Below are 227886 nucleotides of genomic sequence, written 5' to 3'. Positions count from 1 at the left end.
CACCGTCGCGAACACGAAGATGATGGTGAGGCCGGCGAGCAGGATGTTGAGCGCGATCTCGTTCGGCGTCTTCTGCCGCTCCGCGCCCTCGACCAGCTTGATCATGCGGTCGATGAAGGTCGAGCCTTGCGCGGCCGTGATCCTGACGCGGATCCAGTCCGACAGCACCTGCGTGCCGCCGGTCACCGCCGAGCGGTCGCCGCCGGATTCGCGGATGACGGGCGCGGATTCGCCGGTGATGGCAGCCTCGTTGACCGAGGCGACGCCCTCGATCACCTCGCCGTCGGAAGGGATGGTGTCGCCGGCCTCGACCAGCACGAGATCGCCGACCTTCAGGCTGGTGCCGGGCACGAGCTTGTAGGTGTGATCGGCCGGGTTCGTGCCCGTCAGCAGCTTGGCCTGGCTCTCGGTGCGCGTCTTGCGCAGCGAATCCGCCTGTGCCTTGCCGCGGCCTTCGGCGACGGCTTCGGCGAAATTGGCGAACAGCACGGTGAACCACAGCCAGAGAATGATCTGGAAGGTGAAGCCGAGATTCGCTCCGCCGGTCACGACGTCGCGCAGGAAGATCACCGTGGTGAGCGCGGCGACGACCTCGACCACGAACATCACCGGATTTCTGATCATCAGCCGCGGGGCGAGCTTGACAACCGCGGCCTTGATGGCCGGCAGCACGATCTTCGGGTCGAGCATCGTCGACATCGACGAGCGCTTCTGCAGTTTCATGGTGTCCATGGAGGTTGCTCCGAGATCAGAACACGGTGCCGGCGGCCATCGCGAGATGCTCGACGATCGGACCGAGGGCGAGAGCCGGGAAGAAGGTGAGGCCGCCGATGATCAGGATGACGCCGACCACGAGGCCGACGAACAGGCCGCCCGTGGTCGGGAACGTGCCGGCCGAGGGCGGGATCGACTTCTTCCCGGCGAGCGAGCCCGCGATCGCCATCGCCGGAATGATCATGAAGAAGCGGCCGACGAACATCGAGGACGCGAGCGTGAGGTTGTAGAAGAAGGTGTTGCCCGTGAGTCCTGCGAATGCCGAGCCGTTGTTGGCGGTCGCGGAAGTGTAGGCGTAGAGCACCTCGGTGAAGCCGTGCGGACCGGCATTGGCCATCGACGCGACGGCCGAGGGCAGCACCACCGCGACCGCGGTCCAGCCGAGATACATCAGCGGCAGCACCAGGATCGCCAGCATCGCCATCTTGACCTCGCGCGCCTCGATCTTCTTGCCGACATATTCCGGCGTGCGCCCGACCATCAGGCCGGCGACGAAGATCGCGAGCACGACGAACAGCAGTATGCCGTAGAGCCCGGCGCCGACGCCGCCTATGATGATCTCGCCGAGCTGCATGTTGATCAGCGGGATCATGCCGCCCAGCGCGGTGAAGCTGTCATGCATGGCATTGACCGCGCCGCAGGAGGCGGCCGTCGTGATCACGGCGAACAGTGACGACGCGACGATGCCGAAGCGGACCTCCTTGCCTTCCATGTTGCCGCCCGTCAGTCCCAGCGCGTTCAACGTGGTCGTACTGTTGGCCTCGGCCCAGCAGGTGATGGCGACGCCGGCGATGAACAGGACGCCCATCACGGCGAGGAGCGCCCAGCCCTGGCGCTGGTTGCCGACCATGCGGCCGAACACGTTGGTCAGCGCGGCACCGAGCGCGAAGATCGAGAGCATCTGGATGAAGTTCGACAGCGCGTTCGGGTTCTCGAACGGATGCGCGGCGTTGGCATTGAAGAAGCCGCCGCCATTGGTGCCGAGCATCTTGATCGCGACCTGCGAGGCCACCGGGCCGACCGCGATGGTCTGCTTCGCCCCTTCCAGCGTCGTGGCCTCGACATAGGGCCCGAGCGTCTGCGGGATGCCCTGCCAGACCAGGAACAGCGTGTAGACGATGCAGAGCGGCAGCAGCACATAGAGCGTGCATCGGACGACGTCGACCCAGAAATTGCCGACGGTCCGCGCCGAGGCGCGTGAGAAGCCGCGGATCAGCGCGATCGCGAGCACGATGCCGGTCGCGGCCGACAGGAAGTTCTGGTGCGTGAGCCCGAGCATCTGCACGAGATAGGAGAGCGTGCTCTCGCCGCCGTAGTTCTGCCAATTGGTGTTGGTCAGGAAGCTGATCGCGGTGTTGAAGGAGAGATCCTCGGCGACCGCTGACTGTCCCGCGGGATTGAACGGCAGCACGGCCTGCAAGCGCATCACGCCGTAGATGATCAGGAAGCCGCCGACATGGAACAGCAGCATCGCGACCGTGTAGGTCAGCCAATGCTGCTCGCGGCGCTCGTCGACGCCGCCGATCCAGTAGATTGCGGACTCGACCGGCCGCAGCACCGGCGACAGGAAGGTGCGCTCGCCATTGAAGACGCGCGTCATGTACCAGCCGAGCGGCTTGGCAAGCGCGACGATGACGGCGCAGTAGAGCAGGATCTGGATCCAGCCGATCACAGTCATGGGGATGTTGTCCTTGAAGGTGCGACGGTGGCGGTCAGAACCGCTCGGGCCGCAACAGCGCGTAGGTGAGGTAGATCAGAAGGCCGAGCGATACCGCGCCGGCGAGCGAATAGTCGAAGATCATGGCTCGTCTCCTAGAGCCGCTCGCAGGCGTAGGTGTAGCCGATCGCCAGGGCGAACAAGCCGGCGGCCAGCGCCAGCATCAGGATGTCCAACATGGGTGTGCTCCTCATGCGCGCGAACGACGCGCAACGCTTGGAGCGGCCGGGAGCGCCGGTGCGGCCACGGTCCGTTCCATCGCGGACAGATGGCATCCGACCTCATAGGTTTTCGAGACAGCACTGCCGACAGAGTTATAGGAATCTCATAAAGACCGCGGCGTTCTCGCGCCCCCCGGCAGAACCGCGCGGCCGCAGCCGCATATGAACCGGCCATGCCGCCGCGGCGTCTTTATGCGCCGGCTATTTCTTCCCGCCTTCGCCCCTCTCGCATTCCTACGCCGCCGTCGACCACATTGCCGATCAAGGCCCATCGGGCCATCGCTCACTGACGACGGGAGGCCGGCATGGCTGCCTTGACGACACGACCGGATGTGCCCGAGCGGGTACAACTCGCGCAGACCACGACGGCGATGCTGACGGCCCTGCTTGGCGAAGACGAGGGCGTCTCACCGTTGTCGGCGCGAGGGCGACGCCGGCTGCGGATCGCACGATTGCTGGAGACCGACGCGCGGATCGATGCCGCGCTGGAGCTGGTCGCGCTGCAATTGCCACGATGGCAGCTCCGGCGGATCGCCTATGATGACGGCGAATGGCACTGCGCATTGTCGCAACAACGGGAATTGCCGGACTGGCTCGATCATTGCGTCGAAGCCCGCCACGCCGATCTCGCCCTCGCCATTCTCCACGCAGCCGCCGAGGCCCGCCGTCTCGAGCCCGGCGTCTCGCAGACTGACGCAAGGCGCGGCGTCCAGGCCGAACCCGGGCTTGCCGACCTGTTCTGCTGCGACAACTTCTGAGCCGGTGTTACCTGCGCGATGCTCATCTCCACCGACAGGCCCGCTGAGCTTCCGGCGGCCAGGGTCCTGCTGCGATTTGTGCTGCGACTAGCAATCCTCATCCTGTTCGCCACGTTCGGCCGCATCGGCTTCGGTCGCAGCCTCGCCGCCCTGCTCTGGATGACCATGATCCTGTGTGCCATGCTTGCGGTGCTGCGCCGCGAGGGCGTGTTCGCCGCAGGCCTGAACCATTGGGACGAGATGATCGGCTACACCGCGCTCTTTTGCGCGGCGATGGCGCTGATTCAGTCGTCCGGAAACTAAGCCCCTGCGCCGCAAAAAAAGGGGCGGCCGATCCGGCCGCCCCGCTTGTCTCATCGCCGATCGGTCAGAAGATCTTGACCGCGCTTTCCAACGTCTTCCAGACACCCCATGCCAGCGGCACGCCGACGAAGGCCCAGAACAGGGCGGCCTTGACGTCGAGACCGCCCTTGCCGATGCCGAACGACCCGTGCTGGATCGCCGACTCGTTCTTGGCGAGCTCCGCCTGGTACTTCGCGACTTCGTCCGCGCTCATGTTCCACTTGTCATCGACGGGCTTGATCAAGAAGTTGCAGATCAGGCCGGCGAGCAGCATGGCGCAGAGAATATACATCGTCGTGTTGTACAGCTGGTCGCGCGGCACGCCGGCGGCAAGCTGGAACTCGCGGATGTAGTTGACGACCACCGGACCGATGATGCCGGCCGTCGCCCAGGCCGTCAGCAGACGGCCGTGGATGGCGCCCACGAACTGGGTGCCGAACAGGTCGGCCAGATAGGCAGGCACCGTCGCGAAGCCGCCGCCATACATCGAGAGGATGATGGCGAAGGCCGCCACGAACAACAGCTTCGAACCCATCGCTGCGAAGGTCGGCGCCAGCGCATAGAGCACGATGCCGATCAGGAAGAAGCAGTAATAGGTGTTCTTGCGGCCGATGTGGTCCGACAGCGACGCCCAGAAGAAGCGGCCGCCGATGTTGAACAACGACAACAGGCCGGCAAAGCCTGCCGCGATGCCCGCGATCGCGGCCTTCTGGCCGGCGTCGAGCTGGTTGAAGCTGACGTCGGGCAGACCGATCAGCTTGCCGGCGAAGATCTCCTGCAGCATCGGCGAGGCCATGCCGATCACGCCGATACCGGCCGACACGTTCAAGCAGAGCACCCACCAGACCAGCCAGAACTGCGGAGTCTTGTGCGCGTTGTCGAGGTGCACATGGTGCTCCGAGATCATCGCCTTCTTGACCGCCGGCGGCGTCCAGCCTTCGGGCTGCCAGCCGACCGGAGCGACGCGATAGGCAAAGGCACCGATCATCATGAAGACGAAGTAGATCACGCCCATCGTGACGAAAGTCTCCCAGACACCCACCGAGGTCGGGGTCTTGAAGTAGTTCATCAGCAGGTTGGCGAGCGGAGCACCGATCATCGCGCCGCCGCCGAAGCCCATGATGGCCATGCCGGTCGCCATGCCGCGCCGGTCCGGGAACCATTTCACCAGGGTCGACACCGGCGAGATGTAGCCGAGGCCGAGGCCGATGCCGCCGATGACGCCGGCACCGAGCCACATCATCCAGAGCTGGTGAACATAGATGCCGAGCGCCGCGATCAAGAGGCCACCGCCCCAGCAGCAGGCTGCAACGGCACCCGCCTTGCGCGGTCCGGCCCGCTCGAGCCAGCCACCCCAGACCGCCGCGGAGCCACCCAGCAGCACGAAGAACAGGGTGTACATCCAGCCGAGGCTTGCGACCTTCCAGTCGCAGCTCGTCGTGAACAGCTCCTGCACCAGGGTCATGTCCGGGCAGGCCTGGGTCTTGGTCACGCCGATCGCGCGCGACAACGGCAGCCAGAACACCGAGAAGCCATAGGCCATGCCGATGCAGAGATGGATGCACAGCGCAGCCGGAGGAACCAGCCAGCGGTTGAACCCCGCCTTGGCGACCGTGTGCTCACGATCGAAGATCCCCGCCTGCGCGCCCGGGAGCGTGCCCGCGCTTTCAATGGTAGCCATGCATCCCTCCCCTACGGACTCTCGTCCAACGCAACAACGTCATGTTCTGTCCCCTTGATCAGAATCAATACGCCCACTCACCCCGCCCGCTATCGCGTACCAGAGCAGTCTTGCAACGCACAAACGCTCATCACTGCCTCGATGCGCATAACACCCCACCCGAGACGTTATGCCCTCACCATTCTTGTGCCGCTGGTCTGCCTGGCCCGCTCCCCAGCGGGCATGACTCGTCTCCCGCAACCTCCGCGGAAAGCGCCCCAATTGGTGCAGAACCGAGGCAAATTGTCGATAGTAAAATGGTAATAATCGGTCAATCTTGGTGGATTGATCGCACTGCAGCGCGAATGTGTTGCTAACACACACACAAATTCACGTGCAACCAACGCGACCGCCACTCCCGGCTGTAGTCATGTTGCTCTCGATTACTTTCTCGACGCGTCACGACCATCCCTGATGAAATCAACTAATGAGATGTACCGACCGTCAGCGACGGACACGCTCATAGCCGCATGCGCGCGCTCGCGGAAACGTGAAGAAGGAACAACTTGTCCTTGCCTTGCAACAGCGTCGCAAGCCTGGACTGAGAACGCGGCATTGTTGTGAGCTCGGGTTGGCGCCGCTGCGACGATAGGAAGCAGCGCAATCTCTTGACAGTCCGACCAAGACAGCGCGCGAACTACGTAGTTCGAGCAGCCCGCAGCAGAGGATGTTCACCGCCGCACGGATCCGGCCGGTTCCGCGGCCTTCTCGATCCGAAACAGAATGCCGTGCTCGGTGCGATCGACGCTCTCGACCCGATCTCCGGTCTCCCGCACCAGATTCGGGATGTCGATCACGGCAAGCGGGTCGGTACAACACACTTCGAGCCGCTCTCCCGCCTTGAGCGTCTGCAGCGCCTTCCGGGTCTTCAGCACCGGCAATGGGCACTTCAGGCCCGTCAGATCCAGCCTCGTCATCATCATGCGCGCGACCATGGAGAAGCGGTTCCGGGACGTCAACCGGGGCGGCAGCCTCCTATGGAACTCGGAACTGGGTTCCTGGGATGCCAGAAGATACAGGTGCGAGCTCGCGCGAGCTCCATCACGGAACACCAGGTTTGTCGCACAGCGCGAGAACGTCCGCCCGCGGCGTCGCCAGATGTAGGACGAGCGCCGCGATCGCCGGAATGTCGTCGAGATGAACGCGCGGCAGCGCCGTCTCGACATCGCCGTCGCTGGCGAGCCCGACAATGCCTGGATCGTCGGGAAACAGCAGCGGCTTGCCATTGGCCGCGCGATGCACCTCGATACGGCGATGCGGCCCGGCCTTGTACCCTTCGATGACGACCAGATCGACGGGAGACAATTTCGCCAGAAGCTCCGCGAGTGCGGGCTCCCTTGCTCCGCGCAGCTCGTGCATCAGCGCCCAGCGCGTGCCCGACGCGACGAGGACCTCCTCGGCCCCGGCCTCGCGATGCCGCCACGAATCCTTACCCGGGACGTCGACGTCGAACTTGTGATGGGCGTGCTTGATCACCGAGACGCGCACTCCCTGCCCCCTGAGATGAGGAATCAGCCGCGTCAGCAGCGTGGTCTTGCCGGCGCCGCTCCAGCCGGCGAGGCCGATGACTTTCATCGCGGTCTCCAGAAAGGCCCCGGCGTTTTTCGCACAGCCAGGAGCGCGGGATCGATCGATGGCCCGAAGGCCCCGTGGAACGCCACGTCCACTCTTGGCAATGTCATGCCAGCAGCCCCATGGACCAGGCAAGGGCCCGTGGGGAGGGCCATGCCGGCATGGCCGCCGGGCAGGCGCAAATGGTGGATCGCGCGCGGCGCAACACTGACGCCCTGGCAGCAGTCGTGGTAACGAACCCGCGATGACAGCCATGACCTCGACTTCGATCCCCGGCGTGCTGCTCGCCGGCGGTCGCGCGCAGCGGATGGGCGGCGGCGACAAGCCGTTGCGCATGGTCGACGGCCGCACCATCCTCGAGCGCGCGATCGCGCGGCTGGCGCCGCAGTGCAGCCGGCTGATCCTCAACGCCAATGGCGACCCCGCGCGGTTCGCAGGCAACGGTCTGCCCGTCGTGCCGGATGGCGTCGCAGGCTTCCCGGGCCCGCTCGCTGGCATTCTCGCCGGCCTCGAGTGGGTTGCGACGCACATGCCGGAGGCCCGGTGGATGCTGAGCGCCGCCGGCGACTGCCCATTCCTGCCGCGTGATCTCGTCGCGCGGCTGGCGACAGCGCAGGCGGCCGAGCAGGCCAAGCTGGCGTTGGCGGCGTCCGGCGGACAGATCCACCCGGTGATCGGACTGTGGCCGGTCGGACTGCGCGAGGATCTCCGGCACGCCCTGGTCGCGGAGGACATCCGGAAGGTCACCCGCTTCACGGCGCGCTACAAGGTCGCGATCGTGAGCTGGCCGACGGTGCCGCTGGATCCGTTCTTCAATGCCAATACCGCAGTCGACCTCGCCGAGGCGGAGCGGCTCGCAGCTCTCGAGGATTGAGGACGCCTGATGGACGCGACAACCATCGTTCGCCGCGCCGTGCTTGCCGTTGCCGCGCTCAATCTCGGATATTTCGGCATCGAGTTCGCCGTGGCGCTGGCGATCGGCTCGGTGTCGCTGTTCGCCGACAGCGTCGACTTTCTGGAGGACGCCTCGGTCAACATCCTGATTGCGCTGGCGCTGCGCTGGAGCGCCCCGCGGCGGGCGCTACTCGGCAAGGTGCTGGCGCTGATCCTGCTGGCGCCGGCGGTCGCCGGACTGTGGACCGCCGGCGAGAAGTTCTTCACGCCGATCGTACCCGCACCGCTGCCGCTCACCGTGACCGGCCTCGGCGCGCTGATCGTCAATCTCGGCTGCGCGTTGATCCTGGCGCGGGTCAGGGACCACCAGGGCAGCCTCACCCGCGCCGCCTTCCTGTCCGCACGCAACGACGCCTTCGCCAACATCGCGATCATCGCGGTCGGTCTCGTGACCGCCTTTGTGTGGCCCTCGATCTGGCCCGACCTGATCGTGGGCGTCGGTATCGCGCTCATGAATGCGGACGCCGCGCGCGAGGTGTGGGAGGCTGCGCACGAGGAGCAAAAGACCGCCAAGGCCTGAACGGCCGAGAATCCTGCGCGCGCGCGACGACCTCACTGCTTGCGGCATTGCAGCGCACGGGATCGCTCCACCGCTCCGCCGTCCGGCATGATTGACGGCCGCCCTGGATTGATTGCAGATAGGCGGACCGGCCGGCAGAGCCGGAACAAACAACGGCGTCACGCCGGTACCGGTGGAGGACTGATTGCAACTCAGCTGTTTGAAGCGGGCGGCGTGGGCAGCAGCCGCGCTGTTGGTCACGACCGCCGCGCAGGCCGAGATCTCCGACAACGTCGTCAAGATCGGCGTGCTCAGCGACATGAACGGCCCGGCCTCGACGCCGACCGGACAAGGCTCCGTCACCGCGGCGCAGATGGCGGTCGATGATTTCGGCGGCAAGGTGCTGGACAAGCCGATCAGCGTCATCGTCGGCGATCATCAGCTCAAGCCCGACATCGGCGCCGCGATCGCGCGCCGCTGGTACGACACCGAGCAGGTCGATCTCATCGTCGACGTGCCGGTCTCCGCGGTGGGCCTCGCCGTGCAGACCATCGCCACCGAGAAGAAGAAGCTGTTCATCACCCAGTCGACCGGTGCCGCCGATTTTCACGGCAAGTTCTGCTCGCCTTACGCGATGCAATGGGTGTTCGACACCCGCGCACTCGCCACCGGCACGGCGAAGGAGGTCGTCAAGCGCGGCGGCGACAGCTGGTTCTTCATCACCGACGACTACGCCTTCGGCCATTCGCTGGAGCGCGACGCCTCCAGCGTCGTCATCGCCAATGGCGGCAAGGTCGTGGGCGCGGTGCGGCCGCCATTCGCGACGCCCGATCTGTCGTCCTTCATCCTGCAGGCGCAGGCCTCCAAGGCCAAGATCATCGGCATCGCCGCCGGCCCGCCCAACAACATGAACGAGATCAAGACCGCATCCGAGTTCGGCCTGCTCAAGGGAGGCCAGCAGATGGCGGCGCTGCTCGCGCTGGTGACCGACATCCATTCGCTCGGCCTGCCGGCGGCGCAGGGGCTCCTGCTCACCACCTCGTTCTACTGGGACATGGACGACAAGACGCGCGAATGGTCGAAGCGCTATTTCGCCAAGATGAACCGGATGCCGACGATGTGGCAGGCCGGCGTCTATTCCGCCGTCATGCACTATCTCAACGCCATCAAGGCGGCGGGCAGCGACGATCCCCTCGCGGTCGCCGCGAAGATGCGGGACACGCCGGTCGAGGACTTCTTCGCCCGCAACGGCAAGCTGCGAGCCGACAATCTGATGGTGCATGATCTCGTGCTGGCGCAGGTCAAATCGCCGGAGGAGAGCAAATATCCCTGGGACTACTACAAGATCCTCGCGACCATCAAAGGCGATGACGCGTTCGGCCCGCCGGATCCGGCGTGCCCGCTGATCAAGAAGTGACGGCGCACTGAACGATCGGCGGCCGGGGCGACCGGGCCGCCGCATGCGAGCTGAACGACAACAATCAATGGGGGAAGACGAGCATGAAGCTGGCGCGCGCGCTGCTGTTCGGGTTGATCGTCGCGGCGGGACTCGCCGCCAAACCGGGACCGGCGCTCGCCGCCTATCCGGACCGCCCCATCCGCTGGCTGATCGGCTTTGCCCCCGGCGGGCCCGTCGACATCGTCGCCCGCATCATGGCGCAGTGGCTGTCCGACCACCTGGGCCAGCAGGTCGTGGTCGAGAACCGCACCGGCTCGGGCGGCAACATCGCGGCCGCCGCCGCGATCAACTCGCCGCCCGACGGCTATACGCTGCTGTTCGTCGCGCCCAACAACGCGATCAGCACCTCGCTCTACAAGAAGCTGCCCTATGACTTCATCCGTGACACCGTGCCGGTCGCCAGCATCATGCAGCTCACCAACATGCTGGTGGTGAGCAACGACGTACCGGCCAAGACCGTCAAGGAGTTCATCGACTACTGCAAGGGCAACCCGGGCAAGATCGCCTTCGCGTCCTCCGGCAACGGCACCTCGGTGCACATGGCGGCCGAGCTGTTCAAGGCGATGACCAAATGCGACATGCTGCACGTGCCCTATCGCGGCTCGGCGCTGGCCTTTCCCGACATCATCTCCAACAAGGTGCAGTTGATTTTCGACAACCTCCCGACGGCGCTGGAACAGTCGCGCGGCGGCAGCGTCCGCGCGCTCGGCGTCACCTCGCCGCAGCGCTGGCCGACGGTGCCGGACGTGCCCGCGATCGCCGAGACCGTGCCGGGCTACGAATCGGTCGGCTTCTACGGCATTTCGGCGCCCAAGGGCACGCCGCCCGACATCGTCGAGATCCTCAACAAGGCGGTCGGCGAGGCGCTGAAGGACCCCAAGCTGGTGGCGCGTCTCACCGAGACCGGCGGCATCCCGCGCGCGATGACACCGGCAGAGTTCGGCAAGCTGGTCGTCGACGAGACCGAGAAGTGGCGCAAGGTGGTGGAATTCGCCGGGGTTTCGGTGGACTAGCGTCGCGGCGCGCCGGGACAGACCGGCGTCGACGGAAGCGCGCCAAAACAATCGGGCAGCGGCATTGCCGGATGGCTGGCCAGGCTGTAAACGGAGCCCGAGCCGTCGTTGGGGTTCCGACGCCGCGCCGGACAGGCCCGCTCCTGCCCGCCGCCGGCAAGACCTCAGCGTCGCGGGGCCTGTAGCTCAATGGTTAGAGCCGACCGCTCATAACGGTCTGGTTGCAGGTTCGAGTCCTGCCGGGCCCACCAATGAGCTCAAGAGTTTACGGCTCACGCGCCAAGTGTTTTTCGAGGTGAACCACCGTTTCGACCACCGATACGTTCTGCTTGCGATCCCTCGAGGTAATCGCGGCCGCGGCCTCGCGCATGCAGTCCGGGATGATGATGGCCGAAGGTGTCGAGCAGCACCTTGACCGACATTCCGAGAAGGCCTGAGACCTGCCACGGATAGCGCGCCGCTGCAGGCGGGGAATATCTCGCCGCACACGCTGCGCCAGACGGCGGCGACGTGGCTTATGCACGCGCGAAGCCCCTCATGATCAGCAGGGATCAGCGCCCTTGACGTAAGAAAAGGCGCAGGTTGATCCGTCCCCATACCAGGTGTTTGATTGCGGACTGACGTAGACCTTACATATCCTGTCGACCACGTAGGGAGGGCCCCATTTCTTGTCGGGCGTTGCAAGAGACTTGGGCAGCAGCTCGCCATTACAATTTATACACGTCCAGCCATTCGCCGCCGCGACCGCTCGGCTCATCGGGATCTGAGCATGGCTGACACAGCTGTGGCCGGGGTGAAGACTTTTCGGCGCAGCTTGTGCAAATCCGTTTCCGATTGCCGCGACGAACAACATGAGCGCGACGTCTGAGGGAGATAGCTTCATCGAGATGCCCCGCTATTGACCTGGCGGCCGGATTGCACTTCGGAGCCTCTCGGTGAAAAACGATTGGTCGAGCTCCGTTGAAGGCAGGCGCTCAGCCTTGGCGACTCTCCTTGACCCGAGTTGTGTCGGCCCCATGGTGATCAGCAAATCGTCCGTCGTGGTGCGATTTATGTTCAGCAATGTCCCCGACGGATCTATCGCTACCCTGACGAGCTTCCATGTAGGTGTTGCAGTTCCACCCGCGACGACGACGAACTGAACGTGGTGGCTGATCGTGTCGAATGGCCCCCCCTGAACCTGATCGGACAGGACATACATCGAATCCCAGGATCTTAGGGAGGACTGCAATGTTTGCTCTATGCCCAGGTCGCCTCCAATTGGAGCCAGCCCATCGTTCGCCGTCCGGCAAGGCACGGGCATATGATTGGCATCCAGCGCAGCCGGATCAGCCTCGTCGAGCAACTCACTAAACAGAAGGAAATACGTCATCGTCATCTCCCGCGTCGCGTCCCCCTTGTATTGGCCGGTCGCCGTGAAAACGAAGCTCATGGGCACGTTGGAGCCCGCTATGGATGGATTGACAGAGCCCTCGTCGACCGCCTTCAGGTTCAGCGCGATCTTGGCGGCCCAGCCTCGCAGCACGGCGAGCCGTTTCGGATCGCGATAGACGTTCGCCCTTATGGCGCGCCTCAGTTCACACCGGACGTGTTGGGCGACGCTCTCAACGAACGTGTCAAAACGGTTGCCTTCGGGATGACGAAAATCCATCACGGGCAGGACCGACCCGCAACCACCCACCAACAGACAGACCGCAAGGGGACCAAATATCGATCGCACAGCAAGCACCGCGTCGGAGACAACTGCGAGAACGTATCAATGGAAGCACCTCTGGCAACCGGGAGTTTTATCCTGCGAATGGATAAATGCAATCAGTGATAGAAATGACACAGGCATCGTCTTCGATCGGCGGCGCTGCTGCTTGCCGAGATGCTGTTTTTGACGACAGACTTCCTCCGCGTTCCCGAAGCCGATTTCAACCATATGTTGATCTGCATCAACGCGCCTTCGTCCCCGTGTGATGACATCCCCGGCACTTTTTCTGGAGGAGTAGAAGTATCGCGAGCCTGCCGCAGTTTGCTTCCATCCGCAGCGAACAAGCGCTGAATAGGTTCGCAAATAGCATGACGGCGGAACTGAAGCGCTCCTGACTAAATGGCAACTGTTTGGAGACGAGGAAATGCACGCGCGGACGTTCGTTTCGCTAGTTGCGTTTGGAATGGCTCCGCTCTTATGGATGGGAGCCATCGAAACGTCCGCTTCGGAAAGTCCGCCCGTAAGGGTCGTAACGCAACTCCGCCATACGAAATCAATCTCCCTGGTCGCATTCTCCCCCAATGACACGCTGGCGCTTTCCGCAGGCGACGACATGAAACTGTGGGAGCTGGCGACGGGGCGCGAAATAGGGAGCTTTAACGGTCAGGCGGAAAGCGTGACCGCCGTCGCCTTCTCTCCCGATGGGGCGCTGGCGTTGTCGGCTGGATGGAAGACATTGAAGCTCTGGGACCTGGCAACGGGACGCGAGATCAGGAGGTTTGATGGCCATACGAACGCCGTCATTGCCGTAGCCTTCTCGTCCAACGGTAGTCTGGCTATGTCAGCAAGCGCTGACAAGACGTTGAAGCTCTGGGACGTGGCAACCGGGCGCGAGATCAAGAGCTTTCGCAGCCACGCGACCCTACTCAATTCTGCAACTTTCTCAAGCGACGGCAGGCTGGCGTTGTGGGGCGGCTGCGACGCGCTGGTCCGCGGGACGTGCCTGAGAAGTTCTCTAGAACTGATTGACGTGGCAAGCGGGCAGGTGCTGAGACGGTTCTTCGGTCATATTAATTGGAGTACGAATTCGGTCGCCTTCTCGCGAGACGGCAAGCTCGCGCTGTGGGGCGGCTGCGATGCGCTAGACCGGGATGGGCTTTGCACAGGAGGCTCACTGAAGCTGTTGGACGTAGGTAAGGGGCACGTGCTGAAGAGCTTTGCCAGGCAAGCGGACGAGTTTTACTCGGTTTCCCTTTCCCCTGATGGCACGCTGGCGCTTTCGGACAGCATGGCGCTGGCGAGCGACAAGACCCTGAGAGTGTGGGACGTGGCGACCGGGCATGAGGTCAAAGGCTTCTCGGGTCATGGTTTCACCTCTGCCATAGCCTTCTCCTCGGATGGCCATCTGGCGTTGTCGGGGAACTCGGACGGCGTGCTGCAACTTTGGGATCTCGCGTCGGGGCGCGAGCTTAGGAGCTTGGCCGGCTATTCGGACCAGGTTCACTCGGTGGCTTTCTCGCCAGATCGCAAGTTGGCACTCTCTGGCAGCAACGGCAACACCCTGAAGCTTTGGGATGTGGTCTCAGGACGGGAGCTGCGAAGGTTCACTGGTCACACGGGCTCGATTGAGTCCGTTGCGTTTTCGCCGGATGGCAAGTTCGCGCTCTCGGGAAGCACGGACAGGACGCTGAAACTCTGGGACGTGGCGACTGGGCGCGAGCTTAAGACCTTTGATCGCCGTACAGGGGGTCCGCTTGTTTGGTCCTTGGCCTTCTCTGAGGATGGTAAGCTGGCGCTATCCTGGTGCTTCTGGGGGACTATTCAACTTTGGGAAGTGGCGAGCGGCCGCGAGCTTAAGAGCCTCGTCGTTCCAGTCACCGTCACGGCGGTGGCCTTCTCTCCCGACGGTAAGCTGGCGCTATTAGGCGACTCCCTCTTGGGCGAACGTACATTAAAGCTCCTCGACCTCAGCAGCGGGCGCATTCTCAGGACCTTTGCCGGCTCTCATGAGGTGATCTCATCTGCGACCTTCTCCACTAACGGCAGGCAGGCGCTTTCGGGGAGTCTCAATAAGACGTTGAAACTTTGGGACGTCGCTTCGGGGCGTGAGCTCAGGACTTTCTCCGGCCATGTCGAATCGATCATCGCGGTTGCCCTCTCTCGCGATTCCAAGATGGCGCTTTCGGGAAGCGCGGACGGTACAGTGAAGCTGTGGGACGTGGCTAGTGGACGTGAACTCAGAAGCCTCAACGGCCACAAGGCTATGGTCACCTCTATATCATTCTCCTTTGATGGCAGGCAGGCGCTCTCAGGGAGCTGGGACGGTACAGTCCGACTCTGGGATTTGGAGCCGACGATCACGAGCAAGGAGCCCGGAAAACGGTCAGAGCTCGTTGCAATGCTGGCAGACGATACCGGGGAATGGCTTGTCATTACACCGGCTGGCTTCTTTGCGGCATCAGACCATGGGGCTGACAAATTGCTCGCGGTCGTTCGGGGTCTCAAGACTTACTCGGTGATGCAGTTCTATGACCAGCTCTACGCTCCGGAACTTGTGCAGGAACGACTAACAGGCGATGTGACGGGCCGCTATCAAAGTGCGGAGGCTCGACTCGACCTGGAGAAGATTCTGGATTCCGGACCCGTGCCGAAAATCGAGCATTTGGAATTGCGCACCGATGCAGCTGGCGAAACCATCCAAGTAACGGTGCAACTCTCTCATACAATTGGCAAAGGTATCGGCCGACGGCTAATCTGGCGCCTGAACGGAACGCCCGTTGGCGAGACCGAGCCTTCTGAGCTGCGAGATGCAAAGGATGCAAGGGGGCCAATTGCGGTTTCTCAAGGAATCAAGGTTGATCCTAGCAAGGACAACATCGTTACAGTTACGGCTTACAATGGAGCAGATCTGCTTGCGACCGAACCTTACCCGATCAAGATTAATCGCTTCGGCGTGCAGAGCAAGGAGACCGAACCGCGCTCGCGCATGTTCATCGTCGAGATCGGCGTTAATGACTACAAAGCACACCAACTGAAGCATCTCGACTTTCCTGTTAACGACGTGCGCGCGCTCGCTGAAGCATTTAAGAACGTGGCCGAAGCGGGCGGATATGAGAAGCCCGTCGAGATTATCGATCTGACGCAAGAGCGTGCTATCAAAGACAATATCTCACTGGCCTTTGCGGATCTCGCTAAGCGGGTGCGGCGCCAGGACGCCTTGATCGTACTGCTCGCGGGTCACGGCGAATCGGTCGAATCTCGACAGGGTGATATTGTCGTCCCGCGTTACTTCTACTATCCAAGCGACGCCGAACTTGGCGGCGAGCATACGGTCGAGACCGATGGCATCGGGATCGAGACCTGGGCTCGCTGGATAGCGGAAGTCCAAGTCTCCAAGAAGCTGGTCATCGTCGATACCTGTAAGAGCTGGGGAGCTATCGGCACCGTGCGCGCGATGGATGCTGAGCGAATTGTACAGGAATCGCTAGCCACTCGCCTGCAGCACGCCATTGGTGAGAGCGTATTCACTGCATCTAGGGACGCCGCTCTGGAGGGACATGCGCTTGGTCATGGAGTACTCACTTATGCAGTGTTGGAAGCCTTGGCCAAGCCGCAACCGGGAAACGAGTTGCTTGACGTGAAGGCGATCGATCGTCTGGTCGAGCCCGAGGTGAAGCGCCTCAGCCAGCTCCTGAACAGAGAGCAACAAGTTTACAATAAGATCGGTGGATACTTTCCGGTTGGCCTTCCTCCCTCTGGCTTTCCACCGCCGCCTTTCGAACCGGTCGACGTCGAGCCCGGCAAATACGTCATCTGTAGCCAGATCGAGGTGCGCTCCAAGGCGTCTCCGGAAGAGGAAAGTCCAGTTGAGATCCTGAATGAGAGCGGGGTCGGCTGCACGGAAGTTCAAGTCATCGAGTTTCTGGGTAGCTGGACCAAGATCGCCAGGCACGGAGTTGCGAAGGGCTATGTCCCCGCCAAGGATGTGCAACGGCTGAATTGAGTGGCAAGGAGACCGGCCATGCCCATGCGATTCGCGTTAGCTTCGATAGGCCTTCTCGTCGTCAACCCCCAGGCTGCGGCGCAAGAGGAGATCCACCCGTTCGAAAAACGCATCATCAGTTGTGAGCCAAGCCGCATCGAAGACCATAACTGGCAAGTTGCCTTTAATGTGAAATACCCCGACGGCAAGACTTACCTGTGCGGGGGCTCAATCATCTACGGGAAGTGGGTATTGACAGCGGCGCATTGCTTTCCCACACCCGACAAGCCTCGCGATGGCCGCGCCAAAACAGGCGTGACCAATATTGTCCTCGACGGCGAGTGGACTGAGATTGCGCGCGTTGTTCGACATGAAGATTATAATGCCAAAACTCAAGAGAACGATCTTGCGCTGGTAAAACTAAGAAGCACGCCGAAAGGGAAGCAGATCGATCTCATCGAAAATGACCAGAAACTCTCCGTCGGCCAGATCCTTCAAGTTACAGGCTGGGGTATCACTGAGACAGGGACGCCATCCGACACACTTTGCATGACGACGGTGCCCTACGTTGACAATGCCACATGCAACGCCGAGAACTCATATAACGGCGCCATCAAGCCCAGCATGATGTGCGCGGGCTATGCGAAAGGTGGAAAGGACTCCTGCGGTGGAGACAGCGGTGGGCCCCTTGTCTGGCGTCTGAATGGCAGGGCAATCTTGGTTGGCGTGGTCTCTTTCGGCGAGGGCTGCGCCCTGCAGCATAAATATGGCGTCTATACCCGAGTAAGCGCCTACCGGGACTGGATTGACCGTGTTATTTCCTCTGATAGAGACTGATCTAGGTCGTCTGCGAACTGCATTTCGGATCCTAAGAGCCCGGAGGAAACGGGTTCGATATTGGTAATTGCGGTCTTGAGCTGCCACGGTGGACATCCGTCGCAGCAAGTCAGGTAACCTGTCGAGAATAGGCCGGGCTGTTTCTTCAGCGCAATCGTTCCGGTGTCCGGTTTTGCGGAATGAGGTCGCGATGTCTAAGCTTCGTGGATTCCTTGCGATCGTTGGACTCTTCCTCGCGTACGGCTCTGGCTTTAGTGCGGCTGCGGAAGAGAGTATTTCCGAGCCGGACGCCTCGCGGGCTTCGACGGCCGGCGAGATGCGGCTCGCTCAGGAGACCAATCGGGTCAGCGCCGATCTTGGGCAGCAGAAGTTCCTCGTTCCATATGTCGTTACATCGGACGGACCGAAAAAGTTCGAGTTGTCGGTGGCGCCGTACGCTGAGCACGTAATCTCGCTTTGGCTTGCGACTGAGCAAGGAACGATAGCGATCGAGCTGTTTGATCCAGATGGATAGCTGCTGGCATCGTGGCGGGAGCCGCGGGGTGAGTGGAAATTCGAGCAAAAGCTTGCTCCGGGCAAGTCCGGAACATACCTCTTCTCAGTGCAGGCGATCGATGGTGCGCTCGTGCACGGGGTTATCGGGGTCAAGGGCTCAATCGTCGAGCGCTGTCCGAAAGACAATGCGCGGGTGATCGACCAACCGGCCGACCCACCGCACTATTTGTGGCCATACCTGCTCATCAGGTCGCTCCGGCTTGCTGCCGATACGCCTGTTCCGATGCATCCGGGAGCGCTGTTGGCGAATTCCAGCAGAGGCGCACCTCGCGCAAGACCGCTTCGTATGTCCCTGCACTTCAACCTGCGATCCACTGAACGATCAGCGGATCGATACTGCATACGGTTGCCTCAAGAAGCTGGCCCAGCAGGACTCTTATTTCCGGCAACAGGAACACCGTGCAGCGGCGCGTAGTTGGCTGCGAAATCCGAGCAGAGCTTGTTCTGGTACTCGATAGGTAACGACGCAAGCACCGATGCGGCCGCCACCGCCCTTGCATCGTCCTTTGATTTCACGGTGATGTAGGCGATCATTCGGTGAAGTGTCAGAAAAATCGAGAAAAAGTTCCGTGTATTGACGTAGAAGCAATGATTGCTTTCGAGCTTTGTGCCCGGCCGGTCCTGCCAATGCCGCTGCACGATTGCGGTCCCCGCATCGAAATCTGTAACGGCAAAATTGCCGTAGCCGAGCCGAGTAAATAGCGGACGATTGCTGAGAAACTTGGCAAGGTCGAGCTCCTGTCCACGCACGGCCCCGATCAGCAGCATCTGATCCGCTACAGGAATGTTCTCACGGATCTGAAATCCTTTCGACAGTTCAAGCGCGCAGACTACGTAGCGCGGAAGGCGGGTCGTTTCCATCGCCTTTCCCTGTGCGGCCGGCGTGCACAGATCCTGCCTGACGAGTTGGGAGAGATGAGCGAGCGCGCCTGATACCCCGACCGCCTTCCCCTTCAAGAGCAAAGGCGCCGGGTCTTTCTCACGCAACGCGATTCCAATATCCAGCAGGCCGTCAAATTCATCGTCTGCAGGCAGGTCGATCTCGAGCGTGGAAGACCAGCCGAACGGCCACAGCCAGATGGTTGACCGCACTTTCCCCGTCGTGTGCCACACGGCCTCGTTCAGCGTTAAGTCGAGATTCTTGGGCCTGCAGCGTAGAGGCCACACGAGATCGCAGGCATCTCCAAACGAGGTTATGGTCCCCGGGATATTGCTAGCGACCGCCTGATAGCGCGGCCAGAAGTGATTCCGGCGCAGGTCGAATTCATCATTCAGTGGAAGAAGGACAAGGTTCGCGAGCTCGATCTTGGCCCCCTGGCTGCGCATCTCGCGATAATCACGAGAGGACCAAAGGAAGTGAACCCGTGGATCAAAATCGGCCGCAACGAACGGCTGCGACCAGAGGTGAACGTCAAAAACACAATAGACAGCGCGCGCCATTATCGATTTCCTCACAAGATCGATTTCCTCACAAGCGCAGCATCCCCGGCATCTCGCTTCGCCGGTCATCCGCAAACCATTGTCTTCTCGCGCTTTGCGCGCTATTCTCAACGAGCTGTACAGCTGGGCGACTGCCCAAATATGTCGCCAGTGCTTACCGACCAGGCGAGCAAGGCGGCAGCGATCTCCTGGGACCGGCCGCAAGGCCGGTCCCGGCCGGCTCTTCAGGTTAAGGTGAGCGGTTTCATTTGTGCAAGATCCTCGCGCCCGGCCGGCAACCGCGCTGCCTTTTCGTCAAAGTACATCCAGAGAAATTCGGTCGGCTCAAGATTGCCGGCTCTTGATTCCTTGATCGGGTCGAACATGGTCGGTTCGACCCCCCATCGGGCTGCTGCATCAATGGGTTTGATGAACTCGTCTTTATCGAACCATTCTTTCATTTCCGATCGGCACTTCGCATCAGGCGCCTTGAGCTGAAACCAGCCGAGCAAAATCCTGCCGCCATTGCTTGCAGGCACGACAAGCGAGCCGAAATATTGCTTGCCATCCGCGATCATCATAACCGGATCGAGCTTGCCCCCGGCCGCACGCACGGCTTTCTGAATGATCGGGCCGACCCTGTCGGTTTCCTGGACAATGCGCGCGTTGCGCTCCCGGGCGCCGATCATCGAAATACCTTGCAAGACGGCAGCCAAGATTCCGCCAAGCACAATTGCAGCGCCACACAGCGCGAGAAACGCGATCGCGCTCACAGTCGATCCGATCCCCGCAAAATGCAGCTGCAAGGAAGGAATGAGGTACGCCGTCCCAAGGAACAAAAGAGTCGAGATAAAGATGCTGAGTGTAACGGACTCGGTCGCGCCCAGTTCAACTCTTGACTCCTTGGGGGCGAATAGCCGCAAAATCATCAAGAAGAACGTGCCGGGAATGACGTACGACGCGAGGCGGAGCGAAACACCGCCCACGCTCTCAGTCCCGAAAAGACCGATGCTCATCTTCTTTTCCGCAACAGATGCGCCGGCGATCGTTTTGTTGTCCTTCGCGTTTTGGAGCGAATAACTGACACTGAACGCCAGGTTCTCGTCCCGCTCTGCGATGCTGGAATCGGCTTTGAGGCACATTCTGCTGCGCACCAAAGTCGAACCGGGCTCAACGGTGCCGAGACCGATGGTGTCTTTCACGTCGCATGTGCCGTCTGGCCCGAGGCTTCCGATCTTCAAAGAAGGAGGACCAAACAAGCTAAGACCCGCGTCCATGATCCTGGCTTCGGTCGCATTCTCGATCCATATGCTGAAGCCCATCGTCTGGCCGGCGAGGATTTCATTGCGCGCGAGAATAACCGTCAACGCCGGCTTGCCGGGAGCATCGGCCCAGGTGAGGCCGGGAAGCAAGCAGGCCATCAGTTGAAGGACGATGGTCCAAAAAGCCCCATTGAGCCGAGGAATTGGAATAGAGCGCACGTCCCGCTCCCAATGAATTTCGCAGCGCAAGCTGCGCGGCGCGTTACCGCAGCAAAGCTGTTTTCTACTAAAGCTTGCAACAGCGTAGGCTTGCTCGGTGGGCAATGCAAGACCACTCGGCATCCGACCGGCGAGTTGCTCCCAGGCCTAGGCTTGATCAGGATCAAGCGTCCAAAACGGCGTCACTTCTATCTTGATCTGATGAAAGCCGTCCTTCTGAGGAGCGATTGATGCCTCACAAGCAGGTGCTGTTTCATTCCGCGGCCCGTGAAAAGATCCTGCGCGGAGCCTCGCTGCTTGCGGACGCCGTGCGCGTGACGCTCGGCCCCAAATCAAAATCAGTGTTGATCCAGAAGAGCTGGGGCACCCCGATCGTATGCAACGACGGCGTCACGATCGCCAAGGAATTTGACCTCAAGGATCCGGAGGAGAATCTCGGAGCGCAGGTGCTGCGTCAGGCCGCGGAGAAGACCGGCGATCTCGTTGGCGACGGAACAAGCACCTCGACGATCCTGGCACATGCGATTCTTGCCGACGGCGTCAGGAACGTGGTCGCCGGCGCCAGTGCCATCGATCTGAAACGGGGCCTCGACCGCGCTGCCCACGCGACGATAGCGGCCCTCCATGCCATGGCGCGCCCCGTCAAGACAAAGGCGGAAAGAGCTCAGGTCGCCACCATCTCGGCTCACAATGATCCATCGATTGGCGCGCTGGTCGCCGATGCGCTCGAGAAAGTCGGCAGCGATGGAGTGATCTCGGTGGAGGAGTCCAAGACCACCGAAACGTCGCTCGACGTGGTGGAAGGGATGAAATTCGACCGCGGCTTCCTGTCGCCCTACTTCGTGACCGATGCCGATCGCATGGAAGCGGTGCTTGAAGAGCCATTCATCCTGTTGTGCGACCACAAGATCAGCGCCCTGCGCGACCTCATTCCGCTGCTCGAACAGATCGCAAAGTCGGCACAACCGCTCCTGATCATCGCCGAAGACATTGAAGGCGAGGCGTTGGCCACGCTCATCGTCAATCAGCTTCGCGGCGTGCTCAAAGGCTGCGCCGTCAAGGCGCCCGGTTTTGGTGAGCGACGCAAGGCGATGTTGCAGGATATTGCAATCCTCACTGGCGCCCAGGTCATCTCCGACGATCTCGGTTCGAAGCTCGAAAACACCACTTTGCAGCAGTTGGGACATGTCGCCCGTGTGGTTGCCGACAAGGAAAACACCACGCTGATCGGCAGCAAGGGCGAACGCAGCCAGATCGATGCGCGGCTGCAACAACTCCGCCGCGAGATCGAGAAAACGACCAGCGAGTACGACAAGGAGAAGCTTGAGGAGCGGCTCGCCAAGCTGTCGGGCGGGGTTGCCGTTATCCGTGTCGGAGCGCCGACTGAAGCTGAGATGAAATCACGAAAAGAGGCGCTTGACGACGCCATCAGTTCGACGAAGGCGGCCGTTGCAGAAGGTATCGTGCCGGGCGGCGGGCTTGCCTTGCTTCGATGCATCGAAGCCGTCGGCAAGGAGGAAGCACTCTGCGAAGGCGACGAAAAGACCGGTGTACAGATCTTGAAGCGCGCGCTCGAGGCCCCCGCTCGCCAGATCGCGGAGAACTCGGCAACGGATGGCGGCGTGGTCGTGGCGCGCATGCTGAGTGGCGTCGGCAGTTTCGGGTTTGACGCCGCGCGCAAGCAATATGTCGATCTCGTCGAGGCCGGCATTGTCGATCCCGCGAAGGTCGTTCGGACAGCCCTCGAGAACGCGGTGTCGGTTGCCGGCATCCTCCTGCTCACCGAGGCGACGATGACCGAAATCGCGGAGCCAAAGCGCGAACGGTTAGCGGAACCCGAAATTCCGGTGTGACGCTAGACCACGAAACGGGGCCGTGCCCCCTCCCCCGAGCGGAGCACAACTTTGCGGCGGACCGGTTAGTGACGGCCGGCCATTGACTGTTGATTCAAGTCAACATGCCGCTTCATCCGACGGAGAGTATGGATTGGGTCCCGGAGGGAGGTCGTCGTGATCAATATCAACGACATTCTCGTGCATATTCCGACCGAGCAGCCACCGCAGCCTGTCGTTGATGCCGCCGTCTCGTTGGCTGCCCGGTTCGACGCCCATCTCGATGCGATTGCAGTCGGATACATCCCGCCCAGTAGCGCGTATGTGGTCGATGGAGGCGCGGGCGCAGCAGTCGCCGCTTCAGAGATCTTCGAAATGGAGCGGCAACGCGCCGCCCAACGCAGCGCGGCTGCACTCGCCATTTTCGAGACGGAAGCCCGGAATGCGAACATCTCTCACGCAAGCCGCTCGGTCGAGGACCTGCCCGGTGAAGCCGCGTCCGCGCTCGGCGCTGCGGCCAGGCTCTATGGACTGACGGTGGTCCTGCAGACGGACGCAACACAGGACAGCTACGACACTAGGACTGCGACGGAGATCCTGCTCCAGGCGGGCGGACCCGTCCTGTTCGTGCCGCATATCTTCCGCGGCACCTTCAGAGCCAACCGTATCGGCATCTGCTGGGATGGAAGCCGCCTTGCCGCCCGCGCTTTCAAGGACGCAAGACCGTTTCTTTCTCAAGCAGAAGCGCTGGTCACGATTTCGATCAATGAGGCGCAGGTTGCTCCCACCGAGGCCTCAGCGCGGAAATTGACTGAACACATGGCTCGCGCCGGACTTACGACAACGCTGCTCGAGCTGACGGCAGAGCATTCCGAAATTCAGCCGTCCATCCTGTCCCTGGCCGCCGACGAAAGTCTCGACATGCTGGTGATGGGGGCATATGGGCATTCCCGCCTGCGGGAAGGCATTTTCGGCGGCGTCACCCATGAAATGCTGAGGACGATGACGATCCCGACCCTGCTGTCGCATTGAATCGAGGCCGGCATCCGTGCTCGCCGGATCATGACAACGGACGTGATTGCGGTGACGCCGTCGATCCGGGATGCCGCTATTGTGGCCAATCTAGGAGAACGCATCATGAGCGTAACAGGCGTCACCGCGCTGGATCACACCATTCAGGAGACCAATCTCTGGCTCAAGGCGATCGAGGAGAAGCTGGAGTTCGGTAGTCGTCAACAGGCCTACAACGCGCTCCGGGCTGTTCTGCATGCGTTGCGCGATCGCGTAATTCCGGAGGTGGCGATCAAGCTTGGCGCCCAGCTGCCGATCCTCCTGCGCGGGATCTACTACGAGAACTGGCACGCGGCGGGAACGCCGACCAAGGAGCGACATGCCAGCGACTTCGCGGATCACGTCGCCATGGAGCTGCCCCAGCAGTTTCCCATCGCGCCGCTGACCGTCATTCGCGGGGTGTTCGAGATCGCGTGGGAGAAGCTCGATCCCGGTGAATTTGAGAAACTGATGCACCATCTGCCGGTGCAGATCCGCGAATTGAAATCGTAATCCGGTCATCTGGCCCCGCCCGGCACGTCCGCCGCGCACTCAGCGACGGGACGCCTTCGTACCGGCCCAATCGCGTGTCGCCAGACCAGCGGCGATGCCGTCAGACCGTCGAATGGACCGCGCAGCCGGCCAAATGAGCTTCCCAAGTGAGCTTCGATGTGCAGGGATCAGCGCTTTCCTGAGCAGCGAGCATTCATTTCCTGACTGCAAGAATGTAGAGGTAGCTCATGATCGCGTAGACGTCCTCGTCGGAAAATTCGATTTGCGGCATGTCCCTGTGCTTCGACACCATGCCTTCCGACAGCTCCGCCTGCAACTCGCGCCGATTGAACCGGGCGTAGATATCGCGCATCGGCGGAGCATTCTCGAGCGGGCTTTCGCCAACCGATTTGATCGCATGACAGCGCCCGCATCTTTCCTGCAGGATGGTCCTGCCTCGTTGCGCGGCCTTGCTGAGGTTCGCGGCATCCACGTTTGTCGGCCAACACGAGAGCAGTCCGACGAAGAGGCCCAGAGCCCGAAACTTGAAACGCCCCGACATGCGTCTGGCTCTCCGCGGCAATATAACAGCCCCGCCCGTTGCTCGAGTGCAAGCGGATTTAATAGCAGACCCGCACGTAATGCACATGCCGCCTGTGCCGGACAGCTCGGACATAGCAGTCGCCGTATCCGTACGGTCCCCAGAACGGACCTGGCCCCCAATACGGTGCCGGTGGGTAGTAATAGGCTGGCCCCGGATAGCCGTAATAGGGATACGGCCCCCAATAGCCGCCGCCGAGGGCCGCGCCGAACAGCGCGCCGGCAGCCAGGCCGCCGACGATTCCCGCGGCAATGCGCCCGTTGCGAGCGTCGGCACCCGTGGGTGCAAGCAGCGCGAGGGTCAGGACGGCCGCGGTCGCAACCGTACCAATCTTCTTCCCGAAGCTCATTTCACCCTCCTGTGCTGTCATCTAAGATGAGCGCAACTTCGCGTGCGCCACGTTGCGAAGGATCAAGCAATCCGGCTAGCGCTTCAGCATTTTCTTCGTCCGCGACAAGGGTTGAGTGTTGATGACGTCTGCGGCTTCGAGCCAGCCTCGGCGCGCCTGATCGACGCCGAAACGCATGTTGGCGAATCCAGCGGTCGAATGTGCGTCCGTCGAGATCGCCAGCTTGACGCCCGCGGACTTGGCGGCATGAACATGGATATCGTTGAGATCGAGCCGGTCCGGGTCGGCGTTGAGCTCGAGATGACAGCCGCGCTCGCCCGCCGCCGCAATGACGGCTTCCATGTCGATCTCGTAAGGCTCGCGGTCCCCGATCAACCGTCCGGTCGGATGACCGATAATCGAGACATGGCGATTGTCCATCGCCCGGATGATGCGCTCGGTCTGCATCTTGCGCGAGAGCTCGAACTTGTAGTGAACGGAAGCAACGACCAGATCGAGCCGCGACAGGATCTTGTCGGGCAGATCAAGCCGTCCGCCCGCCAGAATATCGACTTCGGCGCCTTTCAGCACCGTAAATCCATCCAGCCGGTCGTTCAAACGGTCGATCTCGTCGATCTGACGCGACAGACGTCCGGCATCGAGACCATGGGCGACAGTGACGTGTTGGCTATGGTCGGTCAGAGCCATATAGGCATAGCCTCTTGCCTTGGCGGCCGTCGCCATCTCGGCGATCGCGGCGGTGCCGTCGGTCCATTTGGAATGGACGTGCAGGTCGCCTCGAATATCGGACAGCGTAATCAGTTTCGGGAGCTTTTTTGCTTTTGCGAGCGCGATCTCGCCGCGATCCTCGCGCATCTCGGGCGGAATCAGGGGCAGCCCGAGCTTGCCATAGATCTCCTCCTCGGTTGCTCCGGCGATGCGCCGCTTGCCGGCGAACAGGCCATATTCGTTCAGCTTCCAGCCGTGATCGTTAGCGAGTCCGCGCAAGGAGATGTTGTGCGCCTTGGATCCGGTGAAATACATCAGCGCGGCGCCGTAGCTGGCCTCAGAAACAACGCGCAGGTCGACGTGCAGCCCGGAGCGCAGCACCACTGCCGTCCGCGTATCGCCATGAGCGAGCACATTGGCGACATTGTCGTATCGAGAGAGTCTCCCGCCGGCGGCGTGGCCGTCACGTGCCACCATCAAGATATCAAGATCACCGACGGTATCGCGCCTGCGACGGTAGCTTCCGGCGACGATCACCTTTCCATCGGTCGCGTCTGGCCTCAGATAGCTGAGGAGTGCTTCCGCTTCGGCTTCGGCCTCGGATAGTCTGAAGCGCCTCTCGGCTCGAGGCTTGGCCAACGCCGCGGTGAGCTTTTCCTCGCTCTTGGCACCGAAGCCCCGAAGCTCTCTCAGCCGACCCGACCTCACCGCGCGCCTGAGGTCCGCGAGTGACCGCACGCCCAGCTTGTCGTAGAGCAGTTTGACGCGTTTCGGACCCAAGCCCGGGAGTGCCGCGATCTCTCCGAGATCGCCGGGCAGTTCACGCTTGAGCTTGTCCAGCACATCGAAATGATGGGTTGCGACGATCGTTTCGATCTTTCCTGCCAGATCCTTGCCGATACCTGGCAGCTCGGAAAGATCCTCACCCGCCTTCAAGAGGTTGGTGATGCTCCTGGGCAGACGTTCAATCACCCGCGCAGCATTGCGATAGGCCCGCGAACGAAACGGATTGTCGCCTTTGATCTCGAGAAGTTCGGCGGTCTGGTCGAACATCTCTGCAATTTCGGCATTCTGTACCGGCATCGATGCACCTCCGTCGCTTGACAGGCTAGAGAGGGATCGAGCCGCTTCCCTTGATGCAGATCAGAATTCAGGGACGCGAGCCTATCCGGTCGGCGACAGCTGCCAGCTGTTCAAGATGGCTTGAAATCTGCACCGGATAGGGCGCGACCGCTTTGGAGGTTCTCAGCTCCGGAGGCAGCAGATCGAGCTGCCGGCGCGCGTGAGCCCGGATGTCGTGAAGTGAAGGTTGAGAGGCGATAGGGCGTCCGCCGAGCATCACCGCCTGGATCAGCGTTTCCCCCTCTTGTTGGTCCTCCTCGGTCGAAAGAATGTCTGCGAGCATGCGGCCCTTCCTGTCATACCGGCGCCAAACCTGCTTGCGGCCGGGCCAGGTGGCCTTTCCCGTCGAGCGCTTGCGACGGGGCAAGCCCGCATACTCCTGCAGCTTATAGGCACAGTCGAGTGCTGGCGCATCGGACGACGTGACGAGGCCCGTGCCGATGCCGATACCGTCGATCGGCGCCGCATCCCGAGCGAAGGCAATCAGGGTACCCTCCTCTATCCCGCCACTGACGAAGATGCCGGTGTCCTTGAGTCCGCCGGAATCCAGAATGCAGCGCACCTTCTTGGCGAGCGCAGACAGATCCCCGCTGTCAAGCCGCACGGCGCTGACCGCAATTCCAAGTTCCTTCAATCGGGGCGCCAGCATGACGACCTTCCTCGCGGCCGCCTCGGTGTCATAAGTGTCGATCAGCAGGACGAGATTCTCTGGCCTGGCGCGCGCAAACGCCTCGAATGCTGTAGCTTCGTCATCAAAGGATTGAACAAACGAATGCGCCATGGTGCCATAGGTCGGAATGCCGAATGACTTCTCGGCCAGGAGGGTTGCCGTACCGGAGAATCCAGCGACATAGCTCGCGCGGGCGGCCAGCAGCCCTGCCTCGGCACCATGGGAGCGACGCAAGCCAAAATCGACCAGGAGCTTGTCTGGCGCGAGTAAGACCATGCGCGCGGCCTTGGAGGCAATCAGCGTCTGAAAATGCAGGATGTTGATCAGGCGCGTCTCGACAAGCTGCGCCTCCGGTAAAGGAGCCGTAACCCTAAGGATCGGTTCGTTGCCAAAGAACACGGTGCCTTCCGGCATCGCATGAACCTCGCCGGTGAAGCGGAAATTGGCGAGATAGTCGATCAACGACTTGCTGAACTTTTCCGTTCGCTCAAGCCAGCCGAGTTCGTCTTGCGAGAACCGTATGTTTTGCAGGAAGTCGAGCGCCTGCTCCAGTCCGGCCGCCATCAGGAAGCTGCGCTGAGGCGGCAGCTTGCGCACAAAGAACTCAAATACCGCTGTATCAGTCTGGCCCGATTCAAGGTACGCTTCGATCATGGTCATCTGATACAGATCGGTTAGCAGCGCGCTCGGTAACGGGTCCATCGATGTCCTCGGCGCTCACATGACGTCAGCCATCCCTTCGATGTCTGCGCATCCCTATTTGACGCCGGTCAAGAGGCGGAAGCAAGTTGCCTCTATCCTCTTTGGTGGAAACGCCGCGGCGTCGCGAGCAAGGCGCGGCAGTGAGCGTCCGAGGCAAGAGCCATGCCCTATCGCACAAACATCGATCTTCCCCCTGCTGTTCGCGCTCACCTCCCATCGCACGCGCAGGACATCTATCGGGAAGCATTCAACCACGCCTTTGCCTCCCATGCGGAAGACGAACGGCAGGAAGAGATTGCTCACCGCACAGCCTGGGCAGCGGTGAAGCGATCCTACGTGAAGGTCGGCGACCGCTGGGAGCCGCTGCCCCACGACCATTAGGCGCCGGCTCGTCAGGAGGCGTGCATGGATCTGCTTGATGGAAACTGCCTCAAAGTGGCAATCACCTCGTCGTCGCTGACCTGATGAAAGTCGCGATAGAAATAGCCGATCGCGCCAAACTCCTGAGGCTCATGCAGACAGACGACGGCATCGACTTCCGCATGCAATTTCCTGATGGCGTCCGGCGGCGCGACCGGGACCGCAAGCACGAGCTCTTTCGGTTCCTGCTTCCGAACAGCCTTGATGGCGGCAAGCGTGGTTGCGCCTGTCGCAACGCCGTCATCGACGATGATCGCAACCTGCCCCTTGACTTCGGCGCGAGCCCGATCGCCCAGATAGCGCTTGCGGCGCCGTTCGATCTCAGCACGTTCCTCCCTGCAGACGACCTCAAATTCTTCGGAGGTGACGCCGGATAGCTCGATCACGTCCTGGTTACGTATGGTGGTCATGCCCTCACCATCCGCGATGGCGCCCATTGCGAGCTCCGGCTGCCCCGGCAGCCCGATCTTGCGGACCAGCAGCAGATCGAGTGGCGCATTGAGGGCTGCTGCGACTTCCGCCGCAACCGGCACGCCGCCGCGTGGCAGCGCAAGAACGACCGGGTGCCGCCCCTTGTATTTGAGCAGCGCCTCGGCGAGTTGCCGGCCGGCATCGGTTCGGTTCTGGAACAGCATGGCAGACCTCATGCGGAAGAGGGGCAGGATATGAGCCGGACAACCACTGCTATTGATCCGTATCAAGCTGCCGGCTGCCTCGATTGGCGATAGGCATCATATGCCCGGATGGCAGAATGAACCCTGGGGCGAGGACGCTGAGAATGGCAGCGCGACCGCTCTTGCTCGCAAGGTGGCGTTTCTCAGCCGGCCGGACAGTTATGTCCCGGCGCCCGACGCTGTGATCACGCGGGAGACCCACATGTCCTGGGTCTTCATGGTTGACGAGCGCGTCTACAAGCTCAAGAAGCCGGTTCATTTTCCATATCTCGATTTCTCCAGCCTTGAGCGCCGCGCAGAGGCCTGCCGCGCTGAGGTTTCGCTGAACCGAAGGCTGGCGCCCGACGTCTATCACGGCCTGGTGCCGCTGACGGCTGCGCCGGGTGGTTACGCCATCAGAGGAGGCGGACACATCGTTGATTGGCTCGTCGTCATGCGCCGGCTCGACGAAGGCCAAACACTCGAAGTCGGGCTTCGCAATCGCAAGGTCTCCCAGGCCCAGATCGATGGTTTGGCCAGTCGCTTGAGCCGCTTCTATTCGCATGCGCGCCGGATCATGATCAATCCGGAGAGCTACATGGTGACCCTGCAAAAGGCAGTTCTGGCGGATCGGCGAGGTTTGCTCGAGTCGGCCTTCGACCTGCCCCGCGGCACCATCGAGCGCATCGCCAACCTGCAATGCCGTTTCCTGCGGCAGCGGACCGATCTACTGGCGCAGCGGGTGCATCACCGGCTCGTCCTCGACGGCCATGGCGATCTGCGGCCGGAACATATCTGGTTGAGCCCTCCCTTCCCCATCATCGACTGCCTGGAGTTCAATGCCCGCTTGCGGACGTCGGATGCACTGGACGAAATTGCCTTCCTGCACTTGGAATGCGCTCGACTGGGAGGACCGTGGGTCGGTGAGAGGCTTCGGCGATATCTGGCCGTCCAGCTCAATGATGACCCGGCCAGCGGACTGTTCTTGTTCTATCGGATTGGCCGCGCCATGCTGCGCGCCAGGCTATCCATCGCTCATCTCGCCGACGCCCATCCACGGACGCCGGAAAAATGGCCGCGGCTGGCGCGCACCTATCTCAAACTTGCCAAGGCGGACGCAGCGCAGCTTGAGCGGCAGCTCACGGCGTGAGCCAGAATTTGAATTGCGGGGATCAATCCTGATACGGAAGCAGCTCCGTCAGCGGCTCGTTGTGGTGCAGCCGACGAATGGTCTCTCCGAGAAGGGGCGCCGCCGAGACAATCTCGAGCTTATCGCGAACCGCGCCCGGCGGAAGCCTGAACGGTGGCACGCTGTCGGTCGCGATGATGCGGCCGATCGCAGGGTCGGCGAGCGTCGTTGCCGCGCCCGGCATGAACAAGCCGTGCGCCACGCAAGCTATCACCTCTTCGGCCCCATGGGCACGGGCCGCCTTCGCCGCCCGCACCAGGGTTCCACCGCTGCTGATGAGATCATCCACGATCACGCACAGCGCGTTCGCCACCTCTCCGGCGAACAAGTCGCCCGAAACGACGCCGGAGCTGCGATGCTTCTCCACGAATGCCTTGCCGATCGGACGGCCGAGCGCTTTCCCCAGAACCTCGCGGAGCAGGTCCGCGCGCTTGCCGCCTCCGAGATCCGGCGAAACCACGGCAATCGGCCGATCAGCCGCGATCGCCTTGATCCTGCCGATCAAGAGCGGCGCCGTGCTCAGCGCTACCGATGGGCAACGGAACGCGTTCTCGAACGCGGCCTCGTTGTGAACTTCGAGGGTCACCACTGCATCAACACCGATCGCCTCGAACATGGTCGCAAGATAACGGATCGTGACGGGGTCATTGGCCTTGGTGCGCCGATCCTTTCGCGCATAACACAGATACGGTGCGACCGCCGTCACCCGCGCAGCACCGGCATCCTTCAACGCTCCGACCAGGAACAGCAGCCGGCACAGCTTGTCGTTCGGACTCTCGTCAGGACCGCCATGGAGGCTATGCAGAACGTAGACGTCGCAGCCGGCGACAACTTCCAGCGGCCGCACCTTGTGTTCGCCGTCCTCGAAGCTGCGTTCTTCGACAGCGGCGAGACGGCATCCGAGCGCGTGAGCGATTTTTTCGCCAAGCCCTTCCGTGCCATGAAGACAGAACAAACGCAGGCGATCACCAATCATCGGTTACCTCCAACGTCAAACCTGCTCGCCGCTCGCGTCTCGGCCGCCGATCTAAGCCCGCAGCCCATGTTTCCCGAGCAATCTGACCGTGCTCGCCTGCGGTCCTTTTTCTCCGATCTCCTCGACGTAGCTTACGCGGGCGCCGGGCACGATGCTTGGTCCACCATCAACGACACTATTACAGTTGAAATAGACTTCGTGGCCGTCGGCGGCTTCCAGAAAGCCGAACTGGCCGCTTGGATCGATACGCGCAACGGTTCCGATCGGTTGAGGCTCGTGCGTCTTGACATCGCCACGCATCAGTCGCGCCCGGTCCTGCAGTTGTCGACGCGCGCGTTTGAATGCGTTGTCCACGGCGAAGGTCAAGTCGACGTACCGTTCATCCAGCTTCGGGGTACGTCCAACGTGGACTTCCCGACCGTCGGGCAGCGCCAGCCGAACGCTCACCAGATATTGACCGCCGGTTTGGTGATGACCGCCCGGACCTTTGACCATGACGCGCGCCGCGGTGATCCGGCCAAAGCGGCTCTCCAGTTCCGCGACATGTTGCTCAACGGCAGCCCGGATTTCAGCGGAGACGCGAATCCCTTCAAATTCGATTTGAACTGGTGTTTGCATTTCCGGCTCCTCTCCCGTGTCGAACTTATTGGACCACGGGAGCGAGGAGCAGCTTTGAGCAAGATCAACTTGCCTTTAGCGTTCTGGCTGCCACGCGATCACGATCAGCTCGCAGCAAACACGAAATCGTCTGCGCGATCGCTCGCGCAGACGACAGGGCATCCGGAACCAATCAGCCGATCTCACCAGGGGCCGCCCCACGGACCACCCCAGCCATAATAGCGATGCCGCCAATACGGACGGGCATAGTAGGGACGGCCGTAATACGGCCCGTAGCCGACGCCGACATAGCCGTAGGGCGGGCCATAATAATAGGGATCGTCGTAGTAATAAGGCGATGCCGTCGCCGCGATCCCGGCGCCGAGAAGCGCGCCGGCTGCGAGCGCGCCTGCTCCCCAGCCCCAGCCGCCGCCACGCCAACCGCCACCACGCCAGCCGCCGCCATGCCAGCCGCCATAGCGGACCTGAACCGTGCTGAGCGGCGCAACGTCGGCCTTCGCCGCGGCCGACAGCGCAGCGACGGGTGCAGACAACGCCGGAGCGCTCGCTCCGGCCAGCATTGCGCCGGACAGGGCCAGCGCTCCCACATAGTTCAAGCTTCGCATCGCAAGGACTCCTCGACCAAGGTCATCACGCATGACTGCCGCGAAGGTCATCCGGCGCAGTCCTCCGCCGCGATCGCGGCGACGAGCAAATGAGCTGCTCGTCGCTACGAACCACCTGTCGGCGCGACCGTTCCATTGCAAAAGCGCGATCGCCGGCGAACATCCCTTCAATGCCGGCCGAGATTGCTCGAGCTGCCGGAATTGTCGGCGCCGGTGCTCGGGCTGTTGTTGTCGAGCAAGCCGGTGGCGTCATTCGGCGCCGATGGCGTGCGCCCCGATCCGTTCCCCGCCGCAGCGGCGGCTTCCGCCGCGCCCGATCCCATTCCGGTCGTCCCCGTCGCGTTTCCGGGTCCGCCCGGCGTTGAGGTTGTCGCGTCGCGGGAGGCGCCGGCGCAGCTGCCACCCGTGCCGCTGCTATCAGCCAAGGCGAGCTGGCTCGACAACGCGAGCGCAGCAGCGGATGCGATCAAGGCCAATTTCATGAGGATGTCCTTCCTTAAGGAAGGACAACGCCGCCTCGGACGGGATGGTCCCGAAGGATCAGCTTCGCCGTTTGCGGCCCTGCGCTGCCGCGGCCTGCTTGCGCAGACCCTCGGCCGCGCTGCCGACGATCTCGGAAATCTGCATCAGTTGCTTGGCGAGCGGGCTGGTCTTGCGCCAGACCATGCCGACCGTGCGCTGCGGCTGCGGATCGGCGAAGCGCGCCAGCGACACCGACGCCGACCGCGTCTCGACGCCGACCGCCATCTCCGGAATCAACGTCACGCCCATGCCGGCGCCGACCATCTGCACCAGGGTCGACAGCGAGGAGGCATCGAGCATCTCGCGCGGCGCCTGCATGTTGCAGAACGACAGCGCCTGGTCGCGGAAGCAGTGCCCCTCCTCCAGCAACAGCAGCCGCATCTCGCGCAGCATCTCGCTGCTCGGCACCGCCGCGCCTTCATATTCCGGCGGCCGCACCAGCAGGAAGCTCTCCGCGAACAGCGCGACCTCGGTCAGCGACGGCTCCGACACCGGCAGCGCGACGATCGCGGCATCGAGGCGGCCCTCGACCAGTTCCTCGATCAGCTTCGGCGTCTTGGACTCGCGGACGTGGATGTCGATCTCGGGATGTCTGCGCGTCAGGTTCCCGATCACCTTGGGCAGCAGATAGGGCGCGATCGTCGGGATCATGCCGAGCCGCAGCCGGCCCGTGAGCTTGTCGCGCGAGGCGCGGGCGAAATCGCCGAGCTCATCGACCGAGCGCAGGATCTCGCGCACGCGCTCGGCGAGCTGCTCGCCGAATCGCGTCAGCACCACCTGGCGCGCATTGCGCTCCAGCAGCACGCCGCCAAGCGCGTCCTCCATCTCCTTGATCTGCATCGACAGCGCCGGCTGCGAGATCGCGCAGGCCTCCGCGGCGCGGCCGAAATGGCCGAGACGCGCCAGCGCATCGAAATAGCGAAGCTGCCGCATCGTCAAATGTATCATCAGTTTATCTTATCGTTCACCGCCGCGGAGTCAATTTTCCCTGACCACAATCTTGAGATGCAACGGTCATGCACCGTGTCCATATGCGTTTGAATGGCGTCAGACCAGGTTCATCAGATAATCTTATCGTTGCGATCACCAATCTCAATTTCCCCTGATCGAAGCAGCCGCGTAGGGTCCCGGCTCCCACCCCAGGGGGGAACCATGACGATCACGTCAGGAGAGAAACATGGATGACGTCAGCAAGTGCCCGTTTTCGGGCGGCTTGAAGGGATTTTCGAACAAGGATTGGTGGCCGAACCAGCTCAATCTCTCGGTCCTGCATCAGCACTCGAACCTCTCCGATCCGCTCGGTGAGGCGTTCGATTATTCCAAGGAATTCAAGAGCCTCGATCTCGACGCGCTGGTCAAGGACCTGCACGCGCTGATGACCGATTCGCAGGACTGGTGGCCGGCCGATTTCGGCCATTACGGTCCGCTGTTCATCCGCATGGCCTGGCACGCCGCCGGCACCTATCGCATTGGCGACGGCCGTGGCGGCGCCGGCACCGGCCAGCAGCGCTTCGCGCCGCTGAACAGCTGGCCAGACAACGCCAACCTCGACAAGGCTCGCCGCCTGCTGTGGCCGATCAAGCAGAAGTACGGCCAGAAAATCTCCTGGGCCGACCTGTTCGTGCTGACCGGCAACGTCGCGCTGGAATCGATGGGTTTCAAGACCTTCGGCTTCGGCGGCGGCCGCGCCGACACCTGGGAGCCCGAGCAGGACATCTATTGGGGTCCCGAGGGCAAGTGGCTCGCCGACGAGCGCTACAGCGGCGACCGCGAGCTCGCGGGCTCGCTCGCTGCCGTGCAGATGGGCCTCATCTACGTCAACCCGGAAGGCCCGAACGGCAATCCCGATCCGCTGGCTGCCGCGCGCGACATCCGCGAGACCTTCGCCCGCATGGCGATGAACGACGAAGAGACGGTGGCGCTGATCGCCGGCGGTCACACCTTCGGCAAGACCCACGGCGCGGGCGATGCGTCGCTGGTCGGGGCCGAGCCGGAAGGCGCCGACATCGCGCAGCAGGGTCTCGGCTGGGCCAGCAAGTACGGCTCGGGCAAGGGCGGCGATACCATCACCTCCGGCCTCGAAGTGATCTGGACGACGACGCCGACCAAGTGGAGCAACAACTTCTTCTGGAATCTGTTCGGCTACGAATGGGAGCTGACCAAGAGCCCGGCCGGCGCGCATCAGTGGAAGCCGAAGCACGGCGCCGGCGCCAACACGGTGCCGGACGCGCATGACAAGTCGAAGCGGCATGCGCCGTCGATGCTCACCACCGACCTCGCGCTGCGCTTCGATCCGGCCTACGAGAAGATCTCGCGCCGCTTCCTGGAGAACCCGGATCAGTTCGCCGACGCCTTCGCCCGCGCCTGGTTCAAGCTGACCCATCGCGACATGGGTCCGAAGGTGCGCTACCTTGGCCCGCTGGTGCCGAAGGAGGATCTGATCTGGCAGGATCCGGTGCCGGCCCTCGATCATCCCGTTGTCGACGACAAGGACGTCGCGGCGCTCAAGGCGAAGATCCTCGCCTCGGGTCTGTCGGTGTCGCAACTGGTGTCGACGGCCTGGGCCTCAGCCTCGACCTTCCGCGGCTCGGACAAGCGCGGCGGCGCCAATGGCGCGCGCATTCGCCTGGCTCCGCAGAAGGACTGGGCGGTCAACAACCCGGCCGAACTCGCCAAGGTGCTCTCGACGCTCGAGGCCATCCAGAAGGAGTTCAACGCGCAGGCCTCCGGCGGCAAGAAGATCTCGCTCGCCGACCTGATCGTGCTGGCCGGCAATGCCGGCGTCGAGGCGGCCGCCAAGAAGGCCGGCGTCGAGGTGACCGTGCCGTTCGCGCCCGGCCGCACCGATGCCTCGCAGGAGCAGACCGACGTCGAGTCGTTCGCGGTGCTCGAACCGACCCATGACGGCTTCCGCAACTATCTCAGCGGCAAGCAGTGGCTGTCGGGCGAGGAGCTGCTGGTCGACAAGGCGCAACTGCTCACCTTGACCGCGCCGGAGATGACCGTGCTGGTCGGCGGCCTGCGCGTGCTCGGCGCCAACGCCAACGGCTCCAAGCATGGCGTGTTCACCGAGCAGACCGAGACGCTCTCCAACGACTTCTTCGCCAACCTGCTCGACATGGGCGTGGCCTGGCGTCCGGTCGATCAGGGCGAGCACACCTTCGAGGGCCGCGACCGCAAGTCCGGCGCGATCAAGTGGACGGCGACCCGCGCCGACCTGATCTTCGGCTCGCACTCGCAGTTGCGCGCGCTGGCTGAGGTCTATGCCAGCTCGGATGCCAAGCAGAAGTTCGTCAAGGACTTCGTCGCCGCCTGGACCAAGGTGATGAACCTCGACCGGTTCGATCTGAAGGCCTGAGGCGACAAGCCGACTGACCGACACCAAAGAGAAGCGGCGCTTCAGTGATGAAGCGCCGCTTTTTTCATTGGACATGTCTATCAGTCGCGGGCCCGTCAGCGCGCCGCGGCCGAGCCGCCGCCGTCGATCTGGCGGCCCATCAGCGCGATCGCCTTCTGATAGACGCCGGCGGCGTTCCAGGCCTCGATGGCGGCGAAGTTCGGCTCGCCCGGCTGATAGCCGGCGCCTGCCTTCCAGCCGTTGGCGCGCAGGAAGTTCGCGGTCGAGGCCAGCGCGTTGGCGGCGACGTCGAGATTGCCGACGCCGTAAGCGAGGATGTTCTTCGGCATGAATTGCGTCTGCCCGACCTCGCCATGCATCGAGCCGCGGGTGTTGCCCGAGAGCACGCCGCGGTCGATCAGCTTGAGCGCGGCATAGAGCTGGTCGGTGAAGAACTCCGGACGGCGGCAGTCATAGGCGAGCGTCGCGATCGACGACAGCATGTGCTGATTGCCGCGCTGGCTGCCGAACGCGCTCTCCATGCCCCAGATCGCGATCAGCGGTCCGGGCGGCACGCCGTAACGCTGCTCGATCGAGGCGAACATCGCCGCCTGCGACTGCTTGAGCTGGCGGCCGCGCGCGACGATCGCAGCAGCCCCGCGCTTGGCGAGGAACTGATCGAGCGACAGCGAGAAGCTGCGCTGGCCGCGATCGGCGGCGATCGTCGCGGAGGCGTAGTTGGTCTGCATCAGCGCGGCGATCGCGGCGCCGCCGACGCCCTTCGCCCGCGCCTCCTCGCTGAATTCGCGCTTCCACGCCTCGAACCCCGCCGGCGACGAACCGCACTGCGCCGCTTGCGCAACGCCGCCGCAGGCTGCGAGCAGCGTCGCGACGGTGAACGTGAAGGTGATCATGGCCCGGCGCTTAATCATTCAGACTCCTCTGGTCGCGTCCGCCGATGCGGCCTGCATCGTGACCCCTGTCGGGACATCGGACGCCGCTGCGCGGCAATATCGGCCGCTCCCGGTTGAAACGGCGACAACCTATCGGAAATGGAAGAAAATCATAGCCGGCGGCGCATTAGCCGCAGATGAACGCGCCGAGCACCCGTGATTGCGCAGCCGCCCATCGACATGCGTGGCCGTGCGGGTTCCAAGGACGCAGCTCCCGCAATCGTGATCAGCGCCATCTACATCATCATGACCTGCCGGACGTCCACCGGTTTCCAGCCGGTCGAAAACAGCGCCAAGGCGATCGCGATCCGCTCGCTGGCCATGACGAGCAAACGCGAGATCCAGAGCTATCTCCCGCCACCTATCAGTTCGCCAGGCACAATGGCTTGGCCTTCAACGTGACGGCGATCGCCCCTCCATCCCCGAGGGCCACGGCGTCGGCTTCGACACCGACTACATGACGCCGCCGGTACCGTAACCTTGACATATACGCTGCCCTTAATTATAAAACGATACAGTTTCGTTTTATCACAACCGTTTTCCGAGGGAATGCTCTACAAGCACCGACCGAGATCGGAGACAGCAGGCCGTCATGAAACGAATCATTCTGTTGACCTTGATCCTGCTGTCATGGGCGCCCCTGGCGCACGCGGTCGCCGGGACCGGCTCCGGCATGCAGACCGAGAGGGATCCGTCAGCCTCCACCGATCCGGCACTGAGCCAGGAGACGATCGATCGCGAGCTCGACAAGTTCCGGCGGACGGAGGTGTCACTGCACCAGGCGCTGCGGATCGCCGAAAGGATTCATCCGGGCTCCAAGACCGCGGACATCAGCTTCGAGGGTGGGCTCGACGCGCCCGTCTACAAGGTCCGAACCCTGCAGAGCGGACGGATCTGGGAATCCGACATCGACGGCACCACGGCGAAGGTGCGCAACAGCGTGCTGTTCTCCACCGTGGATGGACTGAGCGAAAGCGATCGTAACAGCCTGGCTGCCCTCACCACGGTCCGGCTCAAGATGTCGGATGCGATTCGGATCGCCGAGCGCTCGGCGGCCGGCCGGGCGATCAGTGGCGGCCTGATGAACAAGGACGGCAAGCTCGCCTTCGTCGTGGTCGTCGTCAGCGGCAACGATCTCAAGCAGGTGACGCTCGAACCGTCATCGCTCCGGCGACGCTGATCGCGCTGCTCAGACCTTCGGCTGCAGCGCCAGGAACGTCTTGACCCGGTCACGGACGAAGCCGGGCAGCTCCCTGCGGATCGTCCTTTCGCTCTCACCCATGAGCGAGCGCATGATCACCGGCATGACGATCAGATCGATGAAGATCTCGGCAGAAACGGCCGACGCCTTCGACGGCGTCCGGCGAGCGGTCGTGGCCGAGGCGCCGATCGTCTCGCCGAGCAGCACCGCCACGGCATGGGTGGCCCGCTTGCGCGAGACGTCATGAAACTGACAACTGAGATCGGGAAACCGGTAAGCCTCCCCGATCGTGACCCGTAACAATCCCAGCGAGTCCTTCAGCGCGCGATCGACGATGGCGATGGCCAGTCCAACCAGCTTTTCCTGTGCGGTGCCGGCCACCGGCGTGTAGGACCCGAGATTCATCACGTCGTTGATGGACCGCGCGACGACGGCGGCGAACAAGGCGGCCTTGCCGGTGTATCGGGCATAAATCGTCGGCTTGCTGGCGGGGGCGCGCTCGGCGATCTCGTCGATGCTGGCGCCGTCAAAGCCGCGCTCGAGAAACACCGCGCGCGCAGCGTCCAGAATACGTTCCTCGATATTTCCAGCCAGCGCCTTCGGCGGCCGTCCCACCCGCCCGCGAAACGCTTCCGTGCGTGCAACGTCCGTACGTTTCAATTTGGCCTGCGTGCGGGCCATACTCAACGACCTCGACTCGACATGAAGATATGTCGTCAAGGGATTACACGTTCTTGTCGAGACGGCAATAGAACGACCACGCCACGCGGCTATGCGCATGGTGGCGTACATAATCGGCAACGCATCAGCACAAGCACCTCAAAATACCTCAGGTAACAAGCTCCCCGAGATCGTCGAACACGGCGAGCGCACCGTCGAACGCGTCGTCATGAAAGTAGAGGCTGCGCGTGATCAGCACGGGAACGCCGGCGCGGGTCGCAGCCATCAACCCGTTACCGGAGTCCTCGATCGCGATGCAACTGGCCGCGGGTAGATCGAGCTGCGACAAGACCTCCAGGTAGACATCGGGCGCAGGCTTCTTGCGCACGACATCGTCGGCCGCCACGACGGCGGCAAATCCTGCCTCCCAGTTCGCGCCCAGCGCGGGCGCCAACAGGGCATCGATATTGGCGCGCGTGGTCGTCGTCGCGATCGCGAGCCGCTGCCCGCGGGCCGAGGCAGCCTCCAGCAATGCTTGAACGCCCGGACGCAACGGGCAGCCCTTGTCGGCCATCAGCGCGGCAAACCGCTCCGTCTTGATGCGATGAAGCCGGGCAACGACGGCGTCGCTGAGCGGAGGACCCGTGCGCCGCATCTGGTCGAACGCACGAACGCGCTCCTTGCCACCGGTGACACGCAGCAGCTCCTTGTAGATGCGGCGGCCCCAGTGCCAGTCGATGCCCACCGCGACGAACGCCTCGTTGAAGGCCTCGCGATGGATTTCCTCGGTCTCGGCCATCGTGCCGTCGACGTCGAAGATCAGCGCGCCGGCGTCGGCGATGCGGCGCCGGAGGTCGTCGAGCGGCGCGTTCCTCACCAGAGCCAGACTCATGGTTGCACCTCCACCCTGCCGTCTCCCGCGTCGGTCCCCTTGGCGAACACGCGGCTTGCCAGCACGTCGCTGGCTTCGATCGACATCACGTCATCGGACGTCAGCACGCGGTCGAGCCGCGACACCAGCCGGTTGGCCTGGCGCAGGCGGATCCGATCCAGCGCATTGCGGATCGAGCGCGCGTTGGAGAACATGGGCTGAGTGCGCCGGACGGCGATGTATCTTTCGAAAGCGGCGCGGGCCTCCGGCGTGAAGCGATAATTCTGCCCTTCCAGCATCATCTCGGAGATCGTCAGCAGCTCGGCCTCCGAATAGTCGGGGAAGTCGATGTGATGGGCGATGCGCGAGCGGAAGCCGGGATTGCTCTGGAAGAACTTCTCCATCCGGTCGGCATAGCCGGCAAGAATGACCACGAGGTCCTCGCGCTGCGACTCCATGATCTGCAGCAGGATCTCGATCGACTCCTGGCCGTAGTCGCGCTCGTTCTCGGGACGGTAGAGATAATACGCCTCGTCGATGAACAGGACGCCCCCCATCGCCTTCTTCAGCACCTCCTTGGTCTTCGGCGCGGTGTGGCCGATATACTGGCCGACGAGGTCGTCGCGGGTGACGCTGATGACGTGGCCGCGGCGCACGAAGCCGAGCCGGTGCAGGATGCCGGCCATGCGCAGCGCGACAGTGGTCTTGCCGGTGCCGGGATTGCCGGTGAACGACATGTGCAGGGTCGGAAACGTCGTCGCCAGCCCCATCTTGCGGCGGATCCGCTCCATCATCAGCAGCGACGCGATCTCGCGGATTCGCGTCTTGACCGGGGTGAGCCCGACCAGCTCGCGGTCGAGCTGCTCCAGCACCGGCGCAATATCGACGCTCTCGAACTCGCGGCGCAGGTCGACGGTGTCGACCGGCGTCGCCTCGGTGGTGTCCGTCTGCGTGGCCTGCATCATCGGCTGGTGCTCCGTTCTGGACGTTCGCATCAGATCGCCGTGCGTTCGATTGCGAACCTGGCAGCAACGAAGCAACGGCAAATAGAAGGTGATATGGCCGCTCCGGGCGGAGATCCCTGCCACGCCGCAGACCCGCAGACGCAGCAGCGACCTCCGCCCGCCAGGGATCAGTAACGCTGGCCTTCCGGGCGCTCGGCCGCGTAGGACCGCGTCGAATAACGCTGATTGCGCCCGACGGTTTCCTGCCGGTCGAGCCGGAAGCCCGGCTCGTTCTGCGGCCGGTTGACGATGAAGGACAACCGGGTCGATTCCCAGCCATGGCTGGAATCGAAGGCCGAGATGCGGATGTAGCGGTCGCCGTAGATCTTCCGGCACTCGGTCAGCTCGCGCATGATGCCGGCGGCGTCACGCAGGTCGAACATCGGCAGGCCCCACATCTCCCAATAGGTGTTGCGGGGATGCGGATCGTCGGTGAACTCGATGTTCACGGCCCAATTCTTCTCGAGGCAATACTGGATCTGAGCGGAGATCTGCTCGTCGGTCAGATCGGGCAGGAAAGAAAAGCAACCCTGGGTCACGCGCATGTTGATGTCTCCTGATATCGCTGAAACGGGCGAGCCGGTGTCCGGCTCGCATCGCGGCGTCGCATCGAACGATTGTTAGGCGGCAGGCGTCACTGTCGGGACGAAGTCCGGCGAATCGGTCGATTCGTAGTTGAAGGTGACGTCCTTCCAGATCTCCAGCGCCTCGCGCAGCGGCGTGCAGGTCTGTGCCGCCTTGGCCAGGATCTCCGGACCTTCATGCACGTAGTCGCGGCCCTCATTGCGGGCGAGGATCATCGCTTCCAGCGCGACGCGGTTGGCGGTCGCACCGGCGGCGATGCCGCGCGGATGGCCGATCGTGCCGCCGCCGAACTGCAGCACGACGTCCTCGCCGAGCAGGTCGAGCAACTGGTGCATCTGGCCGGCATGGATGCCGCCGGAGGCCACCGGCATCAGCTTGTTCAGGCTGGCCCAGTTCTGGTCGAAGAACACGCCATGCTCCAGCCGCATCGGATTGAAGTCCTCGCGGCAGATGTCGTAATAGCCGCGCGTGGTGTTCGGATCGCCTTCGAGCTTGCCGACCACGGTACCGGCATGGATGTGGTCGACGCCGGCGAGCCTCATCCATTTGGCGATGACGCGGAACGACACGCCGTGCGCGCGCTGCCGCGTGTAGGTCGAGTGACCGGCACGATGCAGATGCAGGATCATGTCGTTCCGGCGCGCCCATTTCGCCATCGACTGGATCGCGGTGTAGCCGATCACGAGGTCGATCATGACGATCGTCGAGCCGAGCTCCTTGGCGAACTCGGCGCGCTCATACATGTCCTCCATCGTCGCCGCGGTGACGTTGAGGTAGGTGCCCTTGATCTCGCCGGTCGCCGCCTGCGCCTTGTTGACCGCCTCCATGCAGTACAGGAAGCGCTCGCGCCAATGCATGAACGGCTGCGAGTTGATGTTCTCGTCGTCCTTGGTGAAGTCGAGCCCGCCCTTCAGCGCCTCGTAGACGACGCGTCCGTAGTTGCGGCCGGACAGGCCGAGCTTCGGCTTGACGGTGGCGCCGAGCAAGGGACGGCCGAACTTGTCGAGCCGCTCGCGCTCGACGACGATGCCGGTCGCCGGCCCCTGGAACGTCTTCACATAGGCCACCGGCAGCCGCATGTCCTCCAGCCGCAGCGCCTTCAGCGGCTTGAAGCCGAACACATTGCCGATGATCGAGGCGGTCAGGTTGGAGATCGAGCCGGGCTCGAACAGATCGAGGTCATAGGCGATATAGGCGAAATAGCTGCCGGGCGAGCCCGGCACCGGCTCGACGCGGTAGCACTTGGCGCGATACTTCTCGGCCGCCGTCAGCCGGTCGGTCCACACCACGGTCCAGGTCGCCGTCGAGGATTCGCCGGCGACCGCGGCGCAGGCCTCGGTCGGATCGACACCGTCCTGCGGCGTGACGCGGAACAGCGCGATGACGTCGGTGTCCTTGGGCTGATAGGACGGCTCCCAATAGCCCATCTTCTTGTATTCCATCACGCCGGACTTGTAGCGATCCTTGCCGCGCACCGTGATCGATTGGTCGTTCATGTGTTCCTCCTGGATTTTCGTTGTGGCTGTGGACGTCACGCAGCTTCGGTCATTCCCCCAATTCGTGGATCGAGCGCGCCGGAGCGATAGCGCTTGGCCATCTCCGACAGCGGCAGCACCTTGATCCTGGATGCATTGCCGGCGGCGCCGAACTGCTCGAACCGCTCGCGGCAGAGCTCGCGCATCGAATCCATCGCGGGCTTCAGGAATTTGCGCGGATCGAACTCGCTCTTCGACGACGCGCCGACTTTTCGGAAGATGGCGGTCATTGCCAGCCGGCAGTCGGTGTCGATGTTGACCTTGCGCACGCCGTGACGGATGCCGCGCACGATCTCCTCGACCGGGACGCCCCAGGTCTGCGGCATCTCGCCGCCGAACTGGTTGAACATGTCCTGCAGGCTCTGCGGCACCGAGGACGAGCCGTGCATGACGAGATGCGTATTCGGCAGCCGGCGATGGATCTCCTCGATCACGTTCATGGCGAGAATCTCGCCGTCCGGCTTGCGCGAGAATTTGTAGGCGCCGTGCGAGGTGCCCATCGCGATCGCCAGCGCATCGACCTTGGTGGCGCGGACGAAGTCGACCGCCTGGTCGGGATCGGTCAGCAGCTGCTCGCGGCTGACCTTGCCCTCGAGGCCGTGACCATCCTCCTGCTCGCCGCCACCATGTTCGAGCGAGCCGAGCACGCCGAGCTCGCCCTCGACCGAGGCGCCGACCCAGTGCGCCATATCGGTGACGCGGCGGGTGATGTCGACGTTGTAGTCGTAGTCGGCCGCGGTCTTGGCATCGGCCCTGAGCGAGCCGTCCATCATCACGGACGTAAAGCCGTACTTGATCGCGGTGGCGCAGGTCGCCTCGTCATTGCCGTGGTCCTGGTGCAGGCAGAGCGGGATCTGCGGATACATCTCCTCCAGCGCGTCGATCATCTTGGACAGCATGATGTCGCCGGCATAGGAGCGCGCGCCGCGCGAGGCCTGGATGATCACGGGGGCATCGACGGCCGCGGCCGCCTCCATGATCGCCAGCCCCTGCTCCATGTTGTTGATGTTGAACGCCGGCACGCCGTAGCCGCGCTCGGCCGCATGGTCCAGCAATTGTCTGAGCGTGATCCGCGCCATGTTGGTCTCCGTCCCTGGTTCGATGTTCTGCTTGGTGGCGCGGCTCAGGAAGCCCGCGCCCGGATGATGTTGCGCATCGCCGCATCGGCCACCGCCGCAGGCGTGATGCCGAATTCGCGGTACAGCACCTCGGCCGGCGCCGAGGCGCCGAAGCCGTGCATGCCGACGAACTCGCCGGCATCGCCGAGCCAGCGCGCCCAGTCGCCCTCGATCGCGGCCTCCACGCCGATGCGCGGCACGTGGCCGAGCACCGCGGCGCGATACTCTGCCGACTGCTTGCGAAACAACTCGAAGCACGGCGCCGACACCACCGCCGCCTGGACGCCCTCGGCCGCCAGCAGCTTGGCCGCCTCCAGCGCGATCGCCACCTCCGAGCCGGTCGCAATCAAGGTCACATCGCGCCCAGCCTCGGGCTCGATGACCACGTAAGCGCCGCGCGCGACCTTGTTGTGATCCGATGCCTCGGTGCGGAAGGCCGGCAGGGCTTGCCGAGACAGGCACAGCACCGACGGCGAGGTCTCCGCGCGCAGCGCGCAGTCCCAGGCTTCCGCCGTCTCGACCGCGTCGGCCGGGCGGAAGACCAGGAGGTTCGGAATGGCGCGCAAGCTCGCGACATGCTCGACTGGCTGATGCGTCGGGCCGTCCTCGCCGAGGCCGATGGAATCGTGGGTCATCACGTGGATAACGCGGATGCCCATCAGCGCGGCCAGCCGAATCGCCGGCCGGCTGTAGTCGGCGAACGCGAGGAAGGTGCCGCCATAGGGAATGAAACCGCCATGCAGCGCGATGCCGTTCATGGCCGCAGCCATCGCGTGTTCGCGCACACCATAGTGCACGTAGTTGCCATCCATTGCGGCCGGTGTGACGGATTTGTGCGTCTTTGCCTTGGTCAGGTTGGAATGAGTCAGGTCCGCCGAGCCGCCGAGCAGATTTGGCAGCACTGTCGCAATGACATCGATGACGTTCTGCGAGGCCTGGCGGGTGGCGATCTTCGGCCGCTCGGCCGTGAGCTGCGCGATGAACTGCGCCATGCGCTCGGTATAGGCGGCCGGCAGCTTCTTGTTCAGCGCGTCATGGCACGGCGATCGGTCCGCGGTGCACAGCTTGCGCGCACGCTCCTTCCAGGCCTGGCGCACGCTGCGGCCGCGCGCGCCGATCTCGCGCCAGCTCACCAACACATCGGCTGGCACCTCGAACGGACGGTGCGGCCAGTGCAGTGCCGCGCGGGTCTTCTCGACCTCCTCCGGCCCGAGCGGCGCGCCATGCGCCTTCTCCGAGCCCTGCCGTCCGGGTGAGCCGAAGCCGATCGTCGTCCGGCACGCAATCATGCTCGGGCGGTTGCTCTGCCGCGCCGCCGCGATAGCAGCCTCGATGGCTTCGGGATCATGGCCGTCAATGCGGGACGTCGCCCAGCCCGACGCCGCGAAGCGTGCGAGCTGATCGTCGGAGCAGGCAAGACCCGTCGAGCCGTCGATCGAGATGCCGTTGTCGTCGAACAGCACGATCAAGCGATTCAGCTTGAGATGGCCCGCGAGCGAGATCGCCTCGTGGCTGATGCCCTCCATCAGGCAGCCGTCGCCGGCGATCACGTAGGTATAGTGATCGACCAGATCGTCGCCGTAGCGCGCGTTCATCAGGCGCTCGGCGAGCGCCATGCCGACCGCCGTCGCGATGCCCTGCCCGAGCGGACCGGTGGTGGTCTCGACACCAGGCGTGTGGCCATACTCAGGATGCCCCGGCGTCTTGGCGCCCCATTGCCGGAACCGCTTCAGCTCATCGATCGTGACGGCCTCGTAGCCAGTCAGATGCAGCAGCGCATAGAGCAGCATCGAGCCGTGTCCGGCCGACAGCACGAAACGGTCGCGATCGGGCCAGGCCGGATCGGCGGGATCGAATTTCATGAAGCGTGAGAAAAGGACGGTTGCCACGTCGGCCATGCCCATCGGCATGCCCGGATGACCCGATTTCGCCTTTTCGACTGCGTCGATGGCCAGGAAGCGGATGGCATTCGCCATCTCGGCATGGCTGGGATCGGCTTTCGGAGCCAGCGTTTGCACGGCGGTGGCGGTCATAGCGTGCGCCTCTTTCGGTCCATCAGTTGCATGATCATGGGGGTGAGAATGAGCTGCATCGCGAGATCGAGCTTGGCGCCGTGGATCACGATCGAATTGGCGCGCGACATGAAGCTCTGCGGAATCATCGAGAGCAGATAGGGGAAGTCGATGCCGCGCGGGTTCTTCAGCCGGATCACGACCATCGATTCATCGGGCGTCGGGATCCAGCGGGCGACGAACGGGTTCGAGGTGTCAACCGTCGGCACGCGCTGAAAGTTGATGTCGGTCTCGGAGAACTGCGGGATGATGTAGTTCACGTAGTCCGGCATGCGGCGCAGGATCGTGTCGGTGACCGCCTCGGTGGTGTAGCCGCGCGACGCGCGGTCGCGGTGCAGCTTCTGGATCCACTCCAGGTTCATCACCGGAACAACGCCGATCTTCAAATCGGCGTGCTGCGCGATGTTGACCTTGTCCGTGACAACGGCGCCGTGCAGGCCTTCGTAGAACAGCAGATCGGAGTCCTCCGGCAGCCGGCTCCACTCGGTGAAGTTGCCGGGCCTTGTGTCGTAGAGCCGCGCCTCCTCCTCATCGTGGACGTAGTGGCGCGTCATGCCGGTGCCGGTCTCGGAATAATCGCGAAAAGTCTTCTCGAGCTCCTCGAACAGATTGGTGTCGGGGCTGAAATGGCTGAAGTGCTTGTTGCCGATCTCGGCCTCCTCGACCATCTTGCGGCGCATCTCCTCGCGATTGTAGCGATGGAAGGCGTCGCCCTCGATATAGGCCGCCTTGACGTTCTCGCGGCGGAAGATGTTCTCGAAGGTCTTCTTGACGGACGTGGTGCCGGCGCCCGACGAGCCGGTGATCGAGATGATGGGATGACGACGTGACATGAACTTTCTCCGGAAGGCGCGTTCGGCAGGCGGGCTCAGCGGAACAGGCCGCGCCGCGCGAACAGGGGCGCATCGCTGGTTTCGAACAGCGGCTCGATGCCCTCATGCAACTGGTCGACGTCGCGGACAAGGCGGACGTCGCCCATGATCAGCGGCGCGCGCTGATGCGGCGAGCGCGCCGACAGTTCGAGGATGCGCGAACGGCCGCTCGAGGCCGAGCCGCCGGCCCATTCCATGATCAGCGCCATCGGATGCGCTTCGTAGACCAGCCGCAGCCGGCCCTCGCGATAGCCGGGGCGGGAGTCGGCCGGATAGAGGAACACGCCGCCGCGCATCAGGATACGATAGGCCTCGGCGACCAGCGAGGCGATCCAGCGCATGTTGAAGTCGCGGCCGCGCGGGCCGGCCGCGCCCGACAGGCATTCGTCGACATAGTTGCGCACGGTCCCGCTCCAGTGCCGGCGGTTCGACGCGTTGATGGCGAACTCCGGCGTATCCTGCGGGATGCGGATGCCAGACTTGGCGAGCATGAACTCGTGCAAGGTCGGATGCAGGACGTAGAGATCGACGCGATGGTCGATCGCGAGCACCAGGCAGGTCTGTGGTCCATAGACAAAGAAGCCGGCGGCAAGCTGTGCCGTGCCGGGCTCGAAGAAGCTGGAGAGCACGTCGCGGCCCCGCGGGCGGATCGAGAAGATGGTGCCGACGGAGATGTTGTTCTGCAGGTTCGACGAGCCGTCGAGCGGGTCGATCGCCACGCAAAGTGGGGCAGCAGCATTGACCGTTTCCGGCCGGTCGACCTCCTCGGACAGGATGCCAGCGACCGGAGCCCGGCGCAGCGCATCCCGCATCAGATTGTCGGCGACGATGTCGAGCGCCTTCTGGACGTCGCCGTCGGCGTTCACGGTGGCGGCGCCTTCGTCGACGCCAGACAGCGGTGCGACCGCGATCTGCCGCGCGAGTTCGCGCGCCGCCCCGGCCAGAGCCTCGATGACCGCGGCGCAATCGGCGTCGGCACCCTGCGCCGCCAGATGTGCCTGCAATGTCTGATGTTGATCCATTTGGTGATTCATGGGCCACTCCCTCGCCATCAGCTCCTCTGCCGGGAACTTGATGAAGCCGCACGAATGCGTCGTGCCGCGCTGCTATCAACACTCGATTTGCCTAATTAGGGAAATTTCATTATCTTTGGATAGACCAAAGTTTTCCTTATACTGGCGATCTCATCGAGGGTTCCATGAGCCGGCACTTCTCTCGCGATCTCACCATCCGCCAGCTTCGGGCGCTGGCTGCCGTGCAAAACTCGGGGTCGGTGACGTCTGCGGCCGGCCGTTTGAACCTCACTCAGCCTGCCGTGACCCTGCAGATTCGCAATCTTCAGGAGCTCGCCGGGCTGCCGCTGATCCAGCGCACCACCGACGGCATGATCCTGACCGAGGCCGGCCGCAGCGTCCTGGCACTCGCCGAGCGCGTCGAAGCCGCGCTGCAGGACTGCGAGCAGGCGCTCGACATTCTGGCGGGACGCAGCGGCGGCCGCGTGGCGATCGGCGCGGTCAGCACCGCGAAATATTTCGTGCCGTTTGCGATCGCGGAATTTTCGCGGCGCTTCCCCAAGATCGACGTCACCTTGCGGATCGGCAATCGCGACAGCCTGCGCGAGGCACTGCGCGGCTATGATCTCGACATCGCCATCATGGGCCGGCCACCGGCCGACGTTCCCGTGGATATGCGGCCGTTCGGAAAGCACCCGCACATCATCATCGCCCCAGCCAACCACCGGCTGGCGCGCCGCAAGCGGATCGCGGCCGAGGATCTCGCCGGCGAGGTGTTCATCACCCGGGAGCCGGGATCGGGCACCCGGCTGCTGATGGAGACATTCTTCGAGAAGCATGGTCTGAAGCCGAAGACCAGCATGGAGATGGACAGCAACGAGACCATCAAGCAGGCCGTGATCGCCGGCCTCGGCATCGCCTTCATCTCGCAGCACACCGTCGCCCATGAGCTCAGCGAGGGGCGGCTGGTGACGTTGAAGGTCGCGGGATTGCCGATCATCCGCCAGTGGCACGCGGTGCGGCGCGCCGACAAGCTGCTGCTGCCGCCGGCGCAGGCGATGCTGGACTTCTTCGGCAAGGAAGGAGCGCGGTTTCTGCCGAGCTGAGCGCGACAACCGATGCCATTGCGGTGTCACGTCTCGCATGGCGCCGTCTCACCAGCCGATCTCGAACCGGCAGGCCTCGTCACCCCAGGCTTCGCAGGCAATCTCGCGCGCATGGGCGTCGGGATGCACGAGCCTTGCGAACAGCGTCTCGAACGTCCCAGCGTAGAAGTCGCAGATGGCGTGATCGCCGTGATGGCCGCGGCACAGCGGACAATGGCTGATCTGGTAGATGGTGGGCCGACCTGGGCGTACGGTGAAGGTGCCGGTCCCGGCAAACGTCCAGGCATGCGCGGATATCGCCCGCGTCAGCACGCCGCTCGCGAGCCGGGCCGGCAGCAGCCGGAGCACGCGGTGCGCCGCGGAGGGGATGCGATGCGCGAGCAGATAGGCCGCCGTCAGCCGCCCTGCCCTGGTGCTGACGGCGCGCGCAGCATCGTCGTCGAGCTCGGTCCGAAGCGCACGATGGAGCCGCGTGACCTCGGCTTCGTCGACCATCGCCGCCGGAGGCGTCGCGAGATAGGTGTCGAGCCGCGCGGCCGCGAAGACGCGGCGCGCCGCCTCCTCGCCGTGCAGCTGACGCAAGGCCTCCGCGGTCTGGATGATCGCGTTGGGACCGATGCGGCCGGCGATGTGGCCTTCAGCAACGCCGTCCTGATGGTCAGGCGCGGCGTCAGCACGCGGCAGCGGAACGTGCCGGGCGCACGTGCCGTGCATTTCAATGCACCCGCGTCTCGGTCTCGTCGTTCATCTGCCCGGCACCGCCGCCACAGGCCATCACCTGCGCCTGCTGCGGTCCGCTCAGCTTGCGATTATGGCTCGTCTTCCATTCGACCTTGCCGGGATCGGCGCGCCTGCGCGACGTATCGAAGCCGAAATCGACCTTGCCCTTGGACTGCGGCCCCCAGTAATTGACGCGGCCAAGATCGTAGAATTTCCGCTCGAAGCCCGACTTCAGGAACGCCTTGAGGCAGCCGAGCAGATAGCGGCGGCGCTCGCCGGAGCCGGCCCAGGGATAGGAGAACAGCGCCTTTAGGATGTAGAAGCGGCGATAGTTGTTCATGACGCCGTCGAGCAGCTCGCCGCGGTCCATCGCGTCCGGCTTCATGATCGGGGTGACGAAATTGTACTTCTCGTAGTCGAAGATCTCGACCTTGTCGCCGAGGTCGCGGAACAGATCGGAGAAAGGCCAGGGCGTGTACATCGCCCAGTTGGCGAGATCCGGCTTCCAGTCGCGCGCCATCTGGTAGGTCTCTTCCAGGGTCTCGCGGGTCTCGTTCTCAAGGCCAACGATGAACTGGGCCTCGACGACGATGCCGGCGTCGCGCAAGAGCTGGATCGCCTTCTTGTTCTGCGCGACCGTGGTCTCCTTGTTGAAGCGGTCGAGCTTCATCTGCGCCGCGGCTTCCGTCCCCAGCGAGACGTGGATCAGGCCGGCCTTGCGGTACAGCGGCAGCAGCGCTTCGTCGCGCAGGATGTCGGTGACGCGGGTGTTGATGCCCCAGAGGATCTTGAGGTCGCGGCGGATCAGCTCCTGGCAGAAGGCTATGAATTTCTTCTTGTTGATGGTCGGCTCCTCGTCGGCCAGGATGAAGAAGCCGACATCGTGCTCGCGCATCAATGTCTCGATCTCATCGACCACCTTCTTCGGGTCGCGGATGCGATAGTCGCGCCAGAATTTCCATTGCGAGCAGAAGCTGCAGGTGAACGGGCAGCCGCGCGCCATGTTGGGGATGGCGACGCGCTTGTTCATCGGGATGTAGATGTACTTGCTCCATTCGAGCACGCTCCAATCCGGCGTGATCGCATCGAGGTTCTTCACCGTCGGCGCCGCCACCGTCGCCACGACCTCGCTGCCGTCGCGATAGGCGATGCCCTTGATGCTGCGGCGGTCCGTCGCCCAGCGGCCGTCCTCGCGGGCGCGCATCAGGTCGACGATGATCTCCTCGCCCTCGCCGCGCACGATGGCGTCGATCCACGGCGCCTCGGTCAGCACCTGCTGATACATGAAGGTGGCGTGGATGCCGCCGAGCACGGTCAGTGCGTCCGGGTGCTCCTCCCGAGCGATCTCCAGAAGACGCTCGGCCTTGTAGATGGAGGGCGTGATCGCGGTGCACCCGATCACGTCAGGCTTTTCGCTGCGCAGGATGGCGCGGACCTGATCCTCGGAGAGATCGTTGGTCATCGCGTCGATGAAGCGGAGGTCGGTGAAGCCGGCCGCCTTCAGCGCGCCAGAGATATAGGCCGCCCAGGCGGGCGGCCAGTTGCCGGCGATCTCGGCGCCGCCGGAGTGATAATTCGGATGCAGCAACAAGATCCGCACGGCGTTCTCCCCGATTATCAATTTGTCTATCAATCTTAACGTCAAGATAGATTGACAATTTGATCTGGCTCAAACGCCGCGCGAAAGCGTCACCTCATGCCGCTTGTGCGAGACCCATCTCGGCCCAGATCTCCGAGAGTGCCGCAACGAGATGCTCGATATCCGCATCGGAATGATAGGGCGACGGCGTGATGCGCAGCCGTTCGGTGCCGCGCGGCACCGTCGGATAGTTGATCGGCTGCACATAGATGCCGTAGCGGTCGAGCAGGATGTCGCTGATCCGCTTGCACAGCACAGGATCCCGCACCATCACCGGCACGATATGGCTGGGATTGTCGAGATGGCTGACGCCGGCCTCGTCGAGCCGGCGACGCAGCCGAGCGACACGGTCCTGGTGCCGGGCGCGCTCGGCATTGCTGGCCTTCAGATGCCGGATGCTGGTTAGCGCCCCCGCCGCCACCGCCGGCGGCAGCGAGCTGGAGAAGATGAAGCCGGAGGCAAAGCTGCGAACGAAGTCGCAGACCGTGTTGGAGGCCGTGATATAGCCGCCGATCACGCCGAACGCCTTGGCCAGGGTACCCTCGATCACGGTCAGGCGATCGGCCACGCCGTCGCGCTCCGAGATGCCGCCGCCGCGCGGACCGTACAGGCCGACGGCGTGGACCTCGTCGAGATAGGTCATGGCGTTGAACTCGTCGGCGACGTCGCAGATGTCCGAGATCGGCGAGATGTCGCCGTCCATCGAATAGACGCTCTCGAACGCGATCAGCTTCGGCGCCTTGGGATCGAGATCCGACAGCTTGTCGTGGAGATCGGCGACGTCGTTGTGGCGCCAGATCCGGGTGTCGCAGCGGCTGTGGCGGATGCCCTCGATCATCGAGGCGTGGTTGAGCTCGTCGGACAGGATCACGCAGCCGGGCATGCGCGAAGCCAAGGTCGACAGCGACGTCCAGTTCGAGACATAGCCGGAGTTGAACAAGAGCGCAGCCTGCTTGCCGTGGAGATCGGCGAGCTCCTCCTCCAGCAGGACATGATAGTGGTTGGTGCCGCTGATGTTGCGGGTGCCGCCGGCGCCGGCACCGCAGCGGTCGAGCGCCTCGTGCATCACCTCCAGAACCTTGGGGTGCTGGCCCATGCCGAGATAGTCGTTGGAGCACCACACCGCGACATCGCGCTCGCCATGGGGGCCACGATAGGTCGCACGCGGGAAGGCGCCGGCCTTGCGCTCGAGGTCGGCGAACACGCGATAGCGTCCTTCGCGCCTGAGACCGTCGAGCTGGCGGCGGAAATAGTCTTCGTAGTTCATGGTACTCCCCCCTGTGCTGTCGTGTTCGGATCGACCGGCGGCGTGACCGGCACCGCGGCCAGTCCGGTGATGGTTTGCGCCTGCGCGTCAGCGCGGGCCTGGCGATAGGCTTGGCGGAATTGCTCTTCGAGCCGCTGCCGTGCTGCGGCTGCTGCATTCTTCTGAACAGAGACGGGACGCTCGGCCTGCGGCGCAGGAGAGACTACCGCGAGCACCGGCCGGACCAAAGGCGTCGCGGGCACTGGTGCGGGAGCGGCAGCCACGACCGCCATCGCAGGCACGGCAGGCTCGACTGGCGCGCTCCAGCGCCACAGATTGATCACCGGCATCGGCAGCGCCATGAAGCCATGCTCGAGCAGGCCGAGCGCGATCAACGATGCGAGCAGTGACAGCGCGACGCCGTCGAACGATGACGTTGCGCCGATCGCGGCAGCCGCGACCATCACGGTCGCGGTGGTCGCCGCGGCAATCGAGAACGGGAACAACGGGTTGGTGGACTTCTTTGCAAAATAGCTGCGCATGAAGCGGACCTGCTGCGGCAGCAGCTCGTCGTTCAGGGTGCGCACGCCAAGGAACAAATTGATCTTGGCGCTTTGCCGCAGCACCAGCAGTGCCGCGAAGGTCCACCAGCTGAGACGGTTGGGCGCGCCCGATGTCACCGCGAAGACGAGGCCCGCTGTCGCGATCAGCGCCAACTCGTGATAGGCGATCGCCTGCAGCGCGAAGCCGACGCGCGAGGCGGGCGTGCAGTCCCGCGGGCACGCCTCGGGCCGCGGGCCGGTGATCCAGCCGGCGAGCAGCGACATCTCGACCGTGCCCCACAGGAGAATGGCGCAGGTGAAGGCGCAATAGGCGTTGGCATCCTCCGCCGCCTGGCTCGACACCGCGACGCCCGACAGGGCCGCGACGAAGGCTGCGGCCGTGCCCCATTTGAACGCGGCCGGATGGCGGGCGGCGAGCCCGACCAGCGCCAGCACGGCGCCGGTCGAGAACCACCAGACGAACACGACGTAGGGAATGGCAATCGCGGTCGCGCCCATGGCCGGCTCCTTGTCACCAGGCGGGTTGCAGCCTGATCTCCCGTGGCAGTTCGTTGCTCTTGGCCGGCAGCATGTACAGCCGGCCGAAGGTCAGCGCCGCCTTGAGCGGCAGCACGGCGCGCTTGAGCGTGCCCATGATGCCCCCCTGTGCCTTTGCATCGGCAATCGCCTCCGATACCTGGCGCAGCTGCCTCAAGCCGGCCCAGAAGCGCGGATTATCGATGTCCAGCATGACCGGGAACACCTGGCGCGAGATCTCCGAGGTGATCCGGAACACGCGCATGTCGTACTCGTCCACCGGCATGCCGAGCGCCTCGTAGAAGGCGGGGCGCATGTGGTCGCGGACATGCATCGTCGCGAACACCGCGAGCAGGAAGAACTTGATCCACAGCTTGTTGAGGCCGCTGAGCAGCTTCGGATCGGCGCGCATGAGAAGCGCGAACGCCTCGCCGTGCCGGAACTCGTCGTTGCACCACCGCTCGAACCACTTGAAGATCGGGTGGAACTGGCGCTCCGGATGCCGCTCCATCTGGCGATAGATGGTGATGTAGCGGGCGTAGCCGATCTTCTCGGACAGATAGGTCGCGTAGAAGATGAACTTCGGCTTGAAGTAGGTGTACTTCTTCGTCTTGGTGAGGAAGCTGAGGTCGACGCCGATGCCGTGATCCTTGAGGATCTCGTTGATGAAGCCGGCATGGCGCGCCTCGTCGCGGCTCATGAACTGGAACAGCTCGCGGATATCGGGATTGGTGATCCGCTTCTTGATCTCGGCATAGAGCACGCAGCCGGAGAACTCGGCGGTCAAGGACGACACCAGGAAGTCCTTGAACTCCACGCGAAGCGCCTCGGGCAGCTCGTTCAGATCCTTCTCGAATTCCGGCGTGCGCACGAAGTGCTTGCGGTTGTGGTCGGCGCGCAGCTCGGCCATGACCGCATCCCATTCGCGGCGCACCAGGTCGACGTTGAGCCGGTCCATCGCCGCAAAGTCGGTGGTGTAGAAGCGCGGCGTGAGGATCGTGTCCTCCAGTGCCATCTTGGTGGAGATGTTGCCGCTTCCGCCTTCCATCGCGATCATCTGACCCTCCCGTCCGAAAAGCTGACGTCGTACAATTCCGTGAGCTCGAGATAGCCCGCGACATGCATCATCAGGCGCTTCAAGGGACCTGCCCGCACCACCGTGGCGGTGCGGCGCAGGTTGAGCTGCTCGCCGAACTTCACCACGATCGGCGCGCCCTGGATCAGCACTTCGTCGCCCGGACGAATGTTGACGTCGCGGTCGAGCGTGACATGGGCATGCAAGGTCTCGGAGGTCTGCTCGATCTCGATGCTGCAGCCGATGTCGAAGCGGCGCGGCCCGGCGGCCCATAATCCTCTCATCGCGGCTCTCCCATCGCCATCAATCCCGTGAACCGGCGCATGTTGTCGGCGCCGAACGGCGCGAGATCGATCCGCCGGCCGGTGGCGGGATCGTCCAGTGTCAGATGGCCGTCGGACCAGCGGTTGATCGTGAACGCCGGGCCCGATCCGATCGCGAGACGCTGGCGGTCGAAGGCCATGCTGCGCAGCACGGTGCGCAGGAAGCCATCGCCGCCGGCCTCGACCACGGTCACGAGCTTGCCGCTGTCGGGCGACACCACCGCAATGCCGCCATCGGCACGGTCCTCGAACCGCAGCGCCGTCGACTGCACCGCCGTGACGTGGTCGTTGCGCACCGTGCCGATACCCGTGACCCGGCCGACGCCGGCCGCGAGCAGGGCAAAGGCGACCAGCGCGAAGGCCGCGCGGAGCGCGCCCTTCGGAATGATGATCTCGGCTTCGGCATGGCTATCGGCGTTGCTCATCGCGCCCTCCTCCCGATCACGCCGCGCTGGCGACCGCCGCCGGCGGTGCGCCTTGCGACTGACCATTGGCTGTCGGCAGCGGCTGCGCGGCGACGGCGCCATCCGACGCCGCAACCAGCGCCTTGGCAAGAATCTCGGCGACGTTGCGGGCGTCCGGAACGCCGCGCAGCATCGGCTCGACCTCGTTCAGCCGCCACGGCCGCGCATGCGGCCACAGCAGCAGATACGACAGCCGCTGCTGCGCGGTGACGCCGAGCGGCAGATCGCCGGAGCCATCGGAGAACAGCTTCGCATCCGCCCGTGCCACCTGCTTGAACGGCACGTTCAGGGTCATCGGCAACACGGCGCCGAACTGCAGCAGTACGCGCCGGCTGGTAATGGTATAGCGCGTGGTGCGGCTGTAGAGCACCGCGAGCCCGGTGAGCAGCAGCGTCGCCAGTGCCACCGGCGTCACCAGCGACGAGGCGCCGACGACCGAGGCCGCGAGCGGCTGATGATCGAGCACGCCCGCCACAACGCGCGCGCCGAACAGCGCCGCGAAATAAGCCAGCACGAGGCGCAGGTGGAACACCCGCAGCAGCAGCGCCTTCACCGTGGGCTGTCCCTGCCAAAGCAGCCGCTCGCCCTCCGGCAGCATCAGCGTGTCCATCTCCCTGCGCGTACTCACAGCAGCGGCTCCTGCCGTGCAGCAGTCGCGTAGAGATGACCGCCGCCATAGTAGCCGACGATCTTGTCTTCCTCGAGCTTGGTGACCTGGTCGGGGTTGGCAAGGCCCGGCACGCTGGCGAATTGCGAGCCGAGGATGGCATCGACCAGCACCGCCTTACGCGACCTGTCGACGATGGCCATGGTCATCGGCAGCAGCACGTGACGTCCGACGATGCCGTCGACCTCGACCTCGAGGTATCGGATCAGCATCTCGGCGCGGTCGACCCAGACCTCCCGAACCTTGCCGCCGAGCCTGCCGTCGCAACCCAGCACTGGCATGCCGCGCGGATCCGGATCTTCGGAGGCGATGAAGATGCTGCCGTCGACGCGCAGCGGCACGATCGCAGGGATGTTGTCGATGGTCAGCTCCGGCTCGTCCTTGCGCGCGGCAAAGGAGCCCGGACCGACACCGTCGAGCATCGGATTGCCGGTCGGCAGGTAGGGCGTGCCCGGCCAGGGATACATCGGCGTCACCGGCGCATCGGCGCGGTCGTTGTCCCAGTTCGGCAGGGTCGCGGTGCGGCCGCCATGCATGTGGTAGGTCTTCGGGCTCGGCGGGGTCGGGAAGCCGTGACCGCTCGAGGCGGTCCGGCGGCCGACGCGGCCCTCGAACTGCAGCGGATAGCCTTCGCGCTTGTCCTCGGTGCGCAGGTAGAAGATCAGGGCTGCGAAGAACACCCAGAACCCGTAAAGCACCACCTGGGCGACATCGATGTAGCTCGTGAAAGACGTCTGCATGGTTTCCTCCCCGACCGGGCTAACCTGGAAATTCAGCGATTCCGAATTGTAGTTGCTGCGGCTCCGCCGCTCGCCGCCGCACCAGCGGTCCGATGACCGCAAGCGTGACGAACAGCAGCGCGATTTCGACGTGGTAGACGATGCTGTAGCCGGTCGCGGGACCGGCAAGGGCGACGCCGAGGCGGCCATCCAGCGCGAGCTGCGACATCACATCGCGAATGGCGCCGCCTCCGGCGATCGCGAGCCCCGCCGCCGTCGCCTGCACCGCGCCCCAGGCACCGAGCGCAAGCCCGCTCTCGCCGTTTTGCACCAGTGCCATCGCCGCCGTCAGCGTGCCCACGGCGAACAGCCCGCCGCCGAACCCGATCAGCGTGGTGCCGATCCGGAACAACAAGGGTGAGGCCAGCGGCGCCGAGAAGATGACAGCAGAGAAGGCGAACAGCCCGACCAGTCCGCCGACGGCGGCGATCCGATAGGGATCGGAGCCCTTGCCGAGGCGGCGCGCGGAGAGACCGAAGCCGGCCAGCGTGCCCGCGGCGAACAAGGCGGTCAGCGCCGTGGTCTCGCCGACGGTCAGATGCAGGATCTCAGCCCCGTAAGGCTCCAGCAGGATGTCCTGCATGGTGAAGCCGGCGGTGCCGAGCCCGACTGCGAGCAGCACGCGTGCCGAGCCACCCGCCTCCCGGAAGTGTCGCCAGGAGTCGCCGAAGCGCGGCCGCTCGCGGGCAGCCGACGTGCGCGACGGATCACGCGCCTCCTGCTTCCACAGCGCGATGACGTTGAGCACCATCTCGGTCAGCGCCGCGCCCTGGATCACCTGGATCAGCCGCATCTCGCTGAACTCGGCGAGCAGCCCACCGAAGGTCAGCGCGCTCGCCATCATGCCGAACATCAGCATCACGTAGAGAAAGGCGACGACGCGCGGACGCGAATGCTCCGGCGCGATGTCGGTCGCGAGTGACAGGCCTGCCGTCTGCGTCGTGTGCAACCCGGCGCCGACCAGCAGGAAGGCGAGCGCCGCACCGACACGGCCGGCAATCACCTGGCCCGGCGCATCGCCCGACGAGAGCACGAGCAGCGCGAACGGCATGATCGCGAGGCCGCCGAACTGCAACAGGGTGCCCATCCAGATGTAGGGCACCCGGCGCCAGCCGAGCACCGAGCGGTGATGATCGGACTTGAAACCGATCAGCACCCGCAGCGGCGCGAACACCAGCGGCAGCGCCACCATGGTGGCGACCAGCCAGCTGGGCACACCGAGCTCGACGATCATGACGCGGTTGAGCGTGCCGTTGAGCAGCACCACCGAGATGCCGATCGAGACCTGGAACAGCGACAGCCGCATCAGGCGCGACAGCGGCAGCTCGGTCGAGGCGGCATCCGCAAACGGCAGATAGCGCGACGACAGCCGCATCCACGCCTGCATGATCGATGGTGCGCGTGCGCTCATGACGGGCGGAGCTCCAGCGCCTGCGAGATATAGAAGCCGTTGGCGATGCGGCGGCTGCGGGCGCAGCGCCAGTCGGCGAGATCGTGATGGTCGGCGATCAGGCGATACAGCTTCTGCTCGGCGACCGGCTCGATCGACGGCGCGCGGTTGCCGCGCGGGAACACGCCACCGACGGCATGCATGACGGCGAGCATCGGCGTGCGCGGCGCATAGGTCATCAGGATCGCGTCGGAGGTGCGAGCGGCCAGACCGGCGACAATCCGCACGGCATCCTCGGCGCGGTAGTGGATGAACGAGTCCATCGCGACGACGAAGTTGAAGCCGCCGTGCCTGGGATCGAGCATGTCGCCGGCGACGAACTGAATGGCGTTGCGGCTGATGTCGTCGGGCAGCCGGCGCTGGGCGATCTCGATCAGGGTCGGCGAGATGTCGACGGCGACGACGTCGGCGCCGCGGCGCGCCGCCTCGATCGAGAAGCTGCCGGTGCCGCAGCCGGCATCAAGGATCCGCGCCCCGCGCAGATCGAGCGGCAGCCACGACAGCAGCGTGCGCCGCATCTCGTCACGGCCGGCCCGCACCGTGGCGCGGATGCGGCCGACCGGCGCATCCGACGTCAGCCGTGTCCAGGCGGCGACCGCGGTGCGGTCGAAATAGGTCTCCACTTCACTGCGGCGGGCGAGATATTGCGCTGAGGTCATCGGAGAGAGCCCTACTCAATCGAAACCAAGGAGATCGAAGATGTCGCGGTCCTTGAGCGGCACCGCCTGCATCGGCTCGCTGCCGGCGAGCAGCGAGGCGGCGAGGCGCAGATACTCGTTCTGGGCGCGCTCGACGTCGGGCGAGGCCTCCATCTCGAACAGCGTGCACTTCTTCAGCCGGCTCTTTCTGATGACGTCGAGATCGGGGAAGTGCGCCACCGTCCTCAATCCGGCCCGCTCGTTGAACTTGTCGATCTGGTCCGTCGCGGCGCTACGGTTGGCGATCACGCCGCCGAGCCGCACCGGATAGTTGCGCGACTTGGCCTGGATCGCGGCGACGATGCGGTTCATCGCGAAGATCGAGTCGAAGTCGTTCGCAGCCACGATCAGCGCACGGTCGGCGTGCTGCAAGGGCGCTGCGAAGCCGCCGCAGACGACGTCGCCGAGCACGTCGAAGATCACGACGTCGGTGTCTTCGAGCAGATGGTGTTCCTTGAGCAGCTTGACGGTCTGGCCGACGACGTAGCCGCCGCAGCCGGTGCCGGCCGGCGGCCCGCCCGCCTCGACGCACATCACGCCGTTATAACCCTGGTAGACGAAGTCCTCCGGGCGCAGCTCCTCGGCGTGGAAATTGACCTGCTCGAGAATGTCGATGACCGTCGGTACCAGCCGCTTGGTCAAAGTGAAGGTGGAGTCGTGCTTGGGATCGCAGCCGATCTGCAGCACGCGCTTGCCGAGCTTGGACAGCGCGACCGAGAGGTTCGACGACGTCGTGCTCTTGCCGATGCCGCCCTTGCCATACACCGAGAACACCTTCGCGGTGTCGATGACGACGTTCGGATCGAGCTGCACCTGCACGCTGCCGGCCCCGTCGGGGCGTCGCGGCGCGGTCGTCAGCGGCGGTCGTAATGTCACGTTCATGCGGCAACTCCCACGCCTTCGAGGCGATCTTCGAGCTCTTCCCCCGCCTTGCGCAGCACGTCGAGCATGTCAGGGTCCGGGGTCCAGTAATTGCGCTCATGCGCCTCGATCAGTCGGTTGGCGATCTTCGCCGACGCGGCCGGATTGAGCGAGGCAAGCCGCTCGCGCATCGCGGGGTCGAGCACGAAGGTCGTCGTGATCTGCTGATAGACCCAGGGCGCGACCTGGCCCGTGGTGGCCGACCAGCCGACGGTGTTGGTCACATGCGACTCGATCTGGCGCACGCCCTCATAGCCGTGGGCGAGCAGCGCCTCGTACCATTTCGGATTGAGCGTGCGGGTACGGGTCTCCAGCGCCACCTGCTCCGACAGCGTGCGCACCGTGCCTTCGCCGCGGGTCTGGTCGCCGATATAGACCGGTGCCGCCTCGCCCTTGGCGCGCTTCACCGCGCGGCTGATGCCGCCGAGCGTATCGAAATAATGGTCGATCGTGGTGACGCCGAGCTCGACCGAGTCGACGTTCTGATAGGCCGCATCGACGCCGGCCAGCACATGGCCGAGCAACGCGTCGCGCCGGACAGGGCGTCCGTCGGTGCCGTAGGCAAAGCCCTTGCGCCGTGTGTAGACGTCGGCGAGTTCGTCCTCATCGGTCCAGGCGCCGCAATCGATCAGGTGGTTGACGTTGGCGCCATAGGCGCCCTCGGCATTGCCGAACACACGCAGCGACGCATCCGCCAGCTCGCCGCCATGCGCGGCCTGGAACGCGACCGCGTGCTTGCGCACGTAATTCATGTCGGCCGGCTCGTCGGCGGACGCCGCAAGCAGCGCTGCTTCGGCGAGCAACTTGGTCTGCAACGGCATCAGGTCGCGGAAGATGCCCGAGAGAGTGATGACGACATCGATGCGCGGGCGGCCCAACTGCTCCAGCGGGATCAGCTTCGCGCCGCAGAGGCGGCCATAGCTGTCATGGCGTGGCTCGGCGCCCATCAGCCACAGCGCCTGCGCGATCGGCCCGCCCTCGGTCTTGAGATTGTCGGTGCCCCACAGCACCAGCGCGATTGTCTCAGGCAGCTTGTGGCCTTCACCTGCATGGCGGGCGAGCAGCCGCGCGACCTGGCGCTCGGCATCCTTGAGCGCGAAGGCGCTGGGGATGCGGAAGGGATCGAAACCATGCAGGTTGCGCCCGGTGGGCAGCACGTCGGTGTTGCGCAGCAGATCGCCGCCGGGCACCGGACGGATATAGCCGCCGTCGAGCGCGTGCAGGATCGCGGGCGTCTCGCTGTCGGTGGCGAGCATCCTGTCGAGCTCGGCACGCTTGGCCGGATCGGCGATGCCGGCGAGGTCGAGCAGCTCGGTCCGCTGCCCCTCGGGCGGCGGCGCGCCGACGATGTGCAGGCCGTGTGGGATCAGCGAGTATTCCAGCTCCAGCACGCTCGCGGACAGCGCGCCGATGCTGGCATCGCGCTCGTCGCCCCACAGCGGCTCGGCCGCGGCAAGATCGACCGCCGCCGCCTGCGCCTGGATCAGCGCCGCGCTGTCGCCCCTTACCTGCTCGGTCGCGTCCGGCGACAGATTGCGCCAGGCGTCGAGCGAGGATTTCAGATCGGCGAGCCCCTTGTAGAGGCCGGCGCTGGTGATCGAGGGCGTGAGATAGCTGATCAGGGTGGCACCGCCACGCCGCTTCGCCAGAGCGCCCTCGGACGGGTTGTTGGACGCGTAGATGTAGAAGTTCGGCAGGTCGCCGATCAGACGCTCCGGCCAGCATTCCGCGGACAGCCCGGCCTGCTTGCCCGGCATGAATTCGAGCGCGCCATGGGTGCCGAAATGCAGCACGGCGTGGGCAAGGAAATCCTCGCGCAGCCAGCGATAGAACGCCGCAAACGCATGCGTCGGCGCAAAGCTGCGCTCGAACAGCAGCCGCATCGGATCGCCTTCGTAGCCGAACGCCGGCTGCAGGCCGACGAACAGATTGCCGAACTGCTCGCCCAGCACGAGGAGGCTGGCGCCATCGGTCTGGTGACGGCCGGGCGCCGGCCCCCACTGCTTCTCGATCTCGGCGAGGTGGCGCTCGCGCCGGACATGCTGATCCACCGGGATGCGCGCCGCGACGTTGGCGGCGGTGCCGAAGCGCTCGGCATTGCCCTTGAGCACACGTGCGCGCAGCGCGTCCACGGTGTCGGGGACGTCGATCGTGTAGCCCGCCGCGCGGAGCGAATTCATCACATTGTGCAGCGACTCGAACACCGAGAGATAGGCGGCGGTGCCGGCGCTGCCACCGTTCGGCGGGAAGTTGAACAACACCACGCCGAGCTTCCGTTCGGCGCGCGCGGAGCGGCGCAGCTCGACGAGCCTGGCCACACGCGCGGCGAGTTGCGCCGCGCGCTCCGGCAGCGAGGCCATGTCGCGGCCGGCATCGGCCACCGCCGAGCGGCCGCCGAACACGGTCGGGCCGACGGCGCCGTCGAGCTCGGGAATCGCGACCATCATGGTGGCTTCGACGGGCGTCAGCCCGCGCGCGTCATCGCGCCACTGCTCGACGGTCTGGAATTCGAGCGGATGCGCCGCGATCAGCGGCACGTCGAGGCCGGCCATCACCTCTTCCGCGGCGCGCGCGTCATTGTAGGCGGGGCCGCCGACCAGCGAGAAACCGGTGAGCGAGATCACGGCATCGACGGTGGCAACGCCGTCCTTCTGGAAATAGCGCTCGATCGCCGGGCGCGAGTCCAGCCCGCAGGCGAACACCGGAATGACCGCAAGCCCGCGCGCCTCCAGCGCTGCGATCACGCCGTCATAATGCGCGGTGTTGGCGGCGAGCAGATAGGAGCGCATCAAGATCACGCCGACGCGGCCGGCCGGCTTCGCCAGGGCCGGCAACTGGTCGGCGCGCTCGATGATCCGCGGCGACAGCCGCGGATGATAGAGGCCGACATCCGGATAGGTCACCGGCTCGGCCGCGTTGGTCTCGCCACGCAGCGCGGCGCGCGGGCCGTCGGCGTAGCGGCCGACCAGGAAGCGCACCATGTTCGCAAAGTTCTGCTCGGAGCCGGCGAGCCAATATTGCAGCGTGAGGAAGTAGGCGCGCAGGTCCTGCGCGGTGCCGGGGATGTAGCGCAACAGACGCGGCATCCGCTGCAGCATCTTCATCTGGCCCTGGCCGCTGGAATTGCCGGAACGGTTGCTGCCGCGCAGCCGCTTCAAGAGGCCGAGCACGCCGGTGGCGGAGCCCGACATCGTCAGCTTGCCGAGCCGGGTCAGGCGCACCACCTCGCCGGCCGAGAGGCAGCCGATCATGGCGTCGCATTGGTCGCGGCGCGCCTGCAACGCCGGCAGCACCGGCTGGATGTGATCCTCCATGAACAGCATCGTGGCGACGACGATGTCGCCGGTGGCGATATCGGCAAGGCAATGTTCGAGCGCGGTCGGATTGCAGCCCCACTCGTCGGCCGCATGCACCTTCAGATCGAGCCCGGGCAGCTCCGCCTGCAACGCCGTGCGCGCGCGCACGGCAGCCGAGGCGAGATGGCTGTCCATCGTCACGATCACCACCCGGATGGGTGTGACGTCAGCGACCGAAATGCGCTTTGGCATCGTACAAGGTCTCGAGCGTGATCAGGTTGACGTTGCGCTCGCGCGCGAATCGTTCGGTGTTGCGGCGGGCCTTGCCGCGCACGAAGAAGGGGATCTTGGTCAGTTCGCGCTCGGCGTCGGACGCCCAGGCAAGCTCGGTGGTGACGTTGGTTTCGACGACGCGCAGCTGCGGCTGCTGCGGCGGCGCGGCCGGTGCTGCGCCGAGATGCGACGGCGCGTGATCGGCGAATTCATGGTCCTCGCGGAACATGCCGAGCAGATGCTCCTCCAGGCCCATCATCAAAGGATGCACCCAGGTGTCGAACAGCACGTTGGCGCCTTCGAAGCCCATCTGCGGCGAATAGCGCGCGGGAAAATCCTGCACGTGGCACGGCGAGGAGATCACGGCGCAGGGAATGCCGAGCCGCTTGGCGATGTGACGCTCCATCTGCGTGCCAAGCACGAGCTCGGGCCGCAGCTCGCCGACGCGGGCCTCGACCTCCAGGTAATCATCCGTGATCAGCGGCTCCACGCCGTAGATCGCGGCGGCTTCGCGGATCTCGCGGGCGAACTCGCGGGCATAGGTGCCGAGGCCGACGACCTCGAAGCCGAGCTCCTGCGTCGCGACGCGCGCCGCGGCGACCGCATGGGTCGCGTCGCCGAAGATGAAGACGCGCTTGCCGGTGAGATAGGTCGAATCGACCGAGCGCGAGTACCACGGCAGCCGGCTCTCGCTGCGCGCCAGCACCGGCGCGGCATCGACGCCGGCGAGGCCTGCGACCTCCGCAATGAAGTCGCGCGTCGCGCCGACGCCGATCGGGATCGTGCGCGTGAAAGGCTGGCCGAACTGGCGATTGAGCCATTGCGCCGTCGTCAGCGCGATCTCGGGATACAGCACGATGTTGAAATCGGCGTCGGGAAGGCGGGCGAGATCGGCCGGCGTCGCGTTCCACGGCGCGACGACGTTGATCTCGATGCCGAGCTCCACAACCTGCCTGGTCACTTCCGCGAGGTCGTCGCGGTGACGGAAGCCGAGAGCCGTCGGACCAAGCAGGTTGCAGACTGGACGGGCGCCTGTCTTCCTTTCACGGCGGGGGGAGCCATCAGCGGAAGACGCAGCCAACGCCCGTACAATCCGGTAGAGCGTTTCCGAGGCGCCCCAATTCTCCTTGCGCTGATAGGCCGGCAGCTCGAGCGGGATCACCGGAATGGGAAGCTTCAAGGCCTGCGCGAGCCCGCCGGGATCATCCTGGATCAGCTCGGCCGTGCAGGACGCGCCGACCAGCATCGCCTGCGGCTGGAAGCGCTCGTAAGCGGCGCGCACCGCGCTCTGAAGCAGATCCGCAGTGTCGCCGCCGAGATCGCGCGCCTGGAACGTGGTGTAGGTGACCGGCGGGCGGCGGTCGCGGCGCTCGATCATCGTGAACAGGAGATCGGCGTAGGTGTCGCCCTGCGGCGCGTGCAGCACGTAGTGCACGTCGCGCATCGCGGTCGCGATGCGCATCGCGCCGATGTGCGGAGGTCCTTCATAGGTCCAGACCGACAGCTGCATCTCACACCGCCAGTCGGGTTTGCCGCAGCAAGGGCCGCGCGAACAGCTCGGCGAGATCGCCGGCCTGCTCAAACCCCTGAATCGGCGTGAAGATCAGCTCGATCGACCATTTGGTCGTGAGACCCTCGGCCTCCAGCGGATTGGCGAGGCCGAGCCCGCACACGACGAGATCGGGCCGCGCGGCGCGGCAACGGTCGAGCTGGCGCTCGACGTCCTGGCCTTCGCTGAGCTGGGTGCCATCAGGCAGCAGCGCCAGCTCGGAGGCGAGATGATCGCGGTGCAGATAGGGCGTGCCGACCTCGACCAGCTCCATGCCGATCTCGCGCGTCAGGAAACGCGCCAGCGGGATCTCGATCTGGGAGTCCGGAAACAGGAAGACGCGCTTGCCGGCGAGCTGCGCGCGGTAGCGCGCCAGCGCGCGCTCGGCCCGCGCCTTCAGCGGCGCGATGGTCCGCTCGACATGGGGGCGAGAGACACCGAAGGCGTCGGCGGCGGCTGCGAGCCACAGCGCGGTGCCTTCGCCGCCGAGCGGAAATGGCGCAGCGATGCGGCGGCAACCGCGCTCCTCGAGCGCACGCGCGGTGTCGCCGAGGAAGGGCTGCGCCAGCAGCACGCGCGTCTCGGGGCCGATCGCGGGCAGCTCCGAGGAGCGGCGCGGCGGCAGGAAGGAGACCTGGTCGACGCCGATTGCCGCAAAGGTCCGCCTGAACTGGTCCTCCACCACGTCGGCGAGCGCGCCGACCACCAGCAGCGATGGCCGCGCAGCCCGATCGGCTGCGGGGAGCACCGGCACCAGCGACGCGAGGCAGGCATCCTCGCCTTGCGTGAACGTCGTCTCGATGCCGCTGCCGGAGTAGTTGAGCACGCGCACATCAGGTGAGAAGCGCTGCGACAGCCGCAGCGCCGCGCGTGACAGGTCGAGCTTGATCACTTCCGACGGGCAGGAGCCGACCAGAAACAGCAGCTTGATCTCGGGCCGACGCGCCAGCAGCTGCGCGACGATGCGGTCGAGCTCGTCATTGGCGTCGACGAGGCCGGCGAGATCGCGCTCCTCCATGATGGCGGTGGCGAAGCGCGGCTCGGCGAAGATCATGACGCCGGCGGCCGACTGGATCAGATGCGCGCAGGTGCGCGAGCCGACGACGAGGAAGAACGCGTCCTGGATCTTCCTATGCAGCCAGACGATGCCGGTGAGGCCGCAGAACACCTCGCGCTGGCCGCGCTCGCGCAGCACACCGTCCGGCGAAGCAGGTTGTTTCACGGCACAGGCTTGCGCGGACATGGTCATGACGCGCGCTCCGCACCGACCTGCGCCATCGCCTCGTCCTGCAGCCGTGCCGCACGCAGCTTGAGGAGAAATTGCGCGGCGTTGATCGCATAGGCGGCGTAGGCGGCGAGCACGAGCAGCATCTGCTGCCGGGCGCCGCCGATATGACCGATGATCGCGGCCAGATAGGCCGTATGCAGCGCGATCACCAGCATCGAGAACACGTCCTCCCAGAAGAAGGCCGGTGCGAACAGATAACGTCCGAACACGACCCGCTCCCAGATCGAGCCGGTGATCATGATGATGTAGAGCAGCGCTGTCTTCAGAACGACCGAGGCGGTCGCGAGCCAGAGTCCCTCGCCGGTCGCGAGATAGCGCGCCACGAGTCCGAGGCTGATCAGGAAGACGAGAAATTGCAGCGGCGCCAGAATGCCCTGCACCAGGGTCCACGGCGTGGCGTCGCGCCGGCGCTTTTCCTCAGGCGTGTAAAGCGCTTGCCGCTTTGCACGCGGCGCCGGTTCAGGGGTGAAGCAGAGCTGGCTCCAGAGCGACGGATCGGTGGCGGATGTGAACTGAGCGTCACACCATGTGTAAAGATGATTTGACAACATCGGTGCCCAGTGATGCGATGACGACAACCACAGGGGGATTTGTGGTGCACCGCACTCGGTCTGATCAGCGCTACGTTGTGCAGTTCGCAGGTGGCGCATCGCAAATCCCCGAGTGCGAGCCCGATGGGGAAACGCTAGACCTGGGCAGGAAGAGTGTCAATCAAAATTGACGTCAAATAATATTGACGCAACGAGTGACGTGCGCTCATATGGAGGGGAGGCGCTTATGACCGAGCTCAATGAGACAGCCCGATTTCCGCGAGCCCGCTTTCGGACGAAGCGTGGGCAGCCCGGCTTTCATTCGCCTGCATCGCCGCGCATCATCGCGCCGCTACGCAACACACGTCACCCCCAACTCAACGACGCGATCGAAGCCGAGATCATTCCGCGGCTCGTGATGGCCCATGCCTCCGCGCTCGAACGCGTCCCGGCAATCATCACGGCCTCGGCGCAGGAGGCGGCTGATTTCGCCGAACTCGTGCTGGATGCGGACGATGTTGGCGCGGTGGCCTGCATCCAGGCGCATCGCGATCACGGCGAGACCCTGGAACGCATCTATCTCGATCTCCTGGTCCCCACCGCGAACCATCTGCGCCATCTGTGGGCCGACGACGAGCGCGACTTCGCCGACGTCACGCTCGCGCTGTGGCGGCTGCAGCAGCTGCTGCGGCATTTCAGCTCGGCCTTCTGCGCCGAGCTCTCGGTCGCGCCCGCGGGGCTGCGCGTGCTGCTGACCACGGCGCCGGGCGACAGGCGCGAGCTGGGCCACATGATGTTCGGTCTCGTGCTGGCCGGCGAGTTCTTCCGTCGCGACGGCTTCGAGACCTGGATCGAGCCGGACACGGCCGATCGCGGCTTCGTCGAGACGCTTCGCTCGCAGTGGTTCAACGTCGTCGAGTTCTTCGCCAACAGCGACAAGAAGCTTGACGATCTCGCCTCAAACATAAGGATGGTCCGGCGCGAGTCCTCCAACCAGGACGTCGGCGTGCTGGTCTGCGGTCCTGCTTTTATTGAACGGCCTGAACTCGTTCTCCTGGTCGGCGGCGACGGTGTCGTCTCCGATCCGAGCAGAGAGGCTTCGCAAGCCCGGCACGTCGTCAGTCTTCTGACCGAACGGCGATAGCTGAGGGTGCAGTGAAGATGAATGCTGGAACGAGACTTGCCGCGCGAAGGCTCCTTGACTGGGAGGACAACGGCGTTGGTGAGGGCGTTCAGAGCTCCGAAAGAGTCGCTTGGCGACCTCAATGCGGATGTTGCGGGCATGCTGGTGGCCGCGGCGTCCGACATTGCGCTCGCGCTCGACGCCGACGGCAACATTCAGGACCTGGCTTTTCAACAAGCCGGCCTGCCGCTTGAACTGAGAAACACAGACGCGTGGATCGGCCGATCCTGGCAAGCAACAGTGTCCGAGGAAAGCCAGACCAAGCCAGAGCTGCTGCTCGCCGAAGCCTCCCAGCGCAAGGTGTCGCGCTGGCGCGAGGTGCGTTATCCGGCCGCGCGCGGACCGGACATCCCGATCCTGTTCGCGGTGGTGGCGATCAAGGGCGCGGCGCGCTTCATCGCGCTCGGCCGCGACGTGCGCGCCACCGCCGCGCTCCAGCAGAAGCTGATCGAGGCGCAAGTTGCCATCGAGCGCGATTACTCGCGCATGCGCAACGCCGAATCGCGCTACCGGATCCTGTTTCAGATCACGGCCGAGCCGGTGCTGATCGTCGATGCGGTGAGCCATCGCATCGTCGAGGCCAATCCGGCCGCGGCCGCCCTGCTCGACCATGGCGCCGCCAATCTGATCGGCAAGCTGTTTCCCGACGTGCTGCTGCTCGACGACATGGCGATGTCGCAATCCCTGTCGCTGGCGATCCGCTCGCAGGGCAAGATCGAACGCGCCAAGATCCGGCTCGACGGTGGCCGCGACTATCTGCTCGACGGCACCTTCTTCCGGCAGGACAACTCGTCGCTGTTCCTGCTGCGGTTCTCGCCGCAGACGTCGCAGCCTGCGCTCCCCAGGACGTCCGACGTCAACACCCAGCTCGTGCAGTTCGTCGAATCGGCGCCCGACGGCTTCGTCATCACCGACATGGACGGCCGCCTGCTGCACGCCAACGCCACCTTCCTCCAGCTTGCCCAGATCGAGAACATGCACCAGATCATGGGCGAGACGATCGACCGCTGGATCGGCAAGTCGGCGATCGATTTCTCGGTCATGCTGACCAATCTGCGCCAGCATGGCAGCGTGAAGCTGTTCTCCAGCGTCGTCCGCGGCGAGCACGGCTCGCCGGTCGACGTCGAGATCTCCGCCAGCACGGTCGGGGCGCCCGGCCAGGCCCGGCTCGGCTTCACCATCCGCAACGTCGGCCCGCGCATCTCCGGCGACGGCGGCGATCACGGCTATATTCCGCGCTCCCGCGAGCAGCTCGCCGAGCTCATCGGTCGCGTGCCGCTCAAGGAGCTGGTGCGCGAGACCACCGACGTGATCGAGCGGATGTGCATCGAGACCGCGCTCAAGCTGACCGGCGACAACCGCGCCACCGCCGCCGAGATGCTCGGCCTCAGCCGCCAGAGCCTCTACGTCAAGCTGCGGCGCTATGGCCTTGCCGAGCCGAGCGAAGAAGACAGCCAGTTGGAATAGGGGGAACAGTTGCAATGACCGAGATCGCGCCCGTCCCGCTCGCTCCCCGGCTTCATCCCTCGGCCGTTCTCGAATTGTTGAAACCGATCACCTGGTTTCCACCGATCTGGGCGTTCGGCTGCGGCGTGATCTCGTCCGGCGCGCCGCTGGCGCCGCGCTGGCCGGTCGTGATCGCGGGTCTCGTGCTCGCCGGGCCGATGGTGTGCGCCACCAGCCAGGCCGTCAACGACTGGTTCGACCGCCATGTCGATGCGCTCAACGAACCGGACCGGCCGATCCCGTCGGGCCGCATTCCCGGACGCTGGGGTCTCTATATTGCGCTGATCTGGACGGTGCTGTCGCTCGGCGTCGCCACCCTGCTCGGCACCTGGGGCTTTGCTGCTGCGGCGCTTGGCCTCGCGCTGGCCTGGGCCTACAGCGCGCCGCCGATCCGGCTCAAGCAGAACGGCTGGTGGGGCAACAGCGCCGTCGGCCTCTGCTACGAAGGCCTGCCCTGGATCACGGCGGCAGCGATCATGAGCGCGCAGGCGCCGTCCTGGCCCGTGCTCGCGGTCGCCCTGCTGTATAGCGCCGGCGCGCACGGCATCATGACCCTGAACGACTTCAAGTCGATCGGCGGCGACCGCGTCAGCGGCGTCAACTCGCTGCCGGTGCTGCTCGGCGCCGAGCGCGCCGCGCGCCTCGCCTGCATCACGATAGCGCTGGCGCAGGTTGCGGTGTTGACGCTGCTCATTGTCTGGAGCCGCCCGGCCCATGCCATCATCGTGGTTGCGCTGATCGCGGCCCAGCTGGTGCTGATGCGGCGGCTGATGACGAACCCGCGCGAGCTCGCGCCCTGGTACAACGGCACGGGCGTGCTGCTCTACGTGCTGGGCATGCTGGTCACGGCGTTCGCGCTGGCTGGGATGTCGTCGTGATGACATCAGCGCCCGCTCCCCTGTCCTGGTTCGGCATCGTCAGACTCGGCCTGGTGCAGACCGCGCTCGGCGCGGTCGTGGTGCTGACCACCTCGACGCTCAACCGCGTCATGGTGATCGAACTGGCGCTGCCGGCGATGATCCCCGGCCTGCTGGTCGCGATCCACTATGCGATGCAGGTGCTGCGGCCCTGGCTCGGCCACGGCTCCGATGTCGGCGGGCGTCGTTTCGCCTGGATCGTCGGCGGCATGGCCGTGCTCGCGGCTGGCGGCCTGCTGGCCGCAGCCGCCACCGCGCTGATGGCGGCCCACCTCGCCCTCGGCCTGGCGCTCGCAGTGATCGCGTTCATCATGATCGGCATTGGGGTCGGCGCCGCCGGCACGTCGCTCTTGGTGCTGCTCGCCAAGCGCACCGCGCCAGAGCGGCGCAGCGCCGCCGCCTCGATCGCCTGGATCATGATGATCACAGGCTTCATCGTCACCACGGCGGTGGCCGGCAAGGCGCTCGATCCGTTCTCCGGCGAGCGGCTGATGACGGTGTCGGGCACGGTGTCGGCGATCGCCATGGTGCTGACGCTGCTCGGCGTCTGGGGCATCGAGCAGCCCGACACCTCTGCCGAGACGACCTCCGCCATCGCGGAGCGGTCGGGCTTCATGCAAGACTTCCGCGAGATCTGCCGGGAGCCGCAGGCGCGGCGCTTCGCGATCTTCATCTTCGTCTCGATGCTCGCCTACAGCGCACAGGACCTGATCCTGGAGCCGTTCGCCGGCAGCGTGTTCGGCATGACGCCGGGCCAGACCACGCAGCTCTCATCGGTGCAACACATGGGTGCACTGATCGGCATGATCCTGATGCCGGCGATGGCGAGCCTGCATGCCGATTGGCGGATGCGGCCGCAGCCGTGGATCATCGGCGGCTGCCTCGCCTCGGCGCTGGCGCTGCTCAGCCTGGTTGCGGCCGCGACCGTCGGCCCGGCCTGGCCACTGCGCGCGTCCGTGTTGCTGCTCGGCATCACCAACGGCGTCTACGCCATCGCCGCGATCGGCGCGATGATGAACATGGTCAGCGAGGGCCGCGACAACCGCGAGGGCACGCGCATGGGCCTGTGGGGCGCCTCGCAGGCAATCTCGTTCGGCATCGGCGGCTTTGTCGGCACCGCGGCGGCCGACGCCGCGCGCCATTTCATGCCGACGACCGCCTCGGCCTACGCGGCGGTGTTCGCCGCCGAAGCGGCCTTGTTCGTCCTCTCCGCCTGGCTCGCGATCTGGATCAAGCGCCCGCGCGAGCCATCACCGACGCTGGCGGCGCAGCCGGCCAATCTGGGAGCATGACCGATGAGCCCCTCCTCCAGCCCGGAATGCTTTGATGTCGTGGTCGTCGGCGGCGGTCCCGCCGGCGCCACCGCCGCCAATGATCTGGCCCGCCAGGGTCATCACGTGCTGCTGCTCGACAAGGCCGGCCGCATCAAGCCGTGCGGCGGCGCCATTCCGCCGCGGCTGATCGCCGAGTTCGAGATTCCCGACCATCTGCTGGTGGCCCGAATCTCGTCCGCCCGCATGGTGTCGCCGAGCAACCGAGACGTCGACATGCCGATCGACGGCGGCTTCGTCGGCATGGTCGATCGCGAGCACTACGACGAATGGCTGCGCGCGCGCGCCGCCGCAAACGGCGCGATCCGCCGCACCGGGACCTTCAGCCATATCGCGCGCGACGACGACGGCAAGTCGGTGGTGCACTATGTCAGGCGCATGGACGACGGCAGCATGCGCGAGGACCGTGTGCGGGCCCGCGCCGTGATCGGCGCCGACGGGGCGGTCTCGGCCGTGGCGCGCCAGTGCATCCCCCAAGCCAGCGAGATGCGCTACGTGTTCGCATATCACGAGATCGTCCGCTCGCCGGACCGCAGCCATCCGGTGTTCGATGCCGCGCGGTGCGATGTCGTCTATCGCGGCCGGCTGTCGCCGGACTTCTACAGCTGGGTGTTTCCGCACGGACCGACCACCAGCATCGGCACCGGCAGCGCGCATAAGGGCTTTTCGCTGCGGGGCTCAGTCGCCGAATTCCGCAAGGCCGCCGCGCTCGACGATCTCGAAACCGTCCGCCGCGAAGGCGCGCCGATCCCGCTGAAGCCGCTGTCGCGGTGGGACAATGGCCGCGACGTTGTGCTGGCCGGCGATGCGTCCGGCGTGGTGGCCCCGGCCTCCGGTGAAGGCATCTACTACGCGATGGCCGGCGGCCGCGCCGCGGCCCAGGCCGTCGCCCTGTTCCTGAAGACCGGCGATGCCGCCGCCCTGGCCACCGCCCGCAAATCCTTCATGCGCAAGCATGGCGCCGTGTTCTTCATCCTCGGCATGATGCAGCGCTACTGGTACACGAACGACGCCCGCCGCGAGCGCTTCGTCGCGATCTGCCGTGACAAGGACGTCCAGCAGCTGACCTGGGACGCCTACATGAACAAGGAATTGGTCCGCGCCAAGCCGCTGTCGCATGTGCGCATCTTCTTCAAGAACATCGCGCACCTCACCGGGCTCGCGAGGGCCGCCTAGCGGCTCGCGCAATGGGTGAGCTGTTTCGCAGCCCGCATCTGGTCGACCTGATCCTCGCGGTGGTCGCCGTGGAATTCGCCGCCGTGGCGTGGATCTGGCAGCGGCACCGCCGCGGCATCAGCCCGCTTGGACTGCTGCCCAACCTGCTCGCCGGCGTGTTCCTGCTGCTGGCGCTGCGCTGCGCGCTGATCGGGGCGCCTTGGTTCTGGCTCGCAGGCTGTCTGGCGGCCTCGGGTCTCGCCAACGCCGCCGATCTGCGGCAGCGCTGGCGATGAGGGGTCGGCCGATACCGATCACTTCTTCTCGGAGAACGTCTTCAGATACGCGATGACGTCCTTGCGCTGCTGCTCGTTGGCGAGCTTGAACACCATCTTGGTCGATCCAGTGGCCTGATCCGCTTTGCCCTTGTCGGTGAGGAACTTCTTCAGGAAGGCGTTGGGATCTGGGAGGTATGCGAAGATGTTGTCCTCGGTCCAGACCAGCCCGGCCTCGCCGGCATGCTTGTTCAGCTCAGAATAGGCGAAGCCCGGATAGGTCCCGGTAGGCCGGCCGACCACGCCGGTGAGCACGGGACCGACCGCGTTCTTCGCCTCCGGTCCGATCCGATGGCAGGTCATGCACTGCTTGAAGACCTGTTCGCCCTTCGCAGCGTCGCCGCCGTCCAGCGCCAATGCGGCGCCTGCCGACGTTGCAACCACGACTGCCGCAACCAAACCCGCCTTGAGCATGTGCATCCTCCCAATTTGTCGTTCCGTTAGCCCATGTGACCTCATCGTTACATTTATCAGTGTCATGATATCTTGTCATTCTCACCCGAGTGATTAAGTCGCAGCTCGAACATGCAATAAGCGCAGGGATACCAACGAAAGCTGGATGCTCTGAAATAAGCCTTGACAGCGAGCGCCCTGCGTGGGCTAACGACATTATCAAGACTCTCAATACGTTAGCGGGATGGGGCGCAACACCTTCAAAATGCGCGCCAAATGAACTGGCCGCGATCCCCCGAGCGTCTCAAGAGGGTGCCAAGATAACGGGTGCCAAGACCATGGCCGAGTTTCACGGTCCACGACCCGACGTGACATTGCTGCTGGACATGGACGGCGTGATCCGTGAGGCGACGCTGTCGCCGAACATGTCAGCCGAGAATGTCGACATCTGGCTCGGCCGTCCCTGGTCCGAGATCGTCGATGATGCGAGCGAGAAGATCGAGCGCATCATGCAGGACACCAGGCGGACCGGCATTTCCGCGTTCCGACAGATCACGCAGCGATTCCCGAGCGGTCTCGAGCTGCCGATGGAATTCACCACCGTGCTACTCGGTGGCCGGGCCGGCATGCTGGCGATCGGCAAGAATCTGCAGGCGGTCGCGGAGCTCCAGGCCCGGCTGATCTCGGCCCAGCAGACCATCGAGCGCGACTACTGGAAGCTGCGCGAGATCGAGACGCGCTACCGCCTGGTCATCGAGGATTCCAACGAGGCTGTGCTGCTGACGAAGGTGTCAGATCTGCGCATCGTCGAAGCGAATCGGACGGCGGCAGCCGCGCTCGGCGTTTCAAGCCGGCGCCGGGACAATCTGGTGGGCCGCGAGTTCCTGCAGGAGATCCCGCAAAAGGATCGCGAGCCGGTGGAGCTGATGCTGAGGCGCGTCCGCGACCAGGGCAAGGCGCCGGGCATCGTGATTCACCTCGGCCAGGACACCGCCCCCTGGATGCTCCGGGGATCGCTGATGAGCAGCGACACCGCCCCGATGTTCCTGCTGCAGATGGCGCCGATCGGCAAGGCCGCGCAGCCCGGTCCGCTGCCCGACGATCCCGAGGCGCTGATCGACAATCTTCCCGATGCCGTCATCAGCATCGATGGCACCGGTGCCGTCAAGCGGGCCAATCGGGCCTTCCTGGAGCTGGTCGAGGTCGGATCGAAAGAGGCGCTGATCGGCGAGAAGCTCAGCCGGTGGCTGACGCGCCCCGGCGCCGACCTTTCGGTGCTGATCTCCAACGTCGAGCGCCATGGAGCCGTCCGGCTGCTGTCGACCACGATCCAGGGCGAGCTCGGAACCGAGACCGAGGTCGAGATCTCGGCCGCCGCCCATGGCCTCGACGGCCAGCGCCGGATTGGCCTGGTGTTGCGCAACATCGCCAGGCGGTTGTCGCCCACGGCGGAGCATGACAATCTGCGGGTCGCCCTCGCGGGCATCAACGAATCGGTCGGCAAAACACCATTGCGCGACCTGGTGAGGAGCACGGTCGAAGTCGTCGAGCAGCATTACGTCCGCGCTGCGCTCGAGCTCGCCAACGGGAACCGGACGTCGGCTGCCGAAATTCTCGGCCTCAGCCGCCAGAGTCTTTACGCCAAGCTCGATCGGTATAATCTGAGCCAGCTCGAAGAAAGCGACGAGGAAACCGAAAAGGGGAGATAGTTGCCCGTTCCGCTGACAACGCCGGCCTTCGGCCACGCTACTCTTGCGGATTGCGAGCGTGAACAGATTCATCTCGCAGGCTCGATCCAGCCGCACGGCATTCTCCTGGCGGTCAAGGAGCCCGACAACATCGTCATCCAGGCCAGCACCAATGCGGCCGCCTTCCTCAACACTGGCTCCGTGGTCGGACGTCCGTTACGCGATCTTGGCGGCGACCTCGCGCTGCAGATCCTGCCGCATCTCAACAGCCCGCTCCATCTGGCTCCGATGACCCTGCGATGCACCGCCGGGGCGCCGCCGCGCCGGGTCGACTGCACGCTTCACCGGCCCTCGAATGGCGGGCTGATCGTCGAGCTGGAGCCGGCGACGAAGACGACCAACATCGCGCCTGCGCTCGACGGCGCCTTCCACCGCATCACCTCAGCCTCATCGCTGCTCGGCCTGTGCGACGAGACGGCGACCATCTTTAGGGAGATCGCCGGCTACGACCGCGTCATGGTCTATCGCTTCGACGAAGATGGCCATGGCGAGGTTTTGTCGGAGCGGCGGCGGCCGGATCTGGAGGCCTTTCTCGGCAACCGCTATCCGGCGTCCGACATTCCGCAGATCGCGCGCCGGCTCTACGAGCGCAACCGGGTGCGCCTCCTGGTCGACGTCAACTACAGGCCTGTGCCGCTGCAGCCGCGCATCTCGCCGCTCAACGGCCGCGATCTCGACATGTCCCTGAGCTGCCTGCGCAGCATGTCGCCGATCCACCAGAAATATCTGCAGAACATGGGTGTCGGCGCGACACTGGTGTGCTCGCTGATGGTCAGCGGAAGGCTGTGGGGACTGATCGCCTGCCATCACTATGAGCCGCGCTTCGTGCCGTTCGACATTCGCGCGGCAGGCGAGGCGCTGGCCGAGACCTGCGCGATCCGGATCGCGGCGCTGGAGAGCTTTGCCCAAAGCCAGTCCGAGCTGGTCGTGCGCCGGCTGGAGCAGCGGCTGGTCGAAGCGGTGTCGCGCGACGGCGAATGGCAGGCCGCGCTGTTCGACGGCTCGCAGTCGCTGCTGCAGCCGCTCGGTGCCAGCGGCGCGGCGCTGCTGTTCGAGGGCCAAGTCACGACCGCCGGCGACGTCCCGTCGACGCAGCGCATCCGCGACCTCGCCGCCTGGCTCGATCGCCGGCGCAACACTCCGGGAGCAGCCCCCGAGGGCTTGACGGCGACCAGCTCGCTGACGCTCGATGAGCCGTCCTTTGCCGACATCCGCTCGATCGCCAGCGGCTTGATCGCCGCTCCGCTGTCGGCGAGCGAGGGCGAGTATCTGTTGTGGTTCCGGCCGGAGCAGGTCCGGACGGTGACCTGGGGCGGCGATCCGCTCAAGGCCGTCATCATCGGCGACGATCCGTCGGATCTGTCGCCGCGGCGCTCGTTTGCGAAATGGCATCAGCTGGTCGAAGGCAAGTCCGAGCCGTGGTCGAGCGCCGAGCTCGCCTCCGCCCGCGCGGTGAGCGAAACGGTCGCCGACGTGGCGCTGCAGCTGCGTTCGGTCCGCATGGTGATCGCGCAGGACCAGCTCGCCACGATCAGCGCTCAGGTGCTGCGCTCGGAGCAGCCGGTCATCATCGCCGATGTCGAGGGCCGCATCCTGCTGATGAACGAAGCGTTCGAGCAGCAGCTGCGCGCCCCGCATCCGCACATCCCGCATCTGCGCGATCTCGGCAGCTACTGCACGGCGCCGGCGGAATTCCGCGCCAATCTCGACGACCTCATGCGCAACAAGCGGAGCTGGCGCGGCGAGCTGACACTGACGGGCGGCGCCTCGCCGCAACGGCCGTTGATGGTGCGCGCCGACCCGGTGATCGCGCCGTATGATCGCGTGCTCGGCTTCGTGCTGATCTTCTCGGACTTGACCGAGCGCAAGACCGCCGAGGCGGCCCGGGCGCGCTTCCAGGAAGAGATCGACGGCGCCCGCCGGCCGACGCTGCGGCTCGATCAGAGCGCAAGCCTGATCTACAAGGAGCTCGCTGCCTCCACCGTGGAGAACGCGCAGCTCGCGGCGCTCGAGGTGACGCACGGAGCACAGGCCGGCAGCATGCCGGAGATGCTGGAGAGCATCCGCAATTCGACCACGCGGACACTGGAGATCCTCGAGCACCTGGTGTGGTACCGCTCGCAGAGCGAAGAGTGACGGCGGGCCGCAGCTCTCGTCCGGGCGACCTCGACTGCCTTGTCCGTCCTGTCTCCGGAGAGCCAATCTGGATTCGAAAATCGGCCTCTGCGATCCAAGTTGCGGCTGGGCCGAATTGGAAGGGCATATGCGATTGCCCTGCCGGAAAGGAGGACCGGAGCCCACCGCCCTCGGGGGAGGACGCGGGGTCTCACGCGATCGTATTCGACCAACCCGATGGCGAAGGATCAATCAGGCCTCCGCACATCACGTTCTCAGCCCGGCCGCCTCCTGCAGCGCTTGCGACAGCGTGATGTTCATCTCGAACGCCAATGCCGCCTCCTCGACGACGGTCTCATGCTCCGCCATCGCCGCGCCCGCCTGCTCCAGCACGTCGCGGTAGTCGTCCTTGAACTGCGGGATATCAGCGATCTCGGGGAATTCGTAGAACGACGTCGCCTCGGGCCGCAGCTCGAGCGAACGCGCGAGAATCCTCTTGATGATCTGACCGCCGCTGAGATCACCGAGATAGCGCGTATAGGCATGGGCCAGCAGCCGATGGCCGGAGCCGGCTCCCGCTTCCTGGATGACCCGGACATAGGCGATGGCCTCGGGCAGCAGCGGCAGAGGGCTCGCATCGAACCACGCAAGATCAAGCTTGATCGCAGCACTGCGATGCAGCTCCGGCCGCACGATGCGGCCCATCACCGGCGTTCCCTGATGGCGGAGCAGCTCCGCTTCGAGCGTCTCGTAGACCGGCATCAGATTGCGCAACAACAACGCGTAGGCCTGCCGCGTGCCGCGTCCCCGCAGCAGCTCGGCGACGATCCCGGTCCGCTCCGCGGTGACGTGCAGCGTCTTGGTACGCTCGCGCATCGCCTGCAAGAGACTGGCCGGGCGCGCGCTGCGTCCGGCCGTCTCGATCCGATCCAATTCGACTCTGTCCAACATGCCTCGACCTGCAGCAGTCAGCGCGGCGGCGCCAGCCCGTGTTTCACGCCCCAGTCGAACCAGCTGTCGACGACGGTGCCCGACAGTAGGATACCGATGCCGCCGGTCAAGGGACAAAGCACGGCGAACCACCAGGCCCAGCGATGGATCGATTCGGCCGTGGCATTGAAGCCCATCGTCCAGCGCCAGAACAGCGCACCGCGTTCGAAGGCCGTGCCGCGGTCGACGATCTGCTCGAGCTCACGCTCGCCGCCGTAGCGGCTGATCGCGAGCACCGTCGCGCCATGCATCGCGAACAGCAGCGCCGATCCGTACAGGAAGGCGATCGAGAGCATGTGGAACGGGTTGTAGAACAAATTGCCGTGGGTGATGGAGAAGTTGTTGGTCCAGTCGAGATGCGGGAAGATGCCGAACGGCACCGCCTCGCTCCAGCTCCCCATGAAGATCGGCCGGATGAAGCCGAGCACCAGATAGAGCCAGATCGCCGCCGCGAACGCCCACGACACATGCGTGCCGAGGCCGAGCGCCCGGGCGCGGCGATAGGTGCGCGCCCACCACAGCAGGATCGACGTCGTCAGGAAGAAGCCGGCCATCAGCCACCAGCCGCCCTCCTGCAGCGGCGGGAAGATCTGCAGGCCATATTCCGGCGCCGGCGGCTGCAGCGCCAGCCACGGGAACTGTCGAATGAACTCGAGCGGGCTCCAGTTCACCGACGCCAGCATGTTGAGACCGATGATCTCGATCGCGACGAAGCCGGACATCAGCGAGGCGAGGCCAAGGAAGCCGAGATAGACCGGCCCCACCTGGGCGTCGCCGACCTTGCCGAACCAGTAGTTGAAGCTGCCCTTGCCGAGCCGCTCCCAGATTCCGGGCTCGATCGGGATGCCCGGGTAGATCGCACTGCGAACTTGGATCTGCGTGAAGATGTTCTGGTATTGGGCCATGGTGACCTCTCCTTGAACTCATTGCGGCGGCGACCAGATCGGGACCCTGCGCCACCACTCCCACCAGTCCGACCAGGCATTGCCTTCCGGCAGCAGCCAGGCGGGACCGGAGATGACGATGCACACCGCGCTGAAGAACACGGCCGACAACGCCAGGAACAGGCCGACCCGGTGGATGCCGAGCGTGCCGACCGAATAGCCGATCAGATCTCGGAACATCGTGTTCTCGTGCTCCGGCGACTTCATCTCCTCACCCCGGCCCGGATTGCTCGCCGAGAGGATCAGTCCGCCGTGCAGCGCGAGCGCGAGACACGTCGTGAAGAAGAACGTGATCGCGATCATGTGCGCGGGATTGTAGTGGAAGTTGCCGAACTGATAGCCGGTGTTCGACACCCAATCGAGATGGGTGATGATGCCGTAGGGGAAGGCGTAGCTCCACGAGCCCATCAGCACCGGACGGATCACCTCCAGCGTGAAATAGGCGAAGATCGCAAAGCCGAAGGCGAACGGTACGTGATAGCCGATCGCGAGCTTGCGGCAGATCTCGACCTCCCGCAGCGCCCAGGAGACGAATGCGCCATGCGCGCACACCGTGATGAGCTGCCAGAAGCCGCCCTCCGTGAGGGGCGCGAACGACAGCCCGTATTTGGCATCGGGTGGATTGATGCTGATCTGCCAGAGATTCCAGGTCGGTCCAAGCGCCGTGGCGTAGAGGATCAGCGCCACGCCGACGAAGGTGAAGAAGATCGTCGTCACGCCGAAGAAGCCGACATAAAACGGTCCGACCCAGAAATCGAAGAGGTCGCCGCCGATCAACGTGCCGCCGCGGACGCGGTATTTTCGTTCAAAGCTGAGCATTGCCATCGGTCCTGCCTCCGCTGCCCGTCGCTCGATATGCTGCGTGTCGTATCGTCGTGTCGTGAATTCGTGGACAAGAGGATTTGGGAAGCGGGCGAACGGGGTCTGCCGCCGTCGCCCGTCCGCTTCCCTCTGGTCGTCGAGCTGTTAGCTGAGCTTCAGCGGGGTCGCCGGCTCGGAGATCGACGACGTCTTCGCTGCACGCGGTCCCTCCAGCCAGTTGAACCGGTTGGTGCTGAGCAGGATGAAGTGAATCACCAATGCCAGCCCGAACAGGAACACGCCGAGAGCCACGAGAACCCTGCGGGGATCGAACAACAACCACAAGCGCCACATAGTTTTCTCCTTTCGATCAGGTCAGGTAGGAGAGCACGATATTGGCGTAGTGGGTCGCCCCATCCAGCGCCGCCGCCTTGTAGCCAGTCGGCCCGGGCAGCCAGGGACGCCACATCCAGGCGAGAATGTGGGCGACGATCGCAACCGCCGTGAAGACCACAAAGCTCGTCATGAAGATGCTATGGAATTCCCTCGCCTCCGCTTCGGTCAGCCCCGACAGAGAGCCTCCCTTGTTTGGTACGTCCACCATAGTGGTACCTCCTGGTGTTGGCCTTTCGGCCGGATGCCACTCACCGAGATGAGCGGCGTCGAAGCGCCATCCCGTCGCCGGGATGGCATCCATGCGGCGAGCCGCACGAATTCCTAGCAAGCCTTGGAGAGCGAACTCACAGCTCTCGAACTCAAAGTCCCATGAAGGACGAGGTCGCGCAGTTCGCGGCCTTGATCCTCGCTTCACCGACGATCGCGCCGAGCGGCGCGGGCCGGTGGCCGGTGATGATGGAGCCGATCCGGCGCAGCACGCCCTCGACCATCAGCACGGCGAAGCACACCGCGTAGACCAGGAGATAGTCGATGCGCTCGCGCGATCTCGGCGCGACGTCACGATCAATGCGCTCGTATAACGACATCGTCCTCTCCCTGTCCGCTATCCTCGTGCCCTACGCGGCCTGGCCCGTTGCGAGCTGCGACCGCGCATGCGCGAGAACATCTTCCGTCACCTTGTCCAGCCCCGCCTGGCGCGCGCCGCGTTCCGCCGCGTCGCGCAGCCGCTTGGCCGCCGAAATCCGCACCAGCACCGGCTGCGTCTCGATGATCTGATCCAGCGCGAGCTTGGCGCCGTCATCCCACGGCAATTCACGCTCGAGTCGCGCCGGCGTCGCCGCGATCTGGTCGAGCTGGGTGGCGAGCGGCAGGATGTTGAACAGCGCATCGAACAGCGCGTTGCAGACCTCCTGCACGACATAGGTCGCGCCGGAGTAGCCCATGAACGGCGTGCCGGTGTGGCGGCGGATCACCGTCCCCGGGAACGAGGCCGGGATGTAGATCGACCGGCTGCCGGCTTCCGCCGCATACATGCGCTCGTTATAGCTGCCGAACAGCACCAGCGGCGGCCGCTCATGGACGAGCTTGCGGATGGCGTCGTTGTCGGTCTTGGCGCCGGCGCATCGCGAGATCGCGAAGCTGCAGGGCAGCCCGAGCTCGGTCTCCAGGAAATTGCGCAGGCCCCGCGCGTAGGTCTCGGACGCGACGATGCCGAAGCTCGCGGTGCCGAAGAAGTCCTGCGTCACCGAGCGCCACAGGTCCCACAGCGGCTTGATCGTCGTATGCTTCTCCCGGGTGATGAACGGCTCGGGATCGAGGCCGAGCATCTCGCCCAGGGAGCGCAGGAATTTCGTCGTCGAATGCAGCCCGATCGGCGCCTGCAGATAAGGCCGCTCCAAGGTCTCGCACAACAGCCGCCCGAACTCGCGATACATGCAGACGTTGACGTCGGCATCGACCAGCTTTCCGACATCGGCGAGATGGCTGCCGAGCGGAAACACCATGTTGATCTCGGCGCCGATGCCTTCCACCAGGCGACGGATCTCGGCGACATCCGACGGCGTGTTGAAGGTGCCGTAGATCGGGCCGATGATGTTGACGCGCGGCTTCTCGCCGTCCTTGCGAGGCCTGCGCTCCGGGATCTTGCGCAGGCCGTATTCGCTCCACAGCCAGCTCAACGCGCGGTTGGCGCTCTGCCACTGGTCCTCGTCGATCGTGCGCGGCAGGAAGCGCTTGATGTTGGAGCCTTCCGGCGTGACGCCGCCGCCGATCATCTCGGCGATCGAGCCGGTGACGACCACCGCCGGCAGATCCGGATCGAGCGCGGCGCGGGCGCGCTTCATCGCCTGCTCGGTGCCCTTCTGGCCGAGCTCGTCCTCGCCGAGACCCGTGACGACGATCGGCAACTCATGCGGCGGCAGGCCGTCGGTGTAGTGCAGCACCGAGGTCACCGGCAAATTCTCGCAGCCCACGGGGCCGTCGATGATGACCTGCAGGCCCTTGATCGCGGTGAAGGCGTAGACCGCCCCCCAATAGCCGCCGGCGCGATCGTGGTCGAGGATCAGCATCACACCATCTCCCCGGACGTGCGCTTCCTGGCCTGCGCCGCGACCGCCTTGCGGAACTTGTCGCGGAATTCGGGACGTTCGACCGGTGTGCCCTGCCACACGCCCGCATTGTCGCCCTCGCCGACACCTTCGAAGAAGTCGCGCATCTCGTCGAAGCGCGCCTTGCCTGCGATCGCCGCGTTGACGACCTGCGCCAGCGAGCCGGCTCCGGACACGCCGAACAGCGGCCGCGCCGAGATCAGATTGGTGAAGTAGAGCGACGGGATCGCGCGCGCCTTGGCCTTCTGCACAACCGGCGTGGTGCCGATGGCGAGATCCGGCGCGAACTCATCGACCGCCGCGAGATCCTGCTCCAGCGAGGCGCGGTACTGCACGCGCACACCGCGGCTCTCGAGCCAGGCGCAATCGGCCTCCGACCAGCGCGTGCGCGGACAGGCGGTGCCAACATAGCGCAGATCGGCGCCGCTCTCGGCCAGCAGACGCCCGACCAGCAGCTCCGATCCCTCATATCCCGACAGCGTGATGCGGCCGCGGATCGGCGTGGCCGCAAGCGCCGCGCGAATTGCCGGCAGCACCGCGGTCTTGGCCGCATCGATCTGCGCGCGCCCGACGCCGCAGGTCTTGCCGACAGCTTCCAGCCAATCCGCGGTGCCATCGCAGCCGACCGGCGCCGAGCCGATGATCGGACGGCCCGCCGTCTCGAACTCGCGGATCGAGGCCGTATAGAACGGGTGGATCGCCGCCACCGCCGCACAATCCAGCGCGCCATAGAGCTCGCGCCATTCGCGCGTCGGCACGGTGGGGCCTGCGGCGAGGCCAAGCGGCGCCAGCATCATGCCGATGCCGACGGGATCGGCGGGGAATATCTCTCCCAGCAGGGTGATGGTCGGCTTGTCGCCGCGTGGCGCCCGCGGCGCCTGCACCGGGCCCTGCTCCGCCTCGCGGCGCGCGTAGTTCAGCATCGCGCCGGCGAGCACATCCTTGGCCTCGGCATGGGTCGGCACACCAAAACCTGGAACGTCGATGCCGATGATGCGGACGCCGTTGATCTCCTTCGGCAGGATCTGCAGCGGCACGCCCGAGGCGGTGGGGACGCAGAGATTGATGATGACGACGCAATCGTAGTTGGCGGGATCCGCCAGCTTGAAGATGGCCTCGCGGATATCCTCGAACAGTTTTCCGGTGACCAGCGTCTCCGAGTTGAACGGGACGTAGCCGACGCTGCGCCGCGCGCCGTAGAAGTGCGAGGTGAAGGTCAGGCCGTAGACGCAGCAGGCCGAGCCCGACAGCACGGTGGCGGTGCGCCGCATCCGCAGGCCGACGCGCAGCGAGCCGAACGCCGGGCACATGCTCTGCGGCTGATCGTGCGGCCCTGCCGGATAATCGGCCGCGTAGCGCGCCAGCACCTCGCTCTTGCCGGCGGCATCGGCCGCCTTCTTGAGCTCGGCTTTGCCGGCATGACAGCCGAGCGCCTCGGGCTGCACCGGCAGGAGGCCTGCCTCTGCGCCGCTCTGCGCGCTCATTGCCTGATGGACCACAGGATCGCTCATTGCATTCCATTCCGCTCGCCGGCCGATCCCATCACAAATTGTCGTAGATCACTTCGAGCGACGGCCTGGTCACCGCGGCGCTGCCACACATGTCTTCGAGCGTCGCCTGCTCCAGCACGACGCCGCGTCCCACATCCGAGCCCTTGAACAAACCGAGCAGGCCGTCATGCGTCAGTGGGTGCGGATGCTGCGGCGGCGCCTCGGCGACGTTCTTGGCGAGATGCTCGAACAGCGGCGCCCAGGGCGTTCCAGGCCGGCCGATGATCTGATAGCTCGCGCTCTTGCGGCGGATGTCGTCGTCCGCCGGGATCGAGGCCAGCACCGGAATGCCGGTCGCCTCGGCAAATGCGGCGGCCTCGCCGGTGCCGTCGTCCTTGTTGATGACGATGCCGGCGACGCCGACATTGCCGCCGAGCTTGCGGAAATACTCCACCGCCGAGCAGACATTGTTGGCGACGTAGAGCGATTGCAGATCGTTGGAGCCGACGATGATCACCTTCTGGCACATGTCACGCGCGATCGGCAGGCCGAAGCCGCCGCAGACGACGTCGCCGAGGAAGTCCAGCAGCACGTAGTCGAAACCCCAATCGTGGAAGCCGAGCTTCTCGATCAGCTCGAAGCCATGGATGATGCCGCGGCCGCCGCAGCCGCGGCCGACCTCGGGCCCGCCGAGCTCCATCGCGAACACGCCGTCGCGCTTGAAGCAGACGTCCCCGATCTTGACCTCCTCGCCGGCAAGCTTCTTCTTCGAGGAGGTCTCGAGGATGGTCGGGCAGGCCCTGCCGCCGAACAGCAGCGAGGTGGTGTCGCTCTTCGGATCGCAGCCGATCAGGAGGACCTTCTTGCCCTGCTGGGCCATCATGTAGGACAGGTTGGCGAGCGTGAAACTCTTGCCGATGCCGCCCTTGCCGTAGATCGCGATGATCTGCGTGGCCTTCTTCGGTGCAGCCGTCGACGGCGCATCCGGCTCGATCGCCGCTTCGGCGCGCAGGGCATCGGTCATCTCACTAATTTCGGCACTGATCTTGGTCGGGGCATTCATGCGGCAGCTCTCCAGTCCAAGACCATTTTAAGACATGACGGATCGTCGAACGCGGTCCGGTAGGCGCTCTCCGCGGACAGAGCGTCGGCATGGTGCGTGATCAGCCCGTCCAGAGACAGCCTGCCGGTGTCGATGAGATTGCGCACCGCGAGCAGATCCTCGTGCTTCCATTCGGCGGCGACGCGGATCGCCGCCTCGCGCATGAAGGCCGGCGGATAGGAGAAGGTGAGCGGCGCGCTGTAGAAGCCGGCGAGGATGATCTCGCCACGCGGCGCCAGGCGAGCAATGAGGCTGTCGAGCAGGCCGGCATCGCCGCTGGCATCGAAGATCAGGCGATAGTCGCGTCTGCTGTCCTCTGCGGGATCGATGACGCGATAGCCCGTCGCGCCAACGGCGCGCTCCGGATTGCTCTCCCACACCACGGGCGGATCGCCGCCCATCGCCACGATCAGCCGTGCCAGCAGACGGCCGAGCACGCCATGGCCGACCACGCATTCGGCCTGGCCGTCACCACCGATCGACAATGCATGATAGGCGGTGGCCGCCAGCGCCAGCAGCACGCCGCGCTCGCCGGTCGTTTCATCGATGGCAACAATGCGCTGCGCGGGAACGTTGAGGCGCGAGGCGGCGGCGCCAAACAGGCTCCTGATCTCGCCGAAGCAGCGCGCCGCGCCCGGCACGAACACGCGCTCGCCTTTGCGAAAACCGGAATGCGGGGCGGCGTGCGCGACGCGGCCCACCGCCTCGTAGCCCGGCACGAGCGGATAGCCCATGCCGGGAAACTGGGGCATGCGGCCTTCGTACAGCAGCCGTTCGGTACCGGTGCTGATCGCGCTCCATTCGATGTCGACGGTCAGGCAGTCCGGGACGTCTGCGAGCAGCAGGTGCTGCAGCGACAATTGCCTCGGCCTCCCCAGTACGACGGCGATCGCGTCCATAGCCCAACTCCCCGGCGACGCCCGCTTAGTTACGGGTGTCAGGTTAGCCTGACTGAAAGAAGTGTCAATATTTATTTACAGTCCGGATGTCAGCTTTTCGCGACAATCACGCTTGCGATCAGCGGAATTCGCGTACGAAGTACTCGCACCTGCGAAAAACCCGCCGCCTGGAGCAGGTCGCGCAAGCGGGCGGCGCTGCGCGGCCGCCCCTGTCCCATCGCGCGGAGATAGATCTCGAAATAGGCGCTGACGCCGTCGGCCCCGCCGGCCGCCTCGCGCATCGGCTCGCCCAGCAGCAGCACGCCATCGTCAGGCAAGGTGGCGCGCACCTTCGCGAGCAACCGCGCCACGGCGTCGTCGTCGTGATCGTGCACGACACGAATCAGCGAGATCACGTCGGCGCCCGTGGGGAGCGGATCATCGTGGAAGCTGCCCGGATGGATCGTGACGCGATCGGCGAGCCCGGCCCTGGCGAGACGCTCCTGCGCGATCGCGGCGACCCCGGGCAGATCGAACAGCTTGAGCTGCACTTGCGGCGCAGCCCGCGCGGCGGCGGCGAGGAAGCTGCCGTCACCACCGCCGACATCGAGCAGGCAACGGTGGCCGCTCAGGGGATAGGCTGCGAGGACGATGTCCGCGATCATCGGCTGCGACGCCGCCATCAGCGCCGTGTAGGGCGCGACGCTGTCGGGTGTCAGCGAATCGCCGGTCTTGTCCAGCGCATACGGCCAGTACTGTGCGAGCCGGCGCTGGCGGTCATGTCCGCGCAGCAGCGCCACGGGATCGGTGAGATCGGCATACAGCGCGGCGTGATGTCGAACCATGGCGGCGATGCCGGGATTGCCGAGCAGCGCCGCGCCGAGCGGCCCGAGCCCGTAGCGCGCCGCACCGCGGCGCTCGAGCAGCTGAAGTGCGGACGCCGCCTCGCACAGGCTGAGCATCGCGTCGGGGGCCATCGCCGCGCGCGACGCCAATGTCGCGACATCGCGGGGGCCGGAACGCAAGCCTTCGAACAGATCGAGCTGCACGCAGGCCGCCAAGGTCTGCGAATAGACGAAGCCGGCGCAGAGATCGAACAGCTGCGCGGCACGCTTGCGCGCGATCGGCCGCGTCAACGGAAACGCCGCCGCCCAGCGTTGGAACGCCGCACTCGCCAGCAGCCCGTCCCGCCAGCCGCGCCGGCGATCGCCGAAGCTGACCGGCGCCGGCGCGTTGTGGCGGATGGCCCCGGGCATGGCGCTAGGGCTCCAACCACGAAGGTTGCGCTGGCTGACGCAGTTGATTGGTCCGAATGGCTCGACACACGCAGGTGCCCACCCTCCCCTGGAGGGGGAGGGTCGCCGCGCGCGAAGCGCGCGGCGGGGTGGGGTGGGCTCGGAAATTGGTGCTTATGAGTCCCGATGCCCTTCGCTGCGCCTGCCTAAGCCTGCGGGGTATCACCGGCACTGCGCGCGCGGATGGGCTGTCACCCCACCCCGCCGCGCGCTTCGCGCGCTTCGACCCTCCCCCTCCAGGGGAGGGTGAGCAACGCTCGTGTGGTGAGACCGTCGCCATCCCATGCGGCCGAACAATCACGCCGCCGACGCCGCCAGGCGGCGCGGCACGAGGCGCTTGGCTTCCTGCTCCATCAGCAAACGCAGCTCGTGCGCGTGGGCGCAGGGCGGCATGGTGCGGATACCGTCGGCGACGAGGTCGTGCAGATAGCTGACGGCGCCGGTGAGCCCATAGATCAGCACGGCGTTGGGCCGACCATGCGCGGCGTCCTGGCCGACGGGCTTGCCCGCCTCCTCTTCATCACTGGCGGCATCGCGAATGTCGTCGGCGACCTGATAGGCCTCGCCAATGGTCTCGCCGAGCGTGCGCCACGCTTCCGGATTCTCATGCCCTGCCGCAGCGGCACCCGACACGGTGGCCGCCGCAAACAGCGCGCCAGTCTTGGAGCGGTGATAGCGCGACAGATCGATCTGCGGCTCGCATTCCCAGGCTTGCCCAGCCGAGATGCCATGCGGCACGCCGACGGCATCGCCGATGGTCGCGATCAGCTGCGCCAGCCGCAGCGGCGAGCAGCGCGACTTGGCCAGCGTCTGGAACGCGAGCACGATCAGCGCGTCGCCCGCGAGCACCGCGAGCGGCTCGCCGAACGCGGCATGCACCGAGGGCCGCCCGCGTCGCAGCGCCGCGTTGTCGAAGCACGGCAGATCGTCATGCACCAGCGAGGCGCAGTGCAACAGCTCGATCGCCGACCCGGCGGCGTCGGTCGCCGCGGGCTCGTCGTCGCCACAGGCTGCGGCCACGGCATGACAGAGCCGGGGCCGGACCCGCGCGCCCTTGGGGAACACTGCGGCCTGCATCGCCGCCGACAGCCGTGGCGGACATCCGGGCCGGTCGGCCAAAGCGACCGCTGCGACGAGGGATTTCTCGATCCGGGCCACCACGTCCATGTCCGCCTCCCCTATCGCGAGGTCCACCCGGCCCTCGCTTATGTAAATTACAGCTTACACCCATAATGTAAATCATGCTAGACATTTCCCGTGTCAGGTCCTGCGGACGGGAGGTGCGAGGAAATGGCCGATCACCGCCTGATCGTGGTTGGCGCCGGCATCGCCGGGCTGGCCGCTGCGCTCACGCTCGCCGCGCGCGGCGCCGAGGCGACGGTGCTGGAGCGCGCGCCCGCGCCCGGCGGCAAGATGCGCCAGATCGCGATCGGACCTGTCAGCATCGACTCCGGTCCCACCGTGTTCACGATGCGCTGGGTGTTCGACGAGCTATTTGCCGAGATCGGCACCGCACTCGACGATCATCTCACCCTGACGCCGCTCGACGTTCTCGCTCGTCACGCCTGGACCGATCGCCGCACGCTCGATCTGTTCGCCGACGAGGAGCAATCGGCCGACGCCATCGGTCATTTCGCCGGACGCAGCGAGGCCGAGGGCTATCGCGCCTTCTGCCGCGATGCCCGCCGCATCTTCGAGGTCCTGCGCGATCCGTTCATCCGCACGCCGGCGCCGAGCATGACGCATCTCCTGCGCACCGCCGGCTTTCGCGACCTCACCGCGATCCGCCCATTCCAGACGCTGTGGAAGGCGCTCGGCGGCTATTTCCGCGATGCCCGCCTGCAGCAATTGTTCGGCCGCTACGCGACCTATTGCGGCTCGTCGCCGTTCCATGCGCCGGCGACGCTGATGCTGGTCGCCCATGTCGAGCAGTCCGGCGTCTGGCTGATCGACGGCGGCATGCACGAGCTCGCCGCGTGCCTCGCGGCGCTGGCGCGGCGCCGCGGCGTCACCATCCGCTATGACGCCGAGGTCGCGGGCATCGCGACGAACGCCGGCCGCGCTGCGGGCGTGCGGCTCGCCAATGGCGAGCAGATCGCCGCCGACGCCGTCATCGCCACCGCCGATGTCGCGGCATTGGCGCAGGGCCTGTTCGGACCCGAGGCGGCGCGAGCCCTCCCCGCCATCCCGGAATCGGCGCGCTCGCTCTCGGCGATGACCTGGAGCTGCATGGCGCGCGCCGACGGCTTTCCGCTGTTGCGTCACAACGTGTTCTTCTCGCGCGACTCCCGCGCCGAGTTCGAGCAGTTGATCGACCGTCGCACGATGCCGCAGGAGCCGACCGTCTATGTCTGCGCGCAGGCGCGCGACGACCAGCCGCGCAAGGCTGCGACGAGCGAGCCGCTGTTCGTGCTGATCAACGCCCCCGCCACCGGCGACCATCACAGCTTTGCTCCCCCGGAGATCAGCCAATGTGCCCGCCAGACCTTCGACCTGTTGCAGCGCTGCGGCCTCAGCATCGCGACGACGCCGGAATTGACCCGCGTGACGACGCCGACGGACTTCAACCGGATGTTTCCGGGCACGGGGGGCGCGCTGTACGGCCGCAGCTCGCACGGCTGGATGGCATCGTTCCAGCGGCCGGGCGCGCCGACGAAGCTGCCGGGGCTCTACGTGGCGGGGGGCAGCGCACATCCGGGACCGGGCGTGCCGATGGCGGCGCTGTCGGGCCGGATGGCCGCTGCACGGGCGATCGCGGACCTCGCTTCGACCGCCTTGTCCCGGAACACGGCTATGCGTGGTGGTATGTCGACGCGCTGAGCGATGACGGCCGCTTCGGCATTACGCTCATTGCCTTCGTCGGCAGCGTGTTCTCGCCGTACTACGCGTGGTCGCGGCGGCGGGGAGCGGCTGATCCCGAAAATCACTGTGCGCTCAACGTTGCGCTCTATGGCGCGCGCGCGCGGCGCTGGGCCATGACCGAGCGCGGACGCGGCGCGATCACGCGTGAGCCTGCGAGCCTCAGGCTCGGTCCGAGCAGCCTCGCCTGGAACGGCCGCGAACTCACTATCGAGATCAGCGAGGTCAGCGTGCCCTGGCCGCTGCCACTGCGCGGTCGCGTCCGCGTCGTGCCGACGGCGCTGACCGAGATCGCGTTCACGCTCGATGCCGAGGGACGCCATCGCTGGCAGCCGATCGCGCCATGCTGCCGCGTGTCGGTCGATTTCGATCATCCGGATCTGCGCTGGCGCGGCGACGGCTATTTCGACACCAACCATGGCGACGCGCCGCTGGAGCGCGACTTCCAGAGCTGGCAATGGTCGCGCGCGGCGACGCGCACCGGCACCGTGATCTCGTATGACACGGTCGCACGCGACGGCGCCAATACGTCGCTCGCGCTGCACGTCGACCCCGCGGGCCGTCTGGAATCGATCACGCCGCTCACGGAGGCGCCTTTGCGCAAGACGCTGTGGCGCGTCGACCGCAGCGCCCGCGCCGACGCCGGCGCACCGGTGCGCGTCGTGAACACGCTGGAGGACGCCCCGTTCTACGCGCGCTCCCATCTCGCCGCCCGTCTGCACGGCGAGGATGTCGAGGTGATGCATGAGAGCCTGTCGCTCGACCGCTTCCAGATGCCGATCGTCCAGGCCATGCTGCCGTTCCGGATGCCGCGGTGGTGAGGATGGGACAGGGGCGACGTTGGCTGCAGTCGCTGGCGAGCGCAGCGGACCTGCAATGGTCGCGGAACGACGGCGGAATGCGGCGAGACAGATTCCGATAATAATAAATCTCTTGCTATTTATCTGAAATCATGATTGTCTACGCGCATCCCGCCTCACCGCAGAGGGGCGTAGCGCGCGATCGTCACGACACGCGAGGTGGGGATGCGATGGCCGCGAGAGATCGCAGCATTCTCTTCGACGAGGGTGCCGACGAACGATGTCTTGCGGACGTGAAGTCGCAGCGTCCTGATACCCCGACGCTGGTATCAAGCCGCGATGGCGCTCATGTGCCGCGTGGTGATGGTGGCCAACAAGCCCGGCGCACCAGGGAGACTGCGTATAAGCGTGAAGACCGTCGCGCAGGGAATGCCGGTTGAATCGGCTTTGCCTGTGGTACCTGCCGCCTGCATTTTTTCTGCAGGCGGGCCATGGGTGAGGCCTTCACCCGGCATTCCCTGCGCCCTCTGCACTGTTTGCGAGGGACAAGATCATCGCAGACTCGGGCAACCTCTGCCGCGAGAACGCGAAGCCATGTCGATCGCTGTTTGAGACGTGAATCCGCCTCCCCCACCCTACCGCTTCTCCGCCTCGCGCTCCCTGGCCTCGCGCTCGGCGCGCTGGCGGTCGAGGCGGCGGCCTTGCCATTCGAGCACGAGCCAGCCGAGCACACACATGGTGACGACGACGAATTCGAGCAGGCCGCCCATCTCGCTCATGGCGCGTCACTCATCGCGTCTCACCTGGTGTCCAGCTCATGACTTCGCGTGTCATGACATCGCAGCCGAGCCACACTGGTCGCGCCAACGCGGTCGTACCGTCGTCCGCGAGTCGTCTCATACGTGATGGCGACGACCTCGCCTCGCTACGACATCCGCCCCGAGCGCAGCAACTGATCGCGTCGCTCCAGGCGCTCGAACAGATCGAGCACCCACAGCGCGCGATCGTGAACAGTCCGGCGCGGCGGCGCGATCGCGTGCGGGCGCTGCGCATCCGCCGCGACGACCGCCTCGATCAAAATGCGCGCCTCCGGCCGCGGCGGCGCCAGCGACGGCTGCTCCTGCAGCAGCGACATCACCGCCGCCTTGCCGAGAAGCTGCAGCTTGCGCGGCATCGAGACGAATGCGCGCCGCGACAGCGAATCGAATTCGGCACGTGCGACCTCGCGGCCGATCTCGGCATAGATCAGCCGCGCCGCATGGATGCCGGGCCGGCAGGTCCACGGCAGATCGGCGATGCCCGCAGAAGCGCGCGCATAGAACACGTCGGCGACCGCGAGCAGTCGCGCCGTGACCCGCCCGATGCGGTCGTCGAAGAACGGCGCGGCACGCCAGGTCTCGATATCGAGACCCGCCTCGCGCAGCCATTGCCGCGGCAGATAGAGCCGGCCGGCGCGCGCGTCCTCGCCGACGTCGCGGGCAATGTTGGTGAGCTGCATGGCGATGCCGAGGTCGCAGGCGCGTCCGATCGTCTCGGCCTCACGCCGGTTCATCAGCAGCGACATCATCACACCGACCGTGCCGGCGACGCGCACGGCATAGGCGAGCACGTCGCTCAGGGTCTCATAGCGGCGGCCCTGCGCATCCCAGGCGAGACCTTCGAGCAGCGCCTCCGGCAGCGTGCGCGGAATCGTGAACTGCGCCACGACACCGGCCAGCGCGCGATCGACGGGACTGTCGTCCGGCGTGCCATGATAGATCCGGTCGAGCCGTTCGTGCAGCAGCTCGACGGCGTCGACGCGGCGGCCGGGCCCGTCGATCGCATCATCGGCCTCGCGGCAGAACGCGTAGAGCGCGACGGCGGGATCGCCGACCGCGCGAGGCAGCACTTTCGAGGCGGCAAAGAACGTCTTCGATCCGCCCCGCAACATCCGCCGACAGATCGCAATGTCCGTTTGCCAGCTCATCGGCGCTCCAGCTCATGCGGCGCGGGCACGAGATCATCGAGCACACGCGCCGAGGACAGCACGCCCGGCAGGCCGGCGCCGGGATGGGTGCCCGCGCCGACCAGATAGAGCCGCTCGACCTCTTCGCTCTTGTTGTGCGGCCGGAACCAGGCGCTCTGCATCAGCACCGGCTCGAGCCCGAACGCCGCGCCGCGATAGGACGACAGGCGATGCTCGAAATCATCCGGCGTCAGCAGCCGCGACGTAACGAGCTGGCCGGCAAGGTCCGGCAGCAGCGTGTCGCTCAGAGCGGCCTCGATCCGCTGGCGGAACGGCTCGGCCGTCGCCGACCAGTCGATGCCGCTCTGCTGATGCGGTACCGGCGACAGCACGTAGAAAGCATCGCAGCCATCGGGCGCCAGCGACGGATCGGTCGCGGAGGGGCGATGCAGATAGAGGCTGAAATCATCCGCCAGCACCTTGCGGCGGAAGATGTCGTCGAGCAGGCCGCGATAGCGCGGGCCGAGCAGGATGGTGTGATGCTGAACGTCATCATAGCGGCGCTTCGTGCCGAAATACCAGACGAACAGGCTCATCGAGTAGCGCGCACGGTCGATGCGCGCATCGGTCCAGCGCCGGCGCGGCACGCTCGGCAGCAGATGCCTGTAGGTCCAGGCCGCGCAGCCGTTGGAGACGACGACATCGGCGGCAGTCGTCTCACCGGATGCGAGCCGCACGCCGGTCGCAACACCGTTCTTCGTGGTGATCTCGGCCACGGGCGCCGAGCAGCGCACCTGGCCGCCCTGCCCCTCGATCAGGCTGACGAGCCCTGTCACCAGCGCGCCGGTGCCGCCGATCGCAAAGTGCACGCCCCAGCGCCGTTCGAGATAGGCGATCAGGCAATAGATCGACGTGGTCGTGAACGGGTTGCCGCCGATCAGCAGCGGATGGAAGCTGAGGATGACGCGCAGCCGCTCGTCGCGGACGTAGTGCGAGACGAGGCCATAGACCGAGCGAAAGCTCCGCAGCTTGATCATCGCCGGCGCGATCTTTGCCATGTCCATGAACGACAGGAACGGCACGTCGCCAAGCTCCTCAAAACCCTTTCTGAAGATCGCCTCGCTCGCCTTCATGAAGCGCTCGTAGCCATCGACGTCGCCGGGTGCCAGCCGCGCCACCTCGGCGCGCATCTCGGCCGGGTCGCCCGAGCAGTCGAACACGGTGCCGTCGTCGAAGCGGATGCGATAGAATGGGGAGATAGGCTTGAGCGTGACGTCGTCGGACATCTTCCGACCGCACAGCTGCCACAGCTCCTCGAACAGGAACGGCGCGGTGACGATGGTCGGGCCGGCATCGAAGGTGAAGCCGTCCTGGCGATGCACATAGGCGCGGCCGCCGGGCGCATCGAGTTGCTCGTAGACCGTGACGCGATAACCGCGCGCACCGAGCCGGACCGCTGCGGCGAGGCCGCCGAAGCCGGAGCCGATCACGACCGCATGCGGCCGGTCTCCGAGCACAGCCGGGACAGTGGCCTTGATGGTGGAGACGTCGAGCATGGGCGAAAGCGTAAATTGAAATTGACGCTTTCGCCAGCCAAAAATGTCAATTTAACTGGACGCTTCCTGCTGCGCTGCAAGGACGCCCGCGCGCTCGGCGGCGTTGACGATCAGGCCCACGATCCTGGCCGGCTGCTCCTCATGGGCCAAATGACCAAGGCCATCAATGAGTTCGAGCTGCGCCTGGGGCACCAATCGCTGGACGCGACGCGCGACGTCTGGCGGGATGGCGCGGTCATTCGCGGCCGCGACCAGAAGCAGCGCGGTCTTCAACCGCGGCAGCTCGCGCCCAAGCGGATGCAGGTCCCAGTTCGCCATCATCTCGAGCGCGGCGCCGACATGGCCGGGGCTGCCGACCAGCCGCCGATACAGCCGCTCGCCTGTCGCGTCGATCGTCGAGCCCGTGCCCTTCAGCAGCCGATGCACCGCCGCCGGATCGCGGCCCCGCCAGGCGAACAGCCGCGGCACCAGCGGATTGAGCGCCATCATCTTGGCGAGCGGCGACAGGAACTGCGCGGCCGCGCCGCCGAACGGCAGATAGGCGCCATTGAGGCTGACGATCAGCTTCGGCCTGATGAGATTGTCGAGCGTCATGCGCGTCAGGATCGCCGCGCCCGCGGAATGGCCGATCGCGATTTCAGGCGCGATCGCAAGCTTCTCGCAGAGGCCAGCGAGATCGCGCGACATGCCGTCGAGCGACAGCCGCCGCCCATGCGGCGTGGAGGTGAAGCCGTGGCCGGAGAGATCCGGCGCGACGACGGTGAAGTGCCTGGCGAGCAGCGGCGCGAGATCGCGCCAGGAATGGGTCGCGGCTCCCGTGCCATGGGCGAGCAGCGCAACGGGCCCCTCGCCCATGATCTGAACATGCCAGCGCAGGCCCGCGGCCTCGACGAAGCGGCTGGCTGCGCGGTTGGGCCAGTCGCTGCCGTCGACGCTCCAGTTCGGCTTGTCGCTCATGCCGGCCCACGCGGTTGGACGCCGCCGGCATCGTCAACGATCGGCCGCGCGCGTCAGGAAATCATCGTAGCTGGCGACGACTTTATCAAGCTGTTCGAAATGCGGCATCGCGCCGGTCTGCATCACCTCGATCTGCCAGTTGGGCAGAGCCTCGACGGCGTGCTTGCCGTGATAGTCGACGAAATCGCCGCGCACGCCATGCACCATCCAGACCGGCATCGCCAGTGCCTGGTAGAGCTTCAGGGCATTGGTGCTGAACAGATAGCCGGAGACGAAGGAATACGGCGCGTTCTCGGCGCCGGGCTGATGGGTCGTGATGTAGTCATACTCCAGCAGGCCCTCGTCGATGTCCTTGCGGCCGAAGGTCTTCTGCAGGAAAAAACGAATGCTGGCGCGCGAGGTCAGCAGGGTGAAGAAGCCGTGCTTCCACAGCGGGACGTTGAGGATGTTGCGGACCCACGGCATGGCGCGGGTCGTGTCCTTGGTGCCCGCCGACTCGGCCGCGGCCTCGGCGCGGCGATCGAAGCCGGTCGGGCTGAGCAGCGCCAAGGTGCGAAACAGGTTCGGCGCCTCGGTGCCGGCGCGCGCGGCGAACTCGCAGCCGAGCGACAACGCGATGGCGTCGATCGCGACGTCGCCATGACGGCGGCGAATTTCGTTCGTGGCGAGCAGAATCGCATCGGTCATGATGCGCGGCGTATAGATGCGGTCGGCGCGGTCCGACAGGCCGAAGCCCGGCAGGTCGAGCGCATAGACCGGACGCGTCTGGCGGTAGTGCTCGAACAGCGGCTTCATCTCGTAGGCCGTCGCCGCGGCGTTGACGCTGTGAATCAAGAGCAGCGGCCGCTGCTCCGCCGGGGCGGCGGGGCCGTCGCCATAGCAGGTGATGCGGCCCGTACGCAGATCGGCGAGTTCGAAGCTTGGCGCTGCAAGCGGCGGCGGCATCGTCACAGCGCGCGTGTCAGCCGCATGATCACTCTGTGTAGTCGAGGCGACCTGCATGGCGTGCTCCTGTGTGACGATATCGGGCGACGGCAGGCAAGCGCTGCCATACGAGTGGGTGAGCATAGCGATGACCGATCCTCTTGTCAGTCGCCGTTGGGAACGCAGCTTGACGCCGGGGGTTCCACCGCAATCAGCCGCGGCCGGCTTGCGCCATAACGGCCTGCGACAACCGTACGGCATCGGCATGAGGCAGCGCGACGTAACGCGCCTGCATCGCACCGGCGAGCTGCGCGGCCTTGTCCTGCGGGCGCGGCGAGGAATCGACCAGCACGACCGGAATGCCGGTCAGCGCGAGCTGCCGTGCGGCCACCAGCGCCTCCGCCTCGGCCTCGCTGCGGCCGCCGCCATCGCGCGCGACATTCGCCCGGCCGTCGGTCATCAAAACGATCGTCGGCGTCTGGCCCTTGGCCTTCACGGCGAGCGCGAGCTCGGTTGCGGCGAAGATCGCTGCCGACAGCGGCGTGCCGCCGCCGCCGGGCAGCGCCGCGAGGCTGCGCTTGGCGCGCGTCAGCGAGCGCGTCGGCGGCAGCAGCAGCTCGGCGCCCCTGCCGCGGAACGCGATCAGCGCGACCTCGTCGCGGCGAATGTAGCATTCGGCCAGCAGCAGCTCGACGGCGCCCTTCACTTCCGCAAGCCGCTGCAAGGCCGAGGAGCCGGAAGCATCGACGACGAAGATGGTCGTGGTGCCCGAGCGCTGCTTGAAGCGGGTGATCCGAATGTCGTCCTTGTGCACGATCAGCCGGCCGCTCTTGCCGGAATGTTGCGTCCGCCGCCGCAGCGGCTGCCACGGCGCTGCCGCGCGCAAGGTCTCGAGCACGTTGAGCCGCGCGCCGGCGCGCCATTCGCCGCGACGCGCGCCGATCGGACGGCCGCGCTTCGGCACCTTCTGAGCAGCGCCCTGCTTGCTGACGCTGCTGCTGCGGACGCGGGTCGCGCGTTCCTCCTGCAGCCGCTTCAGCAGGTCGGCTGGGACGGCCGCCTGCGCCGCTTCGACCACGCGATCCTCGAGCGGACCGTCCTCGCTGCGGTCGTCGTCCTCACTCTCGGCCGACTCATTCTCGGGCTCCGGCGCCTCGCTGTTCTCAGTCTCGTCATCTGCTGCGGGCAGCCGGGTGGCGCGCGGCGCCAGCACCAGCCGCGCGGCGCAGGCGATGTGCGCTTCGGCGACTTCGACCTCGCCATCAAGGGCCGCTGCGATGCGCGCGACGCGACAGGCGAGCAGCGGCGCGCGCAGCGAGTCGATGCCGAGCGCGCCGGCCGTCATCGTCAGCGCCGCGACCGCCTCGTCCGACGAACGGACCCGCGGCAGCAGCGCACGCGCTGCTGCGATGTCGGACGATTTGAACAGGCTCTCGCCGAGATCGACGCGCGCAACTTTGCTGAGATCGAGATGGCAGGCCAGGCGGTCGGCCAAGGCAGGCGACACGCGCTCATCACCGATGCCCTCGTCGAGCGCAATCAGTCCGAGCCGAGCCGGTGCGCGCAGCGACATGCCATCGCGCTCGATGCTGATAGCCCCGGTGTCGACGGCAACACAGAGATGTGCGACCGTCGACCGCGACATGCGCTCGGCCATCACGGCGATCAGCCCGCCGCCATCGGCATCGGCGAGCAGCCCACGTTGCAGCACCGGCCGCCCCGCCTGCAACGTCGCGGCGAGATCGAGGCCGCCAAGCAGGCGATCGTCCGAGATCGACGGCGGCAGCTTGCGCAAGGGTGTCGACGGCGGCATCAGCTCGTGCAACAGCTCCAGCCACTGCTCGCGCACCGGACCTGCGCCCGCACGCAGCAGCACCGACGCGGACGGGTCGATCGCGGCCAGAGCGGCCGCGATCATCGCATCGGCCCAGATCGCGGCGCCATCGCTCACGGCGCGAACAGCTCGTCGAGCGCGCGCTCGACCCGCACCGACGAGCCGGAATCATCGAGCGGATTGCGCCTGAGACGGTGCCGCAACGCCATCGGCGCGACCGTCTTCAGATGGCGGTCATCGACCGCCTTTGCGCCCTCCAGCGCCGCTACCGCGCGCGCCGCCCGCATCAAGGTGAGTTCGCCACGCAGGCCATCGGTGCCGAGCGCCATGCAGAGGCGTGCGGCCTGCTCGAGCTCACGATCGGCGACCTTGACCGCTCCGATGTGCTCACGGCCCGCGAGGATACGCTTGCGCTGCTTCGCCTCCTCCTTCTCCCAATGTGCAACGAAGGCGGTGGGATCGGTCTCGAAGGCATCGCGCCGCTTGACCACCTCGATGCGCGTCGGCAGATCATTGGGCGTCTTGACCTCGACCGATAGGCCAAAGCGATCGAGCAATTGCGGCCGCAACTCGCCCTCCTCCGGATTGCCGGTGCCGACCAGCACGATGCGGGCGGGATGGCGGATGCTGAGACCGTCGCGCTCGACCACGTTCTCGCCTGACGCGGCGACGTCGAGCAGGAGATCGACGAGATGATCCTCCAGCAGATTGACCTCGTCTATATAGAGAAAGCCGCGATTGGCGCGAGCAAGCAGCCCCGGCTCGAATGATTTCTCGCCATGAGCCAGCGCACGCTCGAGATCGAGCGCGCCGACGACGCGGTCCTCGGTGGCGCCGAGCGGCAGGTCGATGACCGGAACCGGCACCTGGTGCGCCTTCAACGCCGCCGGCTTCTTTGTCTTGCCGCTCGGCTTGGAGCGCGCGCGACACGCGGCGCATTGCGCGGCGACGTCGGCCGGATCGCATTGATAGGGACAGCCGATCACGGCGCTCATCGGCGGCAAGAGCGCGGCGAGCGCCCGCACCGCGGTGGATTTTCCGGCGCCGCGATCGCCAAAGGCCAGCACGCCACCGACCTTGGGATCGACAGCAGCGATCATCAGCGCCAGCTTCATCTCGTCCTGGCCGACGATGGCCGAGAACGGAAAGGCGATTCCCATGAGCGTCCCCTGCGCCGCGACGCGTTCCCGCCGCGTTGCCAGCATGAGACCACAATCAGGGGCCGCTCTTCAACCCATCAGCGCTTAACGGACGAGGCTCGGCAGATCGAGACCATTGGCCTCGGCGCAGGCGATGGCGTCCTCATAGCCGGCATCGGCGTGGCGCATCACGCCGGTCGCCGGGTCGTTCCACAGCACGCGTTCCAGCCGCCGCGCAGCGTCCGCCGTGCCGTCGGCGACGATCACCATGCCGGCATGCTGCGAATAGCCGATGCCGACGCCGCCGCCATGATGCAACGACACCCATGTGGCGCCGCTCGCACAATTGAGCAGTGCGTTGAGCAGCGGCCAGTCCGACACTGCGTCCGAGCCATCCTTCATCGCCTCGGTCTCGCGGTTCGGGCTCGCCACCGAGCCGGAATCGAGATGGTCACGGCCGATCACGATCGGCGCCTTCACTTCGCCGCGGGCGACCATCTCGTTGAAGGCAAGCCCAAGGCGATGGCGATCGCCGAGGCCGACCCAGCAGATCCGCGCCGGCAGGCCCTGGAACTTGATGCGCTGCCTCGCCATGTCGAGCCAGTTGTGCAGGTGCTTGTTGTCGGGCAGCAGCTCCTTCACCTTGGCGTCAGTCTTGTAGATATCCTCGGGATCGCCGGACAGCGCCGCCCAGCGGAACGGGCCGACGCCGCGGCAGAACAACGGGCGAATATAGGCCGGCACGAAACCCGGGAAGTCGAAGGCATTGGCGAGGCCCATGTCCTTCGCCATCTGGCGGATGTTGTTGCCGTAGTCGAGCGTCGGGATGCCCATGGCGTGGAAATCGAGCATGGCCTGGACGTGGCCGACCATCGACGTCTTCGACGCCTGCTCGACCGCCTTCGGCTCCGAAGCACGCTTGGCTTCCCACTCTGCGAGAGTCCAGCCCTTCGGCAGATAGCCGTTGATCGGATCATGCGCGCTGGTCTGGTCGGTGACGATATCCGGCCGCACGCCACGACGCACGAGCTCGGGGAAGATCTCGGCGGCATTGCCGAGCAGGCCGACCGACACCGCCTTCTTGGTCGTCGCGGCGTCGGCCATCAGCGCCAGCGCCTCGTCGAGCGTCGTGGCCTGGCGATCGAGATAGCCGGTGCGCAGCCGCATCTCGATGCGGCTCGGCTGGCATTCGACGGCGAGCATCGAGGCGCCAGCCATGGTCGCCGCAAGCGGCTGCGCGCCGCCCATGCCGCCGAGGCCCGCGGTCAGAATCCACTTGCCGGAGAGATCACCGTTGTAGTGACGGCGGCCGACTTCGACGAATGTCTCGTAGGTGCCCTGCACGATGCCCTGGCTGCCGATATAGATCCAGGAGCCGGCCGTCATCTGGCCGTACATCATCAGGCCCATTCTATCGAGCGCATTGAAGTGATCGAGCGTCGCCCAATGCGGCACGATGTTGGAGTTGGCGATCAAGACGCGCGGCGCATCCGGATGGGTGCGGAAGATGCCGACCGGCTTGCCCGACTGCACGACCAGCGTCTGGTCCGCCTCGAGCTTGCGCAAGGAGGCGACGATGCGATCAAAGCTGTCCCAGTCGCGCGCGGCGCGGCCGATGCCGCCATAGACGATCAGTTCGCTCGGCTTCTCCGCCACATCAGGATCGAGATTGTTCATCAGCATGCGCAAGGGCGCTTCGGTGAGCCAGCTCTTGGCGCTGATGTCGCTGCCACGGGGAGCGCGGATCACCCGTTCGTTGTCCAGGCGTCGGTTCATGGGTCCCTCTCATCCAAGCTTGGGAAACGGATCGCGTCCGAGTGCATGCGTTGCAACCGTGGCCAGCACACCGCCACCGACGAGCGCGGCCGCATTGGCGAGATCGTCGGCCATGTAGCGGTCGTGCACCAGCGCCGGCACATGCGCGCGAAGCGCGGCAATGACAGCAGACAGCGCCGCGCTGGTGCCGTGCGGCGCTCGCAGCTCGATGCCTTGGGCGGCGACGAGCAGCTCGATGCCGATGATAGCAGCGAGATTGTCGGCCATGTCGTACAACCGGCGCGCCGCATGTGCAGCCATCGAGACGTGGTCTTCCTGGTTGGCGCTGGTCGGCGTCGAGTCGATCGAGCACGGCAGCGCGCGCTGCTTGTTTTCGGCGAACAGCGCCGCGGCCGTCACCTCGGCGATCATGAAGCCGGAGTTCAGGCCCGGCTCCGGCGTCAGGAACGGCGGCAGGCCGAAGTTCAGCGCGGGATCGACCAGCGTCGCGATGCGCCGCTCGCTGATCGCGCCGAGCTCGGACAATGCCAGCGCGATCTGGTCGGCGGCAAACGCCACCGGCTCGGCGTGAAAATTGCCACCGGAGATGATCTCGCCGGTGTCGGCCAGCACCAGCGGATTGTCGGTGACGGCATTGGCCTCGGTGACCAGCGTGCGCGCGGCCTGTGTCAGCAGATCGAGTGCCGCGCCGGCGACCTGCGGCTGGCATCGCAGGCAATACGGATCCTGCACGCGCTCGTCCCCTTCCAGATGCGACAGCCGGATGGCGCTGCCGTCGAGCAGTTCGGTGAGCACGCGGCCGGCTGCGATCTGGCCGGGATGACCGCGCAGCGCCTGAATTTCGGGCCGGAACGGCGCCGTCGAAGCCATCGCCGCATCGACCGACAGTGCGCCCGTCACCAGGGCAGCGTTGAGCAGATCATGCGCGCGGAACAGACCGGCGAGCGCATAGGCCGTCGAGAACTGCGTGCCGTTGATCAGCGCCAGCCCTTCCTTCGGCCCGAGCGTAACCGGCGTGAGGCCGGCGCGCGCCAGCGCCTCGCGGCCCGGCACGAGCCGGCCGTCGACGAAGGCCTGGCCTTCGCCGATCATGACGGCGGTCATATGCGCGAGCGGCGCGAGATCGCCGGAGGCGCCGACCGAGCCCTGCTGCGGCACAAAGGGCGATACGCCGCGCGCCAGCATCGCCTGCAACTGTTCGATGATCTCACAGCGCACGCCAGAGGCGCCGCGGCCGAGCGAGATGATCTTCAACGCCATCATCAGCCGCACCACCGGCTCAGGCGTCGCGGGGCCGACGCCGCAGCAATGCGAGAGAATGAGATTGCGCTGGAGCTGGGCCGTCTGGTCAGGCGGGATGCGCTTGGAAGCCAGCTTTCCGAAGCCGGTGTTGATGCCATAGACCGGCTCGGCGCCCTGCGCCGCCTTCGCCACAATCCCTGCTGCCGCTTCGAAACGCGGCCAATACGCCGGATCCAGCGTGAGCAACGCGCCTGCGTAGACGCGCACGAGATCATCGAGGCTGACGTGGCCGGGCTCTGCGACGATCGTGCTCATTGGCCCCTCCACACGCGCCGGTGCAGCGGGTTGAAGCCCATGCGGTAGACCAACTCCGCGGGACGGCCGATGTCCCAGATCGCAAGATCGCACCACTTGCCGGCCTCCAGCGTGCCGGTCTCGGCCAGCAAGCCCAAGGCCCGGGCGCCTTCGCGCGTGACGCCGGCGATGCATTCATCGACCTTCATCCGGAACAAGGTCGCCGCCATGTTCATGGTCAGCAGCAACGAGGTCAGCGGCGACGAGCCCGGATTGCAGTCGGTCGCCAGCGCGAGCTTTACGCCGTGCTTGCGAAACAGCTCGACCGGCGGCTTCTGCGTCTCGCGGATGAAGTAGAACGCGCCAGGCAGGAGCACCGCCACCGTGCCGCTCCGCGCCATCGCAACAGCACCCGCTTCGTCGGTATGCTCGAGATGATCGGCGGACAGCGCGCCGAACTCGGCCGCGAGCGCGGCGCCGCCGAGGTTCGACAACTGATCGGCATGCAGCTTGACCCGCAGGCCGAGCGCCTTGGCCGCCGCGAACACGCGCGATGTCTGCGCAGCGGAGAAAGCGATATTTTCCATGAACGCGTCGACCGCATCGGCGAGGCCTGACCTGGCAACCGCCGGCAGCATCTCGTTGCAGACGAGGTCGATGTAGCGGTCCTTGTCGCCACCGGCTTCGACCGGCAACGCATGCGCGCCGAGAAAGCTGGTGCGCACGCTGACCGGCCGCTGGCTGCCGAGCGCGCGGGCTGCGGACAATTGTCGCAGCTCTGACGCGGCCTCCAGGCCATAGCCGGATTTGATCTCGATCGTCGTGACGCCTTCGGCGAGTAGCGCATCGAGCCGCGGCAGCGCGCGGGCGATCAATTCCTGTTCGCTGGCGGCGCGCGTCGCCGCGACGGTGGACACGATGCCACCGCCGGCACGCGCGATCTCCTCATAGCTCGCGCCGGCGAGCCGCAGCTCGAACTCGTGCGCACGGTCGCCTCCAAAGACAAGATGGGTGTGGCAGTCGACGAGACCCGGCGTGATCCAGCGTCCCTCGCAATCGATGCGCTCGGGCGCATCTCCATCTGCCGGAAACTCCGATTGCGGACCGGCAAAGGCGATGCGGCCATCGCGCGCAGCGATCACGCCCTGCTCGATCACGCCGAGGCCCGGCTGCCCCTCGCACAAGGTCGCGAGCCGCGCATTCTGCCAGATCCGGTCGAAACGCTGGGCCATGCTGCCTCCCCCTTCACGAAAGCTTGACGGGCGATATGTCTATACATAAACTTAGCTCCGCCGTCCTGTCCAGCGGGCTTATCGATCATGGCGTCACTGCACTTCGCATCCGCGCTTCTGCCCAGGGGGTGGGCCGAGGACGTGCAGGTCGTCATCAGCAATGGCGCAATCGAGTCGGTATCCGCCGGCGTGCCTCCGACCTCCGACGACGAGCAACATGAGGTCGCGATCCCCGGCATCGCCAGCCTGCACAGCCACGCGTTCCAGCGCGGCATGGCCGGGCTTGCCGAGATCAGCGGCCACTCGACGGATACGTTCTGGACCTGGCGCGAGACGATGTACCGTTTCGCCCTGTCGATGCGCCCCGAGGATGTCGAGGCGGTCGCGGTCCTGCTCTATGTCGAGATGCTGGAGCGCGGCTTCACGCGGGTCGGTGAATTCCATTATCTGCACCACGATCGCGACGGTACGCCTTACGCCGATGTCTCCGAGATGGCGGGGCGCATCGCCGCGGCGGCCCAGACATCCGGCATCGGCCTGACCCTGCTACCGAGCTTCTACGCGCATGGCGGCTTTGGCGGCGCGGCGCCGCATGACGGCCAGCGGCGCTTCATCTGCGATATCGATCAGTTCGCCAAACTGCTGACGGCCTCCCGCAAGGCGATCAGCTCGCTTCATGGCGCCAATCTCGGCATCGCGCCACACAGCCTGCGGGCGGTCGCGCCGGATGAACTGGCCGCGCTGCTGCCGCTCGCCGAGGGTGGCCCGATCCACATTCACGCCGCCGAACAGGTGAAGGAGGTCGAGGACTGCCTCGCCTGGTCCGGCCAGCGCCCGGTGCAATGGCTGCTCGATCACCACGACGTCGATGACCGCTGGTGCCTGATCCACGCGACGCATATGACGGCGGACGAAACCGCGGCGCTTGCGAGGAGCGGCGCGACGGCCGGCCTTTGTCCGGTCACCGAAGCCAGCCTCGGCGACGGCATCTTCCCGGCGCGCGACTATCTGCGCGCGCGTGGGCGCATCGGCGTCGGGACCGACTCGAACGTGCTGGTCGGCGTGAGCGACGAGTTGCGCCAGCTCGAATACGGCCAGCGGCTGACGCATCGTGAGCGCAACGTGCTGACGTCAGGTCCGGATGCGTCGACAGGCCGCACGCTCTTGGATGCCGCTCTTGCTGGCGGCGCACAGGCGCTGGCGCAACCGCTCGCCGGCCTGCAGGTCGGCGGCCGCGCCGACATCCTCACGCTCGATCTGTCGCATCCGTCGCTCGCAGGGCGAACGCGCGATGCGCTGCTCGACGGCTGGATCTTCGCGACGTCGCACGGCGCCATCGATTGTGTCTGGGCCGGCGGCGCCAAGGTCGTGCAGGGAGGCCATCATCGGTCGCGCGAGGCGGCAAGGCGCGGCTTTAACACGGCGGTGCGGAGGCTGCTCGCATGAGCCTCGCCGATGACAGCGCCAAGCCGGGAGCCGGCACGCTCTACAAGACGATCCGGCAGGACATCGAGCGCCGCATCCTCACCGGCGAATGGCCGCCCGGCCACCGCATCCCGTTCGAGCACGAGATCATGGAGCATTACGGCTGCTCACGCATGACCGTGAACAAGGCACTATCGGAGCTCGCCCAGGCCGACCTGATCGAGCGGCGTCGCCGTGCCGGAACGTTCGTGCGGCGTCCGCAGTTCCTGTCGGCGGTGCTGAAGATCCCGGACATCCGCGCCGAGATCAGCGCGCTCGGCCGCGCCTATGGCTATGAACTGATCTCATCGACGCGCCGCACCGCCAACGCCGCCGATCGTGAGCGCCTCGGCGTCAAGACACCGTGCAAGGTCATCGCGATCCGCTGCCGGCACAGCGCCGACAACGTCCCGTTCGCGATCGAGGACCGGCTGATCGATCTCGACGCCGTACCCGATGCCGCGAAGGCCAATTTCAAGATCGATCCACCGGGCTCCTGGCTGCTGCATCACGTGCCCTGGACCGAGGCGGAGCACGCGATCAGCGCCATCGTCGCCGACGACGCAATCGCCGAAGGCCTCGACATCGCGGTCGGCGCACCCTGCCTCGTGATCGAGCGCCACACCTGGCGCAAGGGGCAGCCGCTCACGGCTGTCAGGCTGATCTATCCCGGCGAGCAGCATCGCCTCGTGGCGCGGTTCAGGGGCAGCGAATGAGACAGCTCACCCGCGCCCGAACTGAGCATGGGATTTGCAAGCACGCTTGCAGAGATGAGCGGAGATCGCAGCCATCACGGCTGCGAGCCGCACGAAGGGCTTTCTTCTCACAGCAAAGGACGATGACGATGCGCAGATTTGGGCTACTCGCAGTAACTGCCGCGCTCCTGGCCTCGACGACCGCCTATGCCGACGACGTCAAGGTCGGTATCGGCATTTCCGGCTGGACCGGTTTTGCGCCGCTGACCTTGGCGAAGGAAGCCGGCATCTTCAAGAAGAACGGCCTCGACGTCACCATCAAGAAGATCCCGCAGAAGGATCGCCACCTCGCCATCGCCGCTGGAGACGTGCAGTGCGCGGCGACCACGGTCGAGACCTGGATCTCCTGGAACGCCAACGGCGTCGCCACCAAGCAGATCTTCCAGCTCGACAAGAGCTACGGCGCCGACGGCATGGCCGTGCGCAACGACATCGCCTCCATCAAGGACCTCAAGGGCAAGACCGTCGCAGCATCCGCGCCCGGCACCTCGCCCTATTTCGGGCTGGCCTGGATGCTCAAGAAGAACGGCCTCACGGTGAAGGACGTCACCATCGTGAACCTGGAGCCGGCCGCCGCTGCGCAGGCCTTCGTCTCCGGCCAGAACGATGCGGCGATGACCTACGAGCCGTATCTGTCGACCGTCCGAGCTGCCCCTGACAAGGGCAAGATCATCGCCACCACCCTGGATTATCCGATGGTGATGGACACCTTCGGCTGCACACCGAAGTTCCTGTCCGAGAATCCGAAGGCCGCCAAGGCGCTCGCCGACAGCTATTTCGAGGCGTTGGACATGATCGCCAAGGACCAGGCCAAGGCCTATGAGATCATGGGTGCCGACGTGAAGCAGACGGCTGAGCAGTTCGGCAACTCCGCGAAGTATCTGCGCTGGCAGGACAAGGCCGCGAGCCAGAAGTTCTTTGAAACGGAGTTCAAGACCTTCAACAAGGACGCGGCCGAGCTCCTGCTCGAGGTCGGCATCATCAAGCAGATCCCGAAGATCGAGGATCTGTATGATGCGAGCTTCATCAAGTAGGCGCTGAAGCGTGCCCCGCACGATCCGTCATTGCGAGCGAAGCGAAGCAATCCAGGGCCCAGCGTGAGACTCTGGATTGCTTCGTCGCTTCGCTCCTCGCAATGACGGTGTTGAGGCATCCTGCCCGATATTGAGCAGCGTATTCCGAAGCCAACTCAACATGAGCGGCCCACCCCCTCGCGAGCCGCACCCAACACGAAAGCCCGATCCGTGATCCGACCTCTCGAACCCGTCAGCGCCAGATCGAGAACCGCGCTCGGCCTTGCCTTCTTCGTCGTGTTCGTCGCGGCGTGGTCGCTGGCGACGGTTGGCGGCTATGTGCCGAAGACGTTCCTGGCAGATCCCTTGACCATGCTGCGCGAGGGCTGGGACCTGCTGGTCAAGTTCGGCTTCCTCACCGACATCGGCATGACCGTCTGGCGCGTCGTCGGCGGTTTCGTGCTCGCGGCCATCATCGCCGTTCCGCTCGGCCTCCTGATGGGTGCCTACAAGCCGATCGAGGCGTTCCTCGAGCCGTTCGTCTCGTTCGCGCGTTATCTGCCCGCCTCCGCTTTCATCCCGCTCCTGATCCTGTGGGCCGGCATCGGCGAGTTGCAGAAGCTGCTGATCATCTTCATCGGCTCGGTGTTCCAGATCATCCTGATGATCACCGTCACCGTCGGCAACACACGGCGCGACCTCGTCGAAGCCGCCTACACGCTCGGCGCCGGCGATCGCGGCATCATCGCGCGCGTGCTGCTGCCGTCGGCTGCGCCTGAGATTGCCGAGATCCTGCGGCTCGTGCTCGGCTGGGCCTGGACCTATGTCATCGTCGCCGAACTGATCGGCTCGTCCTCCGGCATCGGCCACATGATCACCGACAGCCAGGCGCTGCTCAACACCGGACAGATCATCTTCGGCATCATCATCATCGGCCTGATCGGGCTGATCTCGGATTTCCTGTTCAAGGCATTCAACGCCTGGCTGTTCCCGTGGAAGCTCGCATGACCACGCTCGTCATCGACAAGGTCTCACGCACGTTCCCGGCCCGCCAGGGCCACGCGCCGACGCGCGCGCTGGAGCCGGTCGCGCTCACCATCGGCAACAACGATTTCGTCACCATCCTCGGCCCCTCCGGCTGCGGCAAGTCGACCCTGCTGCGCATCGTCGCCGGGCTCGATCATCCGACGAGCGGCAAGGTGCTGCTCGACGGCCGCGAGGTGACCGGACCCGGCGCTGACCGCGGCATGGTGTTCCAGTCCTACACGCTGTTTCCCTGGCTCACCGTGCGTGAGAACATCGCCTTCGGCCTGCGCGAGCGCGGCGTGCCTGAGGACAAGCGCAACGCCGTCGCCGACCGCTTCATCCAGCAGATCGGCCTGAAGGGTTTCGAGAACCATTGGCCCAAGCAGCTCTCCGGCGGCATGCAGCAGCGCTGCGCGATCGCGCGGGCGCTCGCCAATGATCCCAAAATCCTGCTGCTCGACGAGCCGTTCGGCGCGCTCGACAACCAGACCCGCGTGCTGATGCAGGAGATGCTGCTCGGCATCTGGGAGCGCGACCAGAAGACGGTGCTGTTCGTCACCCACGATATCGAGGAGGCGATCTTCCTTGGCAGCCGCGTGCTGGTGATGAGCGCCCGCCCGGGCCGCATCAAGGCCGACATCAAGATCGAGCTGCCGCATCCCCGCTCCTACAAGATCAAGACCTCGCCGGAGTTCGTCGCGCTCAAGGAGCGGCTGGTCGAGGAGATCCGCGCCGAGGCGCTGAAGGTCGCGGCGGAGGCGTGAGCTCTCTTCGTCGGCTATGCGTTGGTTCGGCTGAACGCTCTCAATTTTCGGTGATGGATGCAGAGACATGCCCCTCACCCGAGTGAGATTGTCGCGCTGTCCTACATGCCCTCTCCCACAAGGGGAGAAGGCGCAGTAACGGGCACCGTACTGACTTGAAATCGCGAGCTGTATCCTTCCAAAATCGCCACGGCAAGACTGCGCGGTACAGTGCCCTCGCCCCTTGTGGGAGAGGGCATCGCCGGCCCCTCTGCAGGCCCGCTCGGGTGAGGGGTCTCTCTCCGCGAGCAAAGCTGCTCGACAATTAACTCCTAGGCTGCCGCACGCGAACGTCGTCGGACCGCGCACCCGTGATGCCCCGCCCCATGCGCCTCAACCACGGCACCAGATGAAACGCGCTCATCAGGAGGTACATCACGGTCATGTCGCCGAGCGGTGCGCCCGCCGGCATGGCCGAGCAGATCACGTCTGAACGGCCGTCACGGGCCATGGCGTTCAGCACCGCCATCAGCGCGAAGGTCGGCGCCGCCGCGTAGCGGAGACCAGTGGCGATGCCGGGCATCGCGCGCATCCTGATCGGGAAGAACGCCATGGCTCCGCTCCGTCGTCAGCGCTTGCCGTATTCGTCGCGGCGGCGCCACCAGACGCCCTGCTCGTTGCGTCCCTTGGGCGCACGGTCGAGCCATTGATAGGCACCCCACAGGCCGTCGAGGCCGCGGGCATAGCTCGAATAGGTGTGATAGACGTCCCCATCCTCGAGGACGAAGGCGCTCATGCCCGGACGATCGCGCATGAACGTGGCGCCGTCGGTCCCGGCGCCCGCGGCAATCTCCGCCACCATCGCCGGCACGTCCGATGTCCCGAGCGGAGGACTGGTGCGATAATTGTACTCGCTGCCGCCCTGGCGCTGCTGCTCCTCGGTGATCGCGACGTTGAAGTCGAAATTGAAGTCGCTGCTCGCCGATGACGCCCATGGGAAGGACCATCCCATCCGCGCCTTGTAGGCCTTCAGCTTCGCCAGCGGCGCGCGTGACACCGCCCACAGCATCACGTCGTGATTGGCGAGATGGACCTGGAAGCCGTTGAAGCCGTCGGCAATCATCGAGCAGGATGGGCAGCCGGCCTGGAAGTCGGGGCCGAACATGAAGTGATAGACGAGCAGCTGCGAGCGGCCCTTGAACAGGTCGGGCAGCGTCGCCGGCCCGTCTTCGGTGTCAAAGCGATAGGCCTTGTCGACGCGCACCCATGGCATGGCCTGACGGCGCTCCGCCAGCTCGTCGCTGCGGCGAGTGAGTTCCTTCTCGGCTTGCAGCAGGTCGAGCCGGGCCTTCAACCAATCTTCGCGCGTTCCGGTGATATGCATGGTCATGGTCGTCATCCTTTTTGCGTGTTGACCGCAGCTCAGACTAGGATCGGCAGGAGAGCGACCGGGAGTGACAAGTATGGCGGGATTTGCATGGACTCGCTGATCTCGGCGGCGGCGCAGGCGCTCGCCGCCGGCGACCCGCTCGGCGCATTGAACCGCGTCGCATTGCGCGATGATCCGCCGGCGCTGGCGTTGCGCGGTATTGCGATGGCGCGGCTTGGCGATTTCGGGCGTGCGAAGGCGCTGCTGCGGCAGGCCGCGCGAAGCTTTGGGCCCAGGGCCGTGCTGGCCCGCGCCCGCTGCGCCGTCGCAGAGGCCGAGATCGCGCTCGCGGCGCGCGATCTCGGCTGGCCGACGAAGTCGCTCGCGGCGGCGCGTGAAACGCTGGAGCAGCACGGCGACCGCGCCAATGCCGCCTATGCGCGCAGCCTCGAGATCCGCCGCATGGTCCTGGTCGGGCAGCTCGATGACGCCGAGCGAGGCCTCGCCGAGCTCGATCCCTCGCCGCTGCTGCCGGCGGCCCGCACGATCTACGAGCTGATCGTAGCCGGCCTGGCCTTGCGCCGGCTGCAAACAAAGACCGCGCGATCGGCGCTCGAACGCGCGACGCGGTCGGCGCGGCAGGCCCGCATCCCGGAGCTTCAGGCGGAGATCGAGCGGGCCTCGTCGGCTCTGTCGGCACCGGCGGCGCGGATGATCCTGCGCGGCGAGCAGCGACTGCTACAGCTCGACGATGTCGAGGCGCTGTTCCGGTCGGACCGGCTGATCGTCGATGCCTGCCGATTGGCGGTACGTCAGGGGAGCCGGATCGTGCCGCTGGCGCGGCGGCCGGTGCTGTTTGCACTCGCCCGGCGGCTGGCCGAGGGGGTCCCCGATGGTGTGCCGCGGGCCGCGCTGATCGCGCACGCATTCCACGGCAAGGAAGCCGACGAGTCGCACCGCGCCCGCCTGCGCGTCGAGATCGGACGGTTGCGCCAGCTGCTCCATGGCTTGGCCGAGATCAATGCCACGCGAGACGGCTTTGCCCTGGTGCCGCGTCGCGATCACGACGTCGTCGTACTGGCACAGCCGGTCGAGGACGAGAATGCCACGGTGCTTGCTTGCCTCGCCGACGGTGAGGCATGGTCGAGCTCCGCCCTTGCGCTGGCGCTGGGCGCGAGCCAGCGGACGGTGCAGCGTGCCCTCGATGAGCTCGCATCATCGAGCAAGGTGCAGTCGTTCGGCCGCGGCCGCGCGCAACGCTGGACCTGCCCGGTCGTGCCGGAATTCGCGACTGCGTTGTTACTCCCGGCGTGGTCGTCGCTCGACTAGCGTGGGTCCATCGGAAGCAGAGGATGGCAGGCATGACACGAGCAGCCGCAGAGATCATTCACGAGTACGGCCCCTTCGACGACGCCGGGCGCGTCAACGGCGTCAGCTATGACGGCCGGCAGGTGTGGATCGCGACCGGCAGCAGCATCAAGGCGTTCGATCCGGCCGACGGCACGGTGCGGAAGTCGCTCGATCTCCCCTCTCACGCCGGCACGGCGTTCGACGGCCGGCACCTCTATCAGATCGCGGAAGATCGCATTCACAAGGTCGATCCCGAGAATGGCCGCGTGCTCGCGACGATCCCGGCGCCCTCGGGCGGCGGCGACTCCGGGCTCGCCTGGGCCGAGGGGTCGCTCTGGGTCGGCGCCTATCGCGATCGCAAGATCCACCAGATCGACCCTGCGACCGGAGAGATCCTGCGCAGCATCCCGTGCACGCGCTTCGTCACCGGCGTCACCTGGGTCGATGGCGAGCTCTGGCACGGCACCTGGGAAGACGACGTCAGCGACATCAGGCGCATCGATCCCGAGACCGGCGAGGTGCTCGACCAGCTCGACATGCCCGCCGGCACCGGCGTCTCCGGCATGGAATCCGACGGAGGCGAGACGCTGTATTGCGGCGGCGGCGACAGCGGCAAGGTGCGCGCGATCAGGCGCCCCAAGCGGGTGCGCGGGTGAGCCGCTGACGGCTCCGCGAATGGAAGTGGCCTACTTGCCGATCGACGTGTAGGCCGCCTTGCGGAAATTGGCGTTGGCTTCCTCGCGCGTCTGCAGCTGCTGGCCACCGCCGCCACCGACCGGCTTGGTGGGCGTGACGACCGAAAACAGCACGAAGCCGCCGGTCTTGCGCGGGAAGATGAAGTACTCGGCGATATCCGACTTCTCGCTGTCCTCGCAGGAGGACATGCCGCGGAACACGACGGCGCTGTCGACCAGCTCGCTGTTGCGCGCCGAGATGAACTTGCCCTTGCAGTCGCGCGCATCGTTGCCGATGATCGTGGCTGCGACTTCCAGGCCGTCGACATTGCGCTGCGGCGGCACGATGCGAACGAAGCCGGTGGCGTTGTCCGCCTTCCAGGCGACCCCGCCCGAAGTCAGCCACACCGGCCGCTCGCCTCCGCCCAGAATGGCCGGATGCGACAGCGAGGCCTTGAGGATGAAGTTGGAGGCGATCTGCATCGCTTCCAATTGCAGCTCGGGAGAGTCCTCCGACATCCGCTGTGGCGGCGCGCTGGCCGTCGGCGCAGCCGCGGCCTGCGGCGCCGCCGGACGCTGCACTGACGCCGCCGCCGGCTGAGCGTTGAAATTGGTCGCGGCGGCCAGCCCGCCGGCGTTGATCACGCGCACACAATTGGCAAGCGTGGGCATCAGCACGGCCGTGCCGTTCAGATTGAACTGGAACAGGTTGCCCTGCGCGAAGGCCGACATCGTCCGCGCGGCGCGGAACGCCTTGATCAGGGTGGAGTCGTTCGGCATTGGCACGGCGACCATGTTGGCCGTCCAGACCGCGCCTTCGACATTGTACGACGCCTTTCCGTCAAAGCTCAGAACGATCGGAAACTTTTGCCCGGGGGATAGCGCCCAGCCCGGATGGATGAAGGCGAGAGCCCAACCATATGTCGGCGTTGCAAGCACACCGAACGTGATGCCGCTCTGGTAGCTCGCGCTCGCGATGCAGCTCGTGAACCGTCCGGTCTTGTCGTCGGTGTAGGCACCGCCTGACCATCCGGCGACGGAGATGGAGCCGTAAGGCCCCTTTGCATGCGCAGGCTCAATCAACGCGCCTATCGTCAGCGCCACGAGCGAAAGAACCATTCCAAGGATTGCACGCCGTACCGTCATCCCAATTCCCCGTTTTCGCCGCATTGTTGCAATTCCCGCGGCTACGTCAAGTAGCAGCAGCCGGCACGCGACTACCCCAGAGATTGATCCGCTGACCGCCTTCATGCCCGCGAGGACACAACATGTCGCGGTCGTCCTCCACAGCCCTTCATGGGCGCGTCATCGAACTCCGCTAGCGCTTGCCGGGCCCCACGCAGGCAAGGGCTTCCTCGAAAGGGTTTCCTCGACATGACCACCACGCTGCCGGTGCTCGGCGCCGCCCTCTCCGTCAAGTCCATTCCCGCGCATTGCGACTGGCTGCTCGAACATCAACGCGATCTGGAGATCCAGGACTTCTTCCGCGCGGACCTTCTCGACAGCGACTGGCGCAGCACCGCCAAGGAAATCAAGTCGATGCTGTCGGGCCACACCGGCCGGCTCGGCATCCACGGTCCGTTCTGGGGCTTCAAGATCGACAGCCACGATCCGATGATCCGCCGCGCCGTCACCAAGCGCCTGCTGCAGGGGCTCGAGGTCGCCGAGTTTCTCGGCGCCACGCAGATGGTGATCCACTCGCCCTACACGACGTGGGACGCCAACAACATCGACATGCTGCCGGACAATCGCGAGGCGCTGATCGAGCGTGTCAGGGCGACCTTGACCGACGTCATTGCCTCTGCCGAGCAGGCCAACTGCGAGATCGTGATCGAGAACATCGAGGACAAGGATCCGCAGGACCGCGTCACCCTGGCCAAGGCGCTGGGCAGCAGCAAGGTGCGGGTCTCGCTCGATACCGGCCATGCCAACTACGCGCACCATTCGACCGGCGCGCCACCCGTCGACTACTACGTTGATGCTGCCGGCAACATGCTGACCCATGTCCATCTGCAGGACACCGATGGCTACGCCGACCGTCACTGGGCGCCGGGCGAAGGCAACATCCGCTGGGTCGCCGTGTTCCGCGCACTGGCGAAGCTCAATTCCAATCCGCGCCTGATCCTCGAACTGCGCAACCATGATCACGTCAAGGCCGGCGCCGCGTATCTCGCCTCGCTCGGCCTCGCCCGATAGGCCAACGCGTCCGCGCGACCCGATCCCATCGTTTCAGACAACCTCAGACGACAGAGAGATTGCCATGACCAAGCTCACCCGCCGCGGCCTGCTCGGCGCCGGCGCCGCGATCGGCGGCAGCTTCATCCTGCCGCGCGTGTCGATCGCGCAGGGAGACAACCGTCCCTCGGTCACCATCGCCGTGCAGAAGGTGACCAATTCGAACGTGCTCGACGTGCTGCGCGAGCAGTCCAATGTCGGCGAGCGCGTGTTCTACTCGTCGCTGTGGGAAAGCCTGATCTCGAAGAACTTCCGCGGCAATCTCGAAGCCGTCCCCGGCCTCGCCACCGAGTGGAAGCGCATCGACGACCAGACCGTCGAATTGAAGCTGCGCCAGGGCGTCAAGTTCCACAATGGTGACGAGATGACGTCCGAGGACGTCGTGTTCTCGTTCAGCCGCGAGCGCATGTTCGGCGACAGCGAGGCCAAGAGCCGCACCACCATCAAGGCGTTCGAGAAGATCCCGACGCCGCGCCCGGGCAAGGAGCTGCCGCCGGACGTGATTGGCGTCGCGCGCCGGATGTGGCCGGACCTGGTTCGCGTCGACGCCGTCGACAAATACACCGTGCGCTTCGTCAACGCGACGCCCGACGTCACCATCGAAGGCCGCCTGATGCGCTATGGCTCCGACATCATGAGCCGGCGCGGCTGGGAGGAAGCGGCGAGCTATCTCGACTGGGCGCGCAAGCCGATCACGACGGGTCCCTACAAGATCGTCGAGTTCAAGCCGGACGTGTCGCTGACGCTCGAAGCCCATGACGAATATTGGGGTGGCCGTCCGCCGCTGAAGCGCATCCGATTCCTGGAAGTGCCGGAGGTCGCGAGCCGCATCAACGGGCTCCTGTCTGGCGAATATCAGTTCGCCTGCGACATCCCGCCGGACCAGATCGCCGGCATCGAGAAGAACGCGGCGTTCGAGGTCCAGGGCGGCACCATCCTCAATCACCGTCTCACCGTGTTCGACAAGAACCACCCGCAGCTCGCCAATCCGCTGGTGCGCCGCGCCTTCACCCATGCGATCGACCGCCAGGCCATCGTCGACAGCCTGTGGGCCGGCCGCACCCGGGTGCCGAAGGGCCTGCAGTGGGAATTCTACGGCGACATGTTCATCGCCGACTGGAGCGTGCCGGCATTCGATCCGAAGCTGGCACAGGACCTGCTCAAGCAGGCCGGCTACAAGGGTGACCCGATCCCGTATCGACTGCTCAACAACTACTACACCAACCAGGTCGCGACCGCGCAGGTGCTGGTCGAGATGTGGCAGGCGGTCGGCCTCAACGTTCAGATCGAGACCAAGGAGAACTGGTCCCAGATTCTCGAGCGCGCTCCGACCCGCGCGGTGCGCGACTGGTCCAACTCGGCCGCGTTCAACGATCCCGTCTCCTCGCTCGTCGCCCAGCATGGCCCCAACGGCCAGCAGCAGCAGGTCGGCGAATGGAGCAATGACGAGCTCAATCGTCTTTCCGAATTCCTGGAGACCTCGACCGATCGCGAGGCGCGCAAGAAGGCGTTCCGCCGCATGCTGGAGATCGCCGAGCGCGAGGACCCCGCCTACACGGTGCTGCACCAGAACGCGACCTTCACCGCCAAGCCGAAGTCGATCAAGTGGAAGGCCTCGCCGGCCTTCGCGATGGACTTCCGCACCGGCAACTACGGTGCGTGACGCCGTGGCGCCGCTGGTCAGCATCTCCGAACTGAAGGTCGCCTTCGACGGCACGCCCGTGCTGCACGGCATCGATCTTGACATCGGTAGGGGCGAGGCCATCGGCCTCGTCGGCGAGTCCGGATCCGGCAAGTCGGTGACGTGGCTCGCGGCGCTGGGTCTCCTGCCCGGCAAGGCGAAAGTATCAGGCTCGGCCAGGCTCGAAGGCCGCGAGCTGCTCGGCGCTGACGGCAAGGTGCTCGACCAGGTGCGCGGCCGCCGCATCGCGATGATCTTCCAGGATCCCGCCAGCGCGCTCAATCCGGTGCTCACGATCCGGCGCCAGTTGTGCGAAAGCCTCGCGCTGCATCGCGGGCTGCGCGGCGAGGCTGCGCGGGCCGAGGCGCTCAGGCTGCTCGATCTCGTCGGCATCCCCGATGCGGCACGCCGGCTGTCCGCCTATCCGCACGAGTTCTCCGGCGGCCAAGTCCAGCGCATCATGATCGCAATGGCGCTGGCCGGACAGCCCGAGCTGCTGATCGCCGACGAACCCACCACCGCGCTCGACGCCACCATCCAGGCGCAGATCCTCGATCTGCTGTCGGCCATCCGGCGCGAGTTCAACATGGCGATGATCCTGATCAGCCATGACCTCGGCGTCGTCGCGGAGAATTGCGACCACGTCTGCGTGATGTATGCCGGCCGCATCGTCGAGCGCGCGCCCGCGACGCGGCTGTTCGATGATCCCTGGCACCCTTATGCGCAGGGCCTGATCGGCGCGCTGCCGCCGCTCGATGGCGTCAGGCGGCGGCTGCAGGCCATTCCCGGAACAGTGCCTGATCCGCGCGCACTGCCCAGCGGCTGCGCCTTCGCGCCGCGCTGCACGTTTGCCGGCGACGGCTGCCATGCCGGCGTGCCGCCGCTGGCGCCGGTCGAGCCGGACCGCGCGGTGGCCTGCCTGCGGCCGCAGCGCCTGCCGATGGAGCTCGCCGCCGAATGACAGCGCCGCTGGTCGAGGTCCAGGCGATCTCGCGCACCTATCGGATGAGGACCGGCCTGTTCGGACGCGCCGCATCCGTCCACGCCGTCGACGGCCTGAGCTTCTCGATCCAAAAGGGCGAGACGCTCGGCATCGTCGGCGAGTCCGGCTCCGGCAAATCCACCACCGGCCGCATGGTGCTCGGTCTCGAGCCGCCCGACCGCGGCAGTGTGCGCTTCGACGGCGCCCCGATCGCAGCACCAGGCTCGGCGGCGTGGCGCGCCCAGCGCGCGCGCATGCAGATGATCTTCCAGGATCCGCTCGGCGCGCTCGATCGACGACTTCCCGTTGCCGCGCAGATCCGCGAGCCGCTCGACATCCACGACATCGGCACGGCCGCCGAGCGCGACGCGCGCGTGCATGAGCTGCTCCAGGCTGTCGATCTCAACGACGGCCATGGCGCCCGCTATCCCGGCGCGCTGTCGGGCGGTCAGCGCCAGCGCATCGTGCTCGCCCGTGCGCTGGCGACCAAGCCCGACTTCCTCGTCTGCGACGAACCGGTCAGCGCGCTCGACGTCTCGATCCAGGCGCAGGTGGTGAACCTGCTGGTCGATCTCCAGGTCCGGCTCGGTCTGACGATGCTGTTCATCAGCCATGATCTGCGCGTCGTCCGGCAGATCAGCAGCAAGGTGGCCGTGATGTATCTCGGCCGCATCGTCGAATATGGCGATGCCGACGACCTGTTCGCGCGGCCGCAACATCCCTACACGCAGGCGCTGGTGTCCGCTTCCCCTGCTCCGGGACGCCGCAGCACCAGCCGCATCGTACTGACGGGCGACCCGCCGAATCCGGCGGCGCGCCCCGCCGGCTGTGCCTTCCACCCGCGCTGCAGCCACGCGACCGCCCGCTGCGCCAACGAGTTGCCCGCGCTCGCCGCGCTGGATCGGCAGCGCCAGGTGGCCTGTCATCTCGTTTCGGGGCTGCAGTCGCAGACCGAGGTCGCCGCGTGATGCTGCGCTATTTCGCCATCCGCCTGGCGCGTGCGCTGCTGACCATCGCACTCGTCGTCACCTTTGCCTTCATCGTGCTGCGGCTGTCGGGCGATCCCGCGCTGATGATCATGGGGCCCGAGGCGCCGCCCGAGGTCATCGCCGCCTTCCGCAAGGCGTGGGGTCTCGATCATCCGATCTGGATGCAGTATCTCGACTACTTCAAGGCGATCGGCCAGGGCGAGCTCGGACGCTCGATGCGCGACGGCCGGCCCGCGATCCAGCTCGTCATCGAGCGCATCCCCGCGACCTTGGCGCTGACCATTCCGGCGTTCCTGCTGAAAGTGCTGCTCGGCATTCCCGCCGGCATCTACGCCGCGCTGCACCGCGGATCGGCGATCGACCGCGCCGTGATGATCACGGCGGTGGCGGGCTTCACGGTGCCGAGCTTCGTGCTGGCCCTGATCCTGGTGCTGATCTTCGCCGTGCAGCTCGGCTGGCTGCCGTCGGGCGGACAGGACTCGTGGCGGCACGCCATCCTGCCGATCGTGACGCTCGGCTTCGGCGGCGCCGCGGTGCTGGCGCGGTTCACGCGCAGCGCCATGCTGGAAATTCTCGGCCAGCCCTACATCAGAACGGCGTCGGCCAAGGGCGTGCCGTGGCGCCGGGTGATCACGGATCACGCGCTGCCCAACGCGGCGATCCCCACCGTCACCATTCTCGGCTTCATGGTCGGCAGCCTGATCGCCGGCGCGGTCGTCGTCGAGAGCGTGTTCTCCTGGCCCGGCGTCGGCCGTCTCCTGGTCGTCGCCGTCGCCAACCGCGACCTCGCGGTCGTGCAATGCATCCTGCTGCTGGTGGCGATGACCATGGTCACGTCGAACCTGATGGTGGACTTCCTCTACGGCCTGCTGGATCCGCGGCTGCGCAGCAAGGGAGCCGAGGCATGACCGACCTTGCATTGAAATCGCCTGCCGCGCGGCGGCTGTGCTGGCCGAACATTCCCGTCTCCGTGACCATCGCAGTCGGCTGGATCGTCGCGATGCTGCTGCTGGCGATCTTCGCCGATCAGCTCGCGCCGCATGGCTTCACCAAATTCGATCTGCGCCATCGCCTGTCGCTGCCGGGCAACCCGGCGCATTGGCTCGGCACCGACGAGCTCGGTCGCGACGTGCTGTCGCGTCTGATCGTGTCGATCCGGATTTCGCTCTTGATCGCGTTCGGCGCGACCGCGATCTCCGCCATCGCCGGCACCACGCTCGGCTTTCTCGCCGCGCATTTCCGCGGCCTGGTCGAGCAGGCCGTGCTGATGCTGGCGGACTTCCAGGCCAGCATGCCGTTCCTGATTCTGGCGCTCGCCGTGCTCGCCTTCTTCGGCAACTCGCTGCCGCTCTTGATCGGGTTGATGGGCCTGTTCGGCTGGGAGCGCTATGCGCGCATCGCGCGCGGCCTCGCCATCTCCGCCAATGCACAAGGCTATGCCGCCGCCGTCCGACAGCTCGGCGCAACGCCGCAGCGCGTCTATCTCAGGCACATCCTGCCGAACATCGCCTCGACCCTCATCGTGTCGATGACGCTGGTGTTTCCCGAAGTCATCCTGCTGGAGTCCGGTCTCTCCTTCCTCGGCCTCGGCGTGCAGCCGCCGATGACGAGCCTTGGCAACATGGTCGGCTATGGCCGCGAATATCTGACGCGCGCACCATGGATCATGTTGGCACCGGCGATCACCATCGTGGTGACGACGCTCGCCGTCTCGATGATCGGCGACTGGCTGCGCGACCGGCTCGATCCGACGCTGCAATAGCCTCGATCAGCGACGAGCCTCGTGACTCGCCGCGGCACTATGCTCGCAGATGATCAGGGCATGCCCCGCTTGCTCGCCCGCCAGCGCCATCCATCTCGACGCCTGCTGCAACCACTGATCGCGGCGAGCCGGATCGCGTTCGGCCTCCTCGCGACAGCTCAATGCCGCAGTCATGCACGCCGATCTTCTGTCCATGAATCATGGTCCGACACATCAACTTAAACGGCACTTACATATAATATCGCGACTTCAGATTGCGATCAATTCGATGCTGCCTAGCCGCTACGCTTCCGCATGACGCATCGGCAATGAATGATGCGCGTGACAGGCGGCGACCGCGGCATGGCCGAATGCCACCGCGATCTGATGCAGGTCGGTGACGACGTCGCCGATGCCATAGAGTCCCGCGACGCCGCAGCGCTGCTTGGCATCGACCTCGAGAAAGCCATCGGATGTATGCCGCGCGCCGAGCTTGATGGCGAGCTCGGAGCGAACATCGGCGCCCATCGCAGGATACACGATCTCGAACCGTTCGCTGCTGCCGTCGACGAATGACGCCTCGATCGCACCGTCTTGGCGCTGCAACGCATGAAGTTGTGGCGTCACCCGAACGCCGGCGGCGGCGAGCTCCTGCCGCTTCGCCGCATCCTGCTCATCATCGATCGGGATCAAGGTGACGTCCGAACTGTAGACGCGCATGAACAGCGCCTTGCCAGCGGCGTGACCGAGCGCGCCCACGATGGCGATCTTGTGGTCGATGGTTTCAAAGCCGTCGCAGACCGGACAATAGCGCAGCTCGCCGTCACGGACCGCCGCTCTCCAATCGGCGAGCGACGTCTGCTTGTCGACGATACCCGTCGCGAGGATGACGCGCTGTGCCGCGACCGCACCGCGCTCGTGAGTCGCGACCAGATCTCCGTCATGCGTCTCGAGAGCGCTCACCGTCCTCCGGACGATAGGAACGTGAAGTTCCTCGACCTGCCGCTGCATTCGTGCGAGCAGCTCGCTTCCGGGCATGCCGTTCGGGAACCCCGGCAGGTTGTGGCTCCGCGGAATCAGCGCCGCCCGCGATGCGCCGCCATCGACGACCACGACCCCACGCCGGAACCGGGCCAGGTAAATCGCGGCCATCAGTCCAGCTGGCCCGCCGCCTATGACGAGGACTTCGGTGCGCATTGCCGCCCTGCTCCAGTCCTGGCTCAAGCTGCATCGGAGCAGAAAGTTCTCGCGCGGAAAACATTTCGGCAAACGTGTCGATGAAATCGACCCGGAACTCTCTGGAACACAAGTGGAACTTTTGCCACTGAGGGACGTTAACCTATGTCACTGCCGCGGCGGAAAAGCCGTGCAAACTTGGCAGCGAGGGGATTTGTTGCGAGGGCGCGTGGATGCGATTTGTAAATTCGACTGATGAAAGCTTGATGGCGTACTACGAAAGTGTCCGAAAGCAGGTGGCCGCCGACAGCCGGATCGGGGGCCCCTACCGTTTGATCGGCGATCGGGCCAAGCAGTATGCGCAGGAGCTCCAGGCCGAGATGCGGCGGCGGCAGTTGCGCTTCACGCCGATCGATTGGCCGAACTGATTGGGCAAGGGATCGTGGGGCTCACCTCAGCGCTCAAGTTGAAGTATTGCGTTCGACCAGACAGCGCGGCGGTCGTTATTGCGCCCTCTCCCCTTGTGGGAGGCAAGTAGGACAGAGTTTGCGGACGGGCTTGCGATGCCCTCTCCCACAAGGGGAGAGGGCGCTGTATTCTGCAGTGTCACCGCAAAGCCGCGCGAAGCGGGGTCGTCATCATTCCCACGACCAGCTCGAGAAATCATTCTCGAACTGCGGCACGTCCTTCCAGACACCCTTGAGCTTCTTGTTGATGATTGTGATCCACTGCGGCTGGAACAGGAAGCCCGCAGCGGCATCGGTCGCCAGCATGCGCTGGGCATCGCCGAGCAGCTTGGCGCGCTCGGTCTCGTTCGGCGTATCGACAATCGACTGGTAGAGCTTGTCGAAGGCCTCGGACTGATAGCCGAAGTAGTAATTCTTGTCGGTGAACTTCACGAGATCGAACGGCTCGACATGCGAGACGATGGTCAGGTCGAAATCATGCGGTCCGTTGAAGACCTGTGACAGCCACGCCGCCCATTCGAGATTCTCGATCTTGGCGACGATGCCGACCTTGGCCAATTGAGCCGCGAGCACCTCGCCGCCCTGGCGGGCATAGGCCGGCGGCGGCAGCCGCAGCGACAGGTGCAGCGGCGTGGTCACGCCGGCTTCGGCGAGCAGCTTCTTGGCCTTCTCCGGGTCGTAGGGATTGATGTCGGTGGTGTCGACATAGCCGAGCGAGCCCGGCACGTAGAAGCTGCCGATCGGCGTACCCAGGCCGTCGACGGCGCCTTCGACCATCGCCTTGCGATCGATCGCAGCAAGGATCGCGCGGCGGACGCGGACGTCGTCGAGCGGCTTCTTCTTGTTGTTGATGGTGACGATCGTCTTCGCCTTTGAGCCGCCGATCAGCACGGTGAAGCGCGGGTCGGACTTGAACTGCGCGATGGTGCGCGCCGTGGTGCCGCGCGGGAAGGCATCGACGTCACCCGACAACAGCGCAGCGACCTGCGCTGCCGGATCGGAGATGAAGCGGATCGTCACCTTGGACAGCTTCACGGCTGCGGCGTTGCGATAGTCGGGCCATTTGTTCAAGGTCAGGGACGAGCCCTTGGCCCAGCTCCCCAGCGTGTACGGTCCAGTACCGACCGGCTGCGTCGCGTTGGTCGGCGCGCTCTTCGGCTCGACGATCGAGGCGGTGGCCTGTCCGAGCAGGAACGGCAGGTTGGGCTCAGAATATTTCAGCTTGACGACGATGGTCTCCGCGTCGGGAGCCGTCACGGACTCCATCGCCTGGAACAGCGCCTTGTCCTTGTTGGTGCTGTTGGCGGCGCCGGCGCGCTCGAACGAGAACTTCACCGCGGCGGAATCGAACGCCTCGCCGTTCTGGAATTTCACGCCCTTGGCGAGCTTGAACGTGTAGCTCTTCAGATCGGACGAGGCCTGCCAGCTCGAGGCCAGCAGCGGCGAGACCGAGCCGTCCTCGTTGATCTTGGTCAGCGTCTCATAGACGTTGTAGAGCGTCACCTCGGCGATGGCCGCCGCGGCCGCGCTGGTCGGATCGAGCCCCGGCGGCTCCAAGGTCATGCCGACAACGACGCTATCCTTCTTGCTCTGCGCGAGAGCCGGCGCGACGGCCGCAACGAGCGCGGCCATGGCGATGATCGATAGTTTCTTGAACATTGTTTGTTTCTCCCTGAGGAAGCCAAATTACGCGTCAAAGCGGCTTCGAGACAAGTGGCTGCAGTTCCGTTGCGACGAGCGCCGGCAGCGCCATTACGCTTTCCGCCCGATGGCAGGCAGCGGAATGCTGTCCGGTGAGCGCTCGCAACGCGGGGGCCGTCGCGCGGCACCGGGCATCGGCGAGCGGACAACGGGGCGCGTAGGCGCATCCGGCCGCGCCGAGGGATTGCGAAGCGATCGCAACGCTCTCGCGACGGCGCCGGACCGCGCCGGCCTGGGCCCGCGGCACGGCGTCGAGGAGCGCCCGCGTGTAGGGATGCGCGCAACTTCCGAACAAGTCCTCCGGCCGCCCGCGCTCGACGATGCGGCCGAGATACATCACCGCAACCTCGTCGCAGAGATAGTCGACGACCGCGAGATCATGACTGATCAGCACGTAGCTCAGGCCGAACTGCTCCTGCAGATCCTGCATCAGGTTGAGAACCTGCGCCTGCACGGAGACATCCAGCGCCGACACCGGCTCGTCGGCGACGATCAGCTTCGGCTGGGTGATCAGGGCCCGCGCGATCGCGATGCGCTGGCGCTGCCCCCCGGAAAATTCATGCGGATATTTGTCCATGTCGGCATCGCGCAATCCGACCTGCCGCAGCACGCTCGCGACGCGCCTGCGGAGAGAATCGCGATCCGAGTGTTCGAGAGCGGTCAGCGGCTCGGCGACGATGCGCGCAATGGTCTGGCGCGGATCGAGTGATCCGTACGGATCCTGAAATACCATCTGGAAATCGCGGCGCGCCCGCCGCAGCTCATCCACCGGGAGGCGGTTGAGATCGCGGCCCACCATCAGCACCGATCCCGCTGACGGCCGCTCCAGCGCCATGATCAGCCGCGCCAGGGTCGACTTGCCAGAGCCGGACTCGCCGACGATGCCGAGGCTCTTGCCCGCCTTCAACGACAGCGACACGCCGTTCAGCGCGAGCACCTCGCCGGGCGGCCGCAGCAGACTCTCTCGCGGCAGCGTGTAGCGCTGTACGAGATCCCTGACCTCGAGCAGCGGCGTCTCTGCAACTCCTTGCGCGGCGGTGCTCAAGCGACCACTCCCGCCGGATCACACGCGAGCGCGACGCCGGTCCGGATGCACCGGACGCCGTGCCCGGCGCCGATCTCGATCGACGGCGGCAGCGCCGTGCGACAGGCGTCGATCGCCAGCCCGCAGCGATCTGCGAACGGACAACCGGCCGGCAGATCGGCGAGCTCCGGCACGGTACCGGCGATGGTCGCAAGGCGCGTGCCCTTGCGGGCCCCGAGCCGCGGCCGCGCGCGGAACAGGCCCTGCGTGTAGGGATGCCCCATGCGCGAGAACACGGCGTCCGTGGTGCCGCTCTCGACCACCGTGCCGCCATACATCACGATCATGCGCTGGACGTTCTCGGCGATGACGCCAAGATCATGCGAGATCAAGATCATCGCCATGCCGCGCTCGGCGACCAGATCGGCGATGAGATCGAGGATCTGGCGCTGGATGGTGACGTCGAGCGCAGTGGTCGGCTCGTCGGCGATCAGCACGTCGGGCTTGCAGGCGAGCGCCATCGCGATGGTGATGCGCTGGCGCTGGCCGCCGGAGAACTGGTGCGGATAGGCGCCGTAGCGTCGGGCGGGATCCGGCAGACCGACGCGGTCGAGGAGCGCGATCGCCTGTCGTTTCGCCTCGGTCGCCGTGCAGCCGATATGCCGCAGCAGCGGTTCGGCCACCTGATGACCGATCGTATGCATCGGGTTGAGCGCGGTCATCGGCTCCTGAAAGATCATGCTGATGCGGTTGCCGCGCAGCTTGCAGTACTCGGCATCACCGAGACCGACCAGCTCGCGGCCATCGAGCGTGATGCTGCCGCTGACGACGGCGCTGTCAGGCAGAAGGCCAAGCAGAGCGAGCGCCGTGATCGACTTGCCGCAACCGGACTCGCCGACGATGCCGAGCGTCTCGCCGCGCCGGAGCGTGAAGGAGACCTCGCGCACGGCTTGCGCCGAGCCGCGGCTGGTATTGAGGCGGATGCCGAGACCCGACACATCGAGCAGAGGCTGATCGCCTACCGTCATCGCTGCCTCGCCAGCCGTGGGTCGAGCAGATCGCGCAGGCCGTCGCCGAGCAGGTTGAGGCCGAGCACCGCGAGCGCGATGGCGGCACCGGGATACACGGCGAGGCTCGGCGACTGGAACAACAGGGTCTGCGCATCGTTCAGCATGCGTCCCCAGGACGGCTGCGGCGGCTGCGTGCCGAGGCCCAGATAGGACAGCGCCGCTTCCGCCAGGATCGCCAGCGCGAACTGGATCGTCGCCTGCACGATCAGAATCGACAAGATGTTCGGCAGCACGTGCTCGATGGTGATGCGGAAGCGGCCCTTGCCGGCGGCGCGCGCAGCCAGGATGAACTCGCGCGCCCAGACCGCACCGGCCGAGCCGCGGGTGACGCGCACGAACACCGGGATCTGGAAGATGCCGATCGCGGTGATCGACGTGACCATGCCCGGCCCGATCACGGCCGCCAGCATGATCGCCGACAGTACCGCAGGAAAAGCGAAGGTGAAGTCGCTGAAGCGCATGATCAGTTCCTCGGTCCAGCCGCGCTGCGCAGCTGCGATCAGGCCAAGGCAGACGCCGCAGGTGAGACCGATGCCGACGGCGATGATGCCGACCAGAATGGTCGCGCGCGCACCCACCAGCAATAGCGAGACGATGTCGCGGCCGAGCACGTCGGTGCCCAGCCAATGCGCTGCTGATGGCGGCCGCAATTTGGACGCGACATCGATCTCATAGGCCGACCATGGCGTCCAGAGCAGCGACAGCAGCGCGGCGCCGAGCACCAGCAGACAGAGCAGCGCGCCGATCGTGAAGCTGCGATGGCGCAGCGCGCGGCGCCAGAACGCGTTGGACGCAGGCGCAGCGCCCGTTTGAACGACCACGGCGGAACTCACAGCTCGTGCACCTTGATGCGCGGATCGATCACCGCATACAGGACATCGACCACGAAGTTGACGATGATCACCATGGCCGCCAGCAGCATCACGCAGTTGCGCACCACGATCAGGTCGCGATTGGCGATCGACTGGAAGATGAGGCGCCCCAGGCCCGGGAGATAGAACACGTTCTCGATCACGATGGTACCGGCGAGCAGGTTGGCGAATTGCAGCCCCATCACGGTGAGCACCGGGATCATGGCGTTGCGCAGCACGTGCTGCCACAGCACCTCGCGCTTCGTCAGGCCCTTGGCGCGCGCGGTGCGGACGAAATCCTCGCGCAGAACGTCGAGCACGGCCGAGCGCGTCACCCGCGCCAGGATCGCGGCCTGCACCACTGCCAGCGCCACAGCCGGCAACAGCAGCGCCCGCAGACCCGGCCAGATGCCGTCCTCCCAGCCGGGAAAGCCGCCGGCCGACAGCCATTGCAGCTTCACCGCAAACAGGAGGATCAGCAGGATCGCGAACCAGAAGTTCGGCAAGGCGATGCCGATCTGGGTCAGCGACATGACGCCGACATCGCCGAGACGGTTGTGATTGGCGGCCGTGTAGATGCCGGCCGTGAGCGCCAGCACGGTCGTGAGCCCCATGGCCAGGATCGCGAGCGGAATGGTCATCGCCAGCCGCTCGCGGATCAGTTCGGCCACCGGCGTGCCATAGGCGTAGCTGTTGCCGAGATCGCTGCTCAGCAGGCCGCCGATCCAGTGCAGGTAACGCAACGCCAGCGGCTGATCCAGCCCGAGCTTGACCGTCAGCGCCCTGACCGCATCCGGCGAGGCATCCGCGCCCATCAGCATCTGGGCGGCATTGCCCGGCAGCGCGTCGAGCACCAGAAATATGATCAGCGACGCGCCGACGAGGGTCGCCAGCAAGGTCAGGAAGCGCCGCAGCAGAAAAACGCTCATTCGCGCCGGGACTCCAGTTTTCGGCGGCCGCACGTTCCACAGCTTTCGGCTCCGATGCAAGCCCGTTGCCTTCATGATTGCCATTGCCGGGCGGAGGCACCTTCACACACCGCATCCGCCGGGGTATCGCCGGCTTGATCCCGGTCAACGGCGGAGCGCCGGCGACCGCCATCATGCGGCTGATCGCAACAACGCAAGGGCCCATCTCGATCATGACCATCCGTCCGAGCTTTCTCTGGGGCGCCTCGACCTCGGCCTTCCAGATCGAGGGCGCGGCGCACCTCGACGGCCGCGCCGACAGCATCTGGGATGTCTATCTGCGCGCCCCCGGCCGGGTGAGCCACAACGACACCGCCGAGACCGCCTGCGATCACTATCATCGCTACGCGGAGGACGTGGCGCTGATGCGCGATCTCGGCCTCAATGCCTATCGGTTCTCGATCGCCTGGCCGCGGCTGCTACCGCAAGGCCGCGGCGCGGCCAACGAAGCCGGCCTCGCCTTCTACGATCGCCTCATCGACGCCCTGCTTGCCGCTGAGATAGAGCCGTGGCTCTGTCTCTACCACTGGGACCTGCCGCAGGCGCTGGAGGCGCTCGGCGGCTGGCAGAACCGCGACATCGTCGGCTGGTTCGCCGACTATGCCGCGCTGGTCGCGCGGCGCTATGGCGACCGGGTCAAGCGCTTCGCCACCTTCAACGAGCCCTGCGTGTTCACGCTGTTCGGCTACGGCCTCGGCTGGCACGCGCCGGGGATCGCCGACGGAGCGGCCCTGCACAAGGCCATTCATCACGTCAATCTCAGCCATGGCCGCGCCGTCGACGTGCTGCGCAGGGACGTAGCCGGCGCCTCGATCGGCGCCATCCACAATCGGCAGCCCTGCTACCCTGCGAGCGACAGTGCGGAGGACGCCGCGGCCGCCTTGCGGCTCGCCGCCTATTGGAACGATGCCTTCCCGTTTCCGCAGGCCTTTGCCTGCTACCCGCCGGAGCTCCAGGACGCCGTCGCGCCCTATATCGCACCCGGCGACATGGCGCAGATCGCCCGCCCCGTCGACTGGTTCGGGCTCAATCACTATTCGCCGCATTACATCAAGGCGGGCAGCAACCTGATGGGCGCCAGCTTCGGAGCGCCTCCCGCGGCAGTGCCGCGCAGCGCAATCGGCTGGCCCGTCGTGCCCGAGGCGTTCCGCGATACGCTCCTGGACATCCACAGCCGGTTCCGGCTTCCGATCTACGTGCTGGAGAACGGAACGGCGGCCAATGACACCGTCGATGCATCCGGCTGCATCCAGGACGACGGCAGGATCGGCTATCTCAAGGCCTATACGACCGCGATGGAACAGGCGATCGCGGCGGGCGCCGACGTGCGCGGCTATTTCGTCTGGTCGCTCCTGGATAATTTTGAATGGGGAGCGGGCTATTCGCAGCGCTTCGGCATTGTCTATGTCGATCGCGCCACCCAGCGCCGCATTCCCAAGGCGTCGGCGCGGTGGTATTCGAACATGATTGCCGCTCACCGGGTATCCGACGATCCCGCCGGGCGGCACAACCGGGCGGAAGAGTGAGGATGAGCGAACGCGTTCTTCTGGGCGACATCGGCGGCACCAATGCGCGGTTCGCGCTGCTTGACGGCCACGTCATCGGCGAGGTCGCGCATCTCAAGGTCGCCGACTTCCCGACCATCACGGACGCGATCACCGACTTCCTGTTGCGACACGCCGCCGGCGGCCCGCCCACCGCGGCCGTGCTCGACATCGCCGGCCCGATCGAGCGCAATCGCGGCATGCTCACCAACTCGACCTGGGTGATCGACGGCGCCGAGCTGGCGGAGCGGTTCAAGCTGCGCTCGGCCAAGCTCCTGAACGATTTCGAGGCGGTCGGCTGGTCGCTGCCGGCGCTGCATCCCGACGACCTGTTTCCGCTTGGCGGAAGCGCCGCGGTCGACGGCGCGCCGATGCTGGTGATCGGCCCCGGTACCGGCTTCGGCGCCGCGTGCTATCTCCCGGCAGAAGGCCGTCCCACGGTTGCCGTGACCGAGGCCGGCCATGCCACGCTGCCGGCGACGACGGCGCGCGAGGCCGCCGTGCTCGCCAAGATGCGCGAGCGCTTCGGCCATGTCTCGATCGAGCGTGCGCTGTCGGGCATGGGCCTTGCGAACGTCTATCAGGCCATTGCCGCGGTCGACGGGGTCACGGTGCCGCCGCGCGATGCCGCAGCGATCACTCACGCCGCGCTGGACCGCAGTTGCGCCACCAGCCGCGCGACTCTCGACATGTTCTGCGCCTGGCTCGGCGCCGTCGCCGGCAACCTCGCGCTCACCTTCTGCGCCCGCGGCGGCGTCTACATCGCCGGCGGCATCCCGCCGCGGTTTCCGGACTACTTTGCCAGATCCGATTTCCGCCGGCAGTTCGAGGGCAAGGGGCGCTATGACAGCTATCTGCGTCCGATCCCGGTTCATCTCGTTATCAAGCCCGACATCAGCTTCCTCGGTCTCAAATCGTTCTTCGAGGCCGGCATCACCGCGAGCGGCGGCTCCCCGACCCACTGAGATCGAATGAGCGACATCGTCACGATCACGCCGAACCCGGCCGTCGACATCTCGACGACCGTCGAGAAAATCGTGCCGGTGGCCAAGCTGCGCGGCACGACGCAACAGCGAGATCCCGGTGGTGGCGGCATCAACGTCGCCCGTGTCATCGCCCGCCTCGGCGGCGACGTCACCGCGCTCTATCCGGTCGGCGGTCCGACCGGCCTGCTGCTGAAGCAGCTCGTCGAGAAGGAAGGCGTCGCCAGCCGCACCTGGGCGACGGCCGAGGACACGCGCGAGGACTTCTTCGTCCAGGAGCGCGTCAGCGGCCAGCCCTATCGCTTCATCCTGCCGGGTCCGACGCTGACCGAGGCCGAATGGCAGGCCGGCCTTGCCTTGCTCGCAGCCCAGGATCCGTTTCCCCGCTTCGTCGTCGGCAGCGGCAGCCTGCCGCGCGGCGTGCCGACCGACTTCTATGCGCGCGTTGCTACGCTTGCACGGTCACGCGGCGCACAATTCGTGCTCGACACCTCGGGGCCAGCTTTGGCCGCGGCGGTAGCCGGCGGCATCGACCTGATGAAGCCGTCGCTGCACGAGATGCAAGAGCTGGTCGGCGGCGCGCTGCCCGATGCCACGGCGTGGGAGAAAGCCGCCCACGCGCTGGTCGCGAGCGGCAAGGCCGGCACCGTCGCGCTGACCATGGGTCATCTCGGCGCCCTGCTGGTCACCCGCGACCGCGTGCTGCGCGCTCAGCCGCTGACGATGGTGCCGGTCAATGCGGTCGGCGCCGGTGACAGTTTTCTCGGCGCATTGGTCGCGAAGCTCGCCGCGGGCGAGTTGCTGGACAACGCGTTTCGCTTTGCGGTCGCCGCAGGTGCCGCGGCGCTGCTGCGCACCGGCACCGCGCTGTCCGATCCCGCCGACGTCAGCCGTCTGCAGGCTGACGTGCGGCTCGAGACGGCGTGACATCGCTCGCCGCATCACCGTTGAGCCGATCGAGCGAGAGCAGCAACCCGCCGACGCGCTCCAGCGACGACATCCACTCGGCGAGGCGGTTGAAATTGTCCACCATCCAATTGAACGACCCCTGCACCAGCGTGAACGCAGCGGCTGCCTGGGTGAGTTCGCCCAGGGTCATCTGATCGCCGAGGAACTTCGGCGCGCACAGCACGAGGCCGATGATCGGCGCGAGCAGCGTATTCAGATGAGACACCAGGGTGTTGCGCATCAGCTGCCAGCACAGCCGCTTCCATTGCTGGATCGTGCGGTCGAGCGCCATCCACAGCCCGGCAACGACGCTGCGTTCTTCCTGCTTGGGCGCGATGCCTTCGCCGATGTCGCGCAAGTGATGGGCTGCGGTGATCAGCTCCGACTCGGCCTGGTTCTTGGTCTGGATGACGCGCGTGAGTGGCGAACCGACCCACAGCATGGCCCCGGTCACCAGCCCGGAATAGATGACGACGCTGACCACCAGGTAGCCTGGAATCCACAATTGGTGCCCGGCCACGGCAAAGCCGATGGATCCGCCGACCTGCCACAGCACCTGGACGAACACGACCGCCGTCAGCAGCGAGGAGATCACACTGACCACGAAGTCGATCGGCGCATCGGTGGCGATGCGGACGTCCTCGGCAATGCGATACTCCGGAATCTTCAGATCGCCCTGCACGGTCGCGAGCCGCGCATAGCGGTCGTTCTCGACCCAGTAGTTGATCACCTTGGCGCTCAACCATTGCCGCCAGTTGCGTTGCATCACCATGCGGCCCCACACCGAGACGATCGCCAGCACGACGCTCGCCAGACAAAGCGGAATGAGCAGAACGGCCTGCTGCCGCAGCCGCGTCGGATCGCGGCCCTCCAATGCGTCGAAGAAATCCCTGTTCCAGTAATTGAACCGAAACTGCACGTAGAGCTGAAGCACCACGAGGACGATCAGGGCGACGCAGAGCAGCCAGACCCGCCATGCCGTCGATCCGAGCCAGAATTGCCGCGCCGTGAGCCAGAACCGCGACCATTCGCGATTGCCGTCCTCGTTCTCGTCGTCGGAGATCATTGGTGATCCGGATGGGTACGATTGATGGGTCTTAACAAACATCCTCGCCTATGGTGGAACCGTTGTCATCCCGCGATTTAAGGGGCTCGCGGAGCGCCTTGCTTGATCTTGCGCAAGGCAGTCGCCGCCCGCCGCGACAAACTGAAGTTCGCGCTGCGATGCGGGAGATCACCGATGACGGCACCCGGCTACATCCGCTGGTTCAAGGACCTTCGTATCGAGGACGTGCCCGGCGTCGGCGGCAAGACGGCCTCGCTCGGAGAGCTGTATTCGGCGCTGGCGTCGCAAGGCGTGCGCGTACCCAACGGCTTCGCACTGACGGCCGCCGCCTATCGCGACGCCTTGCGCGCGACCGGCGCCGACGACGCGCTGCGCAAGCTGCTCGCCGGCCTCGACAAGCGCCGCATCGCCGATCTCGCCAAACGCGCGGCGAAGGCGCGCGCGATCGTGTTCGCGGCGACCGACCGTGACGATCTACGCCACGAGGTCGCAGAGGCTTACAAGCAGCTGGAGCAGGAGTATGGCCGCGGCGTCGCGGTTGCCGTGCGCAGCTCGGCCACCGCCGAGGACCTGCCGAATGCGAGCTTCGCAGGCCAGCACGAGAGCTTTCTCAACATTCGCGGCGCCAAGGACCTGTTCGAGGCGTGCCGCCGCTGCTTCGCCTCGCTCTATACGGACCGCGCGATCTCCTACCGCATCGACAACGGCTTCGACCACGACAAGGTCGCGCTGTCGGTGGCCGTGATGAAGATGGTACGCTCGGACCGCGCCGCGAGCGGCGTGATGTTCTCGTTGGACACCGAGAGCGGCTTTCGCGACGTCGCCTTCATCACCGGGGTCTACGGCCTCGGCGAGACCATCGTGCAGGGCACGGTCGATCCGGACGAGTTCTACGTCCACAAGCCGACCTTCGCGGCCGGCTTCCGCAGCGTGCTGTCGCGCCGGCTCGGCGCCAAGGACAAGCGGATGGTCTATGCCAAAGCCAGCGCAAAGGCCGGCGCGCGCAGCCGTGGCCCGACGACGCGCACCGAGGCGACGCCGCCGGCTGACAGGGCGAAATTCTGCATCAGCGATGCCGACGTGCTGGAGCTCGCGCAGGCCACCATCGTAGTCGAGGAGCACTACTCGCAGAAGGCCGGCAGGCCGACGCCGATGGACATCGAATGGGCCAAGGACGGTCGCGACGGTGCGCTCTACATCATCCAGGCGCGGCCGGAGACGGTGGCCTCGCAGCGGCGGCCCGAGGCGATCGAGACCTACGTTCTGAAGAAGACCGGCAGAACGCTGGCAACCGGCCGCGCCGTGGGCGAAAAGATCGCCACCGGCAAGATCCGCTTGATCCGCACTCCCAAGGATCTGAACGCGTTCCGCCCCGGCGAGGTGCTGGTCGCCGCGTCGACCAGTCCGGACTGGGAGCCGGTGATGAAGACCGCGGCGGCGATCGTCACCGATCATGGCGGCCGCACCTGCCATGCCGCGATCGTCGCTCGCGAGCTCGGCGTGCCGGCCGTGGTCGGCACGGAGGATTTCAGCAAGCGCGCGAAGACCGGAACGACGGTCACTGTCTGCTGCGCGGAGGGCGACGCCGGCCATGTCTACGACGGCGCACTGCCGTTCGATGTCGAGCGCCTGGCGATCGACAGATTGGAGAAGCCGCGCACCGAGATCATGGTCAATCTCGGCAATCCCGAACTGGCCTTCAAGACCGCGCTGCTGCCGAACGATGGCGTCGGCCTCGCCCGCATGGAGTTCATCATCAACCAGGCGATCGGCATCCACCCGATGGCGCTGGCGACGCCCGCAAAGGTGACCGCGGCAAAGGACCGCGCGACGATCAAGCGCCTGACCGCGCGCTACAAGAAGCCCGCCGACTTCTTCGTCGAGCGGCTGTCGGAAGGCGTCGGCACCATCGCCGCGGCATTCCACCCGCGGCCGGTGATCGTGCGCCTCTCGGACTTCAAGACCAACGAATATGCCAGCCTGATCGGCGGCTCCGATTTCGAGCCGAAGGAAGAGAACCCCATGCTCGGCTTCCGCGGCGCCTCGCGCTATGCGCATCCCGCCTACGCCGCCGGTTTCGCGCTGGAATGCGCGGCGATGAAGCGCGTGCGCGACACGATGGGGCTCTCCAATCTGAAGATCATGATCCCGTTCTGCCGCCGGGTCGAGGAGGCACGCAAGGTGATCGCGGCGATGGCCGGGCATGGCCTCGTCAGAGGCGAAAACGGGCTCGAAATCTACATGATGTGCGAGATCCCGAACAACGTGATCCTGATCGATGAGTTCGCCAAACATTTCGACGGCTTCTCGATCGGCTCCAACGATCTCACCCAGCTCACGCTCGGCGTCGACCGCGACTCCGACATCGTCGCGTTCGATTTCGACGAGCGCGATCCCGGCCTGCTGGCGATGCTGCGGATGGCGGTGGAGGGCGCGCACCGCAACCATCGCCATGTCGGCATCTGCGGCGAGGCGCCGGCAAACTATCCGGAAGTCGCGCGCTATCTGGCCGAACTCGGCATCGATTCGATCAGCGTCAATCCGGCGAGCATCGTGCGCACCATGGAGATCGTCCGTACCGCTGAGCGGGAGCTCGCGACCCACACGCCGCAAGCGCTGGCAAGCTGATCATGGCCGAAATTCAGGAGCTGCTCTTGAAGAAGTCCAGCACGGTCGAAGCGCCGCCGACGACGTCGCCGCCGCCATACAGGCTTGCCAGGAACGTGCCGCGATGGCTGGCGCCGGTGACCGCGATGCCTTGCGCAAAGCGGCCGTCGGCCGCCAGCGGCATCTTGACGAGGCTCGGCGGTAGCGCCTCGTCGAGAAGACCGTAATAGAACCGCATCGGGGCGTCATAGTCCCAATAGGTCGAGCTATTGCCGGCCAGACGACGGAGGAAGCGGCTGTTGGTCTCGTGGGTGAAGCGCTCGAAGAAGCCGTCGACCAGCAGGTCCGAGGGCTGCGGCACCGACTTGCTGAACGCCTCGTCCATGCTGTAGTCGGCCCAGTATTTCTCGGCCAGCGCGAGGTGCTGCGGCTTGATCGCAGTCTTGAACAGGTCGCCGAGCCGGTAATACTGGCGATAGCTGCCCAGGAGGACGATGACGCAGGGCGTTATCCAGATCGGCTGCTTCGGATAGGTGCTGTCGGTCGACGCGCTGCCCGATTGGGCCGACACCCAATAGCGCATCGAATCCGCAAGATTGTTGAACGGACTCTGCGTGGCGCTCGCCGCCACCGCGACGCGCCGCCGCTGCAATTCCTGGCGCAGCCATTGCGTGTTCAAGGCACCCTGCGACCAGCCGTTCAGGAACAGCCCGGACTTTCGCAGGCGGAGATGATCGAGCGCGAGCAGACCCGCGCTCAGCACGTCCAGGCAGCACTGCACGGTCGCGTCCTTCACCGCATAGGCCTCGCCTCGCCCCTGGCGATACGGTCCCTTGCCGAGATAGTCGGCCGCGATCAACGCAAAGCCGTTGCCGACAAGGCGCTGGACGTTGAACAGCGTCTCGATCGAATCGACATTGTCGCGCGGCTCGTAGTTCGGATCGGCCAGCTTGACGAGATTGGACGGGACCTGGTCGAACGACAGGATGGTGCCGTGCTGCCACGACACGACCGGCAGTGCGCCCTTGTGATCGGCGGGCAGCGCGAGCAGGCCGCTGACCTTGACGCGCTCACCGGTGCCGGGAATGCGCGTGTAGGTCGTCAGCCGACGCAGTTCGACGTCGACCCGCGCCCCGTGCTTGTCGGCCGAGAATGGCGGCAAGATATTGTGCTCGTTGAAGACGGCGTGGAGCTTCGCTGCGAGCGCATCGAGCCGATCCTTGCTGACGCGCACCGGCTGGCCGAGGCTTGCGCCGTCACCTGGCTGCGCGACAGCCGGGCCGGCGGAGAACGACAATGCCGCAGCGCCGAAGCCAAGGCCGGCTGAGGCCAGCAGCCTTCGGCGGGATGGCCGGCCGGCCGAGGCTGCAGAGCTGAGCTCCGGCCCGGTCGGCTTGGACTTCGGCGGAGCCAACGCCTCTTCGGATCCCGTGACCAGGGTCTCCAGGCCGATCATTCGCCGCTTCATCACGTCCCTCCGAGCCGCCTACAGCCGAGGGTAGTTCACAAAGCCTAGCACTTGCTAAATGGTGCAGCAATTGGAGCCGGATGTTTCGACGGTCGCCTGCACCGTCGAGCCTCGAGTGGTCGCGTCGCGGCTCGCCTCCACACGTCAGATGCCGCCATGCGAATGATTTGCGAGGGCGTTCTGGGGTACACACCAAGAAGAGATCGCGAGGAAGAGATGATGGCCTACCGCGCGGCCTCGAAACCTCCGAGCACTGCGGTCAGGTTCTGCCCAAGAATGTCCGAGAGATAGCCGCCCTCCTGCACGAACACCGTGGGAAGGCCGAGCCGCGCGATCGCGCCGCCGATGCGACGGAAACCCGGCGTCGTCACGGAGAGCCCCTTGAGCGGATCGTGCTCGGAGGCATCGAGACCGAGCGCCACCACGAGCGCGCCGGGCGCGAACGCATGAATCGTCTTGGCCGCGGTCTCGAACGCCTTGAGATAGGTGTCGTCGCCGCTCTTCAGCGGCAGCGGAATGTTGAGGTTGGCGCCAAGCCCCGCGCCTGCGCCGCGCTCATGCGCATAGCCCCAGACGAACGGGTAGTAATGCGTGGGGTCGGCGTGGATCGAGATGGTGAGCACGTCGGGCCGCTCGTAGAAGATGCCCTGCGTGCCGTTGCCGTGATGGACGTCGACGTCGAGGATGGCGACGCGCTCGTAGCGCTGACGCAGATGCGCGGCCGCGATGGCGGAGTTGTTCAAGAAGCAGAAGCCCGAGGCCATGTCTCGATAGGCATGGTGGCCCGGCGGCCGGCACAGCGCGTACACCGCATCCTCGCCATCGAGCAGCAGTTGCGCCGCGGTCGCAGCCACGTCGGTCGCGGCGCAGGCGCCTTCCCACGTCCCCGGCCCGATCGGCGCCGAGGTATCGGTCGTGTGCCAGCCCAGCCGCCCGACGATGTGCGTCGGATAGGTGGCGGCATTGCGAACGGGATGGATGTTCGGGATCATCTCCGCACCGGCATCGCCGAGCGCGGCCCAAGCGTCCCAAGCCTCTTCCAGGAAACTGAGGTATTCCGGACTGTGCACGCGCGCGCGAGCTTCCTGGCCGAAATGAAGCGGCGCGACCACCTCGTGATGGCCGGCCTTCAATCCCGCAAGCAGACGATCCGCCCGCTCGGGCTGCTCGGTGGTGCGCTTGACGACGCCGCGCACCAGATAGAATTGCGGATCATGGCTGCGATGCAGCTCGGTGTAGACGGCCTTCACGCGCAGTGGCTCCTGTTCGCTTGCACCGACGATTGTGCACGCAGTCGCAGCCGATACAAGCACAGATGGTTCGCACGTCCGTTGGTCCGTGCCCGCAGCTTCCAACCGGCGGAACGGAACGCTGCGCCTCGCATCTTGCCGGCAGCGGGTTCGCCGGGATCCGGGCGATCTGGCGCGAAGCGCGGTGGACGTGAGGAGAGATCCGCATGCTGGCGATTGCCGCGACGGCCGTCGGAATGCGCGACGAAATCTGCAAAACCTCGACGTGCAAGCCTGATCGGCTCATGCGTCGCACGCCGCGGCTGCTCAGGAAAGAGCGCCTTTGTCCGGCATGGAGACCCCGGGATTGATCCAAAATTTGGATCGATCGATACAGGCTTCGGTTTGGACCCCGGCCCTCCCTCTCCTCTAGGACAGTCATCGAGGAACGTGACAAGAGAGGTGGAGCGCATGAGCGCAATCGTAACCACGGCCGAATTGCGCCGATCGCGCGTGCGGCTATTCATCGTGACCATGCTGTTCCTGGTCACGACCGTGAACTACGCCGACCGGGCGACCTTGTCGATCGCAGGACCTTCGCTGTCCAAGGAGCTGCATCTCGATCCCGTCGCGATGGGCTATGTGTTCTCCGCCTTCGGCTGGTCCTATGTGCTCGCGCAGGTGCCGGGCGGCTGGCTGCTCGACCGCTTCGGTTCGCGCTGGGTCTATGCCTGCAGCATCGTGATCTGGTCGATCTTCACCATGATGCAGGGCTGGATCGGCTTCTTCTCCGGCGCCGCCGCGGTCACCGCGCTGTTCGCGCTGCGCTTCCTGGTCGGTCTCGCCGAAGCGCCGAGCTTCCCGGCCAATGCCCGCATCGTCGCCGCCTGGTTTCCGAGCAACGAGCGCGGCACGGCGTCGGCGTTCTTCAACTCGGGCCAGTATTTCGCGACAGTGATCTTCGCACCGCTGATGGGCTGGATCGCGCATGAATTCGGCTGGCGCCACGTCTTCACCGTGATGGGCGCGCTCGGCATTCTCATGGGCCTAATGTGGATCAGGACCATGTACGGACCGAAGGAGCACGCGAGCGTCAACCAGGCCGAGCTCGACTACATCAAGGACGGCGGCGCGCTGGTCGACATGGAAGGCGCGAAAGACGCCAAGGCCAGCTCCGGTGGTCCGACCTGGTCGCATATCGGGCAGTTGCTGTCGAACCGCATGATGCTCGGCGTCTATATCGGCCAGTACTGCATCAACACGCTGACCTATTTCTTCCTGACCTGGTTCCCGGTCTATCTCGTCAAGGAGCGCGGCCTCTCGATCCTGCAGGCCGGCTTCGTCGCCACCCTGCCGGCGCTGTGCGGCTTCATCGGCGGCGTGCTCGGCGGTTTCATCTCCGACGCCATCCTGCGCAAGACGGGATCGCTGACACTCGCCCGCAAGATCCCGATTGTCGGCGGCATGCTGCTGTCGATGGCGATCATCGGCTGCAACTATGTCGACGGCCAGGCGCTGGTGGTCGGCCTGATGGCGCTGGCGTTCTTCGGCAAGGGCATCGGCGCGCTCGGCTGGGCGGTCGTCTCCGACACCTCGCCGAAGGAAGCCGGCGGCGTCTCCGGCGGCCTGTTCAACACCTTCGGCAACCTCTCCAGCATCACGACGCCGATCGTGATCGGCTACATCCTGTCGGCCACCGGCTCCTTCAACGGCGCGCTGGTGTTCGTCGGCCTCAACGCCCTGGTCGCGGCGTGTGCCTACTTGCTGATCGTCGGCAAGATCCAGCGCGTCCAGCTCCGAACCTCCTGAGCACCACGATTAGCGTCGCGTGGTCTCGACTCCAACGGCGGCCCCCCGGCCGCCGTTTTTTTGTCGGCGCCTCGCCGCCATTCCAGGGCGACGCGCGACAGCCATCAGAAGCAACCCGGACCCGTGGAAACGGACACGGTCTCACCATCTCAACCCGCCGATCAGCGGACAGACATGTCGAGCCCAGCAAAAAGGGAACGCGGGGAACATTGATAGCAGGGGTCCGCGACATCGCTAGACCCACTATTTCGGAAGCCCTGTTTTCTTATCGGCGGGTAGCCCACCGGCTTCCTGGGCTTCCGCCTTGGCGCGGTCAGCAATCTGCAGCACGCCGGCAAGAACGGCTGCGCGCCGTCTCTCAACGTCGTCCATCCGTGGTCAGTCAATTTGAGATGGGTCGACATGCACACTGAGCATATCCGAGTTCACCTCGACAGAAGGACACGGCAGTACCTACCCCGAGACGTAGGAGGCACCGGGGGCGCCGTGCAAGAAGCCGTTGGCGAATGGAACGTCCGGATAGATCTCGCGCAAGCGGTCCCTGGCGGCCCCAGCTTCCACGCGGCCCGCCAGGACCGCCTGAAATTGCTCGGACACCGCGACCATGTCGCAGGCCTGAGGTGACAGCCGCAGCGATCTCACGCCGCTCTGCGTCAGACGATCGAGATCGCCGAGCAGATTGCAGCAACCATGCGACAACGTCTGCACGCCATTCATGGTGAGGAACGCTTCATTGTCCAGCGTCGTCACGACGAGGCCGTCCGGATCCTGCTCGCACACGAAGCGGCAATTGTCCTTGGCGAGCTTGTGCAGGCGGGCGTGATAGCAGCGCGCGGAGATCGCGAGCGGCACACGGCCGAAGGCGAACACTTCGATCGCCACCTGCGGCACGGCGCCGGCGATCGCGGCAACCGAGGACAGCGGCAGCTCCGGCGGGAGGCAGATCCGGGAAGCGCCCTGGGCGGCATGAAACGCGGCGCTGGCCTCGTTGTAGATGTTGACGAATGGCCCGATGGCATGCGGCCGACCGGCGATCGATTTGAGGCAGGTGAGGTCGTTGACCTCCACCAGACCGTGGCCATACTCGGCGAGGCTTGCCGTCTGCCGGCGCTCGCGTCGCAACGACACCAGGACCAGCGAACCCAGCAGCACCTGCTTGCCGGCAGCCATAAGCCGCTCGATGACTTCAGGCAAATGGGGTTCGAAGAACGGCGCGCGCTTCGAGCAGACGACCTCGCCGACCACGACGCGGTCGAGCGGGGCCTCGTCGGCCATGCGAAAGTAAAAATCACGCCAGCGCTCGGGCTGCCAATTGTAGAGCACGGGCCCCAGAGTGAGCTGCATTCGGCCTGCGCCTTGTTCCGCCATTGTCATGTGGTCCTAGCGCCAGGTCTTGCGGTAGGCGCCCTGCGTGGTGGCCTGCCCTTCAGTGAACGGCGTGAGGTCGGACGCGTCGGCGGACCGGCCGGCATCGAGCGCTGCCAGCACGCTGCGGAAATGCCGCACGACCCCGTCGACATAGGCGCGGCCGCGCTGGCGGCCCTCGATCTTGAGCGCGGTGACGCCGGCTTCGCGCAAGCCTGCGAGCAGGGTCGTGGCATCGAGGCTGACCGGATCCTCAAAGATGTAGCCAGAGCCCTGTGCGGTCGAGAAACGCCCCTTGCACAGCGTTGGATAGCCGGCAGGTTCGTTGCGTCCGAATCGGTTGATTGTGAAAGCACCAAGCCGCGAGGTCGTGCCCAGTATCGTCTCCTGATAGACGACATGACTGGCCGGCGAGCATACCCCCTGCATGTTCGGCGACTTGCCGGTGGCGTAGGAGGACAGCGAGCAGCGCCCCTCGGCCATAACGCATAGTCCGCCAAACACGAACACTTCGGTCTCGCATGCCGTCTCACGGGTGATCTCGGCGATCTCGGGTACGCTCAGCACGCGCGGCAGCACCACGCGGCGGGCGCCGAAATTCTCGACATAGAACGCGATCGCGTCGACATTCGCCGCCGCCGCCTGCACCGAGACATGCAGTCGCTGTTCGGGATGGCGCCGCGCGGCATAGTGCATCAGCCCGACATCGGCAAGGATCAGCGCGTCGGCCCCGGCCTCGACGGCATCGTCGACCGCGCGACGCCACAGCTCGACGGCGCCGGCGCGCGGGAAGGTGTTGATCGCAACCAGCACCTTGGCGCCGCGCCGATGCGCGAACGTTACTCCTTCGCGCATCTGCTCGCGGCTGAAATTCAGCCCGGGAAAGTTGCGGGCATTGGTCTCGTCGGCGAAGCCGCAATAGACGGCATCGGCACCGGCTTCGACCGCGCTCTTCAGCGCCGCCGGCGTCCCTGCCGGACAGATCAGCTCCATCGTCGCATCCCGCTTTCGTTCGTCGTTGATCTCAGCAGCGAGTCACGCGCGGCCGCCAGCAGGCGTTGCGCGGGCACGCCGAACGGCCCCGAAAGCGCCGCGATCTCGCCGACCAGATCCAGACCGGCATCATCGATCGCGTTGCGCAGCGCCAGCACCGCCTCGATATCGCCTTCGATCACGAGCTGACGCGAAAACATCAGCGCATCGCCATCGAGCCGGCCCTCGACCAGCGCCAGCAGGCTCACGATCGACGCAGAGATGGAGGCATCGAGGCCGGTGGGCAGCTCGCGCACCGCCGCGAGTTGCGGCTGCTGTGGACCCGCCTGAATCACGAATGCGAACGGCAGATCGGTCGGCTTGATGCCAAAGCGCTTTCCGCGATGCGACCCGAGCCGGTCGAGCAGATGCGGATGCCGGCGCAAGAGCCCACGCAGGAAAGCGCCGAGCGCGATCTGCAGGGGCAGCAACGGCAACGGACGCAGCACCTGCCTGAGCAGTGGCGGCAACAGGGGCAGTGAGGTCGAAGACGCGTCCTGAAGAGAGCTCATGGCACAAGCTCTGGCCGGATCGGCGGCGGAAGTATTTGACCCGGAACAAAGATCACACTGATTGTTCCAGCTACGAGGCGTTTTTTGAACGGAGCCTATCGTTGCGACGTGATGTCCCTCGCTTCCGCGAGCTGTCGGATTTCCTGCGCTTTCTCGACGAGCGGGGACAGCTGCGACGCATTCGCGACAACGTCTCGGTCGTCCACGAGATCACCGAGATCCATCGCCGCGTCATCTCCGCCGAAGGGCCCGTGCTGCTGTTCGAACGGCCGATCAAGGCATGCGGATCGCTCTCGGCAATGCCGCTCGTCACCAATCTTTTCGGCACCGTGGAGCGGGTGGCCTGGGGCATGGGCGTGCAGCCGGAACGATTGGCGGAGCTCGGCGAGATGATGGCGGAGTTGCGCGCCCCGCAGCCGCCGCGCGACATCAGGGAAGCGCTGCAGAAGCTGCCGCTGGCACGCGCAGCACTGTCGACCCGGCCGAGGCTGCGATCAGCCGCGCCGGTGCATGAACGTGTCACGATGGGCGATGACATCGACCTGACCACCTTGCCGGCCCAGATCTGCTGGCCGGACGAGCCGGCGCCCCTGTTGACGTGGCCGCTCGTCATCACCGTGCCGCCGGACGCGTCCGCCGGCGAGCAGGAAAATGTCGGCGTCTACCGCATGCAGGTGCTCGGCCGCGATCGCGCCATCATGCGCTGGCTCGCCCATCGCGGCGGCGCCCGCCACCACCAGCAGTGGCAGGCGCAGGGGCGCGACATGCCGATTGCGATCGTGATCGGGGCCGATCCCGCCACCATCCTCAGCGCGGTGTTGCCATTGCCCGAGACCATCTCCGAGCTGCGCTTCGCTGGCATCCTGCGCGGCGACCGTCCCGAGCTGGTCGAATGCCTGACCGTGCCCCTGACGGTGCCGGCGGCCGCCGAGATCGTGATCGAGGGCATCGTGTCGGCCACGGAGACCGCCCCGGAGGGGCCCTACGGCGATCACACCGGCTACTACAACGCCGTCGAGAGCTTTCCGGTGCTTCAGGTCACCGCGATCACCACGCGTCGAAGTCCGCTCTATCTGTCGACGTTCACGGGACGCGCGCCGGACGAGCCGTCTCGAATTGGCGAGGCGCTGAACACGCTGTTCGTCCCCTTGATCCGACGACAATTCCCGGAGGTCGTCGACTGCTATCTGCCGCCGGAGGCCTGTTCCTACAGGATCGCCGTGGTGGCGATCAAAAAGCGCTATCCGGGCCAGGCAAGGCGCATCATGCTCGGCCTGTGGTCGATGCTGCCGCAGTTCAGCTACACCAAGCTCCTCATCGTGGTCGACCAAGACATCGACGTCCGAGACTGGCGCGCGGTGATGTGGGCCGTCGCGACGCGCAGCGACTCCTCGCGCGACCTCGTGCCGCTTGCCAACACGCCGATCGACTATCTCGACTTCGCCTCGCCAAAATCCGGCCTCGGCGGGAAGCTCGGCATCGACGCCACGACCAAGCTCGGGGTCGAGACCGAACGCCCCTGGGGCGAGGTGCTGGCGATGGACCCTGCTGTAGCCGCGCGCATCGACGCGATGTGGCCGAGCCTCGGCCTCGGCGACTCCATAGCCGACCGAACGGCCTCGACATGAACGGGCGGCATCACGTCATCGTCGGCATCAGCGGCGCCTCGGGCGCCGCGATCGGTGCGCGCATCGTCGAACGGCTCGCGGAGCAGCCGCAATGCGCGGTCCATCTCGTGGTGTCCGACGCTGCCGTGCGCACCTTGCACGAGGAGGTCGGCCAGGGTGGCCTCGCGCGGCTGCGCGATCTCGCGGCGCATGCTCATGATGTCGCCGACATCGGTGCGAGCATCGCCAGCGGCTCGTTTTCTGCAGCCGGCATGATCGTGGCGCCCTGCTCGATCCGCACCCTCTCGGCGATCGCCTGGGGCCAGCTCGACAACCTGCTGGTCCGCGCCGCCGACGTTCAACTCAAGGAGCGCCGCCGGCTGATACTGTTGGTGCGGGAGAGCCCGCTGCATCTCGGTCATCTCCGAGCGATGACGCAGGCCACCGAGATCGGCGCGATCATCGCGCCGCCAATGCCGGCGTTCTACCTGAAGCCCCAGTCGCTCGATGACGTCATCGAGCAGATCGCCTGTCGCGCGATCAACCTGCTCGGCGTCCCCGGGCTCCACGCCAACGCGCGGGAGTGGCTTCCGGACCGGACGACCGAAGCAGGCAACCTTGTTGAGATAGGGAAGCAAGACAGGCAATAGGATTTGAAGACGGAACACGATAGACGCACTCGGGCGATGGGCCGAAGGCGTCCACGGCGGTTGACGTGTTCTTCGACGAGCGGGCGTAACGACGCCGCCTCTCCGTGCTGCCGCGCACCTAGACTGTTCCTGGCCGAGCCGCTGCCAGCTTTTCGCTTTCGTTCGGTCAATTGACGTTGTCGAAACCCAGCGCAGCACGAACGGCCGGATCAATTCTGGATGGGGTCCACGGCGGATCGAATGTCATGGTCACGTCCACGGCTTCGACGCCCGCAATCTCCGCAATGCTGCTTGCGACCCCTTCCTTGAGAAAACCTGTTGCGGGGCACCCGGGCGTTGTGGCCGTCATCGTGACATGCACGACGCCATCCGTCGCCGCGATCTCATAGATGAAGCCGAGATCGACCACGTTTTCCCCCAGTTCCGGATCGATGACCACGCGCATTGCGTCGCGGATGCGGTCGATGACATCGCGGCTCATAGCGGAGCCCTCACCGACAGTTCGTAGGTCGATCCATCCGCCGTAAACCCGCCGAGCCAGCGAAAGCCGCGCTTCTCAAGTTCAGGGAACAGGAAGACCGGCTCACGGCCCAGAAGTGCCGACAAGGTCTCTCCTGGGCCCAACTCCTCCGCTGCCGCGAGGATACGCACCATCGGCTCGGGTGGGTCGAGCTCTCGGTTGTCGAGCGTGACTACGGGATCTGGCCATTGCTCGAATGCGAGGCCGGCACCAGCGTCTTCCTGACCGGCGTCCTCGGCAGCCAGCGGCGAAAACAGCACTTCCCAGTCGCCACCGTCGAGCGGTCGATCGGTGTGGGCGAAGCCCTTTCTTGCCATGACGGAGAGCAGCGGAACCGGCCTGAAGCTCGCGATCAGCCGCACACCCTGGCCTGGCGCCAGCCGGTCGACCGCGTCCATGATGATGGAGAACGGTTCGCCTCCGGCCCTGAGAATCGGTCGGACGTCGACGTCAATGTACGCGGTCATGGCTCTCCTCCTAGTTTCTGGCGAACAACAGGCTTGGCGCGATGGCTCCGGCCGGAAGCCTACGGGAGCCCGCAACATCGGAAAGACGTCGGACTCGCACAAGCTCGTGTATGATTCCAATACTGCCCACGGCCATGACCGCCGCGGCGCCGCGAAACGCCTGGCCCTCGCCCATCATCAACATGATGGTCGCCGCCCAGACGCCTAGAAAATAGATGATGAACCACTTCTCGGACCGACGTTCCACCGCCAGGTCCTGAACCCGTGGCGTCGGGGCGCGCCCCATCACGGGACCGTAGGTTTCGAGCCAGGTCAGAAAGGCGACAATCTTGTAGAGCTTCGCGAATATGAGACCAGACAGCCAGCCGAACACGGCCAAGAACGCGAACGCGCCGACATGAACGCCGACCTTTCCGCTGACGATGATGACGGTGCCGAGCGTCACCGTCGCCGCCAGGTTGGCGAAAGACACGGTTGCCATCCGCATGTTCAACTCGAGCTGGCGCCGTTTGCGCGAGCGATAGATCGTCGCGATGTCCCGTCCATAGAGCGCAAGCGAGATCACCCCAAGAACGGCGGCGACGATGAGCACGGCTCCGAGCCCGGCCTCGAGGCCGATCGCGAACAATCCGCCCACGACAGCGACCGATAGCGCGAGCGCACCAAATTTCAGCGCGGATGTGCTCTGTCGCTCGCCGAGGTCCGCCGAGAGCATGAACATGGCCAGCAGGCGATAGCTCACCCCCATGGCGGTCAGGGTCAGCCAGCCTCCCAGCCCGGCAATCGCATGGATCGGAATCGCCGCGGCCAGGAGCGCGTCGCCGTAGGCGCCCGCCGATCCGGCGAGAGCAAACGCGAACGCGACGCCGAGCGCGACAGTTGCGCATAACGCGCCAAGTCCGGCGATGACAAAGAGAGCAGATCCCTTCGGCTGGCTGACGAGAGTCAGGCCCAGATCGAGCGCGACCATCGCCAGACCCGCGCCGAGCACCACGCTGCCGGCCGGCAGAAGCCAAACGGCTGGAGCAATTCGTCCGGCCAGTGAGAGGAAGCCCAATATCAAGCAGACCAGACCGACGTTGATGAGGAACAAGGCCGGCAAGGCCCATTTGTCGAAGGGGAGCGGCCTTGCGACGAGAACGGGAACGAACTGGAACAAGGCGCCGCATACCGAGAGACTGAGCCAACCGATACAGACCGCATGCACAACGACAAGCGTATCGGGAGCGCCGAGCTCTGCGGCGGGGTAACCGAGTCCGCCGACCAGCATTGCCAAGGCAACGAGCAGCCACCCCAGCGCTGCCGCGAAATAGCTCATCGTCCAGCGCGAGATCTTCGCCCCAATCATGAGCGGCTCCAGTTGTTGATCGCGGACGCAGCACTCGCCACGACGATGCGCCATTCGGCAGTTGCCGTGGCGCCCGGAGGAACGCAGCCAAGGGGGCGCGAACAATGAGCTTGCGCCATACAATCCCCGGCGATCGGAAAGATGCTAAACCGGCGCGACCGGCCATTCTTTGTCGGAGCGCAACATTCCGTGTCATCAGCGTCGTGATGACCACTCCAGATCGACCGGCGGGTTTCCTGTCTCGTCGAGGAACATCCATGTCAGCCGGCAGACATCTTCGACGGTCTGGCTTGGCAGTTCTGTGTCCCCGACCCCTCGATTGCTCGCAATCGCAATCAGCGCAGCTGGCTCGCTGAGTCTATGGTTCGATCCTGCCGAACACTTTCCAGCCACCGCTCCACGTCTCCGCGGGCTTCGAGCTCAACCCCCATATCTCCGGCGAAACCTCTCCAGGCATCGATATTGCTGCGCGGCACGCCGACAATCGTCGGTATCGCAAGGTCCAACGCGCGGGCGATCAGATCAAGCGTTCCGCCTCCCCCGCACTCTGCCTTACCAAATTTGTTCAACACCAGGATGTTTGGACGCGCATCCAGGCTGGCGAGGACCCGAACTGTCACCTCTGCAAGCGCCGATTCATCCAGCCGGCAACCTCTCGCTCCCGATCCACGATCCTCGAAGATCGGGGTTTGATTTGCCGTGTCGATCTCCTCGAGCAGGACGTCGCACCTGCGATTTTCGTCGAGGAACAGCCTTCGCTGCAGTGCGCCGGCGACCTTCAATCGCGCTCGACGCGAGTGATCCACGAGGTGATCGAACGTCTCGTAGGGATATTTCCCGTCGTCGTATACGAGCGCCACCAGCGGCGCGGGGTCGTGTCCCCGGAGGTGGTGTAGCTCGGTGGAGCAAAGCCGCCCGGACGCGCGCTCCCAAATAGCGCCGTAGCGGGCGGGCGGCTTTGCGGTGGTCACCGGCAGTTCTCCGGTAGGATCGGGTTGCGACACGCCAACGCAACCGAGGAACCACCGATGACCGAAGACATGATGAACCTGCGCACGCTGGTAGAGAAGACCCCGGACGCCGATCTGCTGCGCGAGATGATCGGCTTTGCGGCCCAGCGCCTGATGGAGCTGGAGGTCGAGAGCCAGACCGGGGCTGCCTATGGCGAGAAGAGCCCCGAACGTCTGGCCCAGCGCAATGGCTACCGCGACCGGATCTGGGAGACCCGCGCCGGTGCGGTGGAGCTGCGCATCCCAAAGCTGCGCAAGGGCTCCTATTTCCCCGGCTTCCTGGAGCCGCGGCGCATGGCCGAGAAGGCGCTCACCGCCGTGGTTCAGGAGGCTTACGTTCAGGGCGTCTCGACCCGTTCGGTCGACGATCTGGTGCAGGCGATGGGCATGACCGGCATCTCCAAGAGCCAGGTCAGTCGGTTGTGCGGCGAGATCGACGACAAAGTGAAGGCCTTCCTCGGCCGTCCAATCGAGGGTGACTGGCCCTATCTTTGGATCGACGCCACCTATGTGAAGGTGCGCCAGCAGGGGCGCATCGTCTCCGTCGCGGTGATCGTTGCAGTCGGCGTCAACAGCGACGGCCGGCGCGAGGTTCTCGGCATGGACATCGGGCCGTCCGAGGCCGAGACGTTCTGGACCGCCTTCCTGCGCAAGCTGGCCCGCCGCGGCTTGCGCGGCGTCAAGCTGGTGGTGTCCGACGCCCACGAGGGCATCAAGGCCACCGTGACCAAGGTGCTCAACGCCAGCTGGCAACGCTGCCGCGTCCACTTCATGCGGAACGTGCTGGCTCATGCCGGCAAGAGCGGACGGCGCGTGGTCTCCGCCTTCATCGCCACGGCCTTTGCCCAGGACGATGCCGAGGCCGCTCGCACCCAATGGCGCAAGGTCGCCGATCAGCTCCGTCCCAAGCTGCCCAAGCTTGCCGGCTTCCTCGACGAGGCCGAGACCGACGTGCTTGCCTACATGACGTTCCCGCCGCAGCATCGGACCAAGTTGCACTCCACCAATCCGATCGAACGCCTCAACGGCGAGATCAAACGGCGCACCGAGGTGGTCGGCATCTTCCCCAATGAGGACGCTATCGTCCGCCTCATCGGAGCTGTCCTGCTCGAACAGAACGATGAATGGGCGGTCCAACGCGCCCGCTACATGACGCTGGAAACCATCGCGCCATTGAGCGATGATCCGAACGTCAGCCTCACGGCTATCGCCAGCTGACAGGCCCGGCTCCAGCCGGCGAACGCGGTGGGCCGCCAGCTACACCACGCTTGGGGACACGATCCGGCGCGGCCGCAACGCCGACTTTCTCTACCATCTCATCGTGCATGCGAATCCCAACATCAATTTGACGCTTCGACATTTTTGACCCGCCCCTCCAGCACGGATAGCCTGCGGTGGATCCGTTCTAGGAGAGCTCGATTTCATCCCTCTGCAGCGACCAATTGATCATGGACGTCAGACAGACGATCGCGGGGTCGGCGGCGCGGTCGATAGCGCTCATCAACCCGAGCCAATCCTCGTTCTCTGCGAGATTTGCAAAGCGCCGGACAGCAGCCGACGCATACTCACCGACATCCTCGCCGAGGCGATCCGCGACAGAGCTGATGCGCACCAGGAGCGTGAGGTCGCCGCACCCCTGCAACACCGCACTCGACTTCGCGTCGTCACTGAGATCGTGAATGAGATCCCCGAGCAGCATGATCGCCCCCCTACTGCGGCAGTACCGATTGCGGCGCCGGCAACGTCACGCCAACGATCTCCGCGCGGTCTGCCAGCTTGGCTACATATTGCGCGAGCGCCTGATGCCGCACACGCTCGGTGAGATATTGCGAAATGCGCGCCCTTGCCATGTCGAACGGCAGGACTTGTCCGAGGGCCCGTCGGTCGAGGCGCACGACATGGATACCAAAGCGTGTCTCAATCAGACCGACCTCTCCAACCGACATCCGGACCAGCGCGGCGTCGAACTCTGCGGTCGTCTGCCCACGCGACAGCTGCCCGAGCCTGCCACCATTCTCCGCCGAGACCCTGCAATCGGAGCGATCGCGCGCGATGGTCTCGAACAGTTCCGGGCTTCTCTGCACGGCCTCCACGATCGTCCGCCCCTCGTCTCGCGCAGCCGACCGAGCCAGCGAATCGCTGCTCGGCGCGATCAGCAGGATGTGAGACGCTTCGTAGAGTTCTCCGACCAGGAACCGCTGCCTGTTCTGATCGTAGAAGCGACGGCACGTCGATTCGTCCGGCTCGTGTATCAGAACCTCACGCGCGATCAGCGCCCGCATCGCCGCCTCTTCCTCGGTTTCGCTGCGACCTTCGGCATCGCGCAGAGGAGCGGCCGTTATGCCGAGCCGCATGACCTCCTGTCTCAGCAATTCGCGCACCGCAAGCGCGCGCGCCGCCGCTTGCCAGGCGAGGATCGGCTTGTCCGACGGATGGTTCTGAACTTCCCGGGCAATGACGTCGCGTTCGATCACGACCCCGTTCACACTGACCAGCTTCGGCTTTGGAAGCGCCGCGCCCAATGAACAGTCCATCGGCTACTCCGCGGGCTGAATTGGTTGCACAAGATGACGGCGCCCGTCGCGGCTGCGCACCACCTGATAGCCGCGGCGGCCGAGATACCACACCGGCGCACTCCAGATGTGGACAAGGCGGGTGAAGGGGAAGAGCAGGAAGATAGTCATTCCCAGGACCAGATGCGCCTTGAAGATCGGATGGACGTCGACGATGTTGGCGGCGATTCCGGGCTGCAACGTGAGAATGCCCTGCGCCCAGGCCATGAACTTGACCATTTCATGACCATCGAGATGACCGAGCGACACGGGGATGGTCGCCAAGCCAAGCAGCAGCTGGACGAACAGCACCAGAAGGATACCCGTGTCAGCAAAAGACGACGTCGCCCGAATCCTGGGATCGAAAAGCCTGCGATGCGCGAGGAGTGAAATGCCGACCAGACACATCAGTCCGGCGCCGCCACCGGCGACGATCGCGAGCATCTGCTTGAAGCCGTGGGACACGCCGAGCATGTCAAACACCCAGATCGGCGTCAGCAGCCCGACGAAATGACCCGCAAAAATGAAGAGGATCCCAACATGGAAAAGGTTCGAGCCCCAGATCAATTGGCGCCGCCGAAGCAGCTGACTCGAGCCTGAGCGCCACGTGTATTGCTCGCGGTCGAATCGAATCAGACTGCCGACCAGAAAGACTGTCAGGCAGAGATAGGGATACCAGCCGAAGACGATGGCATTGAGTGTTTGCATGGCCAATCCCTCATTGCAACTGTGACGGCGGCGCGTTGACCGCACGTTTGGCGTGGCGCAGTTTTGCGATCAGATTGTCGTGCCCACAGGCTGCCTGGTCGCCCCCTCCCGGGCCGAACCTGACCTCTTCATCCTCCCAGGCCGCGTCGAGCGCGTGCAGGTCCATCGGATCCACGTCCGCCGCCTTCAGCAGCTCATCGACGATCTCCGCGCGGGGCTGCTCCGCGGCGATCTGGAGCAGCGCATCGAACACCGCCCTATAGCTCGACTGCCGACGCCCCAGTCGTTCCGCGAGCGCGGCGATGATGTGGCTGGTCTGGCCAAGCAACTCGCGCGCGTCCGAAATCTCCCGGGTGGCGAGAAATTCGAGGAACAGCGGCAGATAATCCGGCAGCTCGTTGCCGGCGATGACGAGGTTCGCTCGGTCATACATGGCCCGCAGGTCGACCATGGCCTGGCCGCGGTCGCGGCCTTCGCCATGAACGTGCTCGAACAGATGCAGCGCCAGGGTCTTGCTGCGGTCGAACAGCAAGCCGTAGCGCTCCTGCAGGTCGTAGACGTCGCCCGTGGCGATCTCCTGCAGCAGCACATCGAGCTCCCGGCGAATGCCAGGCTGGACGAGGCCTTCCTGGTCGAGCACCCGCGCGAGCTCCGGGATGGCCGTGATCAATTCCCCGCTCGGATAGTTCAGCAATGCCGACAGCACCTTGAACGTCTTCATCAGGCGACCTCCATCGGGTTCTTGGCCTTACGCGGCGATCCGAACAGGTTGACTTCGCTTTCGCCCCCGGAGCAGCCGTTGCCGAACGAGAAGCCGCAGGAGCCGCGGATATCAAACGCGTCGGCACCGAGCTCGCGGTGCGCGGTCGGGATCACGAAGCGGTCCTCGTAGTTGGCGATCGCCATGATGTGGTACATGTCGTCGATCTGCGGGCCGCTCAGGCCGACGCGCCTTGCGATCGCCTCGTCGACCACGCCGTCGATGGTCTTGGCCCGCATATAGGCACGCATGGCCAGCATTCGCTCGAGCGCCAGCGTCACCGGCTTCTCGTCGCCCGCAGTCAGCAGATTGGCGAGGTACCGCATCGGAATGCGCAAGGATTTGACGTCGGGCATCTCGCCATCGTGCCCGATCTTGCCGGACGAGGCCGCCGACGTGATCGGCGACAGCGGCGGCACATACCAGACCATCGGCAGGGTCCGATATTCCGGGTGCAAGGGGAAGGCGACCTTCCATTCCATCGCCATCTTCCAGATCGGCGACCGTATCGCCGCCTCCAGCCATGCATGAGGGATGCCCTGGCGCTCGGCTTCCGCAAGCACGTTCGGATCGCTCGGATCGAGAAAGATGTCGAGCTGGGCCTGGTAGAGATCGCCCTCGTCGGGCTTGGCCGCGGCCTCTGCGATACGGTCCGCGTCATACAACACGACACCGAGATAGCGAATGCGCCCGACACAGGTCTCGGAGCACACGGTCGGCTGCCCTGCCTCGATCCGAGGATAGCAGAAGATGCACTTCTCCGATTTTCCCGAGGACCAGTTATAATAGATCTTCTTGTATGGACAGCCGGAGACGCACATTCTCCAGCCGCGGCACTTGTCCTGATCGATGAGGACGATGCCGTCCTCCTCACGCTTGTAGATCGCGCCGGACGGGCAGGATGCGACGCATGCCGGATTGAGGCAATGCTCGCACAGCCGCGGCAGATACATCATGAAGGTGTTCTCGAACTGGCCGTAGATCTCCTTCTGCACGCCGTCGAAATTGATGTCATGAGAGCGCTTGGCGAATTCGCCGCCCAGGATCTCTTCCCAGTTCGGTCCCCACTCGATCTTTTCCATCCGCTCTCCAGACACCAGCGAGCGCGGCCGTGCCGTCGGCATCGCAGATGCCTCGGGCGCACTTTGCAGGTGCTGATAGTCGAAGGTGAACGGCTCGTAGTAGTCATCGATCTCGGGGAGGTCGGGATTGGCGAAGATATTCGCCAGAACCCGCCACTTGCCGCCGATCCGCGGCTGGATCGACCCGTCGCGATTGCGCGACCAGCCTCCCTTCCAGCGGGACTGGTTCTCCCAATCCTTGGGATAGCCAACGCCCGGTTTGGTCTCGACATTGTTGAACCACGCGTATTCCATCCCCTCGCGGCTGGTCCAGACGTTCTTGCAGGTCACGCTGCAGGTGTGGCAGCCGATGCACTTGTCGAGATTGAGCACCATTGCGATCTGAGCACGGATCTTCATTCTGCAGCCTCCGAGGGGGTCGTGGCCGACCGGTCAGCAGTCGGCTGGTCCAGCCAATCAATCTTCGACATCTTCCGGACGATGACGAACTCGTCGCGGTTGGCGCCGACCGTGCCGTAGTAGTTGAAGCCATAGGCCTGCTGAGCGTAGCCCCCGATCATGTGCGTCGGCTTCGGAACGACACGCGTGACCGAATTGTGGATGCCGCCGCGCTGCCCCGTCTGCTCGGAGCCCGGCACGTTCACGATCTTCTCCTGAGCATGATACATCATGCACATGCCCTGCTTGACCCGCTGCGAGACCACGGCGCGCGCAACCAGCGCGCCATTGGTGTTGTAGGCCTCGATCCAGTCATTGTCGGCGATACCGGCACCCTTTGCGTCGATCTCGCTGATCCACACGATGGGACCGCCGCGCGACAGGGTCAGCATCAGGAGATTGTCGGTATAGGTGGAGTGGATGCCCCACTTCTGATGGGGCGTAATGAAGTTCAGGATGACGGACGCATTGCCGTTCGGCTTGCGATCGATCACCGGCTTGACGGTCTTGGTATCGATCGGCGGCCGATAGACGCAGAAGCCCTCGCCGAAGGCCCTCATCCATAGGTGATCCTGATAGAGCTGCTGCCTGCCGGTCAGTGTCCGCCAGGGGATCAGCTCGTGGACATTGGTGTAGCCGGCGTTGTAGCAGACCTTCTCCGACTCGAGCCCCGACCAGATCGGCGACGAGATGATCTTGCGCGGCTGCGCGACGACGTCGCGGAATCGGATCTTCTCGTCCTCCTTCGGAATGGCGAGATGAGCATGGTCGCGGCCGGTGAATTGCTCCAGGGACGACCACGCCTTGACCGCGACCTCGCCATTGGTTTCCGGCGCCAGGCTGAGGATCACCTCGCAAGCGTCGACCGCACTGTCGATGCGAGCCAGCCCCCGGGTCGGCCCGTCGTCGGCGACGACGCCGTTGAGACGCTTCAGGAGCTCGACCTCATGGTCGGTGTTCCAGGCCATCCCCTTGCCGCCATTGCCGAGCTTGTTCATCAACGGTCCAAGCGAGGTGAAGCGCTTGTAGAGATTCGGATAATCACGTTCGACCACGGTGACTGCTGGCATGGTCTTGCCGGGGATCGGATCGATCTCGCCCTGCTTCCAGTCCTTGACGTCGAACGCCTGCGCGATTTCGCCCGGACTGTCATGCATGATCGGCGTCAGCACGACGTCCTTCTCGACCCCGAGCACTTCGGGCGCGACCCTGGAGAAGGCCTCGGCGATCCCCTTGTAGATGTCCCAATCGCTGCGCGATTCCCACACCGGATCGATCGCCGCCGAGAGCGGATGGATGAATGGATGCATGTCGGACGTATTGAGGTCGTTCTTCTCGTACCAAGTGGCCGTCGGCAGCACGACGTCCGAATACATGCACGTGGTCGACATCCGGAAGTCGAGCGTGACCAGCAGATCGAGCTTTCCTTCCGGGGCCTCTTCGTGCCAAGCGACCTCGACCGGTCTATTGTGGCCCTGGTCGCCGAGATCCTTGCCGATCACGCCATGCTTGGTGCCGAGCAGATGCTTGAGGAAGTATTCGTGGCCCTTGCCTGAGGCGCCGAGCAGATTGGAGCGCCAGACGAACAGGTTGCGGGGCCAGTTCTTCGGATGGTCGGGATCCTCGCAGGCGAGCTTCAGCTCGCCCGACTTCAAGGCCTTCGCGACGTAGTCCTTGGGCTCCAGGCCCGCGGCGGCGGAGCGCTTCGATACCTCGATCGGATTGGCCTGCAGTTGCGGCGCGGACGGCAGCCATCCCATGCGCTCCGCGCGGACATTGTAGTCGATCAGCGCTCCCTCCCAAGAACCGGCCGGTGCGGTCGGTGAGAGAATCTCGCTGACATTGACCGTCTCGTAGCGCCATTGGTCGGTGTGAGCGTAGAACGCCGAAGTCGAATTCATCTGCCTCGGCGGGCGCCCCCAATCGAGCGCAAAGGCGAGCGGCGTCCAGCCCGACTGCGGCCGCAGCTTTTCCTGCCCCACATAATGCGACCAGCCACCGCCGGACTGGCCGACACAGCCGCACATCACCAGCATGTTGATGATGCCGCGATAGTTCATGTCCATGTGGTACCAGTGGTTCAGACCGGCCCCGACGATGACCATCGAGCGCCCCCGGGTCTTGGACGCGTTCGAGGCAAACTCGCGGGCAACCGCGATGATCTGGCCGCGCGGCACGCCGCAGATCGCCTCGGCCCATGCCGGAGTGTACGGTTCCAGATCGTCGTAGCTCCTGCCGAGGTGGTCGCCGCCGAAGCCGCGATCGACGCCATAATTGGCGGCGAACAGATCGAACACAGTGGCCACGACCGCCTCGCCATCGGCAAGACGAAGTCGCTTCACCGGCACGTTGCGGGTCAGCACATCCGGATGATTGGTGCCGCTGAAGTGATCGTGCTGACGGTTGCCGAAATAGGGGAATCCCACCGGTGCGATGTCGTCCTCGATGCCGGCCAGAGACAGCCGCAGCCGGGTGTCGTTGTTCGCCGAGCTCTTCTCTTCCAGGCTCCACTTGCCTTTTTCGCCCCAGCGGAAGCCGACCGATCCCTTGGGCACGACAATGGCCCCGCTGATCTCATCATAGGCGACGGTCTTCCATTCGGGATTGTTGGCCTCGTCGAGAGATGTGGCGAAATCCGAGGCGCGCACGAACCGCTCAGGAACGAGCCGTCCCTCGGATTTCACCAGCCGCACCAGAAATGGCATATCCGTATACTGGCGCACATAGTCGTTGAAGTACGGCGTCTGCCGGTCGATGTGAAACTCCTTGAGGATCACGTGACCCATCGCCATCGCGAGCGCCGCGTCGGTGCCCTGCTTCGGCGACAGCCAGAGATCGGCGAATTTCGCAGCCTCGGAATAATCCGGGCAGACAACGACGCTCTTGGTCCCCTTGTAGCGTACCTCCGTGTAGAAGTGCGCATCCGGCGTACGCGTCTGTGGCACGTTGGAGCCCCACAGCATCAGGAAGCCTGAATTGTACCAGTCCGCGCTTTCAGGTACGTCGGTCTGCTCGCCCCAGGTCTGTGGCGAGGCCGGCGGCAGGTCGCAATACCAATCGTAGAACGACATGCAGACGCCGCCGAGCAGCGACAGATAGCGCGCGCCGGCCGCGTAGCTCACCATGGACATCGCCGGGATCGGCGAAAATCCGAACACGCGGTCCGGACCATGGGCTCTGACCGTATAGGCATTGGCTGCCGCGATCAGCTCATTGACCTCGGCCCAACTCGCCCGCACGAAGCCGCCCAGTCCGCGCTTCTGCACATAGTCCGAGCGCTTGCCCGGATTCTCGACGATCGACTTCCAGGCTGCGACCGGCGTCATCCGCGCTCGCGCCTCGCGCCACAGCCTGAGCAGCCGCGAGCGCACCAGCGGATATTTCACCCGGTTTCCGGAATAGAGGTACCAGCTGTAGCTCGCGCCGCGTGCGCAGCCGCGCGGCTCATGATTGGGAAGATCAGGGCGCGTCCGGGGGTAGTCGGTCTGCTGGGTCTCCCAGGTGACGATGCCGCCCTTGACGTAGACCTTCCACGAGCAGGAGCCGGTGCAGTTCACGCCGTGCGTCGAGCGCACGATCTTGTCGTGCTGCCAGCGCTTGCGATAGCCCTCCTCCCAGGAACGGTCCTCGGTCGTCGTCACGCCGTGTCCGCCTGCGAACTCCTTCTTGGCCCGGGTGAAGAAGGTCAGCCTATCGAGAAAATGGCTCATCTTTTACGTCCTCATTCAGCGGGTTGGGCAGCGGCCGCGATCGCCCGGCGCCGTTCGACATCGTGCAGGACGCCGCCCTTGCGGGTGTAGACGGCCCAGGTGATCAGCACGCAGGTGACGTAGAAGCCGAAGAAGCCCCATAGGGCGGCTTGCACGCCGCCGGTGAGGTCGATCGAGGTGCCGTAGGATTTGGGAATGAAGAATGCGCCGAAGGCGGCAATCGCGGAGGTGAAGCCGGTGATGGCGGCGGATTCCTTTTCGGCCTGGCGCAGCCGCGTCTCCGCGTCCGCGGTCGGCATGAGCCGGGTCATTTCCTGGCGCATGATGTTGGGGATCATCTGGAAGGTCGACGCATTGCCGACGCCGGTCGCGAAGAACAGCAGCAGGAACATCGCGAAGAAGCCCCAGAATGCACCGGGCTGATCCTTGATGCCGAGGAAGTAGAGCACCCCGAGCACGCCGGCCATCATCAGCAGGAACACCCCGACGGTCACGCGCCCGCCGCCCCATTTGTCGGCCATCCAGCCCGTCGCGGACCGCGACAAGGCACCCACCAGCGGCCCGAGGAATGCGAACTGCAACGCGTCGACGGCCGGGAACTGGGTCTTCGCCAGCAGCGGGAAGCCCGCAGAATAGCCGATGAACGAGCCGAACGTGCCGGTGTAGAGCCAGCACATGATCCAGTTGTGCCGCCGCTGGAAGATGACGGCCTGATCAGCGAAGGACGCTTTCGCGGAGGCGATGTCGTTCATCCCGAACCAGGCGGCGAAAGCACTGGCGACGATGAACGGCACCCAGACGAAGCCGGCGTTCTGAAGCCAGATCGGCATCGGCTGCGACCCGCTCGTTGCCATCGCCGGATCTCCGCCGAACCAGCCGAACACGCCGACCGTGATGACGATTGGCACCACGAACTGGACCACGCTGACGCCGAGATTGCCGAGGCCGGCATTGAGCGCGAGCGCGTTGCCCTTCTCGGCGCGGGGAAAGAAGAAGGAGATGTTGGCCATCGACGAGGCGAAATTGCCGCCGCCAAAGCCGCACAACAGCGCCAGTATCAGGAACACCGGATAGGGCGTTGCGGGATTCTGCACCGCATAGCCGATTCCGATCGCGGGTATCAGCAGCGACCACGTGGCCAGCGTGGTCCACAGCCGGCCGCCGAAGATCGGCACCATGAAGGAGTAGAAGATGCGCAGAACTGCACCGGAGATCCCAGGCAGCGACGCCAGCCAGAACAGCTCATCGGTCGTGAACTTGAAGCCGACCGAAGGCAGCTTCGCAACCACGACAGACCAGACCTGCCAGACCGCGAAGGACAACAGCAGCGCCGGAATGGAGATCCAGAGATTGCGTCGCGCGATGGCTCGGCCCTGCTCCCTCCAGAACGTGTCGTCCTCAGGCCGCCAGTCGGTGAGAACCGCGCCGGATAGGGCTCCGATGTGCTCGGGCCGGTGGATCTCCTCCATTTCGGGCAGCTCCGGCAGCCGCTTCAGCGCCTCGCCGGCAACGCCGCGCTCCATCTGCCGGATCGAGAGATGCATCCAGACCAGCGCGACCCCGACGAGCAGGAAGAGCAGCATGAAGCAGCTGGTTCGCAGACCGGTGAGATCGACCAGCGCGCCGAACGCGATCGGGAGCACGAATCCGCCGAGCCCGCCGATCATGCCGACCAGGCCGCCGACGGCTCCGACATTGTTCGGATAGTAGACGGGGATGTGCTTGTAGACGGCGGCCTTGCCGAGCGCCATGAAGAAGCCGAGCACGAAGACGATGACGACGAACGGGACGAGCCCCATCTCCAGATGAAAGCCGACCTTTCCGTTGACGGTCGTCACGACGTAGTCCGTCGGCGGGTAGGACAACAGGAAGGTCGCCGCGACACCGACCAGAAATGTCCAGTACATCACGCGGCGGGCACCGAAGCGATCGGACAAGTGTCCGCCATAGGCGCGAAACACGCTGGCCGGAAACGAGAACATGGCGGCCATCATGCCGGCCGACTGGATTCCGACGCCGTAGACCTTGATCAGGTATTGCGGCAGCCACAGCGACAGCGCGACGAAGGCGCCGAAAACGAAGAAGTAGTACAGCGCGAAGCGCCAGACCTGGATGTTCTTGAGCGGCGCGAGCTCGAGCCAGGCGCTGCCGGCCTTCTGCTTGCGCTGCCTTCGCGAGCGGACCACCGGGTCCTCCTCGGAGAACAGCCAGAAGACGATCGCCATGACGCCGATCGCGAGCGCCCATATCTGGGCCACGGTCTGCCAGCCATAGGCGACCAGCACGAACGGCGCGACGAACTTGGTGACGGCGGCGCCCACATTGCCGGCGCCGAAGATTCCCAGCGCAGTGCCCTGCTTGGCCGTCGGATAGAACCGCGACACATAGGCGACGCCGACCGCGAACGAGCCACCGGCGATTCCTACGAAGAGCGCAGCGACGAGAAATTGCGGATAGGTATGCGCCCAGGTCAGGAGATAGGTCGCGACCGCCGCGGCGAGCATCACGACGGTGTAGACGCGGCGCCCGCCATACTGATCGGTCCAGATGCCGAGCATCAGCCGGATCAGCGAGCCGCTCAGGATCGGGGTGCCGATCAGGAGACCGAACTCGGTTTCGTTCAGATCCAGCTCTTGCTTGATCCGGATGCCGATGATCGAGAAGATCGTCCACACCGCAAAGCAGATCGTGAACGAGATTGTTGAGAGCCAGAGTGCTCGCGTTCGGTGCTCAGGGCTGAAATCTACGGCGTCCATGGTGGCCTCGACGTATGGCTTCGACGCCGCAGCAGTTATTCGGGGGACCATGAAAAGGTTTTGCGATGCATCAACCGGACGGTCCGGTCGGCCACAATCTGCCAAATGTCCCAGATCGAATTGTCAGACTGCACGTATACAATTGACTTTTGTCACAGTTCGGCGCGATAGCGGGTGAGTGACTCTTGGAGCTTCGCTTGCGCCCCGACGAACTCGCCCAGTTGAAGACGCTGCCGCTGTTTGCGGACCTCAGCGAGGAGAACCTGAAGCGGTTGCTCGGCGCGGCTCTGCTGCAGCAATTTCCGCCCGGGGTGCGGTTGGCTCGCGAGGGAGATCAGGCCGACTTCCTGCATGTGCTGATTGGCGGGTTGGTGGAAATCTACACCGAGCAGGACGAGGCCGAGTGGGGCATCTCACTGCTTCGTCCCGTGTCGACCTTCATACTTGCTGCAGTCGTGGTCGATCAGGCGTATCTCAATTCAGCCCGCACGCTGACGGAGTCGCGGGTGCTGCTGATCCCGGCCCGCGATGTAAGGGCACTCTTCGACGAAGACATCGCATTCGCACGGATTGTTGCTCAGGAGCTGGCGTATGCCTATCGCGCTTCTGTCAAGAAACTGAAGGGCACCCTGGCCCGGTCGAGCATCGAGCGCCTCGCCAACTGGATCCTCGCCGAAGCCCAGCGCGAACCGGGGCATGCGAATATCGTCATCCCATTCGACCGCGGCACGCTGGCCTCCCACATCGGCACGACGCGCGAAAACCTGTCACGCAGTCTTGCCCAACTTACGAGCCATGGGGTTCGCGTCCGCGGACGAGAGATCGTCATCGACCACAAGGAGCAGTTGGAGCTGTTTGCCCGGCCAAAGCCCCTGATCGACGATCCCGGCTCGTAGGCTTCTTTTGCGATCGGTCCTGCCCCTCTGTTGGGAACGGCAAATCAGCAGAGTACGGAAACGGTGCCGTCGATATAGTTCTTCTCCGCCGCACACCCACCCCGTGTGGCAGTCGCTGGGACGCCCCGAAACCGATCGGCCCTGGAACGTGCGGCCGGCAAAGCCGTGATCGCGGGCGATGCTGAGGAAAGCAAACCGGACCCGGTGGAAACGGTCACAGCCTCACCGCTTGGCGGAGAGGCGTATCCGAGCCGAATGAAGCGAGTGCAGGGAAAGGTGGTCGCGGGGGAGCGCTACCGCCTTTCCCCACAGCCGGCGGACCTACGATACTTCCTGCAATCCTACGCATACCGAGGCTCCTTGGTGCTGGCTCGGTCAGCACCTCATGCTGGACCATCGCTTCCGGCCTCGGACCCGCGTTCCAGGCGAGGCTCGGGCCGCCGTTGGATTTCTGCGCTAAGGGGTCCATGAAGCGTTCCGACATCGGCAGAGGTGATTGCGATGCGCACAGAAAGGTTTGGCGCCTACTAGACCGGAGCACCTTCAGGACCGCCTTTTGGCGATCTTCGGCGTTGCGCCCTCTTCGAGCACGTATCGAATTGACCGCCCGCTTCGCCAGCGAGGATCTGCGCGACGGCTTTGGACAGGCGATTATGACCGCGCTTTGGGAATTCCAGCTCTCAGGGCTCCGCGCCGAGGAACGCGCGGGTCGCCTGTAGGATTTCGTCCGACAGTTCTTCTGAATCGGAGATGCGCGCGAGCAACATCGCCCCAATCATCGCTGCCCAACTGCCGATCGCCGCGACACGCTTCTGGTGCGGATCGTCACCTGGCGCCGAGGCCATGAATTGTTCGATCTGCCGTCGCATCTCCTCGGTCAGGACGCGGCGTGTGGGCGCCGGCGCCCGCGACATCTCGGGCCCGAGCGCCGCGAAGACGCATCCCGCCCCCGCCGCATCCCGATGTTCTGGCCGCAGATACGCGCGGGCGAAGCCACGGACATCCGTCGGCAGCAGGGGTTGACGCCTGCTGGCCTCGAAAACGTCCGCCAGGGCCTCGGTCACGAGCTCCTGTTTGCTCGCAAAGTGCCTTGGAAAGCCGCCGTGCGTCAGCCCCGCTGCGTCCATGATCTCGGCGACGGTAACACCGTCAATTCCCTTTTCCCGGAACAACTTAGCGGCCGAGTTCACGATCGCCCGCCTGCTCTCCGCCTTCTGCTCCCGGCTTCTCGCCAAAATAAATCTCCCTCAGTTCAAAAAATGTAGATGACAAACATCATCTTTGCAAGTAGATGATGATTGTCATCTACATTTTGGGGACAGATTGGCCCCTCCCACGGAGAAGAAGACATGTCCACTGCACTCATTACTGGCGCCTCCAGCGGCATCGGCGCCGTCTATGCGCGGCGCCTCGCCGCGCGCGGCCATGACCTCGTCCTCGTCGCTCGCGCGACGGAGCGAATGGCGGCCCTGGCTGCGGAACTGCGCAAGGCGCACGGGATTGCCGTCGAAGTCCTGACAGCGGATTTGACGGATGCCGCGCAGCTGCAAATGGTGGCGAACCGGCTCCATTCGGGCAGCCCAGTCGAGATTCTGGTCAACAACGCTGGCGCGGCGCTGCTCGGCCCGTTCGAGGCGGCGGATCCCGCCGCCATGGAGCAACTGCTCAAGCTCAATGTGACTGCGCCGACGCTGCTGGCTTCGGCGGCGATCGGGGGCATGGTGAAACGCGGAAGCGGCGCCATCATCAATCTCGGTTCGGTGGTGTCGTTCATGCCCGCGTTTTTTCCGGGGATTTATTCGGCGACCAAGTCTTACGTGCTCACGTTCTCGCAGGGGCTGGCGGCCGAGGTCGGGCCCAAGGGCGTCTACGTCCAGGCCGTGGTACCGGCGGCAACCAGGACCGAAATCTGGGAACGGGCGGGTGCCGATCTCTCGAAAATTCCCAATCTCATGGGCGTCGAGGACCTGGTCGACGCGGCGCTGGTCGGCTTCGATCGCCGCGAAGCCGTGACGATACCGCCCCTTTCGGACCTGGGCCTCTGGGAGGCGTTCGAGGGCGCACGAGCGGTTCTGCCCTCAGGTTTGGGTGCGCAGCCCGCCGAGCGCTACCGCGCGCGCGCCAGCGCCTAGTCACAACGCTCCGATCGGCCGGCGATACCGGCCGATCGGTACTCCCGCTCCTCATCTCGAAACGCGTAGCCATCCCTTCGATCCAGCGTGCAGCCTCAATGCTGCCTCATCAGGAATTGCGGACATGAACTCTCAATCTCGTCGCACGATGATCACCGCCGGAGCGCTGGGCGCTGCGGCACTTGCGCTACCGCTGAAGGCGCAGGCCGCCGCCAGTTCGGCGACCGCCTCCACCCAGTTCGTCGACGTTGGCGGACGCCGCCTCGCCTATCGATCCGTCGGCACGGGCAAGCCGCTGGTCCTGTGCAACCGTTTTCGAGGCGTCCTCGATCTTTGGGATCCCGCCTTCATCGACGGATTGGCCGCTCAGGGCTTTCAGGTCGTAACCTTCGACTATTCAGGTCTCGGCCAGTCGACTGGCGAAAAATCCTACAATCCGATGTCGCTCGCGAAGGATGGTAAGGATCTCATCGAGGCACTCGGCCTCAAGGACGTCGCGATCGGTGGATGGTCGATCGGTGGGATCGCCGCGCAGATCTTGCTGGCAATGACCGGGCCGATGGCAACTCATGTGGTTCTGTTGGCCACGACACCTCCGGGCCCGCTGGTCAAGACGGGCGAACAACTCTTCTATGATACCGCGGCAATCCCCGGCATCGCATTGGAGCAGTTCACGACTGTGTTCTTCGAACCTGCGGACGCAGGCAGCCGGGCGGCTTCAAAGCGCTCGTTCGATCGCATCATGGCGCGAAAGAAAGACCGCAGCCCCGACGTTCCGGCCGACTGGGCCATGGCGCAGATCGGCAACACGCCGCGTAACCCGGTGTTTCCATCAGACCAGATTTTGCAGCTCTTGAAGACGACGTCGGTTCCGATCCTGCACCTGGGAGCCGACCACGACATCGTGTTCCCGATCGAGAACTGGTATGCGTTGAATCGACAGCTGCCGACCCTTCATCTGATCACCTATGCGCGAGCCGGGCACGGGCCGCATCATCAATATCCGGACGAGGCTTCCGCCCAAATCGGCGCTTTCATCAAGGCCACCAGCAAGGGCTGAACATCTTCGAGGGCGCGGAGCGAGGGGCAGTTGGACAAAAGAGATAACCGCTAACTGCTCCCTCTCTTCCGCGGCAGACCTTGCGAGCAGAGCATAATGTTCGCGGCTCTTCTTTGCTATGTCGACCGGACGCAGGTGGAAAGTATCCGCGGCAAATTAGACGACGACTGCTTCGGCGAAATAGGCCACTCCGAGCCATTCGGCGATCAACGCGGGTTTTTGCGCCCCCTCGATCTCAACAGAGACCTCCAACTTGGTGGCCACCTCCTTCGGATTGCGAGCCGTCATATCCAGAAGTTTGAATCTGGCCCGCACCCGACCTCCGGATCGTACGGCGGACACAAATCGTATCCTGTCGAAACCATAGTTGACCGCCATGACTCTCCCCGAAAGCTTCGGAAGCGCGTCAAACGCCATCGGCGCAAGCAAAGAAAGCGTCAGGAAGCCGTGAGCGACGGTTCCGGCAAACGGCGTCTCGGCGGCCTTCACCGGATCTATGTGGATGAATTGCCAATCCTCCGTAATGTCGGCGAATTGGTCGATGCGAGATTGGTCAATCTCGAACCAGCGTGACACGCCGACCTCCTTGCCCACCATTGCCGCATATTCCTTCGGCGAAATGTCAGGCAGGCTCGATCCTTTCATTGCCCTCTTCCTCGTTAGAGACCGATGATTTATTCCGCGTGAGCCGAGTCTGCGCCGCACCGACCATCGGCTCTCCTCTGATGAGGTCGACTGTCCGGCGCCGACGAGCGTCTCAACTTCAGCCGATGGCTTCGCCGCGACGACAACGTCTGAGATGGACGGACCTTGCTCAGAGCCGGTTCAGCGCCACCTCGGACCTTCACTTCCAGGAGCACTCCTTGCGAAGTTGGGGCACTCAGATGAAGGTCACATCTTCAGCAGGTGACCCGGCATACAATTCCTCAACGCTATGCGCTCGGTGGCCGAGTACAGCCCGCTGATTTACATAGGCCTTGTCGGTGATTTCACCAGCGGCAAGCGACGGAAGCTCCTTCAGCAACTTGAATGAGCGGATTCGTTCGCTGCTTCCGACTGTTTCGTTGTGTGCCCGAAAGCACTCTCTCAGGAATGCCAGCACGCCTGGATCTCGCTCGAGATCGCCAACGGGCGCGGAGGCGTGTTGTTTGGCTTGGCTGGGATTTAGCCAGGCGAGAACCGCGCATTGGTCCCGGTTTTCGCCCGCAATGACGACGTCCTGAAGAACGCCACGCGTTGCGCCCAGGATGGTCGCCCTGAGGTTCCCGACAACCACCCAGGTCCCGTTCGTGAGCTTGAAGTTTTCGGAAAGACGTCCCGTGAATCTCAATCCGAGATGCGGCTGCTTCGGATCGAGGAAAGCCACGGTGTCTCCGACCCGGTAGTAGCCCTCCTCGTCGAATGCACTTTCCGTGAGATCGGATCTGCCGAAGTATCCCGGCGTGACGTTCGGCCCCTTTACGCGAACCTCGTAACTGTCTCCCGCAGGCAGCAACTTGAGCCTGAGACCAGGTCCAGGAAGGCCGACCTCTCCCGGTTCCTCGGTGGCCCAGTGCGTCGTGCTGATCGTTGGCGCCGTTTCGGTCGTGCCGTACCCAGACATGACGGGAATGCGGCGGCCGGTCGCACGCAATGACAGGTCATAGAGCTTGTCCAGTGTGGACTGCGGAATTGCCGCTCCGGCGTAGGTCATTCGCTCCATGCGGTTGAAGAATGTATTTCTGAAATGCTCGTCCGCTTCGAGAACATCACACAGGAGCGTGTAGCCGCCGGGCACGTTGAACATCGCTGTGGGGAAAATTTCCCTCAGGTTGGCGACGGTCTTATGGAAGAGTTGCGGGACGGGGCGTCCGTCGTCGATGTAGAGCGTCCCCCCATTCTTCAGGGTGCCCTGCAGAATGACATTGCCCCCCATCGTGTGATGCCAGGGCAACCACTCGACCTGAACCGGAGCTTGGTTTGCCGGCGCCAGCAGACTGCCCATTTCGAGGGCGCATGCCATCATGCGATGCGTGTTGATGACGCCCTTCGGCAGGCCGGTCGAGCCCGACGTGAACAGAATTTTTGCGATGGCGTCACGATCGAGGTTTCCGAACCGCCGCTGAAACTCCGAGGTTGGTCGTCCCTCGTACAGGGCCTCAAGCGGCAGAAGCCCGTCGGATCCACCGCATGCGATCCAAGTCGCCTCCTCCAGCCCACTAACTGATCGGGCTGCCGCAAAGGCGCTGCCGTCCTGGACGAATACAAATGATGGCTTGAGCAGCCGAGCGATGTCCGTCAAGCGGGACAGCCCGCCCGGCATCAATGTATAGTTGGGCGAAATGGGAGCGACGGCCATCCCGATCGACATGGCCGCGAACATGACGATTGCATGCTCGATCGAATTCCCGGAGAGAATTGCAATCCTGTCGCCCGGCTGAGCTCCGCGATCGATCAACCCCTGACCTACGGACTGAGTCCGTAGCCACATCTGCCGATACGATATCTTTTGCCACCCGGCAGCTTCGCGTTGCGCCAGAAAGACGCGATCGGGCTCCTGCATCGCCCATACGGGTAGAAAGTCGGTGACCGACCAGCTCGGCTCGACGAAGTTGATCGGCGACCTCAGGATGAGGCTTCCATCGGGATGCGCTTCGATACTGACCTCGCGTGGAGCGAAGTTGACGTCAGACGTGGCGCGCGCGGCAACATTCGTCGTCATGGATTTCCTCCGCTCCCATTCACGAGCGACTTGAACACTCTGCAATTTGCTCGCCTTCCGTTCGGCCGGTCTATCCGATTGAAATAGACGAGCTTTGTACCGACCGTACGGCCCACCGCATCCCCTGGCCGCCGGGCTGACACGCGCTAAGCGGCCATCCGGAGAATCTTAACGATGTCTTCGGGGCCTTTGATCGGACGCGGGTTTGCGCGCGTGAAAACCGAAAGCATCGCGTTCCGTCCGATCAGATCGAATTTGTCCTCGGTCACGCCAACTTCAGACAATCGACGCGGGAGCTCCAACTGTCGTATAAATTCGGCGAAGGTCTCGCTTGCTTTCGCCCCCGGCACTCCCCAAGCTTCGGCGAGCTTGTCTTGTGCTCCAGCCGTATCCGGGCGATTGAACTCCAGCACGCTGGGCATCATAACCGCGGTGCAAAAGTAATGCGGCACATCGCATGTACCGCCAAGCACGTGTCCGATAGCATGGCTCGCCCCCATCGGAACCCGACACTGCAGCCCGAAGGCGGACAGCCACGACCCGAGTTGGCAGGATTGCCGGGCCTCAAGATCGTCCGGATTCATTTTTGTCGCGAGCAGCCCGTCATAGAGATAGCGCAGTCCTCGCAGGCAAACGCTTTCGACGAGGGGATCGCCTCTCGGCGAGCAGACGGCTTCGATCCCGTGGTCCATCGCGCGCGTTCCGGAGCCGAGCCACAAGTTTTGGGGCGTGTGAACCGTAATCGCGGGATCGAGGATGATCGAACGAGGCATCATCAAGGGATGGTGAAAGATCTGCTTCAGTTTCCGCCGTGTATCGGTAACGAGGCTACCGGCGTTGTATTCGCCGCCGGACAATGTACTCGGGATGGCGATCATCCTGACGCGCGGGGCTCGAAACGGACCAGGGCGCGGGCCCTCCGGGGTCGAGACTACTTCAAACCCGTCGAGGCCGCCCTCATCGGTGATCTTGTGCTCAATGCACATCAGAACGATTTTTGCCGCGTCGACGACAGAACCACCGCCGACGGCCACGATCAGGTCGGCGCCCGCCCCGACCGCCCTTGCGGCTGCAGCTACGGCAGACGTACGGGTGGTGTGCTGCGGGACCCCATCAAACGTCCCCGCATACCTAGAACCTAATGCTTTGCGGATCTTTTCGATCTCGTCGGTTTTCGTATTCAACGTATGGCTGGCAATCAGAAACACCCTGTGCGCGTTGAGCCGCTCCGCCTCCTCGGCCAGCGCTTGCCCGGCAGGCTTTCCGAAGATCACCTGATCCATCGGGGGATATTGATGAAGTCCAACCTTGATCATGGGCTCTCTCCTAAAAAGAGGTTGTCGTCGCACCAACCGGGAGTTGGCTGTTTCCTCCCGATCAGTCAGGCGGGCTGCCCGATGACGTTCAGATGTGGAGCGCGGCGCCAACACCGCGAACGACGACGGACCGCTCGCCCTGGATCTACCAGGGTTCGCGGTACGGTCGCACTTCCGAGAGGAAAGACCACGCCGAGCGGTCCTGATGCGCGATGTGGTAGATTTCCTCGGCGATCGCCGCGGGTTTGATGAAGAACTCGTCGGGCGCGTCCTTCATTCGCTCCCGCTGCCATGGCACGTCAATGACCGCATCGATGACCAGATAAGCCACGTGAATCCCTTGCGGGCCGAGGTCGCGCGCGATCGACTCGGCGAGGATACGCTGGGCTGCCTTCGTCGGCGCAAAACCCGCGAAGTTCGCCTTTCCTCGCAGAGCCGACGTGTTGCCCGTTACGAGGAGCGCTCCGCCGCCAGCCGCTATCATTGGGGGCGCGACGTGCCGCGCGAGATGGAGCAGTGCCATCACGTTCGTCTCGAAATTGGCTCGGAGAACCTCGGGACCTACCTCCTGAAACTTTCCGAACGCCCCGCCAACCGCGTTATGGACAACGACCTTCGGCGGGCCGGACCGCCGGTCGATCTCGTCGAGCACCCGCGCGAGCGCTGCCGAGTCCGAGACGTCACACGCCATCGGAATACTCGACGGAATCTCCGCCGATAGCGCGTCCAGGCGCGCCTTGTCGCGCGCGAGCATCGCGACGCGATACCCTCCGGCCGCGAACCGCCTGACGATAGCAGAGCCGGTACCAGGTCCGACTCCGGTGACCATTGCCAGCGGCTGCGCATCAATCTTGCTCATGCTGCCCTCAGTTCTTCGCGAATGAATTCAAGGCGGTCATTGTCGAAAAACATTTCGTCGTTCACGATGAAAGTCGGCGCGCCGAAGATGCCACGCGCTCCCGCTGCTTCATTTCTCTGCGTCAACCGATCATCCAATTCGCTGCTATCGACACTGGAAGCAACTTGGGGGTCACGTATTCCGGAAGCTTCAAGGATCCGCACCAGATCCCCGGCTGTGCTCAGCGGCAAGCCATGTCGCCAGAACGCCGGAAAGATCGCCGCAACGACCTCCTTGGCGAGACCGCAATCTTCCGCCGCGCGCAGCGGCCTGCGGCCGTCGATCGATTTTATGTCCTTATGCCGGCTCAGCGGTACGCCGTATCTCTTCGCCCAGCGCTGTAGATCTGCGCCGGCGTATTTGCCTTTGGCCGGACAGGTCAAGGTCGTCGGCGTGTTACCGCCCTGCTTCATGGCTGCGACGATATCTACAGGATGGTAGCTCAGCTCAGCATCCAGCGTGCCGAGCTGAGAGTGGGCGAGATAGGAATAAGGACTGCGAAAGTCGAAATAGAAGTCGATGCTGGTCATTGCGCTCGTCATCCAACTCCCCGGCAGAAGCAGCGGAGCCTGCCAAGACGGAATGTTAAGACGCCTTGAGTCTGGGCCAGACGAATTCGACCGCCCCGGTCGCCTTGAGCTTGCCGCCCCCTGATGCGCGGACAACCTCCAAATTCCAAAAATTGGGGTCGAGCGCCCATTTTCCCTCCTGAAACAGTGGCTTCGGCGCAGACGACAGCCATCAGTCTCTTCTTGTGATTGACCCGACTTTAGCTGCCACAGAACGCTCGTCAATTCCTTTTTAGAATTGATATTCGATCCAATCGAGCGCCCGGTCGTTCTAATCCCTCCAAGCGATGGTCGACTGTCCGATCGACCGGCATCCTTCGTGGACTCTGCGGAAAATAATAGCTACCGCGCCTTAGCGCGAGGCCGGCCAAGCAGGCTTCAAGGCAATTTCGCTCTTTTCTGGCCCGACCATTAAGTGCTAAATTCGAACTGATGCGACGGACAGATGGAGAGACCAACATGAGCGTTGCGCAGTTCATTCGCAGTGAGGTGGAGTCCAACGAGATCGTCCTGTTCATGAAAGGTACGCCCTCGTCGCCGGCCTGCGGGTTCTCGGCGCAGGTAGTTCGCATCCTCGATCATCTGGGAGTTTCGTTCAAATCGCACAACATCTACGAGTCGGAGGAGTTGCGGCAGGGTATCAAGGACTACTCGGACTGGCCGACCATTCCACAGCTGTATGTACGGGGCGAATTCGTAGGTGGCTGCGATATCGTGACGGAGATGTTCCGGTCTGGAGAGCTGCAGGCCATTCTCTCGGAGCCGCAGGAAGCGGCGCGATCATGAACCACGGCTGGGCTCTCTGTCGATGGCCTACCCCGTCATCAGAGGGCGCCGATGTCGCGAAAACACATGAGCGTCCGCGCAATGTTTGGTCATTTGCCGTGTGATGTGCAGGGCCAAGCGCTATCGAGGATGGAGCAGCGCCTGGTGGCAGTCTCAGCATTCTTTCGTTGCATCAATCGCAGGTCGCTTCCCAGTCGGAATGACACTCGACGCATCTGAGGAGACGAAAATTGACCATTGAGGATCATCCGACGGTAAAGGCCTTTCGGTCGCGCAGCCTGGCCCGGACCGACGCGGCGCCGCTGTCGGCGGAGCTCGTCAAGAGGATCGCGATGAGCTGTGGAGCGGACGATGTCGGGCTGGTCGAGATTGGCCGTCCGGCAATCAGTCCCCAAGTCGACTACATCCGAAAGGTCTATGGCCGCACGAAGTCCTTGATGGCGATCGCATGTCATATGAATCGCGAGCCGGTACGCTCTCCCACTCGCTCGGTGGCTAATGAGGAATTTCATGGAACCTATGACCATGTGAACGAGACTTCGCGCGCAATTGTCCGCGCCCTGGCGGAGCACGGCATCGCGGCCTGCAATTCGGTTGCCGCATTTCCCATGGAGATGGACCAGGCACGCATCATGATGGTGCAGCACAAGCCGGTCGCCGTCGAGGCCGGGCTGGGTCGCATGGGGATTCATCGCAACATCATCCACCCGAAATTTGGCAGCTTCATCCTGCTTGGAACGATCTTGCTGGCGGACGAGATCGATGCCTATGACCAGCCGATCGACTATAATCCTTGCTTGGAATGCCGACTATGTGTCGGAGCTTGCCCCGTCGGCGCGATAAAGCACGATGGGTACTTCGATTTTCAGACCTGCTTCACGCACAACTACCACGATTTTCTCGGAAACTTTACCAAATGGGTCGAAGAGGTTGCGGACTCGCGTGATGCGAAGGACTACAGGTCCCGCGTGAGCCCTTCCGAGACTCAGAGCATTTGGCAATCTCTCTCATTCAAGCCCGGGTACAAGGCTGCATATTGCGTATCGGTCTGCCCGGCTGGCGAGGATGTAATCGGACCATATCTTGATGACCGGGTGTCCTATGTGAATGATGTGGTCAAACCTCTGCTCGAGAAAGAAGAGACGCTGTTCGTGATTCCTGGATCGGACGCCGAGGAGAGTGCGCCACGACGGTTCCCGAATAAGACGATCCGGCATGTGCGCGCAGGACGTCCGATCGGAAGCGTTCAGGCGTACCTCTTTACACTGAGGCTCGGCTTCCAGCGTGGAAAGGCAAAGAAGCTCGATCTGGTCACTCATTGGACCTTTACGGGAAAAACTCCGTTCCAAGGGACAGTGCGCATCAACGACAAGATTCTGGATGTAACGCCCGGAACCCATGCCGGCGACGCCCGGCTTTCGATCACGGCCGATAGCGAGGCATGGCTCCGAGTGCTTAGCCGCGATCTCGAGCTTGCGGAGGCGATCGAGTCGCGGCTCATCGTTCCAAGCGATGCAGATCTGTTCGCCGCCTATATGCGCTGCTTTCCATTCTAGGGCTTTCAGGTCCGGAGTTTTGAGCGAGGCAAAGCCGCTATGCCTGCAAGACACGGGTCGGGTTCAGATCCTTCACTTCGCGGTGCTGCAGATGGTTTGGCGTCCCCCTCTCGAAGCGCCACGCCTCCTTTTCAATGACCTTCCTGAATGTGGTGGCCGGCCGGCCGAGCAGCTTCTCGACGTCCTGCGTTACCTCGGCAATATACCGATCACCGCCATTTTGCATGCACAGGTTTTCCAGATGCAACGCAGGATGCTCAGCGATATGAGGCATGAGCTTACGCATACGTTGCCGAAACTCTTCCATCGTCGTCGGCAGGTATTCGATCTTTCGACCGAGCGCCGCCGAGTAATCCTCGGCAAACCCGTACATGTCCTTTCGTTCCGGCCCCGTCAACTCGTAGGACTTCCCAGCGTGGCCGGCTGGGTCAGCTAACACCTCAATACAGACATCAGCGACGTCGGCCGTTGCCACCGGCGCGGTCTTTCCCAGGCCGAATGGCAGACGGATCGTGCCGTCCTCCTTGATGGTCATAGCCGGCACCCACAGTGTGATTGGGTTCTCGACGAACATCGCCGCCTGGATATGAACGATCGGCAGGCCTGACCAATCGAGGGCTCGCTCGCCCGCCCAATGCGCCCTTTGCTGGGGCGACCACTGGACGTCCACGCCCAGCACGGCGATGCGCTCCGCGTCCGGCGCCGACATGGTCTCGAGCGTCATGTGACATTGCTCATAGTCCGACATGTTGACGAATATCTCGGTGCCTCCTTCCTTCTTGGCCGCTGCGGCCATTAAGATGGTGGCATCGGCGTAGGACGGGTTCAGGCTCATGCTGAAATAGATGCGCCGCACACCCTTGACGGCCTGCGTGACGTCACGCGGATTTAGGAGATCGCCCACGAACACCTCGGCTCCCATGTCGCGCAAACTCTGCGCCCGCTCGTCATTTTTCCGCACGAACGCACGGACGGGAAGGCCGCGGTGCAGCAGGCCGCGAACAATGGTTCGGCCAACCGAGCCGGTTTGTCCACCGGCGCTCGTCACCAGAATTGGCGCCTTGCTCTTCATACTCGTGTCCTCCCTGATCTCGATCGTTTACTTGGTCTGATTATCTGAAAGCCGGACGAGACAAGCTCAGCGCTCTTGTTGAGGTACGAGCGCGAGCGCATTTGCTGCATGAATGCCAGCCGCAAGTATCGCATCCGACATCGACGAGTCTTCGGCGGCACGAGCAAGCTGGAGAGAGCCGACGAGTACAGCGAAAATTCCGATTGCGGCCTCTTGCGCGGCGCGGCTGGACGTTTTCCGCGGCAATCGCCTCTTTAGCTGCTCGAATATTTCGCGCAATCTAGCTGTGTAGGCCTTTCGGACGGATCGAGGTTGGCGACCGATCTCTGGAAGCAGTGCAGCCGAGGCGCATCCAACGTCCGGCCGATCGCGATGCTCCGCAGACAGGTAAGACCGGATCAGCGTGCTCAGTTCCCCGGGGACAACGTCGGCTTCGCTCAGTCGCCGCAACTGCTCGTCCAGCGCCCGCTCAAGCCCTTCCCGAACGAGATCGCTTTTCGAGCCGAAGTGAGAATAGAAGCCGCCATTCGTAAGGCCCGCCTCGGACATAATTCCCGTCATTCCAGTCGCCGCAATGCCTTGGCGCCGGAATTTCCTTGCGGCGACCTTCAGTATCCGCTCGTGCGAACTATCCTTGTGCCCCTTGGCATACCGCATGCAGGCCCTCCGAACGAACAGCCTATTGTATGATGTAAATCATGTGATATGTATACCTTAATCTAACCTAGGGTTCAACTGCGTCAACGGAGAGCTTCTGTGCGACAGGACGGAAAAGTGGCGATTGTGACCGGGGCTTCGACGGGAATCGGGCTGTCCTCCGCAAGAGCATTGCGCGAGGCGGGATTCCGGGTGTTCGGGACCAGCCGACGAGCTGCCGCGAGCGATCCTGAGATGCTAAGCTGCGATGTGACGGACGACGCCTCGGTGAAAGCGGCCGTCGACAAGGTACTGGCTGCGACCGGCAGGATCGATGTTCTGGTGAACAACGCAGGCTTCGGCTTGCTGGGCGGGGCCGAAGAATCCTCGGCCGATCAGGCCAAGGCCTTGTTCGACGTGAACGTCTTCGGAGTGATGCGCATGACAAATGCGGTCCTCCCGACCATGCGAGATCGAAAAGCCGGACGGATCATCAACATTAGTTCGGTCTTGGGATTGATACCTGCGCCGTTTTCCGCCCTCTATTCTTCTACGAAGCATGCCATCGAGGGTTACTCCGAATCTCTCGACCACGAAGTGCGGATCTTTGGCGTTCGCGTTTGCCTGCTTGAGCCGGCCTATACCCGCACCTCGTTTGAGCAGAACATGGTGCTTCCGGACCGGAACCTGAAGGAATATGTGTCGGCGCGAACCCGAGCCAGCGCGCTGCTACGCGATGTGATGAATACAGCCGAGAGTCCCGAGGTTGTTGCCGAGAAGGTGATTTTGGCCGCGACAACGCCATCACCTCGTCGGCGATACACCTGCGGAAAGGTTGCGCGCCAGGTGAGCATCCTTCGTCGTTTTGTGCCTGAAGGAATGTTCGACAAAAGCCTTCGCAAGCAGATGGGGCTGCCGGGGTGATCCCGTCGAAACAGTCGATCGCGAGCGATTTCCACGATCGCCGCGACAGGATGTTTGAACCTCCCGATCAACAACTTCGCGCGAACGCCTTGCAACCGCATTCCGGAGGCTAAATGCCGTCGCTGTTTGACCCCGTAACTATTGGCGATCTGCATCTGCCGAACCGGGTCATCATGGCCCCGCTGACCAGGCTACGCGCAGGCCAGAGCCGGATCCCCAATGCGATCATGGCGGAGTATTACGCGCAGAGGGCTTCGGCGGGTCTGATCATCACAGAAGGTGTTCCTGTTTCGCCTCAGGCAGTGGGCTATGCCGGCGTTCCCGGCATTTGGTCGGCAGACCACGTCGAGGGCTGGAAAGCCGTTACACGCGCGGTGAAGGCACGTGGGGGGCGGATTTTCATGCAGATCTGGCACGTCGGCCGGATCTCCGATCCAATATTCCTGGATGGTCAGGCGCCGGTCGGCCCCAGCCCGATCGCCGCGAAAGGCAACGTCAGCCTTGTCCGTCCGGAACGGGCTTTCAGCGTGCCGCGCCCGCTTACGACAGAAGAAGTCTTGGAGGTTGTCGAAGCATTTCGCAATGCTGCCAAGTTTGCCCAGATAGCTGGCTTCGATGGCGTGGAGCTACACGGCGCGAATGGGTATTTGCTGGACCAATTCCTCCAAGATAGCTCCAACCAAAGGACGGATCGGTACGGAGGCTCAATCGAAAGCCGCGCCAGGCTCTTGCTCGAGGCCACAGATGCTGCAGTGTCGGTATGGGGACCCGACCGGGTGGGAATGCATCTTGCGCCTCGGGCTGACGTGCATTCCATGGGCGACTCCGACCGTGCCTCGACGTTCGGATACGTGGCAGCTGAACTCGGACGGCGCGGCATCGCCTTCATCTGCGCTCGCGAGCGCTTGGGACCCGACAGCTTGGGACCGTCTCTCAAGGCCGCCTTCGGCGGAAAGTATATTGCAAATGAAGGTTTCACTGCGGAAACCGCCCAGGCGGTTCTCGATGCGGGTTGGGCCGATGCGGTTGCCTTCGGAAAGGCATTCATTGCCAATCCGGATCTGCCTAAGCGCTTGGCGCTCGGCGCGCCGCTCAATCAGCCCCGCCCCGAAACTTTCTACGGTCCGGATGCCCACGGTTATACCGACTATCCTACACTACCGAAATCTCCGGAGAACGTGGGGCGCGAAGATCCGGCGAAAACATAGGAGCGGGCCTCACCGAGCACCTCGGTGTGGAACAGAGGCGCCATCACGATCATTTTTTTTGAACTAAGCTCCTGGCCGCGCGGTCGGACCGTCGAGCACCAAGTTCACCAATGATCTCTCGACCGGCCCCAAGAATATGGTCAGAAGCCGCTTTGCTGTTGACAGCACGGGCGAGCAGAATTGAACCTACCATGGTCGAGATGATGCCTGTGGCGATCTGGCGTGCCTCTTGAGAAGAAGCGCCGGAATTTAGCTCAGCTAGGACGTCGACCATTTGATCCAGCTTACGCTCAAAGCTCCGGCGTGCCCGCGCTTCTGATCGCCCGATGTCGGCGGCGAGCGCCGGAAGCGCGCAACCGTGCGTGGGATCGTCACGGTGGCGAGGACTGAGGTAATCGGCAACGATCGCATCAACGCACGTCGGGACAGCGCTCCCATTCGTCAGCCGCTTCCAGCGCTCGATAGTCTGATCCATTGCAAAGCCGGTTGCTTCAGCAACGAGAGCCGCACGGGACGCGAAATAGTTATAGAAGCCGCCATGTGTCAGACCGACGAGCTGCATAAAATCGACAACGCTGAGCGCTTCGGCACCTTTCTTGCGCAGACCGTAGGAGGCATTCTCGACGATCCGGTCGCGGGTCTGACGCTTATGATCTTTCACGTAACGCATCGTGCTTCATCCGATTTGCAGAAGATCTGCTGGGCGGCTCATCAGACACCAAACGCCCCATGGCCGGCCGCTCCGATTCCAGCCGACATCTAAGCATCGGCGCCGGCGTTTCAGTCCTGGATTTTGCGCCATGCCTCCCCGCAACATTTCATTGCAAGATGAGCCAAATTATATGATTATCGTCATACAAACAACACCGCTTGTCGGGGAGATTTCACCATGTCCGCAGTCACCGATCCCGTTGTCATTCTTTCGGCCGTACGCACGCCTTTGGGACGTTTCATGGGTGAGTTGTCGCCGCTCTCGGCACATAAGCTCGGCTCTCACGCGATCGCGGCAGCGCTGGAGCGTGCCAAGCTCGCGCCGGAGCGGATCGACGAGGTCTTCATGGGTAACGTGCTGCCGGCCGGCCAGGGGCAGGCGCCGGCCCGCCAGGCTGCGCGCGGCGCCAGACTGCCTGATGCGACCGGGGCCACCACGATCAACAAGGTTTGCGGCTCCGGCATGAAGGCGACCATGCTCGGCCACGACATCATCAATGCGGGCTCTGCCGCCATCGTGCTGTCCGGTGGCATGGAGAGCATGAGCAACGCGCCATATCTGCTGGCAAAGGCGCGCGCCGGCTATCGGGCCGGCCACGACCGGATCATCGACCACATGTTGATGGACGGCCTGGAAGATGCCTATGAGACCGGCCGTTCGATGGGTGACTTCGGCGAGGCCACGGCCGAAGCCTATCAGTTCACCCGCAAGGACCAAGACGCCTATGCGATGGAGACGCTGATCCGAGCACGCAAGGCCGTGGAAAGCGGCGCGTTCAAGGCCGAAATCGCACCGATCACTCTGGCCGAAAAAGCAGGGCCGCGCGTCATCGCCAATGACGAGCATCCGCTGAAGGTAGACCCTGCCAAGATCCCAGGCTTGAAGGCGGCGTTCCGCGCCAACGGCACCATCACGCCTGCCGCCTCCTCGGCGAACGCGGACGGAGCCGCCGCCCTGATCCTGGCGAAGCGCTCGCTCGTCGATCGCGAGGGACTGCCGGCGCTGGCGGAAATCAGGGGCCACGCCACCCATAGCCAAGAACCGCAATGGTTCACCACCGCGCCGATCCCGGCGATCCGCAAGCTCCTGGACAAGGTCGGCTGGAGCGTCGGCGACGTCGACCTGTTTGAAATCAACGAAGCCTTTGCGGTGGTGGCGATGGCCGCGCAGAAGGACCTCGGCATTCCCCGCGAAAAGCTCAACGTCCATGGTGGCGCCTGCGCGCTCGGCCACCCGATCGGCGCCACCGGCGCGCGATTGATCGTGACGCTGCTGCATGCGCTGGAAGCGCAGAACCTCAAACGCGGCGTCGCCGCACTCTGCATCGGCGGCGGTGAAGCCACTGCAATCGCCGTCCAGCGCATCGTTCGCTAGTCGAGGCCAGCTCGCAAAAAGAACTTGGCAAGCGGCCCACATGGTGTCGCTTGCCGATTTTCTATCGGGAAGCTCACCCCCGGTCCACCTTCTGCAATCCGAATCATCGCTGGTCGAACTTGGCGAGCCGCCACCGAACAAGGTCGTCAGCCCCTGGTCCGGCCAACGGCCGGACATCCCTCATGCGCACCAATTCTCCCGACTTGTCATCGACAAGAGCGAGCTTAACCGGACGTCCGCTGTTCTTGTTGATGAATTTGAGCGGCGGACCCGCATCCCCCGTAATCGCCCACTTGTCCCCGACCTGGGCAAGCGCCTGGATCACCAGGATAATGTCCCTGCCCTTTCGGGTCAGAAGGTATTCGTAGCGTTCAGGGCCGGTCTGATACCGACGCCGCTCGAGCAGTTCATTTTCTTCGAGATGCTTGAGCCGATCGGACAGGGTGGCATGTGTGACGCCGGTCGACTTCCTCAACTCGTCATATCTGCTCAATCCCAGTGACAGATCGCGCAGGATGAGCATGGCCCAGCGGTCACCGACAGCGTTCAATACGCCGGCGATCGAGCACGCCATTCCTTCAAAGCCCTTCGAGCGCATCATCCCTCCTAACAACACTTCTCAGCAGAATAATCATGCTCGGGACGCCATCCAAGCGCCAAGCCGCGAACATCGACAAGAAATGTCTTGCATTTTTGTCACTCTTATTATTAGAGTGACTATTGGATAACAAAAACCGCGCGCCGATCCCAGGAGGATAAATGCCCGACCCTCACAGCCGGCACTTGGTGACATTCGAGATAAACGGATCGCGCAAGACGGTTTTCGTTGAAGCGCGAAAGTTGCTGGTCCATCTGATCCGGGAGGATCTTGGCCTCACCGGCACCCATGTCGGCTGCGACACCTCCCAATGCGGTGCCTGCACCGTCGAAATCGATGGACTGGCGGTCAAATCCTGCACGGTACTGGCCGTGACGGCGGACGGCGCGTCGATCACCACGGTCGAGGGATTGACCGATCCCGGTGGCGAACTCAGCGCTGTTCAGGCCGCCTTTCACGAACATCACGCGCTGCAATGCGGCTTCTGTACGCCGGGCATGGTGATGAGCGTACGGCAGCTCCTGAGGGATCATCCCAATCCCGGCGAGCACGACATCCGCCATGGACTTGCCGGCAATATCTGCCGCTGCACCGGCTATCACAACATTGTCCGCGCCGTTGAAAGCCTCGCAGCGAAGGAGCAGCAGCCTTGAACGACACGCCTGCGATCCGCCATATCGGTCGGCCCTTAAAGCGGCGCGAAGATTTCAAGCTGCTCGCTGGCAAGGGCCGCTACGTCGATGACGTCAGGCTGCCGGGCATGCTGCACATGGCGGTACTGCGATCGCCGCACGCCCACGCCGAGATTAGAAGCGTCGATCTCTCTGCAGCAAAAGCCGCACCAGGGGTTCGCTTGGTCCTTTCCGGGATGGCGCTCGCCGGCAAGATTGGCCCGATTGTTCCGAACTGGGTTCTTCCGGGCAGCAAGGTGCCGTTCCGCCCTGTAGTCGCGACCGACCGCGTCCGCTTTGTCGGCGAATGCGTAGCGCTGGTAGTGGCGGAAACGTTGGCCGAAGCCTACGACGCCGTCGGGCTGATCGACGTCGGTTACGAAGTGCTGCCTGCCGTGATCGACGAAGAGACCGCAATCCGGCAGGACGTGCCGCAACTTCATGACAACGTTCCCGGCAACATCACTACGATCTACAAGGTGCGTGGCGGCGACTACCAGAAGGCCGCCCACGAGGCCGATCAGGTCATCGGACTGCGCGTCGTCAACAACCGCCTGATCCCGACCTGCATGGAAACGCGCGCGATCGTTGCCACGCCGGAGCCAGACGGGACGCTGACGGTCTATATTGGCAGCCAAGTTCCGCACATGCACCGGCGCTGGATCGCCGAGACGGTTCGTATTCCCGAGCATCAGTTGCGGGTGATCGCGCCTGATATCGGAGGTGGGTTTGGCGCCAAAATGCACCTCTACCCTGAAGACTTGCTCTGCCCCTATCTCGCACGCGAGCTCGGCGTGCCAGTCAAATGGTGGGAAAGCCGCTCCGAAAGCCATCAATCGACCAGCCACGGTCGCGCGCACACGGAGAATATCGAGATCGCGTTCAAAAACGACGGCAATATCCTGGGCCTGAAAGTCGAAACCCTTGGTAATGTCGGCGCCTATCTGTCGAACATGGCGAGCGGCGGTCCCACCGTGAACACCGTCAACTTCGGTACCGGAACCTATAAGATCGATAACTACGAGGCGATATCCCGAGTCGTTGTCACCAATACGGTGCCGGTGGATGCCTATCGCGGCTATGGACGGCCAGAGGGCGCCTATATCGCCGAGCGGGCGATCGATGCGGTCGCGCGTCACCTTCATCTCGACCAAGTCGAGGTGCGGCGGAAGAATTTCGTTCAAGCAGCGGAATTTCCGTATCGACCGTATGGCAGCACGGGCGTGATGTACGACAGCGGTAATTATCAGGGACTGCTCGACAAGGCGCTTGCCGCCTTCGACTACGAAGGGCGCCGAAAGGAATGTGATGCCTTGCGTGCCAACGGTGTCTATCGCGGCGTCGGCATCGCCGCCTATACGCATATGTGTGGCATGGCGCCGTCGCGGCGGCTGGCGCTCAGCGGATTTGATCGCGGCGGCTGGGAAAGTGCGCGGGTCAGCATCGATTCCAGCGGCCGGGCGACGATCTATTCAGGCTCGATGAACCAGGGTCAGGGCCATATCACGTCGCTGTCGCAGATTGCCGCGGACGTGCTGCAGATTCCCGTTGAGGACATCGACATCGTGCAGGGGGACACGCGGCAAGTGCAGGCCGGCCACGGCACGTTCAATTCCCGCTCGATGGCGGTCGGCGGATCCAGTGTGCATGTATGCTCGCAGCGCGTCGTGGCCAAAGCAAAGAAGATCGCGGCGAGCATGCTGGAAGTGGATGAGAAGGACGTTTCCTATTCCGCCGGTGCGTTCAGCGTGCCTGGCACGGATATCGCGCCGTTAACGTTCTCGAAGGTGGCCCGCATGGCTTATGTCGGCCACAAGCTGCCGGATGGCGTTACACCGGGCCTGGACGAAACGGAGTTTTACGACCCAACCGGTATGGGCTCGCCGTCAGGCGTCCACCTCACCTACGTCGAGGTCGATCCTGAGACTGGCATCGTCGACATTCTCGACTATGTCGCGGTTGACGACGTCGGCACCCTGATCAATCCACGTCTCGCGGCGGGCCAGATTCATGGTGGCGTCGTGCAGGGCATCGCGCAGGCGCTCTATGAAGAGGTCAGCTACGATCCAGACAATGGACAACTCCTGACCGGCTCGCTGCTCGACTATGCCGTTCCGCGCGCCGAGCACGTGCCGAACATCCGCTCGCAGTTCCAGGAGACGCCCTCGCCGACCAATCCGATTGGCGTCAAGGGCATCGGCGAGAGTGGCTCGATCGCGGCGCCCCCCTGCATGGTCCACGCCGTACTCGATGCGTTGTCACCGTTCGGTATCAAACATCTCGATATGCCGCTGACGCCGCCGCGAATCTGGAAGGCGGTACAAGAGGCGAGCTCGGGAGAACTCCAATGATCCCGGCAGCCTTCAACTATGTCCGCGCGGCTTCGCTCGCCCAGGCCATCGATCTGCTACGGGAAGATCCCGACGGAACGAAGCTCCTGGCCGGTGGCCATACCTTGCTTCCGGCCCTGAAGCTGCGGCTGGCGTCGCCCGAACTTCTGATCGATATCGGAGGCATCACCGAGCTCAAGGGCATCGAGATCGGCAAAGCCGGAGTCAGGATCGGCGCGCTGACGCGGCATGCCGACCTGCTTGCATCAGAGACGCTGTTCGAGGAATTGCCCATCTTTCGCCAGGCGGCGAGTCTGATAGCCGATCCCCAGGTGCGTAACCGTGGCACGATCGGCGGCTCGCTTGCGAATGCCGATCCGGCAGCTGACTGGCCGGCGGTCGTCGTCGCGCTGAAGGCAGAGATCGAGATCGCTGGCGCGAACGGCCACAGACGGGTCGCGGCGCAGGATTTCTTTGTCGATATCTTTTCTACTGTGCTGGAACCGGACGAGGTTCTCACCAGCATTCATATCCCGCGGCCGACAGCCGGCATGCGCTTCATATACCGAAAGATCCGGCATCCCGCGAGCGGCTTTGCTGTCGTGGGCATTGCGGTCGGCGTGCGCATGCGAGACGGCGTGGTGGCCGAGGTCTCCCTCGGCGTGACAGGCGCGGCGAACCACGCTTTCGCCGGCCAGGCCGCTGCCGATTTCCTGACCGGAAAGACATTGTCGCGGGAGAATATCGACCAGGCGGCCACATTGCTGAGCGAGACCACCGAATGCCTCTCGGATCGCTACGCTTCGGCGGAGTATCGGGCGAATCTGATCCGGACCGAGACCAGACGCGCGCTACTTGCGCTTTCCTCGTGAGACGGAATCCGTGATGCGCCGAGTCGTCGTTACGGGATTGGGATTGGTATCGCCGGTGGGTTGCGGCAGCGAGCTGGCGTGGTCACGGCTGCTCGCGGCCCGTTCGGGGCTTGCCGCCCTTCCCGAGTGGGCGGCGGCCCTGCCGGCGCGGGTCGCAGGAATGGTGCCGACAAGGGCCAAAGATCAAGAGGGCGGATTCGATCCGGATCTGACCGTCGCGCCTAAGGATCAGCGAAGGATGGATCGCTTCATCCTGTTCGCGCTTGCCGCCGCGGCCGAGGCCATTGCCCAGGCGGAATGGACTCCGTCCGACGCGCATTCGCTTGAGCGCACGGCGACAGTGATCGCTTCCGGCATCGGAGGCTTTCCGGCGATCGTGGAAGCGGTCCGCACCACAGACCAGCGCGGGGTCCGGCGTCTCTCGCCTTTCACCGTGCCGTCCTTTCTCGCAAATCTCGCGGCTGGCCACATCTCGATCCGCTACGGCTTCAAGGGTCCCATCGGCGCGCCGGTCACCGCCTGCGCCGCGAGCGTGCAGGCAATCGGCGATGCCGCACGCCTGATCCGATCTGGAGAAGCCGACGCCGCGGTTTGCGGCGGTTCGGAAGCCTGCATCGATCTCGTGAGCCTGGGCGGGTTCGCCGCTGCGCGTGCGCTTTCGACCGGCTTCAATGAAACGCCCGCCCGCGCTTCCCGTCCCTTCGACCGTGATCGCGACGGCTTTGTCATGGGCGAAGGCGCGGGCGTCCTGGTCATAGAAGAGCTGGAGCATGCGATCCGCCGCGGCGCAAAGCCGATTGCGGAAATCGTCGGCTACGGAACGACGGCAGATGCGTACCACATCACGTCAGGGCCCGAGGACGGCGACGGTGCGCGCCGCGCCATGGAAGGCGCATTGCGGCAGGCCGGCCTCAAACCCGGTGACGTCCAGCACCTCAACGCGCATTCCACGTCAACGCCAGTTGGCGATGTTTCCGAACTGGAGGCGATCAAGGCGGTCTTCGGCCGCGAGGGGCAGATTGCCGTGAGTGCCACCAAATCCGCAACTGGCCATCTGCTCGGAGCGGCCGGCGGAGCGGAAGCAATCTTCACGATTCTGGCGCTGCGCGATCAAGTCGCGCCACCTACTCTCAATCTCGAAACTTGCGATGCCGCCGCGGCAGGTGTCGACCTTGTCGCCGGTCAGGCCCGGCCCATGACGATGGAGCATGCGATCTCCAACGGTTTCGGCTTTGGAGGCGTCAACGCGAGCATCATTTTTCGGCGCTGGCAGTAGAGCGGGGTTCAGCTCCGGTAAAAGCGGAGCGGGCCACGGCTGCTGCGTTCTCCCGGCCGCCTCAGCCGCATCTTGGCAAGCCGCTACTTCCGCTTTCGTCTTTGGGCGCTTGCCCTCACACCAGCCGAGGCTTCCGCAGAAGCCGTGCCACCAAATCGCTTGCGATTGAAGGGAACGGCGCCCGAGCCCGGCACCACTTCGACGTCCTCGAGCCGCAGGGGCTTGCCGCTGGACGTCCGCAGTACGGGAAATTCAATCGGGCGCCCAGCGACACGATCGCGGAAGACGACCTGCGGTCCCTCAGGCTCTGCGAGCCAATCATCGCCCCACTTCTTGAGAGCCAGGTAGGCCGGAAAGAAAGCGCGCCCCTTCTCGGTCAGCACGTACTCGTATCGTCCGGAATGTTCGGGCAGCGGCACGCGCGTCATCACACCAGCATCGACGAACTTCTTCAAGCGATTGCTCAAGATATTGGGAGCAATACCAATGTAGTGTTCGAACTCATCGAACCGCTTCACGCCATAATAGGCTTCACGGAGAATCAGGATGGACCAGCGGTCGCCGACCACCTCCATGGCACGAGCCATGGAGCATTCCTTATTGGCAAGACGGCTCTGCTTCGCACCGGACATCGTTTTCCTAGCTTCGAATTCAGCTCATACCATATTGAGCGGAATCCCAGTATGTCCAGTGCCAGCTAGGGGGTTGCAAACCTTCGCAGCCGAATGGTTCTCTCGGATCTCAGGCCGCACGGCCCGACTCGGCCGGCGGTTTGACGCCAATCTCGGGCTCCAGAGCGCGGGGATGCGTGACCAGCACACCCGCTTCGCTCAAGCGTCTCAGTTCCTCCTGGCTCACGCCCAGTTCGCTGAACACCTCGAAATTGTGCTCTCCCTGGAACGCAGGTGCTCCGATCGGCTTCAACTCCTCCGCCGAGAACCGCCACGGCCGACCCGGCAGTCGATATTCGCCGCCGCTGCGGTCCGGCACGTGCTGCACTGCGCCCCAATAATCGCTCCATTCCGACGCGCTTAGTTCCTTGATCGAGCGGATCTCGCCCATCGCGATCTTGGCTTCGTCGAATTGGGCATCGAGCGTCGCCATGTCGGGGAAGGTCAAGATCCACGACTGGATCATCTGGTGCAGCACACCGAAATTCAAGCGACGCGCGGCCGCGCTCGCAAAGCGCGGGTCGTCCATCAAATCCACGCGACGCATCGCGCGCAGCCAGGATGGGAAGGTCCGGCTGCCGACAATGCTCGTCGCAACCGTGAAATGCTCTCCATTAGGTCCGGTAAAGAATGAGCAGTCCGTCGCGCCGAGCACGGCGGGCTCGGCTCCAATATCATCGTCGGAAAGATCGACATGTGCACGTTCGTTGACCGCGAGCAGTGTCGCAGCCATCGCGACATCGATATATTGGCCCTGACCTGTCCTTTGGCGGCTATTCAGCGCGCCAAGAATCGCGATGGTGGCCTGCAGGCCGGCGTAGACGTCCGCGTGCGAGAGGCTGTCCGTGCGCGGTTCAGTCAACGCCTCTCCATAGTGACGAATGCTGTTTTCGGTGAAGCCGGCCTCGGCCTGCACGGTCGGCGCATAGGCCATCCGGCTGCGCCAGGGTCCGCCCTGGCCATAGCCGGTGATCGAGGCATATACCAATCGCGGATTGCGCTTGGACAGGGTTTCATAATCAAGGCCGAAGAAACCAAGCGTGCCCGCGCGGAAGTTTTCCACGACGACATCGGCGGTATCGCAGAGCTTCAGTGCGAGTTCATAAGCACCGGGAACATTGAGATTGATGCTGACGTTGCGTTTACCGGCGTTCTGCTGCGCGTAATAGCCCGACATCCCGTCGGTTGAGGGAAACGCGAAGCGTGAGACGTCCGGGCTTGGCGGCTCCACCTTGATGACCTCGGCACCGAGATCCTGCAAGGTTCGCGCGCATAAGGGGCCTGCCAACACACGGGAGAAGTCGACGACACGGATTCCGTTGAGAGGACCGCCCATGTCAACGCCCCGCGAACTTGGCGAGACCCGGGCCGTTCTTGCGGAATGACGCAAGACCGGTTTTCAGATCTTCCGATGCCCAGATCGGCGCCTGCACTCTTGCCATCGCCTCGTCTGCCGCCACCACACCGTCGTTGACCGCAATATGCACTAGCTCCTTGGTCGCCGCGTGCGCTACCGTCGGCCCCTGCGCGAACTCCTCCGCGATAGACATCGTCGCCTTTTCCAAGGATTCCTCGGGCACGGTAAGATTAATCAGGCCCCACTTCTCCAATGTCGGCGCATCGTAGCGCCGTGCCAACATCGACATCTCTTTGGCTCGCTGTGCCCCGATCCGCTGAACTTGCCGCTGGATTCCGCCAAGTAGCGGATGCAACCCAAGCGTCGCCTCGACCGAGCCGATCTTTGCTGACGAAGCTGCGATGACATAGTCGCATGACAGCGCGAGCTCGAGCCCGCCGCCGAGGCAAACGCCATGAACGCTGGCGATCAACGGAATCGGCAATAATTCCATGAAGCGGAGGAACTCGACCCCGCTCAGCAGCCGATTTTCACCGCTCTGATCAGATGTGCCCTCCGCTACGCGCTTGTCAAAGATGTCCAGGTCGGCGCCGGCAGAAAAGTGGCGCAATCCGCTCCGGATCACGATGGCACGGCTACCCGCCTTTCGCGATGCTTCCACCTGCTCCACGATAGCGTTGATGAGCTTCGGGCCGAGCAGATTGTACGGCCGGTAAACCATCGTCAAAACGGAGATATTGCCACGCTCCTCGCGCGCAACCATCGCTTCCTCGGACAAAGTTGCCTCCTGTTTTCCGGCCCCTCACCTGCAGATGCACACTCCGGCTCTTGCAGGCACAATACATGATGACTTGCGTTTTGCAAGTCGTCATCGATATCAACCAGTCCGGCGTTCCACGCGGTTCTTCAGGATGCCGATCTTCTCGACTTCGAGCTCAATGCCCTCTCCATGCTCGAGGTACCACCGAGTTCGAGGCCGCAGCCATTGCCAACCGTGTCAGACTCGATGAACTCGCCGGGCATCAACGTCTCATCCAGGGTGACGTGTGCAATGATTTCCTCGAATGAGAAAAGCACGCCTTCGCTGGTACCTTGAGAACGAAGTTCTCAGTTCACGCGAGCTTCCATCCTGAGTTTGTAGGAGTCGTCAATTTCGTCATGCGTGACGATCCAGGGTCCCCAACACATTGCCCCCATCAAAGCTTTTACCCTTGGCCGGCCCGAGCCGGCCTGCCATCTCTATGAGCTGGGCATCTCGCGCGGAAAAACCATTGAAAATCGTGTAGCCAAATATGTGATCGCGCGCCTTCGCAGCCATGTTCGCGCCTTTACGCTTAGTGACGAATCCGAACGCCAGTTCGTAGTCCATCACCTTCCTGCACCGTGAAGCGGAGCATAGGCCACGGCTTGCAATTGCACGTCATGACGCTGAGAAATTTCAGGTGGCCACGGGCCCGCCTCCCATGAATGAGGCACCGGCTTGACGGCGATCACCACCTTTCCTGGGAGGTACGGACATCAACTTCAAACGACCATGCTCGCAGTGATTGCCGGTAGAGGAACGCAAATGCGTCGACTATGCCCTCGATACTGACCAGGCTGTTCTCCCGCTGGGCTGCGTCGGGTATGCGCTTGAAGATCTTGTCACCGGCGATGGCTCCGTCGACAACGACGTGCCCTACATGGATCCCTTCGCTGGCATATTCCTTTGCCATGGCCTGCGCGAGAATCCGCAAGCCAGCTTTCGCCGAATTGAACGCGCCATACCCCGCTTTTCCGCGCAGCGAAGCACTGGCGCCGGTAAACAAAAGCGTGCCGGCCTTGTTCGGCAGCATGCGGCGAACGGCCTCGCGGCCAAACAGGAACCCACCGAAGCAGACGACACGCCAGCTTTGCTCGAAGTACCCCGCTTCCATCTCCAGAATACGCCCGGGTGTGTTGTTGCCCGCATTATAGATCGCCAGATCGAGTTCATCGCCGGCTCTGTCGAACATTGCGACTACATCGGCTTCGTTCGTCGCATCCGCCACTATCGGGAGAGCCTGTCCGCCCGATGAGGTAATGTCATTTGCGATCGTCTCGAGCGCGAGTTTCGTACGGCCGGCGACTATCACCCTCAAACCTTCAGCGGCGAATCTCTTGCACAACTGGGCCCCCAGTCCCCGCTCTGGGCCCACTCCGATGACAATTGCTGTCTTCATGGAATGCCTCGAAAATCAGGCGCGCGCTTCTCGATGAACGCCTTTACGGCTTCAGCATGCTGTGCAGTCTCCGCCGCCATGACCATGTTTTTGGCTTCATGGTCCAGCGATGTCACAAAATCTGTCGACAGCGCCAGATCGAGATTGTCTTTGATCGCTGCATACGCATGGGCCGGACCATTCGCGAGTGTTCTTGCGATGACAAACGCTTCGCTTAGCAGATCTGCATCGGGTACTACACGGTTGACAAGGCCCAACGCCTCGCAGCGGCGGGCATCGATCCGTTCTGACAAATACATCAGCTCTCGCGCGCGCGCCGTTCCGGCCAACCGGGTCAGCAGCCAGGAAATTCCGTAGTCTCCGGTCAATGCAATCTTGGCATAACCAGTAGTCATTAAGGCAGATTCGGAGGCAATCCGGATATCGCAAGCAAGCGCGATGGCAAGGCCGGCGCCGGCGGCCGGCCCCGGAAGCGCCGCGATCGTTGGCTTGCGGAGAGAAACAAGCGCCCCGGTCAGCGTCCGCTGCCCTTCCATCAGGCGTACGACCTTGTCTCCATAGGCCATGGGCCTCGTGGACGACTTTGTGCCCATACCCTTGACATCACCGCCGGAGCAAAACGCGGTGCCGGCGCCGGTGATCAGCAGAGCGCCGACATCAGGATCGCTGCCAGTCTGCCTGATCATCCGGCGCAGCGCCGGCGTCAAATGGTCCGATAGTGAATTCCGCGCTTCGGGCCGGTTCAGCGTGATAATGGCAACGCGATCTCGGACCGAGCAGAGTAGTTCGTCCGTTCCGGTGTCAATCGAAATTGATCCATCGGTCATGATACGCAGCCTCCCGGCCCAGGACCATCAGCAATCCGCCACCTCGTTAGCGGACGTCTGTCGCCTCAAGCCCTCTTTCGGGCGGAATTTTCGTCGGCGTCGAGGAAGCCGGTTAGTCGCTGACGGATGATCGCATCCGCATCGGTCATGATGCGATCGATCAGTTCCTTCACCGTTGGAATGTCATGGATGAGGCCGACGACCATGCCGCAGCTCCAGGCCCCGGCATCCATGTCGCCATCGATCATGACCCTGGGGTAGACGCCCGCGACCTGGTCGAGGATGTCCTCGATCTTCAGGCTCTTGCCCTTTTCACGCTCGATCTCCAGCAGGCGATCGACGCCCTTGTTCTTCAACACACGCTCGGTGTTGCGCAAGTTGCGCATTACAAGGCGGGTGTCGAGTTCGGTAGCTTCCAACAGCGCGTTCTTGACGTTGTCGTGCACCGGCGCTTCCTTGGTAGCGATGAAACGCGTGCCCATATTGATGCCTGCCGCGCCCATCGCCAGCGCCGCGACCAGGCTGCGGGCATCCGCCATGCCGCCCGAGGCCACGAATGGGATCGACAACTCATCGGCGGCGCGCGGCAACAGGATCATGTTGGGCATGTCGTCTTCGCCGGGATGACCGCCGCATTCGAAACCGTCGACGCTGACGGCGTCGCACCCGATTTCCTGGGCTTTGAGCGAATGCCGGACGGACGTGCACTTGTGGATCACCTTGATGCCAGCCGCCTTGAGCGCTGGCATGTATTGCTCGGGACTGCGGCCCGCGGTCTCGACGGCCCTGACGCCGCCTTCGGCGATGGCTTGAATGTATTCGGGATAGGGTGGCGCCGAAAAGGTCGGCAGGAAGGTGAGGTTTACGCCGAACGGCTTGTCCGTCATATCGCGGCAGCGCGCGATCTCCTTGGCCAACAGCTCCGGCGTCTTCTGCGTCAAGCCGGTGATGATGCCAAGGCCGCCGGCGTTGGACACCGCTGCAGCCAGTTCGGCAAAGCCGACATAATGCATGCCGCCCTGAATAATCGGATGCTGGATGCCAAATAGTTCAGTGATAGCTGTCTTCACGTAAGCCTCCAGTTTCCGATCAGTGCACGATCTCGAAAAGTCCGGCCGCGCCCATACCGCCGCCGATGCACATCGTCACCACGCCGAATTTCGCTTTGCGGCGCCGGCCCTCGATCAGGATATGGCCGGCCAGTCGCGAGCCCGTCATGCCATAGGGGTGGCCGATGGCGATCGCCCCACCGTTGACGTTCAATTTGTCCGGATCAATGCCCAGCTTGTCGCGGCAGTAGATCACCTGAACCGCATAGGCCTCGTTCAGCTCCCACAGATCGATATCGTCGATTCGCAAGCCGTGCCGTTTCAGCAAGCGAGGGATCGCGGCCACCGGCCCGACACCCATCTCGTCGGGCTCGACACCCGCGGCGACGAAGCCGCGGAAAATGCCAAGCGGCCGGATTCCCTTCTTTGCAGCAATCTTGTCGCTCATGATTACGCAAGCCGACGCGCCATCGGAGAGCTGGCTGGCATTGCCGGCGCTGATGGTCTTGCCTTCGAACACCGGCTTGATTTTGGCCAAGCCCTCGGCCGTGGTCTCCGGGCGCGGACCTTCGTCTTGTGCCAGGGTAACCTCCTGGTAGGAGATCTCCTTGGTGTCCTTGTCGACGACAGCCATTTTCGTCGTGATCGGAACGATCTCGTCACTGAAGCGCCCACCCTGCAGCGCGGCTCCGACGCGACGCTGGCAGTCGAGCGAATATTCATCCTGGCGGTCGCGCCCGATCTTGTAGCGCTCGGCGACCACTTCGGCGGTCTCCAGCATCGACATGTACATTTCCGGCTTCATCGCCATCAAATCGGCGTCGACAGCGTGAAACTTGTTCATATACTCGTTCTGGACGAGGCTGATGGATTCGATGCCGCCTCCGATGGCGACATCGACGCCGTCAAGCATGATCGAGCGCGCGGCGACCGCGATGGCCTGCAAGCCGGATGCGCATTGCCGATCAATGGTCGTGCCGGCAACCGTCACCGGCAATCCGGCACGGATCGCGCCTTTGCGAGCGACGTTCATAACCATGGTGCCCTGCTGCATCGCGCAACCCATCACGATGTCCTCGACTTCGCCGGGCTCGATCTTGGCGCGCCTGACGGCTTCCGCGATCACATGGCCCGCCATGGTCGGTCCGTCGGTGTTGTTCAACGCCCCGCGGTAGGCCTTCCCGACCCCGGTGCGCGCGGTCGATACGATGACTGCTTCTGTCATATTTTGCCTCTGATTTAAGCGGCCGCATCGGTCTGCGCATAGCGCAGAACATGGAATGCGGGATCGCCGTACTGGATGTTGATGGAAGAAATCCGCTTGAAGTAGTGGCCGACATTGAGCTCGTCGCTCATGCCCATGCCGCCATGCAGTTGCACGGCCTGATCGGCCACGAATCTAGCGGCGTAGCCGACCTTTGCCTTGGCTCCCGACGCCAGTCTCGATAGGCCCGATTCGTTTGCCGCCAGACCTAAGTTGAGATGCTGCATCAGGGACACCGCTTCCTGATGCGCGATGAACATGTCTACCATCCGATGCTGCAAAACCTGGAAGGTGCCGAGCGCCACGCCGAACTGCTTTCGCGTCTTGGTGTATTCCAGCGTCGCCGAGTTCAATTCGGCCATCGCGCCGACGGCCTCGGCACACAGCGCGCCAATGACGCGTTCGGAAATCGCCTCTAGCGCGCCAGCGCCCCCTCCTTCTTCGCCTAGCAAGCTATCGTTGCCGACGCGCACGTCCTTGAGGCTGACCTCGGCCGCTCGGCGGCCGTCGATCGTCTTGAAGCCTTGCAGGTGAAGATTGGCGGCGCGACGATCAACGATGAACAGACTGACGCCTTCCGAATCGAGACGGTGGCCCGAGGTGCGTGCTGAGACGATCAGGTAATCCGCCCAGGGGGCCGCGATCGCGACCGCCTTTTCGCCGTTCAGGACATAGTCACTACCTTCGCGGCGCGCCGTTGTGGTGACGTCAGCGAAATCGTAGCGCGAGCCCTTTTCGGCCCAGGCCAGCGCCCAGATTGATTTCCCGGAGATGATGTTGGGAATGAACTGATCCCTCTGTGCAGGCGAGGCTTCACTCTCGATCAGGCCGCCGGCCAGAACGACCGTCTCCAAAAATGGCTCGACCACGAGGTGACGGCCGAATTCCTGCATCACGATCATGGTCGCCAGGGGGCCACCGCCGAGGCCGCCCGCATCCTCCGAAAAAGGTGCGGCAAGCAGGCCGAGTTCGGCGAACGAGGCCCAGTGCTTGCGACTGAAGCCTTCTTCGCTGGCTACGATCTTGCGACGCGCTTCGAAGTCGTATCGATCCCGCAGAAGCCGCTGCACGCTGGACCGCAATAGTGCCTGCTCTTCTGTGAACTGAATATCCATCCGATCCCCCGTACTCCGCTCGGCCTAAAGTCCGAGCACGGCCTTGGCGATGATGTTGCGCTGGATCTCGTTCGATCCGCCGTAGATTGAGAGCTTGCGTGAATTCAGGTACTTCTCGGACGCAGTATGACCGTAGGCCGGGCCCGGCATGAAGCGGTTGGCACTGACGGGATGCTCCCGGATCGCCAGACCGTAATTACCGATTGCCCGGTGCGTCAGCTCGGTGATGTTCTGGAAGATCTCCGTACCCCGAATCTTGAACAACGACGCGGCGGCGCCTGGATCGATCCCGCGGGCCATTTGTGCCACCACGCGAAGCTCGGTTGCTTCCAAGGCCAACACGTCCAGCTCGATCCGTGCGATATCCCGTACGAATTCGAGATACGTCGGATCTTCTTCGGGAATCTCGGCCTTCACGATTTGCTTCAGCCGATCCAGGTAGCGCGTCGAACGGCCGATGCCGGCCATACTGGTGCGCTCGTTTCCGAGCAGGAATTTTGCGTAGGTCCAGCCCTTATTCTCCTCACCGATCAGGTTTTCGATCGGAACGCGGACATTTTCCAGGAAGACGTCATTGACCTCGTGGCTGCCGTCGATGGTGATGATCGGGCGCACGGTCACGCCGGGCGATTTCATATCGATCAGGAGAAAGGATATGCCGGCCTGCGGTTTAGCCGCCGGGTCGGTCCGCACCAGGCAAAAGATCCAGTCGGCGTGCTGCGCCAGCGTCGTCCAGGTCTTGTGGCCGTTGACGACGTAATGGTCGCCATCACGTACGGCCTTGGTTCTGACCGACGCAAGGTCCGATCCTGAGCCGGGCTCCGAATAGCCCTGACACCACCAGTCCTCGCCGGAGAGAATGCGCGGCAGGAATTTCTCCTTCTGCGCCTTGCTACCGAAAGTGTAGATGACGGGCCCGACCATGGTGACGCTGAATGCCAAAGGCGGCAGCGTCCCGGCTCGGCTGGTTTCCTGCTCGAAGATGAAGCGCTGCGTGATCGACCAGCCGGGCCCACCATATTCCTTCGGCCACAGCGGCGCGATCCAGCCCTTCTTGTAGAGGATGCGATGCCAAAGGAGCGTCTGCTCCTTGGTCAGGTCAGTCTCCGGGTTCGGCACCCGCATTTCCTGCGGATAGTGCTCCACGATGAATGCACGCACTTCATCGCGGAAAGCAGCATCCTCTTTCGAAAGCTTAAGCTCCATCGAAAGGCCTCGTTACCACTTTTCGCCGAACGGTCGAATTTCCATCTCGAACGTCCACGCGCTGCGGGGCTGTTGATAGAGCTGCCAATACGATTCTGCGACGGAGGCTGGGGGCATCAGCAGGTCGGGATTGTCCAGTGCATTCGGCCCAAGCGCCTCGATCCGTCTCTGGCGAACCCATTCGGTATCGACGCCGGAATCGATGACGAGGTGCGCGACGTGGATGTTCTTGGGGCCCAATTCGCGCGCGATCGCCTGCGCAACCGCGCGAAGGCCAAACTTTGCGCTGGCGAACGCCGCATAGCCCGTTCCGCCGCGGAGACTGGCGGTCGCGCCTGTGAAGAAGATGTTGCCCTTGCCGCGGGGCAGCATCAGCCGCGCGGCTTCGCGCCCCGCGAGAAAACCGGAATAGCACGCCATTTCCCAAACTTTGCGGAACACCCGTTCAGTGGTGTCGAGAATGGGAAAATTGACATTGGCGCCGATGTTGAAGATGCAGACCTCGAGCGGAGCGTGCTTGTCGGCATCGCCGAGGAATGAAACGATCTCATCTTCCTTGCGCGCGTCGAGCGAACGCGCATGAATCTCGCCCCCTGCCTTCTCGATTTCCTTGACCAAGGGCTCCAGCTTGTCGCCGTTGCGGCGACCGGCGAAGACCGTGAAGCCTTCCGAAGCAAATTTCTTCGCGATCTCGGCACCGATATAGTCACCGGCGCCGATCACAGCGACGGTCGCGCTCCGCTTTTGCATGGCTTTTCCTCCGATCAGGCTAGATCTGGCGTCTTTGGCTTAGCGCCGGCAGCCCGCTCACTCACCGCATCTAACGACGATTGAACGTTCTTTTTTAGAACTAGTCAATCGACATTTTCAGATTGATTTATCTGGCCTGTGCATCGAAACTGGTTCTATCACTCGCATACGTCGTTTACAGCATCGTCGACACAGTCTATTTAAACCGTTTCAAATAAGAACTGATCGGGAGGAATCGAGATGGCGAGAGCCCGCGGAGTGGCGATACTTGTCGGCGCTGGCGACGCGATCGGGGCGGCCGTCGCCCGCCGCTTTGCGAAGGGCGGATATACCGTTTGTATCTGCAGGCGGGAGGCAGCAAAATCGCAGGCGCTTGTGGCGGAGCTGAGAGCGGCGGGTCACAGGATTCACGCCTTTAGTGTCGATGCTCGCCAGGAATCCGGGGTTCAGGAAATATTCGCGCGCATCGAGAAGGAGATCGGGCCAATCGAGGTCTGCCTTTTCAACGCCGGATCGAACGTCAACAAGCCTTTACTGGAGACAACCGAGAAGCTGTTCTCTAAAGCGTGGGAACTCGCCTGTTACGCCGGATTTCTGGTCGGCCGCGAGGCCGCACGCTACATGGTATCGCGCGGTCGGGGCAGCATCCTGTTCACCGGCGCGACCGCCAGCCTCCGCGGCGGAACGGGCTATGCGGCCTTCGCCAGCGCGAAATTCGGTCTACGCGCTGTCGCGCAGTCAATGGCCCGGGAATTGGGCCCAAAAAATATCCACGTGGTGCACCTCATTATCGATGCCGGCGTCGACAGCCCGGCGATCCATGCCCGCATGAAGGCGGCTAAAGGCATGGAGGCGAGCGAGATTCCACCGGATAGCCTGACGAAAACATCATCGATCGCGGAAGCCTATTGGTTCGCGCACGGGCAGACGAGAGATGGCTGGACACATGAACTCGACCTCCGTCCTTCCGCGGAGAAATGGTGAGATGGACACCATGCCGAATCTGACGCTGTGGGGAGCAGGCACCAGCCGGACCGTACGGGCGCACTGGGCGATGTACGAGCTCGATCTCGCCTACACGAGCAAGCCGATCGGGCCGCGTACTGGGGAAACCAAGACGGCGGAATATACCGCGCTCAATCCGCGGCAGAAGGTCCCGCTGCTACAGGACGGCGATTTCTGCATCGGCGAGAGTGCCGCTATCGTCGCGTACCTGTCACGCACTTACTCCACGCGGGACCGGGCGCTGATCCCAGAAAAGCAGCGCGACTATGCTGCCTGGCTGGAATGGTGCTTCTTCATCGTTGCAGAGCTTGATTCCACTAGCCTCTATGTAATGCGGCGCCATCGGGCAGATGGGCTTGGCACCATCTACGGCATTGCTCCCGAAGTCGTCGCCAGGGCAGGCGAGTATTTCCGCGAGCAATTGCGCCATGTGGAGGTCGCGCTTGCCGATGGACGCCGATACCTGATGGGCGATCAGTTCACCAGCGCCGATATCCTGCTGACCACGTGTCTCGAATGGGCGATCACCTATGAGGTGGGCGTCTGCGATAACGCCCTGCCCTATCTGGAGCGCATCCACGCCCGGCCTGCCTATCGGCTCGGCCAGGAAGCTAACATTCCGCTCGTTCCAATTACGCCGGTGCTGCCAAAAGCTCCGCCGGCTTAACCCGAGATCCGGACCGATTTTTCGGTCGCCATCTTCTCGATTGCGGCATTGTCATAGCCGAGCGCACCCAGGATCTCGCGCGAATGCTCGCCGATTCGGGGGGCAGGGCCACCGATCGCAGCCGGATTGACTTCGAAGCGAGCGGCCGGCTTGGGCTGTCGAATGCGACCAACACTGGGCTGGTCCAACTCGGCAATGAGATCGCGCGCAATCACCTGCTCGTTGTGAATGATCTCCCCACGGCGCAGGATCGGCGCGCAGGGGACGTCCGCTGCATCGAGCCGTTCCAGCCATTCGGCGGTGTTGTGCTGCGCGATGTATTCAGCCATCTTGTTGATGCGAGCAGTCGCATTGACGGAACGCGCCGCCGGCGTCGCAAAACGTGGGTCGGTGCCAAGCTCCGGATCACCTGTCGCCCGACAAAACCCCTGCCATTCCGAATCCGAGATAGTACCGCAAGTGATGTAGCCGTCGCTGGTCTTGAACACGAGGTCGGGGCGATCATTGGGATCGGCCGCAGCAGCCTCGGCGCCCACCACAGTGTATTGCATCATACCTTCTGGCCAGAGGTAGGAGATCATTGCATCCAGCATCGCGACCTGGATGTGATCCCCTCGTCCGGTCTTCTCTCGCGCATAGAGCGCTGCTGCAACCGCTTGTGCCGTCATGACGGCCGTGGTCTTGTCGCAAACGATGGTTCTGATCATCTGTGGCCGGTTGGTCACGGGCTGCGACTGGATGTCGGCGAACCCCGAGAGACCCTGAATGATCGGATCGTAGACGCGCTTCTTGACATAAGGGCCGGTTTCGCCGACGCCGCTGATGGAAACGTAAATCAGCCGCGGATAGCGGCCGCGCAACTCGGCGGCCCCGAGCCCGAGGCGTTCCATCGTGCCGGGCCGAAAATTCTGCACCAGCACGTCGGATTGCGCGACAAGTTTGGCAAGCACCTCGCGACCGGCTTCGCTCTTGACGTCGAGCGCAAGCGAACGCTTGCCACGGTTTGATGAGATGAACAACGCCGAGAACTCACCGCGCTTGTCGATGGTGGCGCGGCTGCGGCGGGTGATGTCGCCACCAATGGGCTCGATCTTGATCACGTCGGCGCCCTGGTCGGCCAAAAACATCGTCGCGAACGGACCTGATACCACACCGGTCAGATCGAGCACACGAACTCCGCTAAGCGGCCCTGGCATGACGTTTCCCCTCTCCTGGCTGGTTCTTCCGGCCATTACGCCAACTCCTTCGGCCAGGCGCATTATCTCGTGCTGCGTTTCGAGTCACGCAATGCTGGCGGCAGGCTGTCGCATCTGCTCGACGATCGATTCCTCGACGTCCCGGAGCTGGTCCTTGCCGAAGAACATCTCCTTGCCGACGAAGAACGTCGGCGAACCGAATGCTCCGCGGTTGACCGCATCCGTGGTCAGGTCGATGAGCCTCTTCTTGACGTCGTCCTGCTGAGCTCGTGCCATCAGCCTGTCGATGTCGAGCCCTGAGGATTTGAAAGCCGCGCGGAACACCTCGACGTCGTCCATCTTCTTCGGATCCTCCCACATGTGATGGTAAGCGGCCCGGAAATACGGCTCGAACATACCCTCGAACTGAGCGGCGACCGCACCGCGCATCAGCATCAGCGTATTCACCGGGAAAAACGGGTTTTGCCGAAATGTCGTGATGTTGTGGCGACGGATGAAGCGCTGCGTCTCGAGCGCCATGTATTCGGGCTTGTTCTTGATGCCGTGCAGCGACTCCGCCGGGGACATGTTGCCGGTCGCCTTGTAGATGCCGCCGAGAAGTATCGGCACATAATCAAACTTCACGCCTGTCCGTCGCTCGACGCCAGGTATTGCGCGTTCCGCCAGATAGGCGTTGGGACTGCCGAAATCGAACTGGAATTCAACCTTCAGAGCTGTCACGCCGGCCTCTCCCGCATAGGCATTGTTGAAGTGGTCATGTTTGGTCCGCACGAACCGTATCGCCAACTCTCATACAGTTCTAAAAACGAACTGTCAATAAACTGGCAGTTTCTGCTATTTTGGCCCAGATCGGTTAGAGGTTGTTTGGAACGTAGTCCCTATCTAGAATGGTTCTTGAAAAGACGGTTGCGTTGGCGATTCGAGCGACCCGTCGCTGGAAGAGTGGAGAAGTACGAATGAAGTGGGATGCCCTCGAGGAAGAGCCATGTTCACTGGCGCGAACCATAGGTGTAATTGGCGACCGTTGGACCCTTCTGATTTTACGCGAATGCTTTCTGCGCACCCGACGATTTGAAGGCTTCCAGTCTGCGCTCGGGATCACGCGCCATCTGCTTGCCGAGCGGCTGAAGAAGCTGGTGCGGAACGGCGTGTTGCGGCGAATTCCTTATCAGGATTCACCCAAGCGCCATGAGTACATCCTGACGCAAAAGGGCCTCGATCTCTATCCGATCATGATGGCGCTCGTCCATTGGGGCGACACGCACATGGTCGACGAACGCGGGCGACCTCTGCTGCATGAGCATAAGAAATGCGGCAAGGTCTTCGATCCCGTAATGGTGTGCTCGGAATGCGGCGAACCGCTGTCGGCGAAGGAAGTTCATACCCATCCGGGCCCCGGCGCGCGCGGGAAGCTCGAGAAGGCCTCTCCCGAACAGAAGCCGAGCAAGGCAAGGACCCGCAGACAAGCAGCGTGATCCCGGGCGTTTGCCTTTCGGCGGGGACTGGCGACGGCTCGATGAGGTTCGCATCACGATGCGTTGCTCTGCGCTGAAGTGCCCTGTGGCACTCTTGCACTGTCCCCTCGCGCTGGCGCGGAATAATGCCCTGAGAAGCGTTGGCGCAGCTCCATCTTCTGGATCTTGCCCGTCGCGCCATAGCTGAGCGCGTCAACGAAGACGATATCGTCAGGCATCCACCATTTGGCGATTTTGTTGTCCAGATAGGCCCTGATCGATTGCGCCGTTACGGTCGCTCCGGATGTCGGCACGACGATAAGCAGCGGTCGCTCCTCCCATTTCGGATGAGGAACGCCGATCACGGCCGCCTCCGTGACTCCCGGGCATCCCTTCGCCAGGTTTTCCAGGTCGATGGACGAAATCCATTCACCGCCTGACTTCACAACGTCTTTGGCGCGATCGGTCAGCTGGATGTAATTATCATCATCCATCACAGCGAGATCCCCGGTATTGAACCAGCCGTCCTCCAGCAGCGGCTTGTCCTCCCCGTAGTAACCGCTGATGATCCACGGTCCACGCACCATCAATCGGCCGCTGGATTTTCCGTCGCGTGGCATCTCACTGCCCCGCTCGTCAGCGATCTTGATGTCGACGCCGTAGATCGGCTGCCCCTGGCTGGTCTTGCGTCGAAGCCGATCCTGCGGGGAAAGGCTCGCCGTGCGTCGCGACGGCTGCGAAGACGTACCGCAAGGACTCGTCTCAGTCATGCCCCACAGATGGTTGACCGAGACGCCCAGGCGCTCAAGACCCTCGATCAGGCTGGGCGCGGGCGCCGAACCGGCAACTATGATGCGCTCGAGCGTCCCAGCACCGGTACCCCTGGACTCTAAGTACTGGAGTAGGTTTGAATAGAGTGTCGGGACCCCGGCGGTCATGGTCACGCCTTCCCTGTCGATCAACTCCGCAATGGCGGCGCCGTCCATTTTGGGTCCTGGCAGGACCAGCTTGGCACCGACCATGGGAGCTGCATGGGTCAGGCCCCAGGCCCCGTTCGCGTGAAACATCGGGGTCATCGGCAGAAGCGTGTCGCGCGGCGCAATGCCCATTGCGTACGCACCGCAGATGCAGAGGCAATGCAGGATATCCGATCGATGCGAGTAGAGAACGCCCTTGGGATTGCCTGTGGTCCCCGACGTGTAGAACAGGGAGGAGGCCGAAAGTTCGTCGAATACCGGCCATTCAAACTCCTCCTTTCCCAAGTCCACGAATTCCTCGTAGCACAGCAAATTCGGCAGCGTCGTCCTTGGCATGCCGGCTCGATCCGCCATCAGGACAAACATCTTCACGCAGGAAAGCCCGGCCGCCAGCTTCTCCACGAGGGGAAGAAACGAGCTGTCGAAGAACAGGATTTTGTCTTCGGCGTGATTAGCAATGTAGCTGATCTGATCCGGGATAAGCCTCGGGTTGATCGCATGCCATACTGCACCGATTCCCGTGACGCCATGCTCGATCTCGAAATGCCTGAACGTGTTCCAGGCAAGAGTTGCGACACGATCGCCCTGCAAGATCCCATGGCGGGTCAAAGCATCGGCAAGCTTTCTGGTGCGACGCGCCGCATCCCCATACGTATAGCGATGAATCGAGCCCTCCACGGTGCGCGAAACGATCTCCGTCCGCGAATGGACGCGCTCCGCATGCTTCAAGAGCGAGGACAGTAGCAAAGGCTGGTTCTGCATCAATCCTTTCACGATAACCTCATTTCAGCTGCAGCGATTGACGCCACCGGCGTTAGCGAGACACCACCAACCTCATCACTCCGAGCTGGCATCGAGAACCTCGCTGAATTGATCCCACCGCGTTCCGGTCCAGCGCTGTAGCCTCATTTGCGTGAAATTCATGTTGATCTTGTCGCTTGTATTGACCGTGATCCCAGGCAGCAGCGTGGAAAGCGCGACGTTCTTGAGGTTCTTGGCCTGCCCGATGATGTTTTCGCGCGACAGATCGTCCCCACACTGCTTGAGCAGGCGTTCGAGCAGCATGCCTTGCGTATACCCGAACAGATAGTTCGTGTCGGCAATATCGATTCCGGGCAAATACCGCGCGACAAATGCTCGAAAGTTCTTCATTCCGTCGTTGTTATCCCACTGCGAGTCGGTCGGGTCCATCGCCACCGTTCCAACGATGACGCCTATTGAATTGTCGAGACCTGCGGGCTTCAGCGTGGCGCCAACCGAGCTTGATGGGTAGTTCAGTACGATCATCGGCTTCCAACCGATTTCGGCAGCTTTGCGGATTGCCTGCGCCGCGAACTTCGGGGTACCAGCCACCAACAATGCCTCGGCGCCCGAACTCTTGAGACTCACCACCTGCGAATCCACCGTCGGCTCGCTGACCTCGTAGGCAATTGCGACGACCTTCTTGTCGAACTCGTCTTTAAGGACCCCCTTGAAAGCGTTGAGGTAGTCTTTTCCGAGATCATCGTTCTGATACAGAATCGCGTACTTCGCGTTCGGCAGCGTCTTGGTCAGGAACCTGGCGTAGATTTTCCCTTCGGTGTCGAAGCTGACCAGACTGGTCGTCGTCAGCGGAAACTCCGCCACATTCGTGAACTTGTTCGATCCCGAGACGATGCCGATCGCCGGCACGCCCCTCGACTTCAGATACTTTGCAGTGGCCGAGTTGCCGGGCGTGCCGAGCTGGCTGAACATGAAGGCCACTTCATCGCTTTCGACGAGCCTTCGCGCATGCTCAACCGCTTTTGGTGGGCTATAGGCATCGTCATACGCAATGTAGTTGACCTTTCGGCCGTTTACTCCGCCGCGGTCGTTAATCGACTGGACATACGCGAGAAGCCCTCGACCAACGAGACCGATCGACGAAGCAGGACCGCTAAAGGGAAAGATGCCCCCGATCCTGATCTCCGTTGGCGTGATCCCCGGCATATCGGCAGCAGAAGCCGATGACCCGAACGCCAGAAGCAGCACCGCGAAAGCAGACCTGAAGAGCCCCAGCATCACTTCCTCCCAAAAATGAGGATTGCATGCCCGAGTGGCACGATCCAACAAAGCGCGGCCTTGATCGACCGTCGTTCCTCGCCAATCTAACGTTCTTTTTTGGAACTAGTCAAGCCGCCCGAGTCTTCCCCTCGATCGCCAGAGCGGGACCCATCCGCTCAAGCTCACGACCACCTAGGCGCACGCTCGCTTCGGCCGAAAAAGCGAAAAATGAAGTCATCTTTGAACTATCTACTTGTTGCAGCCCGCGATTATGCGTGCGCTGCCCCCTGAGCCACCGTACTTCCTGGAGGCTCGCCTTCGAAAGCTGATTTCAATTCTTTTATAGAACTACTTCGGGTCCGACCGGTGGCGAGCAGACGTTCACGCTTTTACGCGCCGCAGCCAAGCCACATCTCTCGATTTTGATCGTCCATACCGACTTCGGTTGGCTCCTTCGGACGACCAAAGTCGCCGCCGAAAGGCTCGCCCACGATATGAGTTCCCCTCAACGACCATGCGAGGGCTCGGCTCAACTACTACGGACTGGACGAGCCGGCGCCGCGCGTTCATCTCCGACCGTGCGCGCAACGACCGCCGGGTCTGTTGCTGGGACCTGCTGCCGAGCGGCGCCGAGATCAGCATGACACCTCGCGTACACGTTCAAAATTCTGGAAAGGATATCGATCCGTTCCTGGCGGCTGCCGCGGGAGACGCTGGCAAATGCGTTCGCGCGGCCTTCACAGCGCGATCTACGTCCGCAGCCGCTCCTAGAGTGATTAGTCCTGCCGGCTGCTCGCCGGCGGGATTGATCACCTGGATCGCGTTGCCACCAAGCGGTTCCACCCAGCGCCGTCGATGTCGAATCGGGTATAGCCACGCATTGAAGACCTTCCCTGATTGACATTTTCGCGTATCGAATCGCCAGCCTCTTGCAGGCAGTCCGAGCGCTATTTGCCGACGAGCTAACCGCGGCGCGGGCGTTGCCGCCCTTCTGTCATTTGCCCTTTGTCTGCGGTCCCACGGATTGCATGAAATCGCGATCCGCTGCCGGCAGATTGGCCGTCCACGCCGGTTCATCGCCGGCCTCTGGCAGTACGTGACCAAATTCGATCATCTGCCGCGCTGGAAGCTCGCCGACATATACCCATACGCTGCGGTGATCCGCGGCAGAGGCGGCAACCGCGACGGCCTCTGCCATCAATTTGATCATTCGTGTCTTGTCGATCGCAGCGCGCCCGCCTCGGATGTGACCGTAGACAAACACCTGGTCATGCGTCAGTGGCGCGCCGCCCATGAAGTAGTTCTCAGCTTTCACGTCGTCGAAAATGACTTGCGCGAAGTAGGTCGGCGCTCCCGTCACCTCCGCATGGATCCGCGTGATCTCAGCCGCAATCGCACTCTTCTGCCTGCCCGAAAGGCGTCCCTCGATGCTGGAGCAATAATAGGTTGGCATTGACATCACTCCTTTTTGTAGGTGGCCTCTCCTATCAGGAGAAACCCTCTGGTTATCGCACCAGTTGGACTCGTCGGGTCGGGCTCTGCACGTCGCGGCGCGTGGGCGAGGAAGACTCGTCCCCGCCCTTGATGGCCACCGCGGCTCCGGTTTCAGCGAGCCAGTCTGCTTTGGGTTGCTTGTCCATAGGCCGCGTAGATGAAGGCGCCCATTATCGCCACCAACCATTGGCCAGCGAGGGCCAGGCGGAAGATGTGGCCCTCCCTCACCCACTGTGCGTCAAATCCGGACGCGCCCATAACGGGCAGTAGAAAGTAGAAGGTGGGCGTAGCCGCGATGCAGGCGAGGACGAATACGCCCCATTCCTTGACCCAGGCCACCTCTCCGCGGCGCAAGGCGAAGGCAAGCAGAATCGCGAACAACAGAGTGGCGGCTCCTCCAATCATGTGCATCGAACCGCCTGCAAGGGTAGCGAAGCTCGGCATACCCATCCGCAGGCCCCAGTACATCAATACAATTCCCGCGACGGCGCCGGAGAACGCCAACGCCCAGGACGACGCAACCAGAACACCTTTCGGTTGCCGTCGGACGAAGGCGATCCACAGCAGATGCGCTCCGCTCAACAAACCAACTAACGTCGCCAGAGCAAACGTCGCGCGGCTTACGACATCGCTTGCAATCACGGTGTCATGAAGGTGGATGACACCCGCCGGGACCAATTCTCGGGCGCTGAAAGCCTGCTCCAGCGCGGGGGTCACCATGTAGTATTGAACAACAATGGCGGCGGCGGCGACGAGGGCAGGGAAACTCACGAGCACGAGGTTGCGTGCAAGACGCGCGCGCTTTTCGGAAGCCGCAGTCATGCTTGCGGACTCGGCCCGGCGAACCGGCTGCACCCAGCGGTTGATCGTAAACAGAAGGTAGCCGACCGTCAAAGAAAGGGGGATCAGCACCCCTGTGACGGCATAATTTGCTTCGGTAAAGCGGATGCCCGGATCCAGCGCTCCAAAAAGCAGCCAGCCGTAGCGCTGGATGGGTGTGCTCAGCAAGAGCCCGTAGCTTATGCACATCCAGGCTTGGTGGTTGGCAATCTGCTTGCGCCACAACGCATGTACGGCCATCCAGAGGCTGAACGATATGCCCAGGGCCAGGCCCCACAGTCCCACGTAGAAAAACAGATGATCCAGCGTGTCGGCAACCGACGTGCGCACAAGATGGATCATGGCGGTGATCATCGTGCCCTGCAGTACGACGATATAGATGCCACCGGATATGCGGTGCCACTTGGGAAAGCGGCGGCGAAAAGCGGGCCAGAATTGCAGGCCGCCGAAAAGCATGCATACGCCGCCCAGCAAGGAATGGACCATGAGCATTGCGGCCTTTTCCTTGCTCATGACATTGTAGACGAGGAGATGCTCGGCGATGCTCTCCTTGCCATAAGCATAAGTGGACGAACTGACCGATCCCACCAGCGCGACCGTGCTGCCAGCGTACTCCTCGACTTTTGAGGGAGTATCCACGGCTTGGCCGGCTTCGGCGGCGTTCAGCAGCGCGATGCGCTTTGCAGCAATCTCAGAATTCCCGGCTCCTTTGTAATACGCGATCCCCGCCATAATCGCCGCGAACCCATCAAGGGACGCAGCCAGGAGGAGCGCCAGCGCGATGGCGCGGAGCAGCCAGATGCGCAACGGAATTGCTGGTAGCCGAACAAGCGGCGTCGACCGGCCCTGAGGCGAATCAGGCAGAACTGATACAGCCATACAAATCCTCCCTCTGTTACGAGCGCCAGTTCAGATGCTGGCGTCACTGCTTGAGCAGCCATAACGATGTTATTAACCGACAATAACATCGTTATAGTGCAGACGCAAGGAGTGCTGAATGTCCCTATTCGTTTCAGGGAACGGGCGTAAGGATCAACAGAGAGCGGATGCCCTCACCTGACGCATGGCGTCATGGAGGTGACGGCGCGTTCCGGCGTGTCGCCGAGGCCAACCAACATATTTATTGCCATCGGGAAAAGTATCTGTTCGACGCTGTCATCAAAGCGAGCCAAGAGGCCAGCCAATTCGAGGGTAATGAACCCGTGAACGAAGCCCCACAGCTGTACCGCGATGACATTCGGATCATCGTCGCGGATCCGGCCAGCCTCGATAAGACGAGTCGCGGCTCGAACCACATGGCCAAAGGCTTCTTGAAATGCAGGGGATTCCGAGCGAGACAGCGGAGTAGGATCATACTCGATCGCCCGATAGGCTCCTCGAGTTGATAGCCCGAACATGAGATCGTAGAGGTGCGGGTTCTGCCGGGCCACGTCGCGGTAACACAACGCCAAACGGAAGACGTCTGTAACGGGATCATCGGTCTTCGGCGTCCCCTCAAAGGCAGAGGCCAGATATCGGAACCCTTGATCGGCAACTGCGCGCAATAGCTCCGGCATGCCTCCGAAATGGCTGTAAACAGCCATCGTAGAGACGCCAGCCTCATTGGCCACGGACCGAGCTTGAACGGCCGCCGGACCTTGCTCGGCCAGCAGCTTGATCGTGGTATGAATCAACTTGGTGCGGAGATCAGGAAACGCCGTGCCGGTAGCCATAATTGACATTATTACCACTATCGTTGCGCGCTACAGAAGCTCAAAAGAAAAACCTCAAAAGTGTTATTCGGCGTGCATCACAACGAACTTCTGGCACACTTCAATCTGTCCCCTCGTATGTCGTCGGGTCCGCCTCGAACGCTTGCTTCCCCTTTGCGGCCCATAGCCGGCTGTTACTCCTTCCAGGGATCGCAATCGAACGGCTCAGAAGTTGCTACTTGCTGTTCCGCTCCGACTACATGCCGCGGAGCCAAAAAGCTCAAGGCAAGCGCGATGATAGCGGACGCTGAAGGTGACTTCGCATCAGCTCGGCGGCATCTTGATTACGTCCTGCTTCGAGCAGATTAAGCAGGCGCAAATGCTCCTCGACGTGCCGGCGCATGCCATCTCGATCGGCGAAGCTGCGATAGGCGAACAGGCGGCGGATCGAGTTCACGCGTCGCAGCGACTCGACGAAGAACGGATTGCGGGCGCCGCGCGCGATCTCCTCGTGAAACTCGCAGCCCGACTGATAGACCTCGCCGATCGTCATCTTGTCGAGCTCGCCACCGAGTACGCGCTGCTGATGCTGGCGAAGCTTCGCGATGACGTCCTGCTGAAGCCCGAAGCCGGGCTGCAGAATCGCTGCCGGCTCGATCACGGCCCGGAAGGCCGCAGCCTGGTCCTGGGCTTCTGGGCTCGACAGCGTCTCGGCGAAGCGCCAGCCATAGCCGGGCAGGCGGGCGATCCAGCCCTCGGCCGCGATGCGATCGAGCAGGCGCTGCAGCTCGGTGCGGCTCAGCTCGTAGCGGCGCATCAGCTCGGCCTCGGTGACGTCGGCCTCGATGCGCCGGTCGAGAACGTCGGCCGCGATGTCCGCATAGGCCTGCTCGGCGCGGCTCACCGCGGCGAGCGTCGGGCGTGCCGCACCGCTCGTCGGGTTCTGGGTCAGCACGAAGCCGCGATGGGGCTCGCCCCGCGCCAGCCCCGCCGCCTCCAGGGCCTTCAGCCCGAGCCGGATCGGCGCACGCGACACGTCGAGCGCATCGGCCAGCCTTTGCTCGATCAGGCGGTCCCCGGCCTTCATGCCTTCGCGGCGTGCGAACGCCAGGATCAGGCCGGCGAGCTGCTCGGCGCGGTCGGTCGTGCCCGTCCGTGCAGCGGAGGGCGATGTGTCCCAATCGGTCATGATGCCGAGGAAACCTCTTTCAGCTTGACAGATCGTCGGCCGGATTGTTCTTTATATGAAAAATGTACAATCGAGAAGCGAGCGACGGGGAAGCAACGCCAATGATCCGTGAGCCGGACGTCCATATCTGCGAGGTCGCGCCGCGCGACGGCCTGCAGAACCTCGACATGTTCGTGCCGACCGAAGCGAAGTGCGCGCTGATCGACGCCATCGCGGCCGCAGGGGTGCGCGAGATCGATGCCGGCTCCTTCGTGCCGCCGAAGGTCGTGCCGCAATTCGCTGATGTCGATGCGGTGATGGCCCATGCGCTGTCTCATCGAGAGACGAGGATCGGCGCGCTGGTCCCCAATTTCAAGGGCGCGGAGCGCGCCATCGCCGCAGGCGTGGACAACATCTATTTTGTGATCTCGGCCAGCGAGACCCATAACCGCGCCAATGTCCGCCGTACGGTCGCCGAGCAGGTCGAAGCCTTCCATGCCGTGCGCGCCGCGATCGATGCCCGGCCGGCCGCCGAGCGGCCGCAATTGATGGGCGCGATCTCCACCTCGTTCGGCTGCTCGCTCGAAGGCGATGTCAGCGAGGCGGCGGTCTGCGATCTGGCGCGCCGTTTCGTCGAGGCGGGGGCCGACGAGATCGGTCTTGCCGATACCGTCGGCTACGCGACGCCCACGCTCGTCAAGCAGGTCGTTGCGGCCGTCCGGCGCGAGATCGGGCCGGATATCACGCTGCGCCTGCACCTGCACGACACGCTCGGCGCCGGCCTCGCGAACGCGGTCGCCGGCCTTGAGGCCGGCATCCGCCGCTTCGATGCCGCGGTCTCCGGGCTCGGCGGCTGTCCGTTCGCGCCGGGCGCCCGCGGCAACATCGTCACCGAGGATCTCGTGTTCATGCTCGAGCGCATGGGTCTATCGACCGGGATCGATCTGGACCGGCTGATGCTCACGCGCGAGATCCTGGCCCGTCACATCGCGCCGAAGCACCTCACCGGCCATCTGCACGAGGCCGGCATCCCCAAGGTGCTGCGGAGGGCAGCGTGATGGGCGCGGCCCGAGAGCACGACGCTCCGCTTCGGCCGCTCGAGGGCGTGCGCGTCGTCGAGTTCAGCCAGATGGTGATGGGTCCGAGCTGCGGACTCATCCTCGCCGATCTCGGCGCCGACGTGATCAAGGTCGAGCCGATCAAGGGCGATCGCACCCGTTCCTTCAAGGGACCGGCGGCCGGCTTTTTCGCCACCTACTGCCGCAACAAGCGCAGCATCGCGCTCGATACGTCGACGGCGCAGGGCCAGAATGTTGCGCGCAAGCTGATCGCGCGCAGCGACGTGCTGATCGAGAATTTCCGCCCCGGGCTGATGAAGCGCATTGGGCTCGACTACGAGTCCGTGGCGGCGGTCGCCCCGCAGCTGATCTACTGTTCGCTGAAGGGCTACCTGCCGGGGCCTTACGAGAACCGCCTCGCGCTCGACGAGGTCGTGCAGATGATGGGGGGCCTCGCCTACATGACCGGCCTGCCTGATCGCCCGATGCGCGCCGGAGCCTCGGTCAACGACATCATGGGCGGCATGTTCGGGGTGATCGCGATCCAGGCCGCGCTGGCCGAGCGTCAGCGCACCGGGCGTGGCCGTTACGTGCAGAGCGCGCTGTATGAGAACAACGTGTTCCTGATGGCGCAGGCCATGATGTACGAGGTCGTCACCGGCCAGCCCTCGATCCCCTATTCGATCAAGGACAGCCCGTGGCCGGTCTACGATCTGTTCGACACAAAGGACGGCTCGAAGCTGTTCGTGACCATCGTCGGCGAGGAGCAATGGGTGGCGTTCTGCCGCGCCTTCGAGCGCACGGAATGGCTGGACGATCCGCGCTTCGCCACCGCGCAGGGCCGGGTCGATCATCGCGGCTGGCTGATCCCCGAGATCGCCGCGATCTTCAGGACGTGGGCGAGGGACGATCTCGCCGCGGTGCTGGAGCGGCTCGAGCTGCCCTACGCGCCGGTCAACAAGCCCGGCGACCTGTTCGACGATCCGCATCTCAACGCATCGGGCGGCCTGACCGAGATCCGCATGCCCGACGGCCGTCGCGCCAAGACGCCGGTGCTGCCGGTGTCGCTGGACGGGCAACGGCTGCCGAACCGCTACGATCCGCCTGATGTCGGCGAGCACACGCGCGACGTCCTGGCCGAGATCGGGCTGCTGCCCGACGAGATTGCCATGCTGGAAGCGGACGGAACGATTTCGCCTGTGAAGCCGCCAGGGTGAGCGGTCACGTCGCACATCGTCGAGAACATAAGAACTGCGGGAGGATTCCATGACGATCACACGGCGCCGCGCGCTCGCGTCCGGCGCGGCCTTCGCGGGCGCTTCGCTGCTGCCAGGACGGCTGCTGGCCGAGACGCGGCCTGCGTCGATCGCGTTCGGACCGGTGTCGCCGGTCTATGCGATTGCAATGATCGCGGAGCTGAAGGGCTACTTCAAGGACGAGGGCCTCGATCCCAAGCTCCTCACCGGCAATTCCGGCACCTTCGGCCGCCAGACGCTCGCCGCCGATCAAGCGCTGTTTGCGCATGGCGACGCCAGCCACCCGCTGCAGCTCACGGCACGCGGCAAACCGTGCAAGATCCTGCTGGCAACCGAGATGGTCTGCTCCTACGCCAACATCGTGGTGCGACGTGATCTCTACGACAGCGGCATCACCTCGGTCGAGGCGCTCGCCGCCTCCAGGCGCGCCGACGGTGCGAAGCCGATCGTCGCCGCCACGGCGATCGGATCGGGCACCTGGGTCTACGGCACCTATGTGTTCGAGTCGCGCGGCCTGGGCGACAAGGTGAACTGGGTCGCAGGCGGCGGACCGAACACGATGTTTCCATCACTGCAGACCAAGCAGTTCGACGCCATCATGGCGCCACCGAGCTGGATCATCGAGGTCGAGAAGAAGGGCTTCGGCAAGGTGATCTACGACACCTCCAAGCCCGGACTGTTCGAGAAGGATTTCGGCGGCACGGTCCCGGTGCTCGTCATCTACGCTTTGAAGGACACGATCGAGCAGGACAAGGCGCTGGTGCAGGCCTTCATCAATGCGATCACCCGCGCCATGGCCTGGGTCAAGGCCACGCCGCTCGCCGAGGTGCAGGCACTGGTGACGCCGAAGTACTTCTCCGGCATCGATCCCGAAGCGGTCAGCGCCGAGCTCGGCTTCGACACCGCCACCTGGGCCTATGACGGCAGCATCGACCCCGCGTCCTATGCGCGCGGCGCCAAGCCCTGGTACCGCAAGGGGACGGACATTCCCGAGATCAAGTACGAGGACATCGTCGATCCCAGCTTCCTCGCGGCGGCGAAGGCGAAGACCAAATGATGCCGCCCTCCAATGCAGGCTACGCCACGGTGCGCGGCGCCGAGAGCCCTGCCGCGGAACGCACCCGGATCGCGGTGCAGGGCTTGATGAAGACCTACAGCACCGGCGGAAGCGAATTCGTCGCCGTCGACAACGTGTCCTTCGATGTGCGGGAGGGCGAATTCGTTGCCCTCCTGGGTCCGTCCGGTTGCGGCAAGAGCACGATCCTCAACATGGTCGCCGGGCTGCTGCCGCGCTCGGGCGGGCGCATCCTGATCGACGGCGACACGGTCGAGATCGGCAAGGTGAATCCAAGGGTCGGCTACGTGTTCCAGCGCGACACGCTGTTTCCGTGGCGGACGGTCGAGCAGAACATCGGCTACGGCCTGGAGATCGCCGGCGTGCCGAAGCCGGAGCGCGCGCAGCGCGTCACCGAGGCCATCGGCAAGGCCGGGCTGCAAGGCTTCGGCCGCAGCTTTCCGCGCATGCTGTCCGGCGGCATGCGGCAGCGCGTGGCGCTGATGCGCACGCTGATCCTCGCGCCGGAGATCCTGCTGATGGACGAGCCGTTCGGCGCGCTCGATACCCACACCAAGCTCGAGATGCACAAGACCCTGCTCGAGATCTGGGAGCGCGAGCGGCAGACCGTGCTGTTCGTGACCCACGATCTCGGCGAGGCGCTGACGCTCGCCAGCCGCATCATTCTCTTGTCGGCGCGGCCGGGCCGCCTGAAGGACGACTTTGAAGTGTCATTCCCGCGGCCGCGCGATCCCGTGAGCCTGCGCGAGACCGCCGAGTTCGGCCGGCTCTACTCCCACATCTGGCATTCGCTCGGCGAAGAATTCCGCCGCACCAAGGCTGACTGAGAAGGCTGACCGATCATGTCGACCCGTCGCGCCGCCATCCTGTTCTGGCAGATCGCCATCCTGGTCATTGTGCTCGTGGTCTGGCAATGGGGCTTCGAGTGGAGCAAGGTGCTGCTGCCCAAAGCCTATGTGCCGAAGATCCTCGATCCCTACTTCGTCGCAAAGCCCTCACTGATCTGGCAGAGTTTTCTGCGCCTCGGCTGCTTCAGCGATCCCGCCGGAGTCGTCGCCTGCATCGGAGCCACCGACAACAATCTGTGGACCGCGACCCTCGTCACGCTCAAGAACACCTGGTGGGGTTTCCTGTTTGGCGCGCTGACCGGCATCGCCGCCGGCGTGGTGCTCGGGCGTTCGGACTTTCTCGCCGGTGTGTTCGGTCCCTACATCATCGCGCTCAACTCGATCCCGCGCATCGCGCTGGTGCCGCTCGTCATCCTGATCTTCGGTCTCGGCGATCTCTCCAAGATCGCGACCGCATGGCTCGTCGTGTTCTTCGTCGTCTTCTTCAACACCTTCGAGGGCACCCGCGCGGTCGACCGCGACCAGATCGCCGCAGCCCGGCTGATGGGCGCAAGCGAGCTGACCGTGCTGCGCACCGTCGTCGTCCCGTCCGCACTGGCCTGGGTGTTCGCCTCGCTGCTTCCAGCGGTCTCCTTCGCGCTCGTCGGCGTCATCGTCGGCGAGTTCATCGGCGCCGAGCGCGGGCTCGGCAAGCTGATCATCGAGGCCGAGGCCCGCGCCAATGCGAGCGAGATGATGGTGGCGATCTTCATCATGATGTTCGTCGGCATCCTGCTGGCGCTCGCCGTCCAGTCGCTGCAATCCTACTTGCTCCGCTGGCAGCCGCAGTTCGAGCGCGCGGCCTGACCAAGACGACTGTCCATAGCTCGTCTCGGACTGCTGATCCCGCTCAGCGCACAACCCGAAGGTCAATGAGCTCGCGGCAGAACGTAAGCGCGTAGAGGCCGAGCTTGCACAGATCGCGGCCGGTTCCGACATCGTCACCGTGCACCCGGCGGCGATCGAGCCGGCCGATCATGTCAAGATCTGAGGCCATGTGCAGCGGCCGGACGCTTACATCGGGCGTCTCTCCGCCTTCATCTTCGACGTGATCGTCTCCTCTGTTCGATACTACACAGCTGCACACGAGCGGTCGACAACATAGCATTGGTCCGGTTTCCGTCGTGATCTCGCGGTGATGACATCTGGTGGTCCATCCGAGAGTCCGTGCTCAGCCCCGCCTGCCAAGCGGGCGCACATGTCCTCGTCAGGATCGCGGGGCAACACAGACACAATAGCGCGCTCGACGTCTCAATCGAGTTGTCATCGCCGGCAAGATAGCGTGCTCTCCGCATCCGCTTCGATCCACCAAACGTCTCTCCGCCGATCAGCGGAAACTCAGCCAATCTTCTGTCGTCGCACCGTCTGCGAGACGGCGCTCGCCAGAGCGGCGAGCGCCGTCGGGTTGTTCATATTCTGCTCAGCCGCGGGCTCGTCGCTCCGTGCGTCGCAGAAACATCGCGCGGCGGATCCACCCGCATCGCCACGCCCTTGGGAATCGGGGAGGTCTTCACTACAACCATTCTCGCCCGAAATCGAACACCCCACCCTTTGCAGATCAATTACTTAGCTCGCCAAAAAATCGCAAAATCCCGATTTTCGAGCGCGAATCCGCGAACTCGGGCTAGCTGTTCGCAGCGCAAGTTGCTCGCGATGAATCGCATAGCGAAGCTGGACGACGCTGCGAGCGCGCGCCTCTCGCCCGCTCTGCCATATCTTCGTTGTTCATCGCCGGCCGCGGCCGCCGCCCAGGCCGGGAGGACTGCCGCCGCCCAGGCCGGGAGGACCGCCGCCGCCAAGGCCGGGAGGACCGCCACCGCCAAGGCCGGGAGGACCGCCGCCGCCAAGGCCGGGAGGACCGCCGCCGCCAAGGCCGGGAGGACCGCCGCCGCCAAGGCCGGGAGGACCGCCACCGCCCAGCCCGGGAGGACCGCCGCCTGGCACAGTAGCGCCGCCCGGGACGTCCGAGCCGCCGGGCGTCGCGCCCGGAGTTTGCTCGGATCTCGTACCTTGGATCGAGTCACCCGGAAATTTGTTGACGGACTGGATGGATTCAACCCGCAAGCCACGGGAACTGTCAAAGGTGGCGTTCACGACCACGCGGGCATTGCCTGAGGATGCGAAGCGACTATTGTCATGCGCGACATAGCCCGAGCCGAATTGCAGATAGCTGCCGACGCGGCGGACATAGCCTTCGATCGACAGACGGTTCGCGCCGAAGAAATCAGAGAGGTCGTCAGCCCTTATGCGCGAGATCTGCATCACGCCTTGCGTAACGCGGCCCTCAGCCTGAACACGTTGTCCGACGAGTGCGGCATCGGCGCCGTTGAGTCGCAACCCGCCTATTCGCAGGCCGCCGCGATCGCGTTCGAGTGGTCCGGAAACCCGCGTTGTCGCGTTAAGGCGTTGCTCGACCAGGCTTGAGACGATCACGCCGTCGATGCGGCGCACCCCGAAGACCGCGACATTGACGCCCGGATGGCGCCAGCTTTCGTGGCCGGCCGCTATGATCCGCTGGCCCAGCACGGTCATCTCGCCGTCCCTGACGCTTTCGATCGGCCCCATCACCTCGCTGACCACGTTGACGCCGCGGGTGATCAGCGAACCGTTCGCCTGCGGCAGCGCCAGCACACGAGCCAGATGTCCGATCTTGAGCGCCTTCGCCGATACCGGTTCGCCATCGATCCGCACCGGGACGTTCGGCGCATAGCTGATGCGTTGGCCGTTGACGAAAATGCTGCCGAAACGCTGAATGACGCCAACAATGCCGGTGCCGCCGATGCCCTGATCGTGGCCACGTGTGATACCGGTGCCGCCGATACCCTGATCGCTGCCGCGGCGCACCTGCGCCCAGGCGGAGGACGATCCGGCAAGCCAGAGTCCCATAAGCAACGAGCGGCGCGAGATGACGGGCTGCCTGGTCATGACGAGCCGCCTTCGTCAGCATCACCATTCGCCGCGTCGTCCGGACCTTCGCTGTAAATGTAGATGCCGAAATTCCAGCGGTGGTCGCCGCCCTTGTCCCTGGCGAGCGCGCGGTTTGCTTCCCGGTTGGCGATCTTCAGGGCGTCCATGGCCAGTTCGCGCGAACGCCCTTCGAGACGTTTTGCGAGCTTGGCTGAAAGGCCGTCATAGTGCACCGCGCGTTCGAGGAAACGGGGTGCTGGCCCGGATACGTTTTCGGCGGCTGCCGCGATATGATCATGCAGGTTACGGCCGAGATAGTGCCATTTGCGCTCGTCGTCGCCGCGCGGAACGAAGCCGGTATCCACCAACACGATCTCTTCATCGCCGTTGATGGTCACGAGCTCGCGGTCCAGCCATTCATCCAGCACTGCGCGCGGGCGGACATCCTTCGTGATCGAACTGACAAGCTGCTCGAACGAGGGCGCATCGCCACTGGCCATGCGCGGCAAGGGCAGCGGATCGCCGTTCGCGTCCGTGAACTCCGGAGCGGCGAGCCAGCGTGCCATGATCGCGCTGGTCAGCGACAGAGTGGCAGGCGTTTCATTGACCGGCGCACCGGCGCCGCGCAGCCGCGCAACCTCCTTGCGGTGAATTCCGGTGAGCAGACTCACGCGGCTGTCAGTCTGCTCCTTTCCCTCCAGGGCAAAGTCGTGCTCGGCAACATTGACGAAGAGTTCTCGCAACAGCTGAGCCAGCTCGGGAAATGTCATTCCACCGCGGATGCATAGCCGCACCAGCGGGCGCAGCAGGCGCGCCAAGGGCGCGCGCAGGCTCGCCGCTGCAATCGGCTGATGTGAAGCCGACTTCGATCTCCGGGATTTGGCGTTCATGGCGAAATTGTAGCGGCGAGTCCCGTGGGATACAATCCCACTTTTCCGTCGAGATCAATTGACGTGTGAAATTTTCCCACATATACAGGAGGCGCTCAGTCATGGAGAGTTCGGCTATGCTCGCTCCCTCTCGGCGCCTCTCGGTGCTTCACATCTTCAATGACTGCTATCCCGACCTGTTCGGCGGAGCCCCGTCGGTGATCCGCGACATATGCGCAGGACTGAAAAACGCGTTCACCGCCTGCGTGCTGGTCTGCTCCAAGTCGAACGGGCAACGGCGCATCGTCGTGAACGGCGTAACGATCGAGCGCGTGCGCTCGTTCGGCGATGTATGTTCGCTTCCGGCCGCGCCGACTTATCCGCTGCGGTTGTGGCGCCAGGTCGCCGATCACGATCTACTCGCGCTTCATGCACCGTTTCCGCTCGCCGATCTCATGCTCGCCCTGGGGTTGGGCCGCGATCGACCTTTGGTCGTGCACTACCATGCGGACATCGCTTCGCATGCTGGACTGAGGTGGTTTGTGAAGCAGCTGTTGCGCCGGACGCTGCGGCAGGCGGACGCAATCATCGTGTCCAATGCCATTCTGCTGTACAGCAGCCCGCTGCTGCAGGAATTCGCTGAGAAATGTCACGTCGTTCCGTTCGGCGTCGATGCCTCGAAGTACGATTGGCCGGAGCCGCGCGACAATGACGCTGCCGAACGCGATCGTGGACGGCTCGTGCTGGCTTGCGGGCAACTCGTCCCCTACAAGGGCTTCGATGTGCTGGTGCGAGCGGCGGTCGGCCACCGCTTTGAGGTCTGGATCATCGGCGAGGGTCCAGAACGGGCACGGCTTGAACGAATGATTCATAGCCTCGGCGTCGCGGATCGCGTCCGCCTGCTCGGCTCCGCGCCGAAGGCCAAACTCGCCAGTCTCATGTGTACAGCGGACGTCTTTGTCCTGCCGTCCGTGACCAATGCGGAAACGTTTGGCATCGCTCAACTGGAAGCGATGGCGGCGGGACGGCCGATCATCAATACATGGCTTGACACGGCCGTTCCACGCGTGGCGCGCCACGGCATCGAGGCCATCACCGTTCCACCCGGCAATCATGTTCGGTTGGCGGAAGCGATCGAAACATTGCTCCGCGATCCGGAGCGGCGCTGGCGCATGGGCCATGCCGCCCGGCTTCGCGCAACGACGCAATATTCCGTCGACGCCTTCGGGAAAGGAATCGAAACTGTCTATCGCCATGCCGTGACGACTAAGGCATCAAGCCGGTCGACCCTGGCTTCGCGTCCCGGAACAATCGGAACGGGTCCGGAAAATCGACATTGCTGAGACTGATTGTGCTGAAACTCGTCGAGCAGGCTCAGCTCGCGATCACGATCCGTGAATAGTCAGGAAGGAGCTACTTATGTACTCGCAAAGCATACCTCTCGTAGAGAATGCGTGGGACGGGCCTGCGCGCGATCCAAACGCCCGATTCGATCCGCGGATTGGACGGCCCATGAAACCGCCTGGCCGTTCTCCTCGCCCCTCCGGCGTCAACGACGACAATATCGCGAGCGACCGGCCGTCGATTGGCAGGCGAACACTCCATACCCTTGCCCGGCTTGTTATTGCAGTTCTCATCGGTATCGGCGCCACCCTTGCCTGGCAATCCTACGGTGACGCAGCAAGGGACAAGGTAGTGGCTCGGGTTCCATCGCTGGGCTGGTTGTTATCCGTCTCGACGACGAAGTCGCCAGCCGTTGCTTCAACTGCCCCGGACCCGATGCAGCAGCTTGAGCCCCTGGCGTTCAATCTCGATGTCGTGCGGCGCAGCGTAGAGCAACTCACCGCCAAGCAAGAGCTGATGGCCCAGAACATTGCGACGCTGCAAGCTGTCGCAGACGACATCAGACAGAGAATGTCGACAACCCCGCCTTCGTCGCTGTCCCAGCAGCAGGCGGCCCCGATCCCGCAGCATAGACTCTCGCAACCCCGGGCGCAGTCATCGACTGTGCAGTCGTCAGTGCCTCGTCCGCTGCCCTCTGCCGGACCCCCCTGCTCTCGCGCTGACGGCCCAGATTGCCGGCGGGCTTCTTATTGATGGGACGTAGACGCGCGCGGCATGACGGTGCGTAAGCTGCGCCTCAAGTCGTGTATCGTGAATTTGTCGATACCCGCTTCCCAGCTCTCGGAAAATGCATTGTGTACCAATGATGGCTTCCGGACAACACGAGGTGGCCCCCTGATTGCCAAGTGATCTTAAGGTTTCCTAGAATCGCCCTCTGTTTCAGCCTAGAGAGGATGTTGCCCCCAACGGGCCGCACCAGTCTCGCACCAGAACGATCCGAACAAGCCGCAACGAACTCAATCGAAATCGAACGAGAACGCAGCAAAATCAACGAAGCCGATCGATAGCTTGCCGCCCATAACGGCCCGGTCGCAGCCCTAGGGTGATAAGGTCTCACGGACGATCAACGCGTTAGCGGGATCAGTACTTACTTCAAATCCTCACGCACCAATACCGCACCAAGCTGGGCCCGGTCGCGCGACTCCCAAGTATAGAGGGCTACTGGCGCTGGCCGATCGGCCGACGTGGCTGGTCTTCACTATAGGGGACAGCCCGAGCGATTGTCGCCAATTCTGCCAGAGCACCCCAGCGAAACGAGCACCAGAGGCTCTGGTCAAGGTTTTAGAAATTCGCTGGGCTCTACGCCGAGCGCCTTGGACAGCTTACCGAGCATCGTCACAGACGCGCTGTATACGCCTGTCTCCAGCTGACTGACATAGCTCCGATCGACTTTCCCCGTTCGGAGGCGACGCAAATTCCGAGCAACAGTATCCCGCAAATCGTTCATTCGTGAGCGAAAATCGATTGGCATGCCAAAGCGGTTCGCCTGCTTATCGAGGCAGTCTGTGAAGCGGCCGGCAAACCTGTTCCCGCAATCATACTGGATAATTGAGCTTCTTTTTCTTCGCTGCGGCATCCAGCTGACGCCATCGCCAAGGGGCATCGCGATCCTTCGATTCTCGGCCCGCGGTCCACGGCTCTGGATGCCGATCGGAAGCGGATCATGGCTGAATTGCAAAGCCAGCCCTCCGCTCCGCAGGATCGTGTCCCCAAGCGTGGTGTAGCTGGCGGCCCACCGCGTTCGCCGGCTGGAGCCGGGCCTGTCAGCTGGCGATAGCCGTGAGGCTGACGTTCGGATCATCGCTCAATGGCGCGATGGTTTCCAGCGTCATGTAGCGGGCGCGTTGGACCGCCCATTCATCGTTCTGTTCGAGCAGGACAGCTCCGATGAGGCGGACGATAGCGTCCTCATTGGGGAAGATGCCGACCACCTCGGTGCGCCGTTTGATCTCGCCGTTGAGGCGTTCGATCGGATTGGTGGAGTGCAACTTGGTCCGATGCTGCGGCGGGAACGTCATGTAGGCAAGCACGTCGGTCTCGGCCTCGTCGAGGAAGCCGGCAAGCTTGGGCAGCTTGGGACGGAGCTGATCGGCGACCTTGCGCCATTGGGTGCGAGCGGCCTCGGCATCGTCCTGGGCAAAGGCCGTGGCGATGAAGGCGGAGACCACGCGCCGTCCGCTCTTGCCGGCATGAGCCAGCACGTTCCGCATGAAGTGGACGCGGCAGCGTTGCCAGCTGGCGTTGAGCACCTTGGTCACGGTGGCCTTGATGCCCTCGTGGGCGTCGGACACCACCAGCTTGACGCCGCGCAAGCCGCGGCGGGCCAGCTTGCGCAGGAAGGCGGTCCAGAACGTCTCGGCCTCGGACGGCCCGATGTCCATGCCGAGAACCTCGCGCCGGCCGTCGCTGTTGACGCCGACTGCAACGATCACCGCGACGGAGACGATGCGCCCCTGCTGGCGCACCTTCACATAGGTGGCGTCGATCCAAAGATAGGGCCAGTCACCCTCGATTGGACGGCCGAGGAAGGCCTTCACTTTGTCGTCGATCTCGCCGCACAACCGACTGACCTGGCTCTTGGAGATGCCGGTCATGCCCATCGCCTGCACCAGATCGTCGACCGAACGGGTCGAGACGCCCTGAACGTAAGCCTCCTGAACCACGGCGGTGAGCGCCTTCTCGGCCATGCGCCGCGGCTCCAGGAAGCCGGGGAAATAGGAGCCCTTGCGCAGCTTTGGGATGCGCAGCTCCACCGCACCGGCGCGGGTCTCCCAGATCCGGTCGCGGTAGCCATTGCGCTGGGCCAGACGTTCGGGGCTCTTCTCGCCATAGGCAGCCCCGGTCTGGCTCTCGACCTCCAGCTCCATCAGGCGCTGGGCCGCAAAGCCGATCATCTCGCGCAGCAGATCGGCGTCCGGGGTCTTCTCTACCAGCGTGCGCAGGTTCATCATGTCTTCGGTCATCGGTGGTTCCTCGGTTGCGTTGGCGTGTCGCAACCCGATCCTACCGGAGAACTGCCGGTGACCACCGCAAAGCCGCCCGCCCGCTACGGCGCTATTTGGGAGCGCGCGTCCGGGCGGCTTTGCTCCACCGAGCTACACCACCTCCGGGGACACGACCCTCCGCAGCCGATTGCGCTCCACCCCGTCATTCTTCGGCGATACGAAGAGCAATTGGTGCGGCTCGAAAATGCGCTCGGCAAAGGTGTGAGCGCAGGCGATACGGAGGCTGCCGAAGCAATTCGAGATCTTGTGGAGACGGTGACGGTGTCGAGATGACAGGCGCCCGGGCGGGGTCTGTGTTGAAATTGCTGGCCGTCTCAACTCGCTGATTGGCGGGGAGGCATACTCAAGCAGAGTAAAGGGAGTGTGGGGAAAGGTGGTAGCGGGGGTCCGCTACATCGTGAAGCCCACTATCGCAGAAGCCCTATTTTGTTACAGGAGAGCAGCCTAATTCGGAAGGTCGGATCTCGAAGACCCGCCCAAAAACCGCCGTTCGTGAGCGATCAGTGGCCGCCAAATGGTCGGCCGGCAAGTCGAGTAGGATAGCGGCCTTAGTCTCCTGGCCAATTGACGGCATGGACCTCGGCCGCAGGACCAAGCGCCGCAGCACCCGATAGGCCGTGAACCGGCTCAAGGCCTTAGCCGTCCGGGGCCTATCGCATTATCAAACATCGATCTTTGCCGCGCCAAGCGGCGAGACCGAGGGTGGCGAGGTAGGCCCTTGGTGAGGATCCGGAGGCGACTTCGGGTGGACGCTAGGGCGCCAGAAGGGTCGCGCTTCGGTCACGACGGAGAAGACGCACAGATTTCCTATCGCGGTACGGAGGCGGTTCAGGTGAAGCCCGTCAGGGCCACGCGTATCAGTTGCCCGAGGTTGTGCAGACGAGATTTACTCTGCATGAGACTTCCGCCCGCGACCCAGAGCCGTCGTTGCGCTTGTCCGGGTTGCCGCTTTGCGATACTTTTAAGGGCGGTGTTCCCGGGCGTGGTGTAACTTGGTAGAGCAAAGCCGTCCGCCCGCGCGCTCTCCCATAGCGCCGTAGCGGGCGGACGGCTTTGCGGTGGTCACCGGTGATTGCCCGGTAGGGTCGGGTTGCTGACACCAACTCGATTCGAGGAACCACCGATGACCGACGAGATGATGAACCTTCGCGCGCTCGTCGAGGAGGCCCCGGACGCGGATCTTCTGCGCGAGATGATCGGCTTTGCCGCCCAGCGGTTGATGGAGATGGAGGTCGCCGGGCTGACTGGAGCCGCCTATGGCGAGAAGAGCAGCTCGCGCGCGCGTGCGACGTTGTCGGTGCAGGCGCCTCGCGCCAGCAGGCCGTAGTGGCGGATGCGGCGGAGGCGAGCACGTGGATGAGGAAGCGGCGAATGAACTCGTCCGTCGCGAGCGTCATCCGCTTTTGACGGTCGCGGCCCTTCGACGCGGTAATCCTTCCATCTGAAGGTGACGCCTTGCTGGCCGCAGGCGAGCAGGCGGCTGTTGGCGATAGCGACGCGGTGGGAATAGCGCGACAGATAGGCCAGCGCTGCCTCGGGGCCACCGAACGGACGCTTGGCATAAACGACCCATTCCATCTTGCCCGACGCTGCCAGCAACGTTGCTAATGATTGTTCTCCGGCGAGGTGGGCGTCGTTGCCGAAGATCAGGCGCCCGGCCTGGTGGAGGGTGGCCAGGCGCTCCAGGAACAGCCGACGGAACAGGCGTGAAAGCGCCCGCACTGGCAGGGAAGAATCCTGGCCGCCAGGACACCCAGCGCTGGCCGTCGGGCGAGATGCCGCCGCCCGGTACGATCATGTGCACGTGCGGGTGGGGTGGGTCATGGCCGCTGGTGGCTGACATCCAACGCTCGGCAAGTTCTCCATGAACCAGCCAATATTGTCGCTGACGGCAATCGTAATGAACACGGAATGTCCTCAGCAATCGCCGAATAACAATGCGCTTGTGGAGACCTCTTCCGCAGGGGCTACAACACGTGCAACGCTCCGGTCTGTCCGCTCGTGCAACAAACTTCGGTGCAGCGGCACAATCAATTGGACTTTTTTGAGAGTACCCGGTTTTCTACCCGGAACAGTTTCCTCTCAATGCTCGCTCATGGTGGGTTTCCTCTCATCGCATCCTTAGAAAACGCTATGGTGCATCTCTACGAGTGTAGATTGCAGCAGCGAGGACAATGACGACGCCCTTGATGATCAATTGGACCTGGACCGGCACGCCGAGCAGCACCACTTCGTTGGCGAGGATGACGATGATGGCGGCTCCCGTGAGGGCGCCAAGGATCGAGCCGCGGCCGCCCCGCAGCGACACCCGTCCGACGACACAGGCTACGATCGAGTCGAGCTCGTACCCCTGCCCGACCCAGTTGTCGACGAGCCCGACATAACCGCTCAGGATCAGCCCGGCGAGCGCCGCAAGGCAGCTCGAGATCAGGTAGCAGCCGATCATGACCGCGTCGGAGCGGATGCCAAACAGGCGCCCCGTCACTGGATTGCCGCCGACAATGAAAATCCTCCTTCCGAAAGCGGAACGGTGCAGGACCCCAGCCAGCAAGACCGCTACGAACAGCAGAACGAGTACGTTATAGGGCACGCCGTGAAATTTTCCGGAGCCGAGCAGCCGCAGTACCGGCGGCACGTTGCCGGACGGCGCGCCCTGCGTGTAGGCGAACCTGAATCCCTGGAGCAGGATCATCGTGGCGAGCGTTGCCAGGAACGGGGACACCTGACGCTTGGTGACGAGAAAGCCGTTGAGCAGGCCAACGCTGACAGCGACCACCAAGGCCGTCGCGACGATGGCGGGGACATTCTGGTCGAGGCCCGAGAAACCGGTCGCGATCACGGCGGCGGTCGCCATCATCGAGGCGACAGAGAGATCGAGGCCGCGAACGATCATCACCAGGCTTTGCCCCATGGCTGCGATCGCGAGCGGCGCGACTTGTAGCAGCAGGTTGGACAAATTACCGGGACTGACGAAGGCCGGTGAGATCACGCCACCAAGCGCGAGCAGCAGCGGCAGAGCGAGGGCTGTGCCATAGCTTTCCATGACGCTGCGGACCGACCAGGACGGGGTGACGGAGCCGGCGATTTCTACGGAGCCTGACATCCTGCTCACCCGATCCTGCGGCGTTCGACATAGATGGAGACGGCAAGGATGATGATGACCGCCTGCGCGACCAATTGATAGTGCTTCGACACGTCCATGAAGTTGAGCAGGTTGTTCAGGAGCGTGATCAGAAAGGCGCCGAACAGCGTGCCGATCACGCCGCCTTTGCCACCGCTCAGCAAGGTACCGCCGAGCACGACCGGAGTGATCGAAGCCAAGGTGTAGTTGACGCCGGTGTAGGGCTGTCCAACGCCGAACCTCGCGGCGAGATAAAGCCCGGTCGCCCCGCAGCAGAAGCCCGAGATGCCGTAGACCAGCATCAGGATGCGCGTCCGCCGCAATCCCACGAGACGCGCGGAATTCGCATCATCGCCAAGGGCGTAGATCTGGCGGCCGAGCGGCAAATATCGCAGCAGCAGCGCGACCAGGATGCCAAGGACGACTGCAAGCGTCGCTCCGATGGGGATGCCCGAGATGCGTCCATAGGCGAGCACGGTGAAGCTGCGCGGCACCCGACCGACCGGTCCCAGTGCGTAGAGCAAGGTCACGCCTTGCAGGACCGCGCCCATGCCGAGCGTCACGATCAGCGGATGAACGCGCAAGGTGACGACCAGGCCGGCGTTGAGCACGCCGACGAATGTCCCGAGCGCGAGCACGCCGAGCACGACCGGAACGACCCGATCCGGATTGCCGTTGATCAGGCCTGATGTCAGGCAGGAGGTGAGGCTGATCAGCGAGCCGACCGAGAGGTCGATGCCGCCGCTGAGAATGGTCAGGGTTTGCCCGATACTGACCAGCGCAAGGTCGGTGGTCTGCTCATAGACATTGAGCAGGTTGCCCAGCGTCAGGAATCGGTCGGAGACCGTTGCGCCAACAAGATATACCGCGCAGATCAGGACGAGCACGCCGGCAAGCCCCGCATTGCTGCGCAGCCACCAAGGCATCGCGAGACGGGCGGCGATCGCGGTCATGCGGCGCGCTCGCTCGTGGCCAGGTACATGATGCTTTCCTCCGTGGCGTCGCATCCCGGCAGCTCGCCGGCGATCCGTCCCTCGCGCATGACAATCACGCGATCGGCCATGCCGATGACCTCGGTCATTTCCGAGCTGATCATCAGGATTGCGAGGCCTGAATCGGCAAGTTCGCGCATGATCCGGTAAATATCGGCCTTGGCGCCGACGTCGACGCCGCGTGTCGGTTCATCGAGGATCAGTATCGACCTGCACAGGCGTGCCCAGCGCGCGATGATCACCTTCTGCTGATTTCCGCCCGACATGGTTGCGACCGGCGTTGCCGGTCCGCGGCAGGCGATGCGGTATCGTTCGATTTCGTGGGCGGCGATCGCCAGTTCGCCCTCGCGATCAATCACTCCGTAGCGGGTGACCTCGCCGAGTGCTGGCCCAGTGATGTTCGCAGCAATGTCGAGCAGCATCGCAAGCCCCTGCGACTTGCGATCCTCGGTGACGAGGCCCATGCCGAGCCCGATCGCCTTGGCGGGCGTCATTGCCGTAAAGCGCTCGCCGGCGATGTGGAGAGTGCCCTTCGAGATAGGAGCTGCGCCGAACAGACCGAGCGCCAGATCGGTGCGTCCGGCGCCGACCATGCCCGCCAGCGCGACGACCTCGCCTGCATGCAGTTCTATCGAGACGTCACGGACCCGGTCGCCGACGCAGATGCCGTCGGTGCGTAGCACGGGTTGATCCGGTCGCGACGCGGTCGAGCGCGGGGGAAACAGCTCGCCGAGATCGCGCCCCACCATCATCGAGATCAGCCGTTCGCGCGTGACGGCGACGGTATCCGTCGTGCCGACCAGACGGCCGTCCTTCAGGATCGTGGCACGATCGCACAGCGCGAAGACTTCGTCGAGCCGATGCGAAATGAAGAGAATGGACACACCGGCCTCGCGCAGCCGGCGCAGGCGCTCGAACAACAGTTCGACCTCGCGCCCGGCAATGACGGCGGTGGGCTCGTCGAGGATCAACAGGCGGACATTGTGCGTCATCGCGCGCGCGATCTCGACCATCTGCTGGTCGGCGACCGAGAGAGAGGCCACCGTCTCGCGAGGGTCAAGGGTGATGCCAAGCTTGCGCATCAGCTCAGCGGCCTCTTTCCGTGTCCGTCCGTGATCGACCAGGCCGAGCGCGTTGCGCCGCTCGTTGCCGAGGAAGATGTTCTCGGCGACGGACAACTGCGAAAACAGCGCGAACTCCTGATAGACGACGTGGACTCCGGCGAGCTTCGCCTCGCGCGGTGACGACCATCTCACGCGTTGACCGGCGAGGGTGATCTCGCCTTCGTCGGGCGCAACCGCGCCGGCGATGATCTTGATCAGGGTGGATTTGCCGGCGCCGTTCTCGCCGAGCAAGCCGTGGATTTCGCCAGGTTTGACGTCTAAGTTTACGCCGTGGAGGGCGCGCACGCCGGGAAAACTCTTGGAAATGGCCTTGAGTGTGAGCATTCGGTCCGTCTTGCCCCTTTGGCGTGCCGGCCTCGCCGGTACGCCATTGTTCCGGGTTCAGTGCGGATAGTCGATCTTGAACGTGCTCGGATTGTAGGTCGGGCCCATGCCGCCGGACACGAGCATGTCGTCGGGACCGTCGGGCACGATGTGCTGCTCCGCATACATGTCAGGCTTCGGAATGGAAGGCGTCTCGTCACCGTGGGTCAGAACGATATTGCTGTTGATGGTATAGACGCAGGGCACCGCGGCGCCGGACAGCACCTTGAGCGCGACGTCGAGCGCCGTGCCCATCATCGCGGGCGGATAGTCGATGTCGAGCAGCGGGAACTTGTTCTTGATAGCCATCTTCATCGGTCCGTTCATGTCGGCCGAGGTGATCGGCGGAATTTCGCTTCCCTTCCAGCCGGCATCGAGAAAGGCCTCGATCGCACCGGGCACCTGCAATCCGTGCGGCGAGAACACGGCATTGATGCTATGGCCGTACTTGGCGATCATGGCCTGCATCACCTGCTTGCCCTTCACCGGGCTCCAGTCGGAGTAGACGGTCTCCAGGATCTTGATACCGGGATAGGCCGAGAACACCTGCATCGCTGGTTTGACACGGTTCTCGTTCGGGCTGGAGCCGGCCTGGCCTCCGAGGATGATCACGTTGCCCTTGCCGTTCAGCTTCTCGACGATCCATTGCGCGAACAGGCGCCCCATCATCGCGTCGGACGCTGTGACGAAGGTGACGAAATTGTCAGAATCCACCCGGCGGTCCACCATCACGACGGGGATGCCGCGTTCGGTCGCCTGGGTGACGGCGGGATCGAGCGCCTGCGACGTGTTGGCGCTGACGATCAGGAGATCGACGCCGCGGGAGACCAGATCCTGGATGTCGGCGACCTGCTTGGCATCGTCATGGCCCGCATCGGTGATCAGCAGCTTCTTCACGACGTCGGCATGGTCGTGCGCAGCTTTCTGAAGCGAGTGCAGGCCAACCACGCGCCAGCTGTCGCCGAGGCCGGCATTGGAGAAGCCGATGGTGTAGGGCGGCGCCTTCTTGAACTTCGCGGTGTCGCGAATGCAGACGTCGAGCGCTGGATTGAACAGGAACGTGCGCGGCGCGCCGGAATATTCCGCCTGGACGGCAATTGGTGTCACCATGGCCAGGCAGGCCAGTGACAGGCAGCTCGCGATAGTCACTCTCATTGGTGTTCCTCCCCTTTGGTTTCACTGATCGTGGCGACTTGAGCGTCGCTCTGGACAATCAACCCTGGTCTTGCCTACGCCGCCTCACGACGGTGCCGCCAGCTGCGTCGACACGAGTATCTTCAGCTTGTCGTTGCTTGGCGCAGTGAGGACGTCGAAGCCTTTCGAGACCACGTCCTCGGCGCGGATACGGCCATCGATGATCTTCGAGATTGGCAGCTTGCCAGACTCGACCAGTCCGATGATGCGCGGCCACATCGTGATCGGGTAACACCAGGTTGCCTCGATGGTGATGTCCTTCAGGGCCCACAACATCGGATCGGTCGAGGCTTTGCCGACGTGCAGGCCGGCCTGCACCACGACACCGCGCCGCCGCACGGCTTCGACGCAGGTGTTCAATGCGCTTTCGTTACCGACGCATTCGATGGCGACGTCGACGCCGACATTCTCTTCGGTCTGCTCCTTGACGCGCGCGACCACGTCCGTCGTCTTGGGATCGTAGACGCCGGCGCAAATACCCCAGCTCTCGATCGTTCGACGCCGCGATGCGTTGGGCTCCGACACGTAGATCCTGGCGGCGCCGGCTGCGTGGGCGCACAGAATGGTCAGCGCGCCGATCGGGCCTGCACCTGCGATCAGCACGGTGCTGCCAGCCTGGACACCGCCGCGGTCGACCGCATAGAGCGCGACCGCCGCCGGCTCGATCATGGCGGCTTCCTCGTCGGTGATGGAGTCGGGCACTTTCGCCGCATTGTAGTCGTTGATGACGGCGAGATCGGACATGCCGCCCCAGGCCCAGCTGAGGCCGATGCAAGCCATCTTTTCGCTGAGATGGTTGAGACCCCGCCGGCTGTAATAGTCGTTCATCGGCATCATCAGCGGCTGCACCGAAATACGGTCGCCGCGCCGCACATGAGTGACGTCGCGCCCGACGTCCAGTACCTCGGCCGAGAACTCATGTCCCAGGATCTGCGGCAAGGTTGCTGCAGTGAACACGTGCGGCGACGCGGGCGTGACGATCGGCCCTGCAATGTATTCGTGGAGGTCCGTGCCGCAGATGCCGGTCCACAGCGGCTTCACCAGGAGCTGGCTGGCGCCCATCTCCTTGGGCTCATCGACGGTTTCGACACGGATGTCCTTCCGTCCGTAATAGCGAACAGCCTTCACGGTGCGCTTCCCCTTCTGCGCGGCAGGTTATTGGCCTCGCACTACCATGTTACCGGTTTGCATTGATCTGATTGAATGGGGAATTTTACTTCCCATGCTGGTGCAGCCAGTTTCAAAAAGGTTAGAATAGGCGCCTTGGAGCCACAATATCCGGTGATTTCCCTTCACTGGGGAACGTATTGCCCCAATGATCGGACCGTTCGTGGCGGATTTGAATGGCCGCGGCTGCAGCTCGGGGCTGTTTCAGGAGGCGCAATGGCTATCGACCGGATGAAGGACATCAGCGTGTTCGTCCATGTCGCCGAAGCCAAGAGCTTCACGGCAGCGGCCGAACGCATCGGCCTTTCGCGATCGGCAGTCGGCAAGAGCATCGTTCGGCTCGAGGACCGGCTCGGGGTCAGGCTGCTCCAGCGCACCACGCGAAGCGTCTCACTG

At 64.2% G+C, this 227886-nt stretch carries 207 protein-coding genes, 1 tRNA gene and 3 pseudogenes (2 of these 211 cut by a window edge); 76 read left to right on the top strand and 135 right to left on the bottom strand.

All coding sequences use genetic code 11. The features are described from left to right. The 3 genes in view from kdpB to QW887_RS07030 are tightly spaced (at most 34 nt apart) and all read right to left on the bottom strand, a layout consistent with a single transcriptional unit that may run on beyond the window. Positions 1-732 carry the beginning of a potassium-transporting ATPase subunit KdpB gene (gene kdpB / locus QW887_RS07040; RefSeq protein ID WP_316194302.1) on the bottom strand. Its footprint begins 1386 nt before the window's first position, so only the first 732 of its 2118 coding nucleotides appear in the window; the start codon lies at positions 730-732; its stop codon lies beyond the left edge, outside the window. 16 nt (positions 733-748) lie between these two features. Next, the gene (gene kdpA, locus QW887_RS07035; RefSeq protein ID WP_316194301.1) at positions 749-2452 is read right to left on the bottom strand and encodes a potassium-transporting ATPase subunit KdpA; all 1704 of its coding nucleotides are present in this window, start codon (positions 2450-2452) and stop codon (positions 749-751) included. 34 nt (positions 2453-2486) lie between these two features. Further along, positions 2487-2576 carry a K(+)-transporting ATPase subunit F gene (locus QW887_RS07030; RefSeq protein ID WP_042340291.1) on the bottom strand — a complete coding sequence of 30 codons (90 nt, stop codon included), beginning with the start codon at positions 2574-2576 and terminating at the stop codon, positions 2487-2489. Between the two features lie 441 nt (positions 2577-3017). On the opposite strand from QW887_RS07030, the gene QW887_RS07025 reads away from it, so the two are divergent. Both QW887_RS07025 and QW887_RS07020 read left to right on the top strand, forming a co-directional pair. After that, on the top strand, positions 3018-3470 hold the full coding sequence (locus QW887_RS07025; RefSeq protein WP_316194300.1) for a hypothetical protein: 453 nt from the start codon (positions 3018-3020) through the stop codon (positions 3468-3470). Between the two features lie 18 nt (positions 3471-3488). Further along, entirely contained in the window at positions 3489-3773 is a 285-nt protein-coding gene (locus QW887_RS07020; protein WP_316194299.1) for a hypothetical protein, read from the top strand. A 64-nt stretch (positions 3774-3837) separates the two neighbouring features. Here QW887_RS07020 and QW887_RS07015 read toward each other — a convergent pair whose 3' ends face one another. From QW887_RS07015 to mobB, 3 genes are all read right to left on the bottom strand, one after another. Beyond that, complete coding sequence (locus QW887_RS07015; protein ID WP_315828329.1) at positions 3838-5493, bottom strand: OFA family MFS transporter; 1656 nt, start codon at positions 5491-5493, stop codon at positions 3838-3840. 710 nt (positions 5494-6203) lie between these two features. Beyond that, positions 6204-6467, bottom strand: a complete 264-nt coding sequence (locus tag QW887_RS07010; RefSeq protein WP_409999286.1) for a sulfurtransferase TusA family protein — start codon at positions 6465-6467, stop codon at positions 6204-6206. 106 nt (positions 6468-6573) lie between these two features. After that, positions 6574-7107 (bottom strand): molybdopterin-guanine dinucleotide biosynthesis protein B, encoded by a 534-nt coding sequence (gene mobB / locus QW887_RS07005; protein WP_316169186.1) that lies wholly within the window; start codon positions 7105-7107, stop codon positions 6574-6576. Between the two features lie 241 nt (positions 7108-7348). Between mobB and mobA the strand changes: the two genes are divergently transcribed. From mobA to QW887_RS06980, 5 genes are all read left to right on the top strand, one after another. Then, entirely contained in the window at positions 7349-7978 is a 630-nt protein-coding gene (mobA, locus tag QW887_RS07000) for a molybdenum cofactor guanylyltransferase MobA (protein WP_316194298.1), read from the top strand. A gap of 9 nt (positions 7979-7987) precedes the next feature. Beyond that, a complete protein-coding gene (locus QW887_RS06995; RefSeq protein WP_315717976.1) occupies positions 7988-8578 on the top strand; it encodes a cation transporter in 591 nt (196 codons plus the stop codon). Positions 8579-8762: 184 nt separating this feature from the next. Continuing rightward, the gene (locus QW887_RS06990) at positions 8763-9974 is read left to right on the top strand and encodes an ABC transporter substrate-binding protein (RefSeq protein ID WP_315717975.1); all 1212 of its coding nucleotides are present in this window, start codon (positions 8763-8765) and stop codon (positions 9972-9974) included. 83 nt (positions 9975-10057) lie between these two features. Continuing rightward, on the top strand, positions 10058-11029 hold the full coding sequence (locus QW887_RS06985; protein ID WP_315717974.1) for a tripartite tricarboxylate transporter substrate binding protein: 972 nt from the start codon (positions 10058-10060) through the stop codon (positions 11027-11029). Positions 11030-11204: 175 nt separating this feature from the next. Next, positions 11205-11280 (top strand) — tRNA-Ile (locus QW887_RS06980). 21 nt (positions 11281-11301) lie between these two features. Here QW887_RS06980 and QW887_RS06975 read toward each other — a convergent pair. Both QW887_RS06975 and QW887_RS06970 read right to left on the bottom strand, forming a co-directional pair. Next, the gene (locus QW887_RS06975; protein WP_315718474.1) at positions 11302-11451 is read right to left on the bottom strand and encodes a hypothetical protein; all 150 of its coding nucleotides are present in this window, start codon (positions 11449-11451) and stop codon (positions 11302-11304) included. A gap of 473 nt (positions 11452-11924) precedes the next feature. Further along, complete coding sequence (locus tag QW887_RS06970; RefSeq protein ID WP_315718473.1) at positions 11925-12680, bottom strand: hypothetical protein; 756 nt, start codon at positions 12678-12680, stop codon at positions 11925-11927. Positions 12681-13338: 658 nt separating this feature from the next. Between QW887_RS06970 and QW887_RS06965 the strand changes: the two genes are divergently transcribed. The 3 genes and pseudogenes from QW887_RS06965 to QW887_RS06955 all read left to right on the top strand — a co-directional run bounded on the left by QW887_RS06965 (position 13339) and on the right by QW887_RS06955 (position 18058). Further along, a complete protein-coding gene (locus QW887_RS06965; protein ID WP_315718472.1) occupies positions 13339-16728 on the top strand; it encodes a caspase family protein in 3390 nt (1129 codons plus the stop codon). Between the two features lie 18 nt (positions 16729-16746). After that, positions 16747-17514 (top strand): annotated as a pseudogene (locus QW887_RS06960) (S1 family serine peptidase); the annotation flags it as partial. A 220-nt stretch (positions 17515-17734) separates the two neighbouring features. After that, positions 17735-18058: a hypothetical protein gene (locus QW887_RS06955; RefSeq protein ID WP_315718470.1), complete on the top strand. Its 324-nt coding sequence runs from the start codon at positions 17735-17737 to the stop codon at positions 18056-18058. A 392-nt stretch (positions 18059-18450) separates the two neighbouring features. On the opposite strand, the gene QW887_RS06950 is transcribed toward QW887_RS06955, so the two are convergent. Next, entirely contained in the window at positions 18451-19539 is a 1089-nt protein-coding gene (locus QW887_RS06950; protein WP_315718643.1) for a hypothetical protein, read from the bottom strand. 224 nt (positions 19540-19763) lie between these two features. Then, on the bottom strand, positions 19764-21122 hold the full coding sequence (locus tag QW887_RS06945) for a hypothetical protein (protein ID WP_316194297.1): 1359 nt from the start codon (positions 21120-21122) through the stop codon (positions 19764-19766). A 107-nt stretch (positions 21123-21229) separates the two neighbouring features. On the opposite strand from QW887_RS06945, the gene groL reads away from it, so the two are divergent. The 3 genes from groL (at position 21230) to QW887_RS06930 (ending at position 24394) form a co-directional block, all read left to right on the top strand. Next, complete coding sequence (groL, locus tag QW887_RS06940) at positions 21230-22852, top strand: chaperonin GroEL (RefSeq protein ID WP_315718645.1); 1623 nt, start codon at positions 21230-21232, stop codon at positions 22850-22852. A 156-nt stretch (positions 22853-23008) separates the two neighbouring features. After that, positions 23009-23863 carry a universal stress protein gene (locus tag QW887_RS06935; protein WP_315718646.1) on the top strand — a complete coding sequence of 285 codons (855 nt, stop codon included), beginning with the start codon at positions 23009-23011 and terminating at the stop codon, positions 23861-23863. A gap of 30 nt (positions 23864-23893) precedes the next feature. Further along, positions 23894-24394 carry a DUF2267 domain-containing protein gene (locus tag QW887_RS06930; protein ID WP_315718647.1) on the top strand — a complete coding sequence of 167 codons (501 nt, stop codon included), beginning with the start codon at positions 23894-23896 and terminating at the stop codon, positions 24392-24394. A gap of 193 nt (positions 24395-24587) precedes the next feature. Here the strand turns inward: QW887_RS06930 and QW887_RS06925 are convergent, their stop codons facing one another. The 4 genes from QW887_RS06925 to QW887_RS06910 all read right to left on the bottom strand — a co-directional run bounded on the left by QW887_RS06925 (position 24588) and on the right by QW887_RS06910 (position 28525). Continuing rightward, complete coding sequence (locus QW887_RS06925) at positions 24588-24935, bottom strand: cytochrome c (RefSeq protein ID WP_315718648.1); 348 nt, start codon at positions 24933-24935, stop codon at positions 24588-24590. A 58-nt stretch (positions 24936-24993) separates the two neighbouring features. Beyond that, positions 24994-25323, bottom strand: coding sequence for a hypothetical protein (locus tag QW887_RS06920; RefSeq protein WP_315718649.1), 330 nt, complete (start codon positions 25321-25323; stop codon positions 24994-24996). 75 nt (positions 25324-25398) lie between these two features. After that, positions 25399-27114: a DNA polymerase/3'-5' exonuclease PolX gene (polX, locus tag QW887_RS06915; RefSeq protein WP_315718650.1), complete on the bottom strand. Its 1716-nt coding sequence runs from the start codon at positions 27112-27114 to the stop codon at positions 25399-25401. 67 nt (positions 27115-27181) lie between these two features. Further along, complete coding sequence (locus tag QW887_RS06910; RefSeq protein ID WP_315768635.1) at positions 27182-28525, bottom strand: nicotinate phosphoribosyltransferase; 1344 nt, start codon at positions 28523-28525, stop codon at positions 27182-27184. A gap of 162 nt (positions 28526-28687) precedes the next feature. Between QW887_RS06910 and QW887_RS06905 the strand changes: the two genes are divergently transcribed. Continuing rightward, on the top strand, positions 28688-28906 hold the full coding sequence (locus QW887_RS06905) for a ChaB family protein (protein ID WP_315714354.1): 219 nt from the start codon (positions 28688-28690) through the stop codon (positions 28904-28906). An 11-nt stretch (positions 28907-28917) separates the two neighbouring features. On the opposite strand, the gene QW887_RS06900 is transcribed toward QW887_RS06905, so the two are convergent. Then, positions 28918-29580 (bottom strand): phosphoribosyltransferase, encoded by a 663-nt coding sequence (locus QW887_RS06900; RefSeq protein ID WP_315714353.1) that lies wholly within the window; start codon positions 29578-29580, stop codon positions 28918-28920. 241 nt (positions 29581-29821) lie between these two features. Between QW887_RS06900 and QW887_RS06895 the strand changes: the two genes are divergently transcribed. Then, on the top strand, positions 29822-30748 hold the full coding sequence (locus QW887_RS06895; RefSeq protein WP_315714352.1) for a hypothetical protein: 927 nt from the start codon (positions 29822-29824) through the stop codon (positions 30746-30748). 22 nt (positions 30749-30770) lie between these two features. Here QW887_RS06895 and QW887_RS06890 read toward each other — a convergent pair whose 3' ends face one another. The 5 genes from QW887_RS06890 to QW887_RS06870 all read right to left on the bottom strand — a co-directional run bounded on the left by QW887_RS06890 (position 30771) and on the right by QW887_RS06870 (position 34456). Next, positions 30771-31763: a ribose-phosphate diphosphokinase gene (locus tag QW887_RS06890; protein ID WP_315714351.1), complete on the bottom strand. Its 993-nt coding sequence runs from the start codon at positions 31761-31763 to the stop codon at positions 30771-30773. A 51-nt stretch (positions 31764-31814) separates the two neighbouring features. Next, positions 31815-32381, bottom strand: coding sequence for an HPF/RaiA family ribosome-associated protein (locus QW887_RS06885; protein ID WP_315714350.1), 567 nt, complete (start codon positions 32379-32381; stop codon positions 31815-31817). A 182-nt stretch (positions 32382-32563) separates the two neighbouring features. Beyond that, positions 32564-32986, bottom strand: coding sequence for a hypothetical protein (locus QW887_RS06880; RefSeq protein ID WP_315714349.1), 423 nt, complete (start codon positions 32984-32986; stop codon positions 32564-32566). 167 nt (positions 32987-33153) lie between these two features. Further along, positions 33154-33468: a hypothetical protein gene (locus tag QW887_RS06875; protein WP_315714348.1), complete on the bottom strand. Its 315-nt coding sequence runs from the start codon at positions 33466-33468 to the stop codon at positions 33154-33156. A gap of 58 nt (positions 33469-33526) precedes the next feature. Next, positions 33527-34456, bottom strand: a complete 930-nt coding sequence (locus QW887_RS06870) for a hydrogen peroxide-inducible genes activator (protein ID WP_315714347.1) — start codon at positions 34454-34456, stop codon at positions 33527-33529. Positions 34457-34685: 229 nt separating this feature from the next. Between QW887_RS06870 and katG the strand changes: the two genes are divergently transcribed. Beyond that, positions 34686-36866 (top strand): catalase/peroxidase HPI, encoded by a 2181-nt coding sequence (gene katG / locus QW887_RS06865; RefSeq protein ID WP_315714346.1) that lies wholly within the window; start codon positions 34686-34688, stop codon positions 36864-36866. A 95-nt stretch (positions 36867-36961) separates the two neighbouring features. Here katG and QW887_RS06860 read toward each other — a convergent pair whose 3' ends face one another. Then, positions 36962-37777, bottom strand: coding sequence for a lytic transglycosylase domain-containing protein (locus QW887_RS06860; RefSeq protein WP_409977953.1), 816 nt, complete (start codon positions 37775-37777; stop codon positions 36962-36964). Positions 37778-37954: 177 nt separating this feature from the next. On the opposite strand from QW887_RS06860, the gene QW887_RS06855 reads away from it, so the two are divergent. After that, on the top strand, positions 37955-38200 hold the full coding sequence (locus QW887_RS06855; protein ID WP_315714345.1) for a hypothetical protein: 246 nt from the start codon (positions 37955-37957) through the stop codon (positions 38198-38200). A 190-nt stretch (positions 38201-38390) separates the two neighbouring features. After that, entirely contained in the window at positions 38391-38978 is a 588-nt protein-coding gene (locus tag QW887_RS06850) for a PepSY domain-containing protein (protein ID WP_315714344.1), read from the top strand. A gap of 9 nt (positions 38979-38987) precedes the next feature. Here the strand turns inward: QW887_RS06850 and QW887_RS06845 are convergent, their stop codons facing one another. The 9 genes from QW887_RS06845 to QW887_RS06805 form a co-directional block, all read right to left on the bottom strand. Next, positions 38988-39680, bottom strand: a complete 693-nt coding sequence (locus tag QW887_RS06845; RefSeq protein ID WP_315714343.1) for a TetR/AcrR family transcriptional regulator — start codon at positions 39678-39680, stop codon at positions 38988-38990. Between the two features lie 148 nt (positions 39681-39828). Beyond that, positions 39829-40551, bottom strand: coding sequence for an HAD-IA family hydrolase (locus tag QW887_RS06840; protein ID WP_315714342.1), 723 nt, complete (start codon positions 40549-40551; stop codon positions 39829-39831). Next, the gene (gene cbbX / locus QW887_RS06835) at positions 40548-41492 is read right to left on the bottom strand and encodes a CbbX protein (protein ID WP_315714397.1); all 945 of its coding nucleotides are present in this window, start codon (positions 41490-41492) and stop codon (positions 40548-40550) included. The genes QW887_RS06840 and cbbX overlap by 4 nt, the downstream gene beginning before the upstream one ends. A gap of 170 nt (positions 41493-41662) precedes the next feature. Then, positions 41663-42079 carry a ribulose bisphosphate carboxylase small subunit gene (locus QW887_RS06830; protein ID WP_315714341.1) on the bottom strand — a complete coding sequence of 139 codons (417 nt, stop codon included), beginning with the start codon at positions 42077-42079 and terminating at the stop codon, positions 41663-41665. A gap of 75 nt (positions 42080-42154) precedes the next feature. Beyond that, the gene (locus tag QW887_RS06825; RefSeq protein WP_315714340.1) at positions 42155-43615 is read right to left on the bottom strand and encodes a form I ribulose bisphosphate carboxylase large subunit; all 1461 of its coding nucleotides are present in this window, start codon (positions 43613-43615) and stop codon (positions 42155-42157) included. A 35-nt stretch (positions 43616-43650) separates the two neighbouring features. Continuing rightward, the gene (gene fba / locus QW887_RS06820) at positions 43651-44733 is read right to left on the bottom strand and encodes a class II fructose-bisphosphate aldolase (protein WP_315714339.1); all 1083 of its coding nucleotides are present in this window, start codon (positions 44731-44733) and stop codon (positions 43651-43653) included. Positions 44734-44777: 44 nt separating this feature from the next. Further along, on the bottom strand, positions 44778-46805 hold the full coding sequence (tkt, locus tag QW887_RS06815; RefSeq protein WP_315714338.1) for a transketolase: 2028 nt from the start codon (positions 46803-46805) through the stop codon (positions 44778-44780). Beyond that, complete coding sequence (locus QW887_RS06810) at positions 46802-47677, bottom strand: phosphoribulokinase (RefSeq protein ID WP_315714337.1); 876 nt, start codon at positions 47675-47677, stop codon at positions 46802-46804. Before QW887_RS06810 ends, tkt begins: the two co-directional genes overlap by 4 nt. A gap of 35 nt (positions 47678-47712) precedes the next feature. Beyond that, the gene (locus tag QW887_RS06805; RefSeq protein ID WP_315714336.1) at positions 47713-48768 is read right to left on the bottom strand and encodes a class 1 fructose-bisphosphatase; all 1056 of its coding nucleotides are present in this window, start codon (positions 48766-48768) and stop codon (positions 47713-47715) included. A 146-nt stretch (positions 48769-48914) separates the two neighbouring features. Between QW887_RS06805 and QW887_RS06800 the strand changes: the two genes are divergently transcribed. Then, a complete protein-coding gene (locus QW887_RS06800; RefSeq protein ID WP_315714335.1) occupies positions 48915-49835 on the top strand; it encodes a LysR family transcriptional regulator in 921 nt (306 codons plus the stop codon). Between the two features lie 48 nt (positions 49836-49883). On the opposite strand, the gene bchJ is transcribed toward QW887_RS06800, so the two are convergent. The 16 genes from bchJ to bchF form a co-directional block, all read right to left on the bottom strand. Beyond that, the gene (gene bchJ, locus QW887_RS06795) at positions 49884-50549 is read right to left on the bottom strand and encodes a bacteriochlorophyll 4-vinyl reductase (protein WP_315714333.1); all 666 of its coding nucleotides are present in this window, start codon (positions 50547-50549) and stop codon (positions 49884-49886) included. Position 50550: 1 nt separating this feature from the next. Next, on the bottom strand, positions 50551-52155 hold the full coding sequence (gene bchE / locus QW887_RS06790) for a magnesium-protoporphyrin IX monomethyl ester anaerobic oxidative cyclase (protein WP_315714331.1): 1605 nt from the start codon (positions 52153-52155) through the stop codon (positions 50551-50553). 94 nt (positions 52156-52249) lie between these two features. Beyond that, entirely contained in the window at positions 52250-53461 is a 1212-nt protein-coding gene (gene hemA, locus QW887_RS06785) for a 5-aminolevulinate synthase (RefSeq protein ID WP_315714330.1), read from the bottom strand. Continuing rightward, positions 53458-54501, bottom strand: coding sequence for a putative photosynthetic complex assembly protein PuhE (gene puhE, locus QW887_RS06780; protein ID WP_315714329.1), 1044 nt, complete (start codon positions 54499-54501; stop codon positions 53458-53460). Before puhE ends, hemA begins: the two co-directional genes overlap by 4 nt. 13 nt (positions 54502-54514) lie before the next feature. Continuing rightward, the gene (gene acsF / locus QW887_RS06775) at positions 54515-55576 is read right to left on the bottom strand and encodes a magnesium-protoporphyrin IX monomethyl ester (oxidative) cyclase (RefSeq protein WP_315714328.1); all 1062 of its coding nucleotides are present in this window, start codon (positions 55574-55576) and stop codon (positions 54515-54517) included. Continuing rightward, positions 55573-55878 carry a hypothetical protein gene (locus tag QW887_RS06770; protein ID WP_315714327.1) on the bottom strand — a complete coding sequence of 102 codons (306 nt, stop codon included), beginning with the start codon at positions 55876-55878 and terminating at the stop codon, positions 55573-55575. Before QW887_RS06770 ends, acsF begins: the two co-directional genes overlap by 4 nt. After that, a complete protein-coding gene (gene puhC / locus QW887_RS06765) occupies positions 55875-56342 on the bottom strand; it encodes a photosynthetic complex assembly protein PuhC (protein WP_315714326.1) in 468 nt (155 codons plus the stop codon). The genes QW887_RS06770 and puhC overlap by 4 nt, the downstream gene beginning before the upstream one ends. A 16-nt stretch (positions 56343-56358) precedes the next feature. Further along, positions 56359-57009 carry a photosynthetic complex putative assembly protein PuhB gene (gene puhB, locus QW887_RS06760; protein WP_315714325.1) on the bottom strand — a complete coding sequence of 217 codons (651 nt, stop codon included), beginning with the start codon at positions 57007-57009 and terminating at the stop codon, positions 56359-56361. Continuing rightward, positions 57006-57788, bottom strand: a complete 783-nt coding sequence (gene puhA, locus QW887_RS06755) for a photosynthetic reaction center subunit H (protein ID WP_316193176.1) — start codon at positions 57786-57788, stop codon at positions 57006-57008. The genes puhB and puhA overlap by 4 nt, the downstream gene beginning before the upstream one ends. A gap of 19 nt (positions 57789-57807) precedes the next feature. Beyond that, positions 57808-59238 carry a BCD family MFS transporter gene (locus tag QW887_RS06750; protein ID WP_316194296.1) on the bottom strand — a complete coding sequence of 477 codons (1431 nt, stop codon included), beginning with the start codon at positions 59236-59238 and terminating at the stop codon, positions 57808-57810. Next, a complete protein-coding gene (bchM, locus tag QW887_RS06745; protein ID WP_316194295.1) occupies positions 59235-59936 on the bottom strand; it encodes a magnesium protoporphyrin IX methyltransferase in 702 nt (233 codons plus the stop codon). Before bchM ends, QW887_RS06750 begins: the two co-directional genes overlap by 4 nt. A gap of 15 nt (positions 59937-59951) precedes the next feature. Continuing rightward, entirely contained in the window at positions 59952-60857 is a 906-nt protein-coding gene (gene bchL / locus QW887_RS06740; RefSeq protein WP_315714321.1) for a ferredoxin:protochlorophyllide reductase (ATP-dependent) iron-sulfur ATP-binding protein, read from the bottom strand. Then, a complete protein-coding gene (locus QW887_RS06735) occupies positions 60854-64444 on the bottom strand; it encodes a magnesium chelatase subunit H (RefSeq protein WP_316194294.1) in 3591 nt (1196 codons plus the stop codon). The genes bchL and QW887_RS06735 overlap by 4 nt, the downstream gene beginning before the upstream one ends. Further along, a complete protein-coding gene (gene bchB, locus QW887_RS06730; protein WP_316194293.1) occupies positions 64419-65975 on the bottom strand; it encodes a ferredoxin:protochlorophyllide reductase (ATP-dependent) subunit B in 1557 nt (518 codons plus the stop codon). Before bchB ends, QW887_RS06735 begins: the two co-directional genes overlap by 26 nt. 1 nt (position 65976) lies before the next feature. Then, positions 65977-67257 carry a ferredoxin:protochlorophyllide reductase (ATP-dependent) subunit N gene (locus tag QW887_RS06725; RefSeq protein WP_410052604.1) on the bottom strand — a complete coding sequence of 427 codons (1281 nt, stop codon included), beginning with the start codon at positions 67255-67257 and terminating at the stop codon, positions 65977-65979. Between the two features lie 2 nt (positions 67258-67259). Next, the gene (gene bchF / locus QW887_RS06720) at positions 67260-67850 is read right to left on the bottom strand and encodes a 2-vinyl bacteriochlorophyllide hydratase (RefSeq protein ID WP_316194291.1); all 591 of its coding nucleotides are present in this window, start codon (positions 67848-67850) and stop codon (positions 67260-67262) included. 229 nt (positions 67851-68079) lie between these two features. Between bchF and QW887_RS06715 the strand changes: the two genes are divergently transcribed. The 6 genes from QW887_RS06715 to QW887_RS06690 all read left to right on the top strand — a co-directional run bounded on the left by QW887_RS06715 (position 68080) and on the right by QW887_RS06690 (position 74220). After that, positions 68080-68976, top strand: coding sequence for a B12-binding domain-containing protein (locus QW887_RS06715; protein ID WP_315714318.1), 897 nt, complete (start codon positions 68080-68082; stop codon positions 68974-68976). Positions 68977-69114: 138 nt separating this feature from the next. Next, positions 69115-70482 carry a transcriptional regulator PpsR gene (ppsR, locus tag QW887_RS06710; protein WP_316194290.1) on the top strand — a complete coding sequence of 456 codons (1368 nt, stop codon included), beginning with the start codon at positions 69115-69117 and terminating at the stop codon, positions 70480-70482. 14 nt (positions 70483-70496) lie between these two features. Next, positions 70497-71399 carry a chlorophyll synthase ChlG gene (gene chlG / locus QW887_RS06705; RefSeq protein ID WP_316194289.1) on the top strand — a complete coding sequence of 301 codons (903 nt, stop codon included), beginning with the start codon at positions 70497-70499 and terminating at the stop codon, positions 71397-71399. Beyond that, positions 71399-72730, top strand: a complete 1332-nt coding sequence (locus tag QW887_RS06700) for a BCD family MFS transporter (protein ID WP_316194288.1) — start codon at positions 71399-71401, stop codon at positions 72728-72730. Before chlG ends, QW887_RS06700 begins: the two co-directional genes overlap by 1 nt. A gap of 3 nt (positions 72731-72733) precedes the next feature. Further along, entirely contained in the window at positions 72734-73945 is a 1212-nt protein-coding gene (locus tag QW887_RS06695; RefSeq protein WP_316166569.1) for a geranylgeranyl diphosphate reductase, read from the top strand. 11 nt (positions 73946-73956) lie between these two features. After that, positions 73957-74220: a hypothetical protein gene (locus tag QW887_RS06690; RefSeq protein ID WP_315714313.1), complete on the top strand. Its 264-nt coding sequence runs from the start codon at positions 73957-73959 to the stop codon at positions 74218-74220. A gap of 18 nt (positions 74221-74238) precedes the next feature. On the opposite strand, the gene QW887_RS06685 is transcribed toward QW887_RS06690, so the two are convergent. Further along, positions 74239-74673: a c-type cytochrome gene (locus tag QW887_RS06685; protein ID WP_316172524.1), complete on the bottom strand. Its 435-nt coding sequence runs from the start codon at positions 74671-74673 to the stop codon at positions 74239-74241. 317 nt (positions 74674-74990) lie between these two features. Between QW887_RS06685 and ppsR (QW887_RS06680) the strand changes: the two genes are divergently transcribed. Further along, positions 74991-76361, top strand: a complete 1371-nt coding sequence (gene ppsR, locus QW887_RS06680) for a transcriptional regulator PpsR (protein WP_315714311.1) — start codon at positions 74991-74993, stop codon at positions 76359-76361. After that, positions 76362-78536 carry a GAF domain-containing protein gene (locus tag QW887_RS06675; RefSeq protein WP_315714310.1) on the top strand — a complete coding sequence of 725 codons (2175 nt, stop codon included), beginning with the start codon at positions 76362-76364 and terminating at the stop codon, positions 78534-78536. 246 nt (positions 78537-78782) lie between these two features. Here QW887_RS06675 and QW887_RS06670 read toward each other — a convergent pair whose 3' ends face one another. From QW887_RS06670 to QW887_RS06615, 12 genes are all read right to left on the bottom strand, one after another. After that, complete coding sequence (locus QW887_RS06670; protein WP_315827732.1) at positions 78783-79466, bottom strand: biliverdin-producing heme oxygenase; 684 nt, start codon at positions 79464-79466, stop codon at positions 78783-78785. A 17-nt stretch (positions 79467-79483) separates the two neighbouring features. Beyond that, positions 79484-80410 (bottom strand): photosynthetic reaction center subunit M, encoded by a 927-nt coding sequence (gene pufM, locus QW887_RS06665; protein WP_315750173.1) that lies wholly within the window; start codon positions 80408-80410, stop codon positions 79484-79486. A gap of 18 nt (positions 80411-80428) precedes the next feature. Then, a complete protein-coding gene (pufL, locus tag QW887_RS06660) occupies positions 80429-81274 on the bottom strand; it encodes a photosynthetic reaction center subunit L (RefSeq protein ID WP_315810497.1) in 846 nt (281 codons plus the stop codon). A 141-nt stretch (positions 81275-81415) separates the two neighbouring features. Beyond that, on the bottom strand, positions 81416-81604 hold the full coding sequence (gene pufA / locus QW887_RS06655; RefSeq protein WP_315714306.1) for a light-harvesting antenna LH1, alpha subunit: 189 nt from the start codon (positions 81602-81604) through the stop codon (positions 81416-81418). A 16-nt stretch (positions 81605-81620) separates the two neighbouring features. Further along, entirely contained in the window at positions 81621-81854 is a 234-nt protein-coding gene (pufB, locus tag QW887_RS06650; protein ID WP_315714305.1) for a light-harvesting antenna LH1, beta subunit, read from the bottom strand. Between the two features lie 151 nt (positions 81855-82005). After that, positions 82006-82233, bottom strand: coding sequence for a hypothetical protein (locus tag QW887_RS06645; protein WP_315827731.1), 228 nt, complete (start codon positions 82231-82233; stop codon positions 82006-82008). Between the two features lie 30 nt (positions 82234-82263). Further along, the gene (gene bchZ / locus QW887_RS06640; protein WP_316194287.1) at positions 82264-83715 is read right to left on the bottom strand and encodes a chlorophyllide a reductase subunit Z; all 1452 of its coding nucleotides are present in this window, start codon (positions 83713-83715) and stop codon (positions 82264-82266) included. Beyond that, positions 83715-85265, bottom strand: a complete 1551-nt coding sequence (bchY, locus tag QW887_RS06635; RefSeq protein ID WP_316194286.1) for a chlorophyllide a reductase subunit Y — start codon at positions 85263-85265, stop codon at positions 83715-83717. The genes bchZ and bchY overlap by 1 nt, the downstream gene beginning before the upstream one ends. A gap of 31 nt (positions 85266-85296) precedes the next feature. Next, the gene (locus tag QW887_RS06630) at positions 85297-86307 is read right to left on the bottom strand and encodes a chlorophyllide a reductase iron protein subunit X (protein ID WP_316186765.1); all 1011 of its coding nucleotides are present in this window, start codon (positions 86305-86307) and stop codon (positions 85297-85299) included. Next, entirely contained in the window at positions 86304-87245 is a 942-nt protein-coding gene (gene bchC, locus QW887_RS06625; RefSeq protein ID WP_316194285.1) for a chlorophyll synthesis pathway protein BchC, read from the bottom strand. The genes QW887_RS06630 and bchC overlap by 4 nt, the downstream gene beginning before the upstream one ends. A gap of 89 nt (positions 87246-87334) precedes the next feature. Continuing rightward, a complete protein-coding gene (locus QW887_RS06620) occupies positions 87335-88480 on the bottom strand; it encodes a methyltransferase (protein ID WP_316194284.1) in 1146 nt (381 codons plus the stop codon). Between the two features lie 336 nt (positions 88481-88816). After that, positions 88817-89686, bottom strand: a complete 870-nt coding sequence (locus tag QW887_RS06615; protein WP_315714298.1) for a polyprenyl synthetase family protein — start codon at positions 89684-89686, stop codon at positions 88817-88819. A gap of 123 nt (positions 89687-89809) precedes the next feature. On the opposite strand from QW887_RS06615, the gene crtD reads away from it, so the two are divergent. Continuing rightward, positions 89810-91339, top strand: coding sequence for a 1-hydroxycarotenoid 3,4-desaturase CrtD (gene crtD, locus QW887_RS06610; protein WP_315714297.1), 1530 nt, complete (start codon positions 89810-89812; stop codon positions 91337-91339). 155 nt (positions 91340-91494) lie between these two features. Next, positions 91495-92199, top strand: coding sequence for a hydratase (locus tag QW887_RS06605; protein WP_315714296.1), 705 nt, complete (start codon positions 91495-91497; stop codon positions 92197-92199). Between the two features lie 614 nt (positions 92200-92813). Here the strand turns inward: QW887_RS06605 and QW887_RS06600 are convergent. The 10 genes from QW887_RS06600 to hutI form a co-directional block, all read right to left on the bottom strand. Beyond that, on the bottom strand, positions 92814-92957 hold the full coding sequence (locus tag QW887_RS06600; RefSeq protein WP_315714295.1) for a hypothetical protein: 144 nt from the start codon (positions 92955-92957) through the stop codon (positions 92814-92816). Positions 92958-93103: 146 nt separating this feature from the next. Further along, on the bottom strand, positions 93104-94144 hold the full coding sequence (locus tag QW887_RS06595; protein ID WP_316194283.1) for a phytoene/squalene synthase family protein: 1041 nt from the start codon (positions 94142-94144) through the stop codon (positions 93104-93106). Next, positions 94141-95679: a phytoene desaturase gene (locus tag QW887_RS06590; RefSeq protein WP_316194282.1), complete on the bottom strand. Its 1539-nt coding sequence runs from the start codon at positions 95677-95679 to the stop codon at positions 94141-94143. The genes QW887_RS06595 and QW887_RS06590 overlap by 4 nt, the downstream gene beginning before the upstream one ends. 51 nt (positions 95680-95730) lie before the next feature. Then, positions 95731-96636 (bottom strand): alpha/beta fold hydrolase BchO, encoded by a 906-nt coding sequence (gene bchO, locus QW887_RS06585; RefSeq protein ID WP_315750163.1) that lies wholly within the window; start codon positions 96634-96636, stop codon positions 95731-95733. Between the two features lie 33 nt (positions 96637-96669). Further along, complete coding sequence (locus tag QW887_RS06580) at positions 96670-97638, bottom strand: alpha/beta hydrolase (protein ID WP_315714291.1); 969 nt, start codon at positions 97636-97638, stop codon at positions 96670-96672. 133 nt (positions 97639-97771) lie between these two features. Further along, positions 97772-99511 (bottom strand): magnesium chelatase subunit D, encoded by a 1740-nt coding sequence (locus QW887_RS06575; protein ID WP_315714290.1) that lies wholly within the window; start codon positions 99509-99511, stop codon positions 97772-97774. Then, positions 99508-100554: a magnesium chelatase ATPase subunit I gene (bchI, locus tag QW887_RS06570; RefSeq protein ID WP_315714289.1), complete on the bottom strand. Its 1047-nt coding sequence runs from the start codon at positions 100552-100554 to the stop codon at positions 99508-99510. Before bchI ends, QW887_RS06575 begins: the two co-directional genes overlap by 4 nt. A gap of 84 nt (positions 100555-100638) precedes the next feature. Then, a complete protein-coding gene (gene hutU / locus QW887_RS06565) occupies positions 100639-102309 on the bottom strand; it encodes a urocanate hydratase (protein ID WP_316194281.1) in 1671 nt (556 codons plus the stop codon). A 9-nt stretch (positions 102310-102318) separates the two neighbouring features. After that, on the bottom strand, positions 102319-103866 hold the full coding sequence (gene hutH / locus QW887_RS06560) for a histidine ammonia-lyase (RefSeq protein WP_315714287.1): 1548 nt from the start codon (positions 103864-103866) through the stop codon (positions 102319-102321). Next, positions 103863-105077 carry an imidazolonepropionase gene (gene hutI / locus QW887_RS06555; RefSeq protein ID WP_316194280.1) on the bottom strand — a complete coding sequence of 405 codons (1215 nt, stop codon included), beginning with the start codon at positions 105075-105077 and terminating at the stop codon, positions 103863-103865. The genes hutH and hutI overlap by 4 nt, the downstream gene beginning before the upstream one ends. An 87-nt stretch (positions 105078-105164) precedes the next feature. Between hutI and QW887_RS06550 the strand changes: the two genes are divergently transcribed. The 5 genes from QW887_RS06550 (at position 105165) to QW887_RS06530 (ending at position 110099) form a co-directional block, all read left to right on the top strand. Beyond that, entirely contained in the window at positions 105165-106523 is a 1359-nt protein-coding gene (locus tag QW887_RS06550) for a formimidoylglutamate deiminase (RefSeq protein ID WP_315714285.1), read from the top strand. Continuing rightward, positions 106520-107257 (top strand): histidine utilization repressor, encoded by a 738-nt coding sequence (hutC, locus tag QW887_RS06545; RefSeq protein ID WP_315714284.1) that lies wholly within the window; start codon positions 106520-106522, stop codon positions 107255-107257. The genes QW887_RS06550 and hutC overlap by 4 nt, the downstream gene beginning before the upstream one ends. Positions 107258-107385: 128 nt before the next feature. After that, a complete protein-coding gene (locus tag QW887_RS06540) occupies positions 107386-108330 on the top strand; it encodes an ABC transporter substrate-binding protein (RefSeq protein WP_315714283.1) in 945 nt (314 codons plus the stop codon). Positions 108331-108543: 213 nt separating this feature from the next. Then, on the top strand, positions 108544-109317 hold the full coding sequence (locus tag QW887_RS06535) for an ABC transporter permease (protein WP_315714394.1): 774 nt from the start codon (positions 108544-108546) through the stop codon (positions 109315-109317). Further along, positions 109314-110099, top strand: a complete 786-nt coding sequence (locus QW887_RS06530) for an ABC transporter ATP-binding protein (protein WP_315714281.1) — start codon at positions 109314-109316, stop codon at positions 110097-110099. The genes QW887_RS06535 and QW887_RS06530 overlap by 4 nt, the downstream gene beginning before the upstream one ends. 304 nt (positions 110100-110403) lie before the next feature. Here the strand turns inward: QW887_RS06530 and QW887_RS06525 are convergent, their stop codons facing one another. Together QW887_RS06525 and QW887_RS06520 are read right to left on the bottom strand one after the other, a co-directional pair. Then, positions 110404-110691 (bottom strand): hypothetical protein, encoded by a 288-nt coding sequence (locus tag QW887_RS06525; protein WP_315714280.1) that lies wholly within the window; start codon positions 110689-110691, stop codon positions 110404-110406. A 15-nt stretch (positions 110692-110706) separates the two neighbouring features. After that, a complete protein-coding gene (locus QW887_RS06520; RefSeq protein ID WP_315714278.1) occupies positions 110707-111468 on the bottom strand; it encodes a DUF899 domain-containing protein in 762 nt (253 codons plus the stop codon). An 87-nt stretch (positions 111469-111555) separates the two neighbouring features. On the opposite strand from QW887_RS06520, the gene QW887_RS06515 reads away from it, so the two are divergent. Both QW887_RS06515 and QW887_RS06510 read left to right on the top strand, forming a co-directional pair. Further along, positions 111556-112776, top strand: a complete 1221-nt coding sequence (locus tag QW887_RS06515; RefSeq protein WP_315714276.1) for a helix-turn-helix domain-containing protein — start codon at positions 111556-111558, stop codon at positions 112774-112776. 32 nt (positions 112777-112808) lie between these two features. Next, on the top strand, positions 112809-113453 hold the full coding sequence (locus tag QW887_RS06510; protein WP_315714274.1) for a PQQ-binding-like beta-propeller repeat protein: 645 nt from the start codon (positions 112809-112811) through the stop codon (positions 113451-113453). A 30-nt stretch (positions 113454-113483) separates the two neighbouring features. Here QW887_RS06510 and QW887_RS06505 read toward each other — a convergent pair whose 3' ends face one another. After that, the gene (locus tag QW887_RS06505; RefSeq protein WP_315714273.1) at positions 113484-114617 is read right to left on the bottom strand and encodes a hypothetical protein; all 1134 of its coding nucleotides are present in this window, start codon (positions 114615-114617) and stop codon (positions 113484-113486) included. 228 nt (positions 114618-114845) lie between these two features. Between QW887_RS06505 and QW887_RS06500 the strand changes: the two genes are divergently transcribed. From QW887_RS06500 to QW887_RS06475, 6 genes are all read left to right on the top strand, one after another. Beyond that, positions 114846-115667: a sugar phosphate isomerase/epimerase family protein gene (locus tag QW887_RS06500; protein WP_315714272.1), complete on the top strand. Its 822-nt coding sequence runs from the start codon at positions 114846-114848 to the stop codon at positions 115665-115667. A 64-nt stretch (positions 115668-115731) separates the two neighbouring features. Beyond that, positions 115732-117369 carry an ABC transporter substrate-binding protein gene (locus QW887_RS06495; protein ID WP_315714271.1) on the top strand — a complete coding sequence of 546 codons (1638 nt, stop codon included), beginning with the start codon at positions 115732-115734 and terminating at the stop codon, positions 117367-117369. A gap of 4 nt (positions 117370-117373) precedes the next feature. Next, a complete protein-coding gene (locus tag QW887_RS06490; RefSeq protein ID WP_315750445.1) occupies positions 117374-118348 on the top strand; it encodes an ABC transporter ATP-binding protein in 975 nt (324 codons plus the stop codon). Then, entirely contained in the window at positions 118345-119337 is a 993-nt protein-coding gene (locus QW887_RS06485) for an oligopeptide/dipeptide ABC transporter ATP-binding protein (protein WP_315714270.1), read from the top strand. Before QW887_RS06490 ends, QW887_RS06485 begins: the two co-directional genes overlap by 4 nt. Further along, positions 119337-120266, top strand: a complete 930-nt coding sequence (locus QW887_RS06480) for an ABC transporter permease (RefSeq protein WP_315714392.1) — start codon at positions 119337-119339, stop codon at positions 120264-120266. The genes QW887_RS06485 and QW887_RS06480 overlap by 1 nt, the downstream gene beginning before the upstream one ends. Beyond that, positions 120263-121120 (top strand): ABC transporter permease, encoded by an 858-nt coding sequence (locus tag QW887_RS06475; protein ID WP_315714269.1) that lies wholly within the window; start codon positions 120263-120265, stop codon positions 121118-121120. Before QW887_RS06480 ends, QW887_RS06475 begins: the two co-directional genes overlap by 4 nt. Before the next feature lie 282 nt (positions 121121-121402). Here QW887_RS06475 and QW887_RS06470 read toward each other — a convergent pair whose 3' ends face one another. Then, entirely contained in the window at positions 121403-122296 is an 894-nt protein-coding gene (locus QW887_RS06470) for an NAD(P)/FAD-dependent oxidoreductase (protein WP_315714268.1), read from the bottom strand. Between QW887_RS06470 and QW887_RS06465 the strand changes: the two genes are divergently transcribed. Both QW887_RS06465 and QW887_RS06460 read left to right on the top strand, forming a co-directional pair. Next, on the top strand, positions 122289-122531 hold the full coding sequence (locus QW887_RS06465) for a hypothetical protein (RefSeq protein ID WP_315714267.1): 243 nt from the start codon (positions 122289-122291) through the stop codon (positions 122529-122531). The two genes, QW887_RS06470 and QW887_RS06465, sit on opposite strands and share 8 nt — an antisense overlap. A gap of 10 nt (positions 122532-122541) precedes the next feature. Next, a complete protein-coding gene (locus tag QW887_RS06460; protein ID WP_315714266.1) occupies positions 122542-122703 on the top strand; it encodes a hypothetical protein in 162 nt (53 codons plus the stop codon). A 210-nt stretch (positions 122704-122913) separates the two neighbouring features. Here the strand turns inward: QW887_RS06460 and QW887_RS06455 are convergent, their stop codons facing one another. The 5 genes from QW887_RS06455 to QW887_RS06435 are packed head-to-tail and all read right to left on the bottom strand — an operon-like array spanning position 122914 to position 128317. Further along, entirely contained in the window at positions 122914-124401 is a 1488-nt protein-coding gene (locus QW887_RS06455; RefSeq protein WP_316194279.1) for an ABC transporter substrate-binding protein, read from the bottom strand. A 34-nt stretch (positions 124402-124435) separates the two neighbouring features. Next, positions 124436-125488: an oligopeptide/dipeptide ABC transporter ATP-binding protein gene (locus QW887_RS06450; RefSeq protein ID WP_315714264.1), complete on the bottom strand. Its 1053-nt coding sequence runs from the start codon at positions 125486-125488 to the stop codon at positions 124436-124438. Continuing rightward, a complete protein-coding gene (locus QW887_RS06445) occupies positions 125485-126495 on the bottom strand; it encodes an ABC transporter ATP-binding protein (protein ID WP_316194278.1) in 1011 nt (336 codons plus the stop codon). Before QW887_RS06445 ends, QW887_RS06450 begins: the two co-directional genes overlap by 4 nt. Beyond that, on the bottom strand, positions 126492-127358 hold the full coding sequence (locus QW887_RS06440; protein ID WP_316191975.1) for an ABC transporter permease: 867 nt from the start codon (positions 127356-127358) through the stop codon (positions 126492-126494). Before QW887_RS06440 ends, QW887_RS06445 begins: the two co-directional genes overlap by 4 nt. An 8-nt stretch (positions 127359-127366) precedes the next feature. Continuing rightward, positions 127367-128317 (bottom strand): ABC transporter permease, encoded by a 951-nt coding sequence (locus QW887_RS06435; RefSeq protein ID WP_316194277.1) that lies wholly within the window; start codon positions 128315-128317, stop codon positions 127367-127369. A gap of 212 nt (positions 128318-128529) precedes the next feature. Between QW887_RS06435 and QW887_RS06430 the strand changes: the two genes are divergently transcribed. From QW887_RS06430 to QW887_RS06420, 3 genes are read left to right on the top strand one after another with little or no spacing between them, the layout of a single operon-like run. Further along, on the top strand, positions 128530-129882 hold the full coding sequence (locus tag QW887_RS06430) for a GH1 family beta-glucosidase (RefSeq protein WP_315714391.1): 1353 nt from the start codon (positions 128530-128532) through the stop codon (positions 129880-129882). Positions 129883-129884: 2 nt separating this feature from the next. Beyond that, complete coding sequence (glk, locus tag QW887_RS06425; RefSeq protein WP_316191976.1) at positions 129885-130865, top strand: glucokinase; 981 nt, start codon at positions 129885-129887, stop codon at positions 130863-130865. Between the two features lie 6 nt (positions 130866-130871). Further along, complete coding sequence (locus QW887_RS06420) at positions 130872-131810, top strand: 1-phosphofructokinase family hexose kinase (protein WP_316194276.1); 939 nt, start codon at positions 130872-130874, stop codon at positions 131808-131810. Here the strand turns inward: QW887_RS06420 and QW887_RS06415 are convergent. Then, positions 131770-132897: an SbmA/BacA-like family transporter gene (locus tag QW887_RS06415; RefSeq protein ID WP_316194275.1), complete on the bottom strand. Its 1128-nt coding sequence runs from the start codon at positions 132895-132897 to the stop codon at positions 131770-131772. The genes QW887_RS06420 and QW887_RS06415 overlap by 41 nt on opposite strands. Positions 132898-133071: 174 nt before the next feature. Between QW887_RS06415 and ppsA the strand changes: the two genes are divergently transcribed. Next, complete coding sequence (ppsA, locus tag QW887_RS06410) at positions 133072-135525, top strand: phosphoenolpyruvate synthase (protein WP_315714257.1); 2454 nt, start codon at positions 133072-133074, stop codon at positions 135523-135525. 13 nt (positions 135526-135538) lie between these two features. On the opposite strand, the gene QW887_RS06405 is transcribed toward ppsA, so the two are convergent. Together QW887_RS06405 and QW887_RS06400 are read right to left on the bottom strand one after the other, a co-directional pair. After that, positions 135539-136972 (bottom strand): lysophospholipase, encoded by a 1434-nt coding sequence (locus tag QW887_RS06405; protein WP_315714256.1) that lies wholly within the window; start codon positions 136970-136972, stop codon positions 135539-135541. 224 nt (positions 136973-137196) lie between these two features. Further along, on the bottom strand, positions 137197-138222 hold the full coding sequence (locus QW887_RS06400; protein ID WP_315714255.1) for a histone deacetylase family protein: 1026 nt from the start codon (positions 138220-138222) through the stop codon (positions 137197-137199). Between the two features lie 450 nt (positions 138223-138672). On the opposite strand from QW887_RS06400, the gene QW887_RS06395 reads away from it, so the two are divergent. Next, on the top strand, positions 138673-140010 hold the full coding sequence (locus tag QW887_RS06395; protein WP_315714254.1) for an MFS transporter: 1338 nt from the start codon (positions 138673-138675) through the stop codon (positions 140008-140010). Positions 140011-140463: 453 nt separating this feature from the next. Here QW887_RS06395 and QW887_RS06390 read toward each other — a convergent pair whose 3' ends face one another. From QW887_RS06390 to QW887_RS06380, 3 genes are read right to left on the bottom strand one after another with little or no spacing between them, the layout of a single operon-like run. Next, positions 140464-141354 carry a U32 family peptidase gene (locus QW887_RS06390; RefSeq protein WP_316169255.1) on the bottom strand — a complete coding sequence of 297 codons (891 nt, stop codon included), beginning with the start codon at positions 141352-141354 and terminating at the stop codon, positions 140464-140466. A gap of 36 nt (positions 141355-141390) precedes the next feature. Continuing rightward, entirely contained in the window at positions 141391-142368 is a 978-nt protein-coding gene (locus QW887_RS06385; protein ID WP_316172558.1) for a peptidase U32 family protein, read from the bottom strand. Then, complete coding sequence (locus QW887_RS06380) at positions 142359-142919, bottom strand: SCP2 domain-containing protein (RefSeq protein ID WP_315750150.1); 561 nt, start codon at positions 142917-142919, stop codon at positions 142359-142361. Before QW887_RS06380 ends, QW887_RS06385 begins: the two co-directional genes overlap by 10 nt. 101 nt (positions 142920-143020) lie before the next feature. Between QW887_RS06380 and QW887_RS06375 the strand changes: the two genes are divergently transcribed. Together QW887_RS06375 and QW887_RS06370 are read left to right on the top strand one after the other, a co-directional pair. Further along, positions 143021-144547 (top strand): UbiD family decarboxylase, encoded by a 1527-nt coding sequence (locus tag QW887_RS06375; protein WP_316194274.1) that lies wholly within the window; start codon positions 143021-143023, stop codon positions 144545-144547. Further along, complete coding sequence (locus QW887_RS06370) at positions 144544-145176, top strand: UbiX family flavin prenyltransferase (RefSeq protein WP_316194273.1); 633 nt, start codon at positions 144544-144546, stop codon at positions 145174-145176. Before QW887_RS06375 ends, QW887_RS06370 begins: the two co-directional genes overlap by 4 nt. A 166-nt stretch (positions 145177-145342) precedes the next feature. On the opposite strand, the gene QW887_RS06365 is transcribed toward QW887_RS06370, so the two are convergent. From QW887_RS06365 to QW887_RS06350, 4 genes are all read right to left on the bottom strand, one after another. Beyond that, positions 145343-145657, bottom strand: coding sequence for a metal-sulfur cluster assembly factor (locus QW887_RS06365; protein ID WP_316194272.1), 315 nt, complete (start codon positions 145655-145657; stop codon positions 145343-145345). Then, on the bottom strand, positions 145654-146163 hold the full coding sequence (locus QW887_RS06360; protein WP_315750146.1) for a DUF2249 domain-containing protein: 510 nt from the start codon (positions 146161-146163) through the stop codon (positions 145654-145656). Before QW887_RS06360 ends, QW887_RS06365 begins: the two co-directional genes overlap by 4 nt. 10 nt (positions 146164-146173) lie before the next feature. Next, on the bottom strand, positions 146174-147511 hold the full coding sequence (locus QW887_RS06355; protein ID WP_316174905.1) for a hypothetical protein: 1338 nt from the start codon (positions 147509-147511) through the stop codon (positions 146174-146176). Between the two features lie 335 nt (positions 147512-147846). Then, complete coding sequence (locus tag QW887_RS06350) at positions 147847-148482, bottom strand: DUF2478 domain-containing protein (protein ID WP_316194271.1); 636 nt, start codon at positions 148480-148482, stop codon at positions 147847-147849. A gap of 57 nt (positions 148483-148539) precedes the next feature. Here QW887_RS06350 and QW887_RS06345 point away from each other — a divergent pair, with 57 nt between their 5' ends. Next, on the top strand, positions 148540-149739 hold the full coding sequence (locus QW887_RS06345) for an IS256 family transposase (protein WP_315714240.1): 1200 nt from the start codon (positions 148540-148542) through the stop codon (positions 149737-149739). 187 nt (positions 149740-149926) lie between these two features. Here QW887_RS06345 and QW887_RS06340 read toward each other — a convergent pair whose 3' ends face one another. Genes QW887_RS06340 through QW887_RS06310 form a run of 7 tightly spaced genes read right to left on the bottom strand, consistent with a single transcriptional unit; the run spans position 149927 to position 160527 of the window. Continuing rightward, entirely contained in the window at positions 149927-150220 is a 294-nt protein-coding gene (locus QW887_RS06340; protein ID WP_315714238.1) for a hypothetical protein, read from the bottom strand. Between the two features lie 10 nt (positions 150221-150230). Beyond that, on the bottom strand, positions 150231-151055 hold the full coding sequence (locus QW887_RS06335) for a peptidylprolyl isomerase (RefSeq protein WP_315714237.1): 825 nt from the start codon (positions 151053-151055) through the stop codon (positions 150231-150233). A 3-nt stretch (positions 151056-151058) separates the two neighbouring features. Next, entirely contained in the window at positions 151059-151781 is a 723-nt protein-coding gene (narI, locus tag QW887_RS06330; RefSeq protein WP_315714236.1) for a respiratory nitrate reductase subunit gamma, read from the bottom strand. A 10-nt stretch (positions 151782-151791) separates the two neighbouring features. Further along, positions 151792-152502: a nitrate reductase molybdenum cofactor assembly chaperone gene (narJ, locus tag QW887_RS06325; protein ID WP_315714235.1), complete on the bottom strand. Its 711-nt coding sequence runs from the start codon at positions 152500-152502 to the stop codon at positions 151792-151794. After that, complete coding sequence (gene narH, locus QW887_RS06320; RefSeq protein WP_315714234.1) at positions 152502-154022, bottom strand: nitrate reductase subunit beta; 1521 nt, start codon at positions 154020-154022, stop codon at positions 152502-152504. Before narH ends, narJ begins: the two co-directional genes overlap by 1 nt. Further along, positions 154019-157771 (bottom strand): nitrate reductase subunit alpha, encoded by a 3753-nt coding sequence (locus QW887_RS06315; protein WP_316194269.1) that lies wholly within the window; start codon positions 157769-157771, stop codon positions 154019-154021. The genes narH and QW887_RS06315 overlap by 4 nt, the downstream gene beginning before the upstream one ends. An 11-nt stretch (positions 157772-157782) precedes the next feature. Further along, positions 157783-160527, bottom strand: coding sequence for an MFS transporter (locus QW887_RS06310; RefSeq protein ID WP_315750138.1), 2745 nt, complete (start codon positions 160525-160527; stop codon positions 157783-157785). A gap of 197 nt (positions 160528-160724) precedes the next feature. Here QW887_RS06310 and QW887_RS06305 point away from each other — a divergent pair, with 197 nt between their 5' ends. Then, on the top strand, positions 160725-161423 hold the full coding sequence (locus QW887_RS06305; RefSeq protein ID WP_315714231.1) for a helix-turn-helix domain-containing protein: 699 nt from the start codon (positions 160725-160727) through the stop codon (positions 161421-161423). Between the two features lie 680 nt (positions 161424-162103). Here the strand turns inward: QW887_RS06305 and QW887_RS06300 are convergent. Next, positions 162104-162613, bottom strand: coding sequence for a helix-turn-helix domain-containing protein (locus QW887_RS06300; RefSeq protein ID WP_315714230.1), 510 nt, complete (start codon positions 162611-162613; stop codon positions 162104-162106). A 159-nt stretch (positions 162614-162772) separates the two neighbouring features. Between QW887_RS06300 and QW887_RS06295 the strand changes: the two genes are divergently transcribed. Both QW887_RS06295 and QW887_RS06290 read left to right on the top strand, forming a co-directional pair. Beyond that, the gene (locus QW887_RS06295) at positions 162773-163555 is read left to right on the top strand and encodes an SDR family oxidoreductase (protein WP_315714229.1); all 783 of its coding nucleotides are present in this window, start codon (positions 162773-162775) and stop codon (positions 163553-163555) included. A 124-nt stretch (positions 163556-163679) separates the two neighbouring features. After that, the gene (locus QW887_RS06290; protein ID WP_316166543.1) at positions 163680-164615 is read left to right on the top strand and encodes an alpha/beta hydrolase; all 936 of its coding nucleotides are present in this window, start codon (positions 163680-163682) and stop codon (positions 164613-164615) included. A 156-nt stretch (positions 164616-164771) separates the two neighbouring features. Here QW887_RS06290 and QW887_RS06285 read toward each other — a convergent pair whose 3' ends face one another. The 5 genes from QW887_RS06285 to QW887_RS06265 form a co-directional block, all read right to left on the bottom strand. Continuing rightward, a complete protein-coding gene (locus QW887_RS06285; protein WP_315714227.1) occupies positions 164772-165260 on the bottom strand; it encodes a MaoC family dehydratase in 489 nt (162 codons plus the stop codon). A 235-nt stretch (positions 165261-165495) separates the two neighbouring features. Then, the gene (locus tag QW887_RS06280) at positions 165496-167316 is read right to left on the bottom strand and encodes an AMP-binding protein (RefSeq protein WP_315714226.1); all 1821 of its coding nucleotides are present in this window, start codon (positions 167314-167316) and stop codon (positions 165496-165498) included. Positions 167317-167462: 146 nt separating this feature from the next. After that, entirely contained in the window at positions 167463-168632 is a 1170-nt protein-coding gene (locus QW887_RS06275) for an iron-containing alcohol dehydrogenase (RefSeq protein WP_315714225.1), read from the bottom strand. A 145-nt stretch (positions 168633-168777) separates the two neighbouring features. Beyond that, the gene (locus QW887_RS06270; RefSeq protein WP_316194268.1) at positions 168778-169491 is read right to left on the bottom strand and encodes an SDR family NAD(P)-dependent oxidoreductase; all 714 of its coding nucleotides are present in this window, start codon (positions 169489-169491) and stop codon (positions 168778-168780) included. Beyond that, complete coding sequence (locus tag QW887_RS06265) at positions 169488-170060, bottom strand: 2-hydroxychromene-2-carboxylate isomerase (RefSeq protein WP_315714223.1); 573 nt, start codon at positions 170058-170060, stop codon at positions 169488-169490. The genes QW887_RS06270 and QW887_RS06265 overlap by 4 nt, the downstream gene beginning before the upstream one ends. 498 nt (positions 170061-170558) lie before the next feature. Between QW887_RS06265 and grxD the strand changes: the two genes are divergently transcribed. Both grxD and QW887_RS06255 read left to right on the top strand, forming a co-directional pair. Further along, complete coding sequence (grxD, locus tag QW887_RS06260) at positions 170559-170885, top strand: Grx4 family monothiol glutaredoxin (RefSeq protein ID WP_315714222.1); 327 nt, start codon at positions 170559-170561, stop codon at positions 170883-170885. A 230-nt stretch (positions 170886-171115) separates the two neighbouring features. Beyond that, the gene (locus QW887_RS06255; RefSeq protein ID WP_315714221.1) at positions 171116-172441 is read left to right on the top strand and encodes a 4Fe-4S binding protein; all 1326 of its coding nucleotides are present in this window, start codon (positions 171116-171118) and stop codon (positions 172439-172441) included. Positions 172442-172478: 37 nt separating this feature from the next. Here the strand turns inward: QW887_RS06255 and QW887_RS06250 are convergent, their stop codons facing one another. Both QW887_RS06250 and QW887_RS06245 read right to left on the bottom strand, forming a co-directional pair. After that, positions 172479-173513, bottom strand: coding sequence for an NAD(P)H-binding protein (locus tag QW887_RS06250; RefSeq protein WP_315714220.1), 1035 nt, complete (start codon positions 173511-173513; stop codon positions 172479-172481). Positions 173514-173579: 66 nt separating this feature from the next. Further along, on the bottom strand, positions 173580-174170 hold the full coding sequence (locus QW887_RS06245; protein ID WP_315714219.1) for a TetR/AcrR family transcriptional regulator: 591 nt from the start codon (positions 174168-174170) through the stop codon (positions 173580-173582). Between the two features lie 117 nt (positions 174171-174287). Between QW887_RS06245 and QW887_RS06240 the strand changes: the two genes are divergently transcribed. Beyond that, positions 174288-175073, top strand: coding sequence for an oxidoreductase (locus tag QW887_RS06240; RefSeq protein ID WP_315714218.1), 786 nt, complete (start codon positions 174288-174290; stop codon positions 175071-175073). Between the two features lie 113 nt (positions 175074-175186). Next, the gene (locus tag QW887_RS06235; protein ID WP_315714217.1) at positions 175187-176281 is read left to right on the top strand and encodes an alkene reductase; all 1095 of its coding nucleotides are present in this window, start codon (positions 175187-175189) and stop codon (positions 176279-176281) included. 49 nt (positions 176282-176330) lie between these two features. Here the strand turns inward: QW887_RS06235 and QW887_RS06230 are convergent, their stop codons facing one another. Beyond that, complete coding sequence (locus QW887_RS06230) at positions 176331-176951, bottom strand: TetR/AcrR family transcriptional regulator (protein ID WP_315714216.1); 621 nt, start codon at positions 176949-176951, stop codon at positions 176331-176333. Between the two features lie 219 nt (positions 176952-177170). Between QW887_RS06230 and QW887_RS06225 the strand changes: the two genes are divergently transcribed. After that, positions 177171-178367: an acetyl-CoA C-acyltransferase gene (locus QW887_RS06225; RefSeq protein ID WP_315714215.1), complete on the top strand. Its 1197-nt coding sequence runs from the start codon at positions 177171-177173 to the stop codon at positions 178365-178367. Between the two features lie 103 nt (positions 178368-178470). Here QW887_RS06225 and QW887_RS06220 read toward each other — a convergent pair whose 3' ends face one another. Then, positions 178471-178965, bottom strand: a complete 495-nt coding sequence (locus QW887_RS06220) for a helix-turn-helix domain-containing protein (RefSeq protein ID WP_315714214.1) — start codon at positions 178963-178965, stop codon at positions 178471-178473. A gap of 161 nt (positions 178966-179126) precedes the next feature. On the opposite strand from QW887_RS06220, the gene QW887_RS06215 reads away from it, so the two are divergent. From QW887_RS06215 to fabF, 4 genes are read left to right on the top strand one after another with little or no spacing between them, the layout of a single operon-like run. Further along, positions 179127-179618 carry a (2Fe-2S)-binding protein gene (locus QW887_RS06215; RefSeq protein ID WP_315714213.1) on the top strand — a complete coding sequence of 164 codons (492 nt, stop codon included), beginning with the start codon at positions 179127-179129 and terminating at the stop codon, positions 179616-179618. Beyond that, positions 179615-181987: a xanthine dehydrogenase family protein molybdopterin-binding subunit gene (locus tag QW887_RS06210; RefSeq protein WP_315714212.1), complete on the top strand. Its 2373-nt coding sequence runs from the start codon at positions 179615-179617 to the stop codon at positions 181985-181987. The genes QW887_RS06215 and QW887_RS06210 overlap by 4 nt, the downstream gene beginning before the upstream one ends. After that, a complete protein-coding gene (locus QW887_RS06205) occupies positions 181984-182838 on the top strand; it encodes a xanthine dehydrogenase family protein subunit M (RefSeq protein ID WP_315714211.1) in 855 nt (284 codons plus the stop codon). The genes QW887_RS06210 and QW887_RS06205 overlap by 4 nt, the downstream gene beginning before the upstream one ends. Positions 182839-182851: 13 nt before the next feature. Next, positions 182852-184114, top strand: coding sequence for a beta-ketoacyl-ACP synthase II (gene fabF, locus QW887_RS06200; RefSeq protein ID WP_315714210.1), 1263 nt, complete (start codon positions 182852-182854; stop codon positions 184112-184114). A gap of 83 nt (positions 184115-184197) precedes the next feature. Here fabF and QW887_RS06195 read toward each other — a convergent pair whose 3' ends face one another. The 11 genes and pseudogenes from QW887_RS06195 to QW887_RS06145 form a co-directional block, all read right to left on the bottom strand. Then, complete coding sequence (locus QW887_RS06195; protein WP_315714209.1) at positions 184198-184701, bottom strand: helix-turn-helix domain-containing protein; 504 nt, start codon at positions 184699-184701, stop codon at positions 184198-184200. Positions 184702-184855: 154 nt separating this feature from the next. Further along, the gene (locus tag QW887_RS06190) at positions 184856-186121 is read right to left on the bottom strand and encodes a CoA transferase (protein WP_315714208.1); all 1266 of its coding nucleotides are present in this window, start codon (positions 186119-186121) and stop codon (positions 184856-184858) included. 1 nt (position 186122) lies between these two features. Next, entirely contained in the window at positions 186123-186920 is a 798-nt protein-coding gene (locus tag QW887_RS06185) for an enoyl-CoA hydratase/isomerase family protein (RefSeq protein WP_315714207.1), read from the bottom strand. 99 nt (positions 186921-187019) lie between these two features. Beyond that, a pseudogene (locus QW887_RS34880) lies at positions 187020-187526 on the bottom strand (fumarylacetoacetate hydrolase family protein); the annotation flags it as partial. Positions 187527-187632: 106 nt separating this feature from the next. Then, positions 187633-188343 (bottom strand): SDR family NAD(P)-dependent oxidoreductase, encoded by a 711-nt coding sequence (locus tag QW887_RS06175; RefSeq protein WP_315714205.1) that lies wholly within the window; start codon positions 188341-188343, stop codon positions 187633-187635. Then, a complete protein-coding gene (locus tag QW887_RS06170; RefSeq protein ID WP_315714204.1) occupies positions 188340-189170 on the bottom strand; it encodes an enoyl-CoA hydratase-related protein in 831 nt (276 codons plus the stop codon). The genes QW887_RS06175 and QW887_RS06170 overlap by 4 nt, the downstream gene beginning before the upstream one ends. A 65-nt stretch (positions 189171-189235) precedes the next feature. After that, positions 189236-190240, bottom strand: coding sequence for a nitronate monooxygenase family protein (locus tag QW887_RS06165; RefSeq protein ID WP_315714203.1), 1005 nt, complete (start codon positions 190238-190240; stop codon positions 189236-189238). A gap of 19 nt (positions 190241-190259) precedes the next feature. Continuing rightward, positions 190260-191444 (bottom strand): acetyl-CoA C-acyltransferase, encoded by a 1185-nt coding sequence (locus tag QW887_RS06160; RefSeq protein ID WP_315714202.1) that lies wholly within the window; start codon positions 191442-191444, stop codon positions 190260-190262. A 14-nt stretch (positions 191445-191458) separates the two neighbouring features. Then, positions 191459-192598, bottom strand: a complete 1140-nt coding sequence (locus QW887_RS06155; protein WP_315714201.1) for an acyl-CoA dehydrogenase family protein — start codon at positions 192596-192598, stop codon at positions 191459-191461. A gap of 24 nt (positions 192599-192622) precedes the next feature. Continuing rightward, on the bottom strand, positions 192623-193804 hold the full coding sequence (locus QW887_RS06150; RefSeq protein WP_315714200.1) for an acyl-CoA dehydrogenase family protein: 1182 nt from the start codon (positions 193802-193804) through the stop codon (positions 192623-192625). A 12-nt stretch (positions 193805-193816) separates the two neighbouring features. Next, a complete protein-coding gene (locus tag QW887_RS06145; protein WP_315714199.1) occupies positions 193817-194554 on the bottom strand; it encodes an SDR family oxidoreductase in 738 nt (245 codons plus the stop codon). Positions 194555-194794: 240 nt separating this feature from the next. Between QW887_RS06145 and QW887_RS06140 the strand changes: the two genes are divergently transcribed. Both QW887_RS06140 and QW887_RS06135 read left to right on the top strand, forming a co-directional pair. Beyond that, positions 194795-195538, top strand: coding sequence for an SDR family NAD(P)-dependent oxidoreductase (locus QW887_RS06140; protein WP_315714198.1), 744 nt, complete (start codon positions 194795-194797; stop codon positions 195536-195538). A 10-nt stretch (positions 195539-195548) separates the two neighbouring features. Continuing rightward, positions 195549-196226: a glutathione S-transferase family protein gene (locus QW887_RS06135; protein WP_315714390.1), complete on the top strand. Its 678-nt coding sequence runs from the start codon at positions 195549-195551 to the stop codon at positions 196224-196226. Here the strand turns inward: QW887_RS06135 and QW887_RS06130 are convergent. Together QW887_RS06130 and QW887_RS06125 are read right to left on the bottom strand one after the other, a co-directional pair. Then, the gene (locus QW887_RS06130; RefSeq protein ID WP_315714389.1) at positions 196223-197422 is read right to left on the bottom strand and encodes a CoA transferase; all 1200 of its coding nucleotides are present in this window, start codon (positions 197420-197422) and stop codon (positions 196223-196225) included. The two genes, QW887_RS06135 and QW887_RS06130, sit on opposite strands and share 4 nt — an antisense overlap. Before the next feature lie 84 nt (positions 197423-197506). After that, positions 197507-198133: a 2-hydroxychromene-2-carboxylate isomerase gene (locus QW887_RS06125; RefSeq protein WP_315714388.1), complete on the bottom strand. Its 627-nt coding sequence runs from the start codon at positions 198131-198133 to the stop codon at positions 197507-197509. Positions 198134-198378: 245 nt separating this feature from the next. Here QW887_RS06125 and QW887_RS06120 point away from each other — a divergent pair, with 245 nt between their 5' ends. Next, on the top strand, positions 198379-198897 hold the full coding sequence (locus tag QW887_RS06120; RefSeq protein WP_315714197.1) for a helix-turn-helix domain-containing protein: 519 nt from the start codon (positions 198379-198381) through the stop codon (positions 198895-198897). A 53-nt stretch (positions 198898-198950) separates the two neighbouring features. Here QW887_RS06120 and QW887_RS06115 read toward each other — a convergent pair whose 3' ends face one another. The 6 genes from QW887_RS06115 to QW887_RS06090 all read right to left on the bottom strand — a co-directional run bounded on the left by QW887_RS06115 (position 198951) and on the right by QW887_RS06090 (position 207089). Beyond that, a complete protein-coding gene (locus QW887_RS06115; RefSeq protein WP_315714196.1) occupies positions 198951-200627 on the bottom strand; it encodes a long-chain-fatty-acid--CoA ligase in 1677 nt (558 codons plus the stop codon). Positions 200628-200690: 63 nt separating this feature from the next. Beyond that, positions 200691-201893 (bottom strand): ABC transporter substrate-binding protein, encoded by a 1203-nt coding sequence (locus QW887_RS06110; protein WP_315714195.1) that lies wholly within the window; start codon positions 201891-201893, stop codon positions 200691-200693. A 976-nt stretch (positions 201894-202869) separates the two neighbouring features. Continuing rightward, positions 202870-203328, bottom strand: a complete 459-nt coding sequence (locus tag QW887_RS06105) for a 4-oxalocrotonate tautomerase family protein (RefSeq protein ID WP_315714194.1) — start codon at positions 203326-203328, stop codon at positions 202870-202872. Between the two features lie 152 nt (positions 203329-203480). After that, positions 203481-205088, bottom strand: a complete 1608-nt coding sequence (locus QW887_RS06100) for a DUF2306 domain-containing protein (RefSeq protein WP_315714193.1) — start codon at positions 205086-205088, stop codon at positions 203481-203483. Positions 205089-205261: 173 nt separating this feature from the next. Further along, positions 205262-205921, bottom strand: coding sequence for a TetR/AcrR family transcriptional regulator (locus QW887_RS06095; protein WP_315714192.1), 660 nt, complete (start codon positions 205919-205921; stop codon positions 205262-205264). A gap of 259 nt (positions 205922-206180) precedes the next feature. Next, positions 206181-207089 (bottom strand): GntR family transcriptional regulator, encoded by a 909-nt coding sequence (locus QW887_RS06090; protein WP_315714191.1) that lies wholly within the window; start codon positions 207087-207089, stop codon positions 206181-206183. Positions 207090-207190: 101 nt separating this feature from the next. Here QW887_RS06090 and QW887_RS06085 point away from each other — a divergent pair, with 101 nt between their 5' ends. From QW887_RS06085 to QW887_RS06065, 5 genes are read left to right on the top strand one after another with little or no spacing between them, the layout of a single operon-like run. Then, positions 207191-208126, top strand: a complete 936-nt coding sequence (locus QW887_RS06085; protein ID WP_315714190.1) for a hydroxymethylglutaryl-CoA lyase — start codon at positions 207191-207193, stop codon at positions 208124-208126. Further along, positions 208126-209343, top strand: coding sequence for a CaiB/BaiF CoA-transferase family protein (locus QW887_RS06080; RefSeq protein ID WP_315714189.1), 1218 nt, complete (start codon positions 208126-208128; stop codon positions 209341-209343). Before QW887_RS06085 ends, QW887_RS06080 begins: the two co-directional genes overlap by 1 nt. A gap of 49 nt (positions 209344-209392) precedes the next feature. Continuing rightward, positions 209393-210439, top strand: coding sequence for an ABC transporter substrate-binding protein (locus QW887_RS06075; RefSeq protein ID WP_316194267.1), 1047 nt, complete (start codon positions 209393-209395; stop codon positions 210437-210439). Then, positions 210436-211284, top strand: coding sequence for an ABC transporter ATP-binding protein (locus QW887_RS06070; RefSeq protein WP_410052601.1), 849 nt, complete (start codon positions 210436-210438; stop codon positions 211282-211284). Before QW887_RS06075 ends, QW887_RS06070 begins: the two co-directional genes overlap by 4 nt. 15 nt (positions 211285-211299) lie before the next feature. After that, positions 211300-212151: an ABC transporter permease gene (locus QW887_RS06065; RefSeq protein ID WP_316194266.1), complete on the top strand. Its 852-nt coding sequence runs from the start codon at positions 211300-211302 to the stop codon at positions 212149-212151. A gap of 43 nt (positions 212152-212194) precedes the next feature. On the opposite strand, the gene QW887_RS06060 is transcribed toward QW887_RS06065, so the two are convergent. The 3 genes from QW887_RS06060 to QW887_RS06050 all read right to left on the bottom strand — a co-directional run bounded on the left by QW887_RS06060 (position 212195) and on the right by QW887_RS06050 (position 215141). After that, a complete protein-coding gene (locus tag QW887_RS06060) occupies positions 212195-212323 on the bottom strand; it encodes a hypothetical protein (protein ID WP_316169296.1) in 129 nt (42 codons plus the stop codon). Between the two features lie 746 nt (positions 212324-213069). Then, on the bottom strand, positions 213070-214269 hold the full coding sequence (locus QW887_RS06055) for a hypothetical protein (protein ID WP_315714184.1): 1200 nt from the start codon (positions 214267-214269) through the stop codon (positions 213070-213072). Beyond that, on the bottom strand, positions 214266-215141 hold the full coding sequence (locus tag QW887_RS06050) for a DUF6502 family protein (RefSeq protein WP_315714183.1): 876 nt from the start codon (positions 215139-215141) through the stop codon (positions 214266-214268). Before QW887_RS06050 ends, QW887_RS06055 begins: the two co-directional genes overlap by 4 nt. A gap of 101 nt (positions 215142-215242) precedes the next feature. Here QW887_RS06050 and QW887_RS06045 point away from each other — a divergent pair, with 101 nt between their 5' ends. Further along, entirely contained in the window at positions 215243-216463 is a 1221-nt protein-coding gene (locus tag QW887_RS06045; RefSeq protein ID WP_316194265.1) for a glycosyltransferase, read from the top strand. Positions 216464-217797: 1334 nt separating this feature from the next. Here the strand turns inward: QW887_RS06045 and QW887_RS06040 are convergent. Next, positions 217798-218202: a helix-turn-helix transcriptional regulator gene (locus tag QW887_RS06040; RefSeq protein WP_316194264.1), complete on the bottom strand. Its 405-nt coding sequence runs from the start codon at positions 218200-218202 to the stop codon at positions 217798-217800. 85 nt (positions 218203-218287) lie between these two features. Further along, positions 218288-219487, bottom strand: coding sequence for an IS256 family transposase (locus QW887_RS06035; protein WP_315714240.1), 1200 nt, complete (start codon positions 219485-219487; stop codon positions 218288-218290). A gap of 57 nt (positions 219488-219544) precedes the next feature. On the opposite strand from QW887_RS06035, the gene QW887_RS06030 reads away from it, so the two are divergent. Together QW887_RS06030 and QW887_RS06025 are read left to right on the top strand one after the other, a co-directional pair. Beyond that, positions 219545-219802: a hypothetical protein gene (locus QW887_RS06030; RefSeq protein WP_316194263.1), complete on the top strand. Its 258-nt coding sequence runs from the start codon at positions 219545-219547 to the stop codon at positions 219800-219802. A gap of 850 nt (positions 219803-220652) precedes the next feature. Then, a pseudogene (locus tag QW887_RS06025) lies at positions 220653-220808 on the top strand (IS256 family transposase); the annotation flags it as partial. Here the strand turns inward: QW887_RS06025 and QW887_RS06020 are convergent. From QW887_RS06020 to QW887_RS05995, 6 genes are all read right to left on the bottom strand, one after another. Next, positions 220784-221251: a transposase gene (locus QW887_RS06020; RefSeq protein ID WP_315706495.1), complete on the bottom strand. Its 468-nt coding sequence runs from the start codon at positions 221249-221251 to the stop codon at positions 220784-220786. The pseudogene QW887_RS06025 and the gene QW887_RS06020 overlap by 25 nt on opposite strands. Before the next feature lie 409 nt (positions 221252-221660). Further along, entirely contained in the window at positions 221661-222632 is a 972-nt protein-coding gene (locus QW887_RS06015) for an ABC transporter permease (protein WP_315706496.1), read from the bottom strand. A gap of 5 nt (positions 222633-222637) precedes the next feature. Further along, a complete protein-coding gene (locus QW887_RS06010; RefSeq protein ID WP_315706497.1) occupies positions 222638-223603 on the bottom strand; it encodes an ABC transporter permease in 966 nt (321 codons plus the stop codon). After that, a complete protein-coding gene (locus tag QW887_RS06005; RefSeq protein WP_315706498.1) occupies positions 223600-225090 on the bottom strand; it encodes a sugar ABC transporter ATP-binding protein in 1491 nt (496 codons plus the stop codon). Before QW887_RS06005 ends, QW887_RS06010 begins: the two co-directional genes overlap by 4 nt. A 57-nt stretch (positions 225091-225147) precedes the next feature. Next, positions 225148-226284, bottom strand: a complete 1137-nt coding sequence (locus tag QW887_RS06000) for an ABC transporter substrate-binding protein (RefSeq protein WP_315706499.1) — start codon at positions 226282-226284, stop codon at positions 225148-225150. An 84-nt stretch (positions 226285-226368) separates the two neighbouring features. Continuing rightward, positions 226369-227451 carry a 2,3-butanediol dehydrogenase gene (locus QW887_RS05995; RefSeq protein ID WP_315706500.1) on the bottom strand — a complete coding sequence of 361 codons (1083 nt, stop codon included), beginning with the start codon at positions 227449-227451 and terminating at the stop codon, positions 226369-226371. 75 nt (positions 227452-227526) lie between these two features. On the opposite strand from QW887_RS05995, the gene QW887_RS05990 reads away from it, so the two are divergent. Continuing rightward, positions 227527-227886, top strand: partial view of a LysR family transcriptional regulator gene (locus QW887_RS05990; protein ID WP_315714177.1) — the 5' end (the start) only. Its footprint extends 768 nt past the window's final position; the window shows 360 of its 1128 coding nt (coding positions 1-360); its start codon is at positions 227527-227529; its stop codon lies beyond the right edge, outside the window.

Origin of the sequence: Bradyrhizobium sp. SZCCHNRI3052 (genome assembly GCF_032484895.1) — a bacterium.
GTDB lineage: Bacteria > Pseudomonadota > Alphaproteobacteria > Rhizobiales > Xanthobacteraceae > Bradyrhizobium.
This window is presented reverse-complemented; position numbering and strand designations above follow the sequence as displayed.

Excerpts from the sequence above, each read along its gene's own strand:
- QW887_RS06520 (WP_315714278.1), bottom strand. The coding sequence starts at position 111,468 with ATGACCATGCATATCACCGGAACGCGCGAAGATTGGTTGAAGGCCCGG.
- QW887_RS06065 (WP_316194266.1), top strand. The coding sequence starts at position 211,300 with ATGTCGACCCGTCGCGCCGCCATCCTGTTCTGGCAGATCGCCATCCTG.
- pufB (WP_315714305.1), bottom strand. The coding sequence starts at position 81,854 with ATGGTGGACGTACCAAACAAGGGAGGCTCTCTGTCGGGGCTGACCGAA.
- QW887_RS06045 (WP_316194265.1), top strand. The coding sequence starts at position 215,243 with ATGGAGAGTTCGGCTATGCTCGCTCCCTCTCGGCGCCTCTCGGTGCTT.
- QW887_RS06140 (WP_315714198.1), top strand. The coding sequence starts at position 194,795 with ATGGCGAGAGCCCGCGGAGTGGCGATACTTGTCGGCGCTGGCGACGCG.
- bchO (WP_315750163.1), bottom strand. The coding sequence starts at position 96,636 with ATGAGCGACAAGCCGAACTGGAGCGTCGACGGCAGCGACTGGCCCAAC.
- QW887_RS06985 (WP_315717974.1), top strand. The coding sequence starts at position 10,058 with ATGAAGCTGGCGCGCGCGCTGCTGTTCGGGTTGATCGTCGCGGCGGGA.
- QW887_RS06270 (WP_316194268.1), bottom strand. The coding sequence starts at position 169,491 with ATGAGCAAGATTGATGCGCAGCCGCTGGCAATGGTCACCGGAGTCGGA.
- fba (WP_315714339.1), bottom strand. The coding sequence starts at position 44,733 with ATGGCGCGGATCACGCTCAGACAATTGCTGGACCATGCGGCCGAGCGC.
- QW887_RS06870 (WP_315714347.1), bottom strand. The coding sequence starts at position 34,456 with ATGATACATTTGACGATGCGGCAGCTTCGCTATTTCGATGCGCTGGCG.
- QW887_RS06895 (WP_315714352.1), top strand. The coding sequence starts at position 29,822 with ATGTCCTGGGTCTTCATGGTTGACGAGCGCGTCTACAAGCTCAAGAAG.
- hutC (WP_315714284.1), top strand. The coding sequence starts at position 106,520 with ATGAGCCTCGCCGATGACAGCGCCAAGCCGGGAGCCGGCACGCTCTAC.
- QW887_RS06050 (WP_315714183.1), bottom strand. The coding sequence starts at position 215,141 with ATGAACGCCAAATCCCGGAGATCGAAGTCGGCTTCACATCAGCCGATT.
- ppsA (WP_315714257.1), top strand. The coding sequence starts at position 133,072 with ATGACGGCACCCGGCTACATCCGCTGGTTCAAGGACCTTCGTATCGAG.
- chlG (WP_316194289.1), top strand. The coding sequence starts at position 70,497 with ATGACCGAGATCGCGCCCGTCCCGCTCGCTCCCCGGCTTCATCCCTCG.
- hemA (WP_315714330.1), bottom strand. The coding sequence starts at position 53,461 with ATGAACTACGAAGACTATTTCCGCCGCCAGCTCGACGGTCTCAGGCGC.
- ppsR (WP_316194290.1), top strand. The coding sequence starts at position 69,115 with ATGCTGGTGGCCGCGGCGTCCGACATTGCGCTCGCGCTCGACGCCGAC.
- QW887_RS06505 (WP_315714273.1), bottom strand. The coding sequence starts at position 114,617 with ATGACGGTACGGCGTGCAATCCTTGGAATGGTTCTTTCGCTCGTGGCG.
- QW887_RS06525 (WP_315714280.1), bottom strand. The coding sequence starts at position 110,691 with ATGGCGTTCTTCCCGATCAGGATGCGCGCGATGCCCGGCATCGCCACT.
- QW887_RS06220 (WP_315714214.1), bottom strand. The coding sequence starts at position 178,965 with ATGCGCTCGAAGGGCTTTGAAGGAATGGCGTGCTCGATCGCCGGCGTA.
- QW887_RS06540 (WP_315714283.1), top strand. The coding sequence starts at position 107,386 with ATGCGCAGATTTGGGCTACTCGCAGTAACTGCCGCGCTCCTGGCCTCG.
- QW887_RS06150 (WP_315714200.1), bottom strand. The coding sequence starts at position 193,804 with ATGGAGCTTAAGCTTTCGAAAGAGGATGCTGCTTTCCGCGATGAAGTG.
- QW887_RS06120 (WP_315714197.1), top strand. The coding sequence starts at position 198,379 with ATGAAGTGGGATGCCCTCGAGGAAGAGCCATGTTCACTGGCGCGAACC.
- QW887_RS06170 (WP_315714204.1), bottom strand. The coding sequence starts at position 189,170 with ATGACCGATGGATCAATTTCGATTGACACCGGAACGGACGAACTACTC.
- hutU (WP_316194281.1), bottom strand. The coding sequence starts at position 102,309 with ATGAACCGACGCCTGGACAACGAACGGGTGATCCGCGCTCCCCGTGGC.
- QW887_RS06340 (WP_315714238.1), bottom strand. The coding sequence starts at position 150,220 with ATGCTGCTCGGGGATCTCATTCACGATCTCAGTGACGACGCGAAGTCG.
- bchC (WP_316194285.1), bottom strand. The coding sequence starts at position 87,245 with ATGGACGCGATCGCCGTCGTACTGGGGAGGCCGAGGCAATTGTCGCTG.
- QW887_RS06725 (WP_410052604.1), bottom strand. The coding sequence starts at position 67,257 with ATGTCCGCGCAAGCCTGTGCCGTGAAACAACCTGCTTCGCCGGACGGT.
- QW887_RS06355 (WP_316174905.1), bottom strand. The coding sequence starts at position 147,511 with ATGATTGGGGCGAAGATCTCGCGCTGGACGATGAGCTATTTCGCGGCA.
- bchB (WP_316194293.1), bottom strand. The coding sequence starts at position 65,975 with ATGCAGCTGTCGGTCTGGACCTATGAAGGACCTCCGCACATCGGCGCG.
- tkt (WP_315714338.1), bottom strand. The coding sequence starts at position 46,805 with ATGACCGCCACCGCCGTGCAAACGCTGGCTCCGAAAGCCGATCCCAGC.
- QW887_RS06205 (WP_315714211.1), top strand. The coding sequence starts at position 181,984 with ATGATCCCGGCAGCCTTCAACTATGTCCGCGCGGCTTCGCTCGCCCAG.
- QW887_RS06480 (WP_315714392.1), top strand. The coding sequence starts at position 119,337 with ATGCTGCGCTATTTCGCCATCCGCCTGGCGCGTGCGCTGCTGACCATC.
- QW887_RS06100 (WP_315714193.1), bottom strand. The coding sequence starts at position 205,088 with ATGGCTGTATCAGTTCTGCCTGATTCGCCTCAGGGCCGGTCGACGCCG.
- bchJ (WP_315714333.1), bottom strand. The coding sequence starts at position 50,549 with ATGCACGGCACGTGCGCCCGGCACGTTCCGCTGCCGCGTGCTGACGCC.
- QW887_RS06095 (WP_315714192.1), bottom strand. The coding sequence starts at position 205,921 with ATGGCTACCGGCACGGCGTTTCCTGATCTCCGCACCAAGTTGATTCAT.
- QW887_RS06750 (WP_316194296.1), bottom strand. The coding sequence starts at position 59,238 with ATGAGCGCACGCGCACCATCGATCATGCAGGCGTGGATGCGGCTGTCG.
- QW887_RS06235 (WP_315714217.1), top strand. The coding sequence starts at position 175,187 with ATGCCGTCGCTGTTTGACCCCGTAACTATTGGCGATCTGCATCTGCCG.
- QW887_RS06460 (WP_315714266.1), top strand. The coding sequence starts at position 122,542 with ATGGCGTACTACGAAAGTGTCCGAAAGCAGGTGGCCGCCGACAGCCGG.
- kdpA (WP_316194301.1), bottom strand. The coding sequence starts at position 2,452 with ATGACTGTGATCGGCTGGATCCAGATCCTGCTCTACTGCGCCGTCATC.
- QW887_RS06070 (WP_410052601.1), top strand. The coding sequence starts at position 210,436 with ATGATGCCGCCCTCCAATGCAGGCTACGCCACGGTGCGCGGCGCCGAG.
- QW887_RS06315 (WP_316194269.1), bottom strand. The coding sequence starts at position 157,771 with ATGAGCCATTTTCTCGATAGGCTGACCTTCTTCACCCGGGCCAAGAAG.
- QW887_RS06830 (WP_315714341.1), bottom strand. The coding sequence starts at position 42,079 with ATGCGCGTGACCCAGGGTTGCTTTTCTTTCCTGCCCGATCTGACCGAC.
- QW887_RS06500 (WP_315714272.1), top strand. The coding sequence starts at position 114,846 with ATGACCACCACGCTGCCGGTGCTCGGCGCCGCCCTCTCCGTCAAGTCC.
- QW887_RS06825 (WP_315714340.1), bottom strand. The coding sequence starts at position 43,615 with ATGAACGACCAATCGATCACGGTGCGCGGCAAGGATCGCTACAAGTCC.
- QW887_RS06810 (WP_315714337.1), bottom strand. The coding sequence starts at position 47,677 with ATGTCACGTCGTCATCCCATCATCTCGATCACCGGCTCGTCGGGCGCC.
- QW887_RS06700 (WP_316194288.1), top strand. The coding sequence starts at position 71,399 with ATGACATCAGCGCCCGCTCCCCTGTCCTGGTTCGGCATCGTCAGACTC.
- QW887_RS06275 (WP_315714225.1), bottom strand. The coding sequence starts at position 168,632 with ATGATCAAGGTTGGACTTCATCAATATCCCCCGATGGATCAGGTGATC.
- QW887_RS06290 (WP_316166543.1), top strand. The coding sequence starts at position 163,680 with ATGAACTCTCAATCTCGTCGCACGATGATCACCGCCGGAGCGCTGGGC.
- QW887_RS06005 (WP_315706498.1), bottom strand. The coding sequence starts at position 225,090 with ATGCTCACACTCAAGGCCATTTCCAAGAGTTTTCCCGGCGTGCGCGCC.
- pufL (WP_315810497.1), bottom strand. The coding sequence starts at position 81,274 with ATGGCAATGCTCAGCTTTGAACGAAAATACCGCGTCCGCGGCGGCACG.
- QW887_RS06630 (WP_316186765.1), bottom strand. The coding sequence starts at position 86,307 with ATGAATGCCCCGACCAAGATCAGTGCCGAAATTAGTGAGATGACCGAT.
- QW887_RS06805 (WP_315714336.1), bottom strand. The coding sequence starts at position 48,768 with ATGGCGAGGGAGTGGCCCATGAATCACCAAATGGATCAACATCAGACA.
- QW887_RS06420 (WP_316194276.1), top strand. The coding sequence starts at position 130,872 with ATGAGCGACATCGTCACGATCACGCCGAACCCGGCCGTCGACATCTCG.
- QW887_RS06685 (WP_316172524.1), bottom strand. The coding sequence starts at position 74,673 with ATGCTCAAGGCGGGTTTGGTTGCGGCAGTCGTGGTTGCAACGTCGGCA.
- QW887_RS06310 (WP_315750138.1), bottom strand. The coding sequence starts at position 160,527 with ATGGACGCCGTAGATTTCAGCCCTGAGCACCGAACGCGAGCACTCTGG.
- narI (WP_315714236.1), bottom strand. The coding sequence starts at position 151,781 with ATGCAAACACTCAATGCCATCGTCTTCGGCTGGTATCCCTATCTCTGC.
- QW887_RS06495 (WP_315714271.1), top strand. The coding sequence starts at position 115,732 with ATGACCAAGCTCACCCGCCGCGGCCTGCTCGGCGCCGGCGCCGCGATC.
- QW887_RS06945 (WP_316194297.1), bottom strand. The coding sequence starts at position 21,122 with ATGCCGAGTGGTCTTGCATTGCCCACCGAGCAAGCCTACGCTGTTGCA.
- QW887_RS06130 (WP_315714389.1), bottom strand. The coding sequence starts at position 197,422 with ATGCCAGGGCCGCTTAGCGGAGTTCGTGTGCTCGATCTGACCGGTGTG.
- QW887_RS06905 (WP_315714354.1), top strand. The coding sequence starts at position 28,688 with ATGCCCTATCGCACAAACATCGATCTTCCCCCTGCTGTTCGCGCTCAC.
- narJ (WP_315714235.1), bottom strand. The coding sequence starts at position 152,502 with ATGAAGACGTTCAAGGTGCTGTCGGCATTGCTGAACTATCCGAGCGGG.
- QW887_RS06435 (WP_316194277.1), bottom strand. The coding sequence starts at position 128,317 with ATGAGCGTTTTTCTGCTGCGGCGCTTCCTGACCTTGCTGGCGACCCTC.
- QW887_RS06265 (WP_315714223.1), bottom strand. The coding sequence starts at position 170,060 with ATGACCAGCATCGACTTCTATTTCGACTTTCGCAGTCCTTATTCCTAT.
- QW887_RS06175 (WP_315714205.1), bottom strand. The coding sequence starts at position 188,343 with ATGAAGACAGCAATTGTCATCGGAGTGGGCCCAGAGCGGGGACTGGGG.
- QW887_RS06110 (WP_315714195.1), bottom strand. The coding sequence starts at position 201,893 with ATGCTGGGGCTCTTCAGGTCTGCTTTCGCGGTGCTGCTTCTGGCGTTC.
- bchM (WP_316194295.1), bottom strand. The coding sequence starts at position 59,936 with ATGACCTCAGCGCAATATCTCGCCCGCCGCAGTGAAGTGGAGACCTAT.
- QW887_RS06515 (WP_315714276.1), top strand. The coding sequence starts at position 111,556 with ATGGACTCGCTGATCTCGGCGGCGGCGCAGGCGCTCGCCGCCGGCGAC.
- QW887_RS06975 (WP_315718474.1), bottom strand. The coding sequence starts at position 11,451 with ATGTCGGTCAAGGTGCTGCTCGACACCTTCGGCCATCATCATCCCGGA.
- crtD (WP_315714297.1), top strand. The coding sequence starts at position 89,810 with ATGGCCGATCACCGCCTGATCGTGGTTGGCGCCGGCATCGCCGGGCTG.
- QW887_RS06365 (WP_316194272.1), bottom strand. The coding sequence starts at position 145,657 with ATGAGCCGCGATGTCATCGACCGCATCCGCGACGCAATGCGCGTGGTC.
- QW887_RS07010 (WP_409999286.1), bottom strand. The coding sequence starts at position 6,467 with ATGGTCGCGCGCATGATGATGACGAGGCTGGATCTGACGGGCCTGAAG.
- groL (WP_315718645.1), top strand. The coding sequence starts at position 21,230 with ATGCCTCACAAGCAGGTGCTGTTTCATTCCGCGGCCCGTGAAAAGATC.
- QW887_RS06405 (WP_315714256.1), bottom strand. The coding sequence starts at position 136,972 with ATGAAGCGGCGAATGATCGGCCTGGAGACCCTGGTCACGGGATCCGAA.
- QW887_RS06345 (WP_315714240.1), top strand. The coding sequence starts at position 148,540 with ATGACCGAAGACATGATGAACCTGCGCACGCTGGTAGAGAAGACCCCG.
- QW887_RS06550 (WP_315714285.1), top strand. The coding sequence starts at position 105,165 with ATGGCGTCACTGCACTTCGCATCCGCGCTTCTGCCCAGGGGGTGGGCC.
- QW887_RS06390 (WP_316169255.1), bottom strand. The coding sequence starts at position 141,354 with ATGCAGCTCACTCTGGGGCCCGTGCTCTACAATTGGCAGCCCGAGCGC.
- katG (WP_315714346.1), top strand. The coding sequence starts at position 34,686 with ATGGATGACGTCAGCAAGTGCCCGTTTTCGGGCGGCTTGAAGGGATTT.
- grxD (WP_315714222.1), top strand. The coding sequence starts at position 170,559 with ATGAGCGTTGCGCAGTTCATTCGCAGTGAGGTGGAGTCCAACGAGATC.
- QW887_RS06605 (WP_315714296.1), top strand. The coding sequence starts at position 91,495 with ATGACCGAGCGCGGACGCGGCGCGATCACGCGTGAGCCTGCGAGCCTC.
- QW887_RS06385 (WP_316172558.1), bottom strand. The coding sequence starts at position 142,368 with ATGGAGCTGATCTGTCCGGCAGGGACGCCGGCGGCGCTGAAGAGCGCG.
- QW887_RS06370 (WP_316194273.1), top strand. The coding sequence starts at position 144,544 with ATGAACGGGCGGCATCACGTCATCGTCGGCATCAGCGGCGCCTCGGGC.
- puhC (WP_315714326.1), bottom strand. The coding sequence starts at position 56,342 with ATGAGCAACGCCGATAGCCATGCCGAAGCCGAGATCATCATTCCGAAG.
- QW887_RS06920 (WP_315718649.1), bottom strand. The coding sequence starts at position 25,323 with ATGAGCTTCGGGAAGAAGATTGGTACGGTTGCGACCGCGGCCGTCCTG.
- QW887_RS06885 (WP_315714350.1), bottom strand. The coding sequence starts at position 32,381 with ATGCAAACACCAGTTCAAATCGAATTTGAAGGGATTCGCGTCTCCGCT.
- QW887_RS06880 (WP_315714349.1), bottom strand. The coding sequence starts at position 32,986 with ATGCGAAGCTTGAACTATGTGGGAGCGCTGGCCCTGTCCGGCGCAATG.
- QW887_RS06595 (WP_316194283.1), bottom strand. The coding sequence starts at position 94,144 with ATGAGCTGGCAAACGGACATTGCGATCTGTCGGCGGATGTTGCGGGGC.
- QW887_RS06360 (WP_315750146.1), bottom strand. The coding sequence starts at position 146,163 with ATGACCGCGTACATTGACGTCGACGTCCGACCGATTCTCAGGGCCGGA.
- QW887_RS06850 (WP_315714344.1), top strand. The coding sequence starts at position 38,391 with ATGAAACGAATCATTCTGTTGACCTTGATCCTGCTGTCATGGGCGCCC.
- QW887_RS06090 (WP_315714191.1), bottom strand. The coding sequence starts at position 207,089 with ATGACCGATTGGGACACATCGCCCTCCGCTGCACGGACGGGCACGACC.
- QW887_RS06620 (WP_316194284.1), bottom strand. The coding sequence starts at position 88,480 with ATGCCCGGGGCCATCCGCCACAACGCGCCGGCGCCGGTCAGCTTCGGC.
- QW887_RS06000 (WP_315706499.1), bottom strand. The coding sequence starts at position 226,284 with ATGAGAGTGACTATCGCGAGCTGCCTGTCACTGGCCTGCCTGGCCATG.
- QW887_RS06930 (WP_315718647.1), top strand. The coding sequence starts at position 23,894 with ATGACAACGGACGTGATTGCGGTGACGCCGTCGATCCGGGATGCCGCT.
- QW887_RS06695 (WP_316166569.1), top strand. The coding sequence starts at position 72,734 with ATGAGCCCCTCCTCCAGCCCGGAATGCTTTGATGTCGTGGTCGTCGGC.
- QW887_RS06215 (WP_315714213.1), top strand. The coding sequence starts at position 179,127 with ATGCCCGACCCTCACAGCCGGCACTTGGTGACATTCGAGATAAACGGA.
- QW887_RS06590 (WP_316194282.1), bottom strand. The coding sequence starts at position 95,679 with ATGCTCGACGTCTCCACCATCAAGGCCACTGTCCCGGCTGTGCTCGGA.
- hutI (WP_316194280.1), bottom strand. The coding sequence starts at position 105,077 with ATGGCCCAGCGTTTCGACCGGATCTGGCAGAATGCGCGGCTCGCGACC.
- QW887_RS06245 (WP_315714219.1), bottom strand. The coding sequence starts at position 174,170 with ATGCGGTATGCCAAGGGGCACAAGGATAGTTCGCACGAGCGGATACTG.
- QW887_RS06335 (WP_315714237.1), bottom strand. The coding sequence starts at position 151,055 with ATGGACTGTTCATTGGGCGCGGCGCTTCCAAAGCCGAAGCTGGTCAGT.
- QW887_RS06955 (WP_315718470.1), top strand. The coding sequence starts at position 17,735 with ATGTCTAAGCTTCGTGGATTCCTTGCGATCGTTGGACTCTTCCTCGCG.
- QW887_RS06995 (WP_315717976.1), top strand. The coding sequence starts at position 7,988 with ATGGACGCGACAACCATCGTTCGCCGCGCCGTGCTTGCCGTTGCCGCG.
- QW887_RS06225 (WP_315714215.1), top strand. The coding sequence starts at position 177,171 with ATGTCCGCAGTCACCGATCCCGTTGTCATTCTTTCGGCCGTACGCACG.
- QW887_RS06250 (WP_315714220.1), bottom strand. The coding sequence starts at position 173,513 with ATGAAGAGCAAGGCGCCAATTCTGGTGACGAGCGCCGGTGGACAAACC.
- QW887_RS06670 (WP_315827732.1), bottom strand. The coding sequence starts at position 79,466 with ATGTTGGACAGAGTCGAATTGGATCGGATCGAGACGGCCGGACGCAGC.
- QW887_RS06615 (WP_315714298.1), bottom strand. The coding sequence starts at position 89,686 with ATGGACGTGGTGGCCCGGATCGAGAAATCCCTCGTCGCAGCGGTCGCT.
- QW887_RS06875 (WP_315714348.1), bottom strand. The coding sequence starts at position 33,468 with ATGAAATTGGCCTTGATCGCATCCGCTGCTGCGCTCGCGTTGTCGAGC.
- QW887_RS06380 (WP_315750150.1), bottom strand. The coding sequence starts at position 142,919 with ATGAGCTCTCTTCAGGACGCGTCTTCGACCTCACTGCCCCTGTTGCCG.
- QW887_RS06445 (WP_316194278.1), bottom strand. The coding sequence starts at position 126,495 with ATGACGGTAGGCGATCAGCCTCTGCTCGATGTGTCGGGTCTCGGCATC.
- QW887_RS07020 (WP_316194299.1), top strand. The coding sequence starts at position 3,489 with ATGCTCATCTCCACCGACAGGCCCGCTGAGCTTCCGGCGGCCAGGGTC.
- QW887_RS06925 (WP_315718648.1), bottom strand. The coding sequence starts at position 24,935 with ATGTCGGGGCGTTTCAAGTTTCGGGCTCTGGGCCTCTTCGTCGGACTG.
- QW887_RS06035 (WP_315714240.1), bottom strand. The coding sequence starts at position 219,487 with ATGACCGAAGACATGATGAACCTGCGCACGCTGGTAGAGAAGACCCCG.
- QW887_RS06415 (WP_316194275.1), bottom strand. The coding sequence starts at position 132,897 with ATGATCTCCGACGACGAGAACGAGGACGGCAATCGCGAATGGTCGCGG.
- QW887_RS06080 (WP_315714189.1), top strand. The coding sequence starts at position 208,126 with ATGGGCGCGGCCCGAGAGCACGACGCTCCGCTTCGGCCGCTCGAGGGC.
- QW887_RS06485 (WP_315714270.1), top strand. The coding sequence starts at position 118,345 with ATGACAGCGCCGCTGGTCGAGGTCCAGGCGATCTCGCGCACCTATCGG.
- QW887_RS06580 (WP_315714291.1), bottom strand. The coding sequence starts at position 97,638 with ATGCAGGTCGCCTCGACTACACAGAGTGATCATGCGGCTGACACGCGC.
- QW887_RS06715 (WP_315714318.1), top strand. The coding sequence starts at position 68,080 with ATGACCGAGCTCAATGAGACAGCCCGATTTCCGCGAGCCCGCTTTCGG.
- QW887_RS06510 (WP_315714274.1), top strand. The coding sequence starts at position 112,809 with ATGACACGAGCAGCCGCAGAGATCATTCACGAGTACGGCCCCTTCGAC.
- QW887_RS06845 (WP_315714343.1), bottom strand. The coding sequence starts at position 39,680 with ATGGCCCGCACGCAGGCCAAATTGAAACGTACGGACGTTGCACGCACG.
- QW887_RS06280 (WP_315714226.1), bottom strand. The coding sequence starts at position 167,316 with ATGACGACGAATGTTGCCGCGCGCGCCACGTCTGACGTCAACTTCGCT.
- puhE (WP_315714329.1), bottom strand. The coding sequence starts at position 54,501 with ATGGGCGCGACCGCGATTGCCATTCCCTACGTCGTGTTCGTCTGGTGG.
- QW887_RS06770 (WP_315714327.1), bottom strand. The coding sequence starts at position 55,878 with ATGAGAGGATTATGGGCCGCCGGGCCGCGCCGCTTCGACATCGGCTGC.
- fabF (WP_315714210.1), top strand. The coding sequence starts at position 182,852 with ATGCGCCGAGTCGTCGTTACGGGATTGGGATTGGTATCGCCGGTGGGT.
- pufA (WP_315714306.1), bottom strand. The coding sequence starts at position 81,604 with ATGTGGCGCTTGTGGTTGTTGTTCGATCCCCGCAGGGTTCTCGTGGCT.
- bchI (WP_315714289.1), bottom strand. The coding sequence starts at position 100,554 with ATGGGAATCGCCTTTCCGTTCTCGGCCATCGTCGGCCAGGACGAGATG.
- cbbX (WP_315714397.1), bottom strand. The coding sequence starts at position 41,492 with ATGCAGGCCACGCAGACGGACACCACCGAGGCGACGCCGGTCGACACC.
- QW887_RS06190 (WP_315714208.1), bottom strand. The coding sequence starts at position 186,121 with ATGGGCGGTCCTCTCAACGGAATCCGTGTCGTCGACTTCTCCCGTGTG.
- QW887_RS06155 (WP_315714201.1), bottom strand. The coding sequence starts at position 192,598 with ATGGATATTCAGTTCACAGAAGAGCAGGCACTATTGCGGTCCAGCGTG.
- QW887_RS06965 (WP_315718472.1), top strand. The coding sequence starts at position 13,339 with ATGAAACTGTGGGAGCTGGCGACGGGGCGCGAAATAGGGAGCTTTAAC.
- QW887_RS06135 (WP_315714390.1), top strand. The coding sequence starts at position 195,549 with ATGCCGAATCTGACGCTGTGGGGAGCAGGCACCAGCCGGACCGTACGG.
- QW887_RS06105 (WP_315714194.1), bottom strand. The coding sequence starts at position 203,328 with ATGCCAACCTATTATTGCTCCAGCATCGAGGGACGCCTTTCGGGCAGG.
- QW887_RS07025 (WP_316194300.1), top strand. The coding sequence starts at position 3,018 with ATGGCTGCCTTGACGACACGACCGGATGTGCCCGAGCGGGTACAACTC.
- QW887_RS06430 (WP_315714391.1), top strand. The coding sequence starts at position 128,530 with ATGACCATCCGTCCGAGCTTTCTCTGGGGCGCCTCGACCTCGGCCTTC.
- QW887_RS06060 (WP_316169296.1), bottom strand. The coding sequence starts at position 212,323 with ATGATCGGCCGGCTCGATCGCCGCCGGGTGCACGGTGACGATGTCGGA.
- QW887_RS06530 (WP_315714281.1), top strand. The coding sequence starts at position 109,314 with ATGACCACGCTCGTCATCGACAAGGTCTCACGCACGTTCCCGGCCCGC.
- QW887_RS06890 (WP_315714351.1), bottom strand. The coding sequence starts at position 31,763 with ATGATTGGTGATCGCCTGCGTTTGTTCTGTCTTCATGGCACGGAAGGG.
- QW887_RS06395 (WP_315714254.1), top strand. The coding sequence starts at position 138,673 with ATGAGCGCAATCGTAACCACGGCCGAATTGCGCCGATCGCGCGTGCGG.
- QW887_RS06950 (WP_315718643.1), bottom strand. The coding sequence starts at position 19,539 with ATGGCGCGCGCTGTCTATTGTGTTTTTGACGTTCACCTCTGGTCGCAG.
- QW887_RS07030 (WP_042340291.1), bottom strand. The coding sequence starts at position 2,576 with ATGATCTTCGACTATTCGCTCGCCGGCGCGGTATCGCTCGGCCTTCTG.
- polX (WP_315718650.1), bottom strand. The coding sequence starts at position 27,114 with ATGCCGGTACAGAATGCCGAAATTGCAGAGATGTTCGACCAGACCGCC.
- pufM (WP_315750173.1), bottom strand. The coding sequence starts at position 80,410 with ATGGCCCAATACCAGAACATCTTCACGCAGATCCAAGTTCGCAGTGCG.
- ppsR (WP_315714311.1), top strand. The coding sequence starts at position 74,991 with ATGGCCGAGTTTCACGGTCCACGACCCGACGTGACATTGCTGCTGGAC.
- bchY (WP_316194286.1), bottom strand. The coding sequence starts at position 85,265 with ATGAGCGATCCTGTGGTCCATCAGGCAATGAGCGCGCAGAGCGGCGCA.
- QW887_RS06195 (WP_315714209.1), bottom strand. The coding sequence starts at position 184,701 with ATGGCTCGTGCCATGGAGGTGGTCGGCGACCGCTGGTCCATCCTGATT.
- QW887_RS06600 (WP_315714295.1), bottom strand. The coding sequence starts at position 92,957 with ATGAGCGAGATGGGCGGCCTGCTCGAATTCGTCGTCGTCACCATGTGT.
- QW887_RS06085 (WP_315714190.1), top strand. The coding sequence starts at position 207,191 with ATGATCCGTGAGCCGGACGTCCATATCTGCGAGGTCGCGCCGCGCGAC.
- QW887_RS06645 (WP_315827731.1), bottom strand. The coding sequence starts at position 82,233 with ATGTCGTTATACGAGCGCATTGATCGTGACGTCGCGCCGAGATCGCGC.
- QW887_RS06690 (WP_315714313.1), top strand. The coding sequence starts at position 73,957 with ATGGGTGAGCTGTTTCGCAGCCCGCATCTGGTCGACCTGATCCTCGCG.
- QW887_RS06160 (WP_315714202.1), bottom strand. The coding sequence starts at position 191,444 with ATGACAGAAGCAGTCATCGTATCGACCGCGCGCACCGGGGTCGGGAAG.
- mobA (WP_316194298.1), top strand. The coding sequence starts at position 7,349 with ATGACAGCCATGACCTCGACTTCGATCCCCGGCGTGCTGCTCGCCGGC.
- QW887_RS06860 (WP_409977953.1), bottom strand. The coding sequence starts at position 37,777 with ATGATTAAGCGCCGGGCCATGATCACCTTCACGTTCACCGTCGCGACG.
- QW887_RS06470 (WP_315714268.1), bottom strand. The coding sequence starts at position 122,296 with ATGCGCACCGAAGTCCTCGTCATAGGCGGCGGGCCAGCTGGACTGATG.
- QW887_RS06285 (WP_315714227.1), bottom strand. The coding sequence starts at position 165,260 with ATGAAAGGATCGAGCCTGCCTGACATTTCGCCGAAGGAATATGCGGCA.
- QW887_RS06230 (WP_315714216.1), bottom strand. The coding sequence starts at position 176,951 with ATGCGTTACGTGAAAGATCATAAGCGTCAGACCCGCGACCGGATCGTC.
- QW887_RS07015 (WP_315828329.1), bottom strand. The coding sequence starts at position 5,493 with ATGGCTACCATTGAAAGCGCGGGCACGCTCCCGGGCGCGCAGGCGGGG.
- QW887_RS06800 (WP_315714335.1), top strand. The coding sequence starts at position 48,915 with ATGAGCCGGCACTTCTCTCGCGATCTCACCATCCGCCAGCTTCGGGCG.
- mobB (WP_316169186.1), bottom strand. The coding sequence starts at position 7,107 with ATGAAAGTCATCGGCCTCGCCGGCTGGAGCGGCGCCGGCAAGACCACG.
- QW887_RS06075 (WP_316194267.1), top strand. The coding sequence starts at position 209,393 with ATGACGATCACACGGCGCCGCGCGCTCGCGTCCGGCGCGGCCTTCGCG.
- bchZ (WP_316194287.1), bottom strand. The coding sequence starts at position 83,715 with ATGCTGATCCTCGACCACGATCGCGCCGGCGGCTATTGGGGGGCGGTC.
- QW887_RS06010 (WP_315706497.1), bottom strand. The coding sequence starts at position 223,603 with ATGACCGCGATCGCCGCCCGTCTCGCGATGCCTTGGTGGCTGCGCAGC.
- acsF (WP_315714328.1), bottom strand. The coding sequence starts at position 55,576 with ATGATCGCGATGGAAGGCGGAAGCGGCAACATCTCCACCAAGATGGCA.
- glk (WP_316191976.1), top strand. The coding sequence starts at position 129,885 with ATGAGCGAACGCGTTCTTCTGGGCGACATCGGCGGCACCAATGCGCGG.
- narH (WP_315714234.1), bottom strand. The coding sequence starts at position 154,022 with ATGAAGATCCGTGCTCAGATCGCAATGGTGCTCAATCTCGACAAGTGC.
- QW887_RS06145 (WP_315714199.1), bottom strand. The coding sequence starts at position 194,554 with ATGCAAAAGCGGAGCGCGACCGTCGCTGTGATCGGCGCCGGTGACTAT.
- QW887_RS06840 (WP_315714342.1), bottom strand. The coding sequence starts at position 40,551 with ATGAGTCTGGCTCTGGTGAGGAACGCGCCGCTCGACGACCTCCGGCGC.
- QW887_RS06015 (WP_315706496.1), bottom strand. The coding sequence starts at position 222,632 with ATGTCAGGCTCCGTAGAAATCGCCGGCTCCGTCACCCCGTCCTGGTCG.
- QW887_RS06900 (WP_315714353.1), bottom strand. The coding sequence starts at position 29,580 with ATGCTGTTCCAGAACCGAACCGATGCCGGCCGGCAACTCGCCGAGGCG.
- QW887_RS06055 (WP_315714184.1), bottom strand. The coding sequence starts at position 214,269 with ATGACCAGGCAGCCCGTCATCTCGCGCCGCTCGTTGCTTATGGGACTC.
- QW887_RS06295 (WP_315714229.1), top strand. The coding sequence starts at position 162,773 with ATGTCCACTGCACTCATTACTGGCGCCTCCAGCGGCATCGGCGCCGTC.
- QW887_RS06475 (WP_315714269.1), top strand. The coding sequence starts at position 120,263 with ATGACCGACCTTGCATTGAAATCGCCTGCCGCGCGGCGGCTGTGCTGG.
- QW887_RS06910 (WP_315768635.1), bottom strand. The coding sequence starts at position 28,525 with ATGGACCCGTTACCGAGCGCGCTGCTAACCGATCTGTATCAGATGACC.
- QW887_RS06455 (WP_316194279.1), bottom strand. The coding sequence starts at position 124,401 with ATGTTCAAGAAACTATCGATCATCGCCATGGCCGCGCTCGTTGCGGCC.
- hutH (WP_315714287.1), bottom strand. The coding sequence starts at position 103,866 with ATGAGCACGATCGTCGCAGAGCCCGGCCACGTCAGCCTCGATGATCTC.
- bchL (WP_315714321.1), bottom strand. The coding sequence starts at position 60,857 with ATGAACGTGACATTACGACCGCCGCTGACGACCGCGCCGCGACGCCCC.
- QW887_RS06735 (WP_316194294.1), bottom strand. The coding sequence starts at position 64,444 with ATGCCAAAGCGCATTTCGGTCGCTGACGTCACACCCATCCGGGTGGTG.
- QW887_RS06970 (WP_315718473.1), bottom strand. The coding sequence starts at position 12,680 with ATGGATTTTCGTCATCCCGAAGGCAACCGTTTTGACACGTTCGTTGAG.
- puhA (WP_316193176.1), bottom strand. The coding sequence starts at position 57,788 with ATGCAGACGTCTTTCACGAGCTACATCGATGTCGCCCAGGTGGTGCTT.